The organism is Bradyrhizobium iriomotense, assembly GCF_018129405.1.
Taxonomy (GTDB): Bacteria; Pseudomonadota; Alphaproteobacteria; order Rhizobiales; family Xanthobacteraceae; genus Bradyrhizobium; species Bradyrhizobium iriomotense_B.
Window position 1 is genome coordinate 57,672 of sequence record NZ_JAFCLP010000011.1, and the last position, 184,050, is coordinate 241,721.

Here is a 184,050-nt window from a genome sequence, read left to right on the forward strand (position 1 = left end):
TCGAGGTCACCGTGATCGATTGCGAGGTCGAGCCGCTATAGGTGAAGGCCATGCCGGCATAGATCGAGCCGGACGCGCCGATGATGGTGGTGCCGCTGACCGTGAACAGCGAGGAGTCGCCGCCGACCGAGGCCGCAGTGAGATTGCCGTCGGAATCGACGGTGAGATCCAGGGTGAAGGATTGCGGCGACGTCCCGGTGTTGACGACGCTGAGCTGGCTCGACGACGTCGTGGTCTGCGCCGACAGCAGCTTGGTCACACCGCTCAGATTGGTGCTCAGGATCTCCGACAGCGTCGAGGTGTCGAGCTCGAGCTCGTTCTTCTCATTGAAGGACAGACCGAGATCGGCCATGGTCATGCCGCCCACGGTGCTGTTCAGGGCGTTCTGGAGCGCATCCATGATGTTGCGCATGGTTCCGTCGCCGAACAGGACCGCGCTCGAGTCCGCCGTGCCGTCGGTTGCGGTCGCCTGCTGGGCGATCACCTCATCGCGAAGGGCATTGTAATTGGTGACGAACGTCTCCACCGCCGATTCGATCTGGCTGGTATCGGTCTCGATGCTGATGTTCAGCGAGGTTCCGTCCGGCGTCGCCTGAAGCAGGCTGAAGGTGACCCCGCTCAGCACGTCGGAGATGTCGTTGGTGTCGCGGGTCATCGAGATGCCGTCGAGCGTGAATTCGGCCGACTGCGCCTCCTGGATGACGTTGGTGAAGCTGCCCGAGCTGTCGGTCACGCCGAGCTCGTTCATGATGTCGTCGCCGGACGTGCTGGAATAGGTGATGTCGGCGGCATCCTCGGTGCCGGTCAGCACCATCTGGTACGACGTGCTGGACACCTGCACGATGGAGGCCTGGACATTGGTCGTCGAGGTCTGGGCATTGATGGCATCGACGACGTCCTGGAGCGACATCGTGCTGGTGACGGTGATGTCGGACGTAGCACCGCCCGAAAGACCGATCGAAAACGTGCCGGAATAGCCGAGCTCGTCGGTCTGGCTCGATTGCGCAGCGCCGGACACCTTGTGTGCGGTCGCGAGCTGACTGATCGTCAGCGTGTGGTCGCCGATTGCAGCCCCGTTCTTGATCGTCATGGAGAGCGCCGAGGAGGCGCTGACATCGCCGGTCGAGCTGATGCTCGCCGCGCGCGTCGCGAACGCGCTGGTGGAGAGCGAGTTCACCACCGCGGTCGAAAGCGACGACAGGCCCGAATACAGCGTCTGCAGGTCGGTCTGCAGCGTCTGATAGGCCGAGATCTTGGCCTCGTTGTTCGTGATCGTGGTCGAGATCGTATCCGCCTGCGCGGTCTTCGCGTCGACGGCGGACTGGATCAGCGCGGACCAGTCGATGCTGCTCGAATTGGTCGTCCCGCTCGTGGTGACGGTGACGCCGGAACTTGTGCTGCTGCTGGTTGAGCTGACGCTGGTCACTTGGCCTGATTATCCCCTGGCAGGGAGCGGGCCGGCGTCACGCCGGCCCGCCCGGATTATCATCAGCCCAGCAGCTTGAGCAGGTACTGCGGCATCTGGTTCGCGGCGGCCAGCGCCGACACGGCGGCCTGGGTCTTCACTTCCGCCGAGGAGAGCTTGGACTGCTCGGCCGCGATGTCGACGTCCTTGATCGCCGAGTTCGCGGACTGCAGGTTCTGGGTCTGGGTCGAGATCGAGTCGGCGCTGAAGTTGAAGCGCGATTCCTGGGCGCCGATGCTGGCGCGGGCGGCGGAAACCGTATCGATCGCCGTATCGAGCGTGGTCAGGGCCGAGGTCGCATCCGACAGCGTGCTGACGTCGAGCGAGGAGACGCCGAGCGAGGATGCAGTGAGGCTCGTGAGCGTGATCGTGATGGTGTCCGAGCCGGACGAGCCGACCAGCACCGAGACGCCCGAGGCGAACACGCTGGTGCCGTCGAGCAGGCTCTGGCTGGAATAGCGGGTGCCGGACGCGATCGAATCGATCTCGCTCGTGAGCTGCGTGAATTCCGAGTTGATGTAGGCGCGGCTGGAGTCGGTCGTGGTGCCCGAGGCGGACTCGGAGGCCAGCGACTTCATGCGGGCGAGAATGTCGGAGATGTTGGAGGCGCCGCCGTCGGCGGTCTGCAGGATCGCGGTCGCCTGCGAGGCGTTGGTCGCGGCCTGCTGCAGCGTGGTAACGTCCGAGGAGATGCGGGTCGAGATCGCAAGGCCGGCAGCGTCGTCGGACGCCGAGGTGATGCGCGAGCCGCTCGACAGTTTCGATAGCGAGCTGGTTTCCTGCGACGAATTGATGTTGAGGTAACGGACCGCGGCGTTGGCGGCGGTATTGGTATTGATTGCGGGCATTGGAAGCTCCTGTGGTGATGGGCATGGCGTGCCGCATCGTGGAAATCGACTTACGACGACGCGGACCGCAGCCCCGTCCGTTCGCTCAAACGGCGGAGCGCAGAGAGATCAGGCGCGAAAATTTCTGCGAGGCGAATTTTATGGTTAGCAGTCGGTAAACGCGGTGCGGATGTCGCGCTCGTGCTTGCGCAGCAGCTGGCGGAGCTGCTGACGTCCACGCTTGAGCAGCGACTCCACCGCGGCGACCGTCGTGTCCATCACCTGGGCGATCTCGCCGTTGCTCATGTTCTCGTGGTACGAGAAGATCACCGCGACGCGCTGCTGCTCGGGCAGGCGCTGCATCGCGAGCTCCAGCATGTCGTTCAGCTCGTTGCGCTCGATGATCTCGACGGCGCCGGGCTGACCATCGGCGACTTCCGGCACCGTTTCGACATTCTCGTTGCGCGGCTTGCGCCTGATGTCGATGCAGCGGTTGGAGATGACGCGGTAGAGCCAGGTCGAGAATTTTGCGCGGCCGTGCTGCCAGCGACCGCGATGGCTCCAGACCTTGAGCATCGTGTCCTGCACCACGTCCTCGGCGTCCGCCGCATTGCCGACGATGCGGAGCGCGATCGCATAGGCGCGATCGATATGACGCTCGACCAGCATGCGGAACGCCGCCTCATCGTCGGCAGCGAGCCTGTCCAGGAGTTCGCTGTCCTCGTCGAAGACGACGTCGTCGGAAGGGGGCACACTGTCCGGCGCGAGCGGCACCGACGGCGCGACCTGCACGACCGCATCGACCGGCGCCGTCGTCGTGATCTCGGCCTCGGCGGGAGCCCAGACATCAGCAGCGTAACTCATCCCGCAACCTCCAACCCGCAATGCCGGAGGCGCACATGCCACACGGCTTCCAGGCGTTGAACGGGACACCAAAACAATCCAGGCGGAGAATTTTTGTTGTTTTTCAAGATGTTAGCCGGTCGTTTTTGCCGAGTGTCGGGCAATAATTGCCGACTGCGCGATCATCTCGCGCCTCAACCCTGCAATCATCACATCGTCTCGCGCCATGGCGGATCATCCATCCTGAACAGATGTCGTGGTGAGAAAACGCTGACATTACGCGGCACTAGGCGATCGAACGCGACACGCGCGCAGCGCATGAAGACGCGATTGTTTCCGAGTGTGAATGAAGGCGAGACGACTTTCGCACTCGGCAATTTTTTCCGAATCACCTTTTTCGAACCTAGCGATTTTTTTGAATCTGTCAGTCGCGGCGAATGCGATTTTGAATCGCGCGTGAACTTTTTTCGCGCGTGTGGCGCCTGACTGGTCAAATGCGCACGTTAATCGTCCTGGTGGACGGGGAATTGCCGCATGACGATCGCAACGACTGGCGCAGCGCGCCGCGCCGAAATTGTTTCTGCTTGGTCGTTCGATGTTTTCGATACATTTCTGCTTCGTGCCTGCACGAGCCCAGATGGCGTATTTGAAAGGACTTACGAGCTCTCGGGCATTTCAAGAACTTGTCCGAATGTTTCCGTCAGTTTCGTTCAGCATCGAATCCAGGCCGAAGGGCGCGCACGCAGGGCCGCGAAGGAAAAGCGCGGTGCGGTCGAAGTTCAGATCGAGGACATCTATTCGTTCTTTCCGTTCAATCTGTTCGGTCTCACGCGCCGCGATCTGAGCGACCTCGTCGAATCGGAGTTCGCGGCCGAGCTCGAGCTTTGCCGCGTCAATCCGGACATGCTTCGGCAATATTCAGAAATGAAGCGCGCCGGCCATCGCGTCGGATTCATCTCCGACACCTATTGGGATTCCGCCCGGCTGGCGCGGCTGCTGCGCGCCTGCCGCCCCGGCCTCGTGTGGGACTTTCTCTATGCCTCCTGCGACCATGGCAGCGGCAAAAGCGAAGCGCTGTTCGCAAAATACCTGACCGAGCAGGGCGTCGACGCCGGCGCCTCCTTCCATATCGGCGACAACGAGCACGCCGACATCAAGGGTGCGCGACGCCACGGCATTCGGCCGCGCTACTATCCCCAGGCCTCGCGGGAATTGACTTCGAAACTGCAGCGTGAAACCGCGCTGTTCGAGCTGCTGTGCCCGGGCGTCCCTTCGCGACTCGATCACGGTTCGCGCACACTCCGGCGCATGACGGCCGCACGAAGCGCCGAGAGGTCTCCCGCCTTTCACCTTGGCGCGACGGTGCTCGGTCCGGTGATGACCGCCTTCGACGCCTTTGTCGCGGGGCGCTGCGAGCAGATCGCGGGTCCCGGCCGGCGGGTGGCGCTTGGCTTTCTCGGCCGTGACGGCTTTCTGTCGCACCGGATCTGGCAGGATCTGCACGGGGCGACCTCGGCCTATCTCGAAATCAACCGCCGTGTCAGCCTGATGGCCTCGGCCGACACGATGCAGCCGCTCGTCGACTTTCTCGCCAAGATAGCGAAGCTCGACGCGCCGACATTTCGCAACATGGTCAAGGTCCTGCCACCGAAAGTCGCGGCGTTCTTCGCGAAATCGCCCGACGGGATCGTGACCGGCCAAGAACTCGCCGAGGCGTTGCCCGCCCTGATGGAGACCGGCGAGCTTCTCGAGCTCGCCACAATCCAGCGTGCGCGGCTGCTCGCCTATCTGCGCCACGCGATACCGGACTTCGATGACTGTACCGACCTCGTGCTTGCCGACCTCGGCTATTCCGGCAGCGTGCAGAAGGCCCTCCGGCGGGTCTTCGACCTGGAAGGAATCAATATCCGTCTTCATGGCGCCTATCTCATCTCCCTCGATGATTGCTTCGACGATCTCGCCGAGCAGGACAGCGCGACAGGTTTCATCTCCGATCTCGTGATCGCGCCCCACGCCAAGCGCATGCTGTTGCGCAACGTCGCGCTGCTGGAGCAGGCCTGCTGCTCCGCCGATGGTTCGGTGCGCGACTATGACGGCGACCAGGTCCTGCGCGAGATCAACCCGCATTCCGCCAGCCAGATCGCGCTGGCCGCCGAAATCCAGGCCGGCGCGCTCGCCTTCGCGGCTGGCGCCGGGGATGTCGCACGGGACTTCTCCCTAAGCCCCTATGCCGCGCCCGACGTCGCGGTACGCTGGAGTGCCGCGACGCTGGCGCGCCTGTTGCTGCTGCCCGATGACGACGAACTGGCGCTGCTCGGCGGCTTGCAGCACGACGTCAATCTCGGCACTCAGGCGCTGGCGCCGATGCTCGACCGCGATTTCGTCCGCAATCAGATCACCGCGCGCGGCCTCTCGGCTGCCTGCACCTCGGCCGGGCCGCCGATGTGGCTTGCAGGCAGCTTCGCGCTGATGTCACCTTCCTACGCCTATCTCTATACGCTGTTCGGCGCCAACCGCCTGCCCGCCGACGTCTTCGAAGAGAGTCCCTGTGGAATGGTTCAGGTCGGATTGTTTCGCGCCAATGGCGAGGCGGCGCTGGAATCGGTCGCCGTGCACCGAACCGGACTCGGGGAGCTGCGCGTGCGCGTTCCGGTTTCGCGCGCCATGGGTATCGCCATGCTGGCGCTTCCGTTGCCGAAATTCGCGGCCGAGGGCCTCCTGCATGGCGTCACTGTGCAATCCGCCGGCGAGACCCGCGAGGCCGCCGCAAGTCAGGACGTCGTCGGCATTGCAGCCGGGAGCCTGGTCTATGCCGGCGTGCAACGGAACGGCGAGCACTATCGCGCCGAGCGCGACGACGGCTGCCTGCTGATCCCGGTGGCGCCGATGACGCAGGAAATCGCGATCTATTCCGTCGCGATCACTCCGCTCGGTGCCGGCACCAAATAGTGCGCCTGATCGCGCCGCCCCGGACGTTGAAGTCCAAGGCTGGCGCGAGGGGCACGGAATTGACGGACGGGACGCACGAAGACCTTGATCGGCTGCTGCAATCCGGCGGTGTCAGGCTCGGCCCGGCCCAGCGCAACCGCCTGGGCTGGCTGGTCGAGCACTACGGTGCGCCGATGCTCGACGGTTTCAGCGAGGGGCGGCGGAACGGCGTCATCGTTCTGAGGGAGCCGCCGAGCGGGGCGGCCGCCGAGCTGTTCTATCGCTCGCTCACCCCCGGCTGCGCTGTCGTCATTCCCAGAAGCGAGAATCCCGGCTTCGATTTCCTCAAGTCCAAGCTGACCGAATTCGGCACCGTCGGCCCCTGCGGCGCGGACGGCCCGCACGAGATGTGGTGGGGCGGTATCGGCTGGTCGAAATTCCTCACCGCAGCCGACACGTCCACGATCCGCCCGCGGATCGTCTCCTGCTATCCGCGGGGCGGCGATGCGACCGCTGCCTTCGCGCTCCGGCACTCGCTCGAGCGCTTCGACCTCGCCTGTCACATCGAGCCGATCGAGACCCAGCTCGGCGAGCGCATCCTCTGCTTCGAGAAAGCGGAGTTCATGGTGCGGATGTGGAACAAGTATCGCGAGCCGCTGCTGTTCGTCGAGGCCGGCGCCGTGTTGCGCGAGGCGCCGCTGCTGCCGTCCTTCCTCGGCTGCGATGTCGCCTTGCACAAGTGGAATCGCTGGGAGATGTCGGCGCGCACGCTCTATCTCGGCCGCACCCAGCGCGCCGAAATGCTGCTCCGCGCCTGGCAGCAGCTCGCCGCATCCTATCCTGCGATCTGGGAGGGCTATTTGCTCGACCAGGCCTGGAGCCTGACCTCCTCACAGGGGCCGCTCGATACCGTGTGGCTTCCCCGCTCCTATCATTCGCTGAAAGGCGACCTCGGCGCGATGCGCGCCACGATCCTGCATGACCAGCAGACCACGACACTGGAGCTTGGTCCCGACCCCGGCTTTGCCGGCATCGTGCGCACGGCCCGCCGTGCCGGCCGCACCGGCTCCCGCGACGCCTTCATGGTGATGACCTCGAAAGCCGAGACCGGCGGCGGCATCGCCGTGATCCTGCGCGACGTCTCGGCCAGTGACGCGGGCGCGGTGGCTGCAACCGTGGAAGCCGTGACCGGTGCCTATGCCGCCGATTGCGGCGGCTACGGCCGGCTGGAGCTGTCGCTCTGCGCCTGGCAGGACGACGTCGGCGCCGCGCGCGAAGCCGCCGCTCTCGCGCGCTACCGCGTCCTGGAGATCGCGCCGGGACAGCGCATCGCCAACGATTTCTTCGCGATCCACGCTTCCGAACATGCGGCCATGACCGCCCGCCATCTCTTCCCCTGACGGATCTCAGACGATGCTCAAGACCATCATCCTGCTCACCGATACCGTGCAACAGCAGCAGCCGCTCGCCAACCTGCTCCGCGAGCACAATCGCGATCTCGCCTTCTGCTCGGCGCTGCGCGCAGCGGACCTCAGCGCGATCGAAGCGGACGTGCTGAGCGGGGCGCGGCTGGTGTCCTTTGCCGCCGACGTCGCCGTCCCCGAAAAGTTCCTGCTCCGGCTCGGCTATGGCGCCTACAAGTTCTACGTCGCGCCGACGCAATATCCGGGTCTGCCGCCGGCGCCCGACGAGAGCGACGAGGATCCGCGCTGCTATTCGGTGATCGCGCAATCGATGACGATCTGGCCAGATTTCAAGAAGGTCGTCGGTCTGGAAACCGTGACGATCCCTGATGGCACCGTTCCTGCCGAGCGCGAGCGGCTGGTGTTCTCCCGCCTTGCGCACCTGTTCTGGCAGATGTCGGGCATGATCGCCGGCGAGGCGGCCGATATTCCTGCAATCATCGGGTCCGGCGAGGGCCCGCGCCCGACGCTTGCGATGATGAACTGAGCTAGCGCGCGGGCCTGCGACCCTGCGCCGACAGTGCGTCGCGATGCTCGGGCGCTGCGATCGCGATCAAGCGGCGCGCACGCTCGGTAAGGCCGCAGCCGCGCAGCTCGGCGATGCCCCATTCGGTGACGACAGCGTCGACATCGGCGCGGGGTGTCGTCACGGTCTCGACATTGGCGACGATCCGGCTGGTCCCGTCCGACGCCGTCGCCGGCAGCGCGATGATCGCCCTGCCCCCGCGTGACGCATTGGCGCCGCGCACGAAATCGAGCTGCCCGCCGATCGCGCCGACCGCAACGCCATTCAGCGTCTCGGAATTGACGCTGCCATCGAGTCCGACCTGAAGCGCCGAGTTGATCGCGACTAACCGGTCGATCTGCGCCAGAACGCCTTGACCGTGCGTGTAGGACGTCGGCCGCACTGCTACCGCCTTGTTTTCATGCACGAAGCGATAGAGCCGCCGGGTCCCGATCACCTGGTTGGTGACGGTGATCCCGGCATCGATCCCTTTCTTCGTATTCGTCACCGCGCCGCGTTCGATCAGATCGACAACGGCATCGTTGATCAGGCCGGAATGGATGCCGAGATCGCGCGCATGGGACAACGACGACAGGATCGCGTCCGGAATGCGGCCGACGCCGAACTGGAGCGTGCTGCCGTCGGAGATCAGGCTTGCTGCATGCCCCGCGATACGACGCGAGACATCGTCGAGCGGCGTCGATGCCAGTTCGACCGGCGGACGGCGGGCAGCTACGCGCATCTGGATCGGCACATCCTCCGGCCATTCCGCCCCGAACGTAAAGGGCGCATCCGGATTGATCTCCGCGATGACGAGGCGGGCCCCGCGCGCGGCATCGATGACATAGTCGTTGGAGAGGCTGGTACTGAGCCTTCCATCATCGGCCTCCGCCAATTGCACCAGAACGACGTCCGCCCTGTGGCGCCGCGCGGCGAAATCTGCACAGAAGGCGCTGTAGTTGCTTGGAATCACGTCAAGCCGCCCGGCCTTGGCGAGCCGCCGCGCATTGCCGATCACGCCATAGCTCTGGAACGACACGTTCGCGCTTGCTGCGGAAAACGTCTCCGAGAACACCGGTCCGACCATCATCCGAAACGGCGGAAGTTGCGCCGCCTGCGCCATCAGCGCTTCGGTCAGGGTGACCGGCTCCGCTGTCGCCTGCCCGCACACCACGAGATCGCCTTCCCGGATCAAGCCGGAAAAATCGATCGGCGGCGGCTCCCCTGACATTGCCGCCTCAACCCATCGGGATCAGGCGTGCGGATGACTCAGCCAGCAGCGCGCGCAGCTCCGTCTTCACGATCTTGCCATAGCTGTTCTTGGGCAATTCGGCGGTGAGGTAATAGTGCTTGGGCCGTTTGAAACGAGCGATCCACGCATTGCACATCTGGTCGAGCTCTTCTCGCGTGACCGTCCTGCCCGCGACGGGAACGACAACGGCCACCACCTCCTCGCCCCATTCCGGATGCGGCCGGCCGATCATCGAGACCTCGGCGACGGCCTCGTGCCGCAGCAGCACCTCCTCGACCTCACGCGGATAGATGTTGGTGCCGCCGGAGATGATGACGTCCTTGGAACGGTCCTTCAGCGTCAGGAAGCCATCGGCATCGAAGACGCCCATGTCGCCGGTGTAGAGCCAGCCGTCACGCAACGTGTTCCCTGTGGCGTCCGGGTTTTGCCAGTAGCCGGACATCACGGTATCGCCGCGCACGATGATCTCGCCGATCTCATCAGGCGCAACGTCCCGGCCCGCCTCATTCACGGTGCGCACCTGGACCACGCCCTGTGCGATGCCGACCGAGGCGAGACGTTCCTCGTGACGCGGATGGCCGGCGTCGACATGCATGCTCTTCGGCAAATACGTGATGGTCATCGGCGTCTCGCCCTGACCATAGATTTGCGCCAGCTTCGGCCCGAACACGGCGAGCGCAGCCTTGCAATCGGCCACATACATCGGGCCACCGCCATAGATGATGGTCTTCAGCCCGGGCGCGGTTGCACCGGTCGCTTCCGCCGCGACCGTCAGGCGCCGCACCATGGTTGGCGCAGCGAAGAAGGAAATGCCGTCGCACTTCGCCGTGAGCTCGAGAATTTCGTCCGGCTCGAAGCGGCCGCTCTCCGGAATGATCTGCGCGCCCATGCCGAGCACATGCGGCACCATGTAGAGGCCGGAGCCGTGCGACATCGGCGCGGCGTGCAGCAGCGCCTCGCCAGGAACGATCGGGTTGATCTCGGCGAGATAGTTCAGCGACATCGCAAGCAGATTGCGATGGCTCAGCACCGCGCCCTTGGGGCGGCCGGTGGTGCCGCTGGTGTAGAAGATCCAGGCGGGATCGGTGATCCTGACATCGGCGATGGCGATGCCGTCAACCTTCTCCATACCGCGATGTTCGGCCGAGCCGATCTCGACGATGCGCGGTTTTGCCGTGCCGAGCGTCAGTGCTTCCGAGGCAACACCTGCCATGTCTTCGGTCACGAACATGACCGCAGCGCCGGAGTTGTCGAGAATGAACGCGACCTCGCGCGGATGCAGTTTTGCGTTGATGGGAACGGCGACGAGGCCGGCATGCCAGCAGGCATAGAGACAGGCGACATAGTCGGGCACGTTCTTCATCAGCAGCGCGACGCGGTCGCCTTTGGCGAGACTGAAGCGCTGCTGCAACGAGGCGGCCAGTGACGCCATAGTTGCGCCGAGCCGGCCGTAGTCCGCAACCGGCGTCAGCCCCTTGAGCAGGGCCGGCGCGGACGCATCAGCCCTGGCGGCACGCAGGAGGTGGTGAGCGATGTTCATGGCGATCCTCCGCTGGCGCTGAGCCTAGTACGACTTGGCGAGCCCGAGCACCTTTTCCGCAATAAAACTGAGCGCAAGCTGCGGGCTGACCGGCGCGATGCGCGGGATCAGCACTTCGCGCAAGTAGCGCTCGACGTGGAATTCCTTGGCGTAGCCGAAGCCGCCATGGGTCATCACCGCCTGCTCGCAGGCATGATACCCTGCTTCGCCGGCGAAATATTTCGCGGCGTTCGCGCCGGCGCCGCAAGGCAAGCCCTTGTCGTATTGCCAGGCCGCCTGCATCACCATCAGCCAGGCCGCCTCAAGCTCGACCCAGTTCACCGCGAGCGGATGCTGGATGCCCTGGTTCTTGCCGATCGGACGATTGAAAACAACGCGCGTCTTGGCGTATTCGGTCGCGCGCGACAGCGCGAGCTTGCCGAGGCCGACGGCTTCCGCCGCGATCAGGATGCGCTCGGGGTTCATGCCTTCGAGAATGTACTGAAAACCCTTGCCCTCTTCGCCGATGCGGTCTTCCATCGGAATTTCAAAGTCCTCGAAGAAGAGCTCGTTGGAATCGACGATCTTGCGGCCCATCTTCTCGATCTCGTGGACCTTGATCCTGTTGCGGTCGAAATCGGTGTAGAACAGGCTGAGCCCGTGCGTCGGCGAGCGCACCTCCTCCAGCGGCGTGGTACGCGCCAGCAGCAGGATCTTGTGCGCGACCTGCGCGGTCGAGATCCACACCTTCTGGCCGTTGACGATGTAGCGGTCGTTCTTGGCGACCGCGCGGGTCTTCAGTTGCGTGGTGTTGAGGCCGGTATTGGGCTCGGTGACGGCGAAGCACGCCTTCTCGCGGCCCTCGACCATCGGCGGCAGCATGCGCTTGCGCTGCTCCTCGGTGCCGAACACGACCACGGGATTGAGCCCGAACACGTTGATGTGTACCGCGGAGGCGCCCGACATGCCGGCACCGGATTCCGCAATAGTGCGCATCATGATCGCGGCTTCGGTGATGCCGAGCCCGGAGCCGCCATATTCCTCCGGCACGCAGATGCCGAGCCAGCCGGCGTCAGCCAGCGCCTTGTGGAAATCATGCGGGAAGCCGCCGTCATGGTCCTTCTTCAGCCAATAGGCATCGGGAAAGCCCTCGCAGATCTTGGCAATGGCATCGCGAATGGCTTCCTGCTGATCGGTGAGCGCGAAATCCATGTTCTTGATCTCCTTCTTGGGAGCCGGGCTCCGATCCTAGCGCCCCATCTGCGAGGGCAGCCAGAGGATGATAGACGGAAACGCCACCAGAATCGCGATCGCAATCAGGTGCGCGATGAAATGCGGAAAGGTGCCGTGAAACACTTCCGCCACCGGCCGCTTGGCATAGCGAGCGACGATGAAGCAGTTGAGCCCGACCGGCGGCGTGATCATGCCGACCTCGGCGGTGACGATCTTGATGACGCCGAACCAGATCGGGTCGAAGCCGAGCGTCTTGATCAGCGGCAGCACGATCGGCACGGTCAAGACCAGGATCGCGATCTGGTCCATGAAGGAGCCGAGGACAATGTAGCCGAACAGGATCAGCGTGATGATGACCCAGCGCGAGGCCTGCAACGACCCGACCCAGGCGACGAGATCCTGCGTGACATGGGTGAGCGTGAAGAAGTAGCCGAAGATCGAGGCACCGACGAGGATCGTCACGATCATGCAGGTGCCGTGGCAGGCGCTGAGCAGGGCACGATAGAGCGAGGCCGCGGTCACCCTGCGCTTGGCGAATGCCAGCCCCAGCGCGCCGGCAGCGCCGAGCGCCGAAGCCTCGGTCGGCGTCGCCACGCCGAGATAGATGGTACCGGTGACGAGCGAGAACAGCAGCGCCATCGGGCCGACCTGCCACAGCAAGGAAAACCGCTCGCGCCAGGAGACAGGCTCGACCCGCGGGGCACGGGACGGATCCTGCCAGACCAGGAAATAGATCGTCGCCATGATCGTGGCGGTCACGAGCGCCGCCGGAATGATGCCGCCGATCAGGAGCTGTCCGATGTTGACCTCGGCGAGCAGACCGAAGATCACCAGCGCCACGCTGGGCGGGATCAGCATGGCCAGCGTCCCCGAGATCGCGACGACGCCGGCCGCCATCTTGGGCTCGTAGCCCTGGCGGATCATCGCCGGAAGGCTCGTCGACGACAGCGTCGCGGCCGATGCCGTCGAGGTGCCGCAGATCGCGCCAAAGCCGGCGCCGGCGAGCGCCGTCGCCATGCCGAGCCCGCCGGGGATGCGGCCGACCCATGCGGACGCCGCCTTGAACATGTCGTCGGCGACGCCGGACAGCAGAACGAGGTCCGCCATCAGCAGGAACATCGGGATCGTGATCAATTCATAGGACGAAACCGTCGAGAGCGGCGCCGTCTGCAGGATGCCGAACAGCGTGCCGGTGCCGCCGACCATGAGGAGGCCGACAGAGCCGGCAAATCCCATGGCGAATCCGACCGGCGTGCCGATCGCCAGCAGGAGAAAAAGCAGTCCGAGCACGAGAGTGACTGTCATCGATGCCGCCGTTATTCGAAGGAGTGGGCTTCGCCGGTCTCGTTGACAGGCGGCAAAGGAAAGAGATCACGTCCGGAGACGAGGCTGAGCACGTTTCCGACGAGTTGCAGCGCCAGCCGCAGCACGAGCACGCCGCAGCCGAACGGCACCAGCGCGGCCGAAATCCAGGTCGGCCACGGAATGGCGCCGGCGAGCACGTCGTGCTGCTCGTAATTCTCCAGCGCGCGCTCGAACCCGACCTTGCAGATCAGGGCGAAGACGAACAAGCCGGTGAGCGCGGTGACGACCTCCGACAGCCGCCGACCCGCGGGCGGAAAGCGCGAGAGCAGGATGTCCACGCCGACATGCGCATGCACGCGCAATGTGTCCGACAGCGTCAGGAAGAACACGCCGGCGAGCAGATAGAGCCCGATCAGGTCGTAGGTGAAGGAGAACGGGCTGTTCAGGACGTAACGCATGAACACGTCGGCCACCACCAGCGCCATGATCGCGAAGAGTGAGATCGCTGCGATCACCGTCAGCGCACGCTCCAGTACGCCGAGCACATCCGTTGCCCGCTTGATCATCCCTGGCGTCTCCTTTTTCGCTGCGATCGCGCTCGGCTACTTCGCCCCGGCGGCCGCGAGCAAGCCCTCGAACTCCTTGAGCGCTGCGGAGGCCTGCTTGCCGCGGCCGTCCAGCGCGCTCGCCCATTCCTGCGCAACGCCCTTGAGCTTCTCCTTCATGTCCGCGCGCGTTGCTTCCGGAAGCGCGGTGAAGCTGATGCCCTGGTCCTTCATCTTCTGCTGCGTGACGTCCTGCTCTTTGTCGACGTCGGCGCACGCCTTCGGCGTGATCGCTTCCGACGCCGCGTCCATCGCCTTCTTCACATCATCGGGCAATTTGTCCCAGACCGATTGATTGATCGAGTATGCGACGATGAAGCTGCCGAAGCTGACGCCTTCGGTCGCATATTTGACGAGCTTGTCCAGGCCGTAGGCGACGACGCTGTCCATGGGGAAGAGCAGCCCGTCCATCGTGCCGCGCGACAGCGATTCATAGGCATCGGGCGCAGCCATGCGCACCGGCACCGCGCCGAGCGTGCGCACGGTCAGATCCTGCGCGCCACCGGTGGTGCGCAGCTTCAGGCCCTGCATGTCCTTGATCGTCTCGACCTTCTGCTTGGCGGTCCACACCTGATAGGGCGGCAGCACCACGGCCATCAGCAGCTTGATCTTGTTCGGCGCGTATTCCTGCTTGGCCAGAATGCCTTCCCGCGCAGCCTTCCAATAGGCGAGCGTGCCCTGGCAACTGGTCTGGAATGCGCCCGGCAGCTGCGCGACTTCGGAGAGCGGCATCTTGTCCGAGACGTAAGACGGCCCGATGTAGCCGATGTCGACCACGCCGGACTGGGTCAGCCGCAGCATGTCGGTGGCCTTGCCGATCTGCTGGTTCGGATAATGGGTGAAGGTCACGCCGCCGTTGGTGCGCTTGGTGACGTCGTCCATCCACGGCTTCAGCATCAGGCGGACGAGATAGTGATCGGCGGGGAAGCTATCGGCGACTTTTAGCTCCAGCGCCTGCGCCTGCAACGTCGAGACCGGCAGCGAGAGTACGAACGCCGCGGCGGCCCGGACCAGTTTCGTCTTCATCTCGTTCTCCCTGACGCGTCCCCAGGCCGAACGCGGCAGCCGATTGCTGCAGCACCGCCGGTCCTCTCCAATTCTTGCTTGAGGAAAATGTACATATATGTGAATTTATATGTCAAGTATATGAACTATGCATGGAGCTATGCGCGTCACACCGGCCGTGTCGAATTGACACCTTCGTTTTCTGAACTCTAACTCCACGCATATGAATTTATCTCACGAGGCCTCATGGGACCGCTCGCCGGCTTCACCATTCTCGACCTGACCTCGGTGCTGATGGGCCCCTACGGCACCCAGGTGCTGGCGGACATGGGTGCCGACGTCATCAAGATCGAAAGCCCCGAGGGCGACATCGTTCGCCAGATCGGTCCCGGTCGCACGCCCGGCATGGGCGGGATGTTTCACAATGCCAATCGCGGCAAGCGCAGCATCGTGCTCGACCTCAAGAAGACGGAAGGCCGCGACACGCTGCTGCGGCTGGCCAAGCGCGCCAACGCGCTGGTCTACAATGTGCGCCCGCAGGCGATGGCGCGGCTCGGCCTCGACTACGAGACACTTCGCGCGATCAATCCCGCGCTCGTCTATGTCGGCGCGTTCGGCTACGGCCAGTCAGGCCCTTACGCTGCAAAACCCGCATACGACGATCTGATCCAGGGTGCCGCCACCATTCCGACGCTGTTAGCTGCTGCCGGCGACGGCACGCCGCGCTACGTCCCCGTCACCATCGCCGACCGCATCGTCGGGCTGATGATGGTCAATGCCATCATGGGTGGGCTGATGCACCAGCAGCGCACCGGCATCGGCCAGCGCATCGACGTGCCGATGTTCGAATCCATGGCGGAGTTCGTGCTGGTCGATCATCTGGGCGGACTGACCTACGATCCGCCGCTCGACCATGGCGGCTACGCCCGCCTGCTCTCGCGCTATCGAAAGCCGTACAAGACCAGCGACGGCTATCTCTGCGTGCTCATCTACAACGACAAGCATTGGCGCAGCTTCTTCGAGGCGATCGGGCAGCCGCATTTCCTCGATCAGCCGCGCTTTGCCAATCACGCCGCGCGCACCAGGCATATCGACGAGATCTACGAGGAGATCGGCCACATCTTTGCAACACGCACCACCGCGGAATGGCGCGAGCTGCTGGAGCGCGCCGATATTCCGGTGATGCCGATGCATACGCTGGAAACGATTCTGGACGATCCGCATCTCAAGGCGGTCGACTTCTTCAGGACCGTGGATCACCCCGTGGAAGGCCGCATCCGCCAGATGCGCGTGCCCTCGACCTGGAGCGTGACCCAGCCGGAGGCCGCCGGCCCCGCACCGACGCTCGGCCAGCACGGCCGCGACATTTTGCACGAGGCCGGTTTCTCGGCCGAGGAGATCAGAGCGCTCGCACGGCAAAAAGCCGTTCACCTGGCCGCGCCACCGTAACGGCAGCGCGGGCCAAATCGCACCAATAGAGGGAGGAAATCGCGATGGCCGGACTTTATTTCGAAGACTTTTCCGTCGGCCAGGAGTTCAGGCATCCGCTGACCCGGACCGTCACGGAAATGGACAACACCATGTTCAGCCTGCTGACGCTCAATCCGCAGCCGCTGCACATCGACGCGCATTTCTCCGAAAAGACCGAGTTCGGCCAGCGCATTTTCAACAGCCTTTACACCCTCGGCATCATGATCGGCATGACGGTCTATGATACGACCTTGGGGACAACCGTCGCCAATCTCGGCATGACCGACGTGATCTTTCCGAAACCGGTCTTCCATGGCGACACTTTGCGGGCGACGACGAAGGTGCTTTCGTTGAGGGAATCCAAATCGCGCCCGAGGGCGGGCATCGTCGAGTTCGAGCACCACGCCCTGAACCAGAACGACGAGATCGTCGGAAAATGCCGCCGCATGGCGATGATGCACAAGAGGCCGGTCTGATGCGTTCGATGCTGTTCGTGCCGGGCGATTCCCCCCGCAAATTCGAGAAGGCGAGCGAAGGCAAGGCCGACGCTCTGATCATCGACCTCGAGGACTCCGTCGTCACCGAGAAGAAGCCGGAGGCACGCGGGCTGACATTGGCGATGCTGAAGAGCCGTCCCGGCCCGCACCAGCTCTACGTCCGCGTCAACGCGCTCGACACCGGCATGACGCTCGCCGATCTCGCCGCGGTGATACCGGGCAGGCCCGACGGCATCGTGCTGCCGAAATCGCAAGGCGGCGATGATGTGCGCCAGGTCGCGACCTGGCTCGAAGCTCTGGAAGCCGCAGCCGGGATCGCGATCGGCACGACCCGCATCGTCTGCGTCGCGACGGAGACGGCCGGCTCGATCTTCGGGCTCGGCAGTTACAAGGGCTGCTCGCCTCGCCTCGCCGGCCTGATGTGGGGCGCTGAGGATCTCTCCGCCTCGCTCGGCGCCACCGAGAAAGCGAGCGGCGGCGTGTTCCACAGCCCCTATCGCCTCGCGCGCGATCTCTGCCTGATGGCAGCGGCTGCGGCCGAGGTCGCGCCGATCGACACCGTCTATACCGACATCGACAATCTCGCGGGCCTCGAGCAGGAGACGCGCGCGGCGCGGCGCGACGGCTTTTCGGCGAAGGCACTGATTCACCCCAAGCATGTCGATGTCGTCAATGCGGCGTTCGCGCCGACGGACGCGGAGCGCGCCTGGGCGGAAAAGGTCATCGCTGCGTTCGCGAGCAATCCGAATTCCGGCACGCTGCGGCTCGACGGCCAGATGATCGACAAGCCGCATCTTCGCGCCGCGAAGAAAATCCTCGGCCAGCCCTAGACCGGAACGCAAGCCTCGCCATGATCGTTCGCCAAGCTGCAAATGTCCTGGAGATCATGGAATTCTTCGCGCAAGTGAAGAAGCCGGCGACACTTGCCGAGATCGCCGATCATTTCGGCTGGCCGCGCTCGTCGACCTTCAACCTGCTCGCGACGCTGTCGGAGAAGGGCTACCTCTATGAACCGCGGCCGCGCGCCGGCTTCTACCCGACGCCGCGGTGGCTCGCTATGGCGCGGATGATCTCGGAGGTCGAGCCGCTGCCGCCCTGGACGCATCAGCTGATCTCCGATCTCTCCGCCGAGACCGGCGAAACCGCGTCCATCGTGGCACCGGCCGGCGTGATGGCGGTGTTCATCGACGTCGTCGAGTCCAAGGCCGCGATCCGCTATTTCGCGACCATCGGCCATCGCGTGCCGATCCACGCCACCGCAAGCGGCCGCGCGCTGCTTCTGCAATATTCGCAGGAGGAGCGCGACTCCGTGTATCGCAAGATCGAGTTCAAGCAATACGGCCCGTCGACGCCGATCAGCATCGAGGCGGTGGAAACCGAGCTGCGCAACTCGATCTCGCGCGGCTATTGCCAGAGTTTTGCAGATTACAGCCGCGATCTCGCCGGCGCCGCGATCCCGTTGCCGATCGGCGACCGCAGATTGTCGGTCGTCGTGGCGGGGCCGGAGTTTCGCATCGGCCCGAAGGTGCCGGAGGTGGCCGCACTGATCGCGCGGACGGTCGATCGGCTGCGGCCGAAGACCTCTGCGGCCTGAAGATCAGGGCCTCATTCGAATCCCTGAGCGGGCGGCGGCGTGGTCTCCGCAGGCGCGGCAGGAGCCGCTTGCACCGGCTGCACCGCAGGCGCGGCTTGCACCGGCGGATTGCTGGCGGCTCTCATCTGACCGTTGGCATCCATCGCCTGGCGCGTGCGCGGCGGAGCGCCGGCTGCGCGATAAGCCTCGCGACGCGGCGGCTGCCGATGTCGCGCCGAGCGCTGCTCTTTCACGCCCCAGGACCGGGCGATTGCAGGTCCGGCGGTATAACCGACCACCGCGCCGGCGACGGCACCGATCGGCCCCAGCACCACGGCGCCTGACACGGCTCCGATTGCCGCAGCACCAGCACGCTCCTGTGCGGCAGCACCCGCAGGCACGCCTAGCAGCAGAACGACGGCAGTGATCAGAGCTTTCTTCATCGGAGCGCCTCCCTCAAGGGAAGATCACTCCTACTCAAATATGGCCACAGGACGTTTGTCCGTTGCCCAACACGCGGCAATCGCCGATGGAACTCCGGCAATTCAAGGGCAAAGCTCAAGTAGGGGCCAGTCGGCGCAACTACGGCGCGACCTCGAGGAAGACCAAACCTAACGAAGCAATCAAGCTATGCCGCGGCATTTCCGCCTACGAGGGTAGACGATCCGTCAACAAAGCCGACGGTGCGCTCCCTCGCCCCGCTTGCGGGGGAGAGGGTTGGGGGAGTCTCCGCGGGGACGGCGACAGTGGTACGCGCGGAGAGTCCCCCTCACCCGGATTGCATCTGCGATGCAATCCGGCCTCTCCCCGCAGGCGGGGAGAGGCGAAGGTCAGACAATCTTGATCGACATGTCCGGCAGACCTTCGAGCTTGCACAGCAGCACGTCGCCCTTCACCACCGGGCCGACGTTCTCCGGCGTGCCGGAATAGATGATGTCGCCGGCCTTCAGCTCGAACGCCTCCGAGAGCTTTGCGATCTGCTCGGCGACGCTCCAGATCATCTTGCTGAGATCCGAGTTCTGCTTCACCGTGCCGTTGATCGCGAGCGAAATGGCGCCCTTCTCGAAATGACCGGTCTTGCTCGCCGGGTGGATCGGGCCGATCACCGCGGCATGATCAAAACTCTTGCCGATCTCCCAGGGCTTCTTCTCCGCGGCCATGCCGTTCTGGAGATCGCGCCGGGTCATGTCGAGGCCGAGCGCGTAGCCATAGACGTGGTCGAGCGCCTTATCGACCGGGATGTTGGTGCCGCCGGATTTCAGCGCCGCCACCAGCTCGACCTCGTGATGATAGTTCTTGGTCAGCGACGGATAGGGATGGTCCGCGACCTCGCCGATCGCGACGTTCTGGATCGCGTCCGTTGGCTTCTGGAAGAAGAACGGCGGCTCGCGGTTCGGGTCCGAGCCCCGCTCGATCGCGTGCGCGGCGTAGTTGCGCCCGATGCAGTAGATGCGGCGGACCTGAAACACTTGGGTCTCGCCGACAATCGGAATCGCGACCATCGGTACCGGGAAGATCGGCTTGGGTGCGGCTTGCGCGGCGGCCGGCGTTGCTTCGGCGATGGAAACTGCGGTGACGGCCGCGGCAGTCGCGAGCAGGTCCCGGCGCGTGGTCCATTTCATGTTTTGCTCCCTCATGGCTTCGTTGGGCGGCGTTCTTGCGCGCCGATCCGGCTGATAACCGATATTCAGTATGCCAGCAACGCTGGGCGGCGCGATCTAGCATCGCCTTATGGCGCCCCTCCCCAGCGACCAATAAAATCGGTTAGCACGGAACTTGCATAAATTCTGGGCGACATGGACGCCGCATGAACCTCATCAGCCTCGACATCCGCATGCTCCGGTCGCTGATCTCGGTGGTAGAGACCGGCAGCATCACCGAGACCGCGCGCCGGCTCGGCCGTACCCAGCCGGCGATCACGCTGCAATTGCAGCGGCTGGAGGAGCTCACCGGCAAGCAATTGTTCGAGCATGGCGGCCGCAGGCTGACGCTGACCGACGACGGCACCACGGTCCTGACCTATGCCAAATCCATCCTGAGGTTGCACGACGAGCTGATCTCGCAGCTGGCGTCACAGGAGATCGAGGGCCAGGTCGTGCTCGGCACGCCCGACCTCTATGCGGCGTTCATGCTGCCGCAGATCCTCAGCGTGTTCCGGAAATCGTTTCCGCGCGTGCAGGTCGAGCTCAATTGCGCGCTCTCGACGCCGCTGGTCGGCCTCGTCAAGCGCGGCGACGTCGACATCGCGCTCGTCACCCGCATGAACGATTTCACCGGCGGCCAAGTAGTTCGCCGCGAGCAGCTGGTCTGGATGACCGGCGAGCAATCCGCCGCGCACCAGGAGCGCCCGATCCCGCTGGCGCTCTTGCCGCCCGGCAACATCTATCGCGACTACGCCATCGACACGCTGGAGCGCGCAAACCTGCGCTGGCGCATCGCCTGCGTCAGCGAAAGCGTCGGCGGCCTTCAGGCGGCGGCGTTCGCCGGCATGGCGGTCACCGTGCTCGGCCGCAGCGCGCTGGTGCCGGCGATGCGCGAGATCGGTCCGAACGAAGGCCTGCCGCCGCTGCCGAAGATCGAGCTCCTGCTCTACAAGTCGAGCGGTGCGACCTCGAAGGCCGCAACCGCCTTGCACGACTATCTCGCGCACTATCTGCGTCTCGACGAAGAGCTCAGCGGTCGCGGCGTCCCGATTGAGCTTTCCTGAAGTGTATCGCAGAGGTGGTCAGAAATACCCGAAACCCAACTGCGTCCGCCCATCACGCGCCAGGTCGGACATTGCTCGGTCGAGCTCCGTTCTTGATCCCTTTCATAAGTACGCCCTAGTCCAGCACCGGCCCGGTGTGCTTTGATGCGTGGAGCAGGAACCGAGACGCAAGGGTGGCCTGATGTTCATACTCATTCGAAAGTACACCAAGGTTCGTTCGGTCGCGGATGCTGCCCGCCGCGCCAAAAGCGGCGTCGGTCAAATCCTGAGGGAGTCGCCCGGCTTCAAGTCATATTATGTGTTGGACGGGGGCGGAGGCGTTGGTGTCGCCGTGATGATATTTGAGGACCGCGAAAGCGCGAATGCGGCGAACGCCAGGGTGATGGGGTTCATTCAAGCAAGCTTGCATGACCTTGATCTTGGGGACCCCGAAATCATCGCCGGAGAAGTTTTGGTGAATATAGAGTCTGCGGCGTAGATGCTCGCAGAGCTCCTCATGAGCGACCTGCGTAAGAAGCGCCATTTTATCCGCGGCGCACCGATCGAGCTGTCGTAACTCCTGCGACAGCAGGTGTTCGACGACGCGCCGCAATCCTCTTGACACGGAATTCCGGCTGCATATTTTTTGCACCGAGAAAGCTCTTTCTCACCCTCAAAATCAAAGGACCTAACGCGACCGTCTGGAGAGACGACGATGCTCGATGAGAATTTGGCCCGCATTAGTGCACACCGTAACAACATCCACCGCTACCGGCGTCTTCTGAAGACCAGGCTGTCGGAGCTTGAGCGTCAGTTCATCGAAAGACGTCTCGCAGAAGAACGCAGCGCGCTTGAAAGCCTGACCGCGGCGACCTTCCCGGTTTCCTTCGGCGGCGCGAAGACGCCGGCCGAGATGAGGGCGGCGCGATGAACGGCTACCGGGAGCTGCTCATTCGAGGCAGCGAGAAGGTGATCGGTCACTACGAACTGCTCCTTGCAAGCGCCAAGACCGAGCACGAGCGCGAACTCTACCGCCAGCGCATCGAGCGCGAGCGGCGGCTGATCAAGGACTTGCAGGGCGAGCTGGACTACCGCGCGGCTTGAACCATGTTTCCTCGCGGCCTGACGATCAGCCTCGCATCATGCGCCTCGCCCCTCTGCGGCGGCCCAGGGCCGCCGCAGCCGCATCGGGACGCCGCCGCCGCCCGGCGGGTCGTCATTGTCATTGTCGCCGTCGAGCTTGCGCAGGGCGGCCAGGATATCGGCGAGCCGAACCGTGTGGCTCATGCCGGGGATTTCGCGCAAGGCTGGACAGGACTCCACTGCGTACATGTCGGACGCCCAGGACGACAGGATGATCCGCTTCTCCGGTGGAGAGAGCTCAGTCGCATTCAGAACATCGGCAGGCGAGTCGTAGTGGGCCGCGGGATGAAACAGCGGATTGAGAGTGCCGGCATTGTTATTCACATTGGTCATGGTGGTACCTCCCCTCATGCTCCTTTCCAAGGGATGGGTTTGCTGACGATTGGACGGCGGCGGCATTCGCCGCCGCCGCGCTCGACGCTAATGCGTGTTGATCGCGATGCGCTTGACGCCCTCGCGCGCCTTTTCGGATTTCGGCAGTGACACGGTCAGGACACCGTTCGTGAACGACGCCTCGGCCTTGTCTTCTTCAACGCCCTCAAGCGGAATCTGCCGCTCGAAGGCGCCGTGATAGCGCTCGGTGAAGTACCTGCCTTCGCCGTTGCGCTCCGCCTTCTTCTCGCCGCGGACGGTCAGGACGCCATTGGCGATCTCGACCTGGACGTCCTTCTCCGTCAGGCCGGGAAGCTCCGCCGAAACGGTCAGCGTCTTGTCGATCTCGCTGAGCTCGACCTTCGGCCACCCGAAACGGCCCTCCATCAGCGGCGACAGGCTGGTCCCGCCGAAGCCGCGGAGGACGTCGTCGAACAGACGGTTCATCTCGCGATGAAGCGTCAGGAAGGGATCGAAATTCTCGCGCGCCGGCGCAAGATCCTGGTTTCTCGACCAGGGAACGAGATCACGAAAACCCATGATTGCCTCCTTCATGCATCGGGAGCGCGGCCCGCGCATTGGCGCGCCGCGTTCCGCCATTGGATCGATCGAGCGCTAGGCTGCTTTCTTCTGCTCGATCTGCGATGCCGCAGGAGCGCCGTTCGTGATCGCGATCCGGCGCGGTTTCATGGCTTCCGGCACCTCACGGACCAGGTCGATGATCAGCAGCCCGTCCTGGAACGAGGCCTGCTTCACCTGGACATAGTCGGCGAGATTGAACACGCGCCGGAACGGCCTCGCGGCGATGCCCTGGTACAGATATTCGCGCGTCGCGGTCTCGGGCTTCTGGCCCTCGATGGTGAGCGCGTTCTGCTCGGCCGTCACCGTGATGTCGTTGGCGCCGAAGCCCGCCACGGCAAGGCTGATGCGGTAGTGATCCTCGCCGGAACGCTCGATGTTGTAGGGGGGATAGTTGTCCTCGGTCGCCTGGCGCAGCGTGCTGTCGACGAGGTCGGCCAGATGATCGAAGCCGATGGTGGAGCGCCACAGGGGCGCGAAGTCGAAACTGGTCCTCATAACCAAGTCCTCCTAAGAGCAAGATGGATACGAAGGAGCGCAGGACAGGGTATCAGACAGGTCCGACGACCAGTCCGGCGCCCGCACCGGACCCGATCTGGCGTCCGGCACACCGCTCTCGCGGCGAAAAAGGACTTAGAAAAACCGATATCGATTTCAAGGGGGCGCCTCGAAAATTTTCGAGCCGCGGCGGGCGCGAGCCCAGCGGGTTCCAGCCCCCTACGCCTGTGCCCCCACTCGCCCCTTCTCGCTCAACGCCATCGACGGCCAGAACTTTGCCCAGGGCTGCGCTTGCTCGAACGCTGCGGCGATGCGGAAGATCGTGGGCTCGTCGAGCCAGGGCGCGACGATCTGCAGACCGATCGGCATGCCGTCGCGGTCGAAGCCGCAAGGCAGCGTTGCCGCAGGAAGGCCGGCGAGATTGATCGGCCAGGTGAAGGGCGACCAGCCGAGATGCGGGTCCACCTCGCGGCCGTCGATCGAGCCGACACCGATCTGCCCGGCCTCGAACGCGGTCACCGCGACGGTCGGGGTCACCAGCGCATCGACGCGCTCGAACAGTTTCAGGAACGCATTGCGCGCCAGCCCGCGCCGGTAGCCGGCCTCGATATAGTCCGTGCCGCTGTAGTGACGGCCGGCGCTGACGACGTCGCGATAGTCTGCTTCGGAGCTTGCGAGATCGGCCGTGGTCTTGGTCGCCACTGCTGCCGCCTGCTCGGTGAAAGCGATCGGCTTCAGCGTGTGCTCCAGGATGCCGGGATCGAGGCCCGGACCGTCCATGGTGACCTGTGCACCGCAGGAGTCGAGAATGCCGAGTGCCTTGTTGAACGCCGCGCGCACGTCGGGGCTGACCGCAGCATAGCCCAGATCGACGCTGGCGCCGATACGAAGACCGCTCAACGAAGCCGCGCTGGTGTCGAAACGGCGCGGCGACACCGGCAGGCTGGCGGGATCGCGCAGATCGTAACCCGCGATGATCTCCAGCGTCAGTGCGGCGTCCGCCACGGTGCGCGTGATCGGCCCGGTATGGGCGAGCGAAGCCCAGGACGGCGGCGAAAAACCGGGAGAGCGCGGGACGAGGCCAAAGGTCGGCTTCAGGCCGAACACACCGCAGAAGGACGAAGGCACACGGATCGAGCCGACGCCATCGGTGCCGATCGCGATCGGCCCGCAGCCAGCGGCAACACCGGCTGCCGCGCCGCCGCTCGAGCCGCCGCTGGTACGATCAGGGTTCCAGGGATTCCGCGTCGTGCCGGTGACCGGGCTGTCGGCCGTGAGCTTGTAACCGGACTCGCAGGTGGTGGTCTTGCAGGTGATGATCGCGCCGGATGCCTTCAACGCCGAGACCACGGCGGCATCGACGTCGGGCACGAACGCCTTGTTCATCGGCGAGCCGGCATAGGCCGGCACGCCCGCGACGAAGACGAGATCCTTGATCGTGACAGGCACGCCGGCAAGCGGACCCCTGGCCTCGCCCGCACGCATCTCCTTCGTAAGACGGTCAGCCTCCGCCCTCGCCTGCTCGTACATCGGCGTCACCACCGCATTGCAGGCCTCGTTCGTTGCCTGAAGCGCGGTGATGGTGTCGTCGACGACGTCGCGCGGGGTGAATGCCTTGCGCCGGTAGCCGGCCATGATCTCGGTAACCGAGAGCGCGCCAAGGCCAGTCGGCGCCGGCGGGAAGGCCGTTCGGCCGGAACCATCAGTCATCATCAACCCTAAAGAATTAGCTGAGCGCCGCGTCGACGGCGCGCTTGGCCATCACCGTGACGAGATGTGCACGGTAATCGGCTTCGGCATGAATGTCGGAGGTGAGGCCGTCATTGTCGATCTTGATCGCCGCGATCGCGGAGGCATCGAAATTGCCAGACAGGGCCGCCTCCATCGGCGGCACCCGGAATACGCCCGGCCCCGCGCCGGTGACGGCGACGCGAACCCCATCGGCAAATTTCGCGACGAACACGCCGACCAGCGCGTAGCGCGACGCCGGCGCCTTGAACTTGGCGTAGCCTGCCTTGAGCGGCACCGGGAAGCGGATCGCGGTAATGATCTCGCCCGGTTGAAGCGCCGTCTCGAACAGCCCGAGGAAGAACTTGTCGGCAGCGATCTCGCGCGTGCTGGTGATGACGGTCGCGCCGAGGCCGAGCACACCGGCGGGATAGTCGGCCGCCGGATCGTTGTTGGCGACCGAGCCGCCGATGGTGCCGCGGCTGCGCACTGCGGGATCGCCGATCATCGAGGCCAGCGCGGCGAGCCCGGGGATTTTTGTCTGGACCAGCTTGGAGCTTGCTACCACCGCATGCGGCGTCATCGCACCAATCGTGATCGTCGCGCCATCGTCGGTGATGCCCTTCAGCGATCCGAGCCTCGACAGATCGACCAGCGCGACGGGACTCGCCAGCCGCTGCTTCAGCGTCGGGATCAGCGTCATGCCGCCGGCAACGAGCTTGCTGTCGTCGATCGAGGCCAGGAGCTTGGCGGCGGCGGGGATCTGGTCGGGTTGGTGATAGGCAAATGGTTTCATCATTATCCTCCCTATTCCGCGGCGACCGGCAGCGACGCGTTCTGCAGCAGGCGCCAGATCCGGTTCGGCGTCGCCGGCATGTCGACATGGGTGACGCCGAGATGCGACAGCGCGTCGACCACCGCGTTGATGACGGCGGCGGGCGAGCCGATAGTGCCGACCTCGCCGCAGCCTTTCACGCCCATCGGCGTGTGCGTGCACAGCGTCGAATGGGTCGCGACCTTCATCATCGGCAGATGGTCGGCGCGCGGCATGCAGTAATCCATCAGCGAGCCCGACAGCAGCTGCCCGGAGCCTTCGTCGTAGACCGCGTTCTCGAACAGCGCCTGGCCGACACCCTGCACGATGCCGCCATGCAGCTGGCCCTCGACGATCATCGGGTTGATGACCGTGCCGACGTCGTCGACCGCGGTGTAGTTCACCAGCGTCACCGTGCCGGTCTCCGGATCGACTTCGACCTCGGCGATGTGGCACCCGCCGGGATAGGTGAAGTTGACGGGGTCGTAATAGGCCTGCTCCTCCAGCCCCGGCTCCAGCACCTCGAGCGGATAATTGTGCGGCACGTAGGCGGCGCCCGCGATCTCCTCGAAGGTCTTGATGCGGTCCGTGCCGGCGACGGAAAACTTGCCGGCCTCGAACTGGATATCGGCCTCGGAGGCTTCGAGCAAATGCGCCGCGATCTTCTTGCCCTTGACGATCACCTTGTCCGTCGCCTTCGACAGCGCGGCGCCGCCGACCACCAGGGAACGTGAGCCATACGTGCCCATGCCGAACTGCACGCGGTCGGTGTCGCCAAACACAATGTCCACATTCTCGAAGGCGACCCCTAACTTGTCCGAGACGATCTGCGCGAAGGTGGTCTCGTGGCCCTGGCCGTGATTGTGCGTGCCGATCATGACGGTCACCTGCCCGGTCGGATGGACGCGCACCGTGGCGCTCTCGTAGAGACCGCCGCGCGCGCCTAACCGTCCGGCGAAGCGCGAGGGCGCAAGGCCGCAGGCCTCGACATAGGTGGAGTAGCCGAGCCCGCGGAACTTTCCCTTGCTGGCGGATGCCGCCTTGCGCACGCCGAAGTTCTTGACGTCGGCGGCGACCAGCGCGCCGTCGAGGCAGCCCACGGGATCGCCGGAATCGTACTGCACCAGCACCGGCGTCTGGTACGGATAGGCTTCCTTCGGGATCATGTTGCGGCGGCGGATTTCGACGCGATCGATCCCCATCTCGCTGGCTGCGACGTCGACGATGCGCTCCAGCACGAACGTCGCCTCGGGCCGGCCCGCGCCGCGATAGGCGTCGACCGGCACGGTGTTGGTGAAGACCACCTTCACATTGCAGTAGATCGCGGGCGTGGTGTAGACCCCGCCGAGCAGCGGCCCGTAGAGATTGGTCGGGATGTTCGGCCCGAAGGTCGAGAGATAGCCGCCCATATTGGCGAGCGTGTTGACGCGGAAGGCGAGGAATTTTCCGGTCTCGTCGAGCGCAAGCTCGGCCTCGGTGACGTGATCGCGGCCATGGCGATCGGAAACGTAGCCCTCCGAGCGGCTCGCCACCCATTTCACCGGCCGCCGCACGCGCTTGGCGGCCCAGGTGATCACGGCCTCCTCGCCGTAATGGAACTGCTTGACGCCGAACCCGCCGCCGACATCGGGCGCGACCACGCGCAGCTTGTGCTGCGGGATGTTCAGCACCAGCGCGCCCATCAGGAAGCGCACGACATGCGGGAACTGGCTGGTCGTCCACAGCGTGAAGCGATCCGTGCCCGGCTCGTATTCGGCGATCGCCGCGCGCGGCTCCATCGGGTTGCCAATCAGGCGGTTGTTGACGAGGCTCAGCTTGGCGACATGCGCCGCCTTCTTGAAGGCGGATTCGACCGCAGCCTTGTCGCCGAGCTCCCAGTCGCAGCAGATGTTGTTCGGCACGTCATCGAACAATTGCGGCGCATCCGGCCTGACGGCTTCGAGCACGCCGACCACGGAGGGCAGCACCTCGTAGTCGATCTTCAACAGCTCGGCACCCGCATTCGCCTGCTCCGGCGTCTCGGCGACAACGAAGGCGACCATGTCGCCGACGAAGCGCACCTTGTCCTGCGCCAGCATCGGGAACGGCGGCTCCTTCATCGGCACGCCCTTGGCGTCGCTGATGCCCCAGCCGCAGGGCAGCGAACCCAGTCCGTCGTCGGCGACGTCGTCGCCGGTCAGGACCGCGATGACGCCGGGCGAGGCCAGCGCCGCGCTCTTGTCGATGCCGCGCAGCACTGCATGGCCATGCGGCGAGCGCACGAACACGCCCGCCGTCATGCCCGGCCGCTTGATGTCGGAGACGTAATTGCCGCGTCCGGTGAGGAAGCGCTGGTCCTCCTTCCGCTTCGGTGCCGCGCCGATGCCGATCACGTTGCCCATGGTCACTCTCCCTTGGCGGCGTTCATGGCGGCGGCGCCGGCCATGACCGAGACGACGATGTTCTGGTAACCGGTGCAGCGGCAGATATTGCCTTCGAGGGCGTGACGGACATCGGCCTCCGTCAGGTCCGGCTTCTCGGTGGCAAGCGCGACCGCCGTCATCAGCATGCCGGGCGTGCAGAAGCCGCATTGCAGGCCGTGATGCTCGCGAAACGCCTCCTGCATCGGATGCATCCGGTTCGAGCCCGGCGCGCCTTGCAGACCTTCGATGGTGAGCAGGCTCGCGCCGTCGAGCCCAGGCGCGAGCAATGTGCAGCTCTTCACCGGCAAGCCGTTCAGATGTACGACGCAAGCGCCGCACTGGCTGGTATCGCAGCCAATATGGGTGCCGGTGAGATTGAGCTGCTCACGCAAGAGCTCGGCGACGAGCGTTGCCGGCTCGACATCGACAGTGGTTGGCCGTCCGTTGAGTGTGAAGGATATCTGCACGGTCATACTCCTGTGCGCGACGGATCTTTAGGCGAGTGGAAGTGCGCTGCCGGTAGACCATGTGGCCATGACGACGTCGCCGACGGTGAAGGGATCTGCGAAGAAGGTCTTTTCCGGCACGTAGGCGACGAACTCGTCGTCCGGCACCGTGTCGAGCATGACCTTGACGAAATAACCCTGGTATTCGATCGCGAGCACGCGGCTCGGCAGCGACGTAGTGCAGCCCGGCGGCAGATCTTTGCCGGGCCTCACCAGCGCCACGTCGTCGCGACGCACCGCAATATCGACCTTGTCGCCGACACTGACGGTCGAGCGCGCCAGGAGAGGCACCTCGATGCCATCAGGTGCCGCCTGCGCCAGCGTGAAGCTCGAACCATTGACCTTCTCGACCCGCCCCGACAGTACGTTCTGGCCGCCCATGAACTCTGCGACGTAACGGTCGTGCGGATGGGCGTAGACTTCGCGCGCTGGTCCGGCCTGCTTGATCTTGCCCTGCTCCATCACCACCACGAGGTCCGCAAGCGCGATCGCCTCGAGCTGGGTGTGGGTGACGTGGATGAAGGTGATGCCGAGCTCCTGCTGCATCCGCCTGAGCTCCTGGCGCATCTGGACGCGGAGCTGCTCGTCGAGCGCAGACAGCGGCTCGTCGAGCAGCAGCACGCGCGGCTCGGTGATCGCCGCCCGCGCCAGCGCCACGCGCTGCTGCTGGCCGCCGGAGAGCTGGGCCGGCAGGCGGTCGGCGAATTGCGTCAGCCGCACCTTCTCGATCATGGCGTCGGCCGCGCGCAGACGATCGGCCTTGGACTGACCTCGCACGCGCAGGGCAAAGGCGATATTCTCGCGCACGGTGAGATGCGGGAACAACGCGTAGGACTGGAACATCATCGCGGTGCGGCGCTGCACCGGTGCGAGGCCGACGACGTTCTGGCCGCCGATGACGATCTCGCCGACAGTCGGGTCCTCGTGGCCGGCGATCATGCGCAGGATCGTGGTCTTGCCGCAGCCGGAGGGGCCGATGAAGCAGCAATAGGCGCCGTCCGCGATCTTGAGGTTGACGCCGTCAACGACGTAGGTCGCGCCGTCAAAGCTCTTGCAGACGCCTGCCAGTTCGATATCGCCGCGATCGTTCTTCATTCCCAGCTCAACCTTTGGACCTGCTGCCGCGCTTCTTCTGGATCAGCACGATGGTGCCGAGGCTGGCACCGATGACGATGAAGGAGACGATGGTGGTCACGGTGCCGAGCGCATAGAGCGAGGGCGATGTGACGTTCAGCGTCATGCTCCAGATTTCCAGCGGCAGCGTGTTCAGCGAGCCCGCGGTCTGCAGGCTGCGGGCGAACTCGTCATAGGACAGCGTGAAGCCGAACAGCGCGACCGCGACGAGGCCGGGTGCCAGCACCGGGATCATCACCAGCCAGATCGACTGCCAGCGGCTGGCGCCGAGATCGTAGGCCGCCTCCTCCCAGACATGATTGAAGCGCGACATCACCGCGAACATCACGAGCACGCCGAACGGCAGCGTCCAGGACAGCTGCGCGCCGAGCGCCGAGGTGTACCAGCTCGCATTCAGCCCGAGCGCCTGGAACAACAGCCCCGTGCCGAGACCGAGCACGAGGCCGGGCGCGACCAAGCTGCCGATCATCATGTAGAAGACGAACGTGTCGCCGCGGAAACGCCTACGGAAGCCGAGTCCGGCGAGGAACGACACCACCACCGTGATGATGGTGACGATGACCGCAAGCTTGATCGAGCGGTCGAACGAGCCCTTGACGTCGCCGGTCCGTACCTGGGTGAAGAGATCGACGAACCAGTGCATCGAATGGCCCTTCATCGGGAACACCAGCCCGCCGCGAATATCCTGGAACGACAGGATGTAGATGCAGAACATCGGACCGTAGAGCGCGAGCACGTAAGCAGCGAACAGCGTCGCCAGCACGTAGAACGTCCAGGGACGTCCGCCCTTGCTCGGTGCGATCGCCTTGGTGGTCGCGGGCGCCACGGCCCCGGGCATGTCGGCAAGAACCGCGCTCATCGCGTAATCTCCTGCCTTATATCGACGGTGCGCAGGATCAGCGAGACGATCGCGACCAGCACCAGCGTCAGCAGCACGGCGCTCGCGGCCGCGGTCGGATATTGCAGCACGCCGACATCCTCGTAGAACGCGCTGACCACCGAGGCCGAGCCACCGCCGGACATCACCTTGACCACGAAGAAGTCGCCCATCACGATCGACACCACGAAGATGGTGCCGAGCGCGATGCCACTCTTGGACATCGGGACAACGATCAGGCGCATGATGTCGAAGCGGCTGGCGCCGGCATCGATCGCGGCCTCGATCAGCTTCTTGTCGATCCGCGCCATCGAATTGAAGATCGGCACGATCATGAAGATCGTGAGCTGGTGGACATAGGCGATGACCACCGCAAGGTCGGAGAACAGCAGCACCTCCAGCGGCTGACGGATCACGCCTATTCCAAGCAGCGCCTGGTTGATCAGGCCTTCCTTGCCGAGCAGCGGGATCCAGGAAATCATCCGGATGATGTTCGAGGTCCAGAACGGCACGGTGCAGAGCAGGAACAGGCCGATGGCGAGCAGCTGGTTGCGGACGTGAAACACCAGGAAATAGGCGACGAAGAAGCCGATGATCAGCGTGAAGATCCAGGTCAGCACCGTGAACTTGATTGTCGCCATATACAGCTTCAGCGTCAGCGCCGAATGCAGGACCTCGACATAGCTCGCCAGCGTGAAGCCCGGCGTCAGCCCGCCAAAGCCGTCGGTGGCAAAGAAGCTCGCGGCCAGCACCACCAGGATCGGCGCCACGAAGAACGGCACGAGCACCAGGACCAGCGGCGAGACGTAGAGCCAGCCGGCCAGATCGGATCGCGATGGAGTTGAACTCGACTGCATGTCAGCGAACGCCTCGACGTCGATCTCATCCGCCGGCGCGTCGCCGCGCCGGCGCCTTTCGTCAGGGAAAGCAGGTTTCAGGCCACCTTGAAGTCGTTCCAGCGCTTGTTCATGTAGGCGGCCTCGTCCATCAGCGTGTTCCAGCAGGAGATGTTCTTGACGCGGTCGAGGAACGAGCCGCCGTCACGCTTGGTGCCGGCCTTCTCCATTGCAACGCCATAGGGATCGTTGACGACCTCAGGCGCGGGCTGACCCTCGTACCAGAACGCCCATTCCGCGGGGGTGAGGAATTTCTTGGCGGTCGAGGGCACCGGGCTGTAATAGCCGTAGCGCGCGACGAAGCCGCCCTGCCAGCCCGAGAGGTACCAGTTGAGATATTCGTAGGCCGCATCCAGCTTCTTGCCGGACAGGTGCTTCATCAGGCCCATGCCGTTGCACCAGCCGCGATAGCCTTCCTTGCCGTTCTTGACGTTGACCGGCGCGTAGACGCAGGGAATTTCCTTGACGCGGACGGCGGCGACCGCCGGCGACCACATCGACTGGATGATGACCTCGCCCGCTGCCATCAGTTGCACCGACTGGTCGAAGGTGGTCCAGGTCGCGCGGAACTGGCCCTGCTTCTTCAGCTCGATCAGCTTGTTGCAGGTGAAGTCGATCTCCTCCTTGGTCATGTTGCCCTTGTTGGCATACTTGATCAGCCCGGCACTCTCGAAGCAGAGCGCGGCGTCCATGATGCCGATCGCGGGCACGTCGAGGATCGCGGCCTTGCCCTTGAACTTGGGATCGATCAGGTCCTTCCACTCGGTCACTTCGTGGCCGACGAGATCGGGGCGGTAGCCGATGGAGTCGGCGTTGTAGACCTGCGGCAGGAAGGTCGCCCATTCGGTGACGCCGTCGTTGAGATCGGTCGCATCGGGCTTGGCGATGTACATGGCCTCATAGGGCGAGATGCCCTGGCGCGGGATCTTGTGGCCGTCGATCTCGCCCTTGGTGAAGATCGGCAGGATGTTGTCGAACTCCTTGATCTTCTTGACCTCGATGCCCTGGATCACGCCGCGCTTGGCCGCCAGTTTGGCCTGCCAGCCCTCGAGGTCGGCGATGTCGACCGTATTAGGCTGGCTTATGAAGCGGTTGATGGCGGCGGAGGTGTCGAGGTTCTGCATCGTCACCTTGAAGCCGAGATCCTTGGCGGCCTGGTCGCCGATCGCCTTGACCACCGAATAGGACACGCCGACATGGCGGAGCTCGATGTCCTTGATCTCCTGAGCCCAGATGGTCGGGAATCCGCGGATCGCGTCCGACCCGATGGCCGTGCCCGCAACGGCGGCCGCCCCCTTCAACAGCATGCGCCGGCTCAGCTTTTTCGTAAGTGTCGCTTCCGTTCCCGCCGGATCGGAAGTCGATGTCCCCTTAATCCCGTCAGACATGGCAACCCTCATTGGTTACGATGAACGCTCGCCCCGATCGCCATTGACCGGCTGCGGATGTGATCTGTTACGCGCGAGGCTAGGGGCGGGATTTTGCGAAGTAAAATTGGAAGTAAAAATTCGCGATATAAACGCGGCTAATGGATCGGACCGCTGCATTTGCTTTTGGCAGCGCGCATAAGAAGGCGTCAGGGCGTGTATACAGGGACGGCGATTGGACGATGCAGCTACGTCCGCATCATCAGCATGATCGGTGTCGCATTGCTCGTTGCGGCGACAGGTCGCGCAGCGTGCGCGAGCGAGGCCGTGATCGCGCCGTCGCGCATGACGGCGATCGGCACGATCGACAAGCGCTTCCAATCCTACAATGTCGAGATGGTGGAGGTGACGGGCGGGCGCTTCTGGAAGCCTTACACGCAAGGCGGAATGCAGCGCGATCGCTACAGCGACAGGCCTCCGATCGACCTCGCCAACCCTCGCCTGCGCAAGCTCGCGGCGGCGCTGTCGCCGTCCTATATCCGCGTCAGCGGCAGCTGGGCAAACGCAACGTACGTCGCAGATACTGAAAGCGCACCGTCCGCTCCGCCTGCCGGTTTCAACACCGTGCTCAGCCGCGCGCAATGGCGCGGCGTCATCGACTTCGCCCGCGCGGCCGATGCGGAGATCGTGACGTCCTTTGCTGTCAGTCCCGGCAGCCGCGACGCAAACGGCGTGTGGATGCCGGACCAGGCGCAGCGCCTCATCGAGGCCACGCGCTCACTCGGCGGCCGCATCGCCGCCGCCGAGTTCATGAACGAACCGACGCTTGCGGCGAACAACGGTGCGCCGCCGGGATATGACGCGGAGGCTTATGGCCGCGACTTCAGGATATTCCGCGCGTGGATCCGGCGCTCGTCTCCGGAGACGTTGATCCTCGGCCCGGGCTCAATCGGCGACTCTGCAGCTCCGGCAGATAGCCGCATCCGCACGCGCGATCTGCTCGCGGCGGCGGGGCCGGGTCTCGATCGCTTCTCCTATCACCATTACAACACGCTCTCGCCCCGCTGCGGCGTCCATGACGATCCGATGCAGGCTCTATCGGAAGAGTGGCTGGCGCGCACCGACGTCACGCTCGCCACCTACCGCACGCTGCGCGACGCGTTCGAGCCGGGCAAGCCGATCTGGTTGACGGAGACGGCGGACGCCGTCTGCGGCGGCAATCCTGGGGATGCGACCTTCCTCGACACATTCCGCTATCTCGACCAGCTCGGCCGTCTCGCGCGAGCCGGCGTGCAGGTGGTGATGCACAACACGCTTGCGGCCAGCGACTACGGCCTGCTCGACGAGTGGTCGTTTCGTCCACGGCCAAACTATTGGGGCGCCCTGCTCTGGCGGCGCCTGATGGGCACGACCGTGCTCGAGGCAAGCACTGCCCCGATGCCGGGCCTTCACATCTACGCGCATTGTCATCCCGCGATAAAGGGCGCCGTGTCCGTACTCGTCGTCAACACCTCGCAGAGCGCAGCGCAGGTCGTGATGCTGGCGGGCCCTGCCGAGCGCTACACGCTGCAAGCCGATCGCCTGCAAAGCGCGACCGTCCGGTTGAATGGCGAGCTCCTCGAATTGACCGTCAACGACGACCTTCCGCGCCTTGCGGCGCTCAGCGTGCCGGCAGGCCAGCTCCGGCTGCCGCCGGCCAGCATCACCTTTCTGGTGATGCCAGACGCCGCGGCCTGTCGCTGATGCAAGCTGCTATTTCAGATCGTCGCGCGCCGTCTCCGGCGCCAGCAAGGTCGCGACGATCGTGATGATCGAGAGCGCGATGATGTAGACCGACACGGCCCAGTACGATCCGGCCCACGCCAGCAGCGCGGTTGCGATCAACGGCGAGAAGCCGCCGCTCAGCGCGGCCGCGACATTGGCGCCCAGCGATGCGCCGCTGTAGCGCACCTGGGTGCGGAACAGCTCCGGCATGAACGCCGCCTTCGGTCCGAACAGCAGCGCATGGGTCAGCGTCATCGTGACGACGAGTGCGAGCGTGATCAGCGCCGGCTCTTTGGTGTCGAGGAACCAGAACAGCGGAAACGCCAGCGCCACCGAGAATACGCCGCCGGCGAGATACAGCGCCCTGCGGCCGAAGATATCGGAGAGCCAGCCGGCGAGCGGCAGCGTCGCAAACTCGACGATCGCGGCATAGACCACCGCATCCAGGATCACCTGGCGCGGCAGGCCGAGCTTGGTCGTGGCATAGACCACGGTGAAGACGGTCAGGAGATAAGCGAGCCCGACCTCCGACACCGTGATGCCGATCGCGAGCAGAAAGCTGCGCCAGTCGCGGCGAAGCACCTCCAGCACCGGCTGGGCCAGCACCTCCTTGCGCTCGACCACCTCCTTGAAGTGCGGCGTCTCGGCCAGCCTCAGCCGCACGATGAAGCCGACGCCGACCAGCAAGATGCTGATCCAGAACGGCACGCGCCAGCCCCAGCTCAAGAAGTCGGCTTCCGGCAGCTGCGTCATCAGCGCAAAGATGCCCGTGGAGGCGGCGACGCCGACGGGAAAGCCGATCTGCACCAGGCTGCCATAGAAGCCGCGGCGGTTTCCGGCATGCTCGATCACCATCACGACCGCGCCGCTCCACTCGCCGCCGAGCCCGATGCCCTGAACGAAGCGCAAGGCAATCAGCAGGATCGGCGCCCAGACGCCGATCTGGCTGTAGGTCGGCAGGCAGCCGATCAGGAAGGTGCCGAGCCCCATCGCGATCATGGTCGCAACCAGCATCGTCTTGCGGCCAAGCCGGTCGCCGTAGTGCCCGATGATCGCCCCGCCGATCGGCCGCGCCACGAAGCCGACCGCATAGGTCGAGAACGCGACCAGCGTGCCGACGAACGGGTCGAAGCTCGGAAAGAACAGCTTGTTGAAGACGAGCGCGGCGGCCGTGCCGTAGATCAGGAAGTCGTACCACTCGATCGCGGTGCCGAGCGCGCTCGCCCACACCACATGCGCCGTCGTCGATCTCTGCGTCGCCGCGGCGACCCCCGTTGCTGCCGTCATGCCATGCCCCAAAGATTCCGGACGGCATCATGGCCAATCGTGACGAGGCTTGCAACCTGCGGAAGTGTTCCTGCTCGCGATGACCACAGCGGGAGATATTTGAGCGTGGCTGCTTCAACACGTCATTGCGAGGAGCTCTTGCGACGAAGCAATCCAGACTGCGTCCGCGGAAAGACTCTGGATTGCTTCGCGGAGCCTGTCATCGGGCCGCGCTTCGCGCGGACCCGTTGGCTCGCAATGACGGTGGTGAACCAGTTGTGCACTCTGCTCCTTCATCGTCGTCCTGGCGAAAGCCAGGACCCATTACCCCGGTCAGCGTTGTCAAACACGCGCTGTGGCCAAAGCTCCGAAACAACAGCCTTGTGGTTATGGGTCCTGGCTTTCGCCAGGACGACACCGCGTATTGGGCACCGACATTCCAACTCACCGCTCTCAGCGACTGCCCCGTGGAACCGCTTCACCCTCTTATTCGCCATTGACAAACCAATTCGTTAATATCTAATTTACCGCCAGAATAACCCGCCGCCCCCAGCGGCCCATAAAAGTGAGGGAACGACGATGAGAGGGATTTTGGCCTGCGCCATGCTCGCGGCCATGACTTCGGCTGCCATGACCACAGCGGCGAGTGCGCAGGTCTCCGATGAAGCCGTGCGGATCGGCGTGCTCACGGACCTGTCGAGCTGGGGCCGAGACAACAGCGGGCCGGGCTCGGTCGAAGCCGCCAGGATGGCGGTGGAGGAATTCGGCCCGACCGTGCTCGGCAAGCCGATCGAGATCATCAGCGCCGACCACCAGATGAAGACCGACGTCGGCGTGCAGATCGTGCGCGGCTGGTTCGACAACGGCAAGGTCGACGCGGTCGTCGACATCCCCAATTCCGGCATCGCCATCGCCGTGCACAACATGGTGCGCGAGCGTAACAAGATCGCCCTGCTCTCCGGCCCCGGCGCAAGCTCGCTCACTGACGAGCTGTGCAGCCCGAACACCGTGCACTTCACCTACGACACCTACGCGCTGTCGAAGGTGACGGCCTCCGCTGTGATCAAGGAAGGCGGCAAGTCCTGGTACTTCATCACGGCGGATTACGCCTTTGGCCAGCAGCTCGAGAAGGACGCCACGCGTTTCATCAACGAGATGGGCGGCAAGGTGCTCGGCGGCGTGAAACACCCGACCAACACCGCCGACTTCTCCTCCTTCGCGCTGCAGGCCCAGAGCTCGAAATCCGACGTCGTCGCCTTCGCCAATGCCGGCCAGGACACCGACAACGCCATCAAGCAGTCCGGCGAGTTCGGCCTCGTCCAGGGCGGCCAGAAGCTGGTCGGCCTGTTGATGTTCGACACCGACGTGCATGCGATCGGCCTGAAGGCCGCGCAGGGCACCTACATGACCACAGCCTCGTACTGGAACATGGACGAGGCGACGCGCGCCTGGTCGAAAAAATTCTACGAGCGCACCAAGGTGATGCCGACCATGATCCAGACCGGCGTCTACGGCTCGGTGCTGCATTACCTGAAGGGCATCAAGGCGGCTGGCACCGACGATCCCGCCAAGGTGATGGCCAAGATGCGCGAGTTGCCGATCGAGGATATCTTCGTCCATGGCGGCAAGTTGCGCGAGGACGGCCGCGTCATTCGCGACATGTATCTCGCCAAGGTGAAGACGCCCCAGCAGTCGAAGGAGCCGTGGGATTATCTGGATATCGTCAAGACCGTGAAGGGCGAGGACGCCTTCCGCCCGGTCTCCGAATCCAAATGTCCGCTGCTGAAGAAGTGAGGTGAGCGATGACCGGCAGCGAGCACAACGCAATTGAGACTTACGAGTGCGATGTGCTCGTGGCCGGATCGGGTTGCTCCGGCATGTCGGCAGCGATCACCGCGCGCTATCGCGGGCTCGACGTGTTGATCGTCGAGAAAGAGCCGCGCTTCGGCGGCACCACCGCCCGCTCCGGCGGCTGGCTCTGGATTCCCGGCACCTCGCTGGCGAAAGCCTATGGCATCGAAGAGACGCCGGAACAAGCGCGCACCTATCTTCGCCACGAAGCCGGCAACAATTACGACGCCGCGCGGGTCGATGCCTTCCTGAGCGCCGGCCCTGAAGCCGTCGATTTCTTCACCACCAAGACCGCGCTGCGCTTCGACATGCCGCTGGTGTTTCCCGACTACCACGCCGAGGCACCCGGCGGCACGCAGGGCGGCCGTTCGATGGTGGCCCGTCCGTTCGACGGTCGCGAGCTCGGCGACCACATCAAGACGCTGGGCATGCCGCTCCCCGAGCTCACCGTGTTCGGCATGATGCTTGGCTCCGGCAAGGAGATCATCCATTTCATGCGCGCAACGAGGTCGCTGACCTCGGCGGTCTACGTCGCAAAGCGACTGTCGCGGCACCTGATGGACGTGCTCCGCTACGGCCGCGGCATGACTTTGACCAACGGCAATGCGCTTGCGGGACGCCTCGCAAAATCAGCCCAGGATCTGAAGATTCCGATGTGGCTGACCTCGCCGGTGCGCGAGCTGACGGTCGAGAGCGGCACTGTCACCGGCGCCATCGTCTCGCGCGAAGGGCGCAATGTGCGCGTCCGCGCGCGGCAGGGCGTCGTGCTTGCTTGCGGCGGCTTCCCGCACGATGTCGAACGGCGCAAGAAGATGTTTCCGCACGCGCCGACCGGCAAGGAGCATTTCTCGCCCGGCCCCACCGGCAACACCGGCGACGGCCTGCGGCTTGCGGAAAGTGCCGGCGGACACGTCGAGGATCGCCTGCCGAATGCGGCGGCCTGGGTGCCGGTGTCGCTGACCACGCGCAAGGATGGCTCGAAGGGCGTGATGCCGCACTTCATCGACCGCGCCAAGCCCGGCGTGATCGCGGTGATGCGCGACGGCAAGCGCTTTGCCAACGAAGGCAATTCCTATCACGATTTCGTCCAGGCCATGATCAAGGCCGCCAAGCCCGGCGAGGAGATCGCGGCCTATCTCGTCTGCGATCACCAGACGCTGCGCAAATACGGCCTCGGTTGCGTGCCGCCCTTCCCGATGCCGTTGGGTCATCACCTCGATACCGGCTATCTCATGCGCGGCGATACGCTGGAAGCGCTGGCGGCAAAGGCCGGCATCGATGCGATAGCCTTCACCGAAACGGTCAAGCAGTTCAACGCGACCGCGCCGCAGGGCCAGGATGCCGCCTTCGGCAAGGGCTCGAAGGCCTATAACCGCTATCAGGGCGACGCGCTGCACGGTCCCAACCCCTGCGTCGCGCCGATCGAGAACGGCCCGTTCTATGCGATCAAGATGGTGATCGGCGATCTCGGCACCTATGCCGGCATCGTCACCGACGAGAACGCGCGGGCGCTCGACGCCGAGGGCCGGGTGATTCCCGGGCTCTATGCCGCCGGCAATGACATGGCGAGCATCATGGGCGGCAATTATCCCGGCGCTGGCATCACGCTTGGGCCGGCGCTGACCTTCGGCTACATTGCCGGCCGTCATCTTGCCGACAGCGCCACGAGGCGCAACGCGGCGTAAGCGAGCGCATCGGAGGCGCATGAAGAGAGAAAGCCGCGGCATCCAGTCGATCGAGGTCGGCGGAGAATTGCTCCGCGCGCTTGCCCGCAGCGGCGAGCCGATGATGCTGCGCGATCTCGCGCGCGAGGCCGGCATGACGCCGGCCAAGGCGCATCCCTATCTCGCCAGCTTTTCACGCATCGGCCTGATCGAGCAGGATGAGACCACCGGCCGTTACGAGATCGGCGCTTTGGCGCTGGAGCTCGGCCTGATCAGCCTGCGCCGCCTCTCCGGCGTGCGCATCGCAGGACCGAAGATCGCGGCGCTTGCCAGCCAGATCGGACATGCGGTTTCACTCGCGGTCTGGGGCACGCATGGTCCGACCGTGGTACAGTTGGAGGAGCCGGGCCAGCCCGTGCATATCGTGATGCGAGCCGGTTCAGTGATGGCGCTGCTGGAGACCGCGACCGGTCGTGCCTTCGCGGCCTTCCTGCCGGAGAAGACGATCAATGCCGCGCTCGAAAGCGGCCTCGACCGACACGGTGTGGGTTACAATCCGAAGCGGGCCGTGAAAGGCGCGAAGGTCACTGAGATGCTCGCTGAGGTGCGCAAGCACGGCCTCGCCCGCGCGCTCGGCGATCCCCTGCCCGGCGTCAACGCGTTCTCGGCACCGGTGTTCGACCATTCCGGCCATGTCGCGCTGGTCATCACCGCGATGGGCCCGGAAGGAACGTTCGACGCACGCTGGGACAGCCCCATCGCGCATGCGCTGCGCGACTGCGCGGGCGCCATCTCGAAGCGGCTTGGCCACGGGATGACGGTTGCGGCGGAGTGAGCGATAGTTCCGGGTCGTCCTGGCGAAAGCCAGGACCCATTACCCCAGGGAGCAGTCGTCGCGTGAGCTGGTAACCACGAGCCTTTGCCAAACCACCTCTTGTGGTAATGGGTCCTGGCTTTCGCCAGGACGACATCGAAGGCTTGGAGCGACCCTGCGCCCCCTACTTCTCTTTCACCGGCACCGTGTAGTTCAGGATCAGCCGGCCGCCATCCGGATAGATCGTCTGCCCGGTGATGTAGGACACATCGTCACTGGCAAGGAACGCGACAACGGATGCGACCTCGCTCGGTTCGCCACCACGGCCAGCCGGCGTACGCGACATCACGGTCTTGCGGGCATCCTCGGACGTGTAGATGGAAGACGCCACCATGTCGGTCAGGATCGTGCCCGGCCCGACCGCGACGACGCGGATGTTGTGCGGGGCGAGCGCGACGGCGGCCACCGAGGTCAGCTGCTTCATACCGCCCTTGGACATCGCGTAGGTCGCAAGCGCCGGGATCGCCAGCAGCGCGTTGACCGAGGACATGTTGATGATGACCCCGCCGCCGCCCTGCGCGATCATCTGCCTGGCCGCCGCCTGCACGCCGAAGAACGCGCCTTTCAGGTTGATGCCGATGATTTCGTCGAATTCCTCTTCGGAGATCTCGAGGATGTCCCGGTTGCGGGCGACGCCGGCGTTGTTGACCATGATGTCGAGCCGGCCGAACTCCTTCGCGGCGGTCGCAACGAGCTGGTCGACGTCGGCACGCCTGGCGACGTTGCCGACGACGGCGCGCAACGCATCCGGCCGTCCGAGCTCGGCGGCCGTCGCGGCGAGGCCTTCGGCATCGACGTCGGAGATGACGACCTTGACGCCGTCGTCCAAAAACCTCTTCGCGCAGGCCTTGCCGATGCCGCGCGCCGCGCCGGTGATGGCGGCAACCTTGCCGTTGAGTTTCATGTGCGCGCCTCCCGAAAACAGGACGCCCTATCGGGCGTCAATTGCCGCGGCCGGCATGTAGATCTGCGCGTAGCCTTCCTTGATCGCGGCGGTGATGCGATCGAGGCGGCGGTCGATGTGCTTCTCCAGCACCGACACGCAGGCCTCCTCATTGCGCGCCTTCAGGCCTTCGACCACGGCGCGGTGCTCGGCCTGGGTGTTGGAGCGGTTGATGCGGTCCATGTCGATCCAGCGCACGAAGCGGATGCGGGCATTGACGTTGCGCAGGACGCGCAGCATCTCGGCGTTGTTCGACATGCCCATCAGCCGCTCGTGGAAGGTCTCGTCCAGCTCGACCAGTTCCACCGAGGAGCGCTCGCCCGGATCGGGGCCGGTGGCTTCGAGGAATTTCAGCAGCGCGTCGATGTCCTCGTCCTTGGCGCGTTTGATGGCGAGGCGGATCGCGGCGACCTCGATCGACTTGCGCAGCTCGTAGAGATCGAAGATCTCGTGGGCGTCGAGCTCGCGGCAGAAAAAGCCCTTGCCCGGCGTGAAGCGCAGGAAGCCTTCGGTGTTCAGACGATTGAGCGCCTCGCGCAGCGGCGTGCGGCTGACGCCGAGGCGTTTCGCCAACTCGCCCTCATTGAGCCGTTCGCCCGGCTTGAACTCGTAGCTCACGGCCATCGCCTTGAGCTGTTCATAGACGCGATCGACGATACTGTCGGAGGCCAGTTCCACGTTGCTCATCATCAGCTGCATTCATGCCCGAACACAGCCCAATATATCGGGGCTGCCTGGCCGATGGCAATGCAAACCGGAGTTTAGCAGAGCTTGTTCAGAGCTTTGCGACAGCCGGACTCAGGCAAAGGCGCGCGGGCGCAGTCCAGCATGAAACCAGGTGATCATGGAATAGATGTCGTAGACGGGCAAGCCAACCTCGGCCTGCAAGGCCGCTGCATAAGGCGGCATGTTGGTGCATTCGAGCACGATGGCGCCGACGTCAGGATTCCTGGCAACGAGCTCCTTGCCGGCCTCGACCACGTCGCGCTCGGCCTGCGCGATGTCCATGTCGTCCTTCTCGGCCTTGATCAGGACGCGGAAGAACTCCTTGCCGTGCTCGGTGCCGACCAGCGGCGTATCGAGCGGCACGCCGGCGCCTTCGAGATGGGCCGGCGTCAAGGTCGAGCCCGACACCGTGACCAGGCCGACGCGCTTGCCGGGCGGCAGCGTCGCCTGCACCCACGGCACCTGCATCAGTGACGAGGTCGCGACCGGCACGCCGACGGCCGCTGCGATCTCCTTCTGGAACAGCGAGAGGAAGCCGCAATTGGTGGTGATGGCTTCGGCCCCGAGCCGCACCAGGTCTTTCGCAGCATCGATGAAGTCAGGCAGCAGGCCGGCGGCGCCCTTCAGCACCACCTTCTCCGGCGAAGCGCCGCTCACCACGCGATAGAGCACGGGGAACGGCCAGGTCGCGCCGTTGCCCATGTCGCCGGGAATGCGGGGGAAACGCGCTTCCAGCATCAGGATGCCGAGCGGCGCGCCGTAGATGGCCTTGCCGCCGCGGGCAATACGAGAAGGCGAGTTGGCAGGATAAGTCATGGGTGCGATCTCAGAGGAAGCGATCAGGAGAGAACGGCGCGAGCGGAATTTCAGGCTGCTTGCCGCTCAGAAGCTGGGCGACGAGGCGGCCGGTGCGGGCCGAGCCGACCAGGCCGACATGGCCGTGGCCGAAGGCGTAGACGATGTCGCGCGAGGCGCGTGCGTGGCCGATGCAGGGAAGTCCATCCGGCATGCTCGGGCGATGACCGAACCAGGTCTTGATGCGCGATGCCGGAATGTCCTTCGGCAGTTTCGGGAACATGCCGAGAAGGTGGTTGCGCAGGATCTCGGCGCGCTTCCAGTTCGGCGCGGCCTCGAGGCCGGCGATCTCGACCGTGCCGGCGGCGCGCAGGCCCTTGTTGGTCCAGTTCACCACCATCTTGGCGTCGGACGCCATCATCGAGCTGCGCGGACCTGATTCCGGATTCTCGATCATGACGTGATAGCCGCGCTCCGTTTCGAGCGGCAAGGGATCGCCGACCGATGCAGTGAGCTGCTTCGAGCGGGCGCCGGCGGCGACCACCGCAGCATCGCAAGCGATCTCGCCGGCGTCGGTGAGAACGGCCACGAGCTTGTTGCCGGACAGCTTGAGACCGGTCGCCTTGGCCCGCACGTGCTTCGCGCCACCGGCAATCGCGTGATTGGCGAGGGCTGCGACATAGGCACCGGGATCGCGGCAGCGGCCGGCCTCCTCCACCACAACGCCAAACGTGTAGCGCGGATGCAGGTCCGGCTCACGCTGGCGCATTTCGTCGGCATTGAGCTCCAGCCATTCGACGCCGACCTTCTTGCGCAGGCGCCAGCCGAGATCGTTGTCGAAATTGCCGCGCGACGGGAAGACGTGCATCACGCCGTTGCGCTCGACCAGTTCAGGCACACCGGCCTCTTCCGCCAGCGTCCTGTGCAGCAGCGGTGCGTCCTTCAGGAGATCGCGCAGCGCAAACGCCGTCTTCTCGACCCGCGCCGCGGTCCAGCCCGACAGCAAATACTTGATCAGCCAGGGCAGCGCCTTCGGCAAGTACGACCAGCGGATCGCGAGCGGGCCGAGCGGGTCCATCAGATAGCCCGGCACCTTCTTCCAGATGCCCGGCTCGGCCGGCGGGATCACCGAATGCGAGGAGAGCCAGCCGGCATTGCCGTAGCTCGCCGCCTGTTCGCCACCGGGCTCGCCCGGATCGATCAGCGTGACGCGATGTCCTTCGCGCAGCGCCTCGATGGCGCTGATCACGCCGACCGCGCCGGCTCCGATGATGGCGACGTGGCGGCCTCCTGACATCGGTTACGCCTTCACGGCTGGTGCGAAATCCTTACCGACCGAGATCGCGCGCGGATCAATGATGCAGTGGAGGATCGACGGCTTGCCCGAGGCCAGCGCACGCTCGAATGCCGGCGCGAACTCCTCGGTGCGCTCGACGCGCTCGCCATGGCCGCCGAACGCCTTGGCGTACATCGCAAAGTCAGGGTTCTTGAGCTGGGTGCCGACCACGCGGCCGGGATAGTCGCGCTCCTGATGCATGCGGATAGTGCCGTATTGCGAATTGTCGACGACGATGACGACCAGCGGCGCGTCGTATTGCACGGCGGTCGCGAACTCCTGGCCGTTCATCAGGAAGCAGCCGTCGCCAGCGAACGCGACGACGGTGCGATCCGGGAACTGCCGCTTGGCGAGCACCGCCGCCGGCACGCCATAGCCCATCGAGCCCGAGGTCGGCGCGAGCTGCGATGCAAAGCTGTGGAAGCGGTGATGGCGATGGATCCAGCCGGCATAGTTGCCGGCGCCGTTGCAGACGATGGCGTCCTTCGGCAGGCGGTCGCGCAGCCAGGTCATGACCTGGCCATACTGGAACGAGCCCGGCAGCTCGCGCGCCTTGTCGGTCCAGGCGAGGTAATCGGCATGCGCCTTGGCCGCCTCGCCCTTCCAGGCAACGGCGCCCGCGGGCTTCAGCGTCTCGACGGCGGCGGCGAAGGCGGCCGGCGTCGCCTGGATCGCGAGCGCCGGCTGATAGACGCGGCCGAGCTCTTCCGAACCCGGATGCACATGGATCAGCTTCTGCTGCGGGGTCGGAATATCGAACAGCGTGTAGGACGAGGACGGCATTTCCGACATGCGGCCGCCGATCAGCAGGACGACGTCGGCGTTGTCGATGCGCGCCTTCAGACCCGGGCTCGGCCCGATGCCGAGATCGCCGGCATAATGCGAGTGATCCGCGTCGATCAGCGAGGCCCGGCGGAACGAGGTCGCGACCGGCAGGTCGAACCGCTCGGCAAAGCGCGCGATGCTTTTGGTGGCTTCATCGGTCCAGCGCGAGCCGCCGAGGATGACGAGCGGCGCCTTGGCGCCCGCGAGCATCGCACCGACGCGCTCGATATCAGCAGGCGCCGGCCAGCTCACCGCCGGCTCGATGCGCATGGCGTCGGCGACGGCGGCGGTCTCCGTCAGCATGTTCTCCGGCAGCGAGATCACCACGGGGCCCGGGCGGCCCTGCATCGCGACACGGAAGGCGCGCGCGACCAGCTCGGGAATGCGGTCGGGGCGATCGATCTCGACCGCCCATTTCGCCATGGTGCCGAACACCGCCTTGTAGTCGAGCTCCTGGAACGCCTCGCGCTCGCGCATGCCAGTGTCGACCTGGCCGACGAACAGGATCATCGGGGTCGAGTCTTGCATAGCGATGTGGACACCGTGGCTGGCATTGGTGGCGCCGGGGCCGCGGGTGACGAAGCAGACACCGGGACGTCCGGTGAGCTTGCCATAGGCTTCCGCCATCATCGCAGCGCCGCCCTCGGCGCGGCAGATCATGACGTCGATCGGGCTGTCATGCAGCGCATCGAGTGCCGCGAGATAGCTCTCGCCCGGCACGCAGGTGACGCGCTCGACGCCTTGGGCGACGAGCTGATCGATCAGGATCTGGCCCCCGGTGCGGGTGTTACGAATGGTCATGACAGCTCCTGCAGGCTTTGGCGATGCGCTTTGAGGCCTCGCGCAAGTTTTGTTCGGAGGTGGCGTAGGACAGGCGGACATAAGGCGCAAGGCCGATGCAAACAGTGCAGAGGCCATCGGCACGCATGTCAGCTGCGGGCGGCAATCGCGATCACCTCGATGCGATAGGCGGGATCGGCGAGCTCGACCTTGCCGCAGGCGCGGGTCGGCGCGTTGCCCGGCACGACCCAGGCATCATAGACCGCATTCATGGCGTCGAAATCGTCCATGGTCCTGAGCCAGACCTGGACGCTGAGCAGGCGCGACTTGTCGGTGCCGGCGCGCGCCAGCATGTCGTCGACCTTGGCCAGCGCCTCTTTTGTCTGCTGGGTGATGTCGGCGGTCTTGGTGTCCGCGACCTGGCCGGCGAGGAAGACGAGATCGCCGAACACGGAGGCGCGGCTGCGGCGGGCGTTCTGGTCGATACGAGTGATGTCAGACATCGTGTGTCCTTGTTCTTTACTTGCCGGTGGCGATGATGCGGCGGCAGTGATCGAGCGCAGCACCGATGAGGTTGTCGCTCGCCTCCGGCGTGCGGAATGCCGAATGCGCCGACAGCGTCACGTTCGGCAGCTTTGTCACGGGATGACCTGATGGCAGCGGCTCGACGGTGAAGACGTCGAGGCCGGCATGTGCGATGTGGCCCGAACGCAGCGCGTCCAGCATCGCGTCCTCGTCGACGATTGCGCCGCGCGCCGTGTTGATCAAAATGCTGCCCTTGCGCATCTGCGCGATGCGCTCGCGCGACAGAAAACCCTTGGTCTCGTCGTTGAGGAGGAGATGCAGCGAGACGACGTGGCTCTCCGCCAGCAGCTTCTCCAGCGACACGAACTCGACGCCGGGATGGCTCTTCGGCGTCCTGTTCCACGCAATCACCTTCATGCCGCAGCCCGCCGCCATGCGCGCGGCTTCCGCCGCGATGCCGCCGAAGCCGATCAGCCCCAGCGTCTTGCCGGTGAGCTGCATCGCGTCACGACGCAGCCAGTTGCCCTCGCGCATGCCGCGGTCCATCTCGCCGAAGTTTCGCGCAGACGCCCACATCAGCGCGATCGCGCATTCGGCAACCGCGGTGTCGCCATAACCCTTGATGGTGTGGACCGAAATGCCGCGTTCGGCCAGCTCCTCCGGATTCATGTAGCTGCGCGCGCCAGTGCCGAGGAAGACGACATGCTTGAGCTTCGCGCACTTTCCGGCAATCGCTGATGGCACCGCGGTGTGGTCGACGATCATGATCTCGGCATCGTCCAGCAGGCCGGGCAGATCGTCGGGCTTGATGGAGGGATTGCGGTTGATGCTAACAGGCAGATTGGCAGCCCCCAGCAGCTTCTCGGTGACCGCGGCCAGCGTGTCGTTGGCATCGACAAAAACAGCACGCACAGACTTTCCCCTCTCCAATCCCGGATCGCAGACCGGATCGCGATCCGGTCGGGTATCACGCAATTTTCTCTCGCTTTGCCAACGGACTAGGCTCCGAACTGCCTCGTCGCTCAAATCGCCGGCAGGCTCGCAATACCATATTGCATTATGATCTGAATACAGAAATAGTCCACGGGCCGGAGCTGTTGATCATTCCCCAGGGGAGCACTGACCATGAACCGCAGGGACGCACTCACAACCGTGGCACTCGCAGGCGCCGCAATGGCCGCGACCGCCTCGGCCAAGGCCGATACCGCGCCGACCTCCACGCTCGATCGGATCAAGAAGAGTGGCGTGCTGCGGGTCGCGGTCATCGCCGGCCAGGACCCCTATTTCCACAAGGACCTCGCGACCAATCAATGGTCGGGGGCCTGCATCGACATGGCGAACGACATCGCGGCCAAGCTCGGCGCCAAGGTCGAGACACTGGAATCGACCTGGGGCAACCAGATCCTCGATCTGCAGGCCGACAAAATCGACCTCGCCTTTGCCGTGAACCCGACGCCCGAGCGTTCGCTCGTCATCGACTTCTCCACCCCGATCCTGGTGCACTCCTTCACCGTCATCACCAAGAAGGGCTTCGCCAAGCCTCAGACCTGGGCCGAGCTCAACAAGCCAGAGGTCAAGATCGCCGTCGATATCGGCTCGACGCACGAGACGATCGCGCGCCGCTACTGCCCGAAGGCGAACATCCTCGGCTTCAAGGAGCGCAACGAAGCGATTCTTGCCGTCGCGACCGGTCGCGCCGACTGCAACATCTCGCTTGCGGTGCTTTCGGTCGCGACCTTGAAGAAGAACCCGACGCTTGGCGAGCTCGCGGTGCCGCGGCCGCTGCTCACGCTGCCGACCAACATGGGCATCCGTGCCGAAGCCGACCGGCGCTACAAGGATTTTCTCAGCGCCTGGGCCGATTACAACCGCTCGCTGGGCCAGACCCGCGAATGGATGCTGAAAGGCTTTGAAGCCGTCGGTCTCAGCGCGGACGACATTCCCGGCGAAGTGCAGTTCTGAGCTGGCGCGGTCTATTCGCGCTCGCGTGCGACCCAACCCGTTGCGATCGCGCTCGCCCAGGTGAGCATACCTTTGCTGCGCGCCAGCGCCGCCATGGCCGTGTTGTCGTAGGGCACGTAACGGATCGTTGCGGACCAGCCGCCACCGGCATGCTCCAGAATCGCGTAGCACGCATGGGGCGTGCCGATCTCGACCACGTAAGGAACGGGCGCCTTACCGTCGTAGCCCGGCAATCCAACGCTGCCGGGATTGACGACCAGCCGTCCGTCTCTGAGACGCACAACTCGCGGAATGTGGGTGTGCCCGCACAGGATGATCTGGGCAGCGACCCCCGCGGCGCCAGCCTCGATTGCCTCGATCTCGCTCGGGCGAACGCTGCCGTCGGCCGTGACCCGGTCGAGCCAGAAAGCAGCGTCGTCCCTGGGCGAGGCGTGACACAGGAATACCTGCTCCCGGTAGGTCAGCGTGGATGGCATGCTTGCCATCCATTCGAAGTGCTTTCGCTCGAGCTCTTGGAAATCGCTGCGCACCGAGCCACCTGCGTGCCAGAGCTCGACCAGAATTCGGTCCTGATCGCCCCGCACCGACGGAAAACCACGCTCGATCAACAGGTCCGCCGTTCGCGCCGCCTCGAGCGGACCACTGACGTGGTCGCCGAGGTTCACGACCTCGTCGATGCCGAGCGCGACAATGTCCGCAAGCACGGCTTCAAGCGCCGGACGATTTCCGTGCACGTCTGCAATGGCAGCAAACTTCATTTGGCCTTCTCCATTCGAGATGGCCGACGATTCACGCGATGCGGGACGATGCAGGGATAGCGGTTCTCTTTAGCTGCATTTTTAGAAGCGCCCGCAAGCTGAGGATCAAATCGGCGCTGGAGAGACGCTTACATGACCAAGATGCCGCGATCAACCGACCTTCGCTCGTGCGGCCGGAGTTTGCGGCGCGCCGGATTGGGCGAGCAGCTCCGCCCACAGGCGGGAGCGCACGCCTTCATTGAGGGGCACAATATGAAACGGCTGGCCGAAGATTGCGAGCGGCTCCTTAGGAAGCTCGAACCGCGGCCAGGCTTCCGCAATGTCAGGCGCGCCTGATGTAACGAAGCGCAGCAAGCTCGTCTGAAACCGCGCGGCGACGTCGATGTCGGCAGGCGTCATCGGACCGCCCTTGCGCTTCAGGATCGGCCGATCGATGAAGTCAGGCAGATGTGCCCAGAGGCAGGCGTTGTCCGCGCCGTGGGTCGGCCCCTGCGACAGGAACGGCTCCAGCGCCGAGCGATGGTCGAACCGGCTCAGCCACACCGCGCCGCCGGCCGCAGCGTGCAGCCGCGCGAGGTCGGCCGTCGGGCGGTGCCAGAACGCATCCGACAGCAGCGCCTCATACGGATCCTCGTCGGAACGCGCGGTGGCGCGGTAATAGGACAGCAGGCGTCCCCAGCCGGCATCGCCGAAGGCGGCGCGCACCTGGCGCTCGGTGGTGCGGATCATCGCGGCGGGCGGCGTGCTCTTCAGGAACATCACCATCTCGTCGCGGCAGGAGCCGAGCCAAAGCGGAATGTCGCGCAAGCTGCCGTCGGCAAAGACGTCGCGCGGCTCGCGCGCGATCACGGTGCCGTCGAGCACCGGGCCGAACACGGTGCCCGAAGCAGTCTCATCCGCGATCATGCGGCCGACGCGCTCCACGACCGCAAAGAGTTTTGGCAGCGGCACAGACCCGATTGCGGCCGGATCGCGCGCCAGCTCGAGCTCGTCGAGCACGCGGCGCGCGACCTCGTCGGCATGATCGACGCTCATGATGGCCCGCCCGGGCGCGCTGAGCGCGAGGGCGCGGATGAACTTGCCCCTCGCCTGCGGGAGGGTTGCGAGCGCAATGACCATGGAGGCGCCGGCCGACTGGCCGGACAGCGTAATGGCGTCCGGATCGCCGCCGAAATTCGCGATGTTGGCATGCACCCAGTCGAGTGCGGCGAGTGCATCCATGATTGCGAGGTTGTTGGCCTCATCGAGGCCGTGGCGATGCAGTTGCAGGAATCCGAGCGGGCCGAGCCGGTAGTTGATGGTGACGATCACCGCCGGACCGTGCTCGGCGAGGAAGCCGCCGTCATAGTCAGCGCCGCCGCCGGTGACGAAGGCGCCGCCGTGAATGAAGACCATCACCGGCAGCGGCCGATCCATCCCTGACGGCGTCCAGATGTTCAGGCTGAGACAGGCGGTCTCGTCCGCATGATCGAGATGGCCGGGTTGCGGCGCATAGGCGCCGTAGTCCGTGCAGCGGCGCGGCTCCGTCCACGCGCGCAGCGGCGTTGCCTTGGCAAATCGCTGCGCGATGGCGAACGGCACGCCCTTGAAGGCACGTACCGTTCCTTGCTCGACGCCGACGACCGGCCCGGTCGTGGTCGAAACTGCGTTGGTCAGCATGCGGTCGTTACCCTGTCTTTCACTCAAGCGCGCCGCTTGCCGAGATCGGCGATGTCGACGGTGTGGGTTTCGCGCGCGGTCGCCGCTGATACGGCCGAGATCACGCAGCAGCAGGCGACGAAGATCGCCACCGGGACCCAGCCGTTCGGCCCCTCGCCCACCAGGCTCGCGCTCACCAGCGGCGTGAAGCCGGCGGCGAGGAAGCCGAGCTGGGTGCCGATCGCCGTGCCGGAATAGCGCACGCGCGCCTCGAACATCTCCGCATAGAACGACGGCCAGATCGCGTTCGGCGCGGCATAGACCACGCCGGACAGGATCATCGCGGCGGCGAAGATCGCGATCGTGTTGCCCGACGTCACCAGCATGAAATAGGGGAACAACAGCACGGCGCAGCCAAGCACGCCGCCGATGAACACCGGCTTGCGGCCGATCTTGTCTGCGAGCAGGGCCCACAGCGGCTGGGTGATCAGCGCGGTGACGTTGCCGAGCACGCCGGCCCACAGCATGGTCGGACGCGCCACGCCGAACTTGGACGTCGCGTAGCCGAGCGCGAACACGGCGGTCATGGTGCTGACGGTCGCGATCAGCGCGCAGACGATGACGCGCAGCACGTCCGGCCAGTAGTCGCGCAGCAGCGCGATCACCGGGAAGCGTGCGACCTGTGCCTTGTCCTTGATGTCCTCGAACACGGGCGTTTCCGGCATCGTCCGCCGCACCAGATAGGCGACGACCAGCACGAAGAACGACAGCAGGAACGGGATGCGCCAGCCCCAGCTCAAGAGCTGGTCTTCCGGCAGGCTCGACACCGGAATGAACACCAGCGTCGCCAGGATCGCGCCCGCCTGGGTGCCGCTCAGCGTCCAGCTCGTGAAGAACGCGCGATTGGAGTTGGCGGAATGCTCCAGCGTCAGCGAGTTCGCCCCGCTCTGCTCGCCCGCGGCCGACAGGCCCTGCAGCAGGCGCAGCAGCGTCAGGATGATGGGCGCCGCATTGCCGATCGATTTCGCGTCAGGCAATAGCCCGATCGCGAGCGTCGAGCCGCCCATCAAGACCAGCGTGAACAGCAGTACCGTCTTGCGGCCGATGCGGTCGCCGAAATGACCGAGGATGACGGCTCCGACGGGCCGTGCGATGTAGCCGATGCCGAAGCTCAAGAGCGCGAGCAGCGTTGCCGTGCCGGGATCGACATTGGCGAAGAACACTTTTGGGAAGATCAGCGCCGCCGCGGTGCCGTAGATGAAGAAGTCGTAGTATTCGAGCATGCTGCCGACGAAGCTGACGAGCGCGGCGCGCTTGGGCAGCTTGTTTTGCGCGGCTTCCGCGCTGGATGATGCGTGCAGCGATGCGGTTGACGTCAAAGTCATGAAATTCCTCCCCATGTGTCCGGTGCGGTTCGCGTCAGGGCGTCCACCCCGCGCGCGTTTTGTGGTTCTGGTTGCCGCAACCTTGGTTTCAATTCATAATGTACGAACTAGTACGTTTATGCAATACGCGTTGGATCGACGCCCAAAGGGGCGAAATTTGCCTTCACCTTCAAGGCGATCCATGGAAACTGGCGGGAGAAACAGCAATGCTCGAGCGCATGCCGCCCCCATCGAAGCGCACCAACGACCCCGAGCGCACCAAGCGCGACATCCTCGAAGTGGCGATGGCCGAATTCGCCTCGGAGGGCTATTCCGGCGCCCGCGTCGACGCGATCGCGGCGCGGACGCGCACGTCCAAGCGCATGATCTATTACTATTTCGGCGGCAAGGAGCAGCTCTACCTCGCAGTGCTGGAGGAGGCCTATCGCAGCATCCGCGCGCTGGAGGACCAGCTCGACATCGAAAGCTGCGACGCGCGGGAGGGACTACGCCGGCTGATCGAAGCGACCTTCGACCACGACGAGCGCAACCCTAACTTCATCCGCCTCGTCTCAATCGAGAACATCCACCACGGCAAGCACCTGAAGCAGAATTTGCAGCTGCGCCAGCTCAACGCCAGCGTGATCGCGACCCTCGACGGCATCCTCAAGCGCGGCCGCACCGAAGGCGTCTTCCGCGACGACGTCGACGCCATCGACCTGCACCTCGCCATCTCCTCCTACTGCTTCTTCCGTGTCGCCAACCGCCATACGTTTGGGGCGCTGTTCGACCGCGACCTCAGCGAGCCCAGGGTGCTGGCGAAGAGCCGGGCGCAGATCGTGGAGATGATCTTGGCGTGGCTGGGGGCGAGGGGGTGAAGTTGCGGCCCCGCACTCGATTCGTCCTGGCGAAGGCCAGGACCCATAACCACCGAACACCGTTTGGCGAAGACTCGGGGTTACCAGCTCCCGCCGCAACATCTCCCCGGGGTAATGGGTCCTGGCTTTCGCCAGGACGACGACAACCCTCACCCGCCCCGCTTCTGCCGCGTGCTCGCCAGCAGCACCAGCATGAACGACGCTGCCGTCATCAGCGTCGAGATCGCGGCAATGGTCGGGTCGATCTCGTCGCGTAGCGCGGTGAACATGCGCTTGGTCAGCGGCTGGTACTGGCCGCCGGAGATGAACAGCGCGACGATGGTCTCGTCCATCGCCGAGATGAAGGCGAAGATTCCGCCCGCGACCACGCTGGACTTGATCTGCGGCAGCGTGACCGCGAAGAAGCTGCGCAGACGGTTCATGCCGAGGCTGCGCGCCACCATCTCCTGCGCGGGATCGAAGCTCTGCAGGCCTGCGAGCACCGAGATGACGACGTAGGGCAATCCCAGCATCACGTTCGCCAGCACGAGGCCGGGCATGGTCGCGACCAGGCCGACCTTGGCATAGACGAAGAAGATGCCGACGGCAGTGATGATGATCGGCACCACCAGCGGCAGCAGCAGCGCCATATGGATCAGCCGCATGATCCGCAGCTTCGACTGGCTGATGGCATAGGCCGCGGCCACGCCGAACGGGGTCGCGATCACGACGGTGAGGAGTGCGACCGTCAGCGTCACCCGCGTCGCCTGCATCCAGGCCGGATTTGAGAAATATTGCTGGTACCAGCGCAGCGAGAAGGACGGCGGCGGGAAGGTCAGAAAGCGCGCGCTGGAGAACGAGATCGGCGCGATGATCAGCACGGGGAGGATCAGGTAGACCAGCACCAGCGCGCTGATCACGTAGAGGACCATTCGTGCGGGCGAGGCGCGCATCATTTCTGCCCCAGCACACGATCGAGCGAGATGAAGCGGCTGACGACGAAGAAGATCGCGAGCACGCTGAGGAGCAGCACCACGGCGACCGCGCTCGCCGCGCCAAACTGGTTGTAGAGCTCGACATTGCGGCTCACCAGCATCGACACCATCACGGTGCGGCCACCACCGAGCAGCTCCGGCGTGATGTAGAAGCCGAGGCAGAGCACGAACACCATGGTGCAGCCGGCGAGCACGCCCGGCAGCGACAGCGGCAGGAACACGCGCATGAAGGTCAGCGACGGGCTCGCGCCGAGGCTGGCGCCGGCCTGCATCAGATCGTTCGGGATCTTCTGCATGGTGGCATAGAGCGGCAGCACCATGAACGGCAGCAGGATGTGCACGGTTGCGACCACCGTGCCGAACGTATTGTGGACCAGCGCGAGCGGCTCGGAGATGACATCGAGATAACGCAGGAACTGGTTGATCACGCCGGTGCGCTGGAGCAGCGCCAGCCAGGCATAGGCGCGGACCAGAACGCTGGTCCAGAACGGCAGCACGACCAGCGACAGGATCAGGATGCTCCACCCCTTCGGCACCGAATTGGCCAGGTACGCAACGGGATAGCCGAGCAGCAGCGCGATTCCAGTAACCGCGAGGCTGATCTCGAACGTCAGCGCAAAACTGCGCCAGTAGACGTCTTCGGTGAAGACGCGGCGATAATTCTCCAGCGTGAAGCCGTCATGATAGATCGACTGCCAGGCGAGCCAGCCGACCGGCAGCACGATCAGGGCAAAAATCACCAGCAGCGCCGGCGACACCAATGCCAGCATCAGGCCGTGCTCGCGGCGCTGATGCTTTTGGGAGGGATCTGGCAGTGATGTCGTCAACGCTGACCTCGCTTACTTCTGCATGAACGACGCCCAGCGCTTCTCGGCGGCTTCGCCCGCGGGCGAGGACCACCAGGCGTAGGACATCAGCGCCTGCTTGGCGGCATTGGCCGGCTCGCTCGGCAATTGCGCCGCGCGCTCGGGCTTGATCACGTTGGTCTCGAACGCCTTGGGGTTGCCCGGACCATAGTCGATGTGCAGCGGCAGATTGGCCTGGTGCACGGGATCGACGGCCTCGTTGAGGAATTTTATCGCGGTTTCCAGATTCGGCGCGCCCTTGAGGATGCAGAGCGAGGTGCTCTGCAAAATGCCCTGGTTGTAGGTGAAGGACACCTTGGCGCCTTCCTTGGCGACGGCGCTGACGCGGCCGTTCCAGGCCATCTCCATGTCGACCTCGCCGTCATTGAGCAGCTGCGCCGATTGCGCGCCCGAGGTCCACCACACCGTGATGTGCGGCTTGATCTCTTCCAGCTTCTTGAAAGCGCGGTCGACATCGAGCGGATAGAGCTTGTCCGGCGCGACGCCGTCGGCCATCAGCGCGGCCTCGAGCGTGGCGAACGGGTGGTTGCGCAGCGCGCGGCGGCCAGGAAACTTTTTCACGTCCCAGAAATCAGCCCAGCTGTTCGGCGCGTCCTTCGGGAAGGTCTTCTGGCTGTAAGACAGCACGCTGGAATAGAACTCGTAGGACACCGAATAGGGACTGCGATAGGCCCCCGGCATCGCCGCGCCGTTTGGAATCTTCGAAAAGTCGAGCTTCTCGATCAGCCCCTGCTCGCCGCCGCGCAGGCAGTTGCCGGTCGGGGTGTCCACGACATCCCAGATCGGCTTGCCGCTGCCGACTTGTGTCTTGATCGCGGGCCAGGCGTCGGGAATGGAGTCCTGGTTGATGGTGATGCCGAGCTTCTTGGCGGAGGGATCGAGGATCGCCACCGTCTGCGCCTGCTGATAGGCGCCGCCCTGCGAGACGAAGGTGATCTGCTCGGCGGCATCAGCCGCGCTGTTAAATCCGATTGCGCCCAGCAGCGCGCAGCCCAATCCAAATTTCTGCTTCATCGTCATCCTCACCTCCTCCAAATAGATCTCACCGACCGATCGCATCGAGAAACTGGTACCAGCCGGCAACCATGCGCACGGCGGGCTCGCGCAGCGGATAGAACGGAATCGCCTTCATGCGTCGCGCATCGAGCAGGCCGACGTCGGGTGTCTCGCCGCGCACGAAGGCGGCCAGATACCGGCCCATCAGGCTCGACATCGCAACGCCCGCGCCGTTATAGCCGACCGAGAACAGCGTGCGGTCGTCGAGCCGGCCGATGTGCGGCACGGAGTCCAGCGTCATCGCGACGAGGCCCGACCATTTGTATGCGAGCGGGACATCGGCGAGATCGGGGAAGATGCCGACCATCGCCTTGCGCAAGGCATCGAACGCGGCTCGCGAGTCCTGCTTGCCGAAGGCGCCGCGGCCGCCGAAGATGACGCGATTGTCGACCATGCGGAACCAGCGCATCATGCGCTTGGTCTCGGTGTAGGTGCGCCCCGTCGGCATCAGTTTTCCCGCGAGATTGCCGGGGAGCCGCTCGGTTGCGACTATGGCGCTGCGGAACGGGATCAGCGTGCGCTGCAGATGCGCGGTCGCACCGGTCAGGTCGGAATAGCTGTTGGTGGCGATGATCGCCTGCCTGGCGCGCACCGCGCCTCGCGGCGTCTCGGCGACGATGCCGTCCTTCTCGCGCCGGAGCTTGACGACCGGCGATTGCTGGAAGATGGGGACGCCGCGGCGCGAAACGCCGTCGGCGAGGCCGCGCAGATAGTTCAGCGGATGGATGCCGCCCGAGCCGGGATTGAGCACGCCGCCGACAAAGATGTCGGAGCCGGTCTCCTCGCGCACGCCGTTCCTGTCGAGGATGCGGACCGCGGCAGAGCCTATCTCGCGCGTCATCCAGTTGGCCTCGTCGATCGCGGCCCGGAGCGTCGTCTCGTTGTGCGCAGCCTTGACCTGGCCGGTGCGGGTGAGGTTTGCGCTGGTGATGCCGAACTCGGAGACCAGCTCCTCGACCATGTCAGTCGATTCATGCGCGATCTCGTACATGCGCCGCGCCATGGCGCGACCGTGCACGGCGTCGACCTCACGGAACGAGAGGCGGAATTTCGCGGTGATCACGCCACCATTGCGCCCGCTCGCGCCCCAGCCGGGGCGGTTCGCCTCTAACACGACCGGCGCAAGGCCGCTCTTGGCGATGTGGTGCGCGGCGGAGAGGCCGGTGTAGCCGGCGCCGATGATCACCACATCCGCCTGTTGCTCGCCCGACAGCACGGGATAGTCGCGCGCCGGCTCGGCTGTAGCTTCCCACAGCGAATTGGCCGATGGCAGCGCGCTCCAGTCCCGTGTCATGCCACAGCTCTCCGTTACGCCGCCGGTCCGATCGCAGCGTCCGCGAGCGCCTTCAGGGTCGGGAAATGGAAGTCGGGCTTGGTCAGCGTCTCCACCGCCGGCGTGCCGCCGAAGCCGGCGATGCCCTGGCGACGCTCGATCCAGCACACCTTGTAGCCGAGCTTCCGCGCAATCCCGATGTCGTGATACTGGCTCTGCGCGACATGCAGGATGTCGGACTGCTTGTAGCCGAAGGCGGACTGGCGGCCCTTGTTGTAGGCGAAGAATTCCGGGTTCGGTTTTGCAACGCCGGTGTCGTCGGCGCAGACGGTGTCGTCGAAGGGATTGCCGAGCGCGTGCGCGTAGCACGACAGCGCGACACGGTCGGCATTGGTCATCGCGACCAGACGGAACTTCGTGCGCAGGCGCTTGAGCGCCTCGACGGAATCGGAGAATGGCCCCCAGCGCAGCACCGCGAGCTGGAACACGTCGCAGGAGGCATCGTCAGCCGGCAGCCCCAGCTCCTGCGCGAGATAGCGATAAACGTAAAACATCACCTCGCTCGAGCGCTCATAGTGCTTGTCGCGGCCGCGCTTGTAGGATTCGAAGATCTTGTCGTCGCTGAGCTCGGCCGGCGTCTTGCCCGAGATCTTGCGCACCGCGGAGAGCACACCGGTCTCGAAATCGATCAAGGTGCCGACGACGTCGAAGGTGAGGACCTTGAAATTGCTGAACGCGGCTTGGGTCGACATATCAGTTTCTTCTCTCGGGTTGGATGAGGCTTGGGTTCAGTCCCCCACCCTGGGGACGACGATCGTGTCCTCGGGGTGGAGCGTGACGGTGAGGCTGCCGCCGAGCGGCGGGATACGGTGATAGGCCTGGTGGTAGCTCGGCTGGCGCAGGCTGAGCGCGATCCCATCGGCGAGCGCGAGGAAGATGCGCAGGCTCTCGCCCTGGTAGACGATGTCGGTGACGGTCCCGGTCAGCCGGTTGCAGGCGGCATCCTGCGCGCCGTCGTCGATCAGCAGCTTTTCGCTGTGCACGGCCAGCATCAGGGCATCGCCATCGGGAATGGCGCGCGCGCTGCGCAGCAGGGCATTGCCGAGCGCGACGCTGGAGGCATCGACGCGGCGGACGGGCAGCATGGTGGCTTCGCCGATGAAGCTGGCGACGAAGGAATCGGCGGGATGGTCGTGCAGCCGCGCCGGCTCGTCGATCTGGATCAGCCGGCCGTCCTTCATGACGGCGACGCGGTCGCTCATGGTCAGCGCCTCGCGCTGGTCATGGGTGACATAGATGATGGTGGCCTGGATGCGCTTATGCAGCGCGCGCAGCTCGATCTGCATGGATTCGCGGAGCTGCTTGTCGAGCGCGGAGAGCGGCTCGTCCATCAGGATCAGGCGCGGCTCGAAGATCATGGCGCGTGCGAGGGCCACGCGCTGGCGCTGGCCGCCGGAGAGCTGCGCGATGCCGCGCTCCTCATAGCCGGCGAGGCCGACCATGGCGAGCGCAGCGCGCACCTTGTCGGGCCAGCTCGCTTTCGGCAGGCGCCGCGCGCGCAGGGGAAAGGCGACGTTCTCGCCGACGCTCATATGCGGAAACAGCGCGTAGTTCTGGAACACCACGCCGATGTCGCGCTTGTGCGGCGGCGTCCAGGTGACGTCGCGGCCACCGAAGAGAATGGTGCCTGAGGTCGGAAGGATGAAGCCCCCGAGAATGCCGAGCAGCGTGGTCTTGCCGGAACCGGAAGGGCCGAGCAGCGAGACGAATTCACCGGCGCCGACATTGAGCGAAACATCGTCGAGGGCGCGAACGGCGCCATACGCCTTGCTGGCGGACCTGATCTCGACGCTTTCCGCTCGCTTGTCCAACGATCGACCTCGCCATGTCCCTTGGCTGGCGTGCTTCACTGCGCGCCATAAGCCTGCTTTATAGACAGGGATTTGGAGCACTCACGGCCGAAGCGTGCGCTGCACCAAATCTTCTCCCGAAGCCCCTGTGTTTAGGCTGTCATGCTAATGACACCAGACTTGCCAAAACTCGGCAATTGCCAAATTCTCACCGCGCTCATAACATGACGTTATGCCAGAGCTCCGCCGCATGCTGCCGTCCAGCAACGCCCTGTTCGTCTTCGACGCAGCGGCGCGCAATGGCAGCTTCACCGCGGCGGCCGCCGAATTGAACGTGACGCAGCCGGCGGTGAGCCGGATGCTCGGCCAGTTCGAGGAGCATCTCGGCGTTCGCCTGTTCGATCGCAAGGCGGGCCGCGCGGTGCTCACCGAGGAAGGCGAGCTGCTGTATCGCCGCGTGCTCGAAGGCTTCCGCAGCATCGAGAGCGGGCTCGTCGAGATCGAGCGGCGGCGCAAGGGCACAGAGACGGTGACGCTGTCGGTCTCCTCCGCCTTCACCACGCATTGGCTTATGCCGCGCATCGACAAGCTGCAGAAGCAGTTTCCGCAAGTCGATCTGCGCTTCCAGCTCATCTCCGGCGCGCTGCGCGGGCCGGTGGAGAATGTCGATCTCGGCATGCGCTTCCGCGATCGCGAGGAACCATCTTCCGGCGGCACGCTGATCATGAAGGAAGTGATGCTGCCGATGTGCAGCCCCGGCTATCTCGGCGAAACCGATCCGACTGAAGGCAACACCATCATCCGCCTCGCCGAGACGCCGGGCGACTGGGCCGCGGATTACGCATCGCTTCTCACCGGGCGCCGCGGTGCGGCCAAGGCGCTCAGCTTCACCGACTATGCCGTCGTGGTGCAGGCCGCGCTGCTCGGCCAGGGCATCGCGCTCGGCTGGCTGACGGTCGCCTCGCACTGGCTGCTCACCGGCGCGCTGGTGCCGGCCTCCGACACGCTCACCACCACGCGCCGCATCTGCGAATTCCTGCCGCCGCGCAACCGGCCGATGCGCCCGATCGCCGCCGAGATCCGCGACTGGATCATCGCGCAGATGAAAAGCGAGATCGCCGCGATCGACCGGCTCTATCCGAAGCTCGGCGCGATGGACGCGTGTTACTAGTGCCCCCTCGCCCCGCTTGCGGGGAGAGGGTCGGGGTGAAGGGGAGTCTCCGCAAGGACGGTGAGAGTTGGATTCGCGGAGAGTCCCCCTCACCCGGAATTCAAGCTGCGCTCGAATTCCGGCCTCTCCCCGCAAGCGGGGAGAGGCGAAAAGTCTGCCGCATCACGCGTCTCACCGATGCTCGATCGCCCTGATCGCGCCACGCAGCTCCGCGAGGCCGCGCAGGCGGCCGATCGCGGTGTAGCCGGGATTGGTGCGCTTGGTGGCGGCGAGATCGTCGAGCATGCGGTGGCCGTGGTCGGGGCGGAACACGATTTGCTTGTCCGGCGAACGCCGCGCGTTCTCCTTCAGCAATGCCTTGAGCACCGCGACCATGTCGACGTCGCCGTCGAGATGATCGGACTCGTAGAACGACAGACCGTCGGCCTCGCGCTTGGTCGCACGCAGATGCGCAAACGCAATGCGCGGACCGAAGCGTTCAGCCATTTCAGGCAGATTGTTTTCGGCGCGCACGCCGAGCGAGCCCGTGCAGAGGCAGATGCCGTTCGCCTTCGACGGCACGGCATCGAACAGCGCCTGATAGTCGTCGGCGCTGGATGCGATGCGCGGCAGGCCGAACAGCGGCCGCGGCGGATCGTCCGGATGCAGGGTCAGGGAGACGCCGAGCTGCTCGGCGACCGGCGCAACACGCGCGAGGAACTCGGCGAGATGCTGCCTCAGGATCTCAGGCGTGATGTCGCGATAGGTTTCGAGCCGGTCGCGGAATTGCGGGATCGTCATCGGCTCGGTGGTCGAGCCCGGCAGCGCGCTGGCAATGACCATGACGAGGTAGTCGATGTCCGCCTGGCTCATCTGGTCGAACAGCTTCTTGGCGCGCGCCTGCTGCTCCGGCGAATACTCCTGCACCGCCGCCGGGCGCTGCAGGATATGCAGCTCGAACGCCGCAAAGCGGTCCTGGTCGAAGCGCATGGCGCGGGCGCCGTTCGGCAACTCCCATTCCAGGTCCGTACGGCACCAGTCGACCACAGGCATGAAGTTGTAGCAGATGATCTTGATGCCAGAGGCGGCCACCGCCTCCAGGCTCGCGATCCACGCTTCGATCGACTTCGTCGCCTTGCCCCCGAGCCGCTTGACGTCGTCGGGGATCGGAATCGATTCCACCACCGACCAGGTCAGCTGCGAGCGGCCGGGCTGACCGTTCTCGATGAAATTCTTGCGCTCCTCGACCGCCTTGCGCGTCCAGGCCTCGCCGATCGGCACCTGATGCAGCGCCGAGACGATATCGCTCGCCCCGGCCTGCCTGACGTCATCGAGCGAGACCGGATCATCGGGCCCGTACCAGCGCCAACCTTCGAGCATCATGCGCGTTCTCCCATCAGTTCGCGGTGAGCACGACCTTGACGCTCTGCGAGCGGTCGAGCGCCAGCCGCAGCGCATCGGGTGCGGTCGAGAGCGGCCGCTCCGCGGTGACCAGCGACAGCACGTCGACGCTGCCGGCAGCGATCAGTTCCACCGCGGTCATGAACTCGAAGCCGAAGCGGAACGAGCCGCGCAGGTCGATCTCCTTCGCCATCACGGCGTTCGACGGCGTCGGGATCTGGCCGCCCGGCAGATTGCCGATTTGCACCACGACGCCGCCGCGTCTGACGATGCCGATCGCGCTGGCAAGGCCCGCGGCCGTGCCCGAGACCTCGAACGCGACGTCATAGGGACGCGAAGCGGCCTGCGCCTTCAGACCTTCCTCGCCGGCGGAGACATTCTCGACATGCGAGGCGCCGAGCTTGGTCGCAAAGGCGAGCGGCGCCGGCGCGATGTCGGCCACCGTGACGTCGGCCATGCCGGCGCGGTGCGCGGCGAGCATCGTCAACAGTCCGATCGGACCCGCACCGAAGATGATGCCGCGCTTGCCCTCGATATTGCCGGCGCGCGCGACCGCGTGCAGGCAGACCGAAAGCGGCTCGGCGAGCGCTGCGGCCTGGTAGGAGACGTGGTCCGGAATCTTCACGCACTGCGCCGGGATCGCGTCGAAGTAATTGGCAAAGCCGCCCTGCATGTGCGGCGTTTTCGAGGCCGAGCCCATGAAATAGATGTTCTCGCACAGGTTTGGCCGGCCCTCGCGGCAGGCGACGCAATGGCCGCACCAGCGTGACGGGTTGACGGCGACGCGATCGCCGACCTTCAGATTGGCGGCGGCGCCGGAGATTTCCACCACCTCGCCCGAGATCTCATGACCGAGCACCAGCGGCGACTTCACCACGAAGTCGCCGGTGCGGGCATGGCGGAAGTAGTGCATGTCGGAGCCGCAGATGCCGCCGGCGCCGAAGCGGATGCGCACCATGCCCTGGCTAAGCTTCTCGAGCGGATGCTCGATCATGCGCAGATCTTCGGGGCCGAACAGGGTTGCGGCGAGAGCAGTCGAGGTCATTTGGAGAGTCCCATGTATTTAGGCAGCCAGAGGGTCAGGTCGGGAATGTAGGTGATCGCGATCAGCGCGAGCATCAAAGGCACCAGCCAGGGCAGGATCGCCACCGTCGTGCGCTCGACCGAGAGTTTTGCGACGCGGGCGAGCACGAACAGCACCATGCCGAGCGGCGGATGCAACAGGCCGATCATCAGGTTCAGCGTCATGATCAGCCCAAAGTGGATCGGGTCGATGCCGAGCTTGAGCACGATCGGCAGCAGGATCGGCACCAGGATGGTGATCGCCGCCGTGGTGTCGATGAAGCAGCCGACGAACAGGATCAGCACGTTGGCGAGCGCCAGGAACACCCATTTGTTGTGGGTGATGCTGAGCATCCAGTCCGAGAGCATCTGGGCGGCCTGCGAAACCGTCAACAGCCAAGCGAAGATCGAGGCTGCGGTCACGATGAACAGCACCGAGGCCGTGGTCTCGATGGTGTCAAAAGTCGCCTTGGCAACGGTCTGGAACGTCATGGTGCGGTAGCGCACGAGACCGAGGAACAGCGACCAGATCACGGCAGCGACGGCGGCTTCGGTCGGTGTGAACCAGCCCAGCGTCATGCCGCCGATCAGGATCACCGGCGCCATCAACGCCATCACCGCAGAGAAGTCGAAGTACCAGTCGATCGCCAGCAACGCACCGAGGCCGATGACGACAGCCATGTTGACCGAGAGGCCGGCGAGCACCATCAGCCAGATCGCCATCGGGAACGACAGCACGATGACGATCTCGAGGCCGGCCGAACCGAGTTGCGGCCAGGAGAACGGCGTATCGCTGCCCCATTTGTTCTTGTGCGCGAAGTAGGTGACGGTCACCATCATGAACAGCGTCAGGACGACGCCGGGAATGACGCCGCCAAGGAACAGCGCACCGATCGAGACGTTCGCCATCATGCCGTAGATCACGAAGGGCAGCGACGGCGGGATGATGGGCCCGAGCGTCGCCGAGGCCGCGGTGACGCCGACCGAGAACTCGGTGGAGTAGCCGTGATCCTTCATCGCCTTGATCTCGATGGTGCCGAGACCGGCGGCGTCTGCGATGGCGGTGCCCGACATGCCGGAGAAGATCACCGAGCCGATGATGTTGACGTGACCGAGGCCGCCGCGCATCCAGCCGACCAGCGCGACGGCGAATTTGTAGATGCGGCCGGTGACGCCGGCGATGTTCATGAGATTGCCGGCCAGGATGAAGAACGGCACGGCGAGCAGCGGAAAGCTCTCGACGCCGGCGATCATGCGCTGCGCCAGCGTGACATCGGGGGTCACGCCGCTGACCAGAATGTAGAGCAGCGACGACGCGGCCATGGAGATCGCCACGGGAACGCCGAGCAGCATCAGGATGAGAAAGCCTCCAAGCAACAGCAGCATGGGATTACCCTTCAAAACCGTCGTAGGCGCCGGGACGCTCGAGGATCGAATAACCCTGGCGCAGATGTTGCAGCGCGACCTGCACCGAGCGCACGAACATCAGCACGAAGCCGGCCAGCACGGCGTAATAGACGTAGTCCTTGGGAAGATTGATTGTGGTCATCTGCTCGTCGCCGATGATCTGGATGTAGACCCAGACCAGCTTGATCGCGTAGCCGAAGAAGGCGATCCGGATCAGGTCGATCACCGTGGACAGTGCGCGCGCCACGACGTGCGGCAGATAGCGGTAGATCAGGTCGACCTGGATGTGCCGCGACAGCCGCACGCACATCGAGGCGCCGATGAAGACCACGCCGATCAGGCAATAGGTCGCGATCTCCTCGGTCCAGGCATAGCTGTCGTTGAGGACATAGCGGGTGAAGAACTGGAGGAAGACGGCAAGCGCCATCACCCAGAAGATCGCCAGCGCCACCCAGTCCTCGAAAGCGTAGACGCCGAGATCGACCTTGGGCGTCGCCTCCTCCTCGAAGGTGTGGGCGATCTCGTCCGCGGTGATCTGCCGGTGTATTTCGGCGGTCGACATGGGGGTTTCTCCCTCAAACTTGCAGCACGTGATTGACTCACGTCGTTCCGGGGCGACGCGTCAGCGCCGAACCCGGAACCTCGAGATTCTCAGGTGCGCAATTGCGCACCGTAGTTCTCGCTTCGCGAGCCCCGGAATGACGACTACGTCGTCATTTCACCGCCTGAATCCGCTCCCAGTCAGCCTTGCGGTAACCAAAGGTCTCGAACGCAACGTTCTTCAGCACGATGTCGCGGAACTCGTTCTTGTCGACCTCGGTCACGGTCAGACCCTTGTCCTTGAAGAAGGCGACCAGCTTGGCTTCGTTCTGCTTGATCTCCGCGGTCGCCTTGGCAGCGGCCTCCTGCGCGACATCGGTGAAGATCTTCTTGTCCTCGTCGGAGAGCTTCTTCCAGAGCGCGCCCGCCACCACCGTGTTGAGATGGTCGACGATGTGGCCGGTCAGCACGATGTGCTTCTGCACCTCGTAGAACTTCTTGGCCTCGATCGTGGTCAGCGGATTCTCCTGCGCCTCGACGGTGCCGTTCTGCAGCGCGAGATAGACTTCGGCGAAGGCGATCGGCGCGGTGTTGGCGCCGCAGGCGCGCGGCATGGCGAGGTAGGCCGGCACGTCGGGCACGCGCATCTTCAGGCCCTTCATGTCGGCGCAGCTCTTGATCGGCTTGTTCGACGAGGTCTGGCGCACGCCGTAATAGGTCACCGCGACGATGTGGTGGCCGCTCTTGTCCTCATAGCCCTTGGCGAGCTCCTTGAAGATGTCGCTCTTGGTGTAGGCGAGCAGGTGGTCGGCGTCGCGGAAGGTGTAGGGATAATAGGTCACGCCGATCGGCGCGAAGCTCTTGGCCGCGAAGCTCGAGCCGGAGATGATGATGTCGACGGAGCCGAGCGAGAGGCCCTGGTTGATGTCGGCCTCCTTGCCGAGCTGCGAGGCCGGATAGACGTCGACGGTGTAGCGCCCGTTGGTGCGCTTGCCGATCTCCTGCGCGGCCCAGACCGAGGCGGTGTGGAACGGCTCCGAGGTCTCGTAAACATGGGCCCATTTGAGCTTGGTCTGCGCCATGCCGGCATGGGTCGTGGCAAACATCGCCGCGGCGGAGACCGCGAGCATCATCGTCATCTTCTTCAACACTGACTTTTCCTCCATCGTTCAAGTCTGCTTCTTGTTCGCCCGCTCCTTAAGCGGATGTGGGCCGCCCAATCTCATCGCCGCCGCGTGCCGCTGCTCGCAGCCTGCTTCTTCTTTGCCGGCTTCGGCTTCGATGGCTTTGCCGGCGCTCGCACCGTGCGGCTGCGCTCCGAAACCGGTCCTGCCGCGCTCTCGGCGCCAAAGTTCTGTGCAAAGCGTTCCTGGGAGCGCACCAGATGATCGCGCATCGCCTTGCTCGCAGTATCCGGATCATGTGCCGCGATCGCGTCGCGCACGGCGCGATGCTCGTCGAGCGCGGTGCGCCACGTGCCGGGGCTCTCGAAATAATGCGCAAGCTTCGCGAAATAGGGATTGAGACGCTGGTCGAACAGCTCGCCGACCACGCGCACCAGAACGGCATTGCCGAGGCTTCCGGCGATCGCGACATGGAACGCGCGGTCGTGCACCATCGAGGCTTCGCCGGGATGCTCGACATTCTCCATCGCGACAAGCGAGGCGTCGATGCGGGCGAGATCGTCCTTCGTCGCGACCCGTGCGGCCTGCTCGGCGATGGCGCTTTCCAGGAATTCGCGGGCGCGGAGCAGCTCGAACGGCCCCTCGATGACGGAAGCGGCTGCGGGCGCGGCAATGGCGGCAGGCTCGATCACGTAGATGCCGGACCCGACGCGGATACGGACGCGGCCTTCGACCTCGAGCGCGATCAGGGCTTCGCGCACCGTCGGCCGCGACACCTTGAGCTGCTCGGCGAGCTCGCGCTCGGTCGGCAAGCGGCTGCCGACCGCGTACTCGCCGCTGTCGATCAGGCTTCGCAATTGATCGGCGACCTGGCGATAGAGCCGTCTCGCCTCCACAGCTTCCAGCGGCACGCTGGTCCTCCCGAAAGGGTCGCGCGGGGCTGTCCAGACCCGCGGCCCGCCAATTTTTGGAAAATTGGTCTTACCAATTGACCGAAGCATTGACCGAGGTCGGGCGCCATGTCAAGCAGCGGCAAAGCAAGGGGGAGACGTCTTATGCGCCTTAATTCGACGCGCCTTGGCCGCACCAATCTCGACCGGCTGCCGCCTGGCATCCGCCGTCCGGCCTATGACCGTTCGCGCGTCACGCCCGGCATCGTGCATCTCGGCCTCGGGGCCTTTCATCGCGCGCATCAGGCCGTCGTCGTCGACGATTGCCTTGCCAGCGGCAGCATGTCCTGGGGCATCGTCGGCGCGAGCCTGCGCAGCCCGGATACGCGCGACGCCCTCGCCCCGCAGGACCATCTCTATACCGTTGCGGTACGTGCAGCCGAAGGCACCGAGCATCGTGTGATCGGCGCCCTGCTCGACAGCGTCGTCGCGCGCGAGAAGCCGGCAGCGCTGGTCGAGCGGATGGCCGACCCCGCCATCCGCATCGTCTCGCTCACGGTCACCGAGAAGGGCTATTGCCACACGCCGCAGACCGGCGATCTCGACGAGCGGCATCCTGATGTCGTTCACGACCTCAACAATTTTGACGCGCCGCGCTCGGCGCCCGGCTTCATCGTCGCTGCGCTGGCGCGCCGGCGCGCGCAGGGACTAGCGCCCTTCACCGTGCTGTGCTGCGACAACCTCGCGGCCAACGGTCACACCGTGCAGCGGATCGTGACGCAGTTCGCCGCGCTCCGCTCCAAGGATCTCGGCAAGTGGATCGCGGATGCGGCTGCCTTTCCCTGCACCATGGTCGACCGCATCGTGCCGGAGACGACGGATGCCGACCGCGATGCGGTCTCGAACGCGCTTGGCTTTCGCGACGCCTGGCCGGTCATGACCGAGCCGTTCACGCAATGGGTGGTGGAGGACCGTTTCACCGCGGGCCGGCCCGATCTTGCCGCCGCCGGCGTCGAGCTCGTCGCCGACGTCAAGCCATTCGAGCTGATGAAGCTGCGGCTGCTCAACGCCAGCCATTCCGCGCTCGCCTATCTCGGCTATCTCGCCGGTTACGAGACCATCGCCGACACCATGACTGATCCGCACTTTGCGCGTCTCGCTGCGCGCGTGATGGAGGAGGCCGCGGTGACACTGACGATGCCTGCAGGCACCGACCTTGCCGCCTATCGCGCCTCGCTGCTCAAGCGCTTTTCCAATCCGGCGCTGCATCACCGCACCTGGCAGATCGCGATGGACGGCTCGCAAAAGCTGCCGCAGCGCCTGCTCGGCGCAATGCAGGATCGCCTCACGAGGAACCTGCCGATCGCGACGCACGCGCTCGCGGTTGCCGGCTGGATGCGCTACGTCACCGCGCTGGACGAGCACGGCCGCGCCATCGACGTGCGCGACCCCCTTGCCGCCGAGTTTGCAGGCCTGGCGCGCGAGGCTGGTCCCGTCGCCGAACGGCTAGCCCCCGCATTGCTCGGGGTCGGGAAAGTGTTCGGACCGCTGGGCGCCGAGCCGCGCCTGCGCGAGGCCGTCACCGCGGCGCTCGGCCGTCTCTATCAGGACGGTGCACGGCGGGCGGTGGAGACGCTCGTTTCGGCCTGATCACAAAGCAGGCAGCGGCGTCCTCAATGCTGCACTGCGGTCAAAATCCAACGCAAAATCAAACGCAAGTCGCGCTTGATTTTTGCCTGTCATTGCCGCACCCGAGAGGCATGGCAAAGGACAGCAAGGTCATCGCCGCGAACGCGGCCTTCTATGCCGCCTTCTCCACCGGCGACATTGCCGGAATGGAGCGGATGTGGGCGGACGACGACGCCATCTCCTGCATCCATCCCGGCTGGCCCGCCATCATCGGGCGCGCCACGGTGATCGGAAGCTGGCGCGACATCCTGCAAAACCCGCAGCGGCCGCAGATCGTCTGCGCCGAACCGCAGGCCATCATCGACGGCGACAGCGCCCGCGTGCTCTGCATCGAGATCGTCGACGGCACCGCCTTGGCGGCTGCCAATCATTTTCGGCGCGTCGGCGACGGCTGGCGCCTGGTACATCACCAATCGAGCCCGATCGCGCAGATTGTCGAGCAGGCTGAGGACGATAGGACGAGCCGCCGCGTCCACTGAACGGGGCGGACACGCCGGCGTGATCTACTGTGCATGGGGTTGTTTTCCGACTTTTTTTATTGGCGGCCTCATCCAAGCCCCGACAGATCGTCCAGCACGACCCGCGCCGCGCTGAAATCGTCATCCCCAAAGAACATGCTGCGGGTGATGAGAACGGGAACTCCCGCGCGCGAAGCCGCGATCAGGCCGTTGGCGGAATCCTCGATCGCAACGCACATCGTGGGCTCGAGCTTCAGCCGCGCCAGGATCTCGAGATAGACGTCCGGCGCCGGTTTCTTGTGCCTGACATCGTCGCCGGCGACGATCGCCTCGAAGTCCGCAGCCCAGCGCGTCCCCAGCGCCTGCGACAGCAGCGCATCGATGTTGCCATGCGATGTGGTGGTCGCGATCGCGAGCCGCTGGCCGCGCGCCTTCGCCGCAGCGAGCAGTTCCGCCACGCCCGGCCGCAACGGGCAGCAGCCGGTCTCGATCAGCTCGGCGTAATGCGCGGTCTTGATGCGGTGAAGCTCGGCGATGTCCCCATCCGACAAAGGCGGGGCGATCGCCAGCCTCGCGTGGTAGGCGCGCATGCGCTCCTTGCCGCCCGTCACCCGCAGCAGGTCCTTATAGACGGCGCGATCCCATTGCCAGTCGAGACCGACGTGGGCAAAGGCGTGGTTGAAGGCCTGCCGATGCAGCTCCTCGGTCTCGGCCAGCGTGCCGTCGACATCGAAGATCAGCGCGGCCGCACGCCGGACCAGATCCGCAGCGCCTGAAGGCGCCAGGGTGACCGCGTCTGCCTGCATGATCGACGCCTCCCTCATCCGTCCCGGTGACGCGTGACCATTGCCCGCACTGGCGGCCGAGACAAATCGCAATATCTTTTGCCGGACCCAAAAATCTCTTATGAGCGAAGGACGCGCAGCGCGCGCGACGGGAACTCCGACCTGCACGGAAGACGCATGCGGCTCTTCATCCTCGGCCTCGGCTACAGTGCCCGGCATTTCGCCCGAAAATTCGGCGGGGCCTTCGCGCATGTCGCCGGCACCGTGCGCGATCCCGGAGAGCGAGGCGACCTGCCGGATATCGAGGTGCATGCCTTTTCCGGCAGCCGTCCAGCTGACGCGACGCTCGAACGTATCAGCGACGCCGATGTTCTTCTGGTGTCGATCCCGCCCGGCAGCGGTGGCGATCCCGCCATCACGGCGTTTGGCGACGTGCTGGCAGCGGGCCATCGCAAGATCATCTACTTATCCACCATCGGCGTATATGGCGATCACGGCGGCGCGTGGGTGGACGAAGACACACCGCCGCAGGCCGCCTTCGAGCGCACGCGCCTGCGGCTTGCGGCTGAGCAGGCCTGGACCAATGGCGGATACGGCAATGTCGCGATCCTGCGGCTTGCCGGAATCTATGGTCCCGGCCGCAACGCGCTGGTGACGCTGCGAACCGGCACGGCACGGCGCATCATCAAGCCGGGGCAGGTCTTCAACCGCATCCACGTCGACGACATCGCGAGCGCGATCATGGCCGCAATTCAGCACGGGAGCGGCGGCACCTGGAACGTCTGCGACGATGAGCCCACGCCGCCGCAGGACGTGATCGCCTATGCCGCGCAGCTCATGGGCGTTGCGCCACCGCCGGAAGAAGCGTTCGAGACCGCCGAGATGTCGGCGATGGCGCGCAGCTTCTATGCCAGCAGTGCCCGCGTCTCCAACGCGAAATTGAAGCGCGACCTCGGCGTCACGCTGGCTTATCCGACCTATCGCCAGGCCCTGGATGCGCTGTGGCGAGCAGGGGAAGGACGCTAGAGTTCGGCCTTAGCGAGAGCGGCCGATCGAGCCGCCCTCTCGAAATTCTTGAGCATGATCTTGCCGGAAAACGCTGAACACTTTTCCGGACCATGCTCCAGCGTCAGCTCAACACGCCGTATTTCTTGAACCAGGCCCCGGCCTGCTTCCACGCATCGTCCGCCGCGTCCCTGCGGTAGCTGCCGCGATAGTCCGCGTGGAAGCCGTGCGGCGCTTCGGGGTAGATCTTGAACTCGGCCGTCTTCTTGTTCTGCTCGAGCGCTGCCTTGAGCTGCTCGACCTGGGCGACGGGAATGCCGGTATCGGCGCCGCCGTAGAGGCCGAGCACCGGCGCCTTCATCTCGGGGGCGAGCTGCATCGGGCTCTTTGGCCACAGCGGATTGGCGGGGTCGACCACCGTCCCGTAGAAGGCCACGCCGGCCTTGAGCGTGCCGCTATGGGCGGCATACTCCCAGACCGTGCGTCCGCCGCGGCAGAAGCCGATGATGCCGAGCTTCGCCGCGTCGCCGCCCTGCGATCCCGCCCATGCAGCCACCGCGTCGAGATCGGACAGCAATTCGGTGTCCGGCTTGGAGTTGACGACCGGCAAGAGATCCTTGACCTCGCTGACCCTGGTCAGATCGACGCCTTTGCGGAAGTAATAGTCGGGCGCGATGGCAAAGGCGCCGAGCTTGGCGAGGCGCCGCGTCACGTCCCTGATGTATTCGTGCAGGCCGAAGATCTCCATCGCCACGATGATCACGGGCGCCTTGGTGTTGCCGGCCGGGCGGGCGAAATAGGCGGGCATCTCCTCGGAGCCGACCTTGATCTTGGCATCGCCGGCCTGGAGGCCGTTGGTATCCGTCGTGATGATGTCGGCACGGACCGGACCGGCCGCGAGCGTGTAGCCAGCGGTGACGGCCGCGGTGGCGCTCATGAATCCGCGGCGCGAGAGCGGGGCGACTTTCGTCAGCCCGACGACGTCGGATGTCATGGTGGTTTCAAAGCTCATCGGTCTTTCCCTTCCTGCTTCCCATGCTGATGCCCCCTGGGGCGCCGCATCCGCCAATATTTGCCGGACAAACGCAAGTCACCAGCCTGCGAGCGCCCTGCCGGCAGTCTCATCCCTTCGTCGACGCGGACCACCTGCCTCCGTCGGCGGCGTCGCGGACTCCGAACGTACGGACGGCCGATCGGATCAGCCATTCGCCAGCCGTTTGGGTTTGATCGTGTGCAGGCTTTAACCGCGTGGCTGCACTGCGGCGCAACATCCATTAACCCAAGATTGTTGTTCTCCGGCCTCACTCCGCGCGGTCAGAGGTTGCCGACCTTCCGCCGCTTCGCGCCATTCGAAGCGCTCCGCCGCAACAAATGCGCTCCGCAGTGGCCGCAACGACACATCATGTCGCCCGGATGTTGCGCGGCATCGGATTCAACCACGTGAAGCGCAGTCATTTGACTGAAATTTTCAGAAGAGTTGAGCCGTGCGATTCACCCGAACTTTCTTTGTGACGCTCTAGTTCCACGGCCGGAAGTTCCATCTCCGGCAACGGAGACGCGTCCTTCCAGGCGCGCTCAGCCGTCCGGTCAAGGACGAAGGATCGCCCGAGAGCTTCATTGTCGTCCACCCAGATTGCGCTACCCAAAGGCTCAATTGAATAAAGCTTTATCCGATCCGGAATTGAAATGAACTTGGCTCGTGAATCGATTGAACTGGTGGAGCAGGTCGCACGGATCCTATGGTTCGAAGGCACCAAGCACGGCTTGCGCGATCGCGAGTGGATGGCGCTGCGTTTCCTCTCCCGCGCCAACCGGTTTTCCCGCACGCCCTCGGCGCTCGCGAGTTACGTCGGCACCACGCGCGGCACCGCCTCGTTCATCATCGGCGAGCTCGAACGGCTCGGCTATCTCGAGCGGAAGCGCTCGGCCAAGGACAAGCGGTCAGTGATGCTGAGCGTCACCCAGCAGGGCAAGAAGTTCCTGGCGCGGGACCCCGTCAATGTTCTCGTCGAGGCGATTGCCGTGCTCGACGAGGAGGCCAAGATCCGCTTCCGCGACGCGCTCCGCCACGTGCTGGATCAGTCCGACGCGGCCGAGCAGCGGCACCATACCGACGTCTGCAAGCGATGCATCTTCCTCCGGGAAGATCGCACCAGCGCGGACGGCAAGACGACGGTCGAGTTCTCCTGCCGTCTGTTTCGCGCGCCGATCGCCGAGCCGGAAGTCGAGCTGCTCTGCACCAGCTTCGAGCATCACCGCCAGTAGACGGCTTCGATCAGGGCGCTGCCTTGCGCGACGAATAGATGACGCCGCCGCTGGTTTCCACCACCAGGCGTCCGTTATCGCTCCGGATCTCCTCGATCCGGCCGAGGCCGGGCACCTGCTGTCCCAATACGGCCTCGATGACGCCGTTCGGACTTTGCAGGATCGCGATCCCCTCATAGGCCTGGCGCACCGACCAGCCCTTGACCAGCTTTCGCGGCGCCGCCGTGCGTTCCGAGGCAGGCACCGAACCCGTGAATTCCGGCGCGGCGACCGAGGCCATCATCGGCATCGTCTGCGAGGGCGGCTGCGAAGCGACGGTCGCCGGCGTCGGGGCCTGGGCCTGCGCCTGGGCGAGCTTGTCGAGCTTCACCGTCGAGGACGAGCTCACCCGCTCGATGCGGTCGAGATTCTCGGCGAACCTGCCGAAGCGGTCATTGGTTGCCTTGCTGGATTGATCGACCGCGGTCCGCAGGCCGTCGAGATTTTCGGACACGCCCGACACCTGCTTGCGCAGCTGGGCGACCGTCTCGCGCAAAATCCTGATCTCGGTATTGGCCGCGACATTGTTCTGGGCGGGCTGCGTGGTGAGATAGGCGATCACGCCGGTGCAGGCGCAGACCACCAAGACGGCGGCGGCCGCCAATGTCGCGAGCGGCACGACCCAGGTTGGACGGGGGGGCGGCGGCTTGGCCACGATCACGGCCGGCTTGATCACGGCCGGCGCCGGCTTGGGTATTGCCATCTTGTCGAGGCGTGCCTTGGCACGAATGCGCTTCAGTCCCTCGAGCGCCTCTTTCGCCAGAGTTTCGTCGTTCGCCGCAGCCGACATGCGCTTTGCACTTGCTGCGGGCTTGGCCGCTTGCGTCGGATTTGGATTGCGTGCTTCCGGAGCCGGCTTCGCCGCCGCGGCAATATCGGCGGCTGCACCAGGACGAGCTTGTCCATCGGACGACATGTGAAAATGCTCCGTTCACTTCGATCTATCGAACGACGAATTTATTTGTCGAAGCTTGCCTGAAACGTGCGCATCGAAAACTTTTCAGCACGCACGAAGCGACGTCGAATGAGTCGAAAGCGTCACGCACGCGGCGAGAGTGCGACTCGAAAGACACACACTCGCCAAGATTTCGCCAAGCTGGAGTCACTGCGCCACACATGAGTCGAATTGTCGCATGTGGAAAAGCAGTGGACAGCGTCAATCCCGGGTTGAAAACCCCTCCATGCGCCTACCACGCAGCACCACCCAAAATAGCTGTGATTATACAGGGATGCGGAACTATAGACCCAGCACGGGGCAAAACTAGTTCGATATCCAAATCAATTAGTGTGATTAGATATATCAAGAAACAACTCGCAACAAACCAACAGCATCAAACATGCATAGCAACCGCTTTGTTACGCGCGCTTGATCGGAAAACGGCAATTGTTACGGTCCTACTCAAGTGATTCTCGCCAGTTGGCGAGGAGATCGGCAAAGTTCAGTAGCGTTCGGACGCAATAGGCAACTTGGCGCAACTGTTCTAGGTCGCTGTCTCAATCCGCCCCGCGAGGTGATCCGTAAGACACCCGCCGGGCCTCACGCAGTAAGCGTTCAGTATCGAGTCGAAGTAACAGGCCCGCGGAAAACGCAGGCACTGAATGCGTAGGGCTGCCCGCGAATATCGAAACCATAACAACGGTTCGCGGGATGGAAATATCGTCAAACAGCATGGTCGCCGAGCCGGTGCATCACAACAACCTGCCGGCCGCGACAAGTGCGAAACAGGGGCGAAAGACTGATGTATATTATCGTTGATGATCGCGAGAGCGTCACGAACAGCTACGTAGGAGGGCTCGTTCGCGAAGGCGTATCGTCGATCGGCTTCTCCTCCGGAGAATTCTGGGACTGGCTGCAATCTGCGAGTGAATCGGACCTGGCAGCGGTCGACGCCTTCCTCCTCGGGGATTGCGACGCCCGCGGAAGCCTGCCGCGGGCGATGCGCAAGCGCTCCGCGGCCCCCATCATCGCCATGAGCGGCCAGAAGATGCTCAAGAACACGCTGGAGCTGTTCGAATCGGGCGTCGACGACGTCGTGCATGTCCCGATTCACCTGCGCGAAATCCTCGCCCGGACGGCCGCAATCGCGCGCCGCCGGGTCGGCGAGCTGCCGAGGCCCTGCGAGACCAGGATCCAGGTCTTCTTCAACGGACGTGACCCCGAGATCGCGGGCCACGCCCTCACCCTGCCCCGCCGCGAACTACGCATTCTCGAATATATGGTCAGCAACCACGGCAAGTGGGTCACCAAGACGCAGATCTTCAACGCGGTCTACGGCATCTTCGAGTCCACCTTCGACGAGAGCGTGATCGAGAGCCACGTCAGCAAGCTGCGCAAGAAACTCCGCGACCGCCTCGGCTTCGATGCGATCGTGGCCCGGCGCTACGTCGGATACCGCCTCAACATCCCGGCCGGCGAAACCCTCGAAGAGCCGATGCAGGAGCTCGACGAGGTCGGCATTCTCCTCAACAGGGCGCATGCCGCGCCGGCGGCGTATCCCGCCGGAAACTGACGCGGCAGCGTGCCGCCACGAAACCGACAACGGCCTCCGCGGAGCACCTTCGCGGAGGCCGTTGCACTTTCAAGAGCCGAGTGCGCAGAACACAGGCTTTGCTCTGCCCCGCGGGCGGAGCCGCAGCAGGGCGCGACGAGATGAGAATGGCGCCTCAGGATCTCATTCGGACGTGATGCTTCCGGAAAGCCACGTCACGCCAGTCCGGTGAAGCCTACGGCTTCGACTGGAATTCTTCCTTGGAGACGTAATTGAAGTCCTCGACCAGGACGTCCTGGACCACGTCGGCCTGCATCCGCTCGTTGACGCGCTGCTTGATGGCCGTCGTGAGGATCGAGAGGTCGTAGCGGGCGAGCTTCCTGAAATCGAGGCGGTCGTCGGCATAGATCCTGCGGAACGCCTCGTCGACGACGAACGGCTCCGGCGGCACATTGAGCTGGTGCATAACCTTAGCCTCCACGGTGTAGACGAAGCGCGCGACGATATAACCCTGCACATTGCCGTTCTCGACCATGGGCACGCTCAGCGCCCGTGTCTTCTGGTATTGCAGCCCGTCGAGATAGGCGTCCTTTGCCGGCAAAAGGCTGCCGTTTTCCTTCCAATAGGCCACGGCGTAGCTCGTGCCCGCCGTGAGGATGCAGACCCAGAGCCCGGCGAGCACGAGTCTGATCATTTTCCGTCCTGCGTTGTACGACCGGTATAGGTCCCGTCCGACTCGGCGTCCTTGATGGCCTTGACGATGATCGACGCAACCTCGCGCACCGCGTCGTAGTGCATCTCGAGGATCGACCGGTTGCGCTCGAGCTTCTCGCGCAGGCGCTGGATCTCCTCGGTGATCTCGACCTCGCTGCCGAGATGCATCCGTGCCCGCATCAGGCGAACGAACTCCAGCATGCTCCGGCTCTTGCGGGCGCTGAAGTCGTCGAAATCGATCTTCTTACGCGTCGTGAGCGCGACCGTCTCCTCCTCGACGATGCTTTCGAGCCGGCGGATCGCCGCCAGCAGGCCGCGCACCTCGTCCGATCTCGCCGCCTCAGCGCCGTCGATCACCGCCTCGCCGCCGACATTGGGCAGCAGCACGGGCAACAGCGCATCGGGAGATGCTGCAGCAATCGCCATCGCCTCGGTGTCCACGACCGGCTGCTCCATCACCAGGGCTGCCGCGCCTTCTTGTGCCTGCATAGGAAATTCACCCCTCAACTTCTGTCACCCATTCCGGATCGTCATCCGGCCTTCCCCGTTACGTCAGGTCCCGCCGGATTTGCTGCGGCGAGCTGCCTTGCAATGCCGATGCCCTTGCCCTTCGCGAGCTGGTTGCCGAGTTGCTCCGCCAGCATCGACTTCCAGACGCTGCCCGCAGTGCCCTTGCCGAACAGCTCCTCGGACTCCTTCGGCAGCATCGTTTCGACGAAGGTCTGGAGGATGAAGGCTTCGAACTTCCGGTAGACTTCGCCGGATGCCGGTGCCTTGATCACCTGCACTGGCGCCCCGTTCACCGCCCCCGACTGTGCTTCGGCGACCTTCGCCGCGGATTGATCGGCGGCAGCCGCGGCCTTGCCGACCTCGGCGTCCATCGTGGCAGCGAAATCGGCATTCGACGATTTCAGCGCGTCGAGCTTCGCGGTCGCCGCGCGCTGCGTCACGGGATCGGCGGCCTCGAGAACATCGAGGACGAGGTCGGGTGTCGCTGTCACGATCATGTCTTGTTCCGGCTGGCTGGCCGTGGCGTCCACGCGCGCACGGTAAGGCTTGTTCCCGTCATCTCCTCGAGGGAGCGCTTTTCGGCGTCGCGAAGCTTCTCCGCGAGCGCCGCCTTGGCAACTTCCTCGAGCTGCTTCACACGACGGGTCTCGAGGCGAACCTGGTCGAGCTGCCGCGAGGCCTGCTCCTTCACGGCACGCGCGCCGACGCTTGTCCTGTTGAGCCGCCGTGCGATCGACTCGCTCGACGATCCCGCCGGCGGCTTGCCCTCGTTCAGCGCGCCGACCAGCCATTCCTGCTCGTCCTGCAAGCTGCGCTCCTGCTGCCGCAGGTGCGCAAGCTGCCATTCGGACAGCCGCAGCTGGAGCTTTACCAGCGAGACCATCCGACCAAGCTTGTCCGCGCGCGACTTCATGATCCGTCACTCCGCCAGCCACGAGGAGACGCCGAGGATGAACTGCGTCAGGAGCTCGTCGCTGGTGAGGTAGAGCAGCAGGAAGCCGCCGAACAGCACGAAGGGCACCGAGATGAAATAGACCGGAATCGCCGGCGTCAGCTTGTTGAGCAGCCCGACTGCGAAGTTGACGATGACGGAATAGACGATGAACGGGCTGGCGATCCGCAGCGTCAGCACGAACGCCTCCGACAGGCGGCCCACGAGCTGGTCGAGCGGCATGCTGCCGCCGAGCCTGCTGCCGGGATGCCAGATATCGTAGGAGTTCATCAGCCCGCGCAACACCTGCCAGTGCTGGTCGGTCATGAAGAACAGCGTGGTGACCGATGCCATGATCAGCGGCACGAGGGCCGGCGCAGGATCGGTGTCGGCGACCGGCGTTCCCGGGATGTTGCTCAGCCCGATCGCGCTCGCCATCACGGTTGCCATGGTCTGGAGCGCGAGGAAGAACACGCGCCCGCCGAGGCCGATGACGCTGCCGACCAGGATCTCCGAGCCGATCAGGAGCGCGAGCGACAGCGGCGCCGCGTTGTCCGTCAGAGGTTTCAGCACCGCAATCAGGATCGGCGTCAGCGCAAACGTCGTGACCAGCGCGATGAACAGCCGGACCTGGGCCGGGACGTTGACGCTGGAATAGCCGGGCACGAACATCAGGCAGGCGCCGATGCGGCAGAACACGATGAATGTCACCAGCACGCTGTCGGCGAGGCTGCTGATCACGATATGGCTCCGAGCGCACGGATCTCGGCGCTGCGCGCCACTTCGACATGCGACAGGATCGGCAACGTCGGGAACACCCGTTCCAGGATCATCCGGACATAGGGACGGGCTTCGGGGGTCACCGCCAGCACCACGCTGGTGCCGTTCTCGGTGAACTTGCGGATCGCGGCGCTGGCTTCCGTCGCGAACTGTTCGATGAGACGCGGATCGGCGTCGAATTCGACGACGTCACCCTTGGCGTCGCGTTTCAGGCTCTGGTGGAAGGCGAGATCCCAGCGATTGCCGAGGCGGACCACGTTGAGCACGCCGTTGTCGGAGAGGTCGCCGCAGATCTGCTGGGCAAGGCGCGTGCGCACATGCTCTGCGACCTGCTCGGAGCGCCGCACATGGGGCGCGATCTCGGCAATCGCCTCGAGGATCAGATGCAGGTTGCGGATCGACACGCGCTCGGCCAGCAGGATCTTCAGGATCGCCAGCAGGCCGGAATAGGAGATCTGCGACGGGCAGAGGTCCTCGACCAGGCGCTTGTATTCGGGATCGAGCCGGTCGAGCAGCCCGCGCATGTCCTTGTAGGATAGGAGCTGAGCGAGATTTGCCCGGAGCACTTCGCTCAAATGCGTGAGCAGCACCGACAGATTGTCGACCGGCTTGCAGCCCTGCCGCCTGACTTCGTCGGTGAAAGCTTCCGTCACCCACAGCGCCTTCATGCCGAAGGCGGGTTCGATCACCTCCTCGCCGGGCACGTCGGGCTTGCCGTCCTTGTCGACGAGCACCAGCACCTCGCCGAGTCTGAGCTCGCCGTGGGCGACGCGGGTATCGTGGATCCGGATCTGGTAGCTCTTGGGATCGATCGACAGATTGTCGGTGAGCTTGATCTCGGGAATCACGAACCCGTATTGCTTGGCGAACTTCTTGCGGATCTTCGCGACGCGGTGGCCAAGCTCGGTGCGCGAGCCCAGGAGGTGGACCGAAAGATGGCCGCCGAGCGCCAGCTCGATCTCCGCCATCTTGAGCGATTCCTTGACCGATTCCTTGGCCTGGGCCTGGGCGCGCTCGTCGGCCTTGCGCGCATCTTCCTTCTGCTTCTCAGCCGCCTGCCGCCTGGGCAAGGTGTAGCCGACGAAGGCCATGACGCCGCCGAGCAGCACGAAAGGCGGCATTGGCAGCCCCGGCATCAGCGCAAGCACGAACATCATCAGGGCGGCGGCCGACACCGCGCGGGGATAGCCGCCGAGTTGCCGCAGCACGGCCTGTTCCGCCGAGCCCCTGGTGCCACCCTTTGAGACCAGCAGGCCCGCGGACAACGACACGATCAGCGCCGGCATCTGCGACACCAGACCGTCGCCGACGGAGAGCTTGGTGTAGACGTCGGCGGCGCGCGACAGCGTAAGGCCGTGATGGGTGACGCCGATCACGATGCCGCCGAAGATGTTGATCGCGGTGATGATCAGACCGGCGATGGCGTCGCCGCGGACGAATTTCGAGGCACCGTCCATGGCGCCGAAGAACGCGCTTTCCTCTTCGAGCTCGCGGCGGCGGCGCTGGGCTTCCTTGTCGTCGATCAGGCCCGCGGACAGGTCGGCGTCGATCGCCATCTGCTTGCCGGGGATGGCGTCCAGGGTGAAACGGGCGCCGACCTCGGCGATACGGGTCGCGCCCTTGGTGATCACGACGAAATTCACCGTGACCAGGATCGCGAAGATGATCAGGCCGATGACGAAGTCGCCGCCCATGACGAATTTGGAGAAGCCGGCGACAACATAGCCGGCGGCGTGCTCGCCCTCCCCGCCGCGCGACAGGATGAGGCGCGTGGTCGCGATGTTGAGCGCGAGGCGCAGGATGGTCGCGATCAGCAGCACGGTCGGGAAGGCCGAGAAATCCAGCGGCCGCTGGATCCACAGCGCGACCATCAGGATCAGCGCCGACAGCGCGATCGAGACGGCAAGGCCGAGATCGATCAGGATCGGCGGTATCGGCAGGAACAGGATCGTGAGCATGGTCACGATGCCGGCCGCAAAGAAGGCGTCCGCCCCGAATCGGCGGGGGCTGGGCAGGCTAGCAGCTAACGTATCGGCCATGGGTCACCGGCAGAGGGTCCGCCCCGTAATCTGCCGCGCAAAGCTTACGCGAGGGTGGTGGCCCCTCGCGGCTCAGAAGCCCCGCTCGATATGCGAATAGACCATCTCGGTGAAGGTCGAGAGATGGGCGCCGATGAATGAACCGGAGACGGCGACGACCACGAGAATGACGATGATCTTCGGAACGAAGGTCAGCGTCACCTCCTGGATCTGGGTCAAGGCCTGCATCAGCGCGATGATGGTACCGACCAGCATCGCAGCTCCGACGGCAGGACCGGAGGCGACGATGATGGTCCAGATCGCCGCCTGGACGATGTCGAGGGCGTCCCGCTCGTTCATGACTGGCTGATCGTAAGGCCGGGCCCGACGGCGACCTTCGTGCCGTCCTCGAGGGTCGCAACGGATCCGTCGCTGTTGATGGAGATCGACTTGACCTTGCCGGAGAAGGTCGCGCCGGTCGAGTCGGTGAAGCTGACGGTCTTTCCGATCAGCCCGTCGGCCTGCGACAACGACTGCGAGGACAGCAGCGCATCCAGCTTCGTATTGGTCTGCATGGCCTGCTCGACCGTCGAGAGCTGGGCGAACTGGCTCATATATTGCGAGGTGTCCATCGGATTGGTTGGATCCTGATTCTTCATCTCGGCGACGAGGAGCTGAAGAAACGTATTGTAGTCGACGCTGTTGCTCGACGTGGTCGTCGTGGAGCTGGTCGAGCTGGACGACTTGCTGGTGCTGTCGGTCGCGCTGGTGACGTTCATATCGCCTCTCCGCTGTCAGGCAGCCTGGAATGGGGTTTCAGTGACGATGCCGGCCAGGATCGCCTGCTCCACCGGGAACAGCGCCCGGATCCGCTTGAGCGCCTCGAAATAACGGGTCGCCCCGACCAGTTCGTCGACCGCGGCAAGCCCCTCCAGCATCTCGCGGCTTTCGCACACCGCGACCAGGGCCGCGTGGTGCTGCGCGTAGAGCGCCGAAGCGTCGCGGACGTCGGTCGGGTTCATCAGCATGAGCTGGACGATGAAATAGAGCTGCCGCATCGCCGTGGTGGCATCGGACGCCTGCATGATCTGGCCTTCGAGCAGGAACATCACGTCGTTGACGAGCTCGACGGAAACTTTGCGGTCCACCCGCAGCACCGCGCCGTTGATGTAGATCCGTTCGCCCGCCCGCAAGGATATCTTCATTAGAGTGCGTCTCGGATCAGGCGGTTGATTTCGATGAGCTGCATGACGTCGTTCGACTTCTCCTCACGAAGGCGGTCGGCTTCCTTGACCACCCACAAGCCGATCGAGATGATCTCCGCGCGCAGCTTCTCGGGAAGCCCGTTTTCCGGATGCGAGAGATCCTCGATGAAGATCGTCCACAGCCGTCGCACATAGAGCAGGCTCTGGACGTGATCCTCGAAACTGGCGCGGCCCTTCTGAAGCCGCTCGAGGCGATCAATGCCGAGACTGAGCGCCTGCCGCTCGCGGCTTCTCGCCTCATAGCCGCTCTCGTCGACGACCGCTGCATAGGCTTCAAACGTCATCAGAACCACTCTGCGCAGGAAACGGAATAACAAGACAAGGGTCGTGAACCTCGGAAAACGAACTCTGGCTCAGAGGTAGTTGATGAGACTGATCTTCTGGAGCTGCGAGGTCAGCGCCAGCGCCGTCTGGATCTGGGTCTGCAGGGTGTTGACCCGGACCGAGGCTTCCGCCGGATCGACCTTCTCCATGCCGACGATCTGATTGTTGAGAATGTCCTGCTGCGCCTTGAGCTTGTCGGTTGCGGAGGTGATCCGCTGCTGGACCGTGCCGACGCTGCCGCCGAGCGTAGCGAGATCGGTGATTGCGCTGCCGACGAGGCCGATGGCCTTGTCCACGACGACCTGGAACGTCTCCTGGCTCAGTTTCGCGTTCCCGAGATCCGCCATCATGGTGTAGACCTCGGCGAGCTTGCGGAAGCCGGTCTGGTTGGCGCTGACGGACGTATCGGCGATCTCGGTCGTGGAAATACGGCTTTGCATGACCTGGTCAGTGGCCGATGACCAGTTGGTGTTCCAGGCCGGGCTGGCAAACTCGGCATCGAAGGTGGTGTCGAGGAACGTCTGCATTTGGGCCGGGGTAATGCCGCTCACGCTGGCTGAGGATTGCGAGAAGCCGAAGGTCGCAAGAAAATCGGCGTCGACCTGGTTCTTGCTGGCCGAGCCCGCGGCATAGGCCGTGATCGGCAGGTTCTGCGTGTTGATGCCCGAGAAAAGATACGAGCCGTTATAGGAGACGTTCAGCGCGCCGATCAGATCCTGGAGGTTGGCGGACGCAGGCGGCAGCACGATCCGCCCGCCGTTGTCGGTACTGCGTGCGGCGATAAGGTCCTTGAGGAAGTCCGTTGCGGTCGTGGTGAGCTGGGTGATCCGGCTTTGCGTCACGTCAAGACGTCCCGCGACGAGCTCGTTGGTATCGACGAGCTGATCGGCGAAGCTCCAGTCCGCGCGCAGGGTGAGGTCGCTTCCCGTCGTGGCCCCAAGCTCGAGGCCCACATCGTAGAAGCGGCCGGTGGTCGCTTCCGTCGACGCCTTGCTGAGCGCAGCCTGGTTGTTCGTGATCGACGTCCTCAACGACGAAGACAGCATCAGGGTCGAGATGTAGTTCGCGCTCATCATGGCTTAATTCCCCACGGCAGCCAGCAGGCTCTGCAACATTTCGTCGACGGTCGAGATGATCTTCGACGAGGCCGAATAGGTGCGCTCGACCTGAAGCATCAAGGACATCTCGTCGTCCATGTTGACGCCGCTGACGTTCGACAACGCCGCGGTGCTGCGTTCGAGCAGCGTTTTCTGGTAGGTGACGTTGGAGTCTGCGGTCTTGCGCTGGTTTTCGATCCAGCTCGTCGACGACGATGCGAAGTCGATCAAGCTGCCACTCGGCTTGCCTTGCGTGGTTGCGTCGAACGGCTGCGACGCATCCATGCCGCCGATGAGCTGCTGCAGCCGGGCCGAGTAGCCGCCGTTGCCGGCGGTGTTGTATCGATACGCAACATTGCCGCTGATCGCGCCGTCGCGCAGCAGATTGACATTGCCGCCCTGCGCCGGATCGACTGATGCCGCGACACTGATCAGTCCGGCAAGGCCGACCGAGACGGTGGCGCTCGCCGGCATCGCCGGCGCGCCGGGATAGGTGAAGAGACCGGGAACGTCAGGCAGCGCCGCGGCGGTCTGATCGCTCTCCCTGAAGGTATTGATCAGGCCGCGCGCGATTTCGTCGAGCTGGCTCTGATAGGTGACGGTGTCCTGGTCACGCAGCTGGGCGAGACCCGCGAGCTTGCCCGACTTCAGCGGCATCACCGAATTGGCGCCGGTCACCGGGACGCCGTCGATATAGACCGCATTGCCGGTGGTGCCGGGCGAATAGATGTTGGTCGCCGTGAAGCTGACCGTTCGCGCCGTCTTGTCGAACAGCACGACGCCGCTGTCGGTGTAAAGCGCAGCATCGCCGTTAGTGCGGATCGACATCTCGACGCCGACCTCCTCCGACAGCTTCGAGACGATGCTGTCGCGCTGGTCCAGGTAGTCGGTGACGTCGTCACCGGCAATCGTTCCCCTCACGATCGCGTTGTTGACCTTGTCGAACTGCGTAAGGAGCTGATTGATGTTGGCGACCGAGGTCGCCATGTCGGCATCCGCACCCTCGCGAACCGACTGCACGGTCTTGGTCGCCTCGTTGAGCGAGGTCGCCATGTCCTTGGCCGACGTGACCGCCGCCTGCGCCAGCGTGGTGTTGTCCGGCGCGTTGGCATATTGCTGCAGCGCCTTCTTCAGCGCATTGAGCTGCGCCGTCGGCGACTGGTCGAGCTCCGTATCGTCGACCGTGGCAGTTGCGATCTTCTGGAGACCGTCATAGATCGCGCTTTGCTTGGCCGACGACGAGGTCGCGGTCAGGACGTTGTTGTAGAGACCCGAGCTGGCGGCGCGCTGGATCGCCGCCACATAGACGCCGGCCCCGGGCAGATTGTCCAGCACCGCGATCTTGCGCGAATAGCCGGTGGCGCTGGCACCGGCGATGTTGCGCGAGATCGTCGAGGACTGGATGCCCGACGCCATGAGTGAAGCGCGGGCGGAGTCGAGAGCGGCGGTAAGGGACATGATCTGCTCTTGCCCGGAACGGGCGCTGGAGGGTTCAGCGCTTCAGGTTGACGACGACGTCGAGCAGGTCGGCGCCGGTCTGGAACGATTTCGAGTTGGCGGTGAAGCCGCGCTGGGCCTCGATCATCCCGGTGAGCTCGTCCGCGAGGTCGACGTTGGAGTCTTCCAGGGCGCCGGACTGGATCGTGCCGAGGCCGCCGGTACCGGCATTCCCGGCCTGCGCGTTGCCGGAATTCATGTTGGTCGAATAGACGTTGCCTGGCTCGGGCGTCAGATTGTCGGGGCTCGCAACGTCGGCCAACATGATGGTGTAGAGCGTCATCTGCTGCCCGTTCTTGAGCACGGCTGTCACGTACCCGTTCTCGTCGACGTCGACCTTGTCGATGGCCGATGGAGCGCTGCCATTGACGGTCGCCTTGAAGCTGAAGTCGGTTCCGGTCTGCGTCATGTTCGACAGGTCCAGGGTCGTCGCCGCACCGCCGGGGACGGTGAAGGAGAGTGTCGTCGGGCTCGCCGCGGCCAGCGCGCCCTTGCCGGTTGCGGTCGTATCGAAGGTGAAAGTGGTGGCGGCGCCGACCGACGCACCTGTCGCGGAGTTGTAAGCCTGAATCTGCCAGGTGTCCGAGCCGGCGGCCGTCGCCGTGTGGGACATGTAGACGTCGAGCGTAACGGCCTGGCCAATATTGTTGTAGGCCACGATCGAGCTCTTCGACGAATAGGACGCCGGTCCGGGTGGGCCGGCAATGACAGCCGCCGTCGGATCCAGATTGCCGGTCGTGAGTGTCCCCGCCGTCGTCGGCACGGGCACTTGCGAAACCTGGGCAATGTTGACGATCTGCATGCCGGACAGGCTGTTCTGCGAGAAATTGGTCACCTTACCGGGCTGACCCAGAAGGTAGTAGCCGGCCGCGTTGACCAGATTGCCCTGGGCGTCCGGCACGAACGAGCCGGCGCGCGTCAGATATTGCTGCGTGTTGTTGGCGTTCGACACCACGAAGAAGCCGTTGCCCTGGACAGCAAGGTCCGTGGTCGACGTGGTGAACTGCGTATGTCCGGCGTCGCTGATGGCGTAGCGCACCGTCGTCTCGACGGCGCCGGAATCGTAATTGCCCGAACCGCTCTTCAGGATCAGCGATGAGAATTCAGTCGAAGCCCGCTTGTAGCCGGTCGTGTTGACGTTCGCGATGTTGTCCGAGACCGTCGACAGCTTGTTGGATTGCGCGGACATGCCGGAAACGCCGGTGCGCATAACACCATACAGGCTCATGAATTGGGCTCCTTTGGTAGGCTGCAGCTACAATGAGGGTTCTTGCTTGCGCGGGGCTGATGGTTGGGAACCATGCACAACTTCATGTTGTCAGGTCGTTTTCGGCTGACAGAACGAGCGCGCCTTGTCGGTCCACGCCCCGAAGCCGCTCGAGACGAGATGAGCGACGATGTGACAGACATAGCGCTTTTGCGCCGGCTGGTTGTTCGGGCCCGCATTGTAGCGGGCGACCGCCATGGTCCAGCTGCCCTCGCGCTGCTTCAGCTCTTTCAGGAAACGCGCGGCGTAGTCGACGTTCCGGGCGGGGTCGAACATCGCCTGCACGGAGGCGAACTTGTCGCCGTGATAATGGTGGTTGATCTGCATGCAGCCGAGGTCGATCAGCTTGATGCCCTTGGCTCGCATCGCCTCGAAATTCGCGATCGCATCGCTCATGTCCTTGGCGAACACGGTCTGGCCGTCGGCCCCAAGCGCATAAGGATAGAGCGCGCCGCGCCGTCCGGTCTCGGTGAGGCCGACGGCGTAGAGAATGCCGAGCGGAATGCCGTGCTGCTGGGCCGCACGCGCCATCTCGCGCTCGCAGGGGCGCGCGCCGTCGGTGGCGGCCTCCGTGGCGCCCGCGTTACAGATAAACAGGGCCGCGACGAATCTGCGGCGCCACGTCCTGGTCATGACGCGTCTCCTGGTTGGACTGCCGCTCCTGCCGGGCCTGTCTCGCATCGCCGTCCGATTGTCCCGACGACGTGCCGGCGCCGCCGAACGTGCCTTGCGACTGTGAGGATGACTGTTGCTGGCCCGGGAGCTGCGGCTGCGACTGGCCGGAGCCGCTCTGGAATCCATCGAGCGAGCCGTGCTGGACGGGCGCGACGTCGGCGACGTAACCGGCCGACTGCATCAGCTCGCGAATCGAGTCGCGCTGCTGGTCCAGCATCTGGCTCGTGTCCTTGCGCTCAGCCGCGAGGTGGATCGAGACCTCCGAGCCGACCAGGCGAAGGCGCACGGTGACGTTGCCGAGCGCCGGCGGCTCCAGGTTGACGGTCAGGATCTTGAGCGGCTGGTCCGGCGCATTCGTTTGGGACGTTGCGAGATCGGGGGCTGCGGACGCCGTTGATGCCGAGGATTCCTTCAGCTCGGCGACCACCGCATTGGCGACCTGCTGCGGCGCGTTGAACTGCGCCGGCGGCAGATGAGTCTCCTGCTGAACCACGGTGACCTTGGTTGCCTCGGGCAATGCGTCCCGCGCTTGGGCCTTGACGGCGCGTTCGACATTGGCCGTGACGGCCTCGAAGCCTGGCGTTGCCGGCATCGCTTTCGCGGAAGCCTCGCTGCCTTGCTGCACGGTGGCTGCCTGGGATGCTGCGGCTTGTGAGCGGATGCCGACCGGAACGGCGCTGGACGGTTCGGCATCGGCCGCAGCAGCTTTCGCAATACCCGCCGCCTGCACGTCACGCTTCGTCGTGGAGGAGCGCTCGTCGCGCGCGGATGCGTCCTTCCCCTCGCCCGCCGGCGACTGCATCTGTGACTTCACGGCCGGTGCGACGGCGAGCTGCTGTCCGACGATCGCCGGAATACTCGACCGGTTCGTCACGTCCGCCTTTGCTGCAGCATCGACCGGATTCTGCGTCTCCGACGATTGATCGGTCTTCTGATCGGACGATTTGTGACTGGACTTGATCTCGTCGGCAGCCTCAGTGCGATCATCCGCCGTATCGTCCTTTCCGGCCGGATGCGCCAGGCGCGCGCGCAGCGCTCCCGCTTTCACGGTCGTGTCGCCGGCCTCGTCGTTGAGGGCCCGCTTCGCCAGCTTCGAGACGGTGTGAAGCAGATCGTTGAACGACGAATCCGCCTGCGATTTCGTCCCCGACGCTTTCGCCGAACGCGACGCACCGCGCATGTTGAGGCTCTCGGCGAGACCCGAGAAGAGCTGTCCGGAGGTTCCGCTGAGTTTGGTCATGGGCGGCGATCCTTGGCGAGGAGTTCGAGTTCGCCGAGCTGCTTCTGCGCGCGCGCGAGCGTCGCGATCGATGATGCGAGATCGAGACGCGCCGGCGTAGCCGGAGGCTTGTCAGCGGTGGCGGCAGCGCTGCTCGCGAATGGCTTGCGAACGTCGAGCGCGAGCTGCAACGTTGCATTCAGGAGAGCAACGTCGCGCTCGGGCAGCTTCGACCGGTCGATCGCCTTCAGCTCGGCGAGACCGCCGTCATATTCATCGGTGAGCGCCCGCGAGGCGCCGCGGAAGAAATGCGCACGCTCGCGCTCCATTGATGCATCGGTGCTGAGCCCCAGCGCGCGCTCGCCGGCCAGCCGAGTCACGCCCATCCGTCCACGCAGCATCGCGTTGCGCGCGATGACGAGGTAGAGCTTGATGCGGCTGGCGCGGTCGACCTGCTCCAGCAAAGCGACGATCCGCGCAAAGCGGCGCTCGTCGAGCGCCACGCTCGATTGCGTCAGGCCTGAGGAGAAGCGCTGCCAGAAATCGCCGGCATAGATCGAGTTGCGGTAATGGCGGATATAGGCCAGCGTCAGGAACTCGAACTTGTCGAAATCCTCGGCCTGCCCGACCAGCAGGATCTCGCGCCGCAGCGCCGCCTCTTCCACCAGCGTGCCGGGCAGGAGCAGACGCGCGTCGTCCAGACGCTCGATCGCGAGCGAGGCCTCGGTGCGTGCGAACAGCGCGCCCTGCACCAGCGCGACCTGTCCGCCCAGGCCCGACGGAAGCGTCCGCGGCTTGACGTCCTTGAGCAGTTCACGCGCCTCGTCCTGACGCCCCTCGACATAGGCGAGCGCGCCGTCGAACAGCCGACCGTCCACGTTCAGCTTGTCGCGCGGCAGCTTGCGGACCAGTTGCGGGGCGCCGCCGCTGAGCAGGTAGATGACGACGGCCTGGCCGTTCTGCGGATTGCTCCACACATTCGCATCGGCGGCGAGAAACTTCTCGCCGACCTGCCGGATCAGCGCGATGTGGCTGCCATGCGCCGCGGTGTCGCCGTTGGCGATGCCGTCTTGCACCGCCTGCAAGGCGCGCACGAGCTCATACGGTTCGCTTGACGTCGAGGCCGGGACCGGCGCCGGATCGGCAAGCGCGGGCGCCGCCATCGGCGGCAACACGATCAACAGAGCAGCGCAGAGGAGCGGCCTGATCACGGACGCTTCTCCCGGATCAGGATCTCGATCCGGCGATTCTGCGCGGCTGCCGGGTCGCTGGGAAGTTTCGGCCGCCGGTCGGCATAACCCTCGACATGCTCGATTCGCAGTGCATCGACGCCGGAGCGGACCAGCATGTAATAAGCCATCTGCGCACGGGCGGTCGACAGCCTCCAATTGTCGTAGTTCTCCGACTTGTACGGCCGATTGTCGGTGTGGCCGCGGACGATGATCATGCCGGGGCGCTTCGCCAGCAGCGGTCCGATCTTGTCGATCACCCGGATGAGTTCGGGCCGCGGCTCGGCCGAGCCGACCGCGAACATGCCGAAGCTCGCATCGTCGGTCAGGCTGACCAGCAGGCCTTCCTCGACCTGACGCACCTCGGCCACCGGTCCCGCACCGGCCTTGATGTCCGACAGCGCATCCGCGATCGCGGACTGTAGCTGCTTGACGGTCGGCTGCTGTGTTTGCGCGGCCTCGCGCGGTTCGGAATCCTTCTTCGCGTCGTTGGGACGTGCCTGCGCGCCGGGCTGCGCGTTCGCCTGGACGCTGCCTTCGCGGGAAGACTGCGACGGCACGGGTCCCGGCGGCAGCAGGGGCGACAGGCTCGCCGACGACGCATCCGCGTTCGGAGCGATGCTTCCGCCGGCATCATCCGTCTTGGCGCGGCGCGCCTGTGGCTCGCTTTGACTCGTGCCGGACGAGTTGTCGCGCGCGGACGGATTGGGCTTCGGCTCGCTCTCGATGATGCGATCCGCGTCCTTCGGCGCCTGCGGCGCCAGCTTCCAATAGCCGGGGTCGAAGGGATCCCGGTAGGCGTCGCCGCCCTTGAGCCCGTCCTCTTCTGCGGAGGTCAGCGAACCGGCACGACGCTGGCCCGAGGCCTCGTTCGCGTTATTGGCGATCTCGGCAAGCGTCGCATAGGGATCGCGGAACAGGACCTTCTCCTCGTAGAACGGCGGCTTCTCGGCCGTCGGAGAATCGCCGCGACGCTCCTCGCTCGGCCCACCCGGCTGACGCCGGCCTTCCTGGCCGTCGAACGTGGTCGGCTCCTTCTTGGTGAGATCCTTCAGACCTTTCGGCGCCGGTGCGTTCTCGGCGAGCTTGATCGGGTTGAAGTAGCTTGCGACCACCTGCTTCTGGTCCTGGTTGAGCGCGTTGAGCAGCCACATGACCAGGAAGAACGCCATCATCGCGGTCATGAAGTCCGCATAGGCGATCTTCCAAACGCCGCCATGATGCGCCTCCTCGGCGAAAGCGCTGCGCCGGCGGACGATCACGAGCTCCTGCTTGACCTCTTCCACCATGGCTGCTACCGGCGCGCTTCCTTCAGGCGCTCGCCCCAGGCTGTGATCTGCGTCTCGATCACGGTCTGGTCGGCGACGACGCGGACCTCAGAAGTCTCGGCGACCTCGTACTCAACTCCCGTGCGCCTGCTAGCCTCGAGCTGGGTCCTCACGAGGTCGAGCAGCTCGCTCGGGCCGGTGACTTTGAATACCGGCACCGGCGAATTGCCGGTCAGCGCCGCGATCTGCTCGACCAGCGATCCAACCGCCTTGTCGCGGACCGCATCGGCGAGGAAAGGCAGCAGAATGCGCGCGACGGAGCTCGCGATGTTGGTCTCGATCTCGCGGCAGGCCGCCTCGAAGCCGCCGACGATTGCGGCCGCCTGCTGATCGGACCACTTGGCCCGCTCCTCGCCGAGCCGGATCGCGCTCCGGACGCGCTCCTCGGCGACCCTGGCATCGCCCTCGGCAACGCCGGCAGCATGGCCGCGACGGTAGGCATCGTCGAGAAGATTGACCGGCGGAGCTTCCGCCTCGGGCGCCGGAGGCGCCGGCTGAAGCTGCGGCTGAGGCTGACGCTGCGGCTGGGCCTGCGGTTGCGGCTCGCGCCGGGCCTCCTTCGGCCTCGTCAGCACGTCCTGGATCTTGGGCGGCGGAGGCGGCGGCGGCGACTTGACCCGGCCATTCGCGTCGAACTGCGTCAGGAGTTTTCCGATTGCCGCGTTCATGCCGCCTCCTCGCGTCGCATCCAGTCTTTAAGGATCGCTGCCGCTTGCCCCTGATCGAGCCGGACAATCTGCTCGAGCCGCTTCTGCGGTGTTCGCTGCATCTTGCCTTCGAGATCCTCGACGAGGTTGAGCTCGGGATCCTGGCTCTCGGACAATGCAAGGGCCGCGGCGGCTTCGAGCTCGGCAGCCTCAGCCGCCTCGGTCTGCTCCTGCGCCGCACGATGGGTCAGAATGCCGTTGACCGCGGGCCGAAGTCCGAACCAGACCAGCATCGAAGCGACGGCCAGGATCGTCACCGCGTTGATGACGCTGCCGAGCTGCTTGTTGATCATCTCGACGAAGCTGATCGGCGGCACCGGCGCGAGCTCGCGCGAGCCTTCGATGAAGTCGACGGCCGTGACCTGGATCTGGTCGCCGCGCGCCTTGTCCAGCCCGCCGGCCGTCGCCGCGAGCTGGCTGATCTCGGCGAGCTTGCTGTCGATGATGGCCTGGTTGCTCTTGTCGCCGAGATCGGCGACAAGACGCGCACGGTTGACCAGCACGGCGATGAAGAGCTTCTTGACCAGATAGCCGTCGCTCACCGTCGTCGTGGTCTTCGACGAGACCTCGAAATTGGTGACGTCCTCGCGGCGCGTCTTGTCCTCGCTTGAGTTCTTGCCACCGCCGGCGTTCACCTGCTGATCGGGGAGGTTCTGCTGCACCGTGGTCGGCTGCGAGCGGTCGGCGTTCTGCGACGATTCCTTCTCGCGCACGTTCCGCACCGAGCGTTCGGCGCGGCTCTCCGGATCGTAGACGGTCTCGTTGATCTGCCGCTTGTCGGTGGAGAGCTGCGGCGCGACGCTGACCTCGAAATTGTCCAGGCCCAGATAAGGCGTCAGCGCCTTGCGGATGTTCTCCTGAACCATCCCGCCGACCGTCTTCTGCAGGCTCGCCATCTTGGTCGGCGCGGCACTCGCCTCGTCCTCCTCGGCGAGCAGCATCGAGCCGTCGGCATCCAGCACCGTCACCTTGTCGCGGCTCATGCCCGGGATGGCGGCCGCGACGAGATGACGGATCGACTGCGCCGTGCGCGCCTCGATCGCGCCGTCGGTGCGCAGCACGACCGACGCTGAAGGCGGCTGCTGGGTCGCGCGGAACGAGCCGCGCACCGGCAGCACGATGTGCACGCGCGCCGCCTTCACGCCCTTCATCAGCTGGACGGTGCGCGCGATCTCGCCCTCGAGCGCGCGCAGCTTCGTCACTTCCTGCATGAACGAAGTCAGGCCGAGCGAGCCGATCTTGTCGAACAGTTCGTAGCCGGAATTGGCGCTGGTCGGCAGGCCCTTCTCGGCAAGCAGCATCCGCGCCTGCATGGTCTGGCTCGGACGCACCGAGACGGCGTCACCGGCGGTATTGACGTCGAAGGCGATGTTCTGCTCGCGCAGCGCTGCGCCCATGCGCGTCACGTCTTCGCGGGTGAGGCCGGTATAGAGCGTCTCGAACTCGGGCCGGCTCAGATAATACGCGCCGCCGACAACGGTGACGAGAACGGCAAAGCCGATCAACCCCAAGGCCATCAGCCGTCGTGGCCCAAGCTCCAGCAGATTGTTGAGCAGTTGCTGTATCTGCGCACGACTGAACAGCATATGACCTCGTACCAATGCGAACGTAGAGGACACTCCGCTGCCAACCTTGTCTGAAGGTTGCGCGAGACAATGAATGTGTCGGTTCGCGGGTGAGGCGTGGTAAATTTGCAAGAAATCGGGTGACGCGGCCGCCTATCGGCGCACAGGCGGCTGCAGCGCGGCGCGATCGGCCGCGGCGTGTTGCTCGAGATCTGGCGTCAGGGGATCGATTACAGGCACATCTTGTGCCGTCATATCCGCCGGTCATGGCGGAGACCGTGCTCCCGAGGGAGCACGGTCGTTTTCGAAGCCGCGGCTTAGCGGAACAGCGACAGGATGCTCTGGCTGTTCTGGTTGGCGATCGAGAGCGCCTGAACGCCGAGCTGCTGCTGGGTCTGAAGCGCCTGCAGGCGCGTCGATTCCGCGTTCATGTCGGCGTCGACGAGCTGGCCGATACCGCGATCCACGGAGTCCATCAGGTTCTTGACGAATTCCGTGTTGGTCGCGATGCGGTTCTTCACGGCACCGAGATTGGCGGCGGCCGAGGCAACCGTGTTGATCGCAGCGGTGACCTGGCTGATGTAGCCGTCGAGCTTGGCCTGGTCCGTCGCCGCGTCGGTCAGCGCGCCGATGGCGAGCGAGTCGACCGACGCGAACCCGGTCGTGCTGTTGCCGATCACCGTATCCAGGATGCCGGACGTGGTTGAGCCGCCGGTAGTGTAGAGCGCGAAGGTGGCGGTCGTCACCGTGATGGAGCCGATGGTGGGCGTACCGCCGACACGCGAGTACGACGACACGAGGTTGAAGGTCGCCGGCGTGGCCGAGGAACCGGACGAGGTGTTGATGCTCAGCCAGTTGATGCCGTTGATCGTCGCCGAATTGGCCTTGAGCTTCATATCCTGCTGGATCTGGGTGATTTCCGACTGGATCTTGGTCCGGTCGATACCGGCGGTCTTGGCTTCGACCAGCAGCGCCTGAAGCTTGGTCAGGCCGGAGTCCTTGTCGCCGATGACCGTGTTCAGAGCGGTGTATTCGGTGTCCACCATCGCGGCCGACAGACCGAGCGAGTCGGAGACCGCGGAGAGCGCGGCGTTGTCGGAGCGCATCGAGGTCGCGATCGACCAATAGGCCGAGTTATCCGCGGCAGTCGAGACGCGCTGGCCGGTCGAGATCCGGTTCTGCGTGGTCGCGAGCTGCGAGCTGACGTTGCGGAGGGTCTGCAGCGCGGTCATTGCAGACGAGTTGGTGAGAAGGCTAGAACCCATTTTTGATGTCCCTTTGACGATTGAATTGAGTTTGGGGACATACCGGGCTTGCACCGGTACGGCAGGGCGGCGTCATGCCTTTGGGTCACGGAATTGCGTGTGAAGGACCCAACCTGTCGTAGCGGCGAGGTTAGCCGACGAAGCTTGTGTGGGGCTTGTGGCCCTGTGACTCGGTTACAACACCGAGCCAGGATCATGGCGTGGACGCAGCGTCACGCCAGACAAGAAAGGGCCGCGCTTCGCGAGAAGCGCGGCCCTCCTCCAGATGACCTGGAGTTTAGCGGAACAGCGACAGGATGCTCTGGCTGCTATTGTTGGCGATCGAGAGCGCCTGAACGCCGAGCTGCTGCTGGACCTGGAGGGCCGCAAGGCGGGTGGACTCCTGGTTCATGTCGGCGTCGACGAGCTGGCCGACACCACGGTCCACCGAGTCCATCAGGTTCTTGACGAACTCCGTGTTGGTCGAGATGCGGTTCTTGACGGCACCGAGATTGGCGGCAGCCGAGGCAACCGTGCCGATTGCGGCGGTAACCTGCGCGATGTAGCCATCGAGCTTGGCCTGGTCGGTCGCCGCGTCGGTCAGCGAGCCGATGGCGATCGTGTCGATCGACGCGAACCCGGTCGTGCTGTTGCCGGTCACCGTATCCAGGATGCCGGTCGCGGTTGAGCCGCCGGTGGTGTAGAGCGCGAAGGTGGCGGTCGTCACCGTGATGGAGCCGATGGTGGGTGTGCTGCCGACACGCGAATACGACGACACGAGGCTGAAAGTCGCCGGCGTGGCCGAGGAACCGGACGAGGTGTTGATGCTCAGCCAGTTGATGCCGTTGATCGTCGCCGAGTTCGCCGTCGACTTCATCTGCGCCTGGATCTGGGTGACGTCTGCCTGGATCTTGGAGCGGTCGATACCGGCGGTCTTGGCTTCGACCAGCAGCGCCTGGAGCTTGGTTAGGCCGGAGTCCTTGTCGCCGATGACCGTGTTCAGAGCGGTGTATTCGGTGTCGACCGTCGCGGCCGACAGACCGAGCGAGTCGGAGACCGCGGAGAGCGCGGCGTTGTCGGAGCGCATCGACGTTGCGATCGACCAATAGGCAGCGTTGTCCGAAGCGGTCGAGACGCGCTGGCCGGTGGAGATGCGGGTCTGCGTGGTGGCGAGTTGCGAGCTGACAGACCGCAGGGTCTGGAGCGCGGTCATGGCAGTCGAGTTCGTAAGCAGGCTTGACATTGCGAATGTCCCTTTATGTACGCGTTACATTTTCACGAGGGGACATACCGGGCTTTCACCGGTACGGAGGGGCGGCATCATGCCTTTGGACTGATGTGGGTGGGGTCCAACCCGCCGTGACGCATTGCTAGCACGCCGAATCTTGCGTGCAGATTAAGATCGGCTTGAATTTCGCAGCAAAATCATATGGTTACCATTACCCTCCAGTAACCATAAGCCGGCACTTCTCGCTAACCATAACCGGCCCGCCGGCCGGCGGTCGTCACGAGAACGAGCGCACCAGTCCGGAGGCGAGCAGGTTCCAGCCGTCGATCAGCACGAAGAACAGCATCTTGAACGGCAGCGCGAGGATCGTGGGCGGCATCATCATCATGCCCATCGACATGGTCAGCGTCGCCACGATCATGTCGATCACGAGGAACGGCAGCATGATGAGGAATCCGATCTCGAACGAGCGCCGGAGCTCGGAGATCATGAAGGCCGGAATGATCACGCGCAGATCGATGCGCTTGTCGTCGAACTTCTTGCGGAAGCTTTCGGCAGCGAGCGACTCGAAGGTCTGCAGATCCTTGTCGCGGACATGGGCCAGCATGAACTCGCGGAACGGATCGGTGATCTTCAGATAAGCCTCTTCCTCCGAGATCTCGTTCTTCATGAGAGGCTGGACGCCGCTCTCCCAGGCACGGTCGAAGGTCGGCGCCATCACGTAGAAGGTCATGAACAGTGCAAGGCTGACCATCACCAGATTGGCCGGCGTGGTCTGGAGGCCGAGACCGGAGCGCAGGAACGACAGCGCCACCGCAAATCGCGTGAAGCTCGTCACCATGATGAGCAGCCCCGGCGCCACCGACAGCACCGTGATCAGCGCCATCAGCTGGATGATGCGGCCGCTGGTCGAGCCGTTGCCGGGCGGCAGCAGCGAGTTGAGGTCCGGGATCTGGGCGAGCGCCACTTCGGGCAGCACGGCCAGAAGCAACGCGAGCAGCAGGACTTTCACTCTCACTGGATCACCAACGTCTCTATGATCAATTCGCGGACCTTGCCGGACGAACGGATATTGGCGCGCTCGGTCAGATCATCGCGCAGATGCTGGAGCCCGCGCGATCCCTCGAATTGCGCGACCGAGGACGACCGCAGATAGGTCACGATGTCCTCGCTGATATGGGCGGCCAGGATGCCGGCATCCTCGTCGCTCATGCTCTCGGTCACCATGGAAGCTTCGACGCGGGCCCAGTTGTTGGCGGGCGCGGCGAGATTGGTCACGATCGGCGACAGTTTGCGAAGCCGGGCGCTGCCGGCGTAGCTCGACGCGATCGGCGGCGGCGTGGCGCTCTTCTTCGAGTCGGCGACGCGCTCGGCGGCCGCAAACAGATGCAGGCCCGCAAGTGCGCCCGCACCGATCGCGACCAGAGTCAGCACCACGATGGCCGCAATCAGGCGCATGACGTCCCCTGCCCTCGCGGCGCGGTCATGCCGCAACGAACCTCAGAACGGTGCCACGGTGTCATAGATCCGATGCCCCCATCCAGGCTGCTGCACGTCAGACAGGTTTCCGCGACCGCCATAGGACACGCGCGCCTCGGCGATCTTGTCGTAGGAGATCGTGTTGGTCCGCGAGATGTCGCGCGGCCGCACGATGCCGCCGACATTGAGCACGCGCATCTCGGTGTTGACGCGGAATTCCTGCGAGCCGCTGATCATCATATTGCCGTTCGGCAACACGTCGGTGACGATGGCGGCGATGGACAGCTTGATGTCCTCGGTGCGGTCGATCTGGCCGTTGCCTTTGATCTGGGTGTTGGTGCTGAGGTTGGCGGTGGTCTGCCCCTTGTCGGCCCATCCCGCGACGTCCATCAGCCAGTCCAGCCCGAACTTGATCTGCGAATCGCGCGAGCGGTCGGTCTTGTTGTCGAGCTTGGCCTTGTCCTGCATCGAGATGATCACCGTCACGACGTCGCCGGTGCGCCGCGCGCGGGGATCGCGGTAGAGGTCGGTGCCGTCGTCCCAGGTCGAGCGGTAGCTGACGGGCGTGCGCACGCGCGGCGTCACCGGGATCGGATCGGCCTGCGTCCTCAGGCCGCTGCCGACCGGCGACAATCGCGGACCGGTCAGCACCTCGGCCGGGTCATTGACGCATCCGGCAAGCATCAGGAGCGACAGGATGAGGATCAGATTCTTCATCTATTTGGTCTTTCCGTCATCCACGCGGCGCATTCCGCCGAGCACGTCGGCAAGGTGCGCGGCGCGCGCCGTATCCATCTCGTTGAAAATCGCGCTCGAGCTCCTCGGGCTGAGCTTGGCAAGCACGGCTGCAGCGGTCTCGTCCGACATGCCGGCGATCTGTGTGGCCGCGGCGTCCGGCTTCATCCGCGAATAGATCTCGACGACCTGCGCCTCGGCCTTCTTCAGGAAGTCGTCGCGCAGCACCATCCACTTCTCGTATTCGGCGCGCTTGGCCTCGACCTCGGCAATCCGCTCGCGGAGCAGGGTCTCGGCCTTCTCCAGTTCCTTGATCTGCCAGGCGAGCCTCGCATCGACGGCGGGGTCAGCCACGTTGCTGCAGAACAGGGCGACTTCGTTGTCGGCGGACACGGCGGCCTGCGGCGGTGCAGGCTTCGGCGGCGCCGTGACGCTGCCGGGCTTGGCCGGACGTGCGGCCGCAGGGGCTGGTGCTGGCGCCGGTGCAGGCGTCTCCGAAGCCGGCACCGCGCCGGTGGTCACCGGGCCGCCATCTTCGGCCGCCCACGCCGTCGCCCGGATCGACGCATTGTCACCCGGGATCGGCGTATGCGGCTTCTGCGGCCCCGACGCGCGGGCACGGGCGAAGGAAAGCAGGTTGAGCGGCTTCGACGGCTTGGCTTCATCCAGCGCAAGCACGGGCGAGGTGCCCGCGAGCGCCACGGCCGCGACCAGCAGAAGGAGTTTGGCTTTGTGATCCAGCTTCAGCATCGGGCCGCGTGCGATTCTCGGTCGAGACTTGAGCATTGAGCGACCAAGCTTGCACGACGCTTGTGCATCATTGGACGATGACGTCGGCCTGCAGCGCGCCGGCCGTCTTGATCGCCTGGAGAATGGCGATGATGCCCGATGGCTTGAGGCCGATCTGGTTCAATCCGCGAACCAGTCTCTGGAGGTCGACGCCGCTCAGAATGGCCACCTGCGATCCGGCCTCGTTGGCCTCGACCACGGTCTGGGGGACGACCACCGTCTGGCCCCGCGAGAACGGTGCCGGCTGCGACACCACGGGCATCTCCGTGACGCGGACCGTCAGATTGCCGTGCGTCACCGCAACCGTCGATATCCGCACGTCGCGTCCGATCACCACCGTGCCGGTGCGCTCGTTGATCACCACCCGCGCCGGAGTGTCCGGTTCGACGGTCAGTTCGCCGATTTCCGCCAGGAAGCGGACCGGGCCGACATAGCGCGGCTTCGACAGCACGATAGTCCGATAGTCGCGCTCGAAGGCGATCTGCGAGCGGTAGCGGCCGCCGGCGTAGCGGTTGACGGCGTCCAGGATGCGCGTCGCAGTGACGAAGTCGGGATTCTTGAGCTCCAGCACCAGGAACTCCATCTCATGGAGACTTCCCTGCACCTCTCGCTCGACCAGCGCCCCGTTCGGAATGCGCCCGGCGGTCGGCGTGCCCTGGCTGACGTTCTGGGCCTGGCCGCCCACGCTGTAGCCGGCAACCGTGACCGCGCCTTGTGCCACCGCATAGACCGCACCGTCCGCTGCGCGCAGCGACGTCATCACCAGCGTGCCGCCGAGCAGCGAGGTCGCATCGCCGAGCGACGACACCGTCACGTCCATCCGCTCGCCGGGCCCGATCGAGGGCGGCAGGTCTGCCGTCACCATCACCGCCGCGACGTTGCGCGTGCGCAGCGTGGTCGGGCGCGTCGGATTGGTGGTGCTCGTGGTCTCGTTCCTGACGTTGATGCCCATGTTCTCGAGCATCGATTGCAGGGACTGCTCCGTGAACGGGGCATTGCGGAGCGTGTCGCCGGTGCCGTTCAGGCCGATGACGAGGCCGTAGCCGACGATCTGATTCTCACGCAGACCCTTGATATCCGCGATGTCCTTGATGCGGACGGCGGCCTGGGCGCTGGCGGCGAAAAGGACAAGGACGAGCGCAAGCAGGACTCTGGTCATGATCCATCCACGACCTTGACGGTGCCGTCCGGCTGAACGACGCCCCTGATGATCACGCCGGTATCGGTGTTGCGCACCGGGATGAGCGCGCCGGCCGCTCCCGACTGCATCGCCGAACCGTAAGTGACGATCGACAGGCCGCTGTCCTCGACGACGACCTTGACCATGGCACCGCGCGCGACGGTCCAGGGATCCTCCACCGCGTTGGTCGGGATCGGCTGGCCCGGCAGCAGCGCGCGCCGGGCCATGCGACCGACCAGGACCTGGCGTCCTTCGATGAACATGGCGACGCCGAGCACGTTCGGCGCGAAGGCGCGCTCCGTGATCATGTCGTCCCGGATCAGCTCGCCGGCTCGGATCGAGACGGCCGGCACGGGAAGCCGCTTCTCCTCGGCCGCGGCGAGGCGCGCGGAGACGAGAACCAACAGCACGGCGGCCAACCCGCGTACGATCAGGCCCACCCTGTTCAACATGGACACACCGGAACTAGCGAAGGCCCTTCGATACGGTCGAGGCCATTTCATCCGAGGCCGTGATGACCTTGGCGTTCATCTCGTAGGCGCGCTGCGCCGAAATCAACTCGGTGATCTCCTTGACGGGATCGACGTTGGAAGCCTCAAGATATTTCTGGTTGATCTTGCCGTAGCCGGCATCGCCCGGCAGCCCGACGACCGGTGTGCCGGACGCGGTGGTCTCGCGATAGAGGTTGCTGCCGAGCGGTTCGAGGCCCGCTTCGTTGGCGAAATTGGCGAGGTTGAGCTGGCCGATCTGCCGCGGGTTCACCTCCGTATCCAGCTTGGCGAACACCTGTCCGGTCTGGTTGACCGTGACCTCGACCGTCCCCTGCGGGATCGTGATTGCGGGATCCAGCAGGTAGCCGTCGGTGGTGACGAGTTGACTATTGGCATTGGTGTTGAACGAGCCCGCGCGGGTGTATTGCACCTCATTGTTGGGGCCGAGCACCTGGAACCAGCCGCGACCATTGATCGCGAGGTCGTATGGGTTTCCGGTCTGGGTCAGCGCGCCCTGGATGTGCAGCTTGCGGATCGCCGCCGACTTGACGCCGAGGCCGAGATTGGCGCCCTCGGGGATCGGCGACGAACCGTTGACGTTCGCGACGCCCTGCATGCGGTCCATCTGGTAGAACAGGTCGGTGAACTCGGCGCGCGCCCGCTTGTACGACGTCGAGTTGATGTTGGCGATGTTGTTCGCGATGACTTCGATATTGGTCTGCTGGGCGTTCATGCCCGTGGCCGCAATGGCGAGCGATTTCACTTAACCCACTCCTTCAGATCAAATCGACATCCGGACGACTTCCTGGTAGGCCTGCACGACCTTGTCGCGAACCGCGACCGCCGTCTGCAAGGCCTGCTCGGCCGACATCAGTGCTTCCACGACCTTCCGGGTCGATTCCTTGCCCTGCATCGCCGAGATCGACGCCGCTTCGCCCGCCTTCAGCGTGCCGATTGCGTCCGTCGTCACCTGCTTCATCACCGACTCGAAGCCGACATCGTCGCCGGCCTGGATCGGAGCCGTGGCAGCGGGCGAGATCGCCTGCGTCTCGGTGGCGCGGGACGCCGCCTGCCCTGCGGAAATCGCGGTGGATGAAATCGCCTCAAGCATTGTCAGCTCCTCAGAAGGTCGATGGTCATGCCCAGCATCGACCTCACCTGTTTCACGACCTGGAGATTGGCTTCATAGGACCGGTTGACCTCCCGCATGTCGGCCATCTCGATCATCATGTTGACGTTCGGCAGCTTGACGTAGCCGGCCTTGTCGGCCGCGGGATGCCCGGGGTCGTATTCGACGCGGTACGGCGTGGTGTCGACGCCGATTTCCTTGATCTTCGCGAGCTGCGCGCCCGAGGCACGGTCCATCGCGGCATCGAACGTGATCGTCTTGCGCTGATAGGGATCGGCGCCGGCGGTGCGGCCGGTCGACGTCGCATTGGCAAGGTTTTCCGAGACGATACGCATGCGCGTCGACTGCGCCTCGAGCCCGGAGCTCGCAACCGTCAGAGAGGCGCTCAGTGCGTCCAGCATGTCAATTCACCTCAGGTTTTCACGCTCGACATGAGCATGCGATGGAACGAGCGCACGACCGCCGAATTCATCGAGTAGTCGCGATTGACGTCGTTGCCCTTGATCATCTCCTGCTCGAGGCTGACGGAATTGCCGGAGTGAACCACTTCCCAGCTGTCCTTCTTGGCGGTCGCGCGCGTGTCGGTTTCAGCCGCGGACAGCTGCAGGTGCGACGGCGATGTCGTCGCAAGCCTGACCGGCATCGTGTCGAGCACCTTGTTGAACGGCTCGACGTCGCGCGCCCTGAAGCCGGGGGTATTGGCGTTGGCGACGTTGGTCGCGATGGTCGACTGGCGGAGTTCGAGGTACCGCGCCTGCGACGATGCGAGTTCGAAGAGATAAAGCGGTCCCACGACAGCCCCATTTGGTCCATTCGGGAGAACCCTAGGGCGTTAAGCTTTCGTCAAGCTGTTGCGCGAAGCACCATCCTCGGAAATCTACTGAACCTTTTCCGGGCGCGGTGCCTGCTTCGACTGCAGGAAGTAGATGATCTCGGCGACCGGCCGGAAGAACTCCGCCGGAATCACCTGATCGACCTGGACCGCCTCGTAGAGCGCGCGCGCCAGTGCCTTGTTCTCGATCACCGGAATTCTGTTCTGCTCTGCGACCTCGCGGATCTTCAAGGCGATCACGTCCATGCCCTTGGCCACCACGAGCGGCGCCGGGTTTTCTTCACGCTTGTAGCGCAGCGCGATCGCAAAGTGTGTCGGGTTCGCGATCACGAGCGTCGCGCGCGCAGCGGAGGCGATCATCCGCTGCCGGGAGCGGTCGCGCGCCAGCGAGCGCAGGCGCGCCTTGACCAGGGGATCGCCCTCGGCCTGCTTGTGCTCGTCCTTGATCTCCTGCTTGGTCATGCGCAGCTCGCGCCGCCAGTGGAAGCGCGCCCAGGCGAGATCGATCGCGACCAGGACGATGGTCGCGATGCAGATCGCCGAGACGATCCGCATCGCGATGTTGAGAATCATCTCCGGCAGCGCCACCGGATCGGTGTACATCGCCTCGAACGCCTTCGCTTCGGACGAGCGCAGCACGAAGGCGACGACGGCGCTCACCGAGCCGAGCTTGAACAGCGACTTGGCGAACTCGACGAGGCCCTGCGTTCCGAACAGCCGGCTCCAGCCGCCGATCGGGGAGATCCGCGACAGGTCCGGCGCGATACGCCGCAGCACCAGGCGCGGCGCATTTTGCAGGAGCGAGGCAGCGAGCCCGAACACCACCAGGATGACGAGCAGCGGCACCAGGAATCGAAACGCCTGGAGCCCCACCACGGTAAGGAGGTTCTGAGCGTCGGCCCCGGTGCCGAGGGGAAAGCCCTCGGGATCGTCGAGCAGCCCCTTCAGCGTCGGCACCAATTGCTGCACGCCCTGGCCGATCAGGAATGCCTGGATCACCATCAGCGCGGCCATCGAGGCGAAGATGGATGCCTCCCGAGAGACCGGGATTTTGCCCTGTTCGAGCGAATCACGGACTTTCTTCTCGGTCGGCTCTTCTGTCTTGCTCTCCTGATCGGATGTTTCTGCCATGCCCGTTCAGCGGTCAGCGGAAGACCAGCTCATCCTCCTGGTCGGGGTTGAGCTCGATTTCGCCCTTCTCCGCGAGGTCGAGTGCAAGGTCGGTGATCACGCGGCGCGCCTCCAGCACGTCGCGCTGGTTCGACGGCTCGCCCATCGCGAGCTCGGCCTCGACGACGCGACGGACGCGCGATGCGACCGAGGACAGGATCAGTTCGCGGAAGTGCTTGTCGGTGCCCTTCAGCGCGACGACGATGCGGTCGGTGGGCACCTGGTCGAAGATCATGGTGCGCGCCTTCGGCGCCAGGTTGATGACGTCGTCGAAGGTGAACAGCAGTTCCTTCAGCACCTCGGCCGACTTCGGTCGCTTCTCCGACAGGCTCTTCAGTATGTCCTCGATGTGACCGCGCTCCATCTTGTTGATGATGTCGGCGACACGGGCATAGGTGTCCGCGCCGAGGTTGCGGGCGAAATTCAGCGTCAGATCTTCGTGCAGCGTCTTCTCGAGGACCTTCATCGCGTCGTCGACGATCGGCTTGAGGCTGAGCACACGCCGCATCAATTCGTTGCGCAGGCTCGACGGCAGCTGGCTCATCACCTTGGCGGCGCAGGACGGCTTGACCTTGGACAGGATGAGCGCCGCGGTCTGCGGATGCTCCTTGGAGAGGTAGGTCGCCAGCGAATTTTCCGACACCGACGAGACGCGGTCCCACACCGACCGGCTCGAATTGCCGAGCAGGTCCGTCATGATCGCCGAGACCTGGTCGGCCGGAAGCACGTCACCGAGCACGGCTTCCAGGCCACCGAGGGTGCCGAGAATGTTCGCGCCCATCGAGAACTGCTGGGCAAACTCCTCGACGATTCCCTCGAGCTCCTGCGCGGTGATCGGCCGCAGCTCCGCCGCCGCCTTGGTGACGATGCGGATCTCCTGCGGCTCGAACTGCTGAAGCACGCTCGCGGCCGCCTGCCGGCCCATCGCCAGCAGGAGCGCGGCGACCTTTTCGGTGCCGCCGAGCGTGGTAACGCCTCGCTGCTTGACGGGAGCGATGCCGACCGGTGCCGCCATGGTCAGGTATCACCCTGCCCCAGCGGCCCGACGATCTCCGTGAGCGAGACGCCGAAGCGGGAATTGTCCTCTTCGACCACGACCACCTCGCCGCGTGCGACGATGCGGCCGTTGACGACGACGTCGACGGGCTCCCCGACCCGGTGATCGAGCGGAACGACCGCGCCACGGCCGAGCTTCATCAGGTTCGCCACCGGAATGGTCGCCGAGCCGAGCACCACCTGCATGGTGACGGGAATGCGCAGGATGGCGTCGACGTTGGCGAACTTGCCGGTTTCCTCAGCCGTGCGCTGGGCGATCTCCGCCAGCCGCTCCAGCGGGGACGTCTCGGCCTCTCCCGATGCAGGTGCAGACTCGTAATCGAAGGATTGCGCCATTTGGTATCGCCTCTTGGTATTTCCATTCCCGGAACGCCGCAGCGTCCCGATCGTCATTGTTCCGCCAGTCCGGGCCTCAGTGCTTGTTCACGTCCGCGCCGCCGGCGGCCGTGACCGGTGCGAGCCCGCTCCTGGCATCGAGCGCCGCGATCGCCTCGTGAGCCTGGTCGATCTTCGCGCTGAGCACGTTGGCGAGTCGCCCGAGGTTTGCAGTGGAGTCATGTGCCGCGGTGATGACCGTGTCGAAGGCGCCCGCCGTCTCGTGGACGATGGTCGAGAATTCGCCCTGATAGCTGCGCAACCGCGCCAGCTCGCGGTGCATCTTGGTCACCCGCATGCTGGTGAAAGCGAGGGCAATGAGCAGCACGGCATCAACGAGATAGGATATCATCGACGAACTCCCGTTTCTGATCCACGGGATCGGCCACCTGCATGGCATAGTAGCCATCCAGCTGGCCGATCTGACACCAGAACAGCACCTGATTGTTGCTCTCGAGACGAGCCAACGTGCGCGGCGTGGCTTCGAGCTCGAGCACCTGCCCGACCTGGAACTTCACGACGTCGCCGAGCGTCACCATCTTCTCGTCGAGTACGGCACTCAACGTCACCTCGGTCCGCTGAACCTCGCTCTCCATCTGCTCGCGCCAGCGCGGATCTGACGCACGACCGTCGCTGACGACGACATGGGCGAGTTTCTGGCGCAGCGGATTGAGCGCGGAATGCGGGACGATGAGGAACATCTGGCCGCCGCGATAGAGCGCCTGCACCATGATGTTCGCGCAGATCGACATGTTGCTACTGCGCCCAATCGCCAGCGAAGCCATCGCAGTCTCGACCCGCTCGACGCGGAAGGTGACGTTGGACGTGCCGGCGAAGGCGGATTGCAGCGCCTTGGCGAACCGTTCGAACAGTGCCTGGACCAGGCGGATCTCGATGTTCGAGAAAGTGCGCTCGACGTCGAGCGGCGGCTCGGCCCCGTCGGAGCCGAACATCGCCTCGACCATCGTGAACACGAAGTCGCGATCCAGCATGATGATGACGCGCGAGTCCCACTGCTCGGCATAGAGCACGGCGGCGACCGCGTTGCCCTCGTAGTCCTTGATGATGTCGCCGAGGGGGTCGTTGGTAATGCCGTTGACCGAGAAATAGCAGGGCGTTCCCGCCATCGGCTGCAGGCTGTCGGTGCACGATGCCGCCATGCGATCGAAGATCACATTGAGCATCGGCATACGCTCGATGGAGATACCCGCCGCATCCAGCAGGTAGTTCGGCAGCTGCTTCCGCTGGTCGACCTCGACGTCTTCCATCGTCATGCGCGCGCAGCCTTCGGTTCAGCTTCGGTCGGGACGGCCTTGGGTCCCGCGATCGTCTCGTTCTCGACGACGTCGATCGAGGGACGCTCGTTGCTGGAGATCATCTTGCGGCCGTGCTCGACCGCGATCTGCGGCATGGCGCCGTTCATGAAGGCCAGCAGCGTCTGCTTGACGATGATGTAGGGCCGGCACTTCTTCTCGCGCATCATCTTGATCTTGATCGCGAAGGGCGAAAGGACGCCATAGGATATGAAAATGCCGGCGAAGGTGCCGACCAGGGCCGCGCCGATGAAGCCGCCGAGCAGCTTCGGCGACTGGTCGAGTGCGCCCATGGCCTTGATGACGCCGAGCACCGCGGCGACGATGCCGAGGGCCGGCATCGCCTCGGACACCGTCACCAGCGCATGGTAAGGCGCCAGCTTGCTCTTCACGATGGTGTGGATCTCCTCGTCCATCAGCGCCTCGATCTCGTGCGTACGCGCGTTGCCCATGATGATGAGACGGACATAGTCGCAGATGAACTGGAGCAGCGAGGGGTCGCCGAGCACGCTGGGGAACGCCTTGAAGATCTCGGACGACGAGGGATCGTCGATATGCGCCTCCACCTCGTTGCGGCCCTTGCCCCGCAGCTCACGCATCAGGGCATGCAGCGCCCCGAGCAGGTCGAGGTAGTAGCGCTGCCCCGGCACCGCGTTGGTGATGGCCTGCATGCAGGCGACCCCGGTGTCGACGACCGTCTTCCACGGATTGGCCAGGATGAAGGTGCCGACCGCGGTGCCTATGATGATGACGAATTCCCACGGCTGCATCAGCACGGCCAGATGCCCGCCCATGGCGGCAAATCCGCCGAGCAGCGCCGCCACCGTGATGAAAATCCCCACGAAACTGCCCAACGCGCCGCTCCATCGCCGATCCCATCGGGAGTATCTAGTCGGCGACGCTTGCGCGAAGCTGGCTTCCCGCATCGCCAGCCTCGCGCAAGCAATCCGCGGCAGCTTGGGACGAAGTCGCAATTGCGGCCAGAGGGGCGCGTGTCATGCTATCCACCATCGCGGATTACACCAGACTGACCAAGGACCTGGGCAAGTCGATGACCCAGGTCGCGCAGGAGCCGGACGTCAGCCGCGAAACCGATTATTTTCTCAGCCATATCGGCAATGTGAAGACGATCGACGACTTCCTAAAGGACTATCGCCTCTACTCCTATGCGATGAAGGCCTACGGCCTCAGCGACATGACCTATGCCAAGGCGTTCATGCGCAAGGTGCTGACCGAAGGGGTCTCGGACTCCGACGCCTTCGCCAACAAGCTCACCGACACCCGCTACCGGCAGTTCGCCACCGCCTTCAATTTCGCCGCACTCGGCGACCAGGCGACCCAGACCACGGCAGCCACGACCGGTACGGCGACCCAATACGTCACGCAGACGATGGAGGAGAAGGCCGGCGACCAGAACGAGGGCCTGCGGCTGGCGCTGTATTTCACCCGCAAGGCCTCCACGATCACCAACGCCTACCAGATCCTCGCCGACAAGGCGCTGACGCAGGTGGTGCAGACCGCAATGGGCTGGTCGTCGACGATCAGCTCGTCCGACATCGATTCCCAGGCCAAGTTGATCTCGGACAACATCGATCTCACCGATTTCCAGGACCCGACCAAGGTCACCAAATTCGTGCAGCGCTTTGCCGCGATGTGGGACGCGACCCAGGCCCAGAGCGACACCTCGACCAACCCCGCGCTGGTCCTGATCGCCGGCGCCGCGACGTCGATCAACCTGGATACCAACATGCTCACGACGCTTCAGAACATCAAGTTCAACAGGTAAGTCATGCAATCCGCTCTCTATGTGGGATTGTCGGCGCAGGTCGCCCTCGAAAAGCGCCTCCAGACGATCGCCAACAACGTCGCCAACGTCAACACGGCGGCATTCCGCACCGACGTGGTGAAGTTCGAGACCGTGCTGTCCAAGGCCGGCGCGAACCCGGTCGCGTTCTCCTCGCCCGGCGACAACATCATTTCGCGCGAGCAGGGCAACGTCACGGAGAGCGGCAATCCGCTCGACGTCGCCGTGGTGGGGCAGGGCTGGCTCGCCTTCGCCGGCCCGAACGGCACGGTCTATACGCGTGACGGCCGGCTCCAGATCGCCGCCAACGGCGACCTTCAGACGGTGTCCGGCTTCCCCGTCATCGATGCCGGCGGCGCGCAGATCACGCTCGATCCGAACGGCGGACCGGTCTCGATCTCGCGCAGCGGCGCCATCACCCAGGACAACAACGAGATCGGCACCATCGGCCTGTTCAACATTCCCACTGACGCCAATCTCGAGCGCTACGGCAATTCCGGCGTCACGCCCGACCGGCCTGCGACCGCGATCGCCGATTTCTCCCGCGACGGCTTCAAGCAGGGCTACGTCGAGGGGTCCGGCGCCAATCCGATGATGGAATTGACCAAGCTGATGGCGGCCTCGCGCGCCTTCGACGGCACCAATTCGATGATCGAGGGTACCGAGAGCTCGCTCCAGAACGCAATCCGGACGCTGGGCGAGCCGGGCAAATAAACTTGCAAGTAGAGTGCGCCCGCGTGCGCAATGAGGGTGGACGGTTTCCTTGAACGCTCTTCGGCAACTCGAGTGGGCGCTGCTGGAGCTTCAGCAGAGCACTCCCCTGGCCAGCGTCAGCGGCGCGATCTCCGAGATCGCGCCGACGCATTTCCGCGTCTCCGGCCTGTCGCGTTTCGTCAGGCTTGGTGAGCTGATCGGCGTCAACTCCGCCGGCAAGCCCCAGATCGGCGAAGTGGTGCGGATCGACAGCGACGGCATCATCGCCAAGCCGTTCGACCGGCAGTTCGGCGGGGGCCTCGGCTCCGTAGCCTACCGGATGCCGCCATTGTCTTTCGCGCCCGATCCGAGCTGGAAGGGCCGCGTCATCAACGCGCTCGGCGCCCCCTTGGACGGACAGGGTCCGCTCACGCCGGGATCGCGCGCCGTCTCGGCGGAGGCCGAGGCGCCGTCGGCCATGAAGCGCGCGCGCGTCCACAAGCCGCTGCGCACCGGCGTGCGCGTCATCGACCTGTTCTCCCCAATCTGCGCCGGCCAGCGCGTCGGCATTTTCGCCGGCTCCGGCGTGGGCAAATCGACGCTGCTCGCCATGCTCGCCCGCAGCCAGGGCTTCGACACCGTCGTGCTGGCGCTGGTCGGCGAGCGCGGCCGCGAGGTGCGCGAATTCATCGAGGACGTGCTCGGTCATAACCGCAGCCGCGCCGTCACCATCGTATCGACGGGAGATGAAAGCCCGATGATGCGGCGGCTGGCGCCGAAGACGGCGATGGCAGTCGCCGAATATTTCCGGGATCGGGGCGAATCGGTCCTGCTCATGGTCGATTCGATCACCCGCTTCGCCCACGCGGCCCGCGAGGTCGCGCTCGCCGCCGGCGAGCCCGCGGTGGCGCGCGGCTACGCACCGACGGTCTTCACCGACCTGCCGCGCCTGCTGGAGCGCGCCGGCCCCGGCGAGGAGGGATCCGGCACCATCACCGGCATTTTCTCCGTGCTGGTCGACGGCGACGACCACAACGAGCCGATCGCCGATACCATCCGCAGCACGCTCGACGGGCACATCGTGCTCTCCAGGCACATCGCCGACCAGGCCCGCTATCCCGCCGTGGACGTCCTCGCATCGGTGTCCCGCCTCGCCCACAACGTCTGGGACCCCGAGGAACGCGAATTGGTGAGCAAGCTGCGCACCATGATCGCCAAATACGAGGACACCCGCGACCTGCGCCTGATGGGCGGATACCAGTCCGGGCGCGATTCGGGCCTCGACCAGGCGGTCGACATGGTTCCGCGGATCTACAGCGCGATGCGGCAGGACGCTTCGGCGCCGCCGAGCGCCGACCCGTTCCGCGAGCTCCGGGACATGCTCAAGGGCGAATAACTCTTCCGGACCATCCTTTATCAGGCCGGAACGGAGCGCGCAGCGCCCGCGGTTGCACATCCGCGGCTGCCACCGCTTCCTCTCACAAGTGTTTCAACCGTTCGGAGGGCATGGGCGGCCGCGCGGCAGGCGAGCGAATCGCCGTTTCTCCGAATCGCGCCCACAACAACCGCCACGTGTAATTCCTACGGGTTCCCTCAGGCAATTCTCCCGCAGACCGCACAAGTTGTGGATGATTCATCAACACACATCGCCCTCGTCATGCACAAGCTTCGATCAACCTGCATCAACGGCAGACATCAACATGCCGTGCAATCAAACCGTCGTATAGTTGCGTGCATGTTGCTCGCGGGACAATGTATTGCGTTCACCGTCATGTGTTCCTGAGAGCGAGATTGTCTTGAACGTTACATTCGCCTGCGACGACATCCAGTCTCCGAGAGCGTCTCTACTTGATTTTGTTGAGAAGCTCATTCATCGTTTCGGCGGAAGATAAGAAACGTGTGCGTGTGACTTGAACTTCAGGGGCTTCGGTTGAACAACTCCGATCCATCATCCGCTGGTGACGGCAACTCGGGCTCCCGTGCGACGACGCGATTGATGTGCCATCTGCGACGCAGCCTCACGCTCCGGACTGCACCACGCGCATCAGTCGGTGTCGGACGCGCTGCAGTCCGTGCCTTCGAGCAGAGGCCGGGCATGACACGCTCATCGGACGTCTGCAGAGGTCTGACGTTGCTCGAAGGATTCGCGAGCCAGGGCGCAAGGCGGCTTCGGGACGCCGCAGACGAAGTTCCGGGGGCGAGGTAGGAATCCATGCCATTGGCAAGAGAAGCCGTCGAGCTGCTGGTCCAGGCGGCGAGGGCTTGGTATTTTGAAGGCAATCAGCATGGATTGCGCGATCGGGAATGGATGGCGCTGCGCTTCCTCGGCCGCGCCAACAGGTTTTCGCGCACGCCGTCCGCACTCGCCGGCTTCATCGGCGCCACCAGGGCGACGGCATCGCAGATCGTGAAGACGCTGGAGAGCAAGTCCTTCCTGCAGCGAAAGCCATCGCATGAGGACAAGCGTTCCGTGGTGCTCCACGTCACCGCGCAGGGCGAGAAGTGCCTGAGCCAGCACGACCCGATCAACCACGTGGTGAATGCGGTCACGGCGCTCGGGACCGACGAGTGCATCCGCTTGCGCGACTCGCTGCGGGAGATCCTCAATCACCTCGACGCCGCGCATCAACGACTCGACGCCAGCATCTGCCGGGACTGCATGTTTCTCGCCGAACGCAGTCCAGGCCTCGGTCCGGCCGCCGCAAAGGGACGTGCAACCGCCGAGTTCATGTGCCGGTTGTATCGCGCCCCTGTTTCGCTCGAGGAGACCGAACTGCTCTGCACCAGTTTCGAGCGTACCCGCGACCGCCCCAAGATCGAGGAGCATCTCGATCGCGCCCGCGTGGCGAGCCAGGGCTGAGGCACGCGCAATTTCCGGGCGGCAGCGAGAGCAGAGCTTGCGGATAGTTTCACGGGTATCTGTGTAGGTGTTTCATCATCGTCATTGCGAGCGTAGCGAAGCAATCCAGAATCCCTCCGCAGCGGCAGTCTGGATTGCTTCGCTGCGCTGGCAATGACGGAGTATGAGGCCCAGCATCGCAGTTCTCCGACATGCACTCGTAGGATGGGTAGAGCGAAGCGAATCCCATCACTTTGTGTACGCCGATGCATGATGGGTTTCGCAAGTGCTCTACCCATCCTACGGCATCGCAGACACGCTTTCGCATCCTCGCGGCTGATTTCGCCCGAGCTTTGCTTCGTCGCTCCACCCTCTTTAATCAAGAGGGCACAGGGAAGGCCGGGTGCCGGCTGGCACCTGCGGTCCGCTGCGCGAAGATGGAGCGCAAGGAGACCGCACAGCAGCATACAGGTGAAGCCCAACACACGGCCTTCCCTGCGCGATGGTCGGACGGCTTATGCCGCGCTCTCCTGGGAGCCGAATTCCTTCTGGCCTCCCTCGTCCTTGCGAAATTCACCAGCACCGCGCCGGTTGACGCGACTGCCGCCTCCGCAAGAGCTTGACCGTAGCAACGACGGCCAGAACCACACGGTTTTGCCGTACGCGCGGCCCGCCATTTCGCCGCAGTTTTCCCGGCCCTGTCGACGGAGCCGGAAACTTACAGACGAGACGAACCTGTCAGCGCCGTTCGTCCGCACGAAGCCTAAAGGGCTCACGGAGAGCAATCCGCCCTGCCCCCAAGCTCTCGCGCCCGACGCTGCCGCGTCCACCGCAAGCCCGGCTCGCGAAAATGACGACCACATGATCGCCCCTCAAGGATGAGCCGGGATGGGCGACACATACGACAAATCCGAATTTCGGTAAAGCGGAATATTTTTGGCGCGGCGGGTTGACAGCCGGGCGACACAGCCCGGCGCCCCGGCCTCAAATGATCTGCGCAACAAAAAACACCCGGCGGTTTCCCGCCGGGTGTTCGTTGACCTGGTTCGACAGAGCTTACCAGTTGCGCTGAGCGCGCAGGATCATCGCGATCGAGTCCTGATCCTTCAGCTCGTAGGTCGCGGCCGGCTTGGCGGTCGTGACGCCCGGGGCGATAGCGACAGTGCCCGAGTACTTCTGGTCGAGATGGGTCCAGGAGAGGTCGGCCGAGAAGGTCAGGTTCTTGACCGGGGTCCAGCGGGTAACGATACCGAGCTGGCCGATCGCGAAGTCCGGGTTACAGCCGGTGACACCAGCCAGGCCGCCGAATACGCCGCCAGCACCACCGGCGCCGCAGAGCGTGGTCTTGGCCAGCGTACCGAACTGAGCCTGAGCGTAGGCACCGTACAGCGCGGAGTTCCAGTTGGGATCCCAGTTATGGGTGTAAGCGCCACGGAAGCCCCAGGTCTTGACGGTTTCCTGCTGGCTGCCGGTCACGAACACCGTGTCGGGAGCGTTGGCGAAGCCGATGCTGCCATAAGCACCCGCAAGACCCGAGCTGCCGTACAGAGCGTAGCTGCTGCCCGACAGGTTCTGGAAGTTGTAGCGGGTCGCGCCGTCGGTGTAGACGCCCTGGATGTTGATCGTGTCACCCGCGCCGGTCGGGATGTTCTTGATCGACAGAGCGAGCTGAACCGCCCAGCCCCACTTGTCGTCGGGATGGCCCGTGACTTCGGTCGCTCCGTAATAGCCGACGTGGTTGTCATGCGCAGCCACCGACGCCTGGAACAGGCCCCAGGCCTGGTCGACACGCACCTGACCAACGAGGTTCGGCGAACGCGAGCCGCCGACAGCGTTGGTGCCGTACGAGCCGCCGATCATGCCGCCCGCGGTCGCGCCGGTCATGTTGAGGTTGCCGGCCTGATAGTACGCGGTGGCATCTTCAGCCGAGAACGACGCCGTCACGCCCTGGCCGAAATCGGCCGTGTAGGTGAACTGGGTGACGCCGGTCACGGTGCCGCTGCCGCCGACGAGGTTGTCGGTGATGTTGCCGGGATAGTTGGTCCAGGGCGCGTCGAACTGCGACACGGCCTTACCCATCGTGAAGCCGGCGAACTGGATGAAGGCGTAGTACACGCCGAGCGCACCGGCCGAGGTGTTACCGTCGGTGCCGTTCACCGAGCCAGAGCCGTTCGAACCGACGAGGCCGGTGCCCGCAGCGTTGAGAGTGAGCGCGCCGCTGTACACGGTTCCGCCCGTGGCCGAACCGGTGGGCGTATAGTTGCCGGTCGTCCAGGTGAAGACGCCGTCGAAGAAGGTGCGGACCACGCCGTATTCGGTCGCGGTGCGGGTGTCGATGTTCAGATCTTCACGAGCGCGGAAGGTGTAGTAGTTCATCATGCGGTTGCGAGCACCGGCAGTACCGCCCTGGTTCGGATTGAAGTCCGAGTTGGAGCCCAGCACGGCATCGGCGCGCAGGTAACCACCGAGCTTGATGCAGGTGTCGGTGCCCGGGATGTAGTAGAAGCCGGCGCCGTACAGCGAGCAGATCTTCACGTATTCGACCGCCTTGGCCTTCACGGGGAGATCGGCTGCGAACGCACCGGAGACGGCCATCAGGCCGGCTGCCGAGCCGAGAAAGAGCGTCTTCGTCAACTTCATTAGTAAACCTCCAGGTCGGTTCAGGGGGCTCGGCTCCTCGGTGGAGGCCGCTTGACCCTCTCAATTTCCGTTCAATTCAGGTCCGCACTGAGGGTCCGGACTGAAACGACAGCGAGGTGCCCCCCCTCCGTCGTGGCTTCACATATAGTTTATAAAAACAATCGTCTCAATTCATTGATTTGATGAAGCGTAAGTTCGGAAGGCGCTGTTGCCTGCGAGCAACAGGAGATGCGCGGTTCGAGACAAGCCACTGAGACAAAAGAAAAAGCCCTCAGGGGGCATCCCGAGGGCTTTCTTGGAGGTCTCACATCGCTGTCCACTGACGATGGTCGAGAGCAGCAAATTCTGAGTGGGATAAGGCGTAACTTAATTAATTGCTTTCTGCAAGCATTAAATGACGACACGATTTCCCCAGTGGAGTGTTCCGCGCACGATATGCGAGACGGCTTGCCAATATCCCGGTAAAAGACCGATCAAGACAAAAAGAAAAATGATAAGGCCTAGGGGGAAGCCATATGATCGAGAAGAAGCTCGACCGGGCGATTACGGACTTCATCTGGAATATCGTTGAAATCCACTCGCAGCTGGAGGACATCCACAGCAGCTGGGCCGGACTGCTCGGCATCACTGAGCCGCAATGGCTGATCCTGATGGCCATCACCGAGCTGGACGAGGGGCGCGGTGTCGCCGGAATCGACATTGCGAACAAGCTGCGGGTCCACCCGGCCTTCGTGACCAACCAGACCAAGAGCCTCGAGAAGGGCGGATTCCTGTCGCGACGGCCAGCGGCCGACGACGCTCGCTTCGTCCTGATGTCGCTGACGGAAAAGGCGACGACGAACATCGAAAAACTGTCCAAGCGGAAGTTCGCCCTGAATTCGACCATGTTCAACGAGCTCGACGAGAAGACTCTCGCCGACCTGAATGCCGCGCTCGCGACCATTGCCAGGAATGCTCGACTCGCTGCACGGCTGCTGGCCATCGACGTCTCGTGATCGGCGGTCTTTCTCAACATGATCTGCGCCGCGCTCGTCGCGAGAGGACCGCGGCGCATTCTTGAGGATCATGCGCTAGAGATAGGTCACCGGATCGAGGCGACGGGGGGTTCCGAGTTTGGCGTCGAGCCACTCGAAAATGAAGTCGTCCACCGTGATGAAATTCTCAACCTCGCCGAGAGGATGCGGGATGCGGTTCGGCACGACGACCGAGCAGTCGGCCCCGGCCTGACGATAGCCGGCTTGCAGCTCGAGAGCCTCCTGTTCGCGCACCATCGAGCGGCTCCCGACCACCATGAGAAGCGGGCAGGCCATTCGGCGCGGCGACGGCAACGGACGCAGCGAGGTTTCGCCCTCGACGACCTGCTCGACGCCTGTCATCCAGTGAACCGATGCCTGGTGCGTGGCCGACCGCAAGAGACCGCCGTCGCACACGGCGGCGGCTATCCTGCGATCCGAGAGGCCAAGGCGGGAGGCATGACTGGCGCCCACCCCTTCGCCGTAGATCGCTATCCGCTGCGAGTCGACATCCGGGCGAGCCTCCAGATAGTCCAGCCAGCATTGGAGAATATGCTCCTGTTCGAGCGGGCGACGAACGGGCGAATTGCCGGCATCGATGATTAGAAGCGACATGTTGCGGCGAAGCGAGGCGGGCAACAGCCTGCTCATCATCGAGGCCAGGGTGATGTCCTCGTCGGCGATGCAGATGATCGCGGGCGCAGAAGGCCCGTGACAGAGCGCCGGCAGGAAGAAGCCGGTCAACGCTCCCTGATCGAAACCGGCAATCTCGACGCGCTCGATCGCTTGAGCCGCATCGTCCGCGAAGCTTCTCAGGCTGAAATCGACCCTATCGGCGAAGTCGGTACTGGCGAGATCGTCCGGACCAGACAGGCTTCGCGCGACCTCGAACGCCATCAGCGCGCATATCCACGCTTCGCAGGCGACGATCCGGGCGGCACCATCCGCGCGCGCGGATTCGGCGGAGCTCCGATAGTCTTCCGCGATCCTCAACCAGTCTGAAACCCACAGATGCCTGTGCGCCTCACGCGCAAGCTCCGCGACAGACAGGCTTTCGAAAAATTCGGACGCGCGCTTTCGCAAGCGTACCAGGCTTCCACCGGCTCCATCGCAGGAGCCGTGAGGCCAATGATCACCTTCCATTTTTTTCCCCGAACGGTGCGTCAGCAGTTGGCCAGGCTTGCCGGCTGCGCTGTCAGCGCAACGCCGTGCACGCCTGCTCGATGCGATCCCAGGCGTACCTGGTCGCGTCCATCGCGCTTGCGTCTGCCGATGCTATCGGGCTCGTCGATCTGTTTCGTTGCCATTCCGCGCAGGACGCCATGCCCCGCGCGGGATCGCACCATTGGTGCAGCGAGACCCCATTCGATGTTCGTTTTGTCTTCGCTTCGCACGGGCACCGGGCCACACGGTGCATCGCCCCCATCGGCCGGTCTCAACGCAAGTTGCACGCCGGCTCCAACTCAATCGTCACGTCTCAGCTCCATTGCTGACATACAGTCATGGCCCCGCGCCACTCTGCCATTTTTGCGGCGCTGCGTTTGTAGTTTTTTGTTGCGACTGACGACTAAAAATTGGATGCGATTTGATGACAGAAGAGGCATGACCGGTATCGACCTCTCATGAACGTCTCATGGGCGCATCCGGCGCGCCGCCAATCACCGCAGCAATGACAAAGGCGGTCGATTGCCGCTTCATCGAAGAGACGACTCCCCGGCCCTGCTCGTTCGCACACCGCCTGGTGGCGTACGATCGACTCTCCCTGACGAGCCGGATGTGACATGCGTTCCGGATTCTCGGGAAATAGCTTGTCTCAGATAACGAAGCAGATCTGCAGACCCCCTTGCCGGATGGGATCCGTCACAGTTCGGTCGTCACGGCACGACCGGGACCGCCCGCCCTTCTGCATCTTGTATGCATTATCCCAGTTGCTATCGCCGGCCACTTCGCTTTACATGCCGGCAAATGCCCCCTCGCACGACGGCCGGGGCGCAAAAAATCACATCACATTCCAAGGGACGAAACATGGCGCGTAACATTCTGATTCTCGGGGCTTCCTATGGCTCCCTGCTGGGCACGAAGCTGCTGATGGCGGGGCACAATGTGACCCTGGTCTGCCGCGCCAAGACCGCAGAGCTCATCAATCGCGACGGTACCGAGGTGCGCATCAAGTTGCGCGACGAGGCAGTGCACCGGGCGATCTTCTCGCGCAACCTGCCCGGCAAGCTCGACGCGGTGACGCCGGCCGATGTCGACGTCTCCCGCTACGATCTGGTCGGCCTTGCGATGCAGGAGCCGCAATACACCAACCACACGGTGCGCGTCCTCATGGTCAAGATCGCCGCGGCGAAGCTGCCGTGCCTGTCGATCATGAACATGCCGCCGCTGCCCTATCTGAAGCGGATTCCCGCACTCGCAGGCATGGACCTCGAGGAGGCCTACACCAACGCGCAGGTGTGGGAGCGGTTCGAGCCGGGGCTGGTGACGCTGTGCTCGCCCGACCCGCAGGCCTTCCGCCCGCCGGAGGAAGCCGCGAACGTGCTTCATGTCGGCCTGCCCACCAACTTCAAGGCATCGGTCTTCGCCGACGAGAAGCACAACAAGCTGTTGCGCGAGCTCGAAGCCGACATCGACGCGGTGACGCTCGACGGCCACGACGTGCCGGTGAAGTTGAAAGTGTTCGATTCCCTGTTCGTGCCGCTGGCGAAATGGTCGATGCTGCTCACCGGCAACTACCGCTGCATCACCCCGCACGAGCCGCAATCGATCCGCGACGCCGTGCATGGCGACCTCGCACGCTCGCAGACGATCTACGACCATGTCGATGCCGTCGCCCGCCGCCTCGGCGCCGATCCGCAGGACCAGGTGCCGTTCGCGAAATATGCCAAGGCTGCGGAAAGCCTGCTCAAGCCGTCCTCGGCCGCGCGCGCGGTCGCGAGCGGCGCGCCCTTCATCGAGCGCGTCGACCTGCTGGTGAAGCTGATCTCGCATCAGCTCGGCGTGCCCAATGCCGAGATCGACCGCACGGTGGAGACCGTCGACCTGAAGCTGAACGAGAAGATCGTGCAGGGCGGATCGGGCGCACAGTAAGGCGGCTTCTCGGCAGCAATCGGCCTTACGCGATCACCTGCGCGACGGGTCGGCGCAATGATCTCGGCAGCTCCGGCCCTGCGCCGAAGCGCACCACGATATCTGGCAAGCGCCGGCCGAGACCGAGATAGGCCGCAAGTTGGCGGCGCAGGCTGGGAATCTCGACCGGCTGGTTGACGAAGGCGTATTTGAGGCCGAGCGCCGTCGCCTGCAGCGCGAAGCGCTGGCAGGCGCGCCCGACTTCGACCCAATGCGCCCAGTCGTCATGCTCGGCGACGAACACCGCAAGGCCGGCGGAGCTCTCGATAGAGGCGCGATACTTGTCGTTCTCGCGGCGTTCCGTGAACACGAATGGCAGCAACGGTCGCGCCAGCCACCGCGGCAGGGGCGGATTGCCTGATGCACCCGAGAACAGACCATCCATCGTCGCGACCGCCTCGCCCTCGTTGAAGCGCATCCAGGCTTTGAGCTCCTCCATGAACTTCGGATCCCGCATCTGCATCGTGTTGCCTTCGACGACGTAGTCACTGATGCGCTGCATTTGCTGACGGTCGGTCACGAGCAAGACCGCAACTCCTTCGCCGGTGCCGGCCTGCTCGAGGCTGCGAAGCAGATCGTTCGAGACGGGGCGGCCATCATAGGCCGCACGCGTCGACTGCCGGTTCGGTATCGCGGCGAACAGGGCCGACACCTGCGCAGTCGCGCGCTCGAGATCCGCGACGACCGCATCGGCTTCAATCCGCAACGTCGACCTCAAGCCCGAGGCAGCCGCCGCATGCGTGAGATTCTCGGCTGCACATCCGAGACTGACATACAGGTGGTGATCATCGGGGTCGACCGCAGGACAGCGGCGCGAGACGTCGGGTGCAATGACGATGCTTGCCGGACTGAGCGTGAAACGCCAGGGCTGGGTGTTGTGGCTGTTGGCGGCGAGGGTCGCGTAACGTACGATGCCATGGATGCCCTCATCTGGACGCAGCGGCGCCCACGCGGTGCGCACCGCGTCCGCGTAAGTCACGGCCGTAGCCGCATGCGATCCGTGCGGAGACATGACGGCGGCACACGCCAGCCCTGCCACGACGCTGCGCCGATTGACCATGACAGCCGATGCCTCCACGACGAGCCGAGACTGCGATGGACGACGCGCCTCCGCCATGACATCCCGCAAGCCTTCACGCACTCAGGAATGATTGAAGCCAGATCAGGCCGGTGACGGCGACGAGCGTGACCGCGCCGGTTCGACTGATCAGCTCGGGACGCCCGAGACGACGGGCACCGCGGCCCAGCGTGGCGCCCAGCGTCACCCAGGCCGCTCCCGCCAGGACGATCAGAAGCGCAATCACACCGAGCCGGGGCAACAGCCCGGACAGTCCGGCCTGAAGCGGCAGCAGCAGGAAAGCGAACACCATCGCCTTCGGATTGAGCAGCGTGGTGAGCAGCACCTGGCGGAACGTCACCACCGCGCCGTGGCGCAGTTCGCGCGCGTTGACGCGCCAGAGCATGACGGCAAGACCGAGGATGTAGACGCTGACGGCGATGCGGAGCACGAGAGCCGCAAGCGGGATGTCGCTCACGATCGGTTCAAGCGCCAGCCGCAGCAGCGCGATCGCCGCGAGATAGCCGCACACCTCCGCCGCCAGCAGATGCAGCGAGCGCGCAATGCCGATCCCTGCCCCCGATGTCGCAAGCAAGGTGTTGGTCGGTCCCGGCATGGCGAGAAGAAAACAGGTCGCCGTGAAGAAGGTCAGAGAGTTCATGCCCTCGCCTAGCAGGCGACGCGCCGGCAGGCCTTGATCTGGGTCATGCGATGATGGGGCGTCCCTCTCGTCCCGCGACTGACTGTTCCCGGTGTGATGCAGCAGCAACGCGGCGCGATGTCCTGGTCTGCCGCTCCTCATCACGCAAACGTGTCGCCTCACGCGGCGCGAGCGCCCGCACCGCAGATATCACGACTGCGTGACGAGAATGCGTGTCGCGCCTCCTCTCCGGGCGCTGCGCGGCGGCGAAATGGCCGCGCTTGGGGGCGAATTGAGCCGGGCCGCTCGCGTTTCACGTTTGCAAGCCACCTCGCAGGCGACCGTGACCGCCATGCCTGATCCCGCAATTGCGCAAGTGCTGCATGCGTGCATGGCGGGCCCGGCTTGTTGTTTGGCAAAAAGGAGAAAGATAGCTTTGTGAGTAAGTCATTATCTTCACAACCAGCAACTCGCCGCCACTCCCGGGCACCGGACTGCGATGCCGGCGTCCGGGACCGGACGACAACAACAAGAAAAGACGATGGACCAGGCGATGCTGAGCGTCGTCCGCGCGGTGGAAGCGGGCGCGACGACGATGAAGGGCGTGATCGACGCCACCGGGCTCTCGCGTCTCAAGATCGAACGTGCGCTGACCGCGCTGGAGAAGCAGAAGCTGCTGGTCCGCGACGGCCAGGGCTTTCGTGCGACCGGCCTGCCGAAGACGGCGCGGCCCGCCCGGCAATGCGGCTCGTGCAACGCCTGCTGCGACATCCTTGAGGTCGCCGGCGTCGACAAGCCGGTCAACCAGCTGTGCCGGCATTGGCAGGCCGGTACGGGATGCACCATCTACGAGCGCCGTCCGCAGATGTGCCGGTCGTTCGTCTGCGCCTGGCTGCAGGGCCATCTCGACGACGACTGGTTCCCGGCGAAGTCGGGCATCGTGGTGCATTTCAGCCAGGACGCCGTCAACGTCACCGTCGACGACGATTGTCCCGACCGTTGGTGCGAGGAGCCCTATTTCAGCAAGCTCGCCGAATGGTCGCTGAACGGGATCAGGCGGATTGGAAATCGCGGCTATGCGACCCTGATCGTCTCTGGCGCCGAGCGGTTCCTGCTGCTCGGACGGACCGTCGTGCCCGAGCCGACATTGTTCGGAACGGCCTTCCTGCCCCTCACGGCCGACACCTTCCGGTTCTGGCGGGCGAGATCGCCCGAGCATCTGCAGCGGCTGCACGCGCGCATCGCCGAGATCGAGCGGATCAGGCAGGAATTCGGCTCCTGCGCGATTCCCGCGAACGAGGACGACGATCCGCAGGCGCCCTACCGGCCCGCACTGCTTCGGCTCTCGAATCACGCCTGAACGCCGCCGTGGGCAACGCGGCCTGATTCGCGCTGGACCGCTCGACGCGCCGCGGCGGGATTGATAAGCCCCTGTCCGCGGATGATGGGGACTTGAGTCGGGGACATGACGGTTGCGATCGAGATGGGGCAGACCACGGCAGGCGCCGCGGCGGCCATGGACCTCGAGGAACTCCTGGCGACCCGTCTCCTGGTGCAGGGCAATTCCGGCTCCGGCAAGTCGCATCTGCTGCGGCGGCTGCTGGAGCAGAGCGCGCCCTGGGTGCAGCAGGCCATCATCGATCCCGAAGGCGATTTCGTCACGCTGGCCGAACGCTTCGGCCATCTCGTGATCGACGCCGAGGACCACACCGAGCGCGGCCTCCAGGTTGCCGGCGAGCGCGCACGGCTGCATCGCGTCTCCACCGTGCTCAATCTCGAAGGGCTTGACGCCGAGAACCAGATGCGGCGCGCCGCTGCGTTCCTCGGCGGAATGTTCGATGTCGACCGCGACCATTGGTACCCGATGCTGGTGGTGGTGGACGAGGCGCAGCTGTTTGCGCCGGCGGTCGCGGGCGAAGTCTCGGACGAAGCGCGAAAACTCTCGCTCGGCGCCATGACCAATTTGATGTGCCGCGGCCGCAAGCGCGGGCTCGCCGGCATCATCGCGACCCAGCGCCTTGCAAAACTCGCCAAGAACGTCGCGGCGGAAGCCTCGAACTTCCTGATGGGCCGCACCTTCCTCGACATCGACATGGCGCGCGCCGCCGATTTGCTCGGCATGGAGCGGCGGCAGGCGGAAGCCTTCCGCGATCTCGAGCGCGGCCAGTTCATGGCGCTGGGACCGGCCCTGTCGCGCCGTCCGCTGCGCCTGAACATCGGCCCGACCGCGACCTCCCCGCGCAATTCGACGCCGCGGCTGATGCCGCTGCCGGAGGCCACACTTGAAGACGCCCGCGCGGTTATCCTGGCCGCGCCGCCGCCCGACGCCAGCCGGCCGCAGCGCCGGCCGGCGCCGGATCTGCTCGAACAGCTTCGCGCCGCGAAGGCGGCTGCTGTGCCGGAAGCGCGCGCAGAGCCGATCGAGCTGCCGGTCAGCGCCGAAGAGCTCGCCGAGCGGCGCGAGCGCGTCGATCGGACGCTGCGGGCCGTGCTCGCCGAGCCCGACGCCGGCTTCCGCGCCATCGGCGTGCTGTATCAGGAATTCGTGGTCCGTTGCCGCATCGAGGGCCTCGGCGCAGCGGTGCCCGATCTCAACGAATTCCGCCGCATGCTGACGCACGCGCGCGCCGGCCTCGGCACCGATCTTGCCGAGGACGACGCCTGGCAGGACGTGTCGCTGCGCGCCTCGATCCTGCCCGACGACATGCAGGGCGTGTTCATGATGATCGCGCGCGCGGCCAAGGAAGGCTGGCCCTGCCCCGGCGATGCCGCGATCGCCCGCGCCTATGGCTCCCACTCGCTGCGCCGCGCGCAGCGCCTGCTCGGCTACATGGAGGAGCAGGGCCTGATCGTCGTCCAGCTCGACGGCGGCGGGCGCAGGATCGTGACGCTGGTGGAGCTCGCCTGGGCGACCGCACCGGGCGATCCCAATGGCGACGATCTGCCGGCGGAGACGGTGCAGAGCGCAGCTTCTGCTTGAAACGCTACGCGGCCTCGGAGCCGCCGAGATAGGCGTCGCGCACCCGTGGATCGTCCTTCAGCGCGCGCGCCGGGCCCGACAGCACGATCTTGCCGGTCTGCAGCACATAGGCCTCGTGCGCGATCTCCAGCGCGAGGCTGGCGTTCTGCTCGACCATGAAGACCGAGACGCCTTCCTGGTTGATGGTGCGGATCAGCTCCAGCACGCGGTCGACATAGAGCGGCGACAGGCCCATGGTCGGCTCGTCCATCACGATCATCCTTGGACGGCTCATCAGGGCGCGCGCCATCGCCACCATCTGCTGCTCGCCGCCGGACAAGGAGCCTGCGCGCTGCGACAGCCGCTGGCCGAGTTTCGGGAACAGCGTCAGCATCCTGTCGAGATCCTGCGCGACGGCGTCGCGGTCGTTGCGCACGAAGGCGCCCATCAGGATGTTCTCGCGCACGCTCATGTCGGCGAACAGCCGCCGTGCCTCCGGCACCGAGGCGATGCCGCGGCGGACGATCTGCGGCGTGGCGAGTCCGATCAGCGAGGCGCCGTCGAACGTCACCTCGCCCGAGCGCGGCTTCACCAGACCCAAAATGATCTTCATCGTCGTCGACTTGCCGCTGGCATTGCCGCCGAGCAGGCAGACGATGTGGCCGCGCGCGACCGTGATCGAGAGATCAAAATGCACCTGGGCCTGGCCGTAGAAGGTGTTGACGCCAGACAGCGCCAGCAGCGGTTCGGGGACGCTCGTCGTCATGCCGCGCTCTCCTGCTCCGCCGCGCCCGACAGGCCGTGGCCGAGATAGGCCTCGATCACCTTGGGATCGGTTCGCACCACCTCGCCCGGTCCTTCCGCGATCTTCTTGCCTTCGTCCATGACGATGACACGGTCGGACAGGCGCATCACCATCTCCAGCTTGTGCTCGATCAGGAGGATGGTCAGCCCTTCCGCCTTCAGCTCGGCGACGAGCGCCTGCATCTCCGCGGTCTCGGTCGGATTCATGCCGGCGGTCGGCTCATCGAGCAGCAAGAGGCGCGGCTTGAGCGCGAGCGCACGCGCGATCTCGACGCGGCGGCGGTTGGCGTAGGACAGGCTATAGGCGGGCTGGTCGATCCGCGGCAGCAGCCGCTCGCCGAAACGGGCAAGGATGGCTTTCACCTCCTCACGCAGCCGCTCCTCTTCCGCCTTGACGCTCGAGGGACGCAGCAAGGCCAGGCCCAGCTCGAGCAGCGGCCCGATCACCGGCACCGCCGGCTTCACGGCGCGCAAGCGCGTGTGGGCGCCGATCAGGACATTGTCCATGACGCTGAGATTGCCGAACACGCGGCCGAGCTGGAAGGTACGCGCGATGCCTTCGGCCGCGAGCCGTTCCGGCGACAGGCCGGTGATGTCCTGACCTTCGAAGCGCACGGTACCGGCATCGGGCCGGTCGAGCCCGGTCACGAGGTTGAACAGCGTCGTCTTGCCGGCGCCGTTGGGGCCGATGATGCTGATGAGCTCGCCCCTCGCGAGATCGAGATCGATGGCGTCCACCGCGGTGAGGCCGCCGAAACGACGCGTCAGTCCGCGCAGGGACAGCATGGGATAGTGCTGCTCCGCCATCAGATCGTTCCCAACAGGCCCTGCGGCCTGAACCGCACCAGCAAGAGCAGCACGATGCCGTAGATCAGGATGCGATACTCCGCCGCGATCCGGAAGACTTCGGGCAGGCCGACCAACGCCACCGACCCCAGAATCGCGCCGACGACATTGCCGAGGCCGCCGAGGATGACGACCGTCAGCGCCAGGATGGATTGCTGCGTGTTGAAGGTCTCGTGATTGATGTAGGAGTAAAGATGCGCGGCGATGCCGCCGCTGACGCCGGCAGCAAAACCGCCGAAGATGAAGGCCAGCGACTTGTAGCGGTTCAGGCTGAGGCCATAGGCGCGCGCGGCGATATCGTCGTCTCTGATAGCGCGGAAGCTGCGGCCGAGATGCGACGTGAGCAGCCTCCCCTGGAGCAGCGCCAGCACGACCATCACCGCAAAGCTGAACCAGTAGACCGAGGACGGGCTGATCAGGTCATAGCCAAACAGCGACAGCGGCGGGATGCCGGAGATGCCGATCGGACCGCGCGTGACGCCCTCCCAGTTCAGGATCACCAGCGACACGATCTCGCCGATGGCGAGGGTAGCGATCGAAACATAGTGTCCGCGCAGGCGGAAGGACGGCGAGATCAGCAGCGTGCCGAGCGCAGCGCTCATCAGGCCGCCGCCGATCACGGCAAGGCCGACCGGGACGGAGAGCGTCAGTGACAGCAGCGCGGACGTATAGGCGCCGATCGCGAGCAGTGCGGCGTGTCCGAGCGAGACCTGCCCCACCGTGCCCGCAACCAGCGTGAGACTGAGCGCGAGCATGCCGAGCAGCCAGGCATTGATCAGGGTCTGCAGCACATAGAACGATACCGGGAAGAACGGCAGGACCGCGAAGATCGCGGCTGCGACAGCCAAGGCCCAGCGCGGAATCCGCACCGGGCGGCTCGGCGCGATGAAGGTTCCGGTGAGCGGCTCCGGCGGCGCCTGCCGCGCGCTGGCGAATAGGCCGTTCGGCCGCAGCACCAGCACGACGACGAGCAGCAGGAACGCGAACAGGTTGCGATAGCTGGTGCCGAATACGGCAACGCCGTAGCTCTCGACGAGGCCGAGCAACAGGCTGCCGATCACCGCGCCCGGCACGTTGCCGGCGCCGCCGACCACTTCCGCGACGACGCCCTTCAGCGTCGCCTGCAGGCTCATCGCGGTGTCGATCTGATTATAGTACATGCCGACCAGCATGCCGGAGACGCCGCCGAGCGCGGCGGCAATGCCGAACACCGCCTGATTGACGCGGTTGACGTCGACGCCCATCTGCATCGCGGCATCGCGGTCCTGTGAGGCGGCACGCACGGCCCAGCCGAGCTTGCTGTAGCGCAGGAACACGAACAGCAAGAGCGCGCTGGTGATGCCGACGCCGGCGATGAGCAGATCGAGTGGACCGATCGTGCCGCCGCCGAGCTGGAAGCGAACGTCAGGCAGCTGGCTCGGCAGCGCGCGCGGATTGGGCGAGAAGGTCAGCATCACCAACTGGTCGAGCACGAAGCTGATGCCGATGGTCGCGAGCAGCGGCGCGATCCGCACCGAGTTCTGCAGCGGCCGCAGGCCAAACCGCTCGATGACCAGACCGACCACCGCGGCGGCCGCCGCGACCACGATGATGGTGAGCGGCAGCGGCGTATGCAGCTGCACCACCGCGACCCAGCCGATATAGGCGCCGACCAGATAGATCGAGCCTTGTGCGAAGTTGATCAGCCGACTGACGCCGAAGATCAGCGCGAGCCCGACCGCAACGAGGGCGTAGACATTGCCGACGATCAGCCCGTTGATCGTGTAGTCGAGCCAGGAAGACACGCTGATATCACCGCGAAGAGAGGAAAGCGGCCGGAGCCCCCGCTCCGGCCATCAGGTCAGGTCGGCTTGCCGTCCCAGAGCGCGAACTGGCCCTTGCGCACGACGAGTTCGGCGTTCATGGCGCCCTTGACGCGGCGGCTCTCGACGTCGAACGTCGCCAGGCCGAAGATGACGCTCGAGACATCCTTCACCTTCGCGAAGGCGTCGCGGATCGCGCGCCGGTCGGTGCCGCCGATCTTGACCACGGCGGCCGCCATGTTCATCGCGTCATAGGCATAGGCGTTGAAGGCGTCGGGCTCCTGCCCGCCATACTTGGCCTTGAAGCCCGTGATGAATTTCTTCACCTCGGGCCTGGGATCCTCAGGGAAATAGCGCGTGCCGAGATGGACGTCCTCGACCGCCTCGCCGCCGAGCTCCAGGAACTTCGGCGAGTAGACCGAGCTTGCCGCGCAGATCATCTGCTTCAGGCCGACCTGGCGGGCCTGGCGCGCGATCAGCGCGCCGTCGGAATAATAGGAGATCAGGATCAGCCCATCCGGATTGGCATCGCGCACGCGCACCAGCGTGGAACGGAAGTCGCGCTCCTCCGCAATGTAGCCTTCAGTCACCGCGACCTCGGCGCCGTATTCCTTGGCGGCCTTGACGAAATAGTCGCGGCTGGTGCGGCCCCAATCGGTGTTGAGGTGCAGCACTGCGAGCTTCTTCAGGCCGAGGCGCTTGACGGCATAGGCCGCCAGCAGCGGCTGCTCGTCGGCCTGGCTTACAGACGTGCTCCACATGAAGTCGCCGCCCTTGGTGAAGTCAGGGTGCGAATTGGTGAAGCCGAACTGCACAAGGCCGCCGCGCTGGTAGATCGGCGAAGCCGCCATCGAGGCGGGGCTGGAGAAATCGCCAAGCTCCAAGGCGATCCGGGGGTCGGAGACGAACTTCTGCGCGATCGCCACAGACTGCCGCGGGTCGCTCTGGCTGTCCTCGAATTGATAGGCGAGCTTGCGGCCGTTGATGCCGCCGGCAGCCGTGATCTCGTCGAGCGCAAGGTCAAAACCCTGCTTCCACTGCGTGCCATATTGCGCATTCGGTCCCGTCAGGGGGCCGCTGACGCCGAGCAGGATCGGCTCGGCGGATTGCGCGAAGGCGGCGCGCGAGAAGGTCGCGCCCGCCATCATCGCGGCGAGCGAGCCTTTGACCAGGGTACGACGATCGATGTTGCTCATGCACGGCTCCATCCACTTTAGTTGATACAAGCAGCAATTCTTGTGCCGGTGAGATTGCCTATTTCGAGGGCTCGCCGAGCGACAGCATCAGCCGGTTCGCCCAGTTGAAGAACGAGGCGCCGTTGATGACGTCGACGATCTCGGCGTCGTCGAGCCCGGCGCGGCGCAGCTCCGCGATATTGTCAGGACCGAACGCGATCGGCGTCTCGGCCAGTGCCACCGAGGCCTTGACGACGGCATTCCAGCGCGCGCCGAGATCGGCCCCGACGCCTTCGTCCAGCAGGCGCTGCACGTCCTCGCGGCGCTTGGAATAGGTGCTGGCGAAGCGCGCATGCACGGAGGCGCAATAGATGCAGCCGTTGTAGCGCGAGGTCGCAGCGGCAGCGAGCTCGCGCTCGGCGCGCGGCAGGCCGTCGGCGACGTTGTAGAAGATGTCCTTGTCGGTCTTGGTGCGGGCTTCCAGCACTTCGGGATCGCGCACCAAGAGACGAAAGTATTCCGACTTGGCGCGGGCACGATCGACCAGGCCGGCGAAATGCCGCTCGGTCAGCTCGGCCTCGGGCAGCGGATCGATCCACGAGACCCAGCCGAGTTCGTCCTGGGTGAACACGACGGGCGGATTGACGGTGCTCATGATGCAACCTCCTACGCGCTTGCCGCTGCGAGCGTGCGCAAGCCGCTGACGACGCGGACCTGGAACGACAGGAACGCAACGAGCTGGGAAAACGTGACGATGCCGGTGGTCGACCAGCCGGCCGCCAGCAGCGCCTTCATGTCGGCGGATGCGGCATCGCGCGGGCGGAAAACCAGCAGATGCGCATGTTCAAGCGCCGCAACCAGCCGGGCGCCAAGCTCGGGCCTGCGCTCGGCACTCACGCGGTAGATCAAGCCAGCCTTGTTCTCGACCGACAACGGTCCGGCCGGAAAGGCGCCATAGGGCCCCGATGTCTTGCCGCGCTCGATCTCGGACTTGATCGCCTCGACCAGCGCGGCTCCATCCGCATTCGCTGCGAGCTTCTCGCGATAGAAGGCGGCGACGGGGGACTCGCCATGGAGCCACGTGACGAAGGCCGCGACCGCGGAGCGTTCGGCAAGCGAAAAATCGCCGGCGTCGATCGGCTCGAACAGCGAGAGATAGCTCTTCTGCGCGTTCTCGCGCGCCTGCAGACGGCGCGCGCGGATGGCGTCCAGGGTGGAGCCGGGCTCGATCCCGGCGAGCGTGTCGATAATATCCTTTGGTGCCATCATTCAGCCTCGTGCAACGCGATCACATTCATCCCGGCTAGCCTGCGAGAGCAACGTCTTTGGCCGCCGTCCGGGTCCAGCCCAGCGCCGGCGCCACCTTCTCCGCGACCAGCTCGATCGAGCGCAGGACATAGGGATGCGGCGCATCGACCGAATGCACCTGGAAGACCAGATCGGTCACCCGCTCCAGCGTCGCATCGGTGCGGAGCGAGGCGATCACCTCGTCGGCGGCGCCGACATGGGTGTCGAACGCGGTGATCATCTCCTCGAGCGTCTCGCCCGGCGGAAGGTGACCGCCCTTCATGAATTGCGGCAGCGCGCGGCGCAGCCCGATATCGGCAAGACGCATCGCCTCGCGATGGTCGTCGGCGACGAAGACGCTGCGCGAGGCCATGATGCGCGGTTCACAGCCCGGCGGCAGTGCTTCGAGATAGGCGTCGATGATCGGGTTCTGGATCTCGGCGAGCGTCGCCTTCGGCGCGTCCTTGGATCGCGGCTGGGTGCGCGAGAGCAGGAGGCCATCGCCGGCCTTGCCGGCCCGGGCGCCGCCGGCGACGGAGAACGTCGCCTGCCAGATGCGCTTGTCCAGTTGCGGCCGCTGCGGATAGAGCGTGTCGCCGCCGTCGAGCGGCTTGCCGGTCAGTGCCTTGCGAACGATGTCCAGATTGCGCGCAAATATCTCGTTGCGCTGGGCACCGTCGAGGCCGAAGGCGGCGAAGGCCGACGGATTGCCGCCGGTGCCGACGCCGAGCTCGAAGCGGCCGTTGCAGAGGAGATCGAGCACCGCAGCGTCCTCCGCCACCCTCACCGCGCTCTCCAGCGGCAGCGTCACGATGCCGGTGCCGAGGCGGATGCGCGAGGTCTGGGCTGCGACATAGCCGAGGAAGGTGAAGGGCGACGGCAGGCCGCCTTCGCGCTCGTGAAAATGATGCTGCGCGATCCACGCGGAATCGAGCCCGGCCTTCTCGGCGCGCACGATCTGCTCGGCCGCGAAGCGATAGCGGTCCGCCGCCGGCGCCTCGTCGAGCAGCCGCGTGAAGAAGCCCAGGCGTTTCAGATTTGCAAAGCGTTTCATACGATCCCTGTCGGGCGAGGATGGGCCCCGATGATGTCGGTTGCCGCAGCTCCAGACAAGCGGGCATTGCGCAAGGCTGCCCGCCGGAACATCCCTCCTGCGCTGGACTCTGGCTGGGCAGATTGCCTACCAGCTCGGCAGCACCGCGCCCTTGAACTTGGTCAGGACGAACTCCTTGACCTCAGGCGTGTGATAGCTGTCCACGAGGATCTTGACCCAGGGCTTGTCCTTGTCGGCGGTGCGCACCGCGATCAGATTGACATAGGGCCCCTTCGGGTCTTCGCGCAGGATCGGATCCTTGACCGGATCGAGGCCCGCCTGGGTTGCATAATTGGTGTTGATCGCGGCTGCGTCGACGTCGTCGAGCGCGCGCGGAGCCTGCGCCGCATCGACCTCGATGAATTTCAGCTTCTTGGGATTCTCGGTGATGTCGAGCACGGTCGGCTTGAAGCCCGTGCCGTCCTTCAGCTTGATCACGCCCTTGTCGCGGAGCAGCAGCAGCACGCGCCCGCCATTGGTCGGATCGTTGGGGATCGAGACCTTGCCGCCCTCGGGGATATCGGCAAAGGCCTTGTGCTTCTTCGAATAGACGCCGATCGGGAAGTTCACGGTCAGGCCGACGGACTCGATCTTGTAGCCGCGATCGGCCTTCTGGTTGTCCAGATAAGGCTGGTTCTGGAACGAATTGGCCTGGATCTCGCCGGCATCGAGCGCGGCGTTCGGCACCACGTAATCGGAGAACTCGAGCAGCTGGATATCGAGCCCCTGCTTGGCGGCGATCGGCTTCACGGCTTCGAGGATCTGCGCGTGCGGTCCCGGCGTCACGCCGATCTTGATGGTCTCGGCCGCGGCCGCGGCGGACCATGCGGCGAGCACGGTCGAAAGAATCAGGGCGGAACGAAACGACATCTTGGTCTCCGGAGTCTGCGGCAATGATTGGAACCGTATTCGCTTCTCCGCGAGGCGAAATCAATGAAATGGAAATCCAAATTGGCGGCCTGCGTGGGCGGCCTTTCTCCATTCGGCACCATACAGGAAACGAATTCACGGCGCCGACAACGTCTTGCGCTGTCAGCCTCGGATGAGACGGATTAGCGAACGGATGTGTCCGCCGCTCTATCTCGTCGTCCCGCTCCTACTGGAGGCATCCGAGCGCCGATCGCCGGCAAGGCCGAGCACCATGTCCGAGAACCGCTCGCCCTGCACGAGAACGTGGTCGTGCAACCGCGTCGCGGCGAGTTGCTCGTCACCGGCACGGATCGCTTCGAGAATCCCGGCGTGCTCCTGGAGCGATTGCAGCAGACGATTGCGCGCCCGAAGCTGGATGCGGCGATAGGCGCTCAGCCGCTTGTGCAGGGCGAAGGCTTGATCCGCGAGGAAGCTGTTGCGGCTGGCGCGATAGATCGCTTCGTGAAAATTACGGTTGTCCGCGTAGTACTGCTCGCTGTCGCCTTCGCGCGCGGCGATCTCGCAGGCGCGGTGAGCCGTCTCCATCGCCGCGTCATTGTCCGGCGTCAGCCGGCGCGCGGCCAGCCGCCCGCAGGCGCTTTCGATCTCGGCCATGGTCTCGAACATCTCGAACAGCCGGGTCGGTGACGGGACGCTGACGATCGCGCCCCGGCGCGGGCGGACATCGATGAAGCCTTCGGCGCCGAGTTGAAGCAGCGCCTCCCGAATGGGGGTGCGCGACACCCCGAATCGCTCCGCGAGCGAGGCCTCGTCCAGGCGATCGCCCGGCAGGAATTCCCCTGCAATCACAGCGTCTTCGATCGACTGCTTCAGCCTGAAGGCCTGGCTCATTGTATACACCTGATCCTTTAGTTCCATACCACAGACTTGACAAAACATACAGCATGCAGTTCATATATGAATTGTATGCAAGACTAGAAATAAAAAATGCAATCTAGCAGCGGGAGGTATGGAATGAGGATTTCAAGACGCCAAGCCTTGGCCCTAGGGATCGCGGCTCCGGCCCTGCTCCGGTTCGGAGAGGCACGCGCGGCAACGGCCCTGAAGATCTCGCACCAGTTTCCGGGAGGCACCGCGACCGAAGGCGATTTCCGCGACCGGCTCTGCCGGCGCTTCGCGGCGCTGATCCAGGAGCGCAGCAAGGGCGCGATGACCGCCGAGATCTATCCGGGCTCGTCGCTGATGAAGACCAACGCGCAGGTCTCGGCGATGCGCAAAGGCGCGCTCGACATGAGCCTGATCCCGATCTCCTACGCCGGCGGCGATCTTCCCGAACTGAACATCGGACTGATGCCGGGCCTCGTCACCGGTTACGACGAAGGCCTCGGCTGGAAGAACAAACCGATTGGCCAGGAGTTCAGCAAGTTTCTCGCCGCCAAGGGCCTCATCATCGTCACCTGGATCTGGCAGGCCGGCGGCGTCGCCAGCCGCACGCGTCCGCTGGTCGAGGTCGGCGATGCCAAGGGCATGAAGATCCGCGGCGGCTCGCGCGAGATGGATCTCGTGCTGCAGGCTGCCGGCGCCTCGGTGCTGTCGCTGCCCTCCAATGAACTCTATGCGGCAATGCAGACCGGCGCGTGCGATGCCGCCCTCACCTCGTCCACCAGCCTGACCTCGTTCCGCCTGGAGGAGCTCGCCAAGCATCTGACGACCGGGCGGGCCAAGAGCTACTGGTTCATGCTCGAGCCGCTCGTGATGTCGAAGGCGGTGTTCGACCGGCTTTCGAGCGAGGAGCGCGACATCATCGTCTCGGTCGGCGCCGAGCTCGAAGCGTTCGGCCGCGCAGCGGCGGTGGAGGACGACGTCCGCGTGGCCAAGGTCTACCAGGCCGCCGGCGCGACGGTGCACGATCTCGACGACAAGACGGTTCAGGCGTGGCGGGAGCTTGCGCGCGACACGGCCTGGAAGGACTACGCCAACAAGAACGAGAACTGCGCCCGCCTGATCAAGCTTGCCATGGAGGCCGGCTCATGAGCGCGCATGGCATCGATCTCGGCCATTCAGCCACGGTGACGGCGGCGCGACCCGGATCCCCGGTGGGACGGATCGCCCGCGCGATGAGCCTGCTCAACAGGACGATCGTCGTGCTCTGCTCGATCGCGCTCATCGTCGCGAGCACGATCCTGAGCTATAGCGTGGCCGCGCGCTACTTCTTCAATGCGGCAACCTATTGGCAGGACGAGGCCGCGGTGTTCCTGCTGGTCGGCGCCACGTTCCTGTCCACCGCGTTCGTGCAGGCCGGACGCGGCCATATCGGCATCGAGGCCCTCACCGGCTATCTGTCGAAGCGCGGCAATGCGATCCGCATGCTCGTGGTCGACACCGCGAGCCTGCTGTTCTGCTGCTTCTTCGCCTGGAAGTCCTGGACGCTGTTCCACGAAGCCTGGGTCGACGGCCAGGTGTCCGGATCGACTTGGGCCCCGCCGCTGTGGATTCCCTACAGCATGATGTCGCTGGGCATGACGCTGATGACGCTGCAGGTCGCGCTCCAGCTCGCCGCGAGCGTCGACGCATGGAGGAGCAAATGAGCACGCTTGCCGTCGGACTGATGTATGGTGGCGCCACCCTCGCCGTCATGGCCTCGGGCATGCCGATCGCGCTGGCGCTCGGCGCGGTCGCCGTCGTCTTCATGTATTACTTCATGCCCGCCGCATCGCTCGATACGGTGACGCAGAACGTCTACGAGGAGATGGCCTCGATCACGCTGCTGGCGATCCCGCTCTTCATCCTGAAGGGCGCCGCGATCGGCAAGTCGAAGGCGGGACAGGATCTCTACAGCGCGCTGCATGTCTGGATGGGCCGCATTCCCGGCGGACTCGGCATCGCCAACGTCTTCGCCTGCGCGCTGTTCGCCGCGATGGCGGGATCGTCTCCGGCAACCTGCTCGGCGATCGGCTCCGCCGGCATTCCCGAGATGCGCAAGCGCGGCTATTCCGGCGGCTTTGCCGCGGGCGTGATCGCCGCCGGCGGCACGCTGGGCATTTTGCTGCCGCCCTCGATCACCATGATCCTGTACGCGGTCGCCGCCGAGCAGTCGCTCGGACGCCTCTTCCTCGCCGGCATCGGGCCGGGCCTTCTCCTGGTGCTGCTGTTTGCAACCTATGCGGTGCTGAGGTTCAAGGCCGAATACAAAGCGGCGCAGCGCGCCTATGCGGCCGATCCGGCGCAGCATCCGATCCTGTCGAACGAGCGCTTCACCATGGCGATGCGGTTCGGCGCGCTGCCGCGCGTGCTGCCCTTCGTCGTGCTGCTCAGCGGCGTCATGATCGCGCTCTATGGCGGCTATGCCACGCCGTCGGAAACCGCCGGCCTCGGCGGCATCCTGGCGCTGGTCCTGATCGCCTCGATCTACGGCGTGTGGCGTCCGCGGGATCTCGGCCCGATCCTGGAATCGACGCTGAAGGAATCAACCATGCTGATGCTGATCATCGGCATGTCGCTGCTCTACTCCTACGTCATGAGCTATCTCCACATCAGCCAGGCCGCGGCACAGGCGATCGTCGCGATGCAGCTGTCGCGATGGGTGCTGCTGGGCGCGATCCTGGTGCTGGTGGTCGTGCTCGGCTTCTTCCTGCCGCCGGTGTCGATCATCCTGATGACCGCGCCGATCATCCTGCCGCCGCTCAAGGACGCCGGCTTCGACCTGATCTGGTTCGGCGTGGTGATGACGATCGTGATGGAGATGGGCCTCATCCATCCGCCGGTCGGGCTCAACATCTTCGTCATCAGGAACATCGCACCGGACATCCCGTTGCGGGACGTGATCTGGGGAACGCTGCCTTTCGTCGTGCTGATGGCATTCGCAGTCGTCCTGCTGTGCCTGGTGCCGTCGATCTCGACCTATCTGCCCAACCTCGTGATGGGTCCGCCATCGCGATAAACCGAGGAGGCACGAACCATGCTGAACGACATCCGATCCGGACGCATTGCGGCGCCCGAATTCCTGCAAGGGCTGATCGACACGCTGACACAACGCGGCCGTGCGGTCCTGGGCATGAAGGCGGAACGGGACGGGAGCGAGGATCGCGACCTCGAGCTTCTCGGCGAGGCACTGCTGTCGCGTCGCGGCGAAGCCTCCGGCGTCGCGATCGCGCAATCGCTGCTCGCCGCCTTCGAGCGGGCGGCCGAACCGCAGCGGCTCAAATTTCTATCCTCCCTCGCCGACCGCTTCGGGCCGGACCGTCGCGCGATCGAGCTCGCGATCGCCGCCTACCAGCGCAAGGAGGGCGGCGACGGCGCCAGGCTCGAAGCGCTCCACGCCGCCGCGGAGCCGCGCCGACAGGAGCTGATCCGGCGCCTCAACCTCGCGCCCGGCGGAACGGCCTCGCTGGTGCGGATGCGGGAGGTGCTGCTGTCGCTGCTGCGCGAGCATCCCGAACTGCAGCCCGTCGACGACGATTTCGTCCACCTGTTCTCGTCCTGGTTCAACCGGGGTTTTCTCGTGCTGCGACCGATCGACTGGACCACCTCGGCGAACATTTTGGAGAAGATCATCAGGTATGAGGCCGTCCACGCCATCCAGGACTGGGACGACTTGCGCAACCGGCTCGAGCCGCCGGACCGCCGCTGCTACGCGTTCTTTCATCCGCAACTGGTCGACGAGCCGCTGATCTTCGTCGAGGTCGCGCTCACCAGGGAGATTCCCGGCGCAATCGGCCCGCTGCTGGATAAATCGCGCCAAGCGATTGCCGCGCGCGAGGCGACGACCGCCGTGTTCTACTCGATCTCGAACACGCAAAAGGGACTTGGCGGCGTGTCGTTCGGCAATTTCCTGATCAAGCAGGTGGTGCAGGATCTCGCCCGCGAGCTGCCGAACCTGAAGACCTTCGTCACCCTGTCGCCGGTGCCCGGCTTTGCCGGATGGGTCCGGCGCGAGCTCAAGACCGAGGCGTCTGCCGCGATCGACGAAGACACGCGGCGCGCGCTGGTCGCGCTCGATGAGGGCGGCGACATCGCGCAGGCGAAGGAGCCGATCACGGCGCTCGCTGCGTACTACTTCCTGAAAGCGAAGCTGCCGTCGGGCAAGCCGGTCGATCCGGTGGCCCGCTTCCATCTCGGCAACGGCGCGCGCCTGGAGCGGCTGAATTTCCTCGGGGACGCCTCGGCCAAGGGCATGAAGCAGTCGTACGGGCTGATGGTGAACTATCTCTACGCGCTCGAGCACATCGAGGCGAACCACGAAGCCTTTGCGGAAGCCGGCACCGTGGTGGCGTCCGACAAGGTGAAGAAGGCGCTTCGCGCGAAATTGTCGTCGCGCGACCTCGTTCCCAGTCCTCACAGCAACTCGCAACGGAAGATCACGTCATGACCTCGAACCTGTACGATCGCCTGCTCGCCGGCGCGGAGTCCGACCCATCCATCTGCATCGAGAAGGACGACGGCGCGGCGTTGAGCTATGCCGAACTTGCTGCGCTGAGCGGCAGGTTCGCGAACTTCCTCGCGAGGATCGGCATCGGCCCGAACCACCGCGTCGCGGTCAAGGTGGAGAAATCCGTCGAGGCCGTCGCGCTCTATCTTGCAACGCTGCGCACTGGGGCGGTCTATCTGCCGCTCAACACCGCCTATACGCCGGCCGAGACCGAGTATTTCATCCGCGACGCGCAGCCGACATTGATCGTGTGCGATCCCAGGGAAGAGGCCGATTTGCGCGCCATTGCCGCCAAGGCAGGCGGACGGGTCGAGACGCTCGATCACCGCGGCAAGGGTTCGCTCGCCGATGCCGCGGCGGACTTCCCGGCTGGATTTGACACCGTCGCCAGGACGAATGACGATCTCGCAGCCATCCTCTACACCTCGGGCACGACCGGCCGCTCGAAGGGAGCCATGCTGACGCACGGCAATCTTTCTTCGAACGCCCTGACGCTGGTCGAAGAGTGGCGCTATTCGAGCAAGGACGTGCTGATCCATGCCCTGCCGATCTATCACGTTCACGGGCTCTTCGTGGCCTGCAACGTCACCTTCGCCGGACGCGCGCGCATCCTGTTCATGCAGAAGTTCGACGCCGAACGCATTCTGGCAACGATGGCGCGCAGCACCGTTCTCATGGGCGTGCCGACCTTCTATGTCCGCCTGCTCGAGAGCACTGACCTGAACGAGCGAACCACCGCCAACATGAGGCTGTTCGTCGCCGGCTCGGCGCCTCTGCTGGCCGAGACCCACCGCGCCTGGAAGGCGCGGACCGGGCACGCGATTCTGGAACGCTACGGCATGACCGAGACCGGAATGATCGCCTCCAATCCCTATGAGGGCGCGCGCATTGCCGGCTCGGTCGGCCGGCCGCTTCCCGCCGTCGAGGTTCGCATCACCGATCCCGAGACCGGCGCAATCCTGCCCGTTGGCGAGGTCGGCATGATCGAGGTGAAGGGGCCGAATGTGTTCGCCGGCTACTGGAACATGCCGGACAAGACTGCGGCCGAATTCCGCGCCGACGGCTTCTTCATCACCGGCGATCTCGGCAAGCTCGACGCGCAGGGCTATCTCCACATCGTCGGCCGCGGCAAGGATCTCATCATCACCGGCGGCTTCAACGTCTATCCGAAGGAGATCGAGACCGAGATCGACGCCATTGACGGGGTGTCGGAAAGCGCCGTCGTCGGCGTGCCGCACGCCGATTTCGGCGAAGGTGTCACGGCCGCCGTAGTGCGCTCGCCCAATTCGTCCGTGGACGAGCGCGCCATTCTCGACGCGCTGTCGGGGCGCCTCGCCAAATTCAAGCAGCCCAAGCGCGTCATCTTTGTTGAAACCTTGCCGCGCAACACCATGGGCAAGGTGCAGAAGAATCTGCTGCGCGAGCGCTTCGCCACGATTTACACGACCAAGGCCGGCTAGATCGAGCAGCAGGCTGCGTGCTGCAAGTGTGGCCATTTCCGGGCCGCGGCAACGAATCTGTCGCCGGAGCAACACTACGAAACTTGATGCGTTTGCACGGGACGGGTTAGCGTTGCCTTGCGGCCTTAGAACTTCCCCAAGTTCCTCTAGATCGCACTGGACCGCCGCCTGAACGTTTCAGCCGGCGGTCCAGTCCAGCCGCATCTGCTAGATGATGCCGCTCTGTCGAAGTGCTTCGATCGCAGCGGTGTCGTAGCCGAGTTCGGCGAGGACGCGATCGGTATGCTCGCCGAGCGTAGGCGGGCGCGCCACGATCTCTCCCGGCGTTTCCGACAGCCGCACAGCGGCGCGCGCCACCGGCGCGGGCTTCGGCAAGCCCGGATAGTCGACGTCCTGCATGAAGCCGGCGGCGCGGATGTGCGGATGATCGAGCGCCTGTTGCGGGCTCAGCACGGGCCCGGTCGGGATCATCGCCTTGCCCAGCGTGTCGACGGCCTCCTGCGTGGTGCGCTCGGCGCACCAGCGCGCCATCCGCTCGCTGATGACGGGACCATTGTTGCCGCGGCTGATGTCGTCGGCAAAGCGCGGATCGTTCAGCCACTGTTCTTCCTCGCCCATCAGCTTCGCCCAGCGCTTGAACAGCGGATGCCCGGTGACCTGGCACAGCACCCAGCCGTCCTTGGTGCGGTAGATGTCGGCTGGCGCTGCGGTCTGACCGAGATTTCCTGTCGGAACGCGATTGACGTTGATCACGGCCTGTTCGATCAGCGTGGCATTGGTGAAGGACAGCGCGGTTGCGAGCAGCGCGCCCTCGACGATCTGCCCGCGGCCGGACTTGCCGCGCTCAATCAGCGCGGCGAGCGTTCCGAACGCGCAGTGCAGCGCGGTTCCGAAATCGACCCAGTTCACCGCGGCGCGGTATGGCGGATCGCCGGTACCGGTCATGTACACCGAGCCCGACATGACCTGGCCGACACCGTCGAAGCCGACGCGGTCGGACCACGGCCCCGGCCCGCCGAACGCCGTTGCCGTCGTAAGGATGATGTCGGGCTTGATCGCCTTCAGCGAGTCGTAGTCGAGCTTCATCGCGCGCAGCGTCTGCGGCGGCAGATTGGCGACGACGACGTCGGCGGTCGCGATCAGGCGACGCATCACCTCCTGTCCTTCCGGCTTCATCGGATCGAGCGTGATGCATTTCTTGTTGCGGTTGATCTGGAGGAACAGCGCGCCTTCACCGCCCTCACCGACCGGCGCGACGAAGCGGTCCTCGCTGCCGTCGCGCTTCTCCACGCGAATGACCTCGGCACCGAATTCGGCCAGCAGGGTCGCGCAATACGGCCCTGCGATATAGCGCCCGAAATCGAGGACGCGCACGCCTTCCAGAACTCCCCCCATCGGTCCTTTCCTTGATGTCTTTTGCCCAGATTACAGGGACTGGTTACCGCGGCAAGGTGGCGAAAGGCGTGACGCCCGCCCTCAAGATGTGATCGCCGAACTGTTTCAGCTGACGGAAATTGTGCTCTAGTATGGCTTTTCCGTCCCCTCATCAGAGCGCACAGCCATGCCGCAACAATTCGATCGATCCGCAGAAGATCTCGGCAACGCGATTCATTTCGAGCACGTCAACATCCAGGTCCCGGACCAGCGTCTGGCGACATTATTCTACGTCACGGGACTGGGCCTCACCCGCGATCCCTATCTGATGGTGTCCGACACCAACATGTGGATCAACGCCGGACAGAGCCAGTTTCACCTGCCGAGCGGCAGGCCGCAGGTGCTGCGCGGCCATACCGGCCTCGTCATCGAGGGACGTGAGGCGTTGCTGGCGCGACTGGCATCGGTCGCGAAGAAGCTCGAAGGCACGGCCTTCGCCTTCACCGAGCACAACGGTTATGTCGAGGCCGTCTGCCCGTGGGGCAACCGCATCCGCGTTTATGAACCGGACGCGGCCCGCTTCGGCCGCATCACGCTCGGCATTCCCTATGTCGAGTTCGACGTGCCGATCGGAACGGCGCCGGCGATCTGCGCCTTCTATCCGGAGGTCATGGGCATGCCCGCCGAATTGCGCAACGGCGACGGCGCGGTTGCGGCGGTCAAGACGGGCCGTGACCAGCACCTCTTGTTCCGCGAGACCGACCGGCCGCTGGGCGACTATGACGGGCACCATGTGCAGATGTACATCACCGACTTCTCCGGCCCGTACCGCAAGCTGCTCGCACGCAACCTGATCTCGCGCGAGGATAATCAGTATCAATATCGCTTCTGCGACATCGTCGATCTCGACAGCGGCAAGCCGCTGTTCACGGTCGAGCACGAGGTCCGCAGCGCGACCCACCCGATGTTCATGCGGCCGATGGTCAATCGCAATCCTGCCGTCAACAACCGCAATTACGCGTTCGGCCACGATCAGACGTCGTGGGCGATGGGGCCGGACCAGTACGACGGATAGCGCGTTCAGGCTTCGCGGTAATCGAGCAGGATCAGCCCGACCAGGATGAAGGCGACGGGCCAAATCCAGGCCGCGGCCCGGCTGACGCGGCCGTCGAGGCGCAGCTCGATCCAGCGAGCCCAGCCGGCGGCGACACCGCAGAGCGCAAGCGGAGTGTGGCTCATCTCGATGAGCAGCTGGTCCTTGATATTGGCGATCGCATGGGAATGCGTAAGCAGCAGCGCACCGCCGAGTGCCGTGGTCAATGGGAACACCAAAGCCGCCGGCCCGGCCTTGCTGCCACGTAAGCGCACGCGCCATTCGAACAGGCCGAACACGGCGATCAGCAGCACGAAGATACGATGCTGCGCCACTTCGGGATCGCGCAGCGACTCGAAGAAGCCGGCCGGCCCGAGCGGCCAGGCCTGCTCGTCGGCGCGGAAGAACAGGAAGGCCGCCATCACGAGGAAGAGCAGCGGCCAGTGCCGCGCCCAGCGGCCCCAGCGAAAATGCTCGATGAGCGCCAGGAGCCCGATCAGCACCACGAAGACGCCGGCCCAGTGATGGTTGTACTCCGACCAGGCGATGTCCTCGGCATTGCGCGGCAGGATCGTGCCCTCGCCGGGAACGTAGGCCGCTTGTGCGTTGGCGCGACCGGCGTCCGCAAGCGTGATCTTCGCCTGGAGCTGCGCGACGGTCAGCCTGTCGTAATCCGGGCTGGTCAGGCGCGGCGGCCATTGCGGCGTCGCGCGCTCGACGATCTCATGCCAATCCAGGCGATCGTGAGGGAGATCCACGCCGGGCGGCAATGACGTCAGGGACGCAGCGGCCAGCAGAACGGTGAGGCCGATGCCGATCTCGACCTCGGCGAAACGCTTCAGGCGAAGGATCGGCGTCGTGGGGTCGCGGCGCAGCCGCTCGACCAGGAAGTAATTGCCCGCGCCGAGCGTCAGCAGCATCAAGAGCAGGCCGAGCTTGGCCAGGGTCATGACACCATAGGCGGTGCCGTAGATTGCAGCGACCGAGCCGATATAGTTCGTCGCCATGACCAGGCCGCCGCAGACGATCGCAGCGACCGCGGCCATCGACATCAACGAATAGCGGCGCGCGATGAGGCGCCAGTCGCCGGCGTCCTTGCAGGCATTCAGCGCGATCAGGAAATAGGGCAGACCGCCGATCCAGACCGACGCCCCTGCCATGTGGCCAGCATCGGACAGCAGCAACGGCCAGCGCACATCCGGCCGGCTGGCCGCATGCGTGAGCCGGGTCTGCATCGCCAGCGCCAGCACGGACAGGACGAGAAGCGCGGCCGACCGGGCCCGGTGCGCGGGACCTTGCGCCAGGACGGCGATGCCTACTGCGCAAGCTGCAATGACGAGGTCAGCGCGGCCGAAATCGGCGCCGACCGCCTCGCTCCAGGGCACCTGGAGCGTCCCGACCAGCGCGGCCGCGTTGAGCGCCAGCGAGGCGACGGTGAGGACTGCCCATGCGAAGGCGCTGAACCGCAGGAACGTCCGGCATCGCTCCTCGATCGTGAGGCCATAGACGGAGAGCTGCGGCTGCAGCGGTCCCCACAGCAACAGCTGAAAGGCAAGACCGCCGAGGGTGAACGACTGGGCGATCAGGATCAGGCCCCGCAGGACCACCGACAGATAGCCGAAGATGTCGAGAAGCAGGTACAAGGCCGTAACGTCAGCGGACGGTGAACGGAATGTCGCCGCGGGTGATGTGCCCGTCGACGCTGAGTACCTGCCAGCGCAGGTGCCACGCCCCGGCCGGCAGCAGCGTCGCATCTGCATTGAGCTCGTCCGCGGGCGCATCGGGCGACGGCTTCAGGGCGCGCGGCGCACCGTCCGGAGCCAGCAGCGTCAGTTTGGAGCGCGCGCGATCGATCCGGCTGTTGAAGTGCAGGCGGATCGCGACGGTGTCGCCGGATATTGTCGCGCCGCTTGCCGGCGAGGACGAGACGATGATGGCGTGGGCCTGGGATGCGTTTGGATGAGCAGAAAACCACAGGGCAGATAGAACGAACGCGATTCGGAAGAACGCGCGCATGATACTCACTCGCTGTCGATAGCCGTCTGTTTCACCCGCCCCCTGGCGCGTGATCTTCACCGGACGCTATGTTGGCGCGAGTTGGCTGTTCGCAAGGGCGCGACGAATTCGGATCTGATCACGGATCGAGGAAAGTCGCCGATTGTTGCCGTTGCGACACACTGAGGTGCGATCACCCAGGCGCGGCGTCCCTGCCCAGTTCGTCAGGATCGACCATGCGCCGCCGGTCGTTCGGAGCCATGCGGCGGTAGAGCATGACCGAGACCAGCCATGCGATCGCGAACAGTGCGATCACGGCGAAGCCGACATTGGCGAGCGAAGTGTTGAGGGCCTCGACCAGCGACCACGGCCCGCCCGACAGGCCGAGCCGGTCTGCAATGAGACCGAGCGCCTCGATGCCGCCGACGAGCAGCGCGACCGCGACGGAGGCGCCGGTAATCGTGAGATTGTACCAGAGCTTGCGATAGGGATCGACGAAGGCCCAGCGATAGGCGCTCACCATGAGGGCGGAATCGGCGGTGTCGACCAGCGCCATGCCGGCGGCGAACAGCGCGGGGAAGACCAGCACCTGCGCGAGCGAGACGCCGCGCGCGGCTTCGGTGGCGGAGATGCCGAGCAGACCGATCTCGGTCGCGGTGTCGAAGCCGAGCCCGAACAGCAGGCCGAGCGGATACATGTGCCAGGGCCTGGTCACCAGGCGGAACATCGGAGCGAGACATCGCGCCATGAATCCACGGGCGGCGAGCAGTGCCTCGAGCTGCGCGGCATCATGGACGCCCTGCTCCCGCACCTCGCGCAGGATCCGCCACAGCCCGGCGAAGATGGCGAGATTGATCGCCGCGATCACCAGCAGGAACAGCGCCGACACCGAAGTGCCGATCAGGCCGCCGATCTCCTTGAGCAGGCCGTCGCCGCCGAGACTCACGACGCCGAGCGCGAGCAGCATGGTCGCGACCAGGACGACCGTGGAATGGCCGAGCGCGAAATAGAGACCGGCGCTGCGCGGCGCATCGCCCGCCTGCATCAGCTTGCGCACGACATTGTCGATCGCGGCGATGTGGTCGGCATCGACGGCATGGCGCAGGCCGAACACCCAGGCCAGCAGCGCGGTCGCCATCACGGTCGGCCGGTCGCCGAACAGCGCGAAGGCAGAAGCCCATGCGGCGATGTTGGCGGCGATCAACCCGCCGAACAACACACCAGGCTCGAACGCCCGCCTTGCGACACCACCTGACCGAACCACGCCACCTCCAAGTATGATGTTTATACATATCCATCATACCGGCCGGCAAGAGCCCTGGCCATGTTCGGGCGACGCAGCCCATTGCCCGGGAACGCGCATCTCGTGGACACATCAGATGCCGGCTCCCTCTCGCCGGCCGGGCTATCGCATATGGAGAAGAAGGGTGGCGGGTAGCTCGCCCACGGCGCATCCTTCGAGACGCCCGCCGATGGCGGGCTCCTCAGATGAGGGCGGAGTCCGCGGCAGCAATTTAAACGGGGTCAATTCTGCTTAGCCTCATCCTGAGGAGCCCGCTGGAAGCGGTCGCCTCGAAGGGCGAGGCGCTTGCTCAGGCCGCCACCAAGACGCCATCTGCGATGGCCCCCCTCTCGCCGGCCGCAACCACGGCCGGAACCACGATCCGGCACAGGCGCGTTCGTCATTTCGCCGCAGGGTATCCCTTTGACTCCACGACATCGGGCGTCCCAATCTAGAGTGCACGTAACTTGCATGCCGGTGACGACTTTTTCTTAGTGAAGGTGGAGGCATATGATGAACGAAAACGACATCCGGGGTCTGATCGCGGAGGTGAAGCAAGGCACGCTGTCGCGACGCTCGTTCATCCGGACCATGGCTGCGGTCGGGATCGCAGCGCCGGTCGCAAGCCAGATCCTGCTCTGGAACGACGTGGCGATGGCGGATGCGACGCTCGCCTACAAGCCGACCAAGGCCGGCGGCGGCGGCCCGCTCAAGATCCTGCTCTGGCAGGCGCCCACTTTGCTCAATCCGCATTTCGCGAACGGCACCAAGGACCAGATCGCCTCGCGCGTCTTCTTCGAGCCGCTCGCCGGCTGGGACAACGACGGCAATCTCATCCCCTGCCTTGCCGCCGAGGTCCCGACCAAGGCGAACGGCGGCCTTGCAGCCGACGGCATGAGCGTGATCTGGAAACTGAAGCAGGGCGTCAAATGGCATGACGGCAAGCCCTTCACCGCCGACGACGTCGTCTTCACCTGGCAGTACGCGGCGGATCTCGCAACCGCGGCCTACACCACGGGCTCCTACAAGGACATCAAGGTCGAGAAGATCGACGACCACGCCGTCAAGGTGATCTTCAGGGCGCCGACGCCATTCTGGGCCGACCCGTTCGTCGGCTCGGTCGGCCAGATCCTGCCGAAGCATCATTTCGGCGATTATGCCGGCGCAAAGTCACGCGAGGCTCCCGGCAATCTGAAGCCGGTCGGCACCGGCCCATACAAATTCGTCGAGTTCAAGCCGGGCGACCTGATCCGCGCCGAACGCAATCCCGACTATCACGTCAAGAACCAGCCGCATTTCGACACGCTCGAGGTCAAGGGCGGCGGCGATGCGGTGTCTGCGGCGCGCGCCGTGCTGCAGACCGGCGAATACGACTATGCCTGGAACATGCAGGTGGAGGAGGAGGTCCTCAAGCGCATGGAGGCGGGCGGCAAAGGAAAGCTCGACGTCACGCCCTCCGGCAACGTCGAGTTCATCATCCTCAACACGACGGACCCGTGGACCGAGGTCGACGGCGAACGTTCGAGCGTCAAGACCAAGCACCCGACGCTGTCCGATCCCGCCGTCCGCCGGGCGATCAATCTGTTGATCGACCGCGACTCGATCCAGAAGTTCATCTACGGACGCGGCGGCGTCGCAACCGCGAGCTTCGTCAACGCGCCCAAGCAGTTCAAGTCGCCCAAGCTGAAATACGAATTCGACGCCGACAAGGCCAACAAGATCCTCGACGAGGCCGGCTGGACCAAGGGCGCGGATGGCATCCGCGAGAAGGACGGCAAGAAGCTCAAATACGTGTTCCAGACCTCGACCAACGCCCCGCGCCAGAAGACCCAGGCCATCATCAAGCAAGCCTGCCAGAAGGCCGGCATCGAGATCGAGATCAAGGCGGTCGCCGCATCGGTGTTCTTCTCCTCTGATGTCGGCAACCCCGACACCTACTCGAAATTCTATGCCGACATGGAGATGTACAACACGACGCAGCCGCAGCCCGATCCGGAGCGCTTCCTTAACCAGTGCGTCTCCTGGGAGATCGCCACCAAGGACAACAAATGGCTCGGCCGCAACAATTCGCGCTATTCCGATCCTGAAGCCGACAAGGCCTACAAGGCCGCGCAGAACGAGCTCGACCCGGTCAAGCGCGCCGCGCTGCTGATCAGGGTCGACGAGATCTTCTGCGAGGCCAACGTGCTCCTGCCGCTACTCTCGCGCAACATCGTTGGCGCCGGCGTCAACAATCTGATGGTCGACATCTCGGGCTGGGACGTCACGACGTGGAATCTGGCGAGCTGGTATCGGAGTTCGTAGCTCGCAAAGGACGTGTTTGTCGCGGCGCTTCGCAATTCAGCTCGGATGGCTGAACAGGTCCGTCGTGGCATCGTCGACTGCGATATCGACCAGCGCGGGACCGTTCGAAACCAGCGCCTCCGCCAGGATGCGGTCGACATCGCTGGCATCGATGACGCGCTGCCCCACACAGCCCATTCCCCTGGCGAGCGCGACGAAGTCGAGCCCGGGCAGGTCGATTCCGGGCGGACGATGGGCCTGCATGAGCCGGCTGAAAGCACGCATCGCGCCATAACCTGAATTGTTCATGATCACAAAGGTGATTGGCAGCTGGCGTTGCGCGGCGGTCCAGATCGCCTGGATGCAGTACATCGCCGACCCGTCGCCGATCAGGGCGACGATGCGGCGGCCGGGCCGTGCCAATGCGACGCCGACGGAGGCCGGCAGGCTGTAACCGAGTCCACCGCTCGCCATGGTGTAGAAACTGTCCGCGCCGCGCATAGGCAGGAATTGCTGGATTGCGGGACGATGCGACGGCGCCTCCTCCACGACAATCGCATCGCGCGGCATCAGCGCCGACAACCGGCTCAGCGCATGGGCCGGAGGAATTGGATTCTGCGCCGCAGGCGCGGCAGGCCGCACCCGCGCGGCGGGCACCTCGCGCTTCGCCACATCGGGCAGCGCCGATTGAAGCGCAACGAGCGCCTTCGGAAGCGTGCTGATGATGGTGTCGCCGACGGCCGCGGACGCGGCTTCGGTCGGATCGTCGGTGATCTGCCAGACCGGCGTTCCATCATCGAGCAATTCGCATTGTCCCTCGACGTGGAAGGTGAACACGGGCGCGCCGACCACGACGATCAGATCAGCGCCGCGCAAGGCGCGGGCAAGCCCTCCCGGCGCGGCCGGAAGAAAGCCTGCGAATTGCGGATGCAATTCCGGAAAGCTCGACCGGCTCGACATCGGACTTGCCCAGACCGCCGCCCGCGCCCGTTCCGCCACGGCGACCATCGCGTCGACACAGCCGTTGCGATCGATCTCGGGGCCAACAACGAAGACAGGCCGCTTGGCCGCTGCGATCGCTGCGCCGAGCCGGACGATCGCCGCCGGATCCGGCGCAAACTCAGTTGCGATGTGGCGCACCGGCGGAGCCACGGCAGGCCGTGCCCAATCATCCGACGGCACCGACACGAAGGTCGGTCCGCGCGGATGTTGCATGGCCGTGTGGAAGGCCTGTGCAATAGCCGCAGGAACATCCTCAGGCCGCGCCGGCTCCGCACTCCATTTCACATAGGGCTTTGGAAATTGCTCGGCATCCTCGGCGAAGAGATAAGGCCGCATCCGCAGCAGGCTGCGTGCCTGCTGTCCTGACGTCACGACCATCGACGTCTTGTTGCGAAATGCCGTGAAGAGATTGCCGAGCGCGTGACCGAGCCCGGCTGCCGAATGCAGATTGACGAAGGCCGGCCGCCCCGTCGCCTGCGCATAGCCGTCGGCCATGCCGACGACGCAGCCTTCCTGCAGGCCAAGCACGTAGTCGATGTCGTCGGGCCAGTCGCCGAGGAAGGTAAGCTCGGTCGAGCCGGGATTGCCGAAAACGCGATCGACGCCGAAGGAGCGAAGCACACCGAGGGTCGCTTCCCGAACCGTGAGAACTTTCGAATTCATGAACAGACGTCCTGGTGGGCTTCGCTTGCGGCGTGGTTAGAACGGATAGTGCTGCGGCTGCGTCTCGATCGTGATCCAGCGCAGATCGGTGAATTCGGCGATCCCGGCCTGACCGCCGAAGCGGCCGTAGCCCGATCCCTTCACGCCGCCGAACGGCATCTGCGCCTCGTCATGCACGGTCGGGCCGTTGACGTGGCAGATGCCGCTTTCGATGCGCTGCGCCACCGTCAGCGCACGCGCGACGTCGCGGCCGAACACGGCGGCCGAGAGACCGTACTCGGTGTCGTTGGCGAGCCGCACGGCCTCGTCGACGCCGCGGGCGTGGATCACGGAGACCACCGGACCAAAACTCTCCTCGGTATAGATGCGCATGCCGGGCACGACGCGGTCGAGCACCGTTGCCGGAACGACCGTGCCGGCGCGCTCGCCGCCCGCGAGCTTGACGGCGCCCTTGGCGATGGCGTCGTCGATCAGCGCGACGACGTGCCTGGCCGGCGCTTCGTCGATCATCGAGCCGACCACGACCGGACCGGAGCGCGGGTCACCGGCGGGAAGCGCGCTCGCCTTCTTCGCGAGCTTCTCGACAAAGGACGCGGCGACCGCCTCGTCGACGATCACGCGCTCGGTCGACATGCAGACCTGGCCCTGGTTGATGAAGGCGCCAAACGCCACGGCCGCGACGGCGGCATCGAGATCGGCATCGTCGAGCACGACCAGCGGCGCCTTGCCGCCCAGCTCCAGCAGCACCGGCTTGAGGTGGCGGCCGGCGAGCTCGGCGATGACGCGGCCGACACGGGTCGAGCCGGTAAAGTTGATTCGCCGTACCGCGGGATTGGCGATGAGGCGCTCGACGACGGCCGGCGCATCCGCGGGCGCGTTGGTCACGACGTTCACGACGCCCGGCGGAAAGCCCGCGTCCCTGAACACCTCGCCGACCAGCCGGTGCGTGCCCGGGCAGATCTCGGATGCCTTGAGCACGACCGTATTGCCGCAGGCGAGCGGCGTTGCCACGGCACGGACGCCCAGAATGATCGGGGCATTCCACGGCGCGATGCCGAGGCACACGCCCGCCGGCTGGCGCACGGACATGGCAATGCATCCCGGCTTGTCGGACGGGATCACCTCGCCCGCGATCTGCGTGGTCAGCGATGCCGCCTCGCGCAGCATGCCGGAAGCGAGCTTGACGTTGAAGGCCGACCAGACCTGCGTCGTGCCGATCTCGGCCATCATGATCTTGATGAAGGCATCGCGCTTGGCATCGAGCACATCGGCCGCCTTCAGCAGCAGCGCGCGCCTTGCGTTGGGGCCGAGCGCAGACCATGCGGGAAGCGCGGTGCAAGCCGCCGCCACCGCGGCGTCGGCATCCGAAATCGTCGCAGCGGCGGCCCGGCTTGCGACCTCCTGCGACAGCGGATTGCGCCGCTCGAACACCTTGCCGGAAGCAGCGACCTGATCCTGGCCGTTGATGAGAAGACTGACGTCCATGAGAACCTCCCTGATGTCTTGCTGATGTCTTGGCTGCGCTCAGCCGAGCAGCCGCGATTTGCTGGTTTCGTGCGCGAAGACGAGCGCGATCATCGCTGCGAGCGCGAGGGCCACGTAGTAGCCCGTGATCGCGTAGGTGGAGCCCGTCTGCGCAAACAGGCTGGTGGCGACGAGCGGCGCGATGCCGCCGCCGAGCACCGTGCCGAGCTGCTTGCCGATCGACACGCCGGTGAAGCGGATGCGGGTCGGAAACAGCTCGGGGAAATAGCTTCCTTCGGTGCTGAACATCAGTGGATGGATGATGCCCGCGGCGAGGATCACTGCTCCCATTATCAGAAGCGTGTCGCGGCTCGCGACCACGCCGTAGAACGCGAACATCGAGGCGGCCGCGAGCACGACGCCCGCCAGGAACAGGCGCTTGCGTCCGATCCGGTCGGACCAGGCGCCGATCAGCGGCATGGCCACGAGTCCGACGAGATTGGCGAACAGCACGGCCTGCGTAATCACGTCCTTCTGGACGCCGAGCTGGCGCGTCGCAAACGAGATGGTGAAGATGGCCGTCAGGTAGAAATAGGACGTCTGCGCCATCTCGGCGAAGAACACGATGAGGATCGGCCGCCAGTGTCCCCTCACGGCCTCGACGGCCGGCACCGCTTCGCTCTCCTCCGCCTCGCGGAACGTCGTGCTCTCCTCGATGCGCCAGCGCATGTAGACGCCGAGCGCGACCAGCACCGCGCTGATCAGGAACGGAATGCGCCAGCCCCAGGACAGCAAGTCCGCTTCCGGCAGCCGCGAGATCGCCAGCGCCGCAAACGAGGCGAGCACGACGCCGACGGGACCCGCGGCCTGGATCACCGCGGCCGAGAAGCCGCGCCGGTGGCCGGGCGCGGTCTCGATCGCCATGAGGATCGCCGCGGTGGACTCGCCGCCGAGCGCAAAGCCCTGGAGGAAGCGCAGCACGACGAGCGCGACGGTCGCGGCCACGCCGGCGGTGGCGTAGGTCGGCAACAGCCCGATCGACATGGTCGCAAGCCCCATCAGGAGCAGCGTGGACAACAGGACGGATTTGCGCCCCAAGCGATCGCCGAAATGGCCGAACACCAGTCCGCCGAGCGGACGCGCCAGGAAACCGACGGCGAACGTCGCGAACACCGCGATGGTCGCCGTGAGCTGATCGAACTTCGGAAAGAACAGCTGGTCGAATACCAGCGGCGCGATCAGGCCGTAGATGAAGAAGTCGTACCATTCGATCGCGGTGCCGATGGTGCCGGCGATCAGGATGCGCCGGCGGCTGCCCGCGGTCTGCCCGGCGCCGACGGTGGCGGCACGATCCTCGTAGTCCTCGAATGCTCCAGTGGTCACGGTTTCCTCCTCCGATGTCTTGTCGCCTTGTTGTTATTGGCCGCACTGCCGCATTGGGTGCGGCGGCGGAAATTGCTTCAGCTTGCCAGCCGCGCGCCGTCGCTCGCGCCGTGCCCGAGCGCGCGTGCAAGGTTGTGTCCGATCGTTCCGGCCTGGGACGCGCCGCCGCGCCAGGCCACGATCTGGTCGGGACGTATCAAAGCGAGGTCGGCGTCATAGAGGTCGCGCAACGATGCCGGCAGCGTCACGAGCTTCACGTCGACACCGAGCTTGCGGACGGCATCGGTGACCGCCGCGCGAGCCGGCACGATTTCGCCGAACTGGAGCAGCGTCCATTCGAACCCGAACAGGTCGTACAGGGACACGCCGTCCTCCAGCCAGGCATGCGGCGCGCGGCCGCCCGGACAGGCGCTCGGGATGTAGACGTTCGCAGCATCCGGCGGCGGCTGGCTGCCGTCGGAGACGATGATCGGCGAGCCGTCGTAGCGCCCGCCGAAGGTGACGCCGGGGATGTTGAACTCGGCACGGGCGTGCTGTTCGAGATAGATGCCCGCCGCCTGCCGCGCCTCGCCGCCGGCGTCCGTGGCATCCTCGATGTCAGGCGCGGGCGCGAAGAGACCGAGGGAGTCCGCAAAGCGCCGCGCATAGTCGGTGTTGCGCAGCGCCACCGGTCGCCGCTCGATCTCGTAGCTGTCGAGCAGCGTCGCCGGGCTCACGCCCTTGACGACGCTTGCGAGCTTCCAGCCGAGATTGACCGCATCCTCGATCGCCGTGTTGTAGCCGAGCCCGCCGGTCGGCGTGAACAGATGCGCCGCATCGCCGCCGAGGAACACCCTGCCCCGTTGCATCCCATTCGCCACCAGCGCGTGACCGGCGGTCCAGGTCAGGAACGACAGCACCTCGCATGGGATGGGCGCGCCGCAGGCACGCTGGAACGCAGCCGTGGCCTCGTTGACCGTGATCGCATTCTCGTCCTCACCCGGCCGTAGCTGTGTGTGAAACGCGAATTCGTCGCGCCCGTTCACCGATGCCATGAAAGCGCGGCGGTCGCCGTTGAAGCAATTGTACATCCACGCCTTGGCGTGCGGGACGCTGGCGTAGAACTCCGGCGAACGGAGATAGACCGCCAGCATGCGGCCGCCCATGAAATCGCGCTGCGTCCCGGTCTCACCACCGTAAACAATCCCAAGCGATTGCCGGACCATCGAGCGCGGCCCGTCGGCGCCGACCAGGAAATCCGCCCGGACCCGGAAGCGGCTGCCGTCGTCGAGACATTCGATCTCGCCGACGATGCCGTCGTTGTTTTCGACGTAGCCGATCAGCCGGTGACCGTAGTTGAGCTTGATTCCGGGGAGCTGTTCGGCATGGCGGCGCAGCACCGCCTCGACATATTTCTGCGAGACCCGATGCGGCAGCTCCGCCGCGCTCCAGGAGCCCGACATGCCCTTGATCAACTCGCCCGCGCGCGACGATGACGGCAATGCAAAGCGCGCCAGCTCGTAAGCCGTATAGCGCGTGAAGTAGGCAACGTCGGTCGGATAATCCGCGGGCAGACCTTCGCGCCTGATCTCGTCGGCAAAACCCAGCCGCCGATAATGCTCCATCGAGCGCGCCTGCGTCGCATTGGCCTGCGGATTGAATGCCGTGCCGGGCTTTTCATCGACCAGGACCGCGGACACGCCGCGGCGGCCGAGCTCGTTGGCCAGCATCAGCCCGCAAGGGCCCCCGCCCACGATGAGCACCGAGGCCGTCAGACGTGTTTCCAAGACGCTTCTCCCTACCAGCATTATCTTGCATGGTAAGGTAGCCTGACGATATCGTCAAGTAGCCTGACTAATCGGGATCGTCGAGCGTGTCGAACTTCGCGCCATAGACCGCCAGCCCCTTCAGGATCGCATCCATCGCAGCCTTGCCGAGCTCGGCGCGCATTTCCTGCTCGGCGATGTCGACGGCATCGCGAAACGCATCCAGCCATTTGCGCCCGGCCGGCGTGAACATGACGATGCGCGCGCGCCGGTCGGTCGGGTCGGCGATGCGATCGACGAGGCCGAGCTCGGCGCATTGATCGACCAGCTCGCCCATCGCCTGCTTGCTCATGGAGGCGCGGCGGGCGAGCTCGGTGAGCCGCGTCCCCTCCACGTCGAGATTGCGGGTCAGGCTGACATGGGCGATGCGCGTCTCATCGTGTCCCCGCTCGCTCATCAATTCGAGCACGCGGCCTTCGAAGCGGCGCACGGCGTTGTTGAGCAGGCGACCGATATTGGCATGCCGCCACGCGGTGCCGGATGTCCTGGATTTCACTGGATGCTTCCGAATCGACCGATCGAGATCGCGCGAGGCTAACACAACAGTCAGCCCGCGGGCGGCGTTGATCGAAACGCCGCCCGTCATCTCGTGTTCGGGCTTTCCGGGAGGAAAACGCAGTCTTACTGCGAGCGATCCGAGGTCCAGCCCTTGTACTCGGCGACGTTATCCCTGGTCACGAGCTTGGACGGCAGGAGTTCGACGGTCGAGGCCGGCTTCTGGCCATTGAGAATGCCGACACCGACCTGCACGGCCCGCCGCGCCATGAAGAACGGGTCCTGCGAAGCCGAGGCCTGGATCTGCGGCGACTGCGGATCTTTCAGCGCGGCCTCGATGTCGGGCGCGCCGTCCACCGCCGTGATGACGATGCCCGTGCGGTTCTGCTGGCGCGCGGCAAGGTCGGTGCCGATCGCCTGCGGATCGTTGATGGCGAAGATGGCGTCGATCTTGGGGAAGCGCGTCAGATAACCCTGTGCCACGGTAAGGCCGCCCTCGCGCGAGCCCTTGCCGTCCTGGTCGCTGGACAGCACCTTGATGCCGGGATTCTTCGAGAGCACGTTCTTGCAGCCCACGACGCGGTCGATCACGGCTGAGACCTGCGGCCCGTTCTCGATGATGACGTCGCCCTTGCCGCCCAGCTTGTCGACGATGTACTGGCACGAGATCTCGCCGGCCTGCACGTTGTTCGTGGTCACGGTGGCATCGGCGCCTTCGGCCGCAGTGTCGACGGCGACGACGACGATGCCCGCCGCCTGCGCCTTCTTGATCGCCGGCCCGATCGCCTTGGGATCGCCGGGGTTGAGCAGGATCAGGTCGACGCCGGCGGCGATGAAATTGTCGATCTGGGTGACCTGCTTGCCGAGGTCGTATTCGAAACCGACGGCCGTGATCTTCACACTTGGATTGGTCTTCTTGGCCTCGAACTCGGCGCCCTTCGACAGCGCGACGAAGAACGGGTTGCCCATCGATCCCAGCGAGACGCCGATCGACTTGAGCTCCTTGGCGAAGGATGGCGCGGTGGTCAGGGCAAGCGCCATGGCGGCGCCGGCAAGCATGATCGTCTTCAACATGGACTTCCTCCCTGGTCTGTCTTCGTCCCCGGCGCGGCAGACCAGTTGCCGCAACGGAATCCCAAGCCATGCCTACTCAGCTGCGCGCCGAGGCTCCTAAGTTCTGGCGGAGCCCCCTAAGTTCTGGCGGAGCCTTGCAGCCGGTAGCGATCGAGTGCCACGGCGCCGATGATCACCAGGCCCTTGATCACATATTGCCAGATGTCGGAGACACCGATGAGGATGAGGCCGTTGGACAGGACGGCGATGATCAGTGCGCCGACCAGCGTGCCCCAGATCGAGCCGATGCCGCCGACGAAGGAGGTGCCGCCGAGGATCACAGCGGTGATGGCGTCGAGCTCATAGGACTGGCCGAGCTGGAGGCCGTTGGCCGCATAGAGCCGCGCCGCCTGCATGGCGCCGCCGAGCCCGGCGAAAAGGCCGGAGACACCGTAGACGAAGATCAGCACGGCCCAGACCTTGATGCCGGCAAGCCGCGCCGCGCTCTCATTGCCGCCCACCGCATAGATGTGCACGCCGAGCACAGTCCGGCGCAACACCAGCCACGAGACGAAGATGACGAGCAAGGCAATCACCGAGAGCCACGGGATCGACGCGACGCCGGGAACGAGCGTCAACGAGCCGTTGCCGATGAAGGCATAAGGAATGGACGGATTGAACACGGTGGTGTCGGCGCCGAGCAATCGCGCCAGGCCGCGCACCGCGGTGAGCGAACCGAGCGTGACGATGAAAGGCGGCAGGCGCAAGAGCGCGATCAGCGCGCCATTGACGATGCCGAAGCCAAGGCCCGTGAGCAGCGCGGCCGGCAGCCACAGCATCCCGAGCTCCGGCAGCTTGGAGAGCGTCAGACCGGCCATCGCGGAGGCCGCCAGGATCGACCCGACCGAGAGGTCGATGCCGCCGGTGAGGATGACGAAGGTCATGCCGGCGGCGAGCACGGTGTTCACTGCCGCCTGCTGCAACACGATGCCGAGATTTTGCCCGGTGAAGAAGCGGCCCTCGGACAGCACGTGGAAGCCGATGCAGAGGATCAGCAGCACCGGCAGCATGCCGAGCGCGCTGATCAGCACCCTCATCCGCTGGCGCCTTGTCTCTGCGGCAGCGCCATTGGTCGTCGCCGGGGCGCGCTTGGCCTCCGAAGCACCATTGTCAGGCATCGAGATGCTCCATCCCCGTGGCAAGCGACATAATGTCTTCCTGGTTCAACGGCGCCGTCTCGGTCCGCCTGACCTCGCCGGCGATGTGCCCGCTACGCATGACGACGACGCGGTCGCAGATGCCGATGATCTCGGGCAGATCGGACGAGATGACGAGGATCGCGGTGCCGGCCTTGGCCAGATTGTCGATGATCGAATAGATCTCGGACTTGGCACCGACGTCGACGCCGCGCGTCGGCTCATCTAGGATCAGGACCTTGGGCGCAATCGCGAGAAGGCGCGACAGCAGCACCTTCTGCTGGTTGCCGCCGGACAGGCCGCCTGCGGGGACGCCGACATTGGCTGCGCGGATGCTGAGCCCGGCGAAGGCCCGGTCGGCGCGCTCACGCGCCTTGTCACGATCCAGCACCCAGCCGAGCTTCGCGTCGCGCCCGAGCACGGCGAGATTGATGTTGTCGAGGCACGACATGTCCAGGAACAGGCCGAGCGCCTTCCTGTCTTCAGTCAGATAGGCGATCCCGGCCTCCAACGCCTCGCCCGGCGTGCGGATCTCGACCGGGCGTCCCTCCAGCTCGAGGCGGCCGGAGGTCTTGGGCGCCGCACCGATGATGAGATGCGCAAGCTCGGTGCGCCCCGCGCCAATCAGGCCGGCCAAGCCGACCACCTCACTCGCATGCACGGTGAGCGAGCAACCCTTGACGCGCTGGCCGTCGGCCATGTCGATCGCTGCGAGCACGGGATGTCCCCGCCCCGCCTCCGGATCGTGATCCTTCTTGTAGAACGAGGAGACGTCACGCCCGACCATCAGGCGGACGATGGTGTCGGCGCGAATGTCCTGCTTGTCGAGCGATCCGACCAGGCGGCCGTCGCGCAGCACGGTGACGCGGTCGCCGAGCGCGTAGACCTCGTCCATGCGATGCGAGATGTAGATGATGGCGAGCCCCTCGGAGCGAAGCTGGCGGATCAGAGCGAACAGCCGCTCGCTTTCGGCGGCCGACAATGAGGTGGTTGGCTCGTCCATGATCAGGATCTTTGATCTCGCGTGCAGCGCTCGGGCGATCTCGACCAGTTGCCGCTGGCCCATGGACAGGTGCGCCACCAGTGTCGATGGCAGGAAATCTGCGCCCAGCCGCCTCAGGATCGGCCCGACGCCCTCGCGCATCTCGCCGCGGGCCAGCAAACCTGCACGCGAGATCTCCCTTCCTAGATAGATATTCTCGGCAACGCTGAGATTGGGAGCCAATGACAGCTCCTGATAGATGATCGAGATGCCCGCGGCGCGGCCGCCGAGCGGACCCTCGATCCGCACCGGGCTGCCCTCGATGCGGATCTCCCCACCGGGATCGGGCCGGTAGGCGCCGGACAGGATCTTCATCAACGTCGACTTGCCGGCGCCGTTCTCACCCATCAGGGCGTGAATTTCGCCGGCATAGACGGTGAGATCGACGGCACGCAGCGCCTTGATGCCGAAGAAAGACTTCGAGACCCCGCGCATCTCCAGGATCGGATCGTTCATCGTGCCTCCCGGCGCACAATGCGTTTCCTACCCGCGTCTTAAGCTTCTTGTCAGCGCGGTTTGGTCATTAAACAAAAGCGGATGACGCAGGGCAATACCGAAGGCGGGTATACTGAAGTATGCAAACCAGATTGGGCCAGCTAGTGGCGCGGCCGATACAGTTCACGCCAGGCGGGAAGCCGCTCGGCGTAGGCATCGACCAGTCCCGCGTCAGGTTCAAACGTCTCCACGCGCTGTGGCCGCGTGCATACGGCGGCAATTGCCTCACCCGTGACAGCAAGCCGCCCCAATCTTGCCGCACCGAACGCTGCACCGGTCTCGCCTCCGGCGAAGCGATGGATCGGAACGTTCAGCACGTTGGCCAGCACCGAGAGCCAGAACGCGGATCGTGAACCGCCGCCAATGACATCGGCTTCCGCAATCGCAATGCCGGCATCCGCCAGCGCGTCGCGGCAATCGGCAAGCGCGAAGGCAACGCCCTCTAGCACCGCCTGCACGATCGTCCCGCGATCGGTGCCGTGGCTCAGACCATCGAGCATGCCGCGCACGGCGGGATCGTCGTGCGGCGTCCGTTCACCCGCGAGATAAGGCAGGAAGCTCACCGGCGACGGCGCCTGCGGGCGCGATCGAAGCGGCGCCAGCAACTCGGCCTCGGTGACGCCGAACAGGCGCGCGGTCCAGGCAAGGCAGGAGGCGGCCGACAGGATCGCGCCGGCCTGAATCCACATGCCGGGAATGGCGTGGCAGAACGTGTGCACGACGCGATCGGGATTGGCGGCTATTCTGTTGGTCGGCGCCAGCAAGGCACCCGAGGTTCCCAGCGATACGAATGCGGTTCCCGGCTCGATGGCGCCGATACCGACGGCGCCGGCCGGATTGTCGCCGGCGCCGCCCGCGATCACCGGCTGCCGGGTCATACCCCAGCGCCGCGCGAGCTCGCTGCGCAGCGTCGTTGCAGGCGCGCATCCCTCGACCAGACGCGGCATGTGATCGCGCGACAGGCCAGTCGCTGCCAGCGCTGCGTCAGACCAGTCCCGGCGCGCGGCGTCGAGCCAGAGCGATCCGGATGCGTCCGAGACATCCTCGATGGCCTCGCCTGATAGCACCAGGCGCAAATAGGCCTTTGGCAGCAGAACGAGTTTCGTCGCCGCAAAGATCTCCGGCTCGTGCGTCGCGATCCAGAGCAGTTTTGGCGCGGTGAATCCAGCCATCGCCTTGTTGCCCGTCACAGCTCGCAACGCGGGCCAACGTTGCTCCAGGATACGGCACTCGGCGGCCGAGCGTCCGTCGTTCCAGAGGATGCAGGGTCGTAGCGGCTTTCCGCTCACATCGAGCAGCGTGGCACCGTGCATCTGGCCGGACAGCCCGATGCCCCGGACCGCGGCTAACGCGTCCGCGTGCGACGCCTTAAGGGCGTCCAGCGTGGCAAAGGTCGTATCGATCCACTGCGCGGGGTCCTGCTCGTAATAGCCTGATTGCGGCGAGACGGTCGCAAGCAGCCGGCTTTCGCTTGCAATCACGCGCTGGACATCGTCGACGAGAACGGTCTTGACCGCCGAGGTGCCGAGATCGATGCCGAGATACATGGATGCTTCCCGTTTACTTCGTCGCGTCGATCCATATCCCCGGCTCCGAATGCTCGCGGATATGAGTGACCAGGAAGTCGGAAAAGACCCTGATCTTGGCGGGCAGCCGAACACGGTTCTGATAGGCGATATTCATGGTGAGCAACGGCAGCTCCCAGCCTCTCAGAACGGGCACCAGCCGGCCGGCCGCGATATCGCTCTGCACGATGTAGAGCGGCTGGATCAGGATGCCGAGCCCTGCGCGCGCCGCGCCGCAGATGATCTGGCCGTCATTGCTGTCGAGCGTCGGTGCGATCCTGACGGTCTGCGTCGTGCTACCCTTTGTTAGCCGCAGCGAATAGGGATCGTTCGCAAGGTTGTAGATCAGCATGTTGTGGCGGGCGAGATCGGCAGGGTGCTCCGGGAGGCCGTGCTTCTCCAGATATGACGGGGCGGCCGCGAGCACGCGGTGCATCTGGCCGATGCGGCGGACGACAATGTTGGAATCCGGCTCGTGCTCGCGCGTGCGGATCGCGACGTCGATGCCGGCCTCGATGAAGTCCAGATAGCGGTTCGCGCTGATGATCTGCACGTTGAGATCAGGGTAGAGCGCGCGGAAGGCAGGCAGCATCGGCGCGAGATAGATCATCGCGAAAGACAGCGAACTCGTCACGCGCAGCATCCCCTTCGGCGACAGCGCGCGGTCGGAGACGGCGTCTTCGGCCTCGGCGAGTTCGTTCAACAGAGTGCTGCAGCGCTGCAACAGCTCCTGCCCGGCCTCGGTCAGCCATTGCCGGCGCGTGTTGCGCTCGATCAGCCGAACCGCAAGGCGCTCCTCCAGCGCGCTGAGATGGCGGCTGGCGGCCGCGTTCGACATCCGCAGCATTTCGGCGGCCTTGGACAGGCTGCCGAGCTCGGCGGTTTTGGAGAAGACTTCGAGTTGGAGCAGCCGGTCCATTTTTGCGGAAACAGGAAAAGAGACTTACAAATTTTGACCTTTAATTCCGATTTCTGCAAGGCAAAATGCCGCCAACAAAGCACAATGGCAGGCGAGGAAATCAGGAAATGTCGGGCCCGATCAGGCACATCGTGATGTGGCGGCTGCGCGGGGAGACCCCCGAGGAGCGCTCCGCCGCCCGGCTCAGGGTCAAGACCCTGTTCGAAGGCCTCAAGGGCCGGATCGATGGCCTCACCCATATCGAGGTCGGCATGGATGTCAGTGCCGTCGACTACGCCTGCGACGTGGTGCTGTTCTCCGAATTCACCGATCAGGCCGCACTCGCAGCCTATGCAAATCATCCGGAGCATCTGCGCGTGCGCGAGGCGCTCGGCGACTTGCGGATCGGACGCTTCCAGGTCGATTATCCCATCAAAGAGACCGGCGCATGATCGGTTCATTCACCTTTGAAAACCTGCCCTGCCGCGTCGTGTTCGGCAGCGGCACGCTTGCTTCGGCGAAAGCCGAGGTCGAACGACTCGGCGGCAAGCGCGCGCTGGTGCTGACGACGCCGCAGCAGGAGGCCCAAGGCAAAAGCCTTGGGGTCGCGCTCGGCCCGCTCTATGCCGGCATCTTTCCCGGCGCCACAATGCACACGCCGGTCGACGTCACGGAGCGCGCGCTCGCGGCGATGAAGGCGTGCGAGGCCGACTGTGTCGTCTCGCTCGGCGGAGGCTCGACCACCGGCCTCGGCAAGGCGCTCGCCTTGCGCACCGGTGTCAACCAGCTCTGCATTCCCACCACTTATGCCGGCTCGGAGATGACGCCGATCGTCGGCCAGACCGAGAACGGCCTGAAGACCACAGTGCGCGACGCCGCCGTGCTGCCGGAGACCGTCATCTATGATGTCGACCTCACCCTGACGCTGCCGGCAAGTTTGGCCGCGACCTCCGGCATCAACGCGATCGCCCATGCGGTGGAAGCGCTTTACGCGCGCGACACCAATCCCGTGACGTCGCTGATGGCGGAAGAAGGCATCCGCGCGTTGGCGCGTGCACTCCCCGCCATCGCCGCCAAGAGCGACGACCGCGAGGCGCGGACCGAAGCCCTTTACGGCGCCTGGCTGTGCGGCGTCTGTCTGGGCACCGTCGGCATGGCGCTGCACCACAAGCTCTGTCACACGCTCGGCGGAACCTTCGACTTGCCGCATGCCGAGACGCACACCATCGTGCTGCCGCATGCGCTCGCCTACAATGCGCCGGCTGTGCCTGATGCGATGGCGCGCATCTCCCGCGCGATCGGTGCGGCCGATGCGTCGCAAGGACTTTTCGAGCTTGCGAAACGGCTCGGCGCGAAGCTAGCCTTGCGCGATGTCGGCATGCCCGAGAGCGGCATCGACAAGGCCGCCGATCTTGCCGTCACCAATGCCTATTGGAATCCGCGCCCGCTCGAGCGCGGCGCCATCCGCGACCTGATCGCGCGCGCCTGGGCCGGCGAGCCGCCGGGCACCGTCAAAGCGGCGGCTTGAAGCGATGCGGCGCACGCTGATCAGATCGGCTACCGTCATCACCATGGATGACGCGATCGGCGACCTCGGCACCGGCGATGTGCTGGTCGAGGGCAGCCGCATCGCGAGTGTGCGGCCATCGATCGACGTCGCGGCCGACACGGAGATCGTCGACGGCACGGCCCGCATCGTCATCCCCGGCCTGATCAACGCGCATATGCACACCTGGCAGACGGGCTTGCGCGGCTTTGCCGCGAACTGGACGCTGCTGGAATATTTCCGCCGCATGCATGCCGGGCTGGCGACCGTGTTCCGGCCCGAGGACATCCATATCGCGACGCTCGTCGGCGCGCTGAACCAGATCAACCACGGCGTCACCACGCTGGTCGACTGGTGTCACAACAACCCGACGCCTGCGCACACCGACGCGGCGGTCCGCGGCCTGATCGAGAGCGGCATTCGCGCCGCCTTCTTCCACGGCTCGCCGAAACCCGAGCCGAAGCCGGGCGAGCCGCATTTCTCGGAAGTGCCGCATCCGCGCCGCGAGGTCGAGCGGCTGCTGGCAGGCCCCCTCGCCGACCGCGACGGCCTCGTCACGCTCGGGCTCGCGATTCTCGGCCCGCATTATTCGACGCTCGACGTCACCATGCACGATTTCCGCCTGGCGCGGGAGCTGAACCTGATCGCATCGATGCATCAGGGCGGCGGACCGGCCAAGACGCCCGGCGGCTGGGAGAAGCTGATCGAGGCGGGCCTCGCCGGCCCCGGCATCAACATCGTCCATGGCAACGATCTGCCCGATGAGCTGCTGGCTCGGATGATCGATCTCGGCGTGTCCTTCTCGGTCACGCCCGAGAACGAGATGATCCAGGGTCATGGCTTTCCGATCACGGGACGGCTGCTCAAGCGCGGCGTGCGGCCGACCATCGGCATTGATCTGGAATCCGTGCTGGCCGGCGATCTCTTCTCCGCCGCCCGCGTTGCCCTGTCGATGCAGCGGGCGCTCGACAATGCGGAGTCGCGCAAAACGAGCGGCGCCATTCCGGGAACGACCACGATTCCCGTGCGCGAGGCGCTGCGTTGGATTACGACGGAAGGCGCCCGCATGCTCGGCCGCGAACATCAGATCGGCTCGCTGACGCCGGGCAAGCTCGCCGACCTCGTCATCATCAACGCCTCCGCTCTCAATCTCTGTCCGGTGCACGATCCCGTCGCGACCGCGGTGATGCAGACGAGCCTCGCCAATATCGAATCCGTCATGATCGGCGGCGCCTGGAAGAAGCGGAACGGCCGGCTGCTGGTCGAGGGGCTGGAGGCGAAGAAGGAGCTGCTGGCGCAATCCGGCCAACGGCTGGTGCAGGATATCGAACGACAAGGACGCGCCGCCTGAAGGCGTCAATGGATAACGACAATGACTGACACCTCAAAAAACGTCGCATTCATCGGAATCGGCAAGATGGGCCTGCCGATGTCGGTGCTCGTCGCGAAAGCCGGCTATGCCGTCACCGCGTTCGACCAGAGTGCGGCGCGGACCAACGAGGCGCGCGCGCAGGGAATTGCGATCGCCACTTCACCGGCCGACGCCGTGAGCGCTAAGACCGCGATCATCACGTCTCTGCCCGATGACGCTGCCTTGCGCGGTGCGTTGCTCGGCCCGACCGGCCTCATTGCCGCGATGACGACCGGAGCCGTCCTCATCGAGACCAGCACCGTGAGCGTCGAGGCGTCCACCGAAGTTGCGGCCGCCGCGCAGGCGCGCGGCATTGCCTATCTCCGTGCGCCGGTCTCCGGCAATGCCAGCATCGTTCATACCGGCGCGCTGACCTGTTTCGTCTCGGGTCCGAAGGACGCCTTCGAGAAGGCAAAGCCGCTGTTCGCCGCCTTCACCCGTGCGCAGACCTATCTCGGCCCTGCCGAGGAAGCGCGCTACGCAAAACTCTCGGTCAATCTGATGATCGCGGTGTCGGCCGCGATGATGGCGGAGAGCCTGGCACTGGCGCGCAAGGGCGGCATCGCCTGGCAGGATATCTTGAAGGTGCTCGACGACAGCGCGGTGGCTTCTCCCATGGTGAAGTACAAGACTGCGCCGCTGCGGACACGCGATTTCGGGTCCACCTTCTCCTGCAAGCAGATGGCCAAGGACCTCGATCTCATCTTGGGTGCCGGCCACGCCGTCGGCGTGCCGTTGCAGCTCGCAGCCCAGGTGCGCGAGACCTACGGCTCGCTCGTCGCACAGGGCGACGGCGAGACTGACTTCATTGCGACCGTCAAGCATCTCGAGCGGTTGTCCGGCCTCGGCGAACCGAAACTCTGATCGCGGAGATACACATGCGTAATTTCAACGAGAACACGATCACGGATGCGGTGCTGGAGCGGATCGCGGGCGCAACCGATCCACGCATCAAAGAGGTCAGCGAAGCGCTGGTGCGGCACTTGCACGCCTTCGTCCGCGAGGTGCGCCCGACCCAGAAGGAATGGGAGTACGGCATCGACTTCCTGACCCGCACCGGGCACATGTGCGACGACAAGCGCCAGGAGTTCATCCTGCTGTCCGACACGCTCGGCGTCTCCATGCTGGTCGATGCCATCAACCATCCGGTGCCGGAAGGCGCGACCGAGACCACGGTGCTCGGCCCCTTCTTCGTCCAGGCCGCGCCGGAGAAGGACAGCGGCGCCGATATCTCCGGTCCGATGGAAGGCGATCCGATGCTGGTCACCGGCTCGGTCTCGACCGTCGAAGGGAAACCGCTCGCGGGCGCAGTGGTCGACGTCTGGCATTCCGACGATGACGGCTATTACGACGTGCAACAGCTCGACCAAATCGGCGATCTCGCGATGCGCGCCCGCTTCCATACCGATGCCAATGGTCGCTTCCATTTCTGGTCGATCAAGCCTGCCGCCTATCCGATCCCGCATGACGGCCCGGTCGGCGAGATGCTGGAGGCACAGGGACGCCATCCCTGGCGACCCGCGCATGTGCATTTCATGATCTCGACGCCGGGTTTCGAGCAGCTCGTGACGCACGTGTTCGTCGCTGGTGACAAATATCTCGATAGCGATGTGGTGTTCGGCGTCAAGGACAGCCTGATCCGCGAATTCGTGCGGCATCCCGCCGGCCGTGCGCCGGATGGTCGCATGGTGGACGGCGACTATTTTCATCTCAACTATGATTTTGGCTTGAAGCAGGTTGCGGGCAGCGCAAGAGCCGCCTAAGCCGAACGACAACGCAACGGACCGACAAGAGTCCACGATCGGAGCGAACAGGGAGCAAGGATGGGACCGCGGGTCAGCACGAGCATATTCGCCGATCGCCTCACCGGCATGATCGGCCCGCGCGCGAGCGTTGCGCGCGGCGTGCTCGATCAGCATGGGCAGAGCGAATCGCATTATCGCAATTTGCCGCCTGACATTGTCGTCTTCCCTGAAACGACGCGGGAGGCGGCCGATATCGTGAAGCTGTGCGCAAGCGCGGGCATGCCGATCGTCCCGTTCGGCGCCGGGACCTCGCTCGAGGGCAATGCTGCGGCGGTCGCGGGCGGCGTCTGCTTCGACTTCGCGCGCATGAACAAGGTGCTGGCGGTGCACGACAGCGACATGGATGTCGTGGTGCAGCCCGGCATCACCCGCAAGCAGCTCAACGCGGAGCTGCGCAATACCGGCCTGTTCTTCCCGATCGACCCGGGCGCCGACGCCTCGATCGGCGGCATGACGTCGACGCGCGCGTCCGGCACCATGGCCGTGCGCTACGGCACCATGAAGGACAATGTCATGGCGCTGGAGGTGGTGCTCGCGGACGGGCGCGTGATCCGGACCGCGAAGCGCGCACGGAAGTCGGCTGCCGGCTATGACCTGACGCGCATGTTCGTCGGCGCCGAAGGCACGCTCGGCGTCATCACCGAGATCACGTTGAAGGTGCACCCCGTGCCACAGGCGATCTCGGCCGCTGTGTGCAGCTTCGATGCCCTGCACGATGCGGTCGATACCGCAATCTCCGTGATCCAGTCCGCGATTCCCGTGGCGCGCATCGAGCTGCTCGACGACGTCATGATGCGCGGCATCAACGCCTACGCCAAGCTCGGCTATCGCGAGGCGCCCACCCTGTTCTTCGAGTTTCACGGCTCGGAGACCTCCGTCGCCGAGCAGGCCGAAGCTGCGCAGGCGATCGCCGCCGACCATGGCGGCCATGGCTTTGCCTGGGCGAAGGCGCAGGAAGACCGCAGCCGGCTCTGGCACGCCCGCGACAACACGCTCTATGCGGGCCTCGGCCTGCGTCCCGGCGCACGCGCGGTGATCACCGACGTCTGCGTGCCGATCTCGCGGCTGGCGGAATGCCTGACCGAAACGCGGCGCGACGCGGACGAGCATGGCTTTACCGCGCCCATCGTCGGCCACGTCGGCGACGGCAACTTCCACATGCTGATCCTGATCGATCCGGCGAAGCCCGAGGAGGCCGAAGGCGCCAAGGCGCTGCAGGCGCGCATGGTCGCGCGCGCCATCGCCATGGACGGCACCTGCACCGGCGAGCACGGCATCGGGCTCGGCAAGATCGACTACCTCACCGATGAGCTCGGCGAAGCCGTCGATGTGATGCGATCAATCAAGACAGCGCTCGATCCTGATGGACTGATGAACCCCGGAAAGATCTTTGCAGGCGGAGCCAAGGCATGAGCGATGCGCTCCCGATCGAAGTCACCTCGCCTGTCCCGCTGCTGGAGTTGCGTGGCATCACCAAGGAGTTTCCGGGCGTCAAGGCGCTGGACGACGTGTCCTTTGCCGTCTATCCCGGCGAAGTGCACATGCTGCTGGGCGAGAACGGTGCCGGCAAATCGAGCCTGATGAAGGTGCTGTGCGGCGCCTATCGCGCCGATGCCGGCGAGTTCTACCATGAGGGCAAGAAGGTCGCGATCGCCTCGACCGCGGATGCGCAGAAGCTCGGCATTGCCGTGATCTTCCAGGAATTCTCGCTCGTCCCCTATCTCGACATCGCCCAGAATATCTTCCTCGGCCGCGAGCCGAAGGGCCGCATCCCCGGCACCATCAACCGCCGCAGGATATTGGCCGACGCAAAACGCGTGCTCGACACGATCGGCTTCGACATCGATCCCTCCACCACCGTCGACAAGCTGGGCGTCGCACAGCAGCAGATGGTCGAGATCGCGAAGGCGATCAGCCAGAATGCCCGCATCCTCGTCATGGACGAGCCGACCGCGGCGCTGTCCGACCGCGAGACCGAGCTGCTGTTCGCGCTGATCGCGCGGCTGAAGGCCGATGGCGTCTCGATCGTCTACATCTCGCACCGCATGGCCGAAGTGTTCGCGCTCGGCGACCGCATCACGGTGCTGCGCGACGGCCGCCGCATCGACGGCGTCCGTCCCGCCGACGTGACACCGGATCAGCTCGTCCGCATGATGGTCGGCCGCAACGTCGACATGACCTATCCCCGGAACTTCGCCGACAAGCCGGGCGAGGTGCTGCTCGAGGTCAAGGGCCTCTCCGCGGCGACGGGCATCTCCGACATCAACATCGAGGTGCGCCGGGGCGAGATCGTCGGCCTGTGCGGCCTGGTCGGCTCCGGCCGCAGCGAGGTCGCGCGCGCCATCTTCGGCGCCGATCCGGTCAGCTCCGGCGAGATCATCTTCGACGGCAAGAGCATTTCCGGCGAGCCGGATCTGGCCGCCCGCCGCGGCATCGCGCTGATCCCGGAGAGCCGCAAGAGCGAGGGCCTCGCTCTGCTCCGGTCGGTCGGCGACAATCTGGTGGTGTCCGCACTCAAGAAGCTTTTTCCGAGCGGCCTGTTCGACCAGCGCAGCGCGCAACGCACCTCCGACGGCCTGATCCGGCAGTTGCGCATCGCGACGCCCAGCGCGCGGCAGACCGTCGGCCTGCTCTCCGGCGGCAACCAGCAGAAGGTCGTGATCGGCAAATGGCTCGCCGCCGGCTCAAAGCTCTTCATCTTCGACGAGCCGACGCGGGGCATCGACATCGGCGCCAAGTCGGAAATCTTCGCCCTGATCGATCGCCTGGTGGCGGAAGGCGCAGCGGCCCTGATGATCTCGTCCGAACAGGTCGAGATCTGCCATGTCTGCGACCGCGCCTATGTGATGCGCGAGGGGCGCATCGCCGGCCACCTGCCCCGCAACGAACTGACCGAGGAGAACATCGTGCGACTGGGGATGCATCATGCGTGAAGCCGCGGTCGTCTCAGAGCCCAATCCGCTGCAACGGATTCCCGGCGTTGCCATCGTACTGGTGCTGCTGATCGCGCTGTTCAGCGTCATCGCGCCCGGCTTCCTGTCGGTTGCTAATCTCTCCAACGTGCTGGTGCAGTCGACCATCCTGACCATGCTCGCACTGCCGATGACCTTGATCATCATGACCGAGGGGCTCGATTTGTCGATGGGCGCGGTGCTGACGCTGACCTCGCTCTGCGTCGCCATCGTCTCGCTCGCGACCAAGTCGATGCTGCTGGGCCTGGGTGCCGGCCTGCTGGTGGGCGCAGCCTTCGGCGTTGCCAACGGCTGGCTGGTCGCAATCCTCGGCATCCCGCCTTTCGTCGCGACGCTCGGCACGCTCGGCATGGCCCAGGGCCTGTCGCTGATCGTCAGCGACGGCCAGAGCGTGGTCGGCATCCCCCACAGCGTGCGCGACATCTATTCGGCGACGCTGCTCGGCATTCCCGTGCCGATCGTGATGGCGCTGGTGACCTATGCGGCGTTCCACGGCCTGCTCTATCACACCCGCTTCGGCACCTACATCTTCGCACTCGGCGGCAACCGCGAGGCGCTGCGCTATGCCGGCCTGTCGCCGAACCGGCTGCTGATCGCGGTCTATGCGATCGGCGGCGCCATGGCCGGGATCGCCGGCCTGTTGATGACGGCGCGGATGAACTCCGGTCACCCGACCGCGGGCCTCGGCCTCGAGTTCGATGCCATCGCCGCTGTTGCGGTCGGCGGCACCTCGTTCGAGCGTGGCAATGGCTGGCTGCTCGGCACGCTGCTCGGGGTGCTATCCGTCGGCGTGCTGCGCAACGGGCTGAACTTGATCTCGCTGCCGTCCTCGGTGCAGGTGGCAAGCGTCGGCGTGCTCGTCATCGTTGCCCTATTCCTCGACGGCCTCAGGAGCCGCGCATGACCGACATCACTAAAGAGACTATCGCGCCGCCCCGGTCGTTCCTGTCGCAGGATGCGATCCAGGTGTTCTATCGCCTGCTCGCGGCGCTCCTGATCTGCGCGGTGCTCGCCGTGCTCAGCGATTCCTTCCTCAGCCTCGGCAACATCCTCAACGTGCTCCGGCAGGCGAGCCTGACCTTCTTCATCGCCTCCGGCCTGACGCTGGTGGTCTTGACCGCCGGCCTCGATCTCTCAGTCGGCGCCAATGTCGCGCTGTCGGCCTGCATCGCCGGCACCGTGATCCACAAGACCGGCTCGCCCGCGCTCGGCATCCTCACCGGGCTCGCCTGCGGCGGCCTCGTCGGCCTGCTCAACGGCATCATGGTCACCGCGCTGCGCATCCCCTCGTTCATCGCCACTTACGGCATGCTCTGGGTGCTGAACGGCCTCACCTATTGGTACATGGCGGGCGAGACCCTTCACGGATTCCCTGCAGGCTTCCGCCAGATCGGCAGCGGCTACCTGTTCGGCCTGCCGATCCCGGTCTATCTGCTGCTGGTGTTCCTCGGAATCGGAACGCTGTTCGCGCAGCGGACGATCTGGGGCCAGGAGATCTATGCGATCGGCGCCAATCCGGTCGCGGCGCGGCTATCAGGCATCCCCGTTGCGCGTCGCCTGCTGCTGGTCTACGCGGTCTCCGGCACCATGGCAGGACTTGCCTCGATCATCTTCCTGTCGCGTCTCAATTCGGCGGAAGCCGACATCGGCGAAAGCCTGACGCTGCCGGCGATCGCGGCCGTGCTGATCGGCGGCACCTCGCTGTTCGGCGGCGTCGGCACCGTGTTCGGCACCTTCATCGGCGCGCTGATCCTGACGCTGGTGCTGAACGGCATGAACCTCTTGTCGGTCAGCGCCAATTGGCAGCCGCTGGTGACAGGCATCATCGTCATTCTCGCGGTCTGGCTCGACATGAAGACCCGACGCCGCGCGCAATGAGTTTTTGAAATCCAACAAGCAAAATGAGGGATGGAGGCAATATGAAAATGAGACTGGGTTATCTGACGTTGCCACTGCTGACGGCGGCTGCGTTCACGACGCAGGCACAGGCTGACGGCGAGACCATCGCCGTCTTTACCAAGAACCAGACCAACCCGTTCTTCCAGACGGTGCGGGTCGGCGCCGACAACATGGCGAAGGCGCTGAACGCGAAGACGCTGCAATACATCCCGACCAAGCCGGACTCGATCCCCGAGCAGCTCAGCCAGATCGAGGACGTGGTGGTGAAAAAGCCGAGCGCGATCGTGTTCACGCCGGTCGACTACAAGGCAATGGTGCCGGGCGTCGAGAAGATCAACGATGCCAAGATCCCCGTCGTCAACATCACCGACCGCTCCGCCGGCGGCAAGTTCCTGTCCTTTGTCGGCGCCGACGATTACAGCCTCGGGCTCGAGACCGCGCGCTTCCTGCTCAAGACGCTGGGCGGCAAAGGCAACATCGTCATCATCGAGGGCGTCAAGGGCTCGCTGACCAATGTCGATCGCGTGCGCGGGTTCAACGACGCGCTGAAGGAAGCGCCCGGCGCCAAGCTGCTGGCTTCGCAGCCCGGTAACTATCAGCGGCTCCAGGCGCTTCAGGTGATGGAGAACCTGATGCAGTCGAATTCGCAGATCGACGGCGTTCTCGCCGCCAACGACGCCATGGCAGTCGGCGCGATCGAGGCGCTCGACGGCGCCAACCGTAAGGCGCAGGTGATCGGCATCAACGGCACCAAGGAGGCGATCGACGCGATCAAGTCCGGCAAGCTGCTCGCGAGCGGCGATTACAACGGATTTGCCCAAGGCTGCCTCGGCACCATGATGGCGATCCGCTCCTTGCGCAACCAGCCCGTCATCAACGAGATCGTGCTGAAGCCGACCGTCATCACCAGGGACAATTTTGGGCCGTTCGACGTCCCGCTGGAGCAGCGGACCTGCCCGACCTTCGAGGACGCCGGCAAGCTCGGCGCCAAGTAGTTCGCCAGATCACAATGAATCCGGACGGCCGCCCCTCGCGGCCGTCCCAAGAACTGAGCCAAGAAACGGAGACACCATGCTGTTCGCCATTCACGCCCTCGACCGCACCGGCGCGCTGCCGACCCGGCTCGCCAATTACGACGCCCACAAGGCCTTCCTGAGCGATACCTCGCGTTTCGGCATCAAGATCGTGATGTCGGGGCCGCTCGTCTCCGACGACGGCGGGACCATGATCGGCAGCCTGTTCCTGGTCGAGGCCCCCACGCGTGCAGAAGTCGAGGCCTTTAACCGCGCGGATCCCTTCGCAGCGGCGGGCATCTGGGAGAAGGTCACGATCACTGGGTTCGTGCGGCGACAAGGATAGACTGCCAGGCCTTGACTGGAGCCATGGATGAACGAACGCGGGCCCGGGCTGGCAGTCCGCATCCCCCTACGCGATCCCAAGCACAGTCTTTGTCCGCGGCCCGAGGTCCTGTATAATGCGCGCGAGGAGGGATCGCGATGAAGGCCTTCATCCTTGCCTGTGTTGCGACGATCGTCATCACGATGGCTGGAGTTGCCGTGCTCGACAGCATACAGCTCCCCGTTGCAGAGGCCTTTGCGACGACGGGCGTGCGGCTCTAAAGCGCGATGAGATTTGGATGAATCGTCATTGCGCTTTAGGTTATGCTTACCCATGATCTTTCCGGAAAACTGCTTCGCACTTTTCCGGATCATGCTCTAGGCAATACTCCGTCAGCTCTATTCGGCCGCGGACGCAGCATGGCGCGGCTGCGGCTGAGAATCGTTCGGGCCGGTCCGTGCCAACTCCTGGTCGAGCCACAGGCTATGGTGCTCGCGGGCCCAGTTGACATCCACCTCGCCTGATCCCATCGCCTCGAAGGCACCTTCCATCCCGATCGTGCCGATGTAGATGTGAGCGAGCATCGCGGCGATAAACAGCACGGCCACGATGGCGTGAACGATCTGGGCCATCTGCATGCCCTCGATCCCCGTCACGTAGAACGGGAACATCAGCAGGTAGCCCGTCGCGGCGACGAGGCCACCGCCGATCACAACGATCCAGTAGATTCCCTTTTGACCCGCGTTGAAACGGCGAGCCGGCGGATGATCATGACCGAACAGCCCGCCTCCGCGCTTGATCCACTCCAGATCGACCTTGTTGGGGATATTGCCGCCGATCCACATCAGGAAGATCAGCACGACGCCGATCGTGAAGGGAAAGCTCAGGTAGTTGTGCGCGTATTTCGCCCATTGCGACCATTCCGAGAAGGCGTCAAATCCAATCAGCGGAAGCAACAGCGGCCGCCCGAACGTGATGTTCAATCCCGAGATCGCCAGGATAATGAAGCAGGTCGCGGTCATCCAGTGCACGAAACGCTCGAAGGTGTTGAACCGCACGATGGTGCGGCCGGATCGTCCGCTTTCGAGGCGCACCATGCCGCGCGTCAGATAGAAGATGACCAGCACCGCCAGCATACCGAGCACAGAGACGCCACCGATCCACCGCAGCGCAACGTTGCGGAATTCACGCCACTCGCGGCCCGCAGGTTGCATCAGCACGCTGGAGCGCTGGTCGGGGATGCTGACGCGTCCCTGGATCCGGTCCATCTCCTGGAGCAACTTCTGCTCATTGACCGAGCTCGCCGTCGGATTGATCTGCTGGGCCGGCGACGGTACCGGACATGCCATGACCAACAGAAGCAACGCCCACGCGCCGATGGCTGGTCGAATGAACCTTGCAAATGAGGACATGTACTCCTCCCGGCATTTGTCCCCGGCGCGCGGCGCCTTCAGGACTCGATTGTTTCGCGATAGGCGGTCTTCCAGCCCCATGCGCCAGAGCCATAGCCGCGCTTCAACACGCGCTCCTTATAGATCTGGGCGATGATCTCGCCGTCGCCGGCAAGCAGAGACTTGGTCGAGCACATCTCGGCACACAGCGGCAGCTTGCCCTCGGCCAGGCGGTTCGCACCGTATTTTTCGTATTCCTCCTTGCTGCCGTCGGCCTCGGGACCGCCGGCGCAATAGGTACATTTGTCCATTTTTCCGCGCGAGCCGAAATTGCCGACCTTCGGATATTGCGGCGCGCCAAACGGACAAGCGTAGAAGCAATAGCCGCAGCCGATGCAGAGATCCTTGGAGTGCAGGACCACGCCATCGGCGGTGGTGTAGAAACAGTTCACCGGGCACACGGCCGCGCAAGGCGCATCCGTGCAGTGCATGCAGGCCATCGAGACCGATCGTTCGCCCGGCTTGCCATCGGCGATGGTGACGACCCTGCGGCGGTTGATGCCCCAGGGGACCTCGTGCTCGTTCTTGCAGGCCGTAACGCAGGCGTTGCACTCGATGCAACGGTCGGCGTCGCAGAGAAACTTCATACGTGCCATCGTCGTTGCTCCTTATGCCGCCGCGATCTGGCAGAGAGTGACCTTGGCCTCCTGCATGTTCGTCGCGGGATCGTATCCGTAGGTGGTGATCGTGTTGGCGCTTTCACCGAGCACGATCGGATCGGTACCCTTGGGGTAGTTGCCGCGAAGGTCCTTGCCGGCAAGCCAGCCACCGAAGTGGAAGGGCATCCAGGCAACGCCCTTTCCGACGCGCTCGGTGACGAGCGCCTTCATTCTGGCCCGGGAATTGTTCTCGGCTCCCGTGACCCAGACCCAGCCGCCGTCCTTGACGCCGCGCTCGGCGGCGTCGGCAGGGTTGATCTCGATGAACATGTCCTGCTGCAATTCGGCGAGCCACGGGTTGGTCCGGGTCTCCTCGCCGCCGCCCTCATATTCGACCAGCCGGCCGGACGACAGGATAAGCGGGAACTGTTTTGCAATTCCCTTCTCCACCGCAGCCTTCTGCACGGAGAAGCCGATATTGGGCATCCGGAACTGCTTGGCGTCGGGCAGCGTCGGGTATTTGGCGACGAGATCGACGCGCGGCGTGTAGATCGGCTCGCGGTGAACCGGGATGGGATCGGGCAAGCCGAAGGCATGCATGCGCGCCTTGCCGTTGCCATAGGGAACGCAGCCGTGCGCCAGCGCGACGCGCTGGATGCCGCCCGACAGGTCGAGCGCCCACGACACCGCGTCCGGAGTGGCCGGGTTGACCTTGTTGATCACGGCCATTTCCGCTTCGGTGAGCTCGGTGTCCCAGCCGAGCTTCTTCAAGCTCGCGAGCGTAAATTCCGGATAGCCGTCCTGGATGCCCGACCCCAGCGAGTACGAGCCATCCGCGAGCAGGCTCACCTTGCGGGTCGTGCCGTCCGGCAGCTTCTCCTCGCGCTCGACGCCGAACCGCGGCCGGAACGTGCCGCCGCCATCCATCACGTGCAGATTGGTATTGTAGAGCAGCGGCGTGCCGGGATGCTTGACCTCCGGCGATCCCCAACACGGCCAAGGCAGGCCGTAATAATCGCCGCCGACCTCGGGATCGTCCTTCGGCGCGCGCATCGTCAGCATGTCGAACTTGGCCTGGTTCTTCATGTGCGCCTTGAGGCGCTCGGGCGATTGCCCGCAATAGCCGGTCGACCAGCTGCCGCGGTTCATCTCGCGCAGGACGTCCTCTGCTTCGGGAAGATTATTCTCGACCTTGATTTTCTTGAACATCTGGTCGGCGACGCCGAGCTTCTTCGCCATCAGATAGATGATTTCGAGATCATCCTTGGACTCGAAGATCGGCTTCACGATCTGCTCGCCCCATTGCAGCGAGCGGTTGGAGGCGACGCGCGAGCCCTTGCACTCGAATTGCGTGGCGACCGGCAGAATGTAGACGCCATCCTTGCGCCCCGCTTCGACGGCCAGCGAGGCCCAGGTCGTCGGATGCGGGTCGGCGATGACGAGCAGATCGAGTGCCTTCAGACCGTTGAGGGATTCAGGAATGCGGGTGATGCTGTTGGAGGCGTGTCCCTGCACGAACACCGCCCTAACATTGTCCTTCTGCGCGACCTGATCCTTCGGCAGCGTCGCCGCTTCGAACCAGCGGGTCAGCGGGATGCCCGGCGTTTCCATGATCTGCTTGGAGTCGAAGCGCGACTTCAGGAAGTCATAGTCGACCTCCCAAACCCGCGACCAATGCTTCCAGGCGCCCTCGGCGAGGCCGTAGTAGAACGGCAGCGTGACGATATCGAGCCCGACGTCGGTCGCGCCCTGCACGTTGTCGTGGCCACGGAAGATGTTGGCTCCCTTGCCCTCTCCGCCGACATTGCCGGTCATCAGCAGCAGGATGCAGCTGGCGCGCACATTGGCGGTACCGACGGTCTTCTGGGTCTGGCCCATGGCCCAGATCAGCGTGGCCGGCTTTTCAGTAGCAAACATCCTGGCGACGCGCTTGAGCTGCTCGCCGGGAATGCCGGTGACGCGCTCGACCTCTTCCGGATTCCACTTTTCCACTTCCTTGCGGAGATCATCGAACCCGTAGACCCGCTGCCGGATGAACTCCTTGTCCTCCCAGCCGTTCTGGAGGATATGCCACATCATGCCGTAGAGTATGGGGATGTCGGTGCCCGGCCGCATCCGCACATATTCGGTCGCGTGCGCGGCGGTGCGCGTCAGGCGCGGGTCGATGACGATGAAGTTGGCCTTCTGCAGCTCCTTCCCCTCGAGCAGGTGCTGCAGCGAGACCGGATGCGCCTCTGCCGGATTGCCGCCCAAGATCATCTGCGTCTTCGCGTTGCGGATGTCATTGTAGCTGTTGGTCATCGCGCCGTAGCCCCAGGTGTTGGCGACGCCGGTGACGGTGGTCGAATGGCAGATGCGGGCCTGGTGATCGGTGTTGTTGGTTCCCCAGAATGCGCCGAGCTTGCGGAACAGGTAGGCGCCTTCGTTGGTCATCTTGGCCGAGCCGAGCCAATAGACGGAGTCAGGGCCCGACTTCTCGCGTACGGCCTGAAGCTTGTCTCCAATCTCGTTGATCGCGGTATCCCAGGAGACGCGGGTCCACTGGCCACCCACCAGCTTCATCGGATAGCGCAGCCGCCGCTCGCTGTGCACGAGCTCACGCACGGAGGCGCCCTTGGCGCAATGCGAACCGCGATTGATCGGCGAATCCCAACTCGGCTCCTGGCCGATCCATACCCCGTTCAAGACCTCGGCCGTGACCGTGCACCCAACCGAGCAATGCGTGCAGATGCTCTTGCGCACGGTCGCGCCTGCGGTGAGGGGACCTGCCACCGCCGCTTCCGCCTTGCGCACGCCGCCGACCGGCAGCGTGCCGAGCGCGGCGAGCGCGCCACCGGCAAGACCGGATTTGCGCAAGAAGCTGCGGCGGTCGAGACCGCCGGCCTGCCCCGCAAGGGACTCGGCAACGGAACCGTGGCGCAGGGAATGCTGGTTTGTTCGCTTGATCAGCACGGTCAACCTCCCTTGGCCGGATAACGATTGACGCGATAGAAGGCCTTGACGTGATCAGTTTCCTTGTAGCGCGCCTTGCGCTTCTCATCGCTGGCTTCGCTATCTGCCTGCGCGGACCCGACCAGCGGTGTCGCAAGCGTCGCGCCGGCGCCCACCGTGCCGACGCCGACCTTGCGCAGGAAGGCGCGGCGTCCGACTGTGGTCTTTCTGTCTTCACTCATCGCATCTCTCCTGGACCTGCCGGTGCAGGTCAGTTGGCGAACGTGAATGCTTCCGTCTCGATCTCGACAAAGGCGCGACCGAGCGCGCCGACCGCACGATAGAAGATGGCGCTCTCCGCGCGCTCGATGTCGGCAAACAGCCGCCCCATCCAGGGCGCGATGTGCTTCTCGAAGAAGGCGCGCTGCGCGTCGGACGTCGCCGCGAAACGGCCTCCCGCGAACCCTGCCATGATCTCGCACAGGATGGCCGCGTGATCCTCCGGCTCCGAATTGTTCGCGGCGCGCTCGATCCCAAGCGCAGCAAGATCGGCGCGCAGGCGCGACAACGGCCGCTCGTTGAGAAATCCTGTCAGGTAGTATGAGGCATAGGGCAAGAGCTCGCCGCGGCCGAGACCTGTGAACAGATCGAAATATTCGCGTTCGACCTTCGCTGGGACTGCATTGGTGGCGGCTGCGGCCAGCGCTGCATGCGCTCGCCCGAGCGGCGTCGCATCACCGCTCAACGCGGTCAGCTGATCGAGCAGCTTCCCTGACGGTGCCGCGGACAAGAGCGTCGCGAGCAGCAGATATTCCTGCGCACGCGCCGCATCGACGGGATCGATCGGCTCTTCGGAGAGAGGCGGCTCGCTGTACAGATCAGGCCGCAGATCATTGCGCGATACGCCGGTGGCCGCTTCGACCGCAATCACCCGTTGTGCGGGCACCTTGGTCCAGTTCGAAACGGAGGGTTGGCGAATGCCGATTTTGCGCGCAAGCCCGGCAACGCCGCCGGCGGCGCAAATCGCTCGTTCAAGACCATCATCACGCACGTGGACCTCCCATCCAAGTCCCAGGTGCTTGATTTTGTTTTTGTTAGGCAAAGCGTAGTCCCGGTTCCGCGGAGGGTCAATCGCCTCCCATAGCCTGAGACTATGGTCTTTCGTCGAGTCCCTAGCGGGGCAGCGCGCCGCCATGCGCGCGACGCCGAACCGGCACTGGCTCGCTTTCGCTGTTTTCAACGATCGTTGGTTGCGTTGCAGCAGGAGCCGGCACGGACTCGGGGCGCGCTTCTTCGTCGGCGACGACCTCGACACTTGATCTCTCGACCGGGCGCAATTCCCGCGCAGAAGCCGCGACTTCAACCGGAGTCTCGGTCAGCGCCTCGGCTGACTTGCTGATGCCACCGATAATTCTGTCCACGAACGCGGCCAGTTCTGCTTCCGAACAATCCAGCGGCCCAAAGCCCGGCATTGCGGAGGGATCGTTGAAGTCCCACGCGTTTTCGGCAAGTCCCACGAAGTCGCGTATGGTGGGATCAGCGCTCCAGGCGCGACGAAGCGCCGCACGCGTCAGCTCCTGCGGTATCCCCTTGCGCAGGAACGCCTTGATATCGGTCGCCGATGTGATCGAGTCGATCGAAGGCAGGCTGGAGAGGTCGAACGCCACGTCGTCGTCTTCCGTGGCGGGCGGCGGTGCCGGCTGCAGGTTGTCGTGCATTGCCGGATCCGGTTGCGCAGCGGTCGCCTTTGCCTCCTGCTTGAGCCGGGACCAGCGCGCCAGGAACTTATCCTCGCTCATTCGTGTCCGCCTTCATGCTGCCGGCGCGCCAGCGCCTCCGGATCGGCCTGCCGCCGCTCGCGTTTGAAGAACTCCCGTTCGACGTGGTGTTCGGCAACGAAGCTTTCAATCTGCTCGCGCAGCACGTCCGGCATGGGAACGGCCTCGACCAGATTGTCAGCGGCCTCCGTGAAGGCTTCGCCTTCCGCAGGATCGGCGGTGGCGGCAGCCACCGAATAGGGCCAGGCGCCTTCCGCAGGCGACAACACTGTCCAGATGCTCGGACTCCCCGAAGTGAGATTGTCGCGATAGCGCGCCGTCTCGGAACTGTAGAGATCGACCATAGCGCTGCCGGCATAAAACAGTGTCCCGCCTCCCTCTTGACGGAGCACCGTCCAGGACTTTGTGTCCGGCTCGTCCGGCAGCACGGCGACAGCGCGCCAGACAAAGTCGATCCATGGCGAGTCCGCCTTGTGCCGCTCGACCACGATGCCGACGGGAATACGCACCAGCGGCAGCGCAGCCGGGCTCATGTCACCATCTCCAGATGTTTGATCGGCAACCCCGTCAGCAAGTTCTGCGGCTTCATACGGAGCTTCTGATCGGAATTCATCGACAGAATGAGATAGATCGGCTCGCCCTGCATCTCGTCTGCGGCCGCACTCTTGTCCGCAAACGTCAGGCGGAACAATGAAAGCACACGGCCGGCGCTGCGGTCATCGAGCTGCTCCCCATGCCAGAGACGGTCGCCCAGCCCGGTCGCATCGGCGTCGAGCCCGACATACCAGGTGAGCCGCGCATCACGCAATTCGCGCAGCGGCTCAATGCCGACGTCGATCCCGAGCAGATGGGAGATCCAGCGCGTCATCGCCTGCGCCAGCGCCCTCGGCCCGCGGCCCCCTGCGGTGAGGTCGAACGCCATGTCGAAATCGTCGCTTCGATGCCAATAGTCGTCGGCATTGTGCTCGCTCAGGACGTCGAGCTGGGCATCGGTCACTGCCCCCAGCATCGACATCAGCGACAGCACCGGGGTCGGGCTCTGCCCACCGACAACTTCTTCATCTCCGAGCAGCAAGGCCTGTTCATGCGGCAGGACGCGCTGCGGGCGGAAGAACAGCTCGGCGGCGCGCAGCACGAAGGGATCATCGCAGCCATCGAGCGCATTGCGCAGGATCACATGCACGAGCTGATTGACGAACAGCGGCGGCAAATCATTAGCGCGCGACCGGACGGTTGCAAGATAGGCGGCCTCGAGCGTCGGGTGCCGCACGAGGAGATCGCGAAAGGCAAGCACGAGCCGCCAGTTCTCACGGGCGTCCGCATCGACAATCGCTGCGACCTCGTCAGCGCCGACCTGCCGCCGAGGAGCGGCGAGCAGCGCGCGGTGCAGCCGCCGCTCGACCGGGCATGCTTCGTCCGGCGGAATTAGCTCGGGACGGACAAAATAGGCCTTCAGGAACTCGTCGGTGACGCAAAGCCCGCCGCTCTCATTGCGATCGAGCAGATGATGGCCGCAAGCGATCCAGAAATCGTTCATCGGTGCTGCGACTCCTGACTCATATCGGCAAGCCTGACATTGCCGTCGGGTTCGACGTCATCCTCGGCTTCCATGAACGAGAACGCCTTGCTGTGCCCCTGCCCTTGCCGCAGTTGCAGCCTGCGGAACGACTCGCGGACTTCGCCGTCGCCGACCGAGCGGTGGACGGCAATGAGCGAACTGATCGGATGCGTGCAGAGCGACTGCACAAAGGCAATCTCCTCTTCGGCGGCCGTCCGCGCGGTTGCCGGATCCGGCGCGCCGAAACGATCGATGAGCTGGCCGGCAAGGAGCTCGATCAGCGCCCGGCAATCGCTCTCCGTTGCCGGCACAATCTGCGCCAGCGTCGACCAACCCCAGGATTGCACCCCCAGGAAGCCGCTGCGAAACGCTGCGCGCGCCTTGCCGCTCAACGTCGCGGGATCCTGGTCGCAAAAGCGGAACGCGCCTGAGACGGCCCATTCGCCGGGCTCTGCCGCCGCATCGAACACGAAGGTATCGGACGGATCGAGCGCGATGGTGCGCAGCAGTTTCATAGCCGCGGTCCCCCGAGTTTCGGATCGAGCCAGGACGGGGTGGCGAGCGCCTTGACGAGCTCGCTCCGCTCGACCCTGTCGGTGCCGACGCGGCGCGTGAGGAGATCGCCGCTCTCGTCGATCCGCAGGACGGTCCGCCGCTCGCGGGGAACCCGGCTGAGATAGTCGCGCGCGACGCTGTCAAAGCCGTCGACCTGCCAACTATCGATCACCCGCATCAGGTGCCGTGCGAAGCTCTCGGTCACCTCTGCGGCGCCCGCTTCGCCGAACCCCTCCTCATCCAGCGCGGACGCGAGCGGATGGACGCCGGGCCCCTGCTCGGCCATTGCGACCGTCCGGATCATGGCGCCGAACACCAGCCAGGCGGGCGGCTCGTCCTCGCGCGCGGACGACGGCCATCCCATGCGCGCACCGCCGACCAGCCCGCCATCGATCTCGACGGCGTCGGGCCAGCCGATCGCGACGGTCTTGTTCGGCGGCGCGTAGGCACGAAGAGCGTCGGTGAGCGCGACCATGCCGGCGTAGAAGGCGCGCCGCGCGGTGCGCAAGGGCTCGCCCGGCTCGAGCACCACGGCGAATTCGGCGAGATCGAACCGCCCGACATACACCAGCGTGCCGGCGCCGCTCTTGGGTGCAATGCGGCAAGCGTCGGCAAAGGCGTCCCTGCTCTCACGCAACCGGACGAGCGTGAAAGGCGGCGGCAGCTGGATCGGCTCCGCCAGGGAAACGTGGCTGGTTGGGGTCGACCGCAAGGCCGTCCTCCACTTTCCTTTTCTTCCCAATAGTGAATATCTATACGAGGTGCGGGAATGGCGCGAGTCCGCAAGTCGGCGCCGCACTGGCGGAGGGATTGACCTGAAGCAGCCAGCGAAAACCGTCCTGATCTGCTCGTGTGAAGACACGATGCGCCTTGACGTGGCCACGATCCGGCGCGGATGCCCCAATTGCGAGATCAGCAGCTTTCGCCATCTCTGCGGCGCGGAGCTCGATCATTTCCGCAACGCGGCAAAGTCGGATGGCCCGCTGACGGTTGCCTGCACGCAGCAGGCTGCGCAGTTCGCCGGTGAAATCGGCGAACGCCCTGGCGGGATCAGCTTCGTCAACATCCGCGAGACGGCCGGCTGGTCGCGCGACGGCGCGAATGCGGGCGCGAAGATGGCGGCGTTGCTTGCGGCGGCCGATATTCCCGCACCGGACTATCCGCTGGTCACCTTGTCGAGTGACGGCATCATCCTGGTCTATGGGCGGGACGAGGCCGCGATCGAAGCCGGGCGGCTGCTCGCCGATCATCTCGATGTGACGGTCATGCTCGAGCCGCCGGCAGACGTTACGCCGCCTGCCGCGGCCGTGTTCCCGATCGTGAAGGGCACGATCCGCAACGCGCGGGGACATTTCGGCGCGTTCGAGCTCACGATCGACGGCTACGCGCAGCCGCGCCCGTCTTCGCGCGACCGCTTCGTGTTCGGAGCCCAGCGCAACGGGGCGACGTCGCGCTGCGATCTCGTGCTCGACCTCTCCGGCGATGCGCCGCTGTTCCCTGCGCACGACCTGCGGGACGGCTATCTCCGTGCGGATCCGAAAGATCCCGCGGCAGTGCTGCGTGCGGTGCTTGCCGCGCGCGACCTCGTCGGACGTTTCGACAAGCCGAGATATGTCGACTTCACCCCCAGCCTCTGCGCGCATTCGCGCTCGAAGCTGACCGGATGCCATCGCTGCCTCGATTTGTGCCCGACCGGCGCGATCACGCCGGACGGCGACCATGTCGCCGTCAACGCGGAAGTCTGCGCAGGTTGCGGGCAATGCGCGGCCGCCTGCCCGACGGGAGCCGCATCCTACGCGCTGCCGCCCGCCGACACCCAGTTGCAGATCCTTCGCGCCATGCTGCTCGCCTACCGCGAGGCTGGCGGCGCGGATCCGGTGCTGCTGCTGCATGACAGCGGGCATGGCACGCCGCTGATCGACGCACTCGCCCGTCATGGCGACGGATTGCCGGCCAACGTGCTTCCCCTCGCCGTCAACGAGCTGACGCAGGTCGGCCTGGAGGCCGTCATCGGCGCGTTCGCGTATGGCGCGGCAGCCGTGCGGTTTCTCCTGCGCGCCAAGCCGCGACACGGCGTGACCGGATTATTGCAGACGATCGCCATGGCCGAGACGATTCTTGCCGGGCTCGGATTTGACGGCCGCCGCGTGACCACGATCGAGACTGACGATCCCGACATCCTGGCTGACCAGCTGACCGGGATTGGTTCCCTCGCCGGCCTCGTGACTCCTGCAACTTTCCGGACGGTCGGCAAGCGCGGCGATCTGCTTCGCTTTGGCCTGAGCGAATTGCATCGCCTCGCGCCGAGGCCGGTCGACGTGATCGCCTTGCCCGCGGGCGCACCGATCGGTGCGGTCACCGTTGACACCAGCGGTTGCACGCTGTGCCTGTCCTGCGTATCGGCCTGCCCGACCGGCGCGCTTCGCGCCGATCCCGAGCGTCCCGTCCTGAAATTCGTGGAGGACGCCTGCGTGCAGTGCGGTCTGTGCCAGAGCACCTGTCCCGAGAAGGTCATCACGCTCACCCCGCAGATCGACTTCCGGGCACGGCGCGCGCCGGCACGGGTGATCAAGGAGGAAGAGCCGGCGCTGTGCGTTCGCTGCGGCACGCCCTTCGGCGTCAAGAGCACGATCGATCGGATCGCGACCAAGCTCGAGGGGCGCCATTGGATGTATCCCGCCGGGGACCGCCGGACCGAGGCCTTGCGGATGTGCGCAGATTGTCGCGTCATCGTCATGAGCGAACAGCAGTTCGATCCGATCCAGGACATTCCGGAACGCGCGCCCCCACGGACGACGGACGACTATCTGCGTCAACGCGAGAACAAGGACTAGCCGCATGCCTCGTTTCATGATGGGTCTTTCGACGTGCCTTGCCATCACGGTTTCCGCCGGCACGGCCGCCGAGGCCGCCGCCCTCACCAAGGCGGAAAAGGTCGCGCTCAAACAGGCGATCGTCGCCTGCAAGGCCGAGGCAAAGGGCAAGAAGATCAAGTGGCTGTCACGCCGGAAATACGTCAACCAGTGTGTCGTGACGGCGCTCAAGGAGCATCCCAGCATCGACGTCGCTCGTATGCTCGTGGAGAAGCCGGAGCTGACCGATATTCCCGTGGAGCAATGGCCGGCCTATTAGAGCGTTGTTGCCGGCTATTTCGACGTCGCACGCGCCAGAAAGTCCGTGAGCGCGCGGCGATCCTCGGCCGAACCGATGTGCTGCTCCGGCATCTTGGTGCCGGGCGTGTAGGCGTTCGGCCCGATCTCGAACAGTCTTGAGACGGTCTCCGGCGTCCAGACGATATCCATCGCCTTGAGCGCGTCGGAGAAGCGATAACCCGGCAGCGAGGCGATCTTCCGGCCGAACAGTCCCGCGAGCGTCGGCCCGGCACGCTGGACCTCGGTTTCCGACAAGGTATGGCAGGCCACGCAGGCCCTGAAGATTTCGGCGCCGTGATCGCCGGCATAGGCCGCGAGCGGATCCGCCGGCGTGCCCAGCACGTTCGACCCGATCGCCGCGCCCGTCAGCGCATCCCAGCGCCTGATCTTGCCGTCAGCGCCGCCGGTCAGCAGCGTCGCGCCATCGGGCAGGAACGCGACCGACCAGATCGGCGCGCCAGGCCCGGCGAGCGTGCGTATCACGCTCCTTGCCTTGCGATCGATGATCGCGACTGTGCCGTCGATGGCCCCCGTGGCAAGCAAAGCGCCGTCTTGCGAGATCGCCAGGGCTACGATCGGCCTGGCGGCGACCATGACCTCGCCGGTCTGCCTGCCATCGGCCGTCATCATGCGCAGCTTGCCGTCTGCCGCGCCGGTGACGATTTCGCCATCAGGCGCGATGGCTACGACGTTCAGCGGTGCCGGCATCGCAATGGTCTCGGGGCTGCCGCCCGGCAAGGGCCAGATCCGCACTGTCAGGTCGTAACCGACGCTGACCAGCGATTGTCCATCGGGAGCAAAGGCCACGCCGTTCACAGCTTGCGAGTGGCCCTGCAGCACGCGCGTTCCGCCGTCGGAGAGCGATGAGATCCGTACGGTGTGGTCCCACGAGGCCGATGCGAGCTTCGATGTATCGGGAGAGACGGCGAGCCCGACAATGGGTCCCGTATGACCTTCGACAACCTGGTCCGGTTGCGGCCGGCGCGGCATCCAGATGGCAATCTGGCCGTCCGCACCAGCCGTCGCCATGCGTCCGTCTCCGAGGAAGGCAGCCGCGTTCACCGCACCCGAATGGAAGCGAAGAACCTGCTCGGCGGACTCGGTTGCCAGGGACCATCGGATGGCCGCAGTGTCGAAACTGCCCGACAAGACTGTCTTGCCATCGACCGAAACGGCGATGGCGCGGACAGGCCCGCCGTGCCCCGCCAATTGCGCCTGCGCGGGCCGCAGCGTGAGAAGTAGCGATGCCGTCAGGAGGACGGCGGCAAGACGCAGGCACGTCGACATTGGTCTTTGGGCAAAAGCGCCCCCCTTTGATCCAGCTCAACGAGCGCAGCTCGTATCCGGTTCCAGGTGCGACAAGCGGCGCCTTGAATGGCGATCAACGTGGTCGCAGTCTAGCCAATGGCGCCTCATGGACCGAGGCAGAATATGCAGCTGCGCCCGAAAGCCTACCTGCAATTCATCTGGCGGTTGTGGCACTCTCTCGCGCTGCCGCCGCGAAATCGCGATCCCGACACGCAAGGCGCATCGCCACTGCTCATCTACATCGTCGTCGTGTTAGCGACGCTCCTGATTGTGCTCGAAGTCGACGTCCACCGGCTTCCATCCCTGGAGCTGCCCGGCGTTCCCAACGGGATCAACCCGATTTTCTTGAGTCCTTGAGGCCGCGCGCGCAGCAATTGCGGGCCCTTGCGACTCGACCAGCCGCATGGCGGGCTGTTCAAAGACATGCGGGCCGTGCAGGACGTCCCAGCTCGATCGCTATTGGTCGAGACGCGACAGCAGGATTCTCGCTACTGCTGCGTGCCCCCGGGAAACACAAGAGATCGATCTGCGAAATCTTGAACCGGAAGTCCGCGCTGTTGCGCCTGCCTTTGCATCTCCTGCACCGGAGGCATCCCCGATGTGCGGCTCGCCGGTAGCGGATGCGATCCGCAGCATATTCGTCGCGGCCACGACGACTGTCAGCACCGCCAAGGCAGAGATCATCAGGAATTTCATGCGAACCTCCGTTGGTTCGAGGAGAGTCGAAGCTCTGACTAGTGCAGGACTCGAGATCCCCATGTGAGATCCCTCACATCTCTCGTTCTCTTGATCGTCGCTGGGGCGGTTGCACCGCGCTCGCCTGACGCAGCTCTGCATTCTCGCGGCTGATGTCGCCCGAGCTTTGCTTCGTCGCTCCACCCTCTCTAGCCAGGAGGGCGCAGGGAAGGCCGGGTGCCCAGCTGGCACCCGCGGTCCGCTGCGCGAAAGGTAGCGCAAAAGAACCGCACAGCAGCATACAGGTGGAGCCAATCACTCGGCCTTCCCTGCGCGATGGTCGGACGGCTTATGCCGCGCTCTCCTGGGAGCCGAATTCCTTCTGGCCTCCCTCGCCCCAGCGAAATTCACCGGCGCCGCGCCGGTTGACGCGACTGCCGCATCCGCAAGAGCTTGACCGTAGCAACGACGGCCAGGACCACACGGTTTTGCCGTACGCGCGGCCCGCCATTTCGCCGCAGTTTTCCCGGCCCT

The 184,050-nt window shown here is 65.0% G+C and carries 179 protein-coding genes (1 of these 179 cut by a window edge); 54 read left to right on the forward strand and 125 right to left on the reverse strand.

The features are described from left to right. The 3 genes from fliD to JQ592_RS22180 form a co-directional block, all read right to left on the reverse strand. Nucleotides 1–1,426, reverse strand: partial view of a flagellar filament capping protein FliD gene (gene fliD / locus JQ592_RS22170; protein ID WP_211404915.1) — the 5' portion only. It extends 257 nt beyond the left edge of the window; 1,426 of the gene's 1,683 nt are visible here — the first part of the coding sequence; its start codon is at nucleotides 1,424–1,426; its stop codon lies off the left edge, out of view. Nucleotides 1,427–1,488: 62 nt separating this feature from the next. Beyond that, on the reverse strand, nucleotides 1,489–2,313 hold the full coding sequence (locus tag JQ592_RS22175; RefSeq protein WP_211404916.1) for a flagellin: 825 nt from the start codon (nucleotides 2,311–2,313) through the stop codon (nucleotides 1,489–1,491). 144 nt (nucleotides 2,314–2,457) lie between these two features. Further along, the gene (locus tag JQ592_RS22180) at nucleotides 2,458–3,156 is read right to left on the reverse strand and encodes an RNA polymerase sigma factor (RefSeq protein WP_211404917.1); all 699 of its coding nucleotides are present in this window, start codon (nucleotides 3,154–3,156) and stop codon (nucleotides 2,458–2,460) included. A 96-nt stretch (nucleotides 3,157–3,252) separates the two neighbouring features. Between JQ592_RS22180 and JQ592_RS22185 the strand changes: the two genes are divergently transcribed. Genes JQ592_RS22185 through JQ592_RS22200 form a run of 4 tightly spaced genes read left to right on the forward strand, consistent with a single transcriptional unit; the run spans nucleotide 3,253 to nucleotide 8,013 of the window. After that, nucleotides 3,253–3,621: a hypothetical protein gene (locus JQ592_RS22185; protein ID WP_211404918.1), complete on the forward strand. Its 369-nt coding sequence runs from the start codon at nucleotides 3,253–3,255 to the stop codon at nucleotides 3,619–3,621. 48 nt (nucleotides 3,622–3,669) lie between these two features. Continuing rightward, complete coding sequence (locus JQ592_RS22190) at nucleotides 3,670–6,084, forward strand: HAD family hydrolase (protein ID WP_211404919.1); 2,415 nt, start codon at nucleotides 3,670–3,672, stop codon at nucleotides 6,082–6,084. A gap of 59 nt (nucleotides 6,085–6,143) precedes the next feature. Then, a complete protein-coding gene (locus tag JQ592_RS22195; protein WP_211404920.1) occupies nucleotides 6,144–7,463 on the forward strand; it encodes a hypothetical protein in 1,320 nt (439 codons plus the stop codon). A 13-nt stretch (nucleotides 7,464–7,476) separates the two neighbouring features. After that, a complete protein-coding gene (locus JQ592_RS22200; RefSeq protein ID WP_211404921.1) occupies nucleotides 7,477–8,013 on the forward strand; it encodes a hypothetical protein in 537 nt (178 codons plus the stop codon). 1 nt (nucleotide 8,014) lies between these two features. Here JQ592_RS22200 and JQ592_RS22205 read toward each other — a convergent pair whose 3' ends face one another. From JQ592_RS22205 to dctP (JQ592_RS22230), 6 genes are read right to left on the reverse strand one after another with little or no spacing between them, the layout of a single operon-like run. Further along, on the reverse strand, nucleotides 8,015–9,262 hold the full coding sequence (locus JQ592_RS22205; RefSeq protein WP_211404922.1) for an acetyl-CoA hydrolase/transferase family protein: 1,248 nt from the start codon (nucleotides 9,260–9,262) through the stop codon (nucleotides 8,015–8,017). 7 nt (nucleotides 9,263–9,269) lie between these two features. Then, on the reverse strand, nucleotides 9,270–10,823 hold the full coding sequence (locus JQ592_RS22210) for a class I adenylate-forming enzyme family protein (RefSeq protein WP_211404923.1): 1,554 nt from the start codon (nucleotides 10,821–10,823) through the stop codon (nucleotides 9,270–9,272). Nucleotides 10,824–10,847: 24 nt separating this feature from the next. Further along, nucleotides 10,848–12,014 (reverse strand): acyl-CoA dehydrogenase family protein, encoded by a 1,167-nt coding sequence (locus JQ592_RS22215; RefSeq protein ID WP_080134126.1) that lies wholly within the window; start codon nucleotides 12,012–12,014, stop codon nucleotides 10,848–10,850. Between the two features lie 36 nt (nucleotides 12,015–12,050). Then, a complete protein-coding gene (locus JQ592_RS22220; protein ID WP_211404924.1) occupies nucleotides 12,051–13,340 on the reverse strand; it encodes a TRAP transporter large permease in 1,290 nt (429 codons plus the stop codon). 11 nt (nucleotides 13,341–13,351) lie between these two features. Then, nucleotides 13,352–13,906: a TRAP transporter small permease gene (locus JQ592_RS22225; protein WP_211404925.1), complete on the reverse strand. Its 555-nt coding sequence runs from the start codon at nucleotides 13,904–13,906 to the stop codon at nucleotides 13,352–13,354. Nucleotides 13,907–13,942: 36 nt separating this feature from the next. Next, nucleotides 13,943–14,971 (reverse strand): TRAP transporter substrate-binding protein DctP, encoded by a 1,029-nt coding sequence (dctP, locus tag JQ592_RS22230; protein WP_211404926.1) that lies wholly within the window; start codon nucleotides 14,969–14,971, stop codon nucleotides 13,943–13,945. Nucleotides 14,972–15,196: 225 nt separating this feature from the next. Here dctP (JQ592_RS22230) and JQ592_RS22235 point away from each other — a divergent pair, with 225 nt between their 5' ends. The 4 genes from JQ592_RS22235 to JQ592_RS22250 are packed head-to-tail and all read left to right on the forward strand — an operon-like array spanning nucleotide 15,197 to nucleotide 18,511. Then, nucleotides 15,197–16,399 (forward strand): CaiB/BaiF CoA transferase family protein, encoded by a 1,203-nt coding sequence (locus tag JQ592_RS22235; protein ID WP_211404927.1) that lies wholly within the window; start codon nucleotides 15,197–15,199, stop codon nucleotides 16,397–16,399. Nucleotides 16,400–16,443: 44 nt separating this feature from the next. Then, nucleotides 16,444–16,896, forward strand: a complete 453-nt coding sequence (locus JQ592_RS22240) for a MaoC family dehydratase (protein WP_211404928.1) — start codon at nucleotides 16,444–16,446, stop codon at nucleotides 16,894–16,896. Continuing rightward, nucleotides 16,896–17,747 (forward strand): HpcH/HpaI aldolase/citrate lyase family protein, encoded by an 852-nt coding sequence (locus JQ592_RS22245; protein ID WP_211404929.1) that lies wholly within the window; start codon nucleotides 16,896–16,898, stop codon nucleotides 17,745–17,747. The genes JQ592_RS22240 and JQ592_RS22245 overlap by 1 nt, the downstream gene beginning before the upstream one ends. A 20-nt stretch (nucleotides 17,748–17,767) precedes the next feature. Next, complete coding sequence (locus JQ592_RS22250) at nucleotides 17,768–18,511, forward strand: IclR family transcriptional regulator (protein WP_211404930.1); 744 nt, start codon at nucleotides 17,768–17,770, stop codon at nucleotides 18,509–18,511. 11 nt (nucleotides 18,512–18,522) lie between these two features. On the opposite strand, the gene JQ592_RS22255 is transcribed toward JQ592_RS22250, so the two are convergent. Further along, entirely contained in the window at nucleotides 18,523–18,933 is a 411-nt protein-coding gene (locus tag JQ592_RS22255) for a hypothetical protein (protein ID WP_211404931.1), read from the reverse strand. 387 nt (nucleotides 18,934–19,320) lie between these two features. Beyond that, the gene (locus JQ592_RS22260) at nucleotides 19,321–20,112 is read right to left on the reverse strand and encodes a fumarylacetoacetate hydrolase family protein (protein ID WP_211404932.1); all 792 of its coding nucleotides are present in this window, start codon (nucleotides 20,110–20,112) and stop codon (nucleotides 19,321–19,323) included. Between the two features lie 185 nt (nucleotides 20,113–20,297). Between JQ592_RS22260 and JQ592_RS22265 the strand changes: the two genes are divergently transcribed. The 4 genes from JQ592_RS22265 (at nucleotide 20,298) to JQ592_RS22280 (ending at nucleotide 22,280) form a co-directional block, all read left to right on the forward strand. After that, on the forward strand, nucleotides 20,298–21,197 hold the full coding sequence (locus JQ592_RS22265) for a LysR substrate-binding domain-containing protein (protein WP_211404933.1): 900 nt from the start codon (nucleotides 20,298–20,300) through the stop codon (nucleotides 21,195–21,197). A 181-nt stretch (nucleotides 21,198–21,378) separates the two neighbouring features. Continuing rightward, nucleotides 21,379–21,675, forward strand: a complete 297-nt coding sequence (locus tag JQ592_RS22270; protein WP_211404934.1) for a hypothetical protein — start codon at nucleotides 21,379–21,381, stop codon at nucleotides 21,673–21,675. A 216-nt stretch (nucleotides 21,676–21,891) separates the two neighbouring features. Continuing rightward, a complete protein-coding gene (locus JQ592_RS22275; RefSeq protein ID WP_211404935.1) occupies nucleotides 21,892–22,107 on the forward strand; it encodes a hypothetical protein in 216 nt (71 codons plus the stop codon). Beyond that, complete coding sequence (locus JQ592_RS22280; protein WP_211404936.1) at nucleotides 22,104–22,280, forward strand: hypothetical protein; 177 nt, start codon at nucleotides 22,104–22,106, stop codon at nucleotides 22,278–22,280. Before JQ592_RS22275 ends, JQ592_RS22280 begins: the two co-directional genes overlap by 4 nt. Before the next feature lie 36 nt (nucleotides 22,281–22,316). On the opposite strand, the gene JQ592_RS22285 is transcribed toward JQ592_RS22280, so the two are convergent. The 11 genes from JQ592_RS22285 to JQ592_RS22335 form a co-directional block, all read right to left on the reverse strand. Continuing rightward, complete coding sequence (locus JQ592_RS22285) at nucleotides 22,317–22,652, reverse strand: hypothetical protein (protein ID WP_211404937.1); 336 nt, start codon at nucleotides 22,650–22,652, stop codon at nucleotides 22,317–22,319. Between the two features lie 87 nt (nucleotides 22,653–22,739). Beyond that, nucleotides 22,740–23,231 carry an Hsp20/alpha crystallin family protein gene (locus JQ592_RS22290; protein ID WP_211404938.1) on the reverse strand — a complete coding sequence of 164 codons (492 nt, stop codon included), beginning with the start codon at nucleotides 23,229–23,231 and terminating at the stop codon, nucleotides 22,740–22,742. Nucleotides 23,232–23,306: 75 nt separating this feature from the next. After that, nucleotides 23,307–23,768, reverse strand: coding sequence for an Hsp20 family protein (locus tag JQ592_RS22295; protein ID WP_211404939.1), 462 nt, complete (start codon nucleotides 23,766–23,768; stop codon nucleotides 23,307–23,309). A 219-nt stretch (nucleotides 23,769–23,987) separates the two neighbouring features. Beyond that, nucleotides 23,988–25,478, reverse strand: a complete 1,491-nt coding sequence (locus JQ592_RS22300; RefSeq protein ID WP_211404940.1) for an amidase — start codon at nucleotides 25,476–25,478, stop codon at nucleotides 23,988–23,990. A gap of 16 nt (nucleotides 25,479–25,494) precedes the next feature. After that, on the reverse strand, nucleotides 25,495–26,292 hold the full coding sequence (locus tag JQ592_RS22305) for an FAD binding domain-containing protein (RefSeq protein ID WP_211404941.1): 798 nt from the start codon (nucleotides 26,290–26,292) through the stop codon (nucleotides 25,495–25,497). Between the two features lie 11 nt (nucleotides 26,293–26,303). Then, on the reverse strand, nucleotides 26,304–28,691 hold the full coding sequence (locus JQ592_RS22310) for a xanthine dehydrogenase family protein molybdopterin-binding subunit (protein WP_211404942.1): 2,388 nt from the start codon (nucleotides 28,689–28,691) through the stop codon (nucleotides 26,304–26,306). A gap of 2 nt (nucleotides 28,692–28,693) precedes the next feature. Further along, nucleotides 28,694–29,185 carry a (2Fe-2S)-binding protein gene (locus JQ592_RS22315; RefSeq protein ID WP_211404943.1) on the reverse strand — a complete coding sequence of 164 codons (492 nt, stop codon included), beginning with the start codon at nucleotides 29,183–29,185 and terminating at the stop codon, nucleotides 28,694–28,696. 21 nt (nucleotides 29,186–29,206) lie between these two features. After that, nucleotides 29,207–30,313 (reverse strand): ABC transporter ATP-binding protein, encoded by a 1,107-nt coding sequence (locus tag JQ592_RS22320; RefSeq protein ID WP_211404944.1) that lies wholly within the window; start codon nucleotides 30,311–30,313, stop codon nucleotides 29,207–29,209. A 7-nt stretch (nucleotides 30,314–30,320) separates the two neighbouring features. Continuing rightward, entirely contained in the window at nucleotides 30,321–31,211 is an 891-nt protein-coding gene (locus tag JQ592_RS22325) for an ABC transporter permease (protein ID WP_211404945.1), read from the reverse strand. Beyond that, complete coding sequence (locus JQ592_RS22330; RefSeq protein WP_211404946.1) at nucleotides 31,208–32,086, reverse strand: ABC transporter permease; 879 nt, start codon at nucleotides 32,084–32,086, stop codon at nucleotides 31,208–31,210. Before JQ592_RS22330 ends, JQ592_RS22325 begins: the two co-directional genes overlap by 4 nt. A 77-nt stretch (nucleotides 32,087–32,163) precedes the next feature. Beyond that, nucleotides 32,164–33,513, reverse strand: a complete 1,350-nt coding sequence (locus JQ592_RS22335) for an ABC transporter substrate-binding protein (RefSeq protein WP_211404947.1) — start codon at nucleotides 33,511–33,513, stop codon at nucleotides 32,164–32,166. Nucleotides 33,514–33,708: 195 nt separating this feature from the next. Between JQ592_RS22335 and JQ592_RS22340 the strand changes: the two genes are divergently transcribed. Continuing rightward, nucleotides 33,709–35,235: a hypothetical protein gene (locus JQ592_RS22340; protein ID WP_349630485.1), complete on the forward strand. Its 1,527-nt coding sequence runs from the start codon at nucleotides 33,709–33,711 to the stop codon at nucleotides 35,233–35,235. A gap of 9 nt (nucleotides 35,236–35,244) precedes the next feature. On the opposite strand, the gene JQ592_RS22345 is transcribed toward JQ592_RS22340, so the two are convergent. Continuing rightward, nucleotides 35,245–36,543 (reverse strand): MFS transporter, encoded by a 1,299-nt coding sequence (locus JQ592_RS22345; protein WP_211404948.1) that lies wholly within the window; start codon nucleotides 36,541–36,543, stop codon nucleotides 35,245–35,247. Between the two features lie 558 nt (nucleotides 36,544–37,101). Between JQ592_RS22345 and JQ592_RS22350 the strand changes: the two genes are divergently transcribed. Genes JQ592_RS22350 through JQ592_RS22360 form a run of 3 tightly spaced genes read left to right on the forward strand, consistent with a single transcriptional unit; the run spans nucleotide 37,102 to nucleotide 40,872 of the window. Next, nucleotides 37,102–38,316 carry an ABC transporter substrate-binding protein gene (locus JQ592_RS22350; protein WP_211404949.1) on the forward strand — a complete coding sequence of 405 codons (1,215 nt, stop codon included), beginning with the start codon at nucleotides 37,102–37,104 and terminating at the stop codon, nucleotides 38,314–38,316. An 8-nt stretch (nucleotides 38,317–38,324) separates the two neighbouring features. Continuing rightward, complete coding sequence (locus JQ592_RS22355) at nucleotides 38,325–40,058, forward strand: FAD-dependent oxidoreductase (protein WP_211404950.1); 1,734 nt, start codon at nucleotides 38,325–38,327, stop codon at nucleotides 40,056–40,058. Nucleotides 40,059–40,077: 19 nt separating this feature from the next. Continuing rightward, nucleotides 40,078–40,872, forward strand: a complete 795-nt coding sequence (locus tag JQ592_RS22360) for an IclR family transcriptional regulator (protein WP_211404951.1) — start codon at nucleotides 40,078–40,080, stop codon at nucleotides 40,870–40,872. Between the two features lie 163 nt (nucleotides 40,873–41,035). On the opposite strand, the gene JQ592_RS22365 is transcribed toward JQ592_RS22360, so the two are convergent. The 7 genes from JQ592_RS22365 to JQ592_RS22395 form a co-directional block, all read right to left on the reverse strand. After that, nucleotides 41,036–41,815, reverse strand: coding sequence for an SDR family NAD(P)-dependent oxidoreductase (locus JQ592_RS22365; protein ID WP_211404952.1), 780 nt, complete (start codon nucleotides 41,813–41,815; stop codon nucleotides 41,036–41,038). 27 nt (nucleotides 41,816–41,842) lie between these two features. Further along, on the reverse strand, nucleotides 41,843–42,544 hold the full coding sequence (locus JQ592_RS22370; protein ID WP_246820599.1) for a GntR family transcriptional regulator: 702 nt from the start codon (nucleotides 42,542–42,544) through the stop codon (nucleotides 41,843–41,845). A 108-nt stretch (nucleotides 42,545–42,652) separates the two neighbouring features. Then, a complete protein-coding gene (locus JQ592_RS22375) occupies nucleotides 42,653–43,396 on the reverse strand; it encodes an aspartate/glutamate racemase family protein (protein WP_211404954.1) in 744 nt (247 codons plus the stop codon). Nucleotides 43,397–43,406: 10 nt separating this feature from the next. Next, nucleotides 43,407–44,672 (reverse strand): NAD(P)/FAD-dependent oxidoreductase, encoded by a 1,266-nt coding sequence (locus tag JQ592_RS22380; RefSeq protein WP_211404955.1) that lies wholly within the window; start codon nucleotides 44,670–44,672, stop codon nucleotides 43,407–43,409. A 3-nt stretch (nucleotides 44,673–44,675) separates the two neighbouring features. Beyond that, entirely contained in the window at nucleotides 44,676–46,337 is a 1,662-nt protein-coding gene (locus JQ592_RS22385; RefSeq protein ID WP_211404956.1) for a thiamine pyrophosphate-binding protein, read from the reverse strand. A 128-nt stretch (nucleotides 46,338–46,465) separates the two neighbouring features. Further along, the gene (locus JQ592_RS22390) at nucleotides 46,466–46,819 is read right to left on the reverse strand and encodes a RidA family protein (RefSeq protein ID WP_211404957.1); all 354 of its coding nucleotides are present in this window, start codon (nucleotides 46,817–46,819) and stop codon (nucleotides 46,466–46,468) included. A 16-nt stretch (nucleotides 46,820–46,835) separates the two neighbouring features. After that, on the reverse strand, nucleotides 46,836–47,753 hold the full coding sequence (locus JQ592_RS22395) for an NAD(P)-dependent oxidoreductase (protein ID WP_211404958.1): 918 nt from the start codon (nucleotides 47,751–47,753) through the stop codon (nucleotides 46,836–46,838). Between the two features lie 213 nt (nucleotides 47,754–47,966). Between JQ592_RS22395 and JQ592_RS22400 the strand changes: the two genes are divergently transcribed. Continuing rightward, the gene (locus tag JQ592_RS22400) at nucleotides 47,967–48,803 is read left to right on the forward strand and encodes a transporter substrate-binding domain-containing protein (protein WP_211404959.1); all 837 of its coding nucleotides are present in this window, start codon (nucleotides 47,967–47,969) and stop codon (nucleotides 48,801–48,803) included. Nucleotides 48,804–48,814: 11 nt separating this feature from the next. Here the strand turns inward: JQ592_RS22400 and JQ592_RS22405 are convergent, their stop codons facing one another. The 3 genes from JQ592_RS22405 to JQ592_RS22415 form a co-directional block, all read right to left on the reverse strand. Continuing rightward, nucleotides 48,815–49,561, reverse strand: a complete 747-nt coding sequence (locus JQ592_RS22405) for a metallophosphoesterase family protein (RefSeq protein ID WP_211404960.1) — start codon at nucleotides 49,559–49,561, stop codon at nucleotides 48,815–48,817. Between the two features lie 150 nt (nucleotides 49,562–49,711). Further along, the gene (locus tag JQ592_RS22410) at nucleotides 49,712–51,220 is read right to left on the reverse strand and encodes a carboxylesterase/lipase family protein (protein ID WP_211404961.1); all 1,509 of its coding nucleotides are present in this window, start codon (nucleotides 51,218–51,220) and stop codon (nucleotides 49,712–49,714) included. 23 nt (nucleotides 51,221–51,243) lie between these two features. After that, entirely contained in the window at nucleotides 51,244–52,584 is a 1,341-nt protein-coding gene (locus JQ592_RS22415) for an MFS transporter (protein ID WP_211404962.1), read from the reverse strand. 206 nt (nucleotides 52,585–52,790) lie between these two features. Between JQ592_RS22415 and JQ592_RS22420 the strand changes: the two genes are divergently transcribed. After that, nucleotides 52,791–53,441: a TetR/AcrR family transcriptional regulator gene (locus JQ592_RS22420; protein ID WP_211404963.1), complete on the forward strand. Its 651-nt coding sequence runs from the start codon at nucleotides 52,791–52,793 to the stop codon at nucleotides 53,439–53,441. Nucleotides 53,442–53,590: 149 nt separating this feature from the next. On the opposite strand, the gene JQ592_RS22425 is transcribed toward JQ592_RS22420, so the two are convergent. The 6 genes from JQ592_RS22425 to JQ592_RS22450 all read right to left on the reverse strand — a co-directional run bounded on the left by JQ592_RS22425 (nucleotide 53,591) and on the right by JQ592_RS22450 (nucleotide 59,481). Beyond that, a complete protein-coding gene (locus JQ592_RS22425) occupies nucleotides 53,591–54,376 on the reverse strand; it encodes an ABC transporter permease (RefSeq protein ID WP_211404964.1) in 786 nt (261 codons plus the stop codon). Next, the gene (locus JQ592_RS22430; RefSeq protein WP_211405082.1) at nucleotides 54,373–55,185 is read right to left on the reverse strand and encodes an ABC transporter permease; all 813 of its coding nucleotides are present in this window, start codon (nucleotides 55,183–55,185) and stop codon (nucleotides 54,373–54,375) included. The genes JQ592_RS22425 and JQ592_RS22430 overlap by 4 nt, the downstream gene beginning before the upstream one ends. Nucleotides 55,186–55,254: 69 nt before the next feature. Further along, complete coding sequence (locus JQ592_RS22435; RefSeq protein WP_211404965.1) at nucleotides 55,255–56,301, reverse strand: ABC transporter substrate-binding protein; 1,047 nt, start codon at nucleotides 56,299–56,301, stop codon at nucleotides 55,255–55,257. A gap of 22 nt (nucleotides 56,302–56,323) precedes the next feature. After that, nucleotides 56,324–57,631, reverse strand: coding sequence for an NAD(P)/FAD-dependent oxidoreductase (locus JQ592_RS22440; protein ID WP_211404966.1), 1,308 nt, complete (start codon nucleotides 57,629–57,631; stop codon nucleotides 56,324–56,326). 14 nt (nucleotides 57,632–57,645) lie between these two features. Next, nucleotides 57,646–58,362: an HAD family hydrolase gene (locus tag JQ592_RS22445; RefSeq protein ID WP_130365225.1), complete on the reverse strand. Its 717-nt coding sequence runs from the start codon at nucleotides 58,360–58,362 to the stop codon at nucleotides 57,646–57,648. A 36-nt stretch (nucleotides 58,363–58,398) separates the two neighbouring features. Continuing rightward, entirely contained in the window at nucleotides 58,399–59,481 is a 1,083-nt protein-coding gene (locus tag JQ592_RS22450) for an ABC transporter ATP-binding protein (protein WP_211404967.1), read from the reverse strand. 211 nt (nucleotides 59,482–59,692) lie between these two features. Between JQ592_RS22450 and JQ592_RS22455 the strand changes: the two genes are divergently transcribed. Beyond that, complete coding sequence (locus JQ592_RS22455) at nucleotides 59,693–60,631, forward strand: LysR family transcriptional regulator (protein ID WP_211404968.1); 939 nt, start codon at nucleotides 59,693–59,695, stop codon at nucleotides 60,629–60,631. Between the two features lie 171 nt (nucleotides 60,632–60,802). On the opposite strand, the gene uxuA is transcribed toward JQ592_RS22455, so the two are convergent. The 6 genes from uxuA to JQ592_RS22485 all read right to left on the reverse strand — a co-directional run bounded on the left by uxuA (nucleotide 60,803) and on the right by JQ592_RS22485 (nucleotide 67,055). After that, the gene (gene uxuA / locus JQ592_RS22460; protein ID WP_211404969.1) at nucleotides 60,803–61,993 is read right to left on the reverse strand and encodes a mannonate dehydratase; all 1,191 of its coding nucleotides are present in this window, start codon (nucleotides 61,991–61,993) and stop codon (nucleotides 60,803–60,805) included. 13 nt (nucleotides 61,994–62,006) lie between these two features. Beyond that, entirely contained in the window at nucleotides 62,007–63,056 is a 1,050-nt protein-coding gene (locus JQ592_RS22465; protein ID WP_211404970.1) for an L-idonate 5-dehydrogenase, read from the reverse strand. Then, nucleotides 63,053–64,459 carry a TRAP transporter large permease gene (locus tag JQ592_RS22470; protein WP_211404971.1) on the reverse strand — a complete coding sequence of 469 codons (1,407 nt, stop codon included), beginning with the start codon at nucleotides 64,457–64,459 and terminating at the stop codon, nucleotides 63,053–63,055. Before JQ592_RS22470 ends, JQ592_RS22465 begins: the two co-directional genes overlap by 4 nt. A gap of 4 nt (nucleotides 64,460–64,463) precedes the next feature. Beyond that, nucleotides 64,464–65,042 (reverse strand): TRAP transporter small permease, encoded by a 579-nt coding sequence (locus JQ592_RS22475; protein WP_211404972.1) that lies wholly within the window; start codon nucleotides 65,040–65,042, stop codon nucleotides 64,464–64,466. Nucleotides 65,043–65,193: 151 nt separating this feature from the next. After that, nucleotides 65,194–66,153 (reverse strand): sialic acid TRAP transporter substrate-binding protein SiaP, encoded by a 960-nt coding sequence (locus JQ592_RS22480; RefSeq protein ID WP_211405083.1) that lies wholly within the window; start codon nucleotides 66,151–66,153, stop codon nucleotides 65,194–65,196. An 89-nt stretch (nucleotides 66,154–66,242) separates the two neighbouring features. Continuing rightward, entirely contained in the window at nucleotides 66,243–67,055 is an 813-nt protein-coding gene (locus JQ592_RS22485; protein WP_211404973.1) for a FadR/GntR family transcriptional regulator, read from the reverse strand. Between the two features lie 144 nt (nucleotides 67,056–67,199). Between JQ592_RS22485 and JQ592_RS22490 the strand changes: the two genes are divergently transcribed. Together JQ592_RS22490 and JQ592_RS22495 are read left to right on the forward strand one after the other, a co-directional pair. Then, on the forward strand, nucleotides 67,200–68,684 hold the full coding sequence (locus JQ592_RS22490; RefSeq protein WP_211404974.1) for a mannitol dehydrogenase family protein: 1,485 nt from the start codon (nucleotides 67,200–67,202) through the stop codon (nucleotides 68,682–68,684). Nucleotides 68,685–68,794: 110 nt separating this feature from the next. Continuing rightward, the gene (locus tag JQ592_RS22495; RefSeq protein WP_211404975.1) at nucleotides 68,795–69,202 is read left to right on the forward strand and encodes a nuclear transport factor 2 family protein; all 408 of its coding nucleotides are present in this window, start codon (nucleotides 68,795–68,797) and stop codon (nucleotides 69,200–69,202) included. Nucleotides 69,203–69,270: 68 nt separating this feature from the next. On the opposite strand, the gene JQ592_RS22500 is transcribed toward JQ592_RS22495, so the two are convergent. Then, a complete protein-coding gene (locus tag JQ592_RS22500) occupies nucleotides 69,271–69,987 on the reverse strand; it encodes an HAD family hydrolase (protein WP_211404976.1) in 717 nt (238 codons plus the stop codon). Between the two features lie 156 nt (nucleotides 69,988–70,143). On the opposite strand from JQ592_RS22500, the gene JQ592_RS22505 reads away from it, so the two are divergent. Next, nucleotides 70,144–70,992, forward strand: coding sequence for an SDR family oxidoreductase (locus JQ592_RS22505; protein WP_211404977.1), 849 nt, complete (start codon nucleotides 70,144–70,146; stop codon nucleotides 70,990–70,992). Nucleotides 70,993–71,095: 103 nt separating this feature from the next. Here the strand turns inward: JQ592_RS22505 and JQ592_RS22510 are convergent, their stop codons facing one another. Further along, nucleotides 71,096–71,983, reverse strand: a complete 888-nt coding sequence (locus tag JQ592_RS22510) for a dienelactone hydrolase family protein (RefSeq protein ID WP_211404978.1) — start codon at nucleotides 71,981–71,983, stop codon at nucleotides 71,096–71,098. Between the two features lie 674 nt (nucleotides 71,984–72,657). On the opposite strand from JQ592_RS22510, the gene JQ592_RS22515 reads away from it, so the two are divergent. Then, complete coding sequence (locus tag JQ592_RS22515; protein ID WP_183244958.1) at nucleotides 72,658–73,236, forward strand: MarR family winged helix-turn-helix transcriptional regulator; 579 nt, start codon at nucleotides 72,658–72,660, stop codon at nucleotides 73,234–73,236. 10 nt (nucleotides 73,237–73,246) lie between these two features. Here JQ592_RS22515 and JQ592_RS22520 read toward each other — a convergent pair whose 3' ends face one another. After that, a complete protein-coding gene (locus JQ592_RS22520; protein WP_211404979.1) occupies nucleotides 73,247–74,191 on the reverse strand; it encodes a hypothetical protein in 945 nt (314 codons plus the stop codon). An 823-nt stretch (nucleotides 74,192–75,014) separates the two neighbouring features. Between JQ592_RS22520 and JQ592_RS22525 the strand changes: the two genes are divergently transcribed. Beyond that, nucleotides 75,015–75,785, forward strand: coding sequence for a response regulator transcription factor (locus JQ592_RS22525; RefSeq protein ID WP_211404980.1), 771 nt, complete (start codon nucleotides 75,015–75,017; stop codon nucleotides 75,783–75,785). A 214-nt stretch (nucleotides 75,786–75,999) separates the two neighbouring features. Here JQ592_RS22525 and JQ592_RS22530 read toward each other — a convergent pair whose 3' ends face one another. The 37 genes from JQ592_RS22530 to motA all read right to left on the reverse strand — a co-directional run bounded on the left by JQ592_RS22530 (nucleotide 76,000) and on the right by motA (nucleotide 106,765). Further along, on the reverse strand, nucleotides 76,000–76,458 hold the full coding sequence (locus tag JQ592_RS22530; protein ID WP_211404981.1) for a hypothetical protein: 459 nt from the start codon (nucleotides 76,456–76,458) through the stop codon (nucleotides 76,000–76,002). Continuing rightward, nucleotides 76,455–76,967, reverse strand: a complete 513-nt coding sequence (locus tag JQ592_RS22535) for a flagellar biosynthesis protein FlgN (RefSeq protein WP_211404982.1) — start codon at nucleotides 76,965–76,967, stop codon at nucleotides 76,455–76,457. Before JQ592_RS22535 ends, JQ592_RS22530 begins: the two co-directional genes overlap by 4 nt. A 41-nt stretch (nucleotides 76,968–77,008) precedes the next feature. Then, nucleotides 77,009–77,485 carry a rod-binding protein gene (locus JQ592_RS22540; protein ID WP_211404983.1) on the reverse strand — a complete coding sequence of 159 codons (477 nt, stop codon included), beginning with the start codon at nucleotides 77,483–77,485 and terminating at the stop codon, nucleotides 77,009–77,011. Beyond that, entirely contained in the window at nucleotides 77,482–77,901 is a 420-nt protein-coding gene (locus tag JQ592_RS22545) for a hypothetical protein (protein WP_211404984.1), read from the reverse strand. The genes JQ592_RS22540 and JQ592_RS22545 overlap by 4 nt, the downstream gene beginning before the upstream one ends. Nucleotides 77,902–77,907: 6 nt before the next feature. Further along, nucleotides 77,908–78,660 carry a flagellar biosynthesis protein FliR gene (gene fliR, locus JQ592_RS22550; RefSeq protein WP_211404985.1) on the reverse strand — a complete coding sequence of 251 codons (753 nt, stop codon included), beginning with the start codon at nucleotides 78,658–78,660 and terminating at the stop codon, nucleotides 77,908–77,910. Beyond that, nucleotides 78,657–80,738: a flagellar biosynthesis protein FlhA gene (flhA, locus tag JQ592_RS22555; protein WP_211404986.1), complete on the reverse strand. Its 2,082-nt coding sequence runs from the start codon at nucleotides 80,736–80,738 to the stop codon at nucleotides 78,657–78,659. The genes fliR and flhA overlap by 4 nt, the downstream gene beginning before the upstream one ends. Before the next feature lie 72 nt (nucleotides 80,739–80,810). Next, on the reverse strand, nucleotides 80,811–81,077 hold the full coding sequence (fliQ, locus tag JQ592_RS22560; protein WP_018641238.1) for a flagellar biosynthesis protein FliQ: 267 nt from the start codon (nucleotides 81,075–81,077) through the stop codon (nucleotides 80,811–80,813). Further along, nucleotides 81,074–81,496, reverse strand: coding sequence for a flagellar hook assembly protein FlgD (flgD, locus tag JQ592_RS22565; RefSeq protein ID WP_211404987.1), 423 nt, complete (start codon nucleotides 81,494–81,496; stop codon nucleotides 81,074–81,076). The genes fliQ and flgD overlap by 4 nt, the downstream gene beginning before the upstream one ends. A 15-nt stretch (nucleotides 81,497–81,511) precedes the next feature. Further along, nucleotides 81,512–81,922: a flagellar biosynthesis repressor FlbT gene (flbT, locus tag JQ592_RS22570; RefSeq protein ID WP_211404988.1), complete on the reverse strand. Its 411-nt coding sequence runs from the start codon at nucleotides 81,920–81,922 to the stop codon at nucleotides 81,512–81,514. Further along, nucleotides 81,922–82,266 (reverse strand): flagellar biosynthesis regulator FlaF, encoded by a 345-nt coding sequence (gene flaF / locus JQ592_RS22575; RefSeq protein WP_211404989.1) that lies wholly within the window; start codon nucleotides 82,264–82,266, stop codon nucleotides 81,922–81,924. Before flaF ends, flbT begins: the two co-directional genes overlap by 1 nt. Nucleotides 82,267–82,335: 69 nt before the next feature. Beyond that, complete coding sequence (locus JQ592_RS22580) at nucleotides 82,336–83,382, reverse strand: flagellar hook-associated family protein (protein ID WP_211404990.1); 1,047 nt, start codon at nucleotides 83,380–83,382, stop codon at nucleotides 82,336–82,338. Between the two features lie 3 nt (nucleotides 83,383–83,385). After that, nucleotides 83,386–84,861, reverse strand: a complete 1,476-nt coding sequence (flgK, locus tag JQ592_RS22585) for a flagellar hook-associated protein FlgK (protein WP_211404991.1) — start codon at nucleotides 84,859–84,861, stop codon at nucleotides 83,386–83,388. 34 nt (nucleotides 84,862–84,895) lie between these two features. Next, entirely contained in the window at nucleotides 84,896–86,128 is a 1,233-nt protein-coding gene (locus JQ592_RS22590; RefSeq protein WP_211404992.1) for a flagellar hook protein FlgE, read from the reverse strand. 90 nt (nucleotides 86,129–86,218) lie between these two features. Continuing rightward, nucleotides 86,219–86,800, reverse strand: coding sequence for a transglycosylase SLT domain-containing protein (locus tag JQ592_RS22595; RefSeq protein WP_211404993.1), 582 nt, complete (start codon nucleotides 86,798–86,800; stop codon nucleotides 86,219–86,221). Continuing rightward, entirely contained in the window at nucleotides 86,751–88,082 is a 1,332-nt protein-coding gene (locus JQ592_RS22600) for a flagellar hook-length control protein FliK (RefSeq protein WP_211404994.1), read from the reverse strand. The genes JQ592_RS22595 and JQ592_RS22600 overlap by 50 nt, the downstream gene beginning before the upstream one ends. Next, nucleotides 88,079–89,272, reverse strand: a complete 1,194-nt coding sequence (locus tag JQ592_RS22605; protein WP_211404995.1) for a chemotaxis protein — start codon at nucleotides 89,270–89,272, stop codon at nucleotides 88,079–88,081. Before JQ592_RS22605 ends, JQ592_RS22600 begins: the two co-directional genes overlap by 4 nt. After that, the gene (locus JQ592_RS22610; RefSeq protein ID WP_211405084.1) at nucleotides 89,269–90,576 is read right to left on the reverse strand and encodes a MotB family protein; all 1,308 of its coding nucleotides are present in this window, start codon (nucleotides 90,574–90,576) and stop codon (nucleotides 89,269–89,271) included. The genes JQ592_RS22605 and JQ592_RS22610 overlap by 4 nt, the downstream gene beginning before the upstream one ends. Before the next feature lie 8 nt (nucleotides 90,577–90,584). Then, nucleotides 90,585–91,286, reverse strand: a complete 702-nt coding sequence (locus tag JQ592_RS22615; protein ID WP_211404996.1) for a hypothetical protein — start codon at nucleotides 91,284–91,286, stop codon at nucleotides 90,585–90,587. Next, entirely contained in the window at nucleotides 91,283–92,911 is a 1,629-nt protein-coding gene (gene fliF / locus JQ592_RS22620; RefSeq protein WP_211404997.1) for a flagellar basal-body MS-ring/collar protein FliF, read from the reverse strand. The genes JQ592_RS22615 and fliF overlap by 4 nt, the downstream gene beginning before the upstream one ends. Before the next feature lie 296 nt (nucleotides 92,912–93,207). Next, complete coding sequence (locus JQ592_RS22625) at nucleotides 93,208–94,155, reverse strand: flagellin (protein ID WP_211404998.1); 948 nt, start codon at nucleotides 94,153–94,155, stop codon at nucleotides 93,208–93,210. A gap of 277 nt (nucleotides 94,156–94,432) precedes the next feature. Further along, the gene (locus JQ592_RS22630) at nucleotides 94,433–95,377 is read right to left on the reverse strand and encodes a flagellin (protein ID WP_211404999.1); all 945 of its coding nucleotides are present in this window, start codon (nucleotides 95,375–95,377) and stop codon (nucleotides 94,433–94,435) included. A 262-nt stretch (nucleotides 95,378–95,639) separates the two neighbouring features. Beyond that, on the reverse strand, nucleotides 95,640–96,380 hold the full coding sequence (gene fliP, locus JQ592_RS22635) for a flagellar type III secretion system pore protein FliP (RefSeq protein ID WP_211405000.1): 741 nt from the start codon (nucleotides 96,378–96,380) through the stop codon (nucleotides 95,640–95,642). Continuing rightward, a complete protein-coding gene (locus JQ592_RS22640) occupies nucleotides 96,377–96,820 on the reverse strand; it encodes a flagellar basal body-associated FliL family protein (RefSeq protein WP_211405001.1) in 444 nt (147 codons plus the stop codon). Before JQ592_RS22640 ends, fliP begins: the two co-directional genes overlap by 4 nt. 42 nt (nucleotides 96,821–96,862) lie before the next feature. Continuing rightward, nucleotides 96,863–97,558, reverse strand: coding sequence for a flagellar basal body L-ring protein FlgH (gene flgH, locus JQ592_RS22645; protein WP_211405002.1), 696 nt, complete (start codon nucleotides 97,556–97,558; stop codon nucleotides 96,863–96,865). Beyond that, nucleotides 97,559–98,326 (reverse strand): MotE family protein, encoded by a 768-nt coding sequence (locus JQ592_RS22650; RefSeq protein ID WP_211405003.1) that lies wholly within the window; start codon nucleotides 98,324–98,326, stop codon nucleotides 97,559–97,561. Between the two features lie 67 nt (nucleotides 98,327–98,393). Further along, nucleotides 98,394–99,524 (reverse strand): flagellar basal body P-ring protein FlgI, encoded by a 1,131-nt coding sequence (gene flgI / locus JQ592_RS22655; protein ID WP_183244982.1) that lies wholly within the window; start codon nucleotides 99,522–99,524, stop codon nucleotides 98,394–98,396. Continuing rightward, entirely contained in the window at nucleotides 99,521–99,997 is a 477-nt protein-coding gene (gene flgA, locus JQ592_RS22660) for a flagellar basal body P-ring formation chaperone FlgA (RefSeq protein WP_211405004.1), read from the reverse strand. Before flgA ends, flgI begins: the two co-directional genes overlap by 4 nt. A 13-nt stretch (nucleotides 99,998–100,010) precedes the next feature. Further along, a complete protein-coding gene (gene flgG, locus JQ592_RS22665) occupies nucleotides 100,011–100,799 on the reverse strand; it encodes a flagellar basal-body rod protein FlgG (RefSeq protein WP_211405005.1) in 789 nt (262 codons plus the stop codon). Between the two features lie 18 nt (nucleotides 100,800–100,817). Beyond that, nucleotides 100,818–101,147: a flagellar hook-basal body complex protein FliE gene (locus tag JQ592_RS22670; RefSeq protein ID WP_211405006.1), complete on the reverse strand. Its 330-nt coding sequence runs from the start codon at nucleotides 101,145–101,147 to the stop codon at nucleotides 100,818–100,820. A gap of 2 nt (nucleotides 101,148–101,149) precedes the next feature. Continuing rightward, nucleotides 101,150–101,566 (reverse strand): flagellar basal body rod protein FlgC, encoded by a 417-nt coding sequence (gene flgC / locus JQ592_RS22675; protein WP_211405007.1) that lies wholly within the window; start codon nucleotides 101,564–101,566, stop codon nucleotides 101,150–101,152. Between the two features lie 11 nt (nucleotides 101,567–101,577). Next, nucleotides 101,578–101,958, reverse strand: a complete 381-nt coding sequence (flgB, locus tag JQ592_RS22680) for a flagellar basal body rod protein FlgB (protein ID WP_211405008.1) — start codon at nucleotides 101,956–101,958, stop codon at nucleotides 101,578–101,580. Nucleotides 101,959–102,042: 84 nt separating this feature from the next. Then, nucleotides 102,043–103,128 carry a flagellar biosynthesis protein FlhB gene (flhB, locus tag JQ592_RS22685; RefSeq protein ID WP_211405009.1) on the reverse strand — a complete coding sequence of 362 codons (1,086 nt, stop codon included), beginning with the start codon at nucleotides 103,126–103,128 and terminating at the stop codon, nucleotides 102,043–102,045. A 13-nt stretch (nucleotides 103,129–103,141) separates the two neighbouring features. After that, entirely contained in the window at nucleotides 103,142–104,182 is a 1,041-nt protein-coding gene (locus JQ592_RS22690) for a flagellar motor switch protein FliG (RefSeq protein ID WP_211405010.1), read from the reverse strand. A 2-nt stretch (nucleotides 104,183–104,184) separates the two neighbouring features. Further along, nucleotides 104,185–104,559: a flagellar motor switch protein FliN gene (gene fliN, locus JQ592_RS22695; RefSeq protein ID WP_018641265.1), complete on the reverse strand. Its 375-nt coding sequence runs from the start codon at nucleotides 104,557–104,559 to the stop codon at nucleotides 104,185–104,187. Between the two features lie 76 nt (nucleotides 104,560–104,635). After that, nucleotides 104,636–104,950, reverse strand: coding sequence for a hypothetical protein (locus JQ592_RS22700; protein WP_211405011.1), 315 nt, complete (start codon nucleotides 104,948–104,950; stop codon nucleotides 104,636–104,638). Next, nucleotides 104,931–105,872 (reverse strand): flagellar motor switch protein FliM, encoded by a 942-nt coding sequence (locus JQ592_RS22705; RefSeq protein ID WP_211405012.1) that lies wholly within the window; start codon nucleotides 105,870–105,872, stop codon nucleotides 104,931–104,933. The genes JQ592_RS22700 and JQ592_RS22705 overlap by 20 nt, the downstream gene beginning before the upstream one ends. Beyond that, a complete protein-coding gene (motA, locus tag JQ592_RS22710) occupies nucleotides 105,869–106,765 on the reverse strand; it encodes a flagellar motor stator protein MotA (protein WP_211405013.1) in 897 nt (298 codons plus the stop codon). The genes JQ592_RS22705 and motA overlap by 4 nt, the downstream gene beginning before the upstream one ends. 143 nt (nucleotides 106,766–106,908) lie before the next feature. Here motA and JQ592_RS22715 point away from each other — a divergent pair, with 143 nt between their 5' ends. From JQ592_RS22715 to JQ592_RS22730, 4 genes are all read left to right on the forward strand, one after another. Then, nucleotides 106,909–107,697, forward strand: coding sequence for a DUF1217 domain-containing protein (locus JQ592_RS22715; protein ID WP_211405014.1), 789 nt, complete (start codon nucleotides 106,909–106,911; stop codon nucleotides 107,695–107,697). Nucleotides 107,698–107,700: 3 nt separating this feature from the next. Then, nucleotides 107,701–108,429: a flagellar basal-body rod protein FlgF gene (gene flgF, locus JQ592_RS22720; protein WP_211405015.1), complete on the forward strand. Its 729-nt coding sequence runs from the start codon at nucleotides 107,701–107,703 to the stop codon at nucleotides 108,427–108,429. Nucleotides 108,430–108,478: 49 nt separating this feature from the next. After that, the gene (gene fliI, locus JQ592_RS22725) at nucleotides 108,479–109,804 is read left to right on the forward strand and encodes a flagellar protein export ATPase FliI (RefSeq protein ID WP_211405016.1); all 1,326 of its coding nucleotides are present in this window, start codon (nucleotides 108,479–108,481) and stop codon (nucleotides 109,802–109,804) included. An 816-nt stretch (nucleotides 109,805–110,620) separates the two neighbouring features. Next, nucleotides 110,621–111,268 (forward strand): MarR family winged helix-turn-helix transcriptional regulator, encoded by a 648-nt coding sequence (locus tag JQ592_RS22730; protein ID WP_211405017.1) that lies wholly within the window; start codon nucleotides 110,621–110,623, stop codon nucleotides 111,266–111,268. 1,035 nt (nucleotides 111,269–112,303) lie between these two features. Here the strand turns inward: JQ592_RS22730 and JQ592_RS22735 are convergent. Then, entirely contained in the window at nucleotides 112,304–113,887 is a 1,584-nt protein-coding gene (locus JQ592_RS22735) for a porin (RefSeq protein WP_211405018.1), read from the reverse strand. A 515-nt stretch (nucleotides 113,888–114,402) separates the two neighbouring features. Here JQ592_RS22735 and JQ592_RS22740 point away from each other — a divergent pair. Beyond that, entirely contained in the window at nucleotides 114,403–114,882 is a 480-nt protein-coding gene (locus JQ592_RS22740; protein WP_211405019.1) for a MarR family winged helix-turn-helix transcriptional regulator, read from the forward strand. Nucleotides 114,883–114,957: 75 nt separating this feature from the next. Here the strand turns inward: JQ592_RS22740 and JQ592_RS22745 are convergent, their stop codons facing one another. Next, nucleotides 114,958–116,043: an alpha/beta hydrolase family protein gene (locus tag JQ592_RS22745; RefSeq protein WP_211405020.1), complete on the reverse strand. Its 1,086-nt coding sequence runs from the start codon at nucleotides 116,041–116,043 to the stop codon at nucleotides 114,958–114,960. A gap of 882 nt (nucleotides 116,044–116,925) precedes the next feature. Here JQ592_RS22745 and JQ592_RS22750 point away from each other — a divergent pair. Continuing rightward, nucleotides 116,926–117,990, forward strand: a complete 1,065-nt coding sequence (locus JQ592_RS22750) for a ketopantoate reductase family protein (protein ID WP_211405021.1) — start codon at nucleotides 116,926–116,928, stop codon at nucleotides 117,988–117,990. A 25-nt stretch (nucleotides 117,991–118,015) separates the two neighbouring features. Here JQ592_RS22750 and JQ592_RS22755 read toward each other — a convergent pair whose 3' ends face one another. Continuing rightward, nucleotides 118,016–119,008 carry an Acg family FMN-binding oxidoreductase gene (locus JQ592_RS22755; protein WP_349630486.1) on the reverse strand — a complete coding sequence of 331 codons (993 nt, stop codon included), beginning with the start codon at nucleotides 119,006–119,008 and terminating at the stop codon, nucleotides 118,016–118,018. Nucleotides 119,009–119,162: 154 nt separating this feature from the next. Next, entirely contained in the window at nucleotides 119,163–119,747 is a 585-nt protein-coding gene (locus JQ592_RS22760; protein WP_211405023.1) for a LysE family translocator, read from the reverse strand. A gap of 520 nt (nucleotides 119,748–120,267) precedes the next feature. On the opposite strand from JQ592_RS22760, the gene JQ592_RS22765 reads away from it, so the two are divergent. Next, nucleotides 120,268–121,086, forward strand: a complete 819-nt coding sequence (locus JQ592_RS22765; RefSeq protein ID WP_211405024.1) for a YkgJ family cysteine cluster protein — start codon at nucleotides 120,268–120,270, stop codon at nucleotides 121,084–121,086. Nucleotides 121,087–121,191: 105 nt separating this feature from the next. Beyond that, entirely contained in the window at nucleotides 121,192–122,706 is a 1,515-nt protein-coding gene (locus JQ592_RS22770; protein ID WP_211405025.1) for an ATP-binding protein, read from the forward strand. A 4-nt stretch (nucleotides 122,707–122,710) separates the two neighbouring features. Here the strand turns inward: JQ592_RS22770 and JQ592_RS22775 are convergent, their stop codons facing one another. From JQ592_RS22775 to JQ592_RS22815, 9 genes are all read right to left on the reverse strand, one after another. Beyond that, entirely contained in the window at nucleotides 122,711–123,451 is a 741-nt protein-coding gene (locus JQ592_RS22775) for an ABC transporter ATP-binding protein (protein ID WP_211405026.1), read from the reverse strand. After that, entirely contained in the window at nucleotides 123,448–124,296 is an 849-nt protein-coding gene (locus tag JQ592_RS22780) for an ABC transporter ATP-binding protein (RefSeq protein WP_211405027.1), read from the reverse strand. The genes JQ592_RS22775 and JQ592_RS22780 overlap by 4 nt, the downstream gene beginning before the upstream one ends. Further along, complete coding sequence (locus JQ592_RS22785; protein ID WP_211405028.1) at nucleotides 124,296–126,119, reverse strand: ABC transporter permease; 1,824 nt, start codon at nucleotides 126,117–126,119, stop codon at nucleotides 124,296–124,298. The genes JQ592_RS22780 and JQ592_RS22785 overlap by 1 nt, the downstream gene beginning before the upstream one ends. Nucleotides 126,120–126,175: 56 nt before the next feature. Next, nucleotides 126,176–127,333, reverse strand: coding sequence for an ABC transporter substrate-binding protein (locus tag JQ592_RS22790; RefSeq protein ID WP_211405029.1), 1,158 nt, complete (start codon nucleotides 127,331–127,333; stop codon nucleotides 126,176–126,178). A gap of 58 nt (nucleotides 127,334–127,391) precedes the next feature. After that, nucleotides 127,392–127,967 (reverse strand): alkylhydroperoxidase domain protein, encoded by a 576-nt coding sequence (locus tag JQ592_RS22795; RefSeq protein WP_211405030.1) that lies wholly within the window; start codon nucleotides 127,965–127,967, stop codon nucleotides 127,392–127,394. An 11-nt stretch (nucleotides 127,968–127,978) separates the two neighbouring features. Beyond that, nucleotides 127,979–128,578, reverse strand: coding sequence for a CMD domain protein (locus JQ592_RS22800; RefSeq protein WP_211405085.1), 600 nt, complete (start codon nucleotides 128,576–128,578; stop codon nucleotides 127,979–127,981). A 37-nt stretch (nucleotides 128,579–128,615) separates the two neighbouring features. After that, nucleotides 128,616–129,653: a putative FMN-dependent luciferase-like monooxygenase gene (locus JQ592_RS22805; protein ID WP_211405031.1), complete on the reverse strand. Its 1,038-nt coding sequence runs from the start codon at nucleotides 129,651–129,653 to the stop codon at nucleotides 128,616–128,618. Nucleotides 129,654–129,779: 126 nt separating this feature from the next. Beyond that, the gene (locus JQ592_RS22810) at nucleotides 129,780–130,562 is read right to left on the reverse strand and encodes a MetQ/NlpA family ABC transporter substrate-binding protein (protein ID WP_211405032.1); all 783 of its coding nucleotides are present in this window, start codon (nucleotides 130,560–130,562) and stop codon (nucleotides 129,780–129,782) included. Between the two features lie 207 nt (nucleotides 130,563–130,769). After that, the gene (locus JQ592_RS22815; RefSeq protein WP_211405033.1) at nucleotides 130,770–131,453 is read right to left on the reverse strand and encodes a GntR family transcriptional regulator; all 684 of its coding nucleotides are present in this window, start codon (nucleotides 131,451–131,453) and stop codon (nucleotides 130,770–130,772) included. A 123-nt stretch (nucleotides 131,454–131,576) separates the two neighbouring features. Between JQ592_RS22815 and dctP (JQ592_RS22820) the strand changes: the two genes are divergently transcribed. Genes dctP (JQ592_RS22820) through JQ592_RS22840 form a run of 5 tightly spaced genes read left to right on the forward strand, consistent with a single transcriptional unit; the run spans nucleotide 131,577 to nucleotide 137,450 of the window. Continuing rightward, a complete protein-coding gene (gene dctP, locus JQ592_RS22820) occupies nucleotides 131,577–132,596 on the forward strand; it encodes a TRAP transporter substrate-binding protein DctP (RefSeq protein ID WP_211405034.1) in 1,020 nt (339 codons plus the stop codon). Beyond that, nucleotides 132,593–133,150, forward strand: coding sequence for a TRAP transporter small permease (locus tag JQ592_RS22825; protein ID WP_211405035.1), 558 nt, complete (start codon nucleotides 132,593–132,595; stop codon nucleotides 133,148–133,150). Before dctP (JQ592_RS22820) ends, JQ592_RS22825 begins: the two co-directional genes overlap by 4 nt. Then, nucleotides 133,147–134,502, forward strand: coding sequence for a TRAP transporter large permease (locus JQ592_RS22830; RefSeq protein ID WP_211405036.1), 1,356 nt, complete (start codon nucleotides 133,147–133,149; stop codon nucleotides 134,500–134,502). Before JQ592_RS22825 ends, JQ592_RS22830 begins: the two co-directional genes overlap by 4 nt. Before the next feature lie 18 nt (nucleotides 134,503–134,520). After that, nucleotides 134,521–135,930, forward strand: a complete 1,410-nt coding sequence (locus JQ592_RS22835; protein ID WP_211405037.1) for a malonyl-CoA decarboxylase — start codon at nucleotides 134,521–134,523, stop codon at nucleotides 135,928–135,930. Beyond that, nucleotides 135,927–137,450 carry a malonate--CoA ligase gene (locus JQ592_RS22840; protein ID WP_211405038.1) on the forward strand — a complete coding sequence of 508 codons (1,524 nt, stop codon included), beginning with the start codon at nucleotides 135,927–135,929 and terminating at the stop codon, nucleotides 137,448–137,450. The genes JQ592_RS22835 and JQ592_RS22840 overlap by 4 nt, the downstream gene beginning before the upstream one ends. 207 nt (nucleotides 137,451–137,657) lie before the next feature. On the opposite strand, the gene JQ592_RS22845 is transcribed toward JQ592_RS22840, so the two are convergent. After that, on the reverse strand, nucleotides 137,658–138,845 hold the full coding sequence (locus tag JQ592_RS22845; protein WP_211405039.1) for a CaiB/BaiF CoA transferase family protein: 1,188 nt from the start codon (nucleotides 138,843–138,845) through the stop codon (nucleotides 137,658–137,660). Between the two features lie 166 nt (nucleotides 138,846–139,011). Here JQ592_RS22845 and JQ592_RS22850 point away from each other — a divergent pair, with 166 nt between their 5' ends. Further along, the gene (locus JQ592_RS22850) at nucleotides 139,012–139,899 is read left to right on the forward strand and encodes a VOC family protein (RefSeq protein WP_211405040.1); all 888 of its coding nucleotides are present in this window, start codon (nucleotides 139,012–139,014) and stop codon (nucleotides 139,897–139,899) included. 5 nt (nucleotides 139,900–139,904) lie between these two features. Here the strand turns inward: JQ592_RS22850 and JQ592_RS22855 are convergent, their stop codons facing one another. The 3 genes from JQ592_RS22855 to JQ592_RS22865 all read right to left on the reverse strand — a co-directional run bounded on the left by JQ592_RS22855 (nucleotide 139,905) and on the right by JQ592_RS22865 (nucleotide 143,176). Beyond that, nucleotides 139,905–141,560: a copper resistance D family protein gene (locus JQ592_RS22855; protein ID WP_211405041.1), complete on the reverse strand. Its 1,656-nt coding sequence runs from the start codon at nucleotides 141,558–141,560 to the stop codon at nucleotides 139,905–139,907. Nucleotides 141,561–141,570: 10 nt separating this feature from the next. Then, the gene (locus JQ592_RS22860) at nucleotides 141,571–141,933 is read right to left on the reverse strand and encodes a copper resistance CopC family protein (protein WP_211405042.1); all 363 of its coding nucleotides are present in this window, start codon (nucleotides 141,931–141,933) and stop codon (nucleotides 141,571–141,573) included. Between the two features lie 172 nt (nucleotides 141,934–142,105). Beyond that, nucleotides 142,106–143,176 (reverse strand): HoxN/HupN/NixA family nickel/cobalt transporter, encoded by a 1,071-nt coding sequence (locus tag JQ592_RS22865; protein ID WP_211405043.1) that lies wholly within the window; start codon nucleotides 143,174–143,176, stop codon nucleotides 142,106–142,108. Nucleotides 143,177–143,707: 531 nt separating this feature from the next. Here JQ592_RS22865 and JQ592_RS22870 point away from each other — a divergent pair. Further along, nucleotides 143,708–145,498 (forward strand): peptide ABC transporter substrate-binding protein, encoded by a 1,791-nt coding sequence (locus JQ592_RS22870; protein WP_211405044.1) that lies wholly within the window; start codon nucleotides 143,708–143,710, stop codon nucleotides 145,496–145,498. A 36-nt stretch (nucleotides 145,499–145,534) separates the two neighbouring features. On the opposite strand, the gene mdlC is transcribed toward JQ592_RS22870, so the two are convergent. From mdlC to JQ592_RS22920, 10 genes are all read right to left on the reverse strand, one after another. Further along, on the reverse strand, nucleotides 145,535–147,142 hold the full coding sequence (mdlC, locus tag JQ592_RS22875) for a benzoylformate decarboxylase (RefSeq protein WP_211405045.1): 1,608 nt from the start codon (nucleotides 147,140–147,142) through the stop codon (nucleotides 145,535–145,537). Between the two features lie 36 nt (nucleotides 147,143–147,178). Next, nucleotides 147,179–148,627, reverse strand: a complete 1,449-nt coding sequence (locus JQ592_RS22880) for an aldehyde dehydrogenase (RefSeq protein ID WP_211405046.1) — start codon at nucleotides 148,625–148,627, stop codon at nucleotides 147,179–147,181. A 39-nt stretch (nucleotides 148,628–148,666) separates the two neighbouring features. Beyond that, entirely contained in the window at nucleotides 148,667–149,989 is a 1,323-nt protein-coding gene (locus tag JQ592_RS22885) for an MFS transporter (RefSeq protein WP_211405047.1), read from the reverse strand. A 77-nt stretch (nucleotides 149,990–150,066) separates the two neighbouring features. Continuing rightward, the gene (locus tag JQ592_RS22890) at nucleotides 150,067–151,776 is read right to left on the reverse strand and encodes an FAD-dependent oxidoreductase (protein WP_211405048.1); all 1,710 of its coding nucleotides are present in this window, start codon (nucleotides 151,774–151,776) and stop codon (nucleotides 150,067–150,069) included. Nucleotides 151,777–151,822: 46 nt separating this feature from the next. Continuing rightward, nucleotides 151,823–152,290, reverse strand: coding sequence for a MarR family winged helix-turn-helix transcriptional regulator (locus JQ592_RS22895; RefSeq protein WP_211405049.1), 468 nt, complete (start codon nucleotides 152,288–152,290; stop codon nucleotides 151,823–151,825). 125 nt (nucleotides 152,291–152,415) lie between these two features. Beyond that, a complete protein-coding gene (locus JQ592_RS22900; RefSeq protein ID WP_211405050.1) occupies nucleotides 152,416–153,363 on the reverse strand; it encodes an ABC transporter substrate-binding protein in 948 nt (315 codons plus the stop codon). A gap of 116 nt (nucleotides 153,364–153,479) precedes the next feature. Further along, nucleotides 153,480–154,520 (reverse strand): ABC transporter permease subunit, encoded by a 1,041-nt coding sequence (locus JQ592_RS22905; protein WP_211405051.1) that lies wholly within the window; start codon nucleotides 154,518–154,520, stop codon nucleotides 153,480–153,482. Next, nucleotides 154,513–156,036, reverse strand: a complete 1,524-nt coding sequence (locus JQ592_RS22910) for a sugar ABC transporter ATP-binding protein (protein WP_211405052.1) — start codon at nucleotides 156,034–156,036, stop codon at nucleotides 154,513–154,515. The genes JQ592_RS22905 and JQ592_RS22910 overlap by 8 nt, the downstream gene beginning before the upstream one ends. A 140-nt stretch (nucleotides 156,037–156,176) precedes the next feature. Further along, nucleotides 156,177–157,622: a xylulokinase gene (gene xylB / locus JQ592_RS22915; protein WP_211405053.1), complete on the reverse strand. Its 1,446-nt coding sequence runs from the start codon at nucleotides 157,620–157,622 to the stop codon at nucleotides 156,177–156,179. 13 nt (nucleotides 157,623–157,635) lie between these two features. Beyond that, nucleotides 157,636–158,559 carry a LysR family transcriptional regulator gene (locus JQ592_RS22920; RefSeq protein WP_211405054.1) on the reverse strand — a complete coding sequence of 308 codons (924 nt, stop codon included), beginning with the start codon at nucleotides 158,557–158,559 and terminating at the stop codon, nucleotides 157,636–157,638. Nucleotides 158,560–158,666: 107 nt separating this feature from the next. Between JQ592_RS22920 and JQ592_RS22925 the strand changes: the two genes are divergently transcribed. From JQ592_RS22925 to JQ592_RS38605, 12 genes are all read left to right on the forward strand, one after another. After that, entirely contained in the window at nucleotides 158,667–158,990 is a 324-nt protein-coding gene (locus JQ592_RS22925) for a Dabb family protein (RefSeq protein ID WP_211405055.1), read from the forward strand. Beyond that, on the forward strand, nucleotides 158,987–160,066 hold the full coding sequence (locus JQ592_RS22930) for a maleylacetate reductase (protein ID WP_211405056.1): 1,080 nt from the start codon (nucleotides 158,987–158,989) through the stop codon (nucleotides 160,064–160,066). The genes JQ592_RS22925 and JQ592_RS22930 overlap by 4 nt, the downstream gene beginning before the upstream one ends. Nucleotides 160,067–160,070: 4 nt before the next feature. Further along, entirely contained in the window at nucleotides 160,071–161,435 is a 1,365-nt protein-coding gene (locus tag JQ592_RS22935; protein ID WP_211405057.1) for an amidohydrolase family protein, read from the forward strand. A gap of 21 nt (nucleotides 161,436–161,456) precedes the next feature. Beyond that, complete coding sequence (locus JQ592_RS22940; RefSeq protein ID WP_211405058.1) at nucleotides 161,457–162,359, forward strand: NAD(P)-dependent oxidoreductase; 903 nt, start codon at nucleotides 161,457–161,459, stop codon at nucleotides 162,357–162,359. Nucleotides 162,360–162,373: 14 nt separating this feature from the next. Continuing rightward, complete coding sequence (locus JQ592_RS22945; RefSeq protein ID WP_211405059.1) at nucleotides 162,374–163,258, forward strand: intradiol ring-cleavage dioxygenase; 885 nt, start codon at nucleotides 162,374–162,376, stop codon at nucleotides 163,256–163,258. 60 nt (nucleotides 163,259–163,318) lie between these two features. Next, nucleotides 163,319–164,713 carry an FAD-linked oxidase C-terminal domain-containing protein gene (locus JQ592_RS22950; RefSeq protein WP_211405060.1) on the forward strand — a complete coding sequence of 465 codons (1,395 nt, stop codon included), beginning with the start codon at nucleotides 163,319–163,321 and terminating at the stop codon, nucleotides 164,711–164,713. Further along, nucleotides 164,710–166,233, forward strand: a complete 1,524-nt coding sequence (locus JQ592_RS22955; protein ID WP_211405061.1) for a sugar ABC transporter ATP-binding protein — start codon at nucleotides 164,710–164,712, stop codon at nucleotides 166,231–166,233. The genes JQ592_RS22950 and JQ592_RS22955 overlap by 4 nt, the downstream gene beginning before the upstream one ends. Then, nucleotides 166,226–167,176, forward strand: a complete 951-nt coding sequence (locus JQ592_RS22960) for an ABC transporter permease (protein ID WP_211405062.1) — start codon at nucleotides 166,226–166,228, stop codon at nucleotides 167,174–167,176. The genes JQ592_RS22955 and JQ592_RS22960 overlap by 8 nt, the downstream gene beginning before the upstream one ends. Next, nucleotides 167,173–168,150, forward strand: a complete 978-nt coding sequence (locus JQ592_RS22965) for an ABC transporter permease (RefSeq protein WP_211405063.1) — start codon at nucleotides 167,173–167,175, stop codon at nucleotides 168,148–168,150. The genes JQ592_RS22960 and JQ592_RS22965 overlap by 4 nt, the downstream gene beginning before the upstream one ends. 41 nt (nucleotides 168,151–168,191) lie before the next feature. After that, nucleotides 168,192–169,166 carry a sugar ABC transporter substrate-binding protein gene (locus JQ592_RS22970; protein WP_211405064.1) on the forward strand — a complete coding sequence of 325 codons (975 nt, stop codon included), beginning with the start codon at nucleotides 168,192–168,194 and terminating at the stop codon, nucleotides 169,164–169,166. Between the two features lie 76 nt (nucleotides 169,167–169,242). Beyond that, nucleotides 169,243–169,530: a YciI family protein gene (locus JQ592_RS22975; RefSeq protein ID WP_211405065.1), complete on the forward strand. Its 288-nt coding sequence runs from the start codon at nucleotides 169,243–169,245 to the stop codon at nucleotides 169,528–169,530. Between the two features lie 137 nt (nucleotides 169,531–169,667). Continuing rightward, nucleotides 169,668–169,790, forward strand: a complete 123-nt coding sequence (locus JQ592_RS38605) for a hypothetical protein (protein WP_283816165.1) — start codon at nucleotides 169,668–169,670, stop codon at nucleotides 169,788–169,790. Nucleotides 169,791–169,907: 117 nt separating this feature from the next. Here JQ592_RS38605 and JQ592_RS22980 read toward each other — a convergent pair whose 3' ends face one another. From JQ592_RS22980 to JQ592_RS23025, 10 genes are all read right to left on the reverse strand, one after another. Next, a complete protein-coding gene (locus JQ592_RS22980) occupies nucleotides 169,908–170,921 on the reverse strand; it encodes a formate dehydrogenase subunit gamma (protein ID WP_211405066.1) in 1,014 nt (337 codons plus the stop codon). Nucleotides 170,922–170,959: 38 nt separating this feature from the next. Continuing rightward, nucleotides 170,960–171,556, reverse strand: a complete 597-nt coding sequence (fdh3B, locus tag JQ592_RS22985; protein ID WP_011088224.1) for a formate dehydrogenase FDH3 subunit beta — start codon at nucleotides 171,554–171,556, stop codon at nucleotides 170,960–170,962. A gap of 12 nt (nucleotides 171,557–171,568) precedes the next feature. Continuing rightward, nucleotides 171,569–174,511 carry a formate dehydrogenase subunit alpha gene (locus JQ592_RS22990; RefSeq protein WP_211405067.1) on the reverse strand — a complete coding sequence of 981 codons (2,943 nt, stop codon included), beginning with the start codon at nucleotides 174,509–174,511 and terminating at the stop codon, nucleotides 171,569–171,571. Nucleotides 174,512–174,513: 2 nt separating this feature from the next. Further along, complete coding sequence (locus tag JQ592_RS22995) at nucleotides 174,514–174,732, reverse strand: twin-arginine translocation signal domain-containing protein (RefSeq protein ID WP_211405068.1); 219 nt, start codon at nucleotides 174,730–174,732, stop codon at nucleotides 174,514–174,516. A 29-nt stretch (nucleotides 174,733–174,761) separates the two neighbouring features. Next, nucleotides 174,762–175,541 (reverse strand): molecular chaperone TorD family protein, encoded by a 780-nt coding sequence (locus JQ592_RS23000; protein ID WP_211405069.1) that lies wholly within the window; start codon nucleotides 175,539–175,541, stop codon nucleotides 174,762–174,764. A 121-nt stretch (nucleotides 175,542–175,662) separates the two neighbouring features. Next, a complete protein-coding gene (locus tag JQ592_RS23005; RefSeq protein WP_211405070.1) occupies nucleotides 175,663–176,289 on the reverse strand; it encodes a DUF3306 domain-containing protein in 627 nt (208 codons plus the stop codon). Further along, on the reverse strand, nucleotides 176,286–176,801 hold the full coding sequence (locus JQ592_RS23010; RefSeq protein WP_211405071.1) for a DUF3305 domain-containing protein: 516 nt from the start codon (nucleotides 176,799–176,801) through the stop codon (nucleotides 176,286–176,288). The genes JQ592_RS23005 and JQ592_RS23010 overlap by 4 nt, the downstream gene beginning before the upstream one ends. After that, nucleotides 176,798–177,805, reverse strand: coding sequence for a DUF6352 family protein (locus JQ592_RS23015; protein ID WP_211405072.1), 1,008 nt, complete (start codon nucleotides 177,803–177,805; stop codon nucleotides 176,798–176,800). The genes JQ592_RS23010 and JQ592_RS23015 overlap by 4 nt, the downstream gene beginning before the upstream one ends. Then, entirely contained in the window at nucleotides 177,802–178,341 is a 540-nt protein-coding gene (locus JQ592_RS23020) for a DUF6505 family protein (protein WP_211405073.1), read from the reverse strand. The genes JQ592_RS23015 and JQ592_RS23020 overlap by 4 nt, the downstream gene beginning before the upstream one ends. Then, nucleotides 178,338–179,093: a biotin/lipoate--protein ligase family protein gene (locus JQ592_RS23025; protein ID WP_246820604.1), complete on the reverse strand. Its 756-nt coding sequence runs from the start codon at nucleotides 179,091–179,093 to the stop codon at nucleotides 178,338–178,340. The genes JQ592_RS23020 and JQ592_RS23025 overlap by 4 nt, the downstream gene beginning before the upstream one ends. A gap of 151 nt (nucleotides 179,094–179,244) precedes the next feature. Between JQ592_RS23025 and JQ592_RS23030 the strand changes: the two genes are divergently transcribed. Both JQ592_RS23030 and JQ592_RS23035 read left to right on the forward strand, forming a co-directional pair. Then, on the forward strand, nucleotides 179,245–181,215 hold the full coding sequence (locus JQ592_RS23030; RefSeq protein WP_211405074.1) for a 4Fe-4S binding protein: 1,971 nt from the start codon (nucleotides 179,245–179,247) through the stop codon (nucleotides 181,213–181,215). A 4-nt stretch (nucleotides 181,216–181,219) separates the two neighbouring features. Continuing rightward, the gene (locus JQ592_RS23035; RefSeq protein ID WP_246820605.1) at nucleotides 181,220–181,513 is read left to right on the forward strand and encodes a hypothetical protein; all 294 of its coding nucleotides are present in this window, start codon (nucleotides 181,220–181,222) and stop codon (nucleotides 181,511–181,513) included. A gap of 14 nt (nucleotides 181,514–181,527) precedes the next feature. Here JQ592_RS23035 and JQ592_RS23040 read toward each other — a convergent pair whose 3' ends face one another. Then, complete coding sequence (locus tag JQ592_RS23040) at nucleotides 181,528–182,820, reverse strand: c-type cytochrome (protein ID WP_211405075.1); 1,293 nt, start codon at nucleotides 182,818–182,820, stop codon at nucleotides 181,528–181,530. A gap of 144 nt (nucleotides 182,821–182,964) precedes the next feature. Between JQ592_RS23040 and JQ592_RS23045 the strand changes: the two genes are divergently transcribed. Next, the gene (locus JQ592_RS23045) at nucleotides 182,965–183,198 is read left to right on the forward strand and encodes a hypothetical protein (protein ID WP_211405076.1); all 234 of its coding nucleotides are present in this window, start codon (nucleotides 182,965–182,967) and stop codon (nucleotides 183,196–183,198) included. Between the two features lie 99 nt (nucleotides 183,199–183,297). Here JQ592_RS23045 and JQ592_RS23050 read toward each other — a convergent pair whose 3' ends face one another. Next, the gene (locus JQ592_RS23050) at nucleotides 183,298–183,537 is read right to left on the reverse strand and encodes a hypothetical protein (RefSeq protein WP_246820606.1); all 240 of its coding nucleotides are present in this window, start codon (nucleotides 183,535–183,537) and stop codon (nucleotides 183,298–183,300) included. A 328-nt stretch (nucleotides 183,538–183,865) separates the two neighbouring features. Further along, nucleotides 183,866–184,050: hypothetical protein (locus JQ592_RS23055; RefSeq protein WP_211405077.1), on the reverse strand; the 185-nt coding region annotated here is incomplete at its 5' end.

What these genes read in the sequence shown, in the direction of transcription:
- JQ592_RS22175 (WP_211404916.1), bottom strand. Translation starts at nt 2,313, where the DNA reads ATGCCCGCAATCAATACCAATACCGCCGCCAACGCCGCGGTCCGTTAC.
- JQ592_RS22180 (WP_211404917.1), bottom strand. Translation starts at nt 3,156, where the DNA reads ATGAGTTACGCTGCTGATGTCTGGGCTCCCGCCGAGGCCGAGATCACG.
- JQ592_RS22190 (WP_211404919.1), top strand. Translation starts at nt 3,670, where the DNA reads ATGACGATCGCAACGACTGGCGCAGCGCGCCGCGCCGAAATTGTTTCT.
- JQ592_RS22200 (WP_211404921.1), top strand. Translation starts at nt 7,477, where the DNA reads ATGCTCAAGACCATCATCCTGCTCACCGATACCGTGCAACAGCAGCAG.
- JQ592_RS22205 (WP_211404922.1), bottom strand. Translation starts at nt 9,262, where the DNA reads ATGTCAGGGGAGCCGCCGCCGATCGATTTTTCCGGCTTGATCCGGGAA.
- JQ592_RS22210 (WP_211404923.1), bottom strand. Translation starts at nt 10,823, where the DNA reads ATGAACATCGCTCACCACCTCCTGCGTGCCGCCAGGGCTGATGCGTCC.
- JQ592_RS22215 (WP_080134126.1), bottom strand. Translation starts at nt 12,014, where the DNA reads ATGGATTTCGCGCTCACCGATCAGCAGGAAGCCATTCGCGATGCCATT.
- JQ592_RS22220 (WP_211404924.1), bottom strand. Translation starts at nt 13,340, where the DNA reads ATGACAGTCACTCTCGTGCTCGGACTGCTTTTTCTCCTGCTGGCGATC.
- JQ592_RS22225 (WP_211404925.1), bottom strand. Translation starts at nt 13,906, where the DNA reads ATGATCAAGCGGGCAACGGATGTGCTCGGCGTACTGGAGCGTGCGCTG.
- dctP (WP_211404926.1), bottom strand. Translation starts at nt 14,971, where the DNA reads ATGAAGACGAAACTGGTCCGGGCCGCCGCGGCGTTCGTACTCTCGCTG.
- JQ592_RS22235 (WP_211404927.1), top strand. Translation starts at nt 15,197, where the DNA reads ATGGGACCGCTCGCCGGCTTCACCATTCTCGACCTGACCTCGGTGCTG.
- JQ592_RS22240 (WP_211404928.1), top strand. Translation starts at nt 16,444, where the DNA reads ATGGCCGGACTTTATTTCGAAGACTTTTCCGTCGGCCAGGAGTTCAGG.
- JQ592_RS22245 (WP_211404929.1), top strand. Translation starts at nt 16,896, where the DNA reads ATGCGTTCGATGCTGTTCGTGCCGGGCGATTCCCCCCGCAAATTCGAG.
- JQ592_RS22250 (WP_211404930.1), top strand. Translation starts at nt 17,768, where the DNA reads ATGATCGTTCGCCAAGCTGCAAATGTCCTGGAGATCATGGAATTCTTC.
- JQ592_RS22255 (WP_211404931.1), bottom strand. Translation starts at nt 18,933, where the DNA reads ATGAAGAAAGCTCTGATCACTGCCGTCGTTCTGCTGCTAGGCGTGCCT.
- JQ592_RS22260 (WP_211404932.1), bottom strand. Translation starts at nt 20,112, where the DNA reads ATGAAATGGACCACGCGCCGGGACCTGCTCGCGACTGCCGCGGCCGTC.
- JQ592_RS22265 (WP_211404933.1), top strand. Translation starts at nt 20,298, where the DNA reads ATGAACCTCATCAGCCTCGACATCCGCATGCTCCGGTCGCTGATCTCG.
- JQ592_RS22270 (WP_211404934.1), top strand. Translation starts at nt 21,379, where the DNA reads ATGTTCATACTCATTCGAAAGTACACCAAGGTTCGTTCGGTCGCGGAT.
- JQ592_RS22275 (WP_211404935.1), top strand. Translation starts at nt 21,892, where the DNA reads ATGCTCGATGAGAATTTGGCCCGCATTAGTGCACACCGTAACAACATC.
- JQ592_RS22280 (WP_211404936.1), top strand. Translation starts at nt 22,104, where the DNA reads ATGAACGGCTACCGGGAGCTGCTCATTCGAGGCAGCGAGAAGGTGATC.
- JQ592_RS22285 (WP_211404937.1), bottom strand. Translation starts at nt 22,652, where the DNA reads ATGACCAATGTGAATAACAATGCCGGCACTCTCAATCCGCTGTTTCAT.
- JQ592_RS22290 (WP_211404938.1), bottom strand. Translation starts at nt 23,231, where the DNA reads ATGGGTTTTCGTGATCTCGTTCCCTGGTCGAGAAACCAGGATCTTGCG.
- JQ592_RS22295 (WP_211404939.1), bottom strand. Translation starts at nt 23,768, where the DNA reads ATGAGGACCAGTTTCGACTTCGCGCCCCTGTGGCGCTCCACCATCGGC.
- JQ592_RS22300 (WP_211404940.1), bottom strand. Translation starts at nt 25,478, where the DNA reads ATGACTGATGGTTCCGGCCGAACGGCCTTCCCGCCGGCGCCGACTGGC.
- JQ592_RS22305 (WP_211404941.1), bottom strand. Translation starts at nt 26,292, where the DNA reads ATGAAACCATTTGCCTATCACCAACCCGACCAGATCCCCGCCGCCGCC.
- JQ592_RS22310 (WP_211404942.1), bottom strand. Translation starts at nt 28,691, where the DNA reads ATGGGCAACGTGATCGGCATCGGCGCGGCACCGAAGCGGAAGGAGGAC.
- JQ592_RS22315 (WP_211404943.1), bottom strand. Translation starts at nt 29,185, where the DNA reads ATGACCGTGCAGATATCCTTCACACTCAACGGACGGCCAACCACTGTC.
- JQ592_RS22320 (WP_211404944.1), bottom strand. Translation starts at nt 30,313, where the DNA reads ATGAAGAACGATCGCGGCGATATCGAACTGGCAGGCGTCTGCAAGAGC.
- JQ592_RS22325 (WP_211404945.1), bottom strand. Translation starts at nt 31,211, where the DNA reads ATGAGCGCGGTTCTTGCCGACATGCCCGGGGCCGTGGCGCCCGCGACC.
- JQ592_RS22330 (WP_211404946.1), bottom strand. Translation starts at nt 32,086, where the DNA reads ATGCAGTCGAGTTCAACTCCATCGCGATCCGATCTGGCCGGCTGGCTC.
- JQ592_RS22335 (WP_211404947.1), bottom strand. Translation starts at nt 33,513, where the DNA reads ATGTCTGACGGGATTAAGGGGACATCGACTTCCGATCCGGCGGGAACG.
- JQ592_RS22345 (WP_211404948.1), bottom strand. Translation starts at nt 36,543, where the DNA reads ATGACGGCAGCAACGGGGGTCGCCGCGGCGACGCAGAGATCGACGACG.
- JQ592_RS22350 (WP_211404949.1), top strand. Translation starts at nt 37,102, where the DNA reads ATGAGAGGGATTTTGGCCTGCGCCATGCTCGCGGCCATGACTTCGGCT.
- JQ592_RS22355 (WP_211404950.1), top strand. Translation starts at nt 38,325, where the DNA reads ATGACCGGCAGCGAGCACAACGCAATTGAGACTTACGAGTGCGATGTG.
- JQ592_RS22360 (WP_211404951.1), top strand. Translation starts at nt 40,078, where the DNA reads ATGAAGAGAGAAAGCCGCGGCATCCAGTCGATCGAGGTCGGCGGAGAA.
- JQ592_RS22365 (WP_211404952.1), bottom strand. Translation starts at nt 41,815, where the DNA reads ATGAAACTCAACGGCAAGGTTGCCGCCATCACCGGCGCGGCGCGCGGC.
- JQ592_RS22370 (WP_246820599.1), bottom strand. Translation starts at nt 42,544, where the DNA reads ATGATGAGCAACGTGGAACTGGCCTCCGACAGTATCGTCGATCGCGTC.
- JQ592_RS22375 (WP_211404954.1), bottom strand. Translation starts at nt 43,396, where the DNA reads ATGACTTATCCTGCCAACTCGCCTTCTCGTATTGCCCGCGGCGGCAAG.
- JQ592_RS22380 (WP_211404955.1), bottom strand. Translation starts at nt 44,672, where the DNA reads ATGTCAGGAGGCCGCCACGTCGCCATCATCGGAGCCGGCGCGGTCGGC.
- JQ592_RS22385 (WP_211404956.1), bottom strand. Translation starts at nt 46,337, where the DNA reads ATGACCATTCGTAACACCCGCACCGGGGGCCAGATCCTGATCGATCAG.
- JQ592_RS22390 (WP_211404957.1), bottom strand. Translation starts at nt 46,819, where the DNA reads ATGTCTGACATCACTCGTATCGACCAGAACGCCCGCCGCAGCCGCGCC.
- JQ592_RS22400 (WP_211404959.1), top strand. Translation starts at nt 47,967, where the DNA reads ATGAACCGCAGGGACGCACTCACAACCGTGGCACTCGCAGGCGCCGCA.
- JQ592_RS22405 (WP_211404960.1), bottom strand. Translation starts at nt 49,561, where the DNA reads ATGAAGTTTGCTGCCATTGCAGACGTGCACGGAAATCGTCCGGCGCTT.
- JQ592_RS22410 (WP_211404961.1), bottom strand. Translation starts at nt 51,220, where the DNA reads ATGCTGACCAACGCAGTTTCGACCACGACCGGGCCGGTCGTCGGCGTC.
- JQ592_RS22415 (WP_211404962.1), bottom strand. Translation starts at nt 52,584, where the DNA reads ATGACTTTGACGTCAACCGCATCGCTGCACGCATCATCCAGCGCGGAA.
- JQ592_RS22420 (WP_211404963.1), top strand. Translation starts at nt 52,791, where the DNA reads ATGCTCGAGCGCATGCCGCCCCCATCGAAGCGCACCAACGACCCCGAG.
- JQ592_RS22425 (WP_211404964.1), bottom strand. Translation starts at nt 54,376, where the DNA reads ATGATGCGCGCCTCGCCCGCACGAATGGTCCTCTACGTGATCAGCGCG.
- JQ592_RS22430 (WP_211405082.1), bottom strand. Translation starts at nt 55,185, where the DNA reads ATGCTGGCATTGGTGTCGCCGGCGCTGCTGGTGATTTTTGCCCTGATC.
- JQ592_RS22435 (WP_211404965.1), bottom strand. Translation starts at nt 56,301, where the DNA reads ATGACGATGAAGCAGAAATTTGGATTGGGCTGCGCGCTGCTGGGCGCA.
- JQ592_RS22440 (WP_211404966.1), bottom strand. Translation starts at nt 57,631, where the DNA reads ATGACACGGGACTGGAGCGCGCTGCCATCGGCCAATTCGCTGTGGGAA.
- JQ592_RS22445 (WP_130365225.1), bottom strand. Translation starts at nt 58,362, where the DNA reads ATGTCGACCCAAGCCGCGTTCAGCAATTTCAAGGTCCTCACCTTCGAC.
- JQ592_RS22455 (WP_211404968.1), top strand. Translation starts at nt 59,693, where the DNA reads ATGCCAGAGCTCCGCCGCATGCTGCCGTCCAGCAACGCCCTGTTCGTC.
- uxuA (WP_211404969.1), bottom strand. Translation starts at nt 61,993, where the DNA reads ATGATGCTCGAAGGTTGGCGCTGGTACGGGCCCGATGATCCGGTCTCG.
- JQ592_RS22465 (WP_211404970.1), bottom strand. Translation starts at nt 63,056, where the DNA reads ATGACCTCGACTGCTCTCGCCGCAACCCTGTTCGGCCCCGAAGATCTG.
- JQ592_RS22470 (WP_211404971.1), bottom strand. Translation starts at nt 64,459, where the DNA reads ATGCTGCTGTTGCTTGGAGGCTTTCTCATCCTGATGCTGCTCGGCGTT.
- JQ592_RS22475 (WP_211404972.1), bottom strand. Translation starts at nt 65,042, where the DNA reads ATGTCGACCGCCGAAATACACCGGCAGATCACCGCGGACGAGATCGCC.
- JQ592_RS22480 (WP_211405083.1), bottom strand. Translation starts at nt 66,153, where the DNA reads ATGATGCTCGCGGTCTCCGCCGCGGCGATGTTTGCCACGACCCATGCC.
- JQ592_RS22490 (WP_211404974.1), top strand. Translation starts at nt 67,200, where the DNA reads ATGCGCCTTAATTCGACGCGCCTTGGCCGCACCAATCTCGACCGGCTG.
- JQ592_RS22495 (WP_211404975.1), top strand. Translation starts at nt 68,795, where the DNA reads ATGGCAAAGGACAGCAAGGTCATCGCCGCGAACGCGGCCTTCTATGCC.
- JQ592_RS22500 (WP_211404976.1), bottom strand. Translation starts at nt 69,987, where the DNA reads ATGCAGGCAGACGCGGTCACCCTGGCGCCTTCAGGCGCTGCGGATCTG.
- JQ592_RS22505 (WP_211404977.1), top strand. Translation starts at nt 70,144, where the DNA reads ATGCGGCTCTTCATCCTCGGCCTCGGCTACAGTGCCCGGCATTTCGCC.
- JQ592_RS22510 (WP_211404978.1), bottom strand. Translation starts at nt 71,983, where the DNA reads ATGAGCTTTGAAACCACCATGACATCCGACGTCGTCGGGCTGACGAAA.
- JQ592_RS22515 (WP_183244958.1), top strand. Translation starts at nt 72,658, where the DNA reads ATGAACTTGGCTCGTGAATCGATTGAACTGGTGGAGCAGGTCGCACGG.
- JQ592_RS22520 (WP_211404979.1), bottom strand. Translation starts at nt 74,191, where the DNA reads ATGTCGTCCGATGGACAAGCTCGTCCTGGTGCAGCCGCCGATATTGCC.
- JQ592_RS22525 (WP_211404980.1), top strand. Translation starts at nt 75,015, where the DNA reads ATGTATATTATCGTTGATGATCGCGAGAGCGTCACGAACAGCTACGTA.
- JQ592_RS22530 (WP_211404981.1), bottom strand. Translation starts at nt 76,458, where the DNA reads ATGATCAGACTCGTGCTCGCCGGGCTCTGGGTCTGCATCCTCACGGCG.
- JQ592_RS22535 (WP_211404982.1), bottom strand. Translation starts at nt 76,967, where the DNA reads ATGCAGGCACAAGAAGGCGCGGCAGCCCTGGTGATGGAGCAGCCGGTC.
- JQ592_RS22540 (WP_211404983.1), bottom strand. Translation starts at nt 77,485, where the DNA reads ATGATCGTGACAGCGACACCCGACCTCGTCCTCGATGTTCTCGAGGCC.
- JQ592_RS22545 (WP_211404984.1), bottom strand. Translation starts at nt 77,901, where the DNA reads ATGAAGTCGCGCGCGGACAAGCTTGGTCGGATGGTCTCGCTGGTAAAG.
- flhA (WP_211404986.1), bottom strand. Translation starts at nt 80,738, where the DNA reads ATGGCCGATACGTTAGCTGCTAGCCTGCCCAGCCCCCGCCGATTCGGG.
- fliQ (WP_018641238.1), bottom strand. Translation starts at nt 81,077, where the DNA reads ATGAACGAGCGGGACGCCCTCGACATCGTCCAGGCGGCGATCTGGACC.
- flgD (WP_211404987.1), bottom strand. Translation starts at nt 81,496, where the DNA reads ATGAACGTCACCAGCGCGACCGACAGCACCAGCAAGTCGTCCAGCTCG.
- flbT (WP_211404988.1), bottom strand. Translation starts at nt 81,922, where the DNA reads ATGAAGATATCCTTGCGGGCGGGCGAACGGATCTACATCAACGGCGCG.
- flaF (WP_211404989.1), bottom strand. Translation starts at nt 82,266, where the DNA reads ATGACGTTTGAAGCCTATGCAGCGGTCGTCGACGAGAGCGGCTATGAG.
- JQ592_RS22580 (WP_211404990.1), bottom strand. Translation starts at nt 83,382, where the DNA reads ATGATGAGCGCGAACTACATCTCGACCCTGATGCTGTCTTCGTCGTTG.
- flgK (WP_211404991.1), bottom strand. Translation starts at nt 84,861, where the DNA reads ATGTCCCTTACCGCCGCTCTCGACTCCGCCCGCGCTTCACTCATGGCG.
- JQ592_RS22590 (WP_211404992.1), bottom strand. Translation starts at nt 86,128, where the DNA reads ATGAGCCTGTATGGTGTTATGCGCACCGGCGTTTCCGGCATGTCCGCG.
- JQ592_RS22595 (WP_211404993.1), bottom strand. Translation starts at nt 86,800, where the DNA reads ATGACCAGGACGTGGCGCCGCAGATTCGTCGCGGCCCTGTTTATCTGT.
- JQ592_RS22600 (WP_211404994.1), bottom strand. Translation starts at nt 88,082, where the DNA reads ATGACCAAACTCAGCGGAACCTCCGGACAGCTCTTCTCGGGTCTCGCC.
- JQ592_RS22615 (WP_211404996.1), bottom strand. Translation starts at nt 91,286, where the DNA reads ATGAACGCGGCAATCGGAAAACTCCTGACGCAGTTCGACGCGAATGGC.
- fliF (WP_211404997.1), bottom strand. Translation starts at nt 92,911, where the DNA reads ATGCTGTTCAGTCGTGCGCAGATACAGCAACTGCTCAACAATCTGCTG.
- JQ592_RS22625 (WP_211404998.1), bottom strand. Translation starts at nt 94,155, where the DNA reads ATGGGTTCTAGCCTTCTCACCAACTCGTCTGCAATGACCGCGCTGCAG.
- JQ592_RS22630 (WP_211404999.1), bottom strand. Translation starts at nt 95,377, where the DNA reads ATGTCAAGCCTGCTTACGAACTCGACTGCCATGACCGCGCTCCAGACC.
- JQ592_RS22640 (WP_211405001.1), bottom strand. Translation starts at nt 96,820, where the DNA reads ATGCGCCTGATTGCGGCCATCGTGGTGCTGACTCTGGTCGCGATCGGT.
- flgH (WP_211405002.1), bottom strand. Translation starts at nt 97,558, where the DNA reads ATGAAGAATCTGATCCTCATCCTGTCGCTCCTGATGCTTGCCGGATGC.
- JQ592_RS22650 (WP_211405003.1), bottom strand. Translation starts at nt 98,326, where the DNA reads ATGCTGAAGCTGGATCACAAAGCCAAACTCCTTCTGCTGGTCGCGGCC.
- flgI (WP_183244982.1), bottom strand. Translation starts at nt 99,524, where the DNA reads ATGACCAGAGTCCTGCTTGCGCTCGTCCTTGTCCTTTTCGCCGCCAGC.
- flgA (WP_211405004.1), bottom strand. Translation starts at nt 99,997, where the DNA reads ATGTTGAACAGGGTGGGCCTGATCGTACGCGGGTTGGCCGCCGTGCTG.
- JQ592_RS22670 (WP_211405006.1), bottom strand. Translation starts at nt 101,147, where the DNA reads ATGCTTGAGGCGATTTCATCCACCGCGATTTCCGCAGGGCAGGCGGCG.
- flgC (WP_211405007.1), bottom strand. Translation starts at nt 101,566, where the DNA reads ATGCTGGACGCACTGAGCGCCTCTCTGACGGTTGCGAGCTCCGGGCTC.
- flhB (WP_211405009.1), bottom strand. Translation starts at nt 103,128, where the DNA reads ATGGCAGAAACATCCGATCAGGAGAGCAAGACAGAAGAGCCGACCGAG.
- JQ592_RS22690 (WP_211405010.1), bottom strand. Translation starts at nt 104,182, where the DNA reads ATGGCGGCACCGGTCGGCATCGCTCCCGTCAAGCAGCGAGGCGTTACC.
- fliN (WP_018641265.1), bottom strand. Translation starts at nt 104,559, where the DNA reads ATGGCGCAATCCTTCGATTACGAGTCTGCACCTGCATCGGGAGAGGCC.
- JQ592_RS22700 (WP_211405011.1), bottom strand. Translation starts at nt 104,950, where the DNA reads ATGATATCCTATCTCGTTGATGCCGTGCTGCTCATTGCCCTCGCTTTC.
- JQ592_RS22705 (WP_211405012.1), bottom strand. Translation starts at nt 105,872, where the DNA reads ATGACGATGGAAGACGTCGAGGTCGACCAGCGGAAGCAGCTGCCGAAC.
- JQ592_RS22715 (WP_211405014.1), top strand. Translation starts at nt 106,909, where the DNA reads ATGCTATCCACCATCGCGGATTACACCAGACTGACCAAGGACCTGGGC.
- flgF (WP_211405015.1), top strand. Translation starts at nt 107,701, where the DNA reads ATGCAATCCGCTCTCTATGTGGGATTGTCGGCGCAGGTCGCCCTCGAA.
- JQ592_RS22730 (WP_211405017.1), top strand. Translation starts at nt 110,621, where the DNA reads ATGCCATTGGCAAGAGAAGCCGTCGAGCTGCTGGTCCAGGCGGCGAGG.
- JQ592_RS22735 (WP_211405018.1), bottom strand. Translation starts at nt 113,887, where the DNA reads ATGAAGTTGACGAAGACGCTCTTTCTCGGCTCGGCAGCCGGCCTGATG.
- JQ592_RS22740 (WP_211405019.1), top strand. Translation starts at nt 114,403, where the DNA reads ATGATCGAGAAGAAGCTCGACCGGGCGATTACGGACTTCATCTGGAAT.
- JQ592_RS22745 (WP_211405020.1), bottom strand. Translation starts at nt 116,043, where the DNA reads ATGGAAGGTGATCATTGGCCTCACGGCTCCTGCGATGGAGCCGGTGGA.
- JQ592_RS22750 (WP_211405021.1), top strand. Translation starts at nt 116,926, where the DNA reads ATGGCGCGTAACATTCTGATTCTCGGGGCTTCCTATGGCTCCCTGCTG.
- JQ592_RS22760 (WP_211405023.1), bottom strand. Translation starts at nt 119,747, where the DNA reads ATGAACTCTCTGACCTTCTTCACGGCGACCTGTTTTCTTCTCGCCATG.
- JQ592_RS22765 (WP_211405024.1), top strand. Translation starts at nt 120,268, where the DNA reads ATGGACCAGGCGATGCTGAGCGTCGTCCGCGCGGTGGAAGCGGGCGCG.
- JQ592_RS22770 (WP_211405025.1), top strand. Translation starts at nt 121,192, where the DNA reads ATGACGGTTGCGATCGAGATGGGGCAGACCACGGCAGGCGCCGCGGCG.
- JQ592_RS22775 (WP_211405026.1), bottom strand. Translation starts at nt 123,451, where the DNA reads ATGACGACGAGCGTCCCCGAACCGCTGCTGGCGCTGTCTGGCGTCAAC.
- JQ592_RS22780 (WP_211405027.1), bottom strand. Translation starts at nt 124,296, where the DNA reads ATGGCGGAGCAGCACTATCCCATGCTGTCCCTGCGCGGACTGACGCGT.
- JQ592_RS22790 (WP_211405029.1), bottom strand. Translation starts at nt 127,333, where the DNA reads ATGAGCAACATCGATCGTCGTACCCTGGTCAAAGGCTCGCTCGCCGCG.
- JQ592_RS22795 (WP_211405030.1), bottom strand. Translation starts at nt 127,967, where the DNA reads ATGAGCACCGTCAATCCGCCCGTCGTGTTCACCCAGGACGAACTCGGC.
- JQ592_RS22800 (WP_211405085.1), bottom strand. Translation starts at nt 128,578, where the DNA reads ATGGCACCAAAGGATATTATCGACACGCTCGCCGGGATCGAGCCCGGC.
- JQ592_RS22805 (WP_211405031.1), bottom strand. Translation starts at nt 129,653, where the DNA reads ATGAAACGCTTTGCAAATCTGAAACGCCTGGGCTTCTTCACGCGGCTG.
- JQ592_RS22810 (WP_211405032.1), bottom strand. Translation starts at nt 130,562, where the DNA reads ATGTCGTTTCGTTCCGCCCTGATTCTTTCGACCGTGCTCGCCGCATGG.
- JQ592_RS22815 (WP_211405033.1), bottom strand. Translation starts at nt 131,453, where the DNA reads ATGAGCCAGGCCTTCAGGCTGAAGCAGTCGATCGAAGACGCTGTGATT.
- dctP (WP_211405034.1), top strand. Translation starts at nt 131,577, where the DNA reads ATGAGGATTTCAAGACGCCAAGCCTTGGCCCTAGGGATCGCGGCTCCG.
- JQ592_RS22825 (WP_211405035.1), top strand. Translation starts at nt 132,593, where the DNA reads ATGAGCGCGCATGGCATCGATCTCGGCCATTCAGCCACGGTGACGGCG.
- JQ592_RS22830 (WP_211405036.1), top strand. Translation starts at nt 133,147, where the DNA reads ATGAGCACGCTTGCCGTCGGACTGATGTATGGTGGCGCCACCCTCGCC.
- JQ592_RS22835 (WP_211405037.1), top strand. Translation starts at nt 134,521, where the DNA reads ATGCTGAACGACATCCGATCCGGACGCATTGCGGCGCCCGAATTCCTG.
- JQ592_RS22840 (WP_211405038.1), top strand. Translation starts at nt 135,927, where the DNA reads ATGACCTCGAACCTGTACGATCGCCTGCTCGCCGGCGCGGAGTCCGAC.
- JQ592_RS22845 (WP_211405039.1), bottom strand. Translation starts at nt 138,845, where the DNA reads ATGGGGGGAGTTCTGGAAGGCGTGCGCGTCCTCGATTTCGGGCGCTAT.
- JQ592_RS22850 (WP_211405040.1), top strand. Translation starts at nt 139,012, where the DNA reads ATGCCGCAACAATTCGATCGATCCGCAGAAGATCTCGGCAACGCGATT.
- JQ592_RS22860 (WP_211405042.1), bottom strand. Translation starts at nt 141,933, where the DNA reads ATGCGCGCGTTCTTCCGAATCGCGTTCGTTCTATCTGCCCTGTGGTTT.
- JQ592_RS22870 (WP_211405044.1), top strand. Translation starts at nt 143,708, where the DNA reads ATGAACGAAAACGACATCCGGGGTCTGATCGCGGAGGTGAAGCAAGGC.
- mdlC (WP_211405045.1), bottom strand. Translation starts at nt 147,142, where the DNA reads ATGAATTCGAAAGTTCTCACGGTTCGGGAAGCGACCCTCGGTGTGCTT.
- JQ592_RS22880 (WP_211405046.1), bottom strand. Translation starts at nt 148,627, where the DNA reads ATGGACGTCAGTCTTCTCATCAACGGCCAGGATCAGGTCGCTGCTTCC.
- JQ592_RS22890 (WP_211405048.1), bottom strand. Translation starts at nt 151,776, where the DNA reads ATGCTGGTAGGGAGAAGCGTCTTGGAAACACGTCTGACGGCCTCGGTG.
- JQ592_RS22900 (WP_211405050.1), bottom strand. Translation starts at nt 153,363, where the DNA reads ATGTTGAAGACGATCATGCTTGCCGGCGCCGCCATGGCGCTTGCCCTG.
- JQ592_RS22905 (WP_211405051.1), bottom strand. Translation starts at nt 154,520, where the DNA reads ATGCCTGACAATGGTGCTTCGGAGGCCAAGCGCGCCCCGGCGACGACC.
- JQ592_RS22910 (WP_211405052.1), bottom strand. Translation starts at nt 156,036, where the DNA reads ATGAACGATCCGATCCTGGAGATGCGCGGGGTCTCGAAGTCTTTCTTC.
- xylB (WP_211405053.1), bottom strand. Translation starts at nt 157,622, where the DNA reads ATGTATCTCGGCATCGATCTCGGCACCTCGGCGGTCAAGACCGTTCTC.
- JQ592_RS22920 (WP_211405054.1), bottom strand. Translation starts at nt 158,559, where the DNA reads ATGGACCGGCTGCTCCAACTCGAAGTCTTCTCCAAAACCGCCGAGCTC.
- JQ592_RS22925 (WP_211405055.1), top strand. Translation starts at nt 158,667, where the DNA reads ATGTCGGGCCCGATCAGGCACATCGTGATGTGGCGGCTGCGCGGGGAG.
- JQ592_RS22930 (WP_211405056.1), top strand. Translation starts at nt 158,987, where the DNA reads ATGATCGGTTCATTCACCTTTGAAAACCTGCCCTGCCGCGTCGTGTTC.
- JQ592_RS22935 (WP_211405057.1), top strand. Translation starts at nt 160,071, where the DNA reads ATGCGGCGCACGCTGATCAGATCGGCTACCGTCATCACCATGGATGAC.
- JQ592_RS22940 (WP_211405058.1), top strand. Translation starts at nt 161,457, where the DNA reads ATGACTGACACCTCAAAAAACGTCGCATTCATCGGAATCGGCAAGATG.
- JQ592_RS22945 (WP_211405059.1), top strand. Translation starts at nt 162,374, where the DNA reads ATGCGTAATTTCAACGAGAACACGATCACGGATGCGGTGCTGGAGCGG.
- JQ592_RS22950 (WP_211405060.1), top strand. Translation starts at nt 163,319, where the DNA reads ATGGGACCGCGGGTCAGCACGAGCATATTCGCCGATCGCCTCACCGGC.
- JQ592_RS22955 (WP_211405061.1), top strand. Translation starts at nt 164,710, where the DNA reads ATGAGCGATGCGCTCCCGATCGAAGTCACCTCGCCTGTCCCGCTGCTG.
- JQ592_RS22960 (WP_211405062.1), top strand. Translation starts at nt 166,226, where the DNA reads ATGCGTGAAGCCGCGGTCGTCTCAGAGCCCAATCCGCTGCAACGGATT.
- JQ592_RS22965 (WP_211405063.1), top strand. Translation starts at nt 167,173, where the DNA reads ATGACCGACATCACTAAAGAGACTATCGCGCCGCCCCGGTCGTTCCTG.
- JQ592_RS22970 (WP_211405064.1), top strand. Translation starts at nt 168,192, where the DNA reads ATGAAAATGAGACTGGGTTATCTGACGTTGCCACTGCTGACGGCGGCT.
- JQ592_RS22975 (WP_211405065.1), top strand. Translation starts at nt 169,243, where the DNA reads ATGCTGTTCGCCATTCACGCCCTCGACCGCACCGGCGCGCTGCCGACC.
- JQ592_RS38605 (WP_283816165.1), top strand. Translation starts at nt 169,668, where the DNA reads ATGAAGGCCTTCATCCTTGCCTGTGTTGCGACGATCGTCATCACGATG.
- JQ592_RS22980 (WP_211405066.1), bottom strand. Translation starts at nt 170,921, where the DNA reads ATGTCCTCATTTGCAAGGTTCATTCGACCAGCCATCGGCGCGTGGGCG.
- fdh3B (WP_011088224.1), bottom strand. Translation starts at nt 171,556, where the DNA reads ATGGCACGTATGAAGTTTCTCTGCGACGCCGACCGTTGCATCGAGTGC.
- JQ592_RS22995 (WP_211405068.1), bottom strand. Translation starts at nt 174,732, where the DNA reads ATGAGTGAAGACAGAAAGACCACAGTCGGACGCCGCGCCTTCCTGCGC.
- JQ592_RS23005 (WP_211405070.1), bottom strand. Translation starts at nt 176,289, where the DNA reads ATGAGCGAGGATAAGTTCCTGGCGCGCTGGTCCCGGCTCAAGCAGGAG.
- JQ592_RS23010 (WP_211405071.1), bottom strand. Translation starts at nt 176,801, where the DNA reads ATGAGCCCGGCTGCGCTGCCGCTGGTGCGTATTCCCGTCGGCATCGTG.
- JQ592_RS23015 (WP_211405072.1), bottom strand. Translation starts at nt 177,805, where the DNA reads ATGAACGATTTCTGGATCGCTTGCGGCCATCATCTGCTCGATCGCAAT.
- JQ592_RS23020 (WP_211405073.1), bottom strand. Translation starts at nt 178,341, where the DNA reads ATGAAACTGCTGCGCACCATCGCGCTCGATCCGTCCGATACCTTCGTG.
- JQ592_RS23030 (WP_211405074.1), top strand. Translation starts at nt 179,245, where the DNA reads ATGCGCCTTGACGTGGCCACGATCCGGCGCGGATGCCCCAATTGCGAG.
- JQ592_RS23035 (WP_246820605.1), top strand. Translation starts at nt 181,220, where the DNA reads ATGCCTCGTTTCATGATGGGTCTTTCGACGTGCCTTGCCATCACGGTT.
- JQ592_RS23040 (WP_211405075.1), bottom strand. Translation starts at nt 182,820, where the DNA reads ATGTCGACGTGCCTGCGTCTTGCCGCCGTCCTCCTGACGGCATCGCTA.
- JQ592_RS23045 (WP_211405076.1), top strand. Translation starts at nt 182,965, where the DNA reads ATGCAGCTGCGCCCGAAAGCCTACCTGCAATTCATCTGGCGGTTGTGG.
- JQ592_RS23050 (WP_246820606.1), bottom strand. Translation starts at nt 183,537, where the DNA reads ATGAAATTCCTGATGATCTCTGCCTTGGCGGTGCTGACAGTCGTCGTG.